This is a genomic window from Gardnerella bivia, assembly GCF_049262715.1.
GTDB lineage: Bacteria > Actinomycetota > Actinomycetes > Actinomycetales > Bifidobacteriaceae > Bifidobacterium > Bifidobacterium vaginale_A.
The window spans coordinates 1,384,115-1,614,800 of the sequence record NZ_CP058399.1; the positions used below are offsets into that span (position 1 = coordinate 1,384,115).

Here is a 230,686-nt window from a genome sequence, read left to right on the forward strand (position 1 = left end):
TTTATTCGCTTAACAAGCCTAGTTTTAAGGAATCTAGTAAGAGTAAATGCAACTGCTGATAATATAAGCGTTGGAAGAAGGTATCCAAAATATCCAGCAAAATCATTTCCAGATTTGAAAGTAAAAACTTCCAAAACAAAAGTTATTAAAATTGATATTATCGGCACTTCAATAAGAAGTTTCTTATCGAAAGATGCAACAATGTTTATCGGAAATAAAATTAGCGGCAAAATAGCGAAAATAACAATCGCGCTAGTAAAACCATATCTATCGCTATACCGCACAAAAATAGCTAGTGCAAACGCAAAAGCTAATGCAATCCAACAACCTATTCTGCGCTTCATTGCGTATCCTTATCTGTAAAAAAACATATTTGTATAATTATACAAAAATACTTCAGAAGAAAACAATTAAATACGCAAAATTTGCATAAATTACAATTACACTTTTGACGCAATCTAAATTCAATCTAAATGCAATCTAAATGCAATTCTTTACGCAATTCATACACAGAATAGATGCAATTTAGTACACAACGAAACTGTGGTCTTTGAACTGGTTTACAACTCGCTCTTTAAGAGCTCTAGAAGGTCCTTTTTGATTCTCAAGAGGATACGGGATTCTGAGCTCATGCCACTTTGGACGGCCTAGTTGATGGAAGCCAAGCACGTCAATATGCTCAACAGCATCCCCAAACGAATCGCAAATCTCAGCAACTTTTTCAACATTTTCTTCGCTGTCAGTCAAACCTGGAACGAGCACAAAACGCACCCAAATCTTCTTACCAGCCTTCGCCAATCGCTGACCAAAGTCAATAGTTGGCTGAAGCAAGCCACCAGTAACTTTCTTATACGTTTCTTCAGTGCCAGATTTAACGTCAAGCAAGCAAAGATCAATGTCTTCAATCATTTCGTCCGTATAATTGCGATTCAAAAAGCCGGAAGTATCCAAGCAAGTGTGCACGTCCATTTCTTTAGCAGCACGAAATACTCGAGATACGAAAGCAGGCTGCATCATGGACTCTCCACCAGAAAAAGTAATTCCGCCTCCTGTTGCTTTAAAAAGACTTTGATAACGGTCTACTTTTTTAATCATCGCATCCAAGTAGACTGGCTTGCCATCACGCATTTTCCAAGTATCAGGATTTTGGCAATATTGGCAGCGAAGTGGGCAGCCACTCATAAACACTGTCATACGAGTTCCAGGTCCGTCAACAGAAGTGTTAATATCCCACGAATGCACGAACCCAATATCGCCAGTTTTGAGAGCTGCTAAACGATCTTTTCTGTCTAATCCAATTGGAGATTCAAAACCGGAAAGTCCACCCATTAAAGTCTGTCGGGCATACTCTTTCGACTCTTTAAGCATATGCTGCGTTGTAGTTCGAAACGCTGTATTATCAGCCATTAAGCTGCCCTCCTATATTCCGCAAAATATGGTATAAACCGCCGAAGCAATAATACTCACTCCGGCGGTTTATAAACAATCTCTAGCTATTACTCTGTAACAGATCCTTGGTGGAACGTACGAGAAATAACATCAAGCTGCTGCTCCTTAGTGAGCTTTACAAAGTTCACTGCATATCCAGAAACTCGAACAGTCAAATGTGGATACTTTTCTGGATGTTCAACAGCATCTTCAAGCTGTTCCTTACGCAAAACATTGATGTTTGCATGATACAAGCCATGTCCGTTTCCTGCATCCAAAATGCCCACTAAGTTAGTGATACGCTCATCTTCGTCACGACCCAAACCATCAGGAGTAATTGTGTTCGTAAGCGAAATACCATCTAGAGCATCATCGTAGTCAATCTTACCAACGGAGAACATTGATGGAAGCATTCCGTGAGCATCCATACCGTTTTCTGGATTTGCACCTGGAGCGTACGGCGTACCCTTCTTGTGTCCAGATGGGAACGAACCAGTATTCTTACCGTATTCAACGTTAGAAGTAATAGTCAAGATTGACTGAGTTGGAACAGCATTACGGTAAACAGGCAAGCGCTTTACCTGACCCATAACAGTACTTACAACCCACTTTGCTAAATCATCAGCACGATCATCATCGTTACCGTAAATTGGGAATTCACCAACAGTCTTGTAGCCTACGACTAAATCATCGTCGCCACCTTCAATGTACTCGTATTCGTGACCCTCTGTTTCTTTAGCATCCTTATTATAAATTGGATAAACTTTTGCATACTTCAAAGCAGACAAAGAATCCGCAGCAATAGACAAGCCAGACATACCGCAACCAAGCGTACGATAGACTTCCCTATCATGCAAAGCCATTTCAATTGACTCATAAGCGTACTTATCGTGCATGTAATGAATTATGTTAAGAGCTTCAATATATGTTTCAGAAAGCCATTCCAAAGCTTTCTCATAATTAGCTTTAACTTTCTCATAATCAAGAGTGCCATCAGCTTCTGGGCGAATTGGCTCAATAACACCCTTATCGATAACTTGCATGCCAGTCATCTCATCACGGCCACCGTTAATAGCGTAAAGCAAAGCCTTAGCAGAGTTCACGCGAGCAGCGAAGAACTGCATTTGCTTACCGACACGCATTGGCGAAACACAGCAAGCAATAGCTGCATCATCACCCCAATGCTCACGAATATCTTTATCTGACTCATACTGAATAGCAGAAGTATCAATAGAAATACGTGAGCAGAAACGCTTATAAGCTTCAGGAAGTTTTGGATCCCAGAAGATTGTTATATTTGGTTCAGGACCTGGTCCCAAATGCTCAAGAGTTAAAGTGTTAAGCAAACGGAATGATGTCTTAGTAACGAAAGTGCGTCCATCGTCACTAAAACCTGCATCGGACCAAGTTGCCCAATATGGATCTCCAGAGAAGATTGCATCGTAATCCTTAGTGCGCAAGAAACGCACAATACGAAGTTTCATAACAAGAGCATCAATAATTTCCTGAGCATCAGTTTCGTCAATTAAACCAGCTTTAAAATCACGCTCAAAATAGCAATCAAAGAATGCAGATACACGTCCAAAGCTCATTGCAGCGCCATCCTGGCTCTTAACAGACGCAAGATAGCCCATATAAGTCCATTGCACGGCTTCCTTAGCAGTTTGAGCTGGACGAGTCAAATCCAAACCGTACTCTTTGCCTAAGTTAATAAGCTGCTTCAAAGCTTTAATCTGCTCATCATGCTCTTCACGGAAACGAATCCAATGCTCAATTTCAGTTTCAGTAAAATCATTACGATATGGAATCGAATCCTTATCGCGCTTCTTAAACTCAATAAGCATATTAACGCCATAAAGAGCTACACGACGATAATCGCCAATAATACGACCACGTCCGTAAGCATCTGGCAAACCGGTTAGAATCTTGTTGTGGCGAGCAATCTTAATATTCTTTGTATAAACACCAAACACGCCATCATTATGAGTTTTACGATAAACAGTAAAGATTTTCTTAATTTCTGGATCTACTTCTTTTCCAGCTTCTTTAATAGCTTGCTCAACCATGCGCCATCCGCCATTTGGCATCATTGCACGCTTGCATGGCTCATCTGTTTGCAAACCTACTATTACATTATCTACTTCTGGGCTTTCAATATAGCCTGCAGGCATCGCATCAATACCAGCTGGAATATGTGTTTCAACGTCATAAACACGGCGCTCACGTTCAACTGCTAAATAATTGTCGTCAAGGTACTTCCACATATGCTTAGTTTTTTCAGTGGCGTTTGCCAAGAAGCTCTCATCGCCTTCATACGGCGTGTAATTCTTCAATATAAAGTCTCGAACGTCAATATCGTTCTTCCAATTGCCTTCGACGAAGCCATCCCATGCCTTTGTGCGAAGCTCCTCGTCAGTGAGAACGGAGGTATCCGTTGGTGTCATATCTGAACTCCTTTTATAATTGCAGCGCTTCTTCACGTTGCTCTAAGTAATATGTTAAAGCAAATAGTCAATAAACAAGTCGAATTTTTTAAAATTTCAAGTGAGTTACATCACATTTATATATAGAAACGCTGATTGACAACAATAAACATAAGTACTTGAGCTTTTATTCACGGAATGCTGTTGTTATAGGCATTCTTCTATCTCTTCCAAAAGCAATTGAACTAACTTTAGGACCTAGAGGATATTGACGCCTTTTCCATTCAGCACGATCAACTAAACGCATAACAGTATCGACAGTTTGCTCATCAAAACCATCTAAAAGCAAATCAGCACGACCGTGAGCAAGTTCTATATGCGCTTGTAACACTCGATCAAGCAGATCATATTCTGGCAAAGAATCAGAATCCTTCTGACCAGGCCTTAATTCTGCACTAGGAGGCTTAATAATTGAGTTTATTGGAATCAACAATCCATCATCTGGAATTTTTTGATTTTCTAAATCTTCAAAACCAACAATCGGCAACATGCCAATTCCAACACCATTTGCTGCAGCGCGATTACGCCAACGAGATAAAGCCCAAACACGAGTTTTGAATAAATCTTTAAGAGGAGCATACCCACCTACAGCATCTCCGTAAATAGTTGAATATCCGCATGCAAGTTCTGACTTATTACCAGTTGCGAGCGCAAGCAATCCTTTAGAATTTGAATACGCCATAACGATTACGCCACGAACTCTAGCTTGCAAATTCTCTGCAGCAATACCTTGTAAATCAAGTTGAGTCTGAAAAACTTTGAAAAGCGGTTCAATAGGTTGAATATCATAATTAGCACATATACGTTTTGCTAAATCATAAGCATCATCTTTAGAACCATCTGAAGAGTACATGCTTGGCATTGAGATTCCCCAAACATTTTGCCCACCGCAAGCATCTGCAGCCATAGTCGCAACTAAAGCTGAATCAATACCACCAGAGAGCCCTAAACACACTCCTTTGAAACCATTCTTACGCATGTAATCACGAAGACCTAAAACGCACGCACAATAAACTTCTTCGTCTTGTTCCAATTTTTTCGCAATAGTAGAAACTTTTTGTTTGCAAACAGAAGAATCTATATCAACATAAGAAATATCTTCTTTAAACATTTTAGAGCGTTCAAGCAAACTTCCATCGCGATCAACTACAAAGCTTCCGCCGTCAAAAACTAAATCATCTTGACCACCAACTTGATTTACATACACTACTGGTGCATTGACTTCAGATGCTCTTTGCTTTGCAAGTTTTACGCGCACATGCGTTTTACCTTCTTCATAAGGAGAGCCATTCATAGTGACGAGTACGTTAATACCTTTATTAGCTAATTGCGCAACAGGACCTCCGTCTTGCCAAATATCTTCACAAATAGCGAATCCGATGCGAAAATCGTCAATTTCTAGAATTGAACATTCATTTCCTGAAGAGAAGATACGGAACTCATCAAATACTCCGTAATTAGGCAAAAAATGCTTATCGTAATGAAGAATAATATTGCCATTATGCAATACAACAAGTCTATTACGAGGTTTTCCAGAGGATTCATCTAATCCTACTGTTCCAACAACTACATATAAGTCAGATAATTCTTCACTACATAACCTTTTTGCAAGAGTAAATATAGCATTATTAGCTGCTTTGCGGAAAGTCGCTCGCAATGCAAGATCTTCAATAGGATATCCTGTTAAAGTCATTTCAGGGAATACGACCATTTGCGCATTATTTTCTTTAGCTTTTTTGCAATATTGCAAAATCTTTTCGCTATTTACTTCTATATTTCCAACGCAAGTATCAATTTGCGCTAATGCTAAACGAATTACACTCATGACTATAAGTGTAATCGAAAAAATGCAAATACTTTAAAAAGGAGATATTTTTTCACTTCCTTTTATTTTCAACGTTTTCTAACCAGTCATAAGTAATACAAATAATAAAACAGTAGCATTAAGCAGATTTCTCCCATATATTTGGATTTTGTACTCGCGAAGGGGAACATATTGAGAAATAAAAAGAGATAGAAGAAAAACTGAAAAAAGAAGAAAAAAGAAGAAAAAGAGAAACAGAAAACTGAAAACTAAAAACTGAAGAAGAGAAAAGAAAAAACTGAAAAAGAAAAATAAAACAGAAAACTGAAAAAAGAGAAAAAGAAAAAGAAAAATAAAATCTATAATGTTAGGAGAAAAATATGAATAATAAGAAAATTATTTCAGCAGCAATTGCTTTAAGCGCACTCGTAGGATTAACTCTCGGAGGATGTGGTTCTCAAAAAGCTTCCGATAAAGATAGCCATACAATTACTGTCGCAGCTTCTCCTACACCTCATTCAGAAATATTAAACAAAGTAGTAAAACCAATTCTTAAAAAACAAGGATACAAACTTGTTGTAAAAGAATTTACAGATTACGTACAGCCAAACACTGCAACTGAAGAAGGCGAAGTTGATGCAAATTATTATCAGCATTTACCTTATTTAGATAATTTCAATAAAGAAAAAGGAACACACCTTGTTTCTGTTGCAGGAATACATTTTGAGCCTTTCGGATTATATCCAGGAAAATTAAAATCTCTTAAAAATGTGAAAGATGGCTCTACTATTGCCGTTCCTAATGACGCAACTAATGAGGCACGCGCATTGCTACTTCTTCAAGATGCAGGTTTGTTGAAATTAAAGAATCCAAAGGATGTGAATTCCACTACTAAAGATATTGTTTCTAACCCTCATAATTTGAAGTTCAAAGAGCTTGAAGCAGCAATGGTTCCAACTGCTGTTAAAGATGTCGATTTTGCTACATTAAATGGAAATTATGCTATTCAAGCTGGATTTGATCCTATAAAAGATCCACTAATTTCAGAAAAAGTTGGCGGAATTGCAGCAAAAACTTATGAAAATATTATTGTTGTCAAAAAAGGTTCAGAAAACACAGACAAGATCAAAGCTTTGATTAAAGCTCTAAAGACTGACGAAGTGCGTAATTTCATTAACAAAAATTACAATGGAGCAGTATTACCTGTTTTCTAAACTTTTCAAACTCGTATAAGGTACTTCTTACTTTATACGAGTAGAAATTTTACAATATTGCTAAAATCGCAAAAAACTATAGATCGGAACAAGTGAGAACATATGATTCAAATTGAAAATCTTCATAAAAGCTATTCAAACGGCAAAGAGTCACGCGAAGTATTACATGGTATAAACGTAACTGTTGAATCAGGTGAAGTATTTGGAATTCTTGGATCTTCCGGAGCAGGTAAGTCCTCACTTGTCCGATGCATAAATCTATTAGAAAGACCTACAAGCGGAAAAATAATCATCGATGGAAAAGATATAACAAACGCTAAAAATCTAGAGCTTTCTAAAATCCGCTCAAATATAGGCATGATTTTTCAAAACTTTAGCTTATTTGGGCAGCGCACAGCATTACGAAATGTTACATTCCCGTTAGAGCTAAACCATACTCCTAAAAAGAAACGAGAAGAAAGAGCACAATATTTATTAGAGTTAGTAGGATTAAAAGGTTTTGAAAACAGCTACCCTAGCCAACTTTCTGGCGGACAACAACAACGTGTAGCTATTGCACGCGCACTTGCAAATAACCCTTCTATTATGTTGTGTGATGAAGCAACAAGTGCTCTTGATTCAACTACTACTGCGCAAATTTTAGACTTGCTTCGTAAAATCAACAGAGAACTAAACGTAACTTTAGTGATAATAACTCATTCACTATCTGTAGCTCGAAATATTTGCGATCGAGTAGCAATGATAGACGGTGGGAAAATAGTTGAAATCGGTGACACATCAACATTATTTAAAAATCCTCATAGCGAAATTCTAACTACTCTTATTGCTGATTCTCTTGTTGAAAATCATCGCAATAAAGACACAAGCGAACAGAATCAATAAAGGCGAATCTGCAAAATTAAACTGGGAGCAAAAATGCTTAATGCTGTAACAAATTTCTTTGAAGAATATGGTGACTTACTGCTTGAAGGAACTCTAGACACAATAGTAATGACTTCTATTGCAACACTTTTAGCATATGCAATAGGATTGCCAGCAGGCGTTTTACTAATCGTATCTTCAAAGAAAGGAATAAAAGAAAACGCGACTATTCACGCTATTATAGGCGGAATAGTTAATATAGTCAGATCTGTACCGTTTATCATTCTTCTAGTTGCATTGATACCAATTACTAGACTTATCGTAGGAACTTCGCTAGGTGTTCCAGGAGCTATTGTTCCACTTGTTGTTACAGCAGCACCATTCGTAGCTAGAATAGTTGAACAATCTTTAGCAGAAGTTGATGGAAGTCTTATTGAAGCAGCACAAAGTTTTGGAACAAGTAATATACAAATAATCTTCAAAGTATTACTCTTTGAAAGCCTTCCATCCTTAATTCGTGGAGTATCTCTCACATTTATAACACTTTTCGGTTTTTCTGCAATGGCAGGAACAGTTGGAGCAGGTGGACTTGGCGACATTGCTATACGATACGGATATCAAAGATATCAATATGATGTTATGGGCGTAGCTGTAATCTTATGCATTGTTTTAGTTCAAATAGCACAAAGTATTGGCGATGTAATATCAAATAAAATAAATCATCGCGAGCATTAAAAAATGTGCTTTACGTATTCAACATGAATATGTAAAGCACATAATTATATAAGATTACTGAAGCTAATCGCTTAATAACTTAATAATCACTAGAGCCAACCACTCAGCCAATTACTCAGCCGCGTTCCATCTTTCTAAGCCGAGGCTCAGCACTATCTTTTGCACCAGTAATACGATAAACGTCAAAAACGCCTTCAATCTTACGAATAGCAGCAAGCAATGTATTAAGATGCTGAGGATCTGCCATTTCAAAAGTAAACTGACTTGTTGCAACTCGATCATCCCCAGTAGCAATATTTCCTGAGAGAATGTTTACACCATGATCAGAAAGTACTTTAGTAACATCTGAAAGCAAATGCTGTCGATCCAAAGCTTCAACCTGAACTTTAACCAAAAACAGGCCTTTATCACTTGTCCATTGAACAGGAATAACGCGTTCAGGTTGAGTTTTTTGCAAATCAATCATATTTTGACAATCATTCCTGTGAACAGATACGCCTTGATTTCTAGTTATAAATCCTACGATATTATCTCCAGGAACTGGCATGCAACAACGAGCAAGCTTAACCCACACATCTCCAACTCCCTTTACAGAAACACCAAGAACACCATTAGACTTTCTAGCTCTCTCAGGTCTCCTTAAAGGCAAAGCTTCTTGTTCAACTTCTTCATCTACTTCATCAGCTCCAGCGTCTTTAACAAGTCTAGAAATAACATTTTGAGTCGAAACTTGGCCTTCGCCGATTGCAGCATAAACTGCATCAACATTAGGCATAATATTCAACTCGTCAGCAACACCAATTAAAGCTTGTGGAGTCATTAAAGTAGATATAGGCAAGTTTCTTTTACGCATAGCACGAGTTAACTCGTCTTTACCTTCTTCAATAGCTTCAGAACGACGCTCTTTGCTAAACCACTGGCGAATCTTATTTCTAGCACGCGGAGATTTTACAAAACTAAGCCAATCTCTTGATGGCCCAGCAGTATCTGATTTTGAAGTCAAAACTTCAACTGTATCTCCATTAACTAGCTTCGTATCAAGAGGAACTAAACGACCGTTTACACGAGCGCCCATCATACGATGTCCAACTTCAGTATGCACTGAATAAGCAAAATCTACAGGAGTTGCATCTTGCGGAAGTGCAACAATGCTTCCTTTAGGAGTAAATACATATACTTCTGCAGCACCTAAATCTTGCTTTAAAGATCCTAAGAATTCATCTGAATCTGGAGTTTCACTAGTCCAATCAGCTAATTGCTGAATCCATTTAAGATTATCTGCTTCACTTAGCTCTTTACGATCCTCTTGCTCACGCTTCAAATCTTCATTATCTGGCTTACTTAAAGCACGACCAGCTTGACCGTTAGCCTTATATTTCCAATGAGCAGCAATACCAAATTCAGCACGCCTATGCATATCCCAAGTACGAATTTGAATTTCAACAGGCTTGCCACCTGGACCTACAACAGTAGTATGCAAACTCTGATACATATTCAGCTTAGGAGTTGCTATATAATCCTTGAAACGCCCAGGAACAGGACTCCATCTTGCATGCACAGCACCCAATGCAGCATAGCAATCTCGAATAGAATCAACTATTATTCTAACTCCAACAAGATCGTAAATATTTTCGAAATCGTGACCTCTAACAATCATCTTCTGATAGATTGAGAAATAATCTTTTGGACGACCTTTAACAGAAGCTTTTACATGCTGTTCAGATAAATCTTCGTTGATTTCTTCAAGAATTTGGCGTAAATAAACTTCACGCTGACCAGCTCTACGAGCTACTAAAACAACTATTTCATTATAAATTTTTGGATACAACACTTTAAAACTTAACTCTTCAAGTTCTGTTTTAATAGCATTCATACCAAGTCTATTTGCAAGAGGAGCATAGACATCTAGCGTTTCTCTAGCTTTTTTATGCGAACTTTGAGATTTAACATATCTCCACGTACGAGCATTATGTAAGCGATCTGCGAGTTTTACAACGAGAACACGAACATCTCTGCTCATTGCTACAACCATTTTTCGTATAGTTTCAGCCTGCGCATTATCTCCGTATTCCATATTTGAAATTTTGGTAACGCCATCAACTAGACCTGCTACTGTATCACCAAAATCAGCCCTGCACTCTTCTAAAGTGTAATCAGTATCTTCAACAGTATCGTGCAATAATCCAGCTGCAACAACTACAGGACCCATACCTAGATCTGCAAGAATTTGTGCAACTGCAAGAGGATGAATAATATATGGCTCACCTGATTTACGCCGCTGACCAGTATGTTGCTTCACTGCTCGTTTATACGCACGATGAAGTATATCCATATTTTCACCGGGATGATGCCATTGACACATTTGTAAAATTGGGCACAACGGGTTATTTGGTTCTTCGCTAATTTCACATCCAAGCTTATTAGCACACCTAATCTCTTCTTGTGATTCACCCATCACACATCACCTCCCGCGTAACACTATCCTACATGTTTCAACAAAATACAGCACTTAAATTGTTAAATAATGTAAAAAATCAACAACTAATACACTAAGAATAAGCTAATTTACAAAAAAATTACTATAAATCCGACATAGCACACGCTAGTCGGATTTATTTAAAATTTATTGCAAACCTGTTGAACCAAAGCCTTTATCAGATCTATCAGATGAAGGAAGACTTTCCGATTGAATAAAATCTGCTTCAACATAACGCTGAATAACTAATTGAGCAATACGATCTCCTCTATGAAATTCAGCAACATGCTCAGGATCTAAATTTATAAGTGGGACTTTTATTTCTCCACGATACCCTGCATCCACTGTTCCAGGCGCATTCAAAACAGTTACACCTTGCTTTACAGCAAGACCAGAACGAGGATGTACAAGAGCTACGTAACCAGCAGGCAAAGCAATTGCTACACCAGTAGGCACAAGCGCTCTTTCAAACGGCTTCAAAACAAAATCCTGTGTGGTTCTTAAATCAGCTCCAGCATCTGAAGCATGCGCATAACGAAGAGGCTCAATATGCTCGGCAACTTTATCCAAATATTGTATAAGTACTTCTAATTGCTCTGGGCTGTTATAAGTTTCATCATATGCCATTTAAGCAGCGCACTCCTTGCATACAGGCTGACTTTCAGTAGAAGATTCAGCAAGCTGACTGCGATGCTTCACTAAGAAGCACTCAGAGCAAATAAACTCGTCACCCTGCATAGGAATTACCGTAACAGATGCATCTTCACCACTAAGATCAGCTCCAGGTAATTCATAATCTTCAGCAATAGCATTCTCATCATCGTCAATCTCACTAGAAGAGTTCTGCGAACCCTTAATCAGTGCTTGCAGCGACTCCTCATCCTCATCTTTACTACGAGGGGAATCATAATCCTGTGCCATTATGGTCCTTTCGTTCTCTAAAGCTCCTACGCGCATAGCATACATGAATGCCACCCCGCATAGAATACACTCTTTTAAATATATGTAAAATGCTAAAGAAGGCATACTATAGACTAAAGTATATATATAGTATTGTTAAAAGCGAGGAAAGTGGTGCACAATGCTTGAAAATCCGCCAAAAACGGCGAGTTTCGATCATGTAGATGAAAACGGAGATTTAATTTTTATTTACGAAAACACGCCGTTAAAAATTTACATGGACGACACGCTGAAGCACGCTATATCAGAATCACAACGTATTAAGAATGGAAACGATGCAGATTCTCAAAGCAACACTTCTCAATCAAGTGCAGCACTTCCAATATCACAAATACAAGCACTCATACGAGCAGGTATTGAGCCATCTCAAGTTTCAGCACGATATCATATAAGTGAAGCACAAGTTAGACGCTTTTCTTCTGGAGTCGAAACTGAAAAACAATACGCTATTGAACAATTCTTATCTGTTCCAGCTCCAAAACAAAGCAATATGCGCACACTTTCAGATCTGATTGAACGCACTTTAGCAAAAGCAAGAATTGGAATGGAAACAGTAAAATGGCGCGCAACTCGAAGAGGTCTTGAGCCATGGCGTATAATCGCGCAATTTAATACAGCGACTCGCACAATCAAAGCAGAATGGACTTGGAATATGCACGACAACACTGTTTCGTGCATGAATACTTCTTCTAGACTTTTACTCGGTGAAGAAATAGCTTCTGCAACAAACTTAAACTCAAGTAAAACATCGTTTAATAACACTTATAGAGATACTGTAAATATATCCTTCCCGTTTACAAATAACGAAATACCAGGAAATTCAATACGCTCTGCAAGAATAGAGCGTGCAATTTCTCAATGGGAAAATTCAAATTCTGAAGAGAATAATAATTCGCAAAATATATCTCAATTAGATAATCAAACGGATTATAAGTCTGGAAATAAAACAGAAATTCATACTTTAGAAGATTATGTAAACAAATCTTCTATATTAGATAATTCTTCAAAAGTTAAGTCTGACTCACACTTATCTAAAAAGGAAAATCGTGATTACGAATTTTCTAATAACTCAGATCATGCAAACAATTCACCTAAATTGCAATCCAATACAAGAGATTCTCATTATTCACAAGAAAATCTTATATTGCAAAAAGATGATATTTCAGAAATAAACTCAAGTGAGTCAAAAAAGCACACTAATAAAGATAATAGATCTAATAAAGAATATGATAGTGCAAGCGTTACAAGCGCGAATAAAAATACGTATTCACAAGTAGCGAATTCGAGCGAAAATTCGAACGAAAATTCGAGTACAAACGCAAATAGCAACAATTCAAACAATGCTTACAAGAATAACAGAAATAGCAAGGATAACAGCGCTAAAAACAACTCCAATTCCACTATTTCTAATTCAAATTCGAAAACGCATGAAACACAAAATAATGCGAATACAGTAGAAAAATCTCACTCAAACGAGCATAAAAGAAGAAGTGGAAGATCTGCAGTCCCTAGCTGGGATGAAATCTTATTTGGCGAAGGCTGATATCTTAATCAACAAGATCAATAAGGCAAGGTATTTCAAGTTCCATACGAGTCATAGACCCATGAACACTTGGTAAACTCATAGCCTTTTGTGTTTGTGTTCGAGAATCAACTACGGTGACGCGATTGGCAGCTTGAACAATTACGTCACCTAAAATTTCATTTGCTCTATCACAAACTTCGCCAAAAACACCATCCGAAATAGCTTGTCTTTTAGTTCTAACAAGTGCTTTATCTTCTAGCTCATCCGCCCAACGCTTAGCTAAATCGTTTACACTAACACCATCTTTTGCATAAAGCATAACAGATCTAGGCTCTCCTGCAACCATGGAAACACCTTCAGCTAATTTAGGATTTTTAGCTATATCTATGCACATAGACGGATCAGATTGTATCATTCCATGATCTGCTGTAATAATAATCAAAGTTCCAGGAGCACACTTTTTCCGCAATAAGCGTAATTGAGCGTCAACTTGCTCAAAAGATGCAATCCACTCATCAGAATCACAACCGTAGTTATGACCCACTTTGTCTGTATCTCGTAAATACATGTAAGTTAATCCAGGCTCTAAAGTTGTGTTTGCAGCAACGCAAATACGTGCTCTAGGCGTTTTTGCGCTAATATAACGTGCACCTCTCAAAGCAGCGCGAGTAAGAGGAGAATTTTCAAATTTAGGAAGACTTACACTATCAGCACGAACACCTTGCTTAACTAATAATTCAAATATAGTTGGTTGAAGTTGAAGATTTTCAGGTAAAGGAGCATCTCTAAATTGAATTAACTGAGCTAAAGCACCAGTTTCATTATTTTTTTGAGTGTATCCAGTCATACAAGTAAGACCTGGGCAAGTACCAGTACCAAAAGTACCCATTGCTGCAACAGTAGTACTTGGTAAACACGAGTAAATAAAACGCTGATTCAAAGGTTCTTTCATAAGAGAACGAAGATAAGGAGCGTGTCCAATCCTATTAACAATATTCCAGTACCCTAAACCGTCAACAAGAACAACAATAGCTCTACTAGCAGAAGGTATATTTAATGATTTACGCAAAAATGAAGGATCATGATGTATTGCAGTGCTTACAGGCGTTCCAATAGCATCACAAACAGCTGGAAGAACAGAAGATAAATGTAATGCTCCACCAACTTTAGCATAATCAGAATCATCTCTACTAAATTTAGTACCATCATTAGCAAAGTTACTAACTTTAGTACTACTAACATCAGTTACACTACTAACATCAGTTACACCACAAACAGCTAAATCTTTCGAATACCAATCCCCATATTCAACTTTTTCAACGAATTGCAATAATTCTTTAAAAGACGGCATTTCAACGCTCATACATATTATTGAACCACTTCGTGAAGAAAACTCATATATTTTAAAAAACTCATATAATAAAATAAGTAAAAAATTCATAAAATTACTGAAAATTTTAAATAAGTTTACTAAAATCACAACGAAGAACAACATTCTTGTGCACGTAAATTGCTACTATAGTAGTCTATAAAAGTCATTCAAGGAGTTCATATCATGCCTTCACGCCGCCATTCAACAGCACCTGCTTTTGACCCACGAAAAGTTAAAGAGCATATTGTTGAAACGCCGTTAAATGAAGAAATGAGCAAATCCTTCTTGGAATACGCTTATTCTGTTATCTACGCCAGAGCTTTACCAGACGCGCGCGATGGTATGAAACCTGTTCAAAGAAGAATCGTGTATCAAATGGGCAATATGAACTTAAGCCCAGATCACGCTTATATGAAGTCTGCTCGAGTAGTAGGCGAAGTAATGGGTAAATTACACCCACATGGCGATAGCGCAATTTACGAAGCAATGGTTCGTTTAGCTCAACCTTTTTCTTTGCGTATTCCTTTAGTTGACGGACACGGAAATTTTGGCTCTCTTGACGATGGTCCTGCAGCATCACGATATACTGAGGCACGCTTAGCACCTGCTGCTTTAGGCATGAATGCAGATATTAACGAAAACACTGTTGATTTCACTCCAAATTACGATAATAAACTTAAAGAACCTACAGTTTTGCCAGCAGCAATACCAAATTTGCTTGTAAACGGAGCTTCCGGAATCGCTGTTGGAATGGCAACTAACATGGCAACACATAATCTTGGAGAAGTAGTTGAAGCCGCAAAATATTTAATGAAACACAATGATGCAACTTTAGATGATTTAATGCAATTTGTTCCAGGACCAGATTGGCCAAGCGGCGGAATTATTGTAGGAAGATCCGGAATTCGTGAAGCTTATAAAACTGGTAGAGGAGCATTCATAACTCGCTCACAAGCTCATATTGAAAATATTACAGCACGTAAAAAAGCTATTATAGTTACAGAACTTCCTTTTATGGTTGGTCCAGAACGAGTACTAGAACGTATTTCTCAAGGAATTAAAGCTAAAAAACTTGACGGAATTACTGGAGCTATTGATTTAACAGACCGTCATAACGGAACTCGTTTAGTAATAGAAATTAAAACAGGATTTGATCCTAACGCTGTTTTAGCACAGCTTTTCAAACACACGCCTTTACAAGAAAGCTTTACAATCAATAACGTTGCTCTAGTAAACGGCAGACCTCATACTATGGGATTGAAAGAGCTTTTAGATGTTTGGATTTTACACCGCAGAACAGTAGTACGCAGACGTAGTGAATTCAGAAAGACTAAAGCGGGCGAACGTTTACATCTTGTTGAAGGACTTCTTCTAGCAATGCTAGATATCGATGAAGTAATTCAAGTAATTCGTTCTTCCCAAGATGCGGATATTGCTAAAGCAAAATTGATTAAAGTATTTGACTTAGACGATGTTCAAGCACAATATATTCTTGATTTGCGTTTGCGCAGACTTACGAAAATGAGTCGAATAGAACTTGAGTCTGAACGCAATGACTTATTAAAGAAAATAGAAGAATTAGATAAAATATTAAGCTCTGAACTCGAACTAGATAAAGTTGTAATATCAGAAATGGATTCTGCTGTAAAACAATGGGATTCTCCTCGTAGAACAATTATTTTAGATGAACAAGTTGATGGAAGTTTTACACCAGTTCGCACACATAATGATAAAAATTCAAATACAGATTCGGAGCTTATTGCTGTTCAGGAAGCAAATAAAATGACATCTGTACAAGCTGACGTTGCAGCTGCAAACGCAGCACGTCTTGCAGGACAATCAGATGTAGCGCAACAAGCATTACAATTAAGCGATGATCCATGCGCAATAGCTTTAAGCGCATCTGGGTTTATAGCTAGAACTAGCGTAGATACTTTCAACAAATGGAAAACAAATACTGGAAATATTTTCGATACTCCATGTCTTACTATGTTTACGACTACAACTCGCTCAACATATGGTTTAATTACTTCTGTTGGAAGACTTGTTCTCGCACATGTATCTGACTTACCTCAACTTCATTCAATAGCAAATAGTGAAAATGTAAATATTGAGCTTCTATCAAAAGGCGTTAGCGCAAACGAACTACTATTATCTACTCAAAGCAGCGACCATGTTGCTGGAGAAAAGGTTGTATCTGCTATACCACTTAATTCAGATGAACCAAATCCAATAGCTATTGGAACAAAAGACGGAGTAGTAAAACGTTGGAATGGGCAATCCCCTACAACTATGGATTCTTGGAGCATAATAGATTTAAAGCCTAAAGATGAAGTAATTAACGCTGCAATTTCTGGCGATGACGACCGTTTAGTATTCATCAGTTCAGATTCTTCACTACTAACTTTCGATGCAAAGCAAGTAAGACCTCAAGGACGTACTGCTGCAGGGATGGCAGGTATTCGTTTAGCACAAGATTGCAAAGTTGTTGCTTTCGCAGTAGTTCCAAAAGATCTCGTTGAATGGAATTATGAAGAAGGTGAAAATGGATTATTCTCTACATCTGGAACAATCGTTTTTACTTTAGCAGGAGATGAAAACGCTCTTCCTGGAACAGATAACGGATCTGCTAAGCTAACTCCACTAACAATGTATCCAACTAAAGGAAGAGGAACAAGCGGAGTAAGATCGCAACGATTCTTAAAAGGTCAAAATACTTTATTAAACGCATATGTTGGGCATTATCCGCTTTATGCAACAACTCCTGGAGGAGCTAATGTTGAATTGCCAAAACCAGATATGCGAAGAGATGCTTCTGGAACAGAACTTGTTTCTCAAATAGCTCACATTGGTTAAAGAAATAAAACAGCATAGTGCAGAAAATCATGTATCAATTTTAGAGCGATCGAAATCGTCTGCGTTATCAACAATAAACTGTTTACGCGGAGGAACGTCATCGCCCATTAAAAGATCAAATACTTCACTCGCTTGCTGAGCATCCTCCATACGAATCCTTCGAAGCATGCGAGTTCTAGGATCCATAGTGGTGTCTGCAAGCTGATCTGCATCCATCTCACCCAAGCCCTTATAACGCTGAATATCGCTGTTAAAATCAATGCCCTTAGCTTGCAAATCATCAAGCTTTCCAGCTAGCTCATCGTCTGAATAAGTGTAAATATACTCACCTTTGTGCTTTCCTGCGAGCGCAATCCTATGAAGCGGAGGAACAGCAGCATAAACGTGCCCGTGCTCAATAAGCGGACGCATATAACGATAGAACAACGTTAAAAGCAAAATACGTATGTGAGCACCGTCAACATCAGCATCAGTCATCATAACAATCTTGTTATAACGAGCTTGTGAAATATCAAAACTTGCGCCTGATCCTGCTCCAACAACTTGAATAATTGCAGCGCACTCTTTATTAGAAAGCATTTGCGAAAGACTTGCTTTTTGAACATTCAAAATCTTACCGCGAATTGGCAATAATGCTTGGAAAGCAGAATTTCTAGCAGCTTTTGCAGTACCAAGAGCAGAGTCACCCTCAACAATAAAAAGCTCAGCAACATCGTCATTTCCAGGTTGACAATCTGAAAGTTTTGGAGGCATAGAAGCTGATTCAAGTGCGTTCTTTCTACGAGTAACTTCCTTTGTTTTACGCGCTTGAATTCTTGCATGCATTTCTGAAACGATTTTCTCAAGCACTCTAGCAGATTGCTCTTTAAATCCTCGCTTAGAACCAGTAATCATCTCCCCGAACTGAGAGTCAGTCATTTTAGTAACGATTGGCTTAACTTGAGCAGTTCCAAGAACATCCTTAGTTTGACCTTGGAATTGAGGCTCAGCAATACGAACAGTTATAACAGCAACCAATCCTGCTGTAATATCATCTCGTTCAATTTTCGTATTCGAATCTTTAAGATTTACTTTTAGCTTGCGCGCGTTATCTTCAACAGCTTTACGAATTTGCTTAGTTAATCCTTGCAAGAATCCGTCTACGTGAGAACCTCCACCTGGAGTTTCAACAACATTGACAAAACTTATAATCGTTGAATCATATCCATTTACCCAACGCATTGCAATGTCAACACCACACTTGCGCGTTACTTGCTGAGCATGCAATTCACCAGACTCGTCAACAGCTTGTGTTTCTTCCAAGTACGTATCTTCACCAGAAATACGCCAAATATCCGAAACTGATTGACCGTGAGATAGAAAATCGACGAAATCTTTAACGCCACCATTATGTAAGAATTCAATTACTCTAGGATGATGATTGCTTTGAATGGATTTATATGATTCAGCATTTGTAACTGCTTGTGCTTCAGAAGAATCTAAAGAATCAGAATCAGAATCAGAATCATCAAGCTTAGTCAAAGTTTCAGAATCGTCAGAATCGTCAGAATCATCATCGTCAGAATCATGTAATTCTTCAGATTCATACTCATTATCTAAATCATCATAATCTTTTAGATCGTTTGAGTTATCTAAATTCTGGCTGTCTTCATAACTCTCAGTTTCTGTAAACTCGCTGTGTGAATCCTCTGATTTATTAGATGATGTAGAAAACTCATCTACTTGTTCCTGAGAATTATCTAAGTTAAGCTCATCAATCTCTTGAATATCACTAAACTCACCTTCAGGAACATTTTCATCTATAACAGTTATGCGTAATCCTGGAACCAAAAAACTTGTTTGTCTAACACGTGCAATCAGCTGTTCATAGCTAAAGCGAGCTGTTGAATTAAAAATCTCAGGATCTGCCCAATAGCGAACTCTAGTGCCAGTAGTTTTAGGAGAAACAGTACCGATAATTTCAAGCTCTGTAGGACGATTCTTACGAGTACGTTTAAAAGGAGAAGATGGAGATGGATGCTCAGGATCAGCGTCACTATAAACTCCAGGATGACCTTGATGAAAAGACATGTGATGTGTTTTGCCATCGCGATCAACTTCTACATCTAAACGAGAACTCAATGCATTAACAACAGAAGATCCAACACCATGCAAACCACCTGCAGCATTATACGAAGAATTTCCAAATTTAGCACCGGCATGAAGTTTAGTTAAAACAACTTCTACACCTGTTAATTTTGTTTTAGGTTCAACATCAACCGGAATACCACGACCATTATCTGCAACTTCAACAGACCCATCAGAATGTAAAGTTACAACAATATGATTGCAAGCTCCAGCTAAAGCTTCATCGACAGCGTTATCAATAATCTCCCAAAGGCAATGCATTAAACCTTGACTGTCAGTAGTACCAATATACATACCTGGACGCTTACGAACAGCATCCAAACCTTCAAGCACAGTTAAACTGTCAGCATCATATTGCTCTTGCTCTTTACGAGATACCACTTCTACCCCTTGTAATAAAACTATTCAGTCAAGCAATAAGTGTCGCACTCTTGCTTAAATGCAAAAATACGACACTTCAATATGCATTATTTTATAATCACTGATCCAAGAAATCACGCAATGTTTGAGAACGAGAAGGATGGCGCAACTTAGCCATAGTCTTAGATTCAATTTGACGAATACGCTCACGAGTTACACCATAAACACGCCCAATATCATCCAAAGTCTTAGGCTGTCCATCTTCCAAACCATAACGCATCTTAATAACGCCAGCTTCGCGAGGAGATAGCGTTTCAAGAACTTGTCTGAATTGTTCTTGCAAAAGTGAGAATGCAACAGCATCAGATGGAGCAATAGCATCAGTGTCTTCAATTAAATCACCGAATTCAGAATCACCATCTTCACCCAAAGGAGTATGCAAAGATATAGGCTCACGTCCATACTTTTGCACTTCTTGTACCTTTTCTACAGGCATATCAAGCTCTCTAGCTAGCTCATCAGGCGTAGGCTCGCGACCTAAATCTTGAAGCATTTGACGTTGAACACGCGAAAGTTTGTTAATCACTTCAACCATATGCACTGGAACTCGAATAGTTCGAGCCTGATCAGCCATTGCACGCGTAATTGCCTGACGAATCCACCATGTAGCATAAGTAGAAAACTTAAAGCCCTTTTTCCAATCGAATTTTTCAACTGCTCTAATTAAGCCAAGATTGCCTTCCTGAATCAAATCAAGAAAAAGCATGCCTCTACCTGTATAACGCTTAGCAAGAGAAACAACTAATCGTAAGTTTGCTTCCAAAAGATGATCTTTAGCTTTTTTACCATCAGCAGCAGCCCATTTTAATTCACGCTTACGCTTAAACTCCATTTGATCAATTTGAGTATCAAGCAAATGCTGAGCATATAATCCAGCTTCAATGCGCTCTGAAAGATCAACTTCTTGTTCAGCATTTAACAAGCTAACGCGACCAATTTGTTTCAAATAATCTTTAACAGGATCAGCAGTAGCACCAGTAGCAATAACTCGACGCTTTGGATTTCCAGGAGTAGAAGTTAATGTGTCGTCATCGTCATCATCGCTAACAACAAAAGCACCTTTAGCTTGAGGAACTACAGGCTCTTCGGATTTTGTATTTTCATCAGATTCTTCTACATCATCAATATCTGAATCTTCATCAAAATCTTGATCCACATCATCAACATCAAGACCATCAACATCGTCAATTGAATCAACATCATCAAGATCATCATGATGAAGATCATCAATATCATCGTGGTGAAGATCGTCAAGATCATCTAAATGAATATCTAAATCATGCTCATCAACATCGTCAATTGAATCAACATCATCAAGATTGCTCTCAGAGGAATCTAATGAATCTGATTCATCTATATCATTTTCAGATTTCATAAATTCATCATTGTCACTTTCATCATAAGACTCATCAGATTTCTTTTGCGAGCGCGAAGATGCAAGTTTTTTTGAAGACGAACGAGCACTACTTTTACGAGTACCATTAGTTCTACGAGCTTTTGTTGACTTACTTTCTTCACTAGCAAGTTCATCAATTTCTAATTCTTCACTCGTCAACTATTCCTCCTGATAGAACCCTTACTGCACTAATAATTGCATATAGGCATAGATATAGCAAGGTCAAATTTTTGCGTCTTGTAAGTTAATCACATTGCAAAGACAAACTAAAACACAAATAAAATGCAAAATAATTAGCTAATAACAACACGCTCCCAATTTTCAATCAGACTTTATATACGACTAGTCAAACACAAACCTTTATCTTTATCGTATTCTTTTAACCACGGTGCCTCTACGCCATTTCTATATGCAGATTGAACAATTCTTGCCATAGAACAATCTGAACATACGCTTAAAGCAAGATTAGTGTAATACTCTACATTACCGAATCTAAACCACCAACTTAAATAAGCAATCAATGCATAAATATGACTTGTAAACTCTCGCGCATCTCGCATAATATAAGCCATTGCAGTTAAAGTATCAATAACATTTGAAACCATAAGCATATCGGGCTTGTGAGTATATCTAATAAATTTATCTTCCAAACACTTATGAAGATATTCAGAAACACTTTTTGTATGAGGTTCAAAAGCTACAGCGCATAAACTATCATAGTCATACCATTCGTGATAACAATCTAAAATAGCGATTAGCATTGCATCACGAACATTTATATTACTATTCATAGCCAAAGCTAAATTTATAAAATCAACTCCTAATAATCCATTATTCAAACTCGTTTTTTCGCCATCACATTTGTTAATTGATTCAATGGATTCAATAGATTCATAATATTTAGTTTCATAGTTACTTTTGTAAGAAAAAGTATTGTACCATCTGTGCAAAGCTTGATTCGCATATACTTTATTTGCAATACTTTTATTGAATCTATTAGCAAAACTATTGTATTTTTCTATACAACTACCTACTTTTGATCGTATAGATTCAATCCAATTAGAATCTTCATCATGATTTTTAGATATATAAGACAAATCAAATAATCGAGATAAAGAATCATCAATAATATTCTCTTTTATAGGATGATCACTTAATAAGTCAATTTTCCCAATTGTATCAATATCGTCTACAGCCAAAATCCCCATAACTCCCCCAATATTTAATAATCAACTAAATCAACTCAATAATTCATTTATTATTAAGTTTTGTAAAAGAAGTTTCTCAAGAAATTTTCAATGTAGCAATAAAAAATTGCGATTGTGGTCAGAAGTTCATTCAGAAGTTCATAAAACTTGTGCGCATAGAGTTTCGCGCATAGAGTTTCGCGCATACAGTTTCTCGCATACAATTGCGTGAATACAATTGCGTTTACACACATACAGTTTCACTTGAACGCATACTATTTACAACTAACAAGCTCTACGCTAAATCAACTAATAAAACAGACACACAGAAATACATTCTCGACTGGAATAATGTCGAAACAATGTGTATAACTTCATACTATGGATATTGATGCGGAACTTAAACAAATAGAACAACGTATTTGCACACTCACATCAGAACAATTTGAAATGCCTGCATGCCAAAATCTACATTCCTCATGCAAAGACACTATGGAAACAGTAGTAAATCAAGCTTTAACTTCTAGCAAAGGCGGCAAACGCTTAAGAGCATTATTGTCGCTATTATCATATGATGCAGCAAATTCAACGATTTCCTCTAATAAAAGTTCTAGCGAAAATTCTAGCGAAAATTCAAAAGAAAATTTCAATCGCGCATCAATGATTGACTTAGCTTGTGCTATTGAAGTTTTTCAAACAGCAGCTTTAATACACGATGATATTATTGACGAATCTTCTTTAAGACGAGGTATACCAAGTGCATATTGCGCATTTTCTAAAGTCTATAACAATTTACGTATAGGCACTGGCTTAGGAATTATGTTAGGCGATTTGTTAGCAGCAGAAAGCTTTAACATAGCTGGCAATTGCGCAAAAAATCTTAAAAATACTCAAGAACTTCTTCTAACATTTTCAGATACTCAACGAAGCGTGTGCGTAGGGCAAGTACTAGATATATCTATTGAAATGATGGACTTAGATAATACTGAACTTCTTGCACAATCTTCTCTTAACGTATTTAAATGGAAGACTGCTAGTTACACAACGATATCTCCTATAAAATTAGGTTTCCTTTCTGCAGGATTAGACCCTAAACTCGCAAACGATCTAGCTTATTCAATTGGAGAACCTTTAGGAATCGCATTCCAATTAGCAGATGATTTATTAGACGTAGTTTCAGATCCTAAACATACTGGTAAACCAGTTGGAGGAGATATACGAGAAGGAAAACGTGCAACTCTTCTTGCAGACGCACTTCAAAATAGCAATGAAAAAGATAAAGCTTATTTGAAGAAAGCATACACTAAAAAGCATAGAAGCAGCGGAGATGTGAAGAGAATTATAGATATTTTCTATAAAAGCGGAGCAATCGAAAAATCAAAGAAACGCATTAAGGATCTTTGGGAACAATCTCAACAAGCTCTTCAAAATAGCGAATTAAGCGAAGAAGCTAAAAATATTATGCAATCAATTATTGAACGTTTTATTCCAGAACAGTGGAGAATATAATACTAAAACTTTAATTCTCTACCTACATGCCTGTACACTCGTAAATAGTGAAGTATGATTCGCATATAAGGATTTGCAACAATGAGTGACGCGAAACAAGTACAAAAAGGTATGCGTATTGAAAACAGATATCGCATAGTGCGAAAAATAGCTGAAGGCGGCATGGCCACAGTGTATCAAGCGCAAGACGAACGACTTAGCAGACCTGTTGCGATTAAAATAATGCATACACAATTAGCTCAAGGCGTGCACAGAGAGCAATTTATAGCCAGATTCCGCAGAGAAGCTACGTCCGCAGCACAGATTGCTAACCCTCATATTGTACAAGTCTATGACACAGGCGAATTTGAAGGACTTGACTATTTAGTTATGGAATATGTTCATGGCGTTAATTTGCGCTATGAAATGAATATGCACGGAACTTTTAGCGTAAAAGATACTCTTCGTTTACTTGCGCAAACTCTTGATGGATTAGCTTCAGCTCATATTGCCGGTGTTGTACACAGAGATATTAAACCAGAAAACATACTTATAAACGATCGCGGAAATGTTCAAATCACAGATTTTGGATTAGCTAGGGCTATTTCTCAAGCAACATTATCTTCTACTGGATTGCTTTTAGGAACAGCTGCTTACTTGGCACCAGAGATGATTGAAAAAAATCTTGCAACACCACAAGGCGATTTATATTCAGCAGGAACTATGGCATGGGAAATGTTAGCAGGAAAAGTGCCTTTTACAGCAGATAACCCTGTTACGCTAGTTTTTAAGCATGTCCACGAAGATACTCCTTCTATTACAACAGTTTGTACTGGAATAAATATTAAAGTTGCAAAATTCTTAGAAAAACTTACATCTCGAGATATGAATTTAAGACCTGATAATGCTTCTGAAGCGTTAGCTGAATTACGAACTATAAGTAAAGAGCTTACATCAAAAGATTGGTCATACCGTTTTAAAGAATCTGAAATTCAAAGCGAAGATGTATTAGATGATTCAACTATGCTTATAAATAGCCGCAAATTAGATAATCTAAAGATTTCTAATGAAAACGAAGTTGAAAATGCAAATGAAGAAGATACTAGTTATACGCATCAAAATACTATAGAAAATCCGTCTAATAGCGAAGAAACTAGCGAATTAAACGAAAAAACCGCTAAAGACAGCGCAAACGAAACTAGCGAATCTGAAAATATTATTAACTTACCAGATTTTCTTGATAATGATATTAGAAGCGTAAAAGATGACGATATTCCATTACCACCATCTAAAAAATCTAATGAACATAATGAACTTAATCAAGATAAAAGCTACGATATTGCAGAATCCGAAAATAATTTAATTAGCAAAGATAATACACAAGCGAAAAATAGTTCAACCAATAATATCACTCAAGCAATGCCTTGGCGCAGCGCAAAAACTAGTGATTTAGATTACAACTACAATAATGATCCATTGGAAGATTTTAATGATAGTAATCTTCCAACTATTGCATTAGAAAAATCTAAAATATACAGCAACTCTTCTAAAACGAAGGAAACACAAGGCAAAAAATCTCGTAAAAAAGTAATATTTATTGCTATTACAATTTTAGCTGCAATATTTATAGTAGCATGCGCAATAATTTGGTATTTCTATGGCCCAAATAGTTATTGGACTTTGCCAAAACCAGATGACTTATCTTGTTCCAGAACAAAAACGTGCAAAATAGCTGATATCAAGTGGGAAAATTATGAGCGTACTCTTAAAGTCGCTGGAATACCTTACAAAGTTGAATTAGAATACAGCGATGACATTGATTCAGGAAACGTAATATCAACAACACCTGATCTCGTAGGAAGTCATATAAATAAACACAATCACGAATACGCGAAAATCATTGTTTCTCGCGGCATTAAACAAGCAACTATTCCTATTGACATACTTTCTTCTAAATCTAATAAACCTATAGAAATATTACGTAAAGCTGGATTCACAAATATTATTCATAGGGATATTCTCGATATGTATTCTTTGGATGTTCCAAAAGGTGAGATTATTGACGTTTCACCACAAGCTGGAACAACAACAGATCATAATAAACCTGTAACAGTAATACTTTCTAAAGGCCCTATGCCAGTTGAAATGCCAGATATAGTAAACAAAAGTAAAGATAATGCTCAACAGTCATTAAATGACTTAAAACTGAATGCAACATATAGCGAAGAATATAGCGATACTGTTAGCAAAGGAAACGTTATAAGTGCGTCCAAGCCTAAAGGAGAAAAACTCCATTGGGGCGATTCTGTTTCAATTGTTATTTCAAAAGGACCTCAAACTGTAATCATGCCTGACGTACGAGGGAAAAATAAAGATGAAGCTCGTAAGATTTTGGAAGATTTAGGATTACAAGTGAAGATTTCAGCTCCTCTTGGAGATTTTACGCATGTTGTTCGTCTTCAATCTACTAGCCCTGGCAAAGAAGTACGTCTAAAAGATAATAGCGGCAATGCAACTGTTATTACACTTACAGTAGTATGAGCATACGCTATTATTTTTACTGCTTTTCGCTGTTGTTTCAGTGTTTTGTAATATGTTGGAGTTACATCTTATACAAATCACATAGGTTTATTATTAACAATAACAAGCAAACTAATAGAATGCGCTGATTAGTTGCACTTCTTTTCTTCATTCATACGCTGTTTAACAGTTTGAGCATATTCGTCAACATATTCTTGACCGCTCATAGATGCAATAGAATGAGTAATAGCGTCAGTAATTTCACGCAATCGTTCACGCGTAATTTCTTCATCACTTTTTACACGCTCAACATGAATTGGCTCACCATAAATTGCTTGAGTCTTTCCAGATAAAGGTATAACAGTACCTTTAGGTTGCAATTGCCTAGTTCCAATAATAGCGACAGGAATGATAGGACATCCTGTTTCTAACGCAAGACGAGCAGCTCCAGTATGACCTTTATATAAACGTCCATCAGGGCTTCTAGTGCCTTCCACGTGAATACCAAAAAGCTGACCTTTTTCGAGTATAGCGCGCGCATGTTTTAATGCACTTTCAGAACGAGCTCCACCTGAACGATTAACAGGAAACACTCCAACAGAAGTAAACCACCACTTCTTAAAACGACCTTTCAAGCCTTTGCCTTCAAAGTATTCTGCTTTGCCCATAAAATGTATCATTCTAGGACAAGTTAAAGGTAATAAGGCATCATCGATAACAGCAAGATGGTTAGCTGCAATAATAGCGCCACCTTTCTTTGGAATATTTTCAACGCCTTTTACACTCGGATGAATCCTCATACGAGCTATAAATCCCAACCCTTTTACAAAAAACCAATAAAGCATGCGAAATCCTTTCTTAGCATAACGCATAATATTTAATCTCTTATACGTACGCTATCAAGCAGACTTGATACAGTATAACTCATGACATCATCTAAGAATACCAACTCCCCTCACCTTGAAAATAACAAAAACAGCAATAATAATTCAAATGATTTTCAAGATGACTGGTCTAGTTTTATATCGGAACATTCACAAGATTTTAACGACATAGAGAAATCTAAAAGCGCAAAAGAATTTGAAAAGCACGCAAAGCGAGAAGATAAACGCAATATTAAAAGGAAGGAGGAAGAGGCGAGAAAAAATGCGATAAGAAATTTAAGAATTGAAAGAGAAATATTTTTATCTCACGGACCTAGAGATAATATACGTTCAAGCTGGCTTGACGTTGACGATACAATGGAAGAATATTCAGATGACTTCGTTGCGCCAAATCCGCATTTCAAAAATATTCGTAAAAGCGTAGTCATATTATGGCTCGTATTACTCGTAGGAATTGCTGGAATTATAACAAGTGCTTTTATTCCAATCATCGCTTCTATTGCAGCAACAATAAGCATAGTTTTTATAATCATTGCAGGAGTTGGATTATTGATGATTCGTAAAGATAGACACGATAACAATGATTATAGCGATTATGGAAATGGAGCACGAGTCTAATAGATAAAACGAACTCAAAATTATTTATTGGTAGATAAACAGATACAGATATAGATAGATATAAATAAATAAACAAACAAACAGATAGATAAACAAACAAAAATGTGGAGAAAAGCAATAAAGCTAATCTCCACATTTCATTTTATTTTATTAAATTTTGAATTATCAAACGAAGTATAACAAATGTAATATTATTCTTCTACTTCATTCTGACCATGGCATAACTTGTACTTGCGTCCAGAACCACATGGGCATTCATCATTCTTGTTAGTTCCAGGGAAGGTACGTCCATCAGACCATGGAGTCTTCCACTCTTCAGCTTTTGGACGCATGCTGGATGGAACTTCGCCTTCAGCATGGCTCAAAGGTGCAGGTCCAACAACTCCAACAGCTTGATCTTCTGCTTCAACTTCAGAAGAAACATCAGCAATATCGTCATCAATTTCAGAATCGTCATCGTAATCACTAGATGCAATCTGATCAATGTCAATATGGAATAGCAATTGGATAGATTCTTCCTTAATGGCTTCAATCATGGAATTGTACATCTGATACCCTTCACGCTGATATTCAACCAGTGGATCTCTCTGACCCATACCGCGAAGACCGATGCCATCTTTAAGATAATCCATCTCATAAAGATGTTCACGCCACTTCTGATCAAGCACAGATAACACTACTCTACGCTCAAGCTGGCGAAGACCTTCTTCACCTAGACGATCTTCTAACTTGCCATAAGCTTCCTCAGCGCAATCAACGATAATATCACGCAAAGCTATAACAGCCTTCTCGCCTTTAAGCTTAGAGATACTTTCGCAAACATCATCCCAATCAAGCTCCACAGGCATAACCATTTCAAGAGCTGATTGCAAACCATCATAGTCCCAATTTTCTGGCTTATCAGATCCATTATTAGCACCACGAACATAGCTTTCAACAGTATCTGAAATGAACTTCAAGATATCACTATGAATATCTTCACCCTTGAGAACCATTTGACGCTCAGAATAAATAACAGTACGCTGCTTATTCATAACATCGTCATACTTCAAAACGTTCTTGCGCATTTCAAAGTTACGAGCTTCAACAGACTTTTGTGCTGTACGAACTCCGTTAGACACATACTTAGACTCGATTGGCTCACCTTCTGGCAATCCTTTTGCCATAACACGAGCAACAAGCTGAGTGTTAAACAAACGCATCAAGTCATCTTCCAAGCTCAAGTAGAAACGTGACTCTCCTGGATCGCCCTGACGACCAGAACGGCCTCTAAGCTGATTATCAATACGGCGAGATTCATGGCGTTCAGTGCCAAGAACATACAAGCCACCAAGTTTCTTAACTTCTTCGTGCTCATCCTTAACTTGTTCTTTAACTTCTGCCAAAACACCAGGCCAACGCTTCTCATACTCATCAGGAGTATCGTCTGGGGAATATCCTTCAGCTTTCAACTTTGCATCAGCAAGGAACTCAACATTACCGCCGAGCATAATATCAGTACCACGGCCTGCCATATTAGTAGCAACTGTTACAGCACCTTTACGACCTGCAACAGCAACAACAGCAGCTTCTTTAGCGTTTTGCTTAGCGTTCAAAACCTGATGAGGAATACGAGCAACATCAAGCAAAGAAGAAACTATTTCAGATGATTCTACTGATGCTGTACCAAGAAGAACAGGCTGACCTTTAGAGTGACGAATTGCAACGTCACGAACAATAGCAGCAAGCTTTTCTTTCTTAGTGCGGAAGATCAAATCATCTTTATCCATACGAATTACAGGACGATTAGAAGGAATTGGCAACACGCCTAACTTGTATGTACCCATAAATTCTGCAGCTTCAGTTTCTGCAGTACCAGTCATACCTGCAAGTTTATCGTACATACGGAAGTAATTTTGCAAAGTAATTGTTGCAAAAGTCTGATTTTCTGCCTTAACTTCCACATCTTCTTTAGCTTCAATAGCTTGATGCAAGCCTTCGCTATATCTACGTCCTGGAAGAACACGACCAGTATGTTCATCAACAATTAAAACTTCACCATTCGTTACAACATAATCACGATCGCGAAGGAACAATTCTTTAGCTTTCAAAGCATTATTCAAGTAACCAACAAGTGCTGTATTACTTGGCTCATAAAGATTATCAATTCCTAAATAATCTTCAATCTTTTCAATGCCTGAATCGAGAATACCAGCAGTCTTCTTCTTTTCATCAATCTCGTAATCTTTGTCACGATCCAACTTCAAAACAAGTTTTGCAAACTCGCGATACCAACGAGTTACATCTCCTTCAGCAGGACCTGAAATAATCAAAGGAGTACGAGCTTCATCTATGAGAATAGAATCAACCTCATCAACGATTGCATAATGATGACCACGCTGAACAAGCTCACTCTTTTCCCAAGCCATGTTGTCACGCAAATAATCGAAACCAAACTCATTATTAGTTCCATAAGTAATGTCAGCATTATATTGCTTACGGCGCTCAGGAGGCTGCTGATCTGTAATAATACATCCAACACTCATACCAAGGAATCTGTAAATACGTCCCATTAACTCACTTTGATAACTAGCAAGATAATCGTTGACTGTAACAACGTGTACGCCTTTACCTTCTAAAGCGTTCAAATAGCTTGGTAAAGTAGCGACCAAAGTCTTACCTTCACCAGTTTTCATTTCTGCAATATTTCCCCAATGCAATGCAGCTCCACCCATAAGCTGCACGTCAAAATGGCGTTGACCAAGGGTACGTTTAGAAACTTCTCGCACTGTAGCGAAAGCTTCAGGCATAAGTTCATCCAGCGATTCACCATTGTCTACACGCTGCTTAAACTTGGCAGTTTGCCCCTTCAATTCTTCATCTGAAAGCGCAGAAATATTTTCTTCCAACGCATTCACAGCCTTCGCCACATTCTCAAGGCGCTTCAACTGACGGCCTTCACCCATGCGCAAGGCTTTGTCGACGATATCTACCACGTTTCACTCCCTTAGGTCGTGTCTATGCAGACGCCTTAGCCAGCATAGACGAAACTGAGCCTATATTACGCGACAGCTGGGATTTTTAAAAACTCAAGCGCGTTATTTAAAGACTCATTCGCACGAATAAACGACGATTCCCACTTAATAATATGTAATGCCCACTAAGTTTACACCTAGTGGGCATATTGTTCATATCCATTTGCCGCAATTCTTTTAAATCGCGATTTTTATTTTAAAATCTCGTCTTTTATCACTTATTAACATTCTCAGGAGTATCAATCTCAAATACTCCATAACTCCAACCATGTCTACGGTATACAACCGATGGACGCATGGTTTCCTTATTAACAAACAGGAAGAAATCGTGACCTATAAGCTCCATTTCATACAAAGCTTCATCGATACTCATAGGTTCAGCAATATGAAGCTTACGGCGAATCACAATAGGAGTATTTCCTACACTCACTTCAACAGATTCACCAGGACCAAGATCAGATGCAACAGCAGCATCAGCGCTATTGTTATCGTTCTCTTCGATTTCTGATTCTTCATCTAATTCATCTTCAACAGATGGAGTAACTACACCTAAATCAACTGGAGCCATTTGAGTGTATCCACGACGATGATCCTTACGGCGATCACGAGTACGGCGTAAACGTAACGTCAACTTATCAAGCGCCATATCCAAAGCACTGTATTGATCAGTACTCGCTGCCTCAGCACGAATAACTGTACTTCCAGCAACAACTGTAATCTCTACTCGTTTTGCTGTATCTGCTTGCCGTGGATTACCCTCATGCGAAACAACGATTTGTACTCGCTGCGCATCCGGAGCAATGGCGGTCACACGACTCATCTTGCTTTCCACAACGTCACGGAACTTTGGCTTAATCTGTGTATGACGTCCGGTTATGACGATTTCCATGCGAACCTCCTAAACTAACACGAGCTTTAAACTCGACTTGTATGCAAATCGACAGCCTCGATGCTATCGATGTAACCCATTATACAGTTTTTATTCGCAAGAGCCTAGCGAGTGTTAAAAATTGCACAAAAAATATGTTAAAAATGCGTCATTTACAAGGAAATCTGGCTATAAAATTAACTTTTTTTACTATACGAATTAACTCTGCTATACTTAGGAAGGTTGAGGTTTCACGATGACCGCGGTCGCAATGTTCATTCGGAGCGACTGAGGAACTTCCGGGCTCCAAAGAGCACAATGGCGGATAACGTCCGCCCAGGGCGACCTGAGAGATAGCGCAGCAGAAAGTAAACCGCCTAGCGTTCTATTGTTTCGTTAGGTAAGGGTGAAACGGCGGTGTAAGAGACCACCGGGCTTCTGGTAACAGTTAGCCGCATGGCAAGCCTCATTGGGAGCAAGGTCAAGCAGAAGACGTTAAGAGCTGCTCGCTCAAGTCTTCGGGTAGACTGCTAGAGTTTGGCGGTAACGTCAAATCGAGATGGATGGTCATCCGCGTGTAATTTTCACGCGACAAAACCCGGGGTATGTGAAACCTCACCTCAACATTGATTATTCTTTAAGATTTTTTGGCGCAAGCGAAAAATCAGAAAAACCTGTACAGCAGCCATCAAATGCATTATTCTTTAAGCTTTTTGCTTGCACGCAATCAAAAATTTTGCAAATTTTCATACCTGCTTTCTTCGCAGAGCTTAATGCTACATCAGAATCTTCAAAAACAGTACAATTATTAGGTAAAATACCAATTTTATTCGCTAAATCTATATAGGTTTGCGCTCTATTTTTCCCAGTTTTTTCTAAATCTTCTCCAAAAATAATAAAATCGAAATATTCACGCAATCCAGTATGTTTCAATGAAAGCTCACACAACGTTTTAGAAAGAGAAGTTAAAAGAACTAATTTTGCACGACTCTTACGTAAATAAATAACATAATCTTTCGCGCCTTTTCTCAACTCTAAACGATTTGCATACGCATCAGCAGCCATATCTTGCCACTCTTGCATTAAATCTTCAGGAGAATCCGTAAAGCCAAAATGCTCTATAACGTAATCAGCAACCTGCCTTGGAGTGAATGTAGCTGTAGAATTTGCAAAATCTTCTGGAACAGCTACTCCACGTTTTGCAAAACTCTCATTATCTATATCGTCCCACACATTTAATGAATCAAGTAAAGTACCATCAAAATCAAAAATTGCAGCGCAATTAGAATTATCAAATAAAATATTTTCGCTCATATAAAAATCCCTACATAAAAATCCCACAATACGAATCTCGAAATGCGAAATGCAAATTCAGCGATACGAACCTCGAATCTCGAAACGCAAATCACTCCTCGCAAATAATTTATAGCAAATCACTTATAGCAAAATCTAAAATATAATATGACTTAATTCATAATCTAAATCACAAACATAAACAAATATGAAAGCAAAAAATTATTAAATTTTACTATTTTCCAGCAATTCTCTAGCGTGTTGCAAAGAAGCTTTAGAATCACTTCCTGAAAGCATTCGAGCAATTTCTAGAACACGATCTTCATACCCCAATTTAGTTATAGTAGTATCTGCTAAAAGCGTAGAAGAATCAGAATCAGAAGCAGCAGCAGAATCAGAAGCAGCAGCAGAATCATTTTGATTCAAACTATTCTCTTTGTGCTCTATAGTCTTTCGTACAACATATTGAGTATCAGCAAAAGAAGCAACTTGAGCTAAATGAGTTACTACAATAACTTGACAACTCTTAGCAAGCTGAGCCAATCGTTTTCCAAGCTCAAGAGCAGCAACACCTCCAACACCTGCATCGACTTCATCAAAAATAAAAGTCATCTCGTGATTATCATTACGCCTACAACGAGCAGCAACGAGCTCCATAGCTAACATCAATCTGCTTAATTCTCCACCTGAAGCACTACTAGCAATAGGTAAATCTGAAGATGCTGGAAATGGCTTAAATAAAAACTCAATACTATCTGCACCATGACTATCTAAACGAATATCACCAGAGCCATCTTTTTCATTTTCAACAACTTTCACAATGAGGAGCGCATCTTGCATAGCTAAAGATTTGAGTTCTTCAGTAACATCATCACTAAGTTTTCTTGCAGCATCAACACGCTTTTCAGTTAATATTTTAGCTAAACGCAAAGCATCACAATATTTCTCATTGCATAATTCTTTAGCACGTTTTATTGCCTCTGGAGAATCATCTAAATCTTCTAATTCATATCTAGCTTTTTTAGACCACTCAAGAACATCCTCTATTTTAGGACCCCATCTTCTAGTAAGCTCATTTAAATCATGAATACGAGCATTGATAGAATCTAAATCTTCTTGACTCTCATCAATATCTAATTGCTGCGTTAATTGCATAACGATATCTGAAAGTTGTGCAGAAATATCATCTAGCTGATTTAAAATATCATCATATAAGCCTTCAACGCGAATAGATCTAAGTGCTTTAATAGCATTATCTATAAGATGCAATATATCAATAGAATCAGAAGAATAATCGATTTGACTAGCATCTATAGATGAAACTGCATCACTTACTCCCCTAATAATTTGAGCAGCATTTTCTATGCGATTCCTTTTTTCAATAAGATCTATATCTTCATTAGGTTTAGGATCAATATGATCTATTTTTTCTAATGATTCTCTCAAATAATCAGCGCGCTGACGAACTGAAGATTCTTGATTTATAATGCGATTATATGATTCTTTAGCACTTTTCCAATCCTGAAAAGCATTATAATATTCTTTTAATTCTGCACTATCGTTTGCAATAATATCAAGAAAATCACGCTGATTTGCTTTAGATGCAATTCGCAATTGGTCACTTTGACCATGAATTGTAATTGCATAAGAAGAAATTTGACTTAATAAAGTTTTAGGAACACCTTTACCAGAAACCGTTGCTCTAGATCTTCCATTTTTAGGAACGCTACGAGATACGTAAACATCTAATTTTGAATTATTTGTATCTGATTCTTCTAAATAAATTCCAGACGATTGTAATAAATTCGCTAAAGAACTATCTTTATATGTACAAAATACGCCCTGTACCCATGATTCATCAGCATTTGCTGCTATTCTCGACAATTGCGCTTTCCCACCAGAAATCAATGAAATAGCACTTAATAACATTGATTTACCAGCTCCAGTTTCTCCAGTAATAGCAGTCATAGAATGAGAAGGAGTGAACAATGCGTGAGAAATTGGTCCTAAATTACGAATCTCTAATTCTTCGAGCATGCGATACCTCTATTTTCACGCCAACCAACAACTGGCAAATCGAACTTAGTAACTAATCTTTGAGTAAAAGACACGCCTGAAAGACGAGCTAAAAATAGTTCATCTTTAGATTGACGAATCTGAATCCTAGAACCTTTCGGAAGAGCTCTTTGACGTCTACCATCACAGCAAATCCAACCACCTGAAGATGAATTGTCAAGAATGTCAATTGTAAAAGTAGAGCCTGAACCAATAACAAGAGGCCTAGCGAAAAGCGCGTGAGCAGCTAAAGGAACTAATTGTAAAGCTTCAACATTTGGCCACATAATTGGACCTCCTGCAGAAAAAGCATATGCTGTAGAACCTGTAGGAGTTGAAACTATTACTCCGTCACAACCAAAAGAAGACATTTCTACATCGTCAACACGAATTGAAAGCTCAACCATACGACCCCTGTCAGATCTATCAAGCGTAATATCGTTAAGCGCCCAATCACATAATGGTTCACTTTCTCCAGGGAGCCATACATCTACATGCGCTTCCATTCTATGTTCCAAAAAATAATCTTTTTTAGCAATTCTATGAATAGCTTCATCAATTTGAAAACTTTCAAATTCAGCTAAAAATCCAACATGCCCTAGATTTATACCGATAATTGGAACTGGAGTACAATGCACTAACTCAGCAGCTTGGAGCATAGTGCCATCTCCACCAAGAACAACAACAATTTCAGTATTTTCATCAACTATGCAGCAAGGCTTTTGAGCAAAATCTGAAAGCGAAGCACTATTAAATACATCAACATTGAATCCTGCATCAACAAGTCTTCTAGTAACTTGCATAACAACAGCGCTGTGTTTATCTAATCTCGCATGAGTAACAACTAGCGCACGGCGAGAACCCGAAGCAACATCTCCTATGAATTGTTCCGGCATTGCACAGCCCCCCATCACACTGTTCATAACATAACAACAACTATTGTAATTGTTACATAACACATTGTGCAAAACTAATTAAAAACTTTATTCAATAATTAACACGCGCATAAAGAAGATACTCAATATTGCCATGCGTACCTTCTATAGGAGATTCATGAGTAGATACAACTTGAAAACCATTATTTTTAGCACAATCTGTAACTGTTTCTAACGCTTTAATTCGAAGATTTTCATCTGTTACAATCCCACCTTTGCCAAGATTACCTTTACCTACTTCGAATTGCGGCTTAACTAACAGAACAACGTTTGTTTTCAAATCAGCAATACGAGCAATTACTGGAATAACTAAAGTAAGAGAAATAAAAGAAACATCCGAAACAATCAAATTAGGCTTATATGGCAGATCTTCTTCATAAACATCTCGAATATTTACTCCACTCATTTCAATCACTTTTGGATTAGATGCGATTTTTTGATGCAACTGTCCATGCCCAACATCTAAAGCTATAACAGATTCAACTCCTCTTTGTAATAAAACATCACAAAAACCACCAGTTGAAGCACCAATATCTAAAGCTTTAGTTGATGAATTGATTTCAAGACCAAGATTTTCAAATAACGAAAATGCTCCTTCTAATTTAAGAGCTCCTCTAGAAACATATTTAAGACAAGAATCTACATTTTTAGACTCATTAAAACTTATTTTTTCGTCAGTTTTTACTAAAAATGATGGTTTTTTAATATTTCGATTATTTACATTAACAATTCCAGAACGTATTAAACGCTGAGCAATTGTCCTGCTTTCAGCTAAACCTCGATTTACTAGCACACAATCTAAACGCTCAAAAAAATCAGAACTACTCGCGCGAGAACCAGACGTTTGAAAGATAGCACGAGAACACGAATCAGATTCAGAAGACTCAAAGCCAGATCCACTCGCGCGAAAATTAGATTCAACTTTAGTAAAATTTATAAAATCTTTACTCGCGCTCATAAACAAAACTCCGGAAGAATATAATCATCTAGATTTTCTCCACTATCTTTCAAACTCCACGTCAAAGCGCAAGCAGCACGCAAAGCATTGCAATCACTAGAATCACTTACTTCAATTAAATGATTATCAACAATCTGCGCTCTAGCATTAGCACAAACAAAAGTATTTTCGTCAATACGTTTTGGCGCTTCATGAGATTCGTTTAAACCTCTTAAATCAGCAGACACAAAGCTAGGGCGCAAATAATCTGGAGCAAGCATTAACATTTTAGGATTCGTAACACCTGTAAGAACAAGCAACGACTTATACCCACCTCTCGTACCAGCTTCAATATCTGTATCTAAACGATCTCCAACAGCAAGAGAATCATCTATGCTTATAACAGGATTAGCGCACTCATCTTTTTCTGTATAATCGCAAGAATCCTTAATAGATGTTAAATCATTACTATTTGCACTTGCAGCAACAAGCAATCTTGCTTCATCATACATTGCAGACTCTGGTTTACCTGCAGATGCAATTGGTTCAACTCCAGTAGCGTTAATTACAGCTTGAATCATAGAACCGCATCCTGGAGCAATTCCAAGCTCACGAGGAATTGTTAAATCACGATTTGTAACAAAATATTTTGCACCATGCTCAATAGCGAATGAAACTTCTGCCATTTCAAGCCATGTCATTTGAGGATACCAGCCTTGAATTACAGCTTGCGGAGAATCTTCGCATGAAAATACTGGTTCAAGTCCTACTTTTTTCACCTCTTGGAGCAAATGTTCTGCACCCAAGACAAGAACCTTCGCACCACAATCTACGTGACGCGCAACCATTCGAGCAGCGACAACTGAGGATGTAATAATCTGCCATGGCTCTACTTTTAGTCCAAAACTTTCCAATTGCTTTGCAACAACAGTAGGAAAACGAGAAGAATTATTAGTTGTATATTCAATAAACATACCGCGATTTTGCGCACCAGCAATAGCCTCACAAGCATTTGCAACAGCATTTCCACCTCTATAAACAACACCATCTAAATCAAGTAATGCTAAATTAAAGGATTCACTTAAAAATCGTTCACTTGACAATAAATTTGTTCGTTTATTAAGTTGCATAAGACTTCCTCGCATAATTTAATCGCAAATTAACAATTGCCCGACTCACTATTGTTAACACAAAGCAGCCGGGCACGAAAATTAGTTTTGAATATTATTCTCTAGAATCAACAGTTCCATTTGAAGTAGTTTCAACATTATCTGAACTACTTAATTTATTATTATCCTTTTCAGAATTTTCGGATTCTGCTAGAGAATCAGATTTAGATTCCTCAAAACTAGAATCATCTAAGCTTTCAGAATCATAAGAATCTTCAGAGTCTTCAGAATCATAAGAGTCATAAGAATCTTCAGAGTCTTCAGGAGCAAATTTTGCATCATCTTTACTAACTCCAATATCTTCTAACAAAGACTCATTGAAATGTTCCAAATCATAGTCAATCACAATATCTTCCGGATTAACTTCATCATCTTCAATATCCGCATATTGCTCTTCTAAGCGATCTAACAATCCTTCTAATTCAAGAGCTTCATCACTTCTTCCAGCTTCTTCTAAGAAGTATTGTTCAGCTTGAATAGCACGCATGCGATACTCTCCAGGCAAACCCTTTGAACGTCCCATAACATGAACAAGCTCAATAGCTTTATCAATATGATTAGTATCAGCTAAAACTCCAGCATAAACTAAGAATAATTCAGCTTTTACTTCTCCAACAACAGATTTAGCTTCATCAGACATGCATATTTCTAATGCTTTATCAAGATTACCAATTCCGCGTTCGCAATCAGCAATAAAAGGCAAATAATCAAGATAACCATTCATACGCATTGCTGTACGAAATTCTCTCGCAGCTAACTTATAATCACCCTGACGATAAGCAATAAAAGCTAACGTTTCTCGAGAAAAATCAATACGAGAAGCTTGCTTAGCAGCCCATTTAGCATGCTCTAAAGCCAACTTCGGCTCTTCCTCTTCCAACGCATAAGCAGCAAGAATATGCAAACCAATATTTTCTGCATGCTCTTTAGAAAGTCCTCGCAAACGTTCACGAGATTCCTTAGAAAGCATTGCCCACTCCATACCCTTAGGCATTTTAGGCTCGCCTGGACGGCGCGCAGTATATGGATTTTGCGAAGGATACGAAATAGTTCCATCAGAATTACGGCGCGGACCATTCTCATAATTAAAATTACGATCTTCAACGCGCTTATCATAGCGATTATAACGATTTTCGCTATGAGAAGCACGATTTGAATCACGATTCTCTAAACGGCGCTCACCATGATTCTTAAAACCATCTTTATGGAAACCATCTTTATGGAAACCATTACGCTTTACTCCATCTTTACGAAAATCGCCATTATTAAAACCATCACGACTTGACTTACGATTATCATAACGTTCATCATTGCCATTAAAACGATTAAAACGATTATTATCAGACTTCTTATAACGTGGGTTACCGCTTTTCACTGAACCGCTATTTTGCGAACGATAAGCATCAGAACGTTCAAATCTAGATTCATCATTGCTGTCAAAACGATGATTGAAACGGCGATCATTGCGCTCGCCATCGCGCTTAAAGGAACCCTTATGGAAACCATCGCGCTTAAAACCATCGCGCTTAAAACCGCTCTTATTGAAAGACTTTCTAGCACCATCTCGTCTAGTATCATTGCTATCAAAATCACGGCGCTCATTGAGCTCATTGCGCTCGCCATCGCGCTTAAAGGAACCCTTGTGGAAACCATCGCGTCTTAAGCCATCTTTGTGAAAACCGCCATGTCTCTCAGCGCTTCCACTTTTGGCACCGTTACGATGACCACCAAATTTTCCTCGTCCACTAAACGACTTGCCACCGCTTCTAGAATACCCACGTTCTTCGCCCATTATTGGCATACCTCTCACTAACGCTTAATTGCAACTTAATAATTGCAAAAGCATAATTCAACTATTTATTAAACTCAATAAATGCTAGACACAGAAATATTCGCACATCTAGCAATAAATACTTATACAATTTGCTTATAATTCTAATAATTCAAGATTACATTAAAAACAAATCATATTCTCTCAACAGCACCAATAGCTTTCTTACCTCTACGAAGTAAAGCAAATCGATTATGCAAGAACGAATCCTCACTTAAAACGTCATCAACACTATTCACGCGTTCGTTATTCAAATACAAGCCACCAGAAGCAATAGCACGGCGAGCTTCAGAAACAGTGCGGAACAATCCTGCTGCAACAGATGCTTCAACAATACGATTACCTACGCTAGACTTAGCGAAATCCAAATTTCCATCTTCGTTTTTAACTTTAACGCCATCTATTGCAGCGCACAAAGTAACTTCATCAATACTAGATAAATCACCTTTGCCAAACAAAGCAGCTGAAGCAGAAATAGCCTGATTTGTAACATCCTCACCATGCACAAAACTTGTAACTTCCCAAGCCAAAACTCTTTGAGCTTCACGACTACCAGGATCTTCCTGTATTTGCTGTTCTAGACGCTCAATCTCACTCTTTGGAAGGAATGTAAAAGCCTTCAAAAGCTTCACTACTTCATCATCAGGCTGATTAAACCAGAATTGATAGAAACGATAAGGGCTAAGCATAGTAGGGTCAAGCCACATGGCATTACCTTCAGATTTGCCGAATTTACGACCTTGATTATCTGTAATAATCGGGCTTGTAAACACATGCACAGATGCTCCACGAACTTTACGAATCAAATCCATTCCGGAAGTTAAATTACCCCACTGATCTGAACCGCCAAGTTGCAAAGTAACATTGTAATTATCAAATAAGTACAAAAAGTCATTTCCTTGCAAAACTTGGTAGCTAAACTCAGCAAAAGAAATACCTTCATCAGAATTCAAACGCCTAGCAACAATATCTTTAGAGAGCATCGTACCAACGCGGAAATTTTTACCAACATCACGCAAGAAATCTATAGCAGACATCTTTGAAACCCAGTCATAATTACTTACGAATCGCACTGGATTTTCTCCATCAAGCGGCAAAATTCTTCCAATTTGCTTACGTAAACGATCAGCCCAAGCAGAAACAATATCTTTAGAATTTAGCGTGCGCTCTCCACTTTGACGAGGATCTCCAATCAAACCGGTAGCTCCACCAACCAAAGCAATAGGATGATGTCCTGCAACTTGCAAATGACGCATATTAATAAGCTGAACAAGATTACCTATATGCAAAGAAGCAGCAGTAGGATCATATCCGCAATAATACGTCAATGGTTCTCCGTCAAGTGCTTGAGCAAGCTGCTTCTCGTCAGTAGATTGCGAAATCAATCCACGCCATTTCAGCTCTTCAAACAAAGAAGCAAACCCAGCCTCTTTGTAATTCCTGACCTGAGCCATTCGTATCTCCTTATTGCAAAAATTACAGAAAATATCGGGCGCTTAAAGCGCTATAAGCCTTTCAATTTTGTCAGTAGATGACGACACTATTTTGAAACAACAGAAAGTAACCAGTTTGCTCTTTTTTCAGCTTCCTCATTAGATACGCAAACCATAATCACAGTATCATCTCCAGCAACAGAGCCAAGAATACCTTTTAATGGTTGCTTATCAATAACACTAGCAACATACTGTGCAGCTCCAGATGGAGTATGAATTACAACAATATTATTTGCGAAACCAACTTCTGTGATAAGTCCTGAAACCACACGCGCAACTTGCTGATCAATACGCACAGTATCCATAGCATGGCGGTTTCCAGTACCATCACCTAAAACATATGCGATTCTACCATCAGTAAGACGTATTTTAACAGCATTCATTTCGTCTAAATCACGACTCAAAGTAGCTTGAGTAACATAAAAACCGTGACGAGCTAGAATCTTAGAAAGCTGAGATTGTGAAGTAATAACCTCACTTAAGATAGCTTGCTCAATTGCATTTAATCGTGCAGCTTTAGTAACAGGGCGTTGCTTTCCAACTGATTTACTAGTATTAAATTCTTCTGCTCCATTATTGTCATCTGCATAATCATAACTATCAAAATCATTTACGCTTACATTCTTAAACGTTTTATTAGATTTAGTCATAATATTTATGCACCTTTTATATACCTTTTTACAGATTATTCCAATCTAATATACATTAAAATACTAATAAATATTTAATTTTTTACACAATTTTATATAAATCAAAAACAATCAATATATAAAATCAAAATAATTCTAAAACACATAAATAGTGTAACTGAACGAATGAAAACGAACAGTTACACTATTTAACAAGCCATTAGCTAGTAAAGCTACAAAAAGCATTGACTAACAGCACTTAAGCGTAATTTAGAATATTAAATACTACACTCGCAAAGTAGCATGCAATTCTTTAGCAGATTTTGTAATCGATTCGCGTACAGATTCCATCTCTTCACCAGAAAGAGTTCTATCTTTCGCGCGGAAAGTCACAGAATATGCAAGAGATCTTAAGCCATCTGAAAGCTGCTCGCCTTCATAAACGTCAAAAAGCTCAATAGACTCAAGCAAATCACCAGAAGCTTTTTTGATAGCATCTTCCAAATCCCTAGCAGTTAAAGAAGAAGGAGCAACAAAAGCAAAATCTTGCTTAACTGGAGGGAATGTTGAAACAGGCTTAGCTTGAACAGGCTTAATGCACATAGATGCAAATAAAGCAGTTAAATCAAGCTCAAAAGCAGCAGAATGTTTAGGCAAATCTAAATTCTCATCAACTTGAGGATGCAACTCTCCTACAATACCAATCTCAACTCCGTCACTTCCATCAACTGGAACATACACTTTAGCAGTACGACCAGGATGCCAAGAAGCAGGAACAACATTTGCAGAAAGCTGGCGAATTTCAAAATCAACACCAATTCGCTTTCCTAAACGTGTAACTGCTTCTACAGCATCGCTCCAATCTACATCTCTATGAGTTGCAAGCCAACCAGTTTCTTCAGCTTTACCTGTCATTAAAGCAGAAACATGCAAAGGTTGATCTGGCAAACCTGCATCCAATGCAGCAAGTTCAGCATCTGTAGGGCGCACGCAACCAGGCAAAGCTGGAATAGCAGGAGCTTTAGGATCTGCAAGATACACGTGACCTAATTCATAAAGCGAAACATCACTTAAACCACGATGAAGATTCCTACGAACGCTACCAGCTAAAGTAGTAAGAATATTACGGCGAAGCCAAGGTCTATTCTCAGCCAAAGGATTAGCAATTCTAACGCTAACTTTAGATACTTCATCAACATCTTGGCGGAAAGCTTTAAAATCTTCCTCTCCAACGAATGGATAGCTCAAAGACTCAACTAGTCCCATTTCTGCAAGCTCATACGCAATAGCTCTACGAATAGATTGTTCAGCAGTCAAACCCGTTTTACCAACAATAGGAACAGCAGGAACTTTAACAGGAATCTCGTCATAACCAATTAAACGAGCGATTTCTTCAACTAAATCACAAGGCTCATTCAAATCTGGTCTCCAAGTAGGAGGAAGAACTGAAAACGAACCATTTCCACCACCAGCTACTGAACAACCAATATCAGTTAGAATATCGCTAATACGATTCAAATCAACATCAAGACCTGCAACACGCTTAACTTCATCAGCTTTGAAAACAATAACACTACGCTGTTGAGTGTTATTAACGTCATTAGGATACTTAGATGGATTACCTCCACCTAAATCAGCTAATAACTTAACAGCCATTTGAGCTGCAGCAGGCTGAAGCTCAGTATCAACACCACGTTCAAACCTACGAGAAGCTTCAGAAGGAATCTTATGGCGACGAGCTGTACGAGCAATAGAAACAGGATCGAAGTGAGCTGATTCAATCAACACATTCTTAGTTTCACTCGTAACTTCTCCATACATTCCACCCATAACTCCAGCAAGACCTAACACGCGAGAGCCATGATTTCCACTTGGAGAATCACAAATCACTAAATCCTCTTCAGTAAGCTCATGATCTTTACCATCTAAAGTAGTTAAATGCTCACCTGTTCTAGCGCGGCGAACAACAATAGGACCATCGATTTTATCTAAATCGTAAGCATGCAAAGGCTGACCAAGATCCAACATCACATAATTTGTTACATCTACAGCAAGGGAAATTCCACGCATACCTGCACGAGTCAAACGTCTGCGCATCCATTGAGGACTAGAAGCATTCGCGTCAACATTCCTAATAGCGCGAGCATAATAACGATCACAACCAATAACGCCATGAATAGGATTATTATCTTCAATACTTACATCAATATCAGTTGGCTCTCCTGCTGGAAGACCATCTAAAACTGGAATATCTTTATTTAATTCAATAACAGGATCTTTATAAACTGCTCCAGTTGAATTATGGTATTCACGAGCAACACCTCTATATGAGAATGCATAACCACGATCAGGAGTTATGTTAATCTCTAAAATCGGCTTATTTAGATGCAGCAAATCCATAACATCATCGCCAGGTTTCAAAGCATCGTATTCAGCTTTAGAGAACCCATACTCGCGTAGCAAAATAATGCCATTATGACTGTCACCTAATCCAAGCTCACGCTCGGAAGCACACATGCCATCTGAAATATGACCATAAGTTTTTCTAGGCTCAATCTTGAAATCTCCAGGAAGCACAGCTCCAGGAAGAGTTACAACAACCTTTTCTCCAGCAGCCATATTAGGAGCGCCACAAATAATGCCACGAGGAACCTTCTTACCGTTGGCGTCAACATCGTTATACTTATCTCCAACGTCAATATGGCACCAGTTTATAATTTTACCGTTCTTTTGTGGTTCAGGAGTAGCATCAACTACGTAACCAACAACAATAGGACCTGTAACCTGAGATGCGTGTATTTCTTCCTCTTCTAAACCAACACGAACTAAATCTTTAGCTAGTTGTTCATAAGTTAAACCATCTGGCACTTCAACATGATCTTTAAGCCAGTCAATATCTACCATTGGCATGAGTATTACTCCCCCATTACAAACTGTTGTGCGAAGCGCTTATCGCCTTCAACCAAATCATGCATATCGTTAATATCGTGTCGAAGCAACAAAGTACGCTCCAAACCTACTCCAAAAGCGAAACCTGTATAAACTTCTGGATCTAATCCTGCAGACTTAAGCACATTAGGATTTACCATTCCACAGCCGCCCCACTCGATCCAGCCAGGACCACCTTTTTTATCTGGGAACCACAAATCAAGCTCAGCACTAGGCTCAGTAAATGGAAAATAGCTAGGACGTAAGCGACTCTTTGCATCTGGACCAAACATAGCAACCGCTAGACGATCAAGAACACCCTTCAAATCAGCCATACTCAGATTCTTATCTACAGCCAAAGCTTCGCATTGATGGAACACTGGAGTGTGAGTTGCATCTAACTCATCAGTACGAAAAACTCTACCTGGAGAAGCAATATAAAGAGGAACACCACGTTCAATTAAAGCACGAACTTGATCAGATGAAGTTTGCGTACGCAAAACCATGTTCGAACCAACAAATCCAGCAGCATCTTGAGCTTGATTACCTTGAACATAGAAAGTGTCTTGCATTTGGCGAGCAGGATGATCTGGACCAAAATTCAAAGCATCAAAATCAAACCACTCAGTTTCAACCTCAGGACCTGCAGAAATCTGCCAACCCATAGACACAAAAAAGTCTTCAAAATCTTCAATAATACGCGAAATAGGATGACGCGCACCCAAAGGCTTACGGTTTATAGGAAGCGTCATATCTACAGTTTCTGCAGAAAGAATACGAGCTTCTTCAAGAGATTTAATTCGTTCAGACGCAACTGCGAAAGCACGACCGAAATCTGCACGCAATTGTGACATTACTTTGCCAACTTCCTTCTTCTGTTCAGCAGGCAAACTACCAATCTCTTTACTCGCCAAAGTCATAACAGATTGCGAACCAGCATATTTTGTTTTTGCCGACTTCAAATCATCCATGCTTTGAGCGGACTCTACACAAGCAATGCCCTCTTCCACTGCTTTTTTGACAGCATCCAAATCAAATGGCTTATTACCCGTCACAGCACCCTTCCTATTCATATAAGAGTTAATCGTTACGCTACAAAGCTACATTTTTCGCTCATGACTAGACATAGCTAAGCCCATAAGCATAACTGCTGCACTAGTAGCTAAATTCATTGATTCAGCTTTACCATAAATAGGTATTATTGATATTTCATCAACCTTATTTAGAATTTCCTCATTCAAACCACGAGCTTCATTACCAAATAAAACAGCTAAAGAAGATTTCATTAGTTCACTATCTTTAACTACAAGAGGAAAATCTTTTGGCTTGCGATTTTTCGTGCCGTAAATATCTGCAGCAATTATTTTCACACCAGCAGATGAAGCCCAATCAAACCATTCACTTTCGCTCATAGTAATTACAGGAAGATGGAATAACGAACCTGCAGTAGAGCGAACAAGTTTTGGATTTTGTAAATTAACACAATCGTCAACAAATACTACAGCATCACATCCTGCAACATCAGCAACACGAATAATAGCACCAGCATTACCTGGATCTCTTACTTGCCAACAAGCTGCAATTCGCAAAGTTTTACTACTTTTTTTCGCACAATCTTCTAAATTCTTAACATCTGATTCGTAGGAATCTTCTAAAGATTTAGCGCCCAAAACAGCAACAATTCCTTGACTATCAGTGCTAATTTTTTTCATTACATCACTTGTTACAGGATGAACATAACACTGTTTTTCCAAAGATTCGCGAACGATAGAAGTGATTGTAGAAGTGTTTGTGGAAATGTTGTTGAAGATAGAAGTGTTTGTAGAAGAAGAATTACTATTAGCAGCATTTGAAACGTAGCAACCTGCACTATTATTCGGCGACTCAAGCGCATCCGAAGACTCAAGCGCATAAACAGCATCATCTAATGCATAAATATCACAAATAAAGTCTGAAGCATATCGAACAGCTTCACGTACACTTTGAGGTCCTTCAACTAAAAACTTTAAATTTTCATGTGATTTTATACGTTTTATAGCACAAATACGCTTTACTCTATCGCTATGAGGATTATCCATCAATTCTTTCAAAGGCATAATATCACCTTACTTTAAACTCATACCAACGCTTAAGAATGCTAATTAAATTACTCATGATGCTCAGATGAGCTAGGAGTTGTGTATCCTTCCGGTTCTAGCTGAAAAGTGGTATGCGAAACAGATACAGGAAAATGCTCACGTAAACAATCTTGAAGTTGACTAAGAATTTGTGCACACTGATCCATATTCAAATCTCTATCAACAACTACATGAGCCATAAAAATAGGCATACCTGTAGAAACAGTACTAGCATGCAAATCGTGCACAGCTATTACATGCTCAACACTCTCTAAATGCTTACGAACTAAATCTAAATCTAAACCTTCAGGTGTTTGTTCCAATAATACTTTTATAGCATTTTTTAATAATTTTATTGCCCTAGGAATCATCAAAATCGCAATAATTCCACCAGCTAAAGCATCAAATCCACTCCAATTAGTACTCATCATAACAACTGCTGAAATTACTACAGCTACAGACCCTAAAGCATCATTCATAACTTCTAAGAAAGCAGCTCGCATATTCATATTGTCGTTAGAACGAGAAACTAAGATAATAATAGATCCAACATTGGCAATCAAACCAAGAAGACCAAAGAAAAGCAGCTGATTCACATCATGAATACCACTATGCCCATTACCAAAAAGACGCATACATGCTTCAACAAGAGCATATACTCCAACGAAAAGTAATACTAAAGCACCTGCTGCAGCTGTAATAACTTCTAAACGCGCCCATCCCCATGTACGTTTCCTATTAGGACGGCGCTGCATAAGTATTGCAGTTAGAGTCGAAGCAACAAGAACTGATATATCTGTGAGCATATGCCCAGCATCAATAAGAAGCGAAAGAGAATTTGTAAGGAAAGATCCTACTACTTCTGCAAAGAAAACTATTGACGTAAGAGATAAAGTTAGAATCAAGCGCTTCTGATGCGAACGATGCGGATTATAGCTATTATTACGTGATTCATTCGAATTAGATTCAATAGAATATTGCGAAAAATCAGTATTAGCATAAGATTCATTTGAGCTAGATTGCGTTGAAATATCATGATTATGCATAAATTAAGCACCCCCTATATGAGCATACATCAGTTAAATAAATCACAAAATATTTATGATTATTATTTTTGCGCTATGACCCATGATTTTGGCATATAACCCCTGATTTTTGGACACACGACCAATGAATTTTTGGGCATATGACCAATAAATTTGGCATACGACCAATTATTTTAGTCATATAACCATGATTTTAGTAAAACGTGTGAAAAGATATGTGCTCTAAGCCCAAACTTAAAACGAAAGCTGGTCATTCCCCCAAACCTACCCCGAGAAGGGTCAAGGGTAAGGGGGAGCCCCAGCTTTCGCATATAAGATTGTATACTCACGTTAAAACTTTTTTGTTATATAACGCAAAATTCTATATGTATAGAAAGTTCGTGAAACTTGACTTATAATCCAAAAACACGTTTTCACACATAGCTTTGCAAATTATTATATCTTTTGCAAGGTGGCTAAAATCTGATAGTTGTTAATTTAATATAAAATTTATTTTTTATTCATCTGGTGAATGAACTTTACGCGGAACTCCTAAATCGTCTGCTATATCATCGTAGTTATCGCCACATTCATAAGGATCTAGCAAATTATAAGCTTCGATTAGCAGCTCTTTAGGTGCACTCTTGTGTAGCCACGCGTATACTAAATAAATATCAATTGCAAGCGATGGTTCGCCTGCTCGAATAGCACTATTGGCTTCTTCTTCGGAAACCTTATCCATATATGGCTCAGCATAAGGTCTAAGTTTCTCAACCATGTCATAACAAAGTTTCATCATATCCATTAGCTTTTCACTCCTCTCTTATCTTCTACGTCATTATATGCAGTAACAATACGCTAACCTTTTTCTTTTTTGATAAACGCACTTCTAGAATAGCATCAGCAGGTGCAGGAAAGACCTGGAAAAAGTGTGGCTATAAGCAAAAACGCACGGTACTCCTCAGACTAATGTTCCAGTCTTGAAAGCTGGTTGCCGAGGTCCACGCGTTGCTATTAAGATCCCTATCTCATATGTGAAAACCAATTCCAACCACTAGTACTGGCTAGAAGTGCTATGAATAACCACACACTGCAAAAAGATCTAAAAGCACCGTGACGCGTTATTGTCAACAAGGACGAAAAGGAAAGCTAACACCCTTTGCGCCACAGTCTATTTTAGATTATCACGCGACACGTAAACACATTCGCATAAATCTTTGTACTACATAACTGTCTTCGTTGAGATACAAAGCCAGCCCTCGCTTGCATTGAAAGCACACCGTGCTTTCAACTTTAGCAAGCTCGGCGCTCCAAAATGCTTTAGCTAATAATCCATACACTAAAAGCACTTGGGCATGCCACGCGCGCAATAATCACTCAAGCAAACTCTTAAAACATTGCAGTCACATCAATAACCACAAAAACAAAAGCGCCACACAGTTAAAACTACGCGGCGCTTAATCGTGCCTCCGGTGGGACTCGAACCCACAAGCCCGAACGGGCGTCAGATTTTAAGTCTGATGCGTATGCCAATTCCGCCACAGAGGCAACAGACATATATTATGCCACAATAACTGCATAAACACAAATCAGCGTGTGGCGAGTAATTTCCTGCCTAAATCTAGAGTTATTCCATCTAATAAACCATGCTCACTTGCAACAAAAGTATCTAAAACTCCGCCATGATCCTCATAAGCAGCTTTAGATACTCTCTCTAAAACTCTGCTCCAAACTACAGCTCCGCCGCCAACAACATCAACTCTCCCAGGATGAATAGTCGCATAAGTACGCCTACGATCCCTAGACATACGCAAAAATCGATCATTAACTGTATAAGCTTGTTCTAATCCAATGCAAGCACCATCTACAGCACTATGATCATAATGTTTTAAGCCCATAGCGAGCGCAGTCATAGTTGTTACAGATCCAGAAACTCCAATAATCGTACGAGCCTTCCCGACTGGAACAACTTTCAAAGCTTCATCAATATGAGCGTCAATATCTGAAATAGCAGAAGAAATCTCATCATCAGTTGGAGGATCAGTATGAAGATGACGTTCAGTCATGCGAACTGATCCAATATTCATTGAATAAGATGCAACTACTTTTCTAGCATCAGACGTTTTGCCATCTCCGCCTAAAACTAATTCAGTAGATCCACCACCTAAATCAACAACTAAATATGGTGATGGCAACTCATCTCTTAAAACAACGCTTGTAGCACCTAAGAAACTCAATTCAGCTTCTTGAGTACCGCTAATTACCTCAGGCTTAACTCCAAGCTCGTCTATCATCATTTGCTCAAATACATCGCGATTATTCGCATCACGCGTTGCAGACGTTGCAACAAAACGAATCGCATCTACAGGATTATCTTTTAATACTTGTGCAAACTCTTGTGCTGCAGCTTTAACTCTCTGTAAAGCATCACAAGAAAATTGATGAGTTTCATCAATACCTTCACCTAATCGCACAACTCTCAACATTCTAGGAACAATATCTGTAATACCATGACTATCTACTCTAGCAATTTTTAAACGTATTGAATTCGTGCCACAATCTATAGCAGCTACACATACAGATTTGTTTGAAACTTCGCATTTACTTACTTTATTCACGTCTTTACTCACATCATCACTCACTTTACTAGCATCATAGCTGGCATCATCGCTTACATCATCACTAGCATCATCACTAGCATCATCGCTGACATCATCGATCCAAGGAATAGTGCAACGGCAAACAGAAGGATTAAACTCATCTACAATTCTATTAAGAACAATATCTCCAATAGGATTCACACCTTTGCCCATAACAAGCGTTTGAGCAAGTAAAGCATGCAAACACTTGACTCTATCAGGCATACCGCCAGCGCTAATATCTAAAATATGCTCTTCGCTATCTTTTAATCTCAATGCTAAAGCATGTCTAAAAGCCTTATAAGATTCAGACGCGTTTTTATATTGTTCAGCAATTTTTACATCGTTTTTCAAAAGAGCATTACATTCACGCATAAACCCTTCAGCTTCAATGCGAGATACAGCTTTTACTGCTTCAGGACTTGTTAAATAGAATGTTGTTGGAAAAGGCGTTCCATCTTCTAAGCACGGACGAGTTATAACAGCTAAAGGACGACCACACACGCAACGAGCACCTACAGCTACCATTCCACGAGGCATACGAGAAAGCTGACGGTGTACAATATCTACATCTGCTTTGCGCAAAGGCGTTGCACAAAATCTATTTAACGCATCTTCTACATCAAAAACCATTATCAAAACTCCTATATTTTATATTTTATTCTCTTAAAACATCTTTGTTTTTACACTAAACCAATAAAACCATACTAGTAAAGTAATCAATCACATAAATTAAAACTTATCACATAAATTAAAAATTACATTAACTAAATAAAACTAAATCAGCGGATCAAGTAGACCAAGTTGCGAATCAAACTAAATCAAACTAAATCAAACTAAATCAAGAAAAATCAAGAAAAAGTTATCTCAATCATTAGTTCTAGTTACAGTACTATCAATAGTTTTATCATAGGATTGTATAGTCAAATTATCTGGTTTATCTGCTTTATGTAGCGCATAAGACAAATCACTATACCAAGGAAGCTGAGTATGCAATTTGCTATTGGAATTACTATCTGCAAATTCATTAAGCACTTTACCTGTTACAGCTTCCGGATGCTCAACTCGAACTGCTTGCTCACCTGGAAACACAAATCCTAATCTGTATCTAGCACGTGTAGCAACATAAGCCTTATCATTCCAGCGATTTATATTGTTAATCAAATTATTTCTATGCGCATCAAGCAAAGTTTTTTCATGCTGTAATGCGTGGAATTCTGCTAAACTTAGAGCATAACTACGAATAGTAGCAATAAGTTCTATAGAACCTAAAATAATCACAGAAAGTAAAGCCGCAAAAACTATAGGACCAGAAAAAAATTTAAGATTTTTCTTACTGCTTTCTTTAGTATCAGCATTCAGCGCCATACGACGTTTTCTCATACTCATACTTCTAACCTACTTGTCATATTCGACGTATTAACACAAAATAAAATCAAATATTAAAACCACTATTTAACCCAATAAGAACGATTTATTATGTCAATCATATCTACTAATTGGCGAGTTTCTGCTACATCATGAACTCGAATCACTCGCCCTCCTCGCATAAACATAGCTGATTGCGCAACTAAAGTGACAGGCAATCTATCTTCTTTATCGAGATTAAATAATTTCTTTCCAAATCCTTTTCGAGAAATCGCAACTAATATTGGCCTGCCGAAACGATGTAATTGATTTATGTTTCGCATCATTGCATAATCTTGTTCACCATCTGCAACTTTTGCATAGCCAATACCTTGATCGAGTATAATCCTATTTTTATCAATTCCAGCATCTATAAGCATATGCAAATTATCTTTAAAAAATTCGCACATAGAGCTAGTTAAATTATCGTATTCTTTATCTCTGTTGCTATGCATTGTGACTAAACCAACATTAGACTCAGCCATAAGTTTTACTTTTTCAGGAGTATCAAATGCGCGAACATCGTTTACAATATCCACTCCTTCTTCAACAGCTTTCTTCATAACAGGAAGTTTATAAGTATCTACTGCAACAGCTACTTTAGGATAATTATCGTGAATATAGCGTATAGCTGGAATAACACGCTTGATTTCATCTTCTGGAGAGATTTCTAAATATCCGCCTGGTTTAGTTGTCTGACCACCAACCTCAATAACATCAGCACCTGCATCAATCATTTCTTCAATATGATCTTTTACTTCTTTTTCGCTTTGATATTTTCCACCATCATAGAAAGAATCAGGAGTAATGTTCAAAATCGCATAAACAATAGGCTTGTCTATAGTATCAAAACAGAATCTTCCAGCATGCCAAATTATAGATTTTTCACGCAAAATTTTATGAATACTTTCAAGCAAATCTGCGTCATTGTTCCATAATTTTTCGCATTCGCTTAAAAATGGCTTAAGCGCAATTAAAGGTAACATAAATTGAACACAAGATTCTTTTACATAATAAGAAACATCAAAATGACACAAAAAATCAACTATTTTTTTAGTGTAATCAACTGGAATATCTTCCCATTGCAATGCTAATTGCTGCGATTGTTCAACTTGATCTAAAAGCACTTGCTCTGCAAAACTTTTAGCTTCAATATTTTGTACTAAAGTAATTTTCATAAATATTCCAGCCTTTAATTAAAAACTTCGCTACTTTTTACAATTTTAATCCAATGAGAATCATTTATATAAGACAATTTTTCTTCTAATAATTCATGATATTCTGGATCATCCTTACTAATTTCTAATAATGGGATTATAACAAACTTGCGATTATCTCTCTCTTTATGCGGAATAGTAAGATTTTCACTTTCAAAAACGCATCTATCGTAATCAATAATATCTAAATCAATAGTTCTAGGACCCCAACGAATGATTCTTTTTCTATGCAAACGTTGCTCTATTTCGTGAATGAAATCTAAAAGCTCATAAGGAGTTAAATCTGTACGGAATTTAAGACCTATATTATAAAAACTATCTTGCTCAATATCTCCAACTGGCTCAGTTTCATATACGGAAGAAACAACAACACCGCTTATATGAGAATCTTCTTTTAACATTGATACAGCTTGTTGCAGATTCTTTAAGCGATCCCCCATGTTACTTCCAGCGCTTACGTATACTAACGAACTCATAAATCCCCCCAAAATAGTGTATCTAATTGTGATTTTAAAAAAGGAACACGTTCGACTCATAACATATTCAATTATTCAATTATCTATTAGCAAATAATTGAATTGTTTTTCAAACATTTCCATGTTTAATTATATACGGCTATTAAATAATACACTTTCATATAATTATTTATATATGTTAAATTGAACACATAAAACTTCGAAAGTTAAATTGAACACATAAAACTTAGCGAATATGCAAAGACGGTCAATTACAAAAGCAATCGACCGTCTTATAAATATTTAATAGCTTTTACTAAATACTTATTAGATTTTAATATGCTTAACTTGCAACACTACTTAACGTATTTCTTGCAAGCTTTGAAAGCATCGTAACCAGCGTACTTAGCAGTAGAGCCAAGCTCTTCCTCAATCTCAAGCAAGCGATTGTACTTAGCAATGCGCTCACCACGAGCAGGAGCACCAGTCTTGATCTGACCAGTGTTCTTAGCAACAGCGAGATCAGAAATTGTAGTGTCTGGTGTTTCTCCAGAGCGATGGGAAACCATAGAAGTGAAACCGTTCTTGGTTGCAAGTTCAATTGCATCAAGAGTTTCAGTAACAGAACCAATCTGGTTCAACTTCACGAGCAATGAATTAGCTGCACCAAGTTCAATGCCCTTAGCCAAACGCTTTGGATTAGTGACGAGCAAATCATCACCAACGAATTGCAAACGATCACCAAGACGCTTGGTGATTTCTGCCCAATCATCCCATCCTTCTTCCTGGAATGGATCTTCGATGGAAACAATTGGATACTCGTTAATGAGCTTCTCGTAGTAATCAAGCATATAAGCAGATTCACGATCTTCACCATCAAAACGATACTTTCCGTTTTCTTTGTTGTAGAATTCGGAAGAAGCAACATCAAGAGAAATACCAATCTGCTTTCCTGGCTCATAACCTGCAGCTGCAATTGCATCCATAATATACTTCAATGAATCCTCATTGGACTTCATCTTTGGAGCAAAACCGCCTTCATCGCCAAGGCCAGTAGCTAAGCCTTCCTTCTTCAAAACGTTCTTCAAAGTATGGTAAACTTCAACGCCAGCGCGCAATGCTTCACTATAAGTATTGAAGCCGTATGGAGAAATCATGTATTCCTGAATATCGGTTGCAAAATCAGCATGAGCACCACCGTTCATGATGTTCATATTTGGTACTGGAAGAATGTGACCATTCGTGCCACCAATATAACGATACAATGGAAGTTCTGCAGATTCAGCAGCTGCATAAAGTGCAGCAAGAGAAACTCCAAGAATAGCATTAGCACCAAGCTTGCCCTTGTTTGGAGTACCATCAAGCTCAATCATTGTTTCATCAAGAGCGCGCTGATCAGTGGCATCCATGCCAATAACCTTTGGCGCGATTACTTCGTTAACAGCCTTAACTGCTTGCAAAGTACCCTTGCCTTGGTAGCGAGACTTGTCGCCATCACGGCGCTCCCAAGCCTCAGCTTCACCAGTTGAAGCACCTGAAGGCACTAAACCGATGCCTTGAGCACCATCTTCAGTTTCCAAATAAACTTGAACAGTAGGATTTCCACGAGAATCCAAAATTTCGCGTGCATATACGCTTTCAATAGCTGCCACAACTACTCCTTATAACTTATGGGTTGTGATGACTCTTCCAAGATTAGTGCGTTTTATGGACGTTATAAGATAGAATCGCACATTTATGCCGTGAACGTTCACATAAATTAAATAACAATCTAAAATAAATCAAAATATACTTAAAAATTTTAACTAAAAGCATTTTTAAGAGCAACAAATAAACTTTGTAATAGATTTCATAAATCTCAAAAAATTTTAAATAAGAGTCAACAAAAACTTTAACTAAGACATGTAACAAAAACTTTAACAAAAACTTTAACTAAGACATGCTAATACACATGCTAATACACATGCTAATACACATGCTAAAACACAAATAAAAACACAAATAAAAACTACACAACTTTTAAAAAATCCTTACATTCTACAACACTTGTCCATACCCATAAGCGATAATTGGCACGGACACGGGGTGCGCAGTATGTCATGCTATAACCAATAATTTATAGCGTATTGCGCTGAGATCATACTCGTCGAACCTGATATAGTTAGCACTATCGAAGGGATTGTCGAATGAGTTACCATTCGCATGACGAAGCAAAAAAGATATTGAAGATTGTATGCAATGTGTTGTCTTCATGCAAAATTTGGATTTCTACAATTGTAATTTTGCTTTTGTGGTTTTTCACTACACTTTCTCCAATTGAAAATCGAGCTTTACCTTCCCCTCTTGAGGTAGTGCAAGCATTTATTGACTTAAATAACGAAGGAATACTTATGCCTTCATTGGCAATAAGTATTTTTCGAGTTATTGCAGGACTATTATTAGGTATCGCTTTCGCTGTTCCAGCCGGGCTACTCGCAGGAGGCAGTAAACTTGGCAATACAATAATTGACAAGCCAAGCCATATGCTACGTTCAATACCATTCCCAGCTTTAGCTCCATTATTCATTATTTTTCTAGGAATAGATGAAATGATGAAGATTGCTCTTATCGCCGTTGGAGTTTTTGGACCTATGTATGTAAATATCCGCGATGGAGTTAGAAATATTGATCCAAAATTATTAGAATTAGCTCAAGCTTATAACGTTAAAAAATCAACTATTTTTACAAAGATTTTGCTTCGTGGCACATTACCAAGTTTTATGACTGGTTTACGATTCGCAATATCTGTTGCTTGGGTAGCTTTAGTAACTTGTGAAACAGTTAATTCTTCAATAGGACTTGGATATATTCTTGCTCGCGCTCAACAATTCTTTAGACCGGAACAAACTATGGCATGCATTATTTTATATGCAATTGCAGGTCTTAGCTCAGAATTTACAGCAAACATATTTGAATATGCTCTTATGCCAGAGCGAAGAAAGCGAAAAAGAAAAACTAAAAAAGAAGAAATTAAAAACTAAAAGATAATCACAAAATAACCAAAACAACATAAAACAAAAGGAACTAATTATGTTTAATTTTAATGCGTCAAACATAAGTAAACGCGCTTTAGCTGTAACATGCGCCCTCTGCGCAACAATAGCTCTTGCATCATGTGGTAGCGCTCAACAATCTAAACAATCATCTTCATCAAGCAATGGAACTATGCGTGTAGCATATCTTTCAACAGCTAATTATCTAACAACTTTGAAAAATGATGATTTTGCACAAAAAGAATTTGGCAAATCAACAGTAAAATTTACAGGACCTTACGCTCCACTAGACGCATATGCTGCAGTAAATAGCGGAGCTGCAGACGCTTCTTCAACAGGAACTACTCGCTTTATTGATTGGGCTTCAAAAAATCAACCGTGGGTTGCATTCGCTATTGAATACTACAACGGAGATTCTCAAGGAATAGTAGCAGCTCCTAATAGCGGTATTAAAACACTAAAAGACTTGTATGGAAAGAAAATTGGAATCATAGCTAAAGGTGGAACTGGAGATTACGTAATTCACCGTTCATTTGAAAAAGCTGGACTAGACGTTTCTAAAGTTCAAGAAGTTGAAATGAGTCCTAAAAACTTCCAAGTAGCTTTCACAACTAAAAAGATTGACGCACTAGCAACATTTGACCAGAATTTAGCAGCAGCTTTAGCGACTCCAGGATCAAAACGAATTGTTAATGCTAAAGATTATGGAAATCTAAACGTTTCTATACACATGGTTTCTGCATCATTTGCTAAAAAGCATCCAGATTTAGTTAAGAAAATGTATCGCGCATTAGTTAAGGAAGCCCAAAAAGCAAAGAAAGATCCTAGCGTGATCACTAACGCTTATAAAGAATTTGGTGCATCTGAAAGCACGCTTAAAGAAGTCGCAAAGTTCTACGTTCCAGACATTCTTCCAATTGATGCAAAAGGTCGCGAAATGTTGACAAAACAAGCTGAGCAGGAAGTTAGATATGGATTTATTAAATCCGTTCCTGACTTCACTAAATCAACTATTGATTGCACTAAGTGATTAAATACAAACACACTTTACATTTCTAACATAGTGAGATAAACGTGATAACAAAGAATTCGTATGCTGATTTGCAAACTAAATCACAAGATTTGGCAAAATCTTCTATTGAAATTAACGATTCAAATAACTATGAGTGCGTTAATCTTCAGCACATACGCGTTAGTTTTCAGGAAAATAAAGAAATACTGAAAGACATTACGTGCACGATTCAAAGTGGAACGTTTATCTCACTTATAGGTAGATCTGGTTGCGGAAAAACAACACTTCTTAAAGTGATTTCTAACTTAATAAAACCAGATTGCGGAACGATAAAAGTCACGCAACATCAAGCAATAGGATTCCAAGATGCACGACTTATACCATGGTTACCAGTATGGCAAAATGTGATTTTTGGAATGGAAGGTAATAAATCTAATCTTAAAACTATTGCACAAAACGCGCTTAAAGATATGCAACTAAACGATTGTGAATCCAAATGGCCTTCAGAACTTTCAGGAGGACAAGCACAAAGAGTTTCATTAGCGCGAGCTTTAGTTCATAATCCTGAATTATTATTATTAGACGAACCTTTTGGCGCTTTAGACGCTTTAACTAGATTAGACATGCAAGATCTTTTAGATAACTTAAAACAAAAACATGGCTGGACAGTAATAATGGTAACTCACGATATTTCTGAAGCAGTTCGTCTTTCAGACAGAATTCTTATGATGAAAAATGGAGTTATTGCTAAAGAGTGGAATATTGACCGCACTAAACTTGACTCGCAAAAACGTCCAGAAAATCATACGATTATAGAAGACGAACTTAGACTTGCATTGCAATAAATCACACTAAAATTACCAAGCTAAATCTAAAAGCAATTGTTTAGCCCATTCAAGTACTTCAGATTCGCTCATAGAAACAGAACCCAATGATGATTCAAATGGAGCAGGAATCATAAGCATATGTGTTAAAGGACGATATTGTATCCCCTTATAAATCCTCTTCAAACGCATTAACAACGATTCTTTAGGGCTTAATCCTATAATTCTCACGAATTTCCCTTGTGCAGCAATTTGAGTAATACCTAATTTACTAGCAGAAAAACGCAATCTAGCAACATCGCACAAAGCTTCAAAAGATTTAGGAGGATTACCGTAGCGGTCAGATAATTCGTCTTTAATTTCCTTCAAATCTTCATCATTGCGAGCAACAGAAAGCTTTCTATACGCTTCTAAACGCAATTTATCGCTGTCAATATAAGAAGTTGGTATAGAAGCTTCTATTGGCAAATCAATACAAGTAGATACTTCTTGCACACGCTCAGGCTCTTTAAACTTTTCAACAGCCTGAGAAACCATACGAACGTAAAGATCAAATCCAACTCCCTCAATATGTCCACTTTGTGCATCTCCTAATAAATTACCTGTTCCGCGCAATTCTAAATCTTTCATTGCAACATCAAAACCAGAACCAAGAGAAGTATGCTGAGCAATTGTTGCTAATCTATCGTGAGCTTGCTGAGTCATAAGCTTAGAAGGATCATAAAGAAAATAAGCATAAGCGCGCTCGCGTCCTCTACCAACTCTTCCACGCAATTGATGTAATTGACTTAGCCCAAATCTATCTGCATGATCAACAATAAGCGTGTTCGCGTTAGAAATATCAAGACCAGTTTCAATAATCGTAGTGCATACAAGAACGTCAATATCTCTATGCCAAAAATCTCGTATTACTGCATCAAGCTGCTTTTCGCCCATCTTACCATGAGCAACAGCTACTCTTGCTTCAGGAACAAGCTCATGAATTTTAGATGCAACACTTGAAATATCTTCTACTCGATTATGAACATAAAATACTTGTCCTCCACGCAACAATTCTCTTTTAATACACGCAACAACCTGCTTTTCATCATAAGAACCAACATAAGTTAAAACAGGAAGGCGATCTTCTGGAGGAGTAGCTAAAGTTGACATTTCACGTATGCCAGTTACAGCCATTTCTAAAGTTCTAGGAATAGGTGTTGCAGAAAGACTTAATACGTCAACGTTTGTTCGCAAAGCTTTTAACGTTTCTTTATGTTCAACACCGAAACGCTGCTCTTCATCAATAATCACTAAGCCTAAATCTTTAAATTTAATACTAGGATTAAGCAATTTATGCGTTCCAATTACAACATCAACGCTTCCATCAGCTAGACCATCAATAGTTTCTGAAAGCTGCTTAGACGTTTGGAATCTACTCATAGCAGCAACTTTTATAGGAAAACCTTCGAAACGAGATGTAAAAGTTTCATAATGTTGCTGAACTAAAAGAGTTGTAGGAACAAGAACAACAACTTGTTTAGAATCTTGAACAGCTTTGAAAGCAGCACGCAAAGCAATCTCTGTCTTACCAAATCCAACGTCCCCACAAATCAATCGATCCATAGGAATCGACTTTTCCATATCTGCTTTTACTTCATCAATAGTAGTCAACTGATCTGGAGTTTCTTGATAAGGGAAAGCATCTTCAAGCTCTTTTTGCCAAGGAGTATCTGCACTAAAAGCAAAACCTTTTGAAGAAGCACGCGCAGAATATAATTTGATTAGATTTTCTGCAATATCTCTGACATGACTTTGCGCTTTTGCTTTAGTTTGAGCCCAATCTGAACCTCCAAGCTTATTAAGCTTTGGTATTTCAGCACCAATGTATTTACTCACTAAATCAAGCTGATCAGTTGGTATAAAAAGTTTATCAGCAGGAGAATTTCGTTTACTTGGAGCATATTCAATAACCAAATATTCTCTAGTTGCATGAGAATTACCTGTTGATATTTCCCTCTGTTTCATGCCAATAAAACGACCTATACCATGCTGCTCATGTACAACAAAATCCCCTGGTTTAAGCTCCATTAAATCAATAGATTTTTTACGGCGTTGAGGTGTTTTCAATTGGCTAGAACTAGCACTATGACCTGTTAAATCACGCTCAGTAAAAAGTGCAATTTTCGCAGCAGTATCTACAAAACCATCTGAAATACAAGAAACAATTTTGCTAAAACTTGCAACACCAGTTTCATAAATCGAACGAGATATACGAGATAAAGCACCCGGCGCAGAAGCTGTTACAATAACTTTATAACCTTCGTCAATCAATCCAGATATTCCACTAGAAATCTTAGACGCATCGCCACGAAATTCTTTAGCATTTTCAATTGGCAAATCAATATTATTTGGAATAGTTTTATCAATACCAAATGATGTGAGATTCCAAATATCATGATTTGCATACGACAAAGAATTTATAGAAGAATCAAAATCAAGGAAACTAGCTTGATCAAAGCTAATAGGTGCACCCGATCCGTGACCAGTTGCAGCAACATGCCAACTAGCTGCCAAAAATTCGTTTGCTGTTCTAGATAAATCTTCTGCAGCTCTCCTACATTTTTCTGGATCTGAAATCATAATAATTGAATTCTTAGGAAGCATATTAAACATTGGATGCATATTCTTCGCAAGAACAGGCATTAAAGATTCCATACCCTCAACAGGTATAGAATTTGCAACAGATTCTAAAATATCTTCTGCGTTAGGTATAGAACCTATAAGTTTTTTAGCACGAACACGAACTTCATCATCAAATAACAATTCACTACAAGGCGTAACCCATACGCTGTCTATATTTTCTCCATATGTACGCTGATCTGAAGCGTGAAACTCTTTAATTGTTTCTATTTCATCACCAAAAAATTCGATACGAATAGGGTGACTCATAGTAGGTACGAAAACATCAATAATTCCACCTCTAACAGCAAACTCTCCACGCTCCATAACTAATTCCACGCGAGAATATGCTTGGTTTATAAGACGTCGAATTACATATTCCATAGCAATCTCTTGATTGCGCTTAAAAACCAAAGGCTCAATATCACCTAAACCAGAAACAACAGGCTGAATAAGAGAACGAACAGGGACTACAAGTATTTTTATTGGCCCAAACATCGAATCATTATTATTAGGATGACACAGACGACGAAAAACAGCCATTCGATTTGCAACAGTATCTGCTCTAGGCGAAAGACGTTCGTGAGGTAAAGTTTCCCAAGCTGCTAATTGTTCAATATTGTGAGCATTACCATTATCCCAAGCTCTAAGAGATGTTACAGTATCTTTAGCATCGCGCTCAGAAGGCACGATCATCACAACAGGTTTAATCTTAGATACTGCTAGTGCTAAAGCAGGTCTTATGCCTAAAGGAGCGCTAATAGTAAGAGAGTAAATATTAGAATTATTTGAATCTATAACTTTATTTTCTTGTGATTTAGATTCACTTTTACTATTTTTAAAGCTTTCAAAATCTAATTTTTTAGATTTTGGAATCTTAAAATCTGAGTCTAAATAATCGTATATATCTCCTGAAGCAAGCAAAGAGAATACTTTATCTTTTTTACATATATCATTCAATACGTAAGGAAGCTGAAATGATTCACTCGACTTAAAATGAGATTTAAGATACTCATCATCAGCGACCATTGAAACGCTCCTGAGTTGCTGCAAGACCGCGGAAAATCACGCTTTCAACAGCATCAGCACCATCTGCAAGAAAATTAGGAAGCTCAGATTTTTGAGCTGAAGCAAATCCGCCCAACACCCAATTAACAGTATTATCGTGCGCATGAGCTCCACGTTGAGCGTGACCTACTCCCATTCTAACTCTTGCATAATGAGGAGTTGAAAGAGACCGATCAATTGAGCGGATACCATTATGTCCGCCTGCAGATCCACCCTCTTTTACTTTAATTCTTCCAAAATCTAAATCCATATCGTCATGAATTACAACAATATGATCTGACTCAATTTGATAATACGAACTAATTGAAGATACAGCTGCTCCAGAATCATTCATAAAAGTAAGCGGCTTAGCAATAAAGAATTTTGCAATCTTACCATCAAGATTCATAACTCCTTTGCCGAGTTTAGCTAAACCTTTATGATCCGAAAACGAAATTGACCAACGCTCAGCTATTACGTCAGCAACCATGAAACCCATATTATGACGAGTTCCTTCATATTTTGCGCCAGGATTTCCCAGTCCTGCAATAAGCCAAAAATCTGATGCCATAATATCCCCATTTTCATTTCTTCATATTGTTCTATTATTTCTAACTTAAAACAACAATACGCAAACTCAAAACAATAAAGGGCGAATCAAATACATAACACATTAACGTTATGCCGATACGCCCTCATATACCTTTGCCTATTCTAGCAAGAGATTAGCCAATAGTAAGATAATTTTTAAATTATTTCTAAACTAGTTATCATATAAAATTGATGATTATCTAATTAAGAAACATCACATAACATACTTTCAACTATTTCAAAAACTCATCTGTAGAAAGTTTTTTAGCATCAGGCAATTGCTTAGTAACTTTACCGTTAGAATCAGTATATGCTCCTTCTTTACTTAAGAAATTAAAGTAATCTTGAGCACCCTTAACATCGCTTGTACCAAAAACAAACTTTCCACTATTAAGATCAGCTTTACTTCCCCAATATTGCCCATCAACAATCATCTTCATACTACGCTTAACAAACTTTGGATCAAGATTTGCATCTTTTGCTTCTTTGACAAGAATATCTGAAGCTTCATCTGGGTGAGCATACGCATACTCATAACCGCGCTTTGCAGCTTTAACAAACGCACGAACAAGCTTAGGATTATTAGCTACTGTTTTCTTATTAGTTATTATGCCAATCGTATCCGGCTGACCTGGAACACCATAATCGCCTTCCTTAAAGCAACGAAGTTTAGGTCCAAACATCTCCGACTGAACACCTTCCCAAGTGCCATAAAATCCGCCAAAATCAGCTTTACCAGATTCAAGCGTGCGGAAAGTAGAAGTACCAACTGTTACTTTATCGAATTTGCCTTGACCGCCATCATGTTGAATCATACGGCGAATCACTGCATCACCTTCTGCAGAGCCAAATGTAGCAAAAGTACGTCCATCAAAATCTTTAGGAGAATGAATCTTATTGTTCTTTGCAAGAGAACACCAAATAGCACTTGGCTTTTGTTGAACTTGCATTACTTGCTCAAGATTTGCTCCCTTAGTTGAAAAATCAGCAACATTAGTTAGTGTGCTAAGAGCAAAATCTGCAGCACCGCTATCAACAGCGTGCTCAGAACCAGTTTGAGCAACAGCAAGAATATCTACATCTAAACCTGCATCCTTAAACCAGCCTTTATTTTTTGCTACATAAATACCAATATGATTTGTGTCAGGCGCCCAAAAAAGCATAAAAGATACTTTTTGAAGATTCTTATTCTTATTTTGATTAGAAGATGTGCATGCAGCAAATGAATACAAACAACAGATCGAAAGAAAAGCTGCAAACAAGCGTTTAATAGCACGCATATTCATGAGTTCCCTACTTTATTCTCATTTACCGTTTTCTGGGAAAGTGACACAAGATTGGCAGAAAACGGTAATAAGGGCCTCACCCGCGCCGTTCAATGCCCCCGCGTTTATTTATAAATACGCGCAGTTTGCCACACATTGACTCACGAAACATTTAGATTATGCATTATTCAAACGACAAATATAAAATAAATCTGGTTCAACGGTACTAATAGAATGTATTTACTAAACTTGGTTTAATTTAATGAATACAATTCAAACATGCTTGAACACGCAATTGGGGCAGCAATTGCATTATTGAAAGGAATAGAACTATATGGCGCGCTCGCGTTTAAAGAATATTCTTATAAAATATCTGCCAACTCCAATATCAATAGTTATTGTGCTAGTTTTATGGCAACTAGCTTGCGAATGCAACAAAATATCGGAAAATCTTATTCCAACTCCAACTTCTATTGCTAAAGCAACGATTGAAACATTACCAACATTATTTCCAGCTGTGTTAATAACAGCTCAGGAAACTATTATTGGTTTTTCGCTTGCGATTATAATAGGCATTCTTTTAGGAGTTACTTTCCACGTTTTTAAGCTTGTTAAATCTGCACTATTCCCACTTATTTGTGCAGCTCAAACTATGCCACTTATTTCAATTGCGCCAATTTTTTTGATTTGGTTTGGATTTGAAATGTCAGGGAAGATTGCAATAGTCATGATTTTCAGCGTATTCCCTATTGCAGTACAAACTATTCGTGGACTGGATGCAGTACCAAGTTTTTACACTGATGTTGCGCTAACTTGCGGAGCTAGCCAAACTTGGACTTTATGGCATGTTAAATTACGCGTAGCAGCTAGACAAATTTTTGGCGGAATAAGAATTAGTGCAGCATATGTTTTTTCAACAGCCGCTACAGCTGAATATCTTGGAGCTAGAAACGGTTTAGGAATTTGGCTTCAGTTCGCTTATAACTCTTTTAGAACTCCGCTTATTTTCTCTGCTACAATCGCAATAATTGCTCTCACAGCAATTTTAATGCTCATTATTAGAGCATGCGAAAGGATTCTTTTAGGACCTCAAAGCGATGATGAAGATCCTGATAATCAATTATAAATCGTCTAAAATCTACTAAAAGATATACTAAAAGATACTAGAATAGAATCTCCTAAAAACTACTAGCGTAAAATCACTAGCATAAAAGCCAAAAACTACTAGCGTAAAATCACTAGAAAAATCACAAGCGTAAATCACTAAAATTATTGCTTTATAGATTCATCTAACATAGCTTCGTTAATAGCATCTTTCAACTCTTTTTGAGCTTCTCCATAAGCTTTCCAATCACCTGAATGGAGCGCATCATCAGAATCTTTCAAAGCTTTAGCAGCACGTTTAAGCGCAGCTTTAGACTTGTTGTTCATAGAAGTATTCTTTGACGAATCCTTAGAATCTGCATTAGAAGAAGAATCCTTAGAATCTTTAGAATCCTTAGAATCCTTAGATCCAGAAGGATTATTAGACGCATCTCCTGCTAAAGCTCCAGAATTTCCTCCAAATACTTGATTAAGAGCTTCATCTAAAGTATCTGCAAATCCAACTTGATCGCCGAATGCAACTAGAACCTTTTTAAGCAACGGATAACTTGTAGAACCGCTAGATTGCACATAAACAGGCTCAACGTAAACTAATCCGCCACCAAGTGGTAAAGTAAGCAAATTTCCACGCTTAACTTTAGTAGAACCAGATTCAAGCAAATTCAATTCTTTAGACACATTTGCATTCGCATTAAAATTATTTTGAGCTTGTCCAGGACCTGGAACGTTAGAAACTTTAGGCAGTTCTTGCAAACGAATCTTTCCATAATCCTTAGAAATTTTACCAGGAGTATCCCCTGCATCTGAATCTACTGAAAGGAAACCAGTTAGAATTTCTCGCGTAATCCTACCGGCAGGAATATATGTAGAAACAAGAGAGAATACAGGTTTCTTTGCATCTCCTGTTTGCAAAGTCAAATAATATGGAGGTTGCAAAATATCTTCATTCTGAGCTTGCTGAGATTCAGTAGGATCAACTGGAGTCTGCCAAAAATCTTCCCCAGAGAAGAACTGACTTGCACTATCTACATGATACTTTGCGAGCAAATAACGTTGAACTTTAAACAAGCTTTCTGGATAACGTAAATGCTTCATTAAATCTCCAGAAATCTTTGAAATATCATGATAATGACCAGGGAAAATCGATCTCCAAGCTCTAATAACAGGATCTTTAGTATCCCAAACATACAAATCAACAGAACCATCGTAAGCATCAACTGTAGCTTTTACAGAATTACGAATGTAATTTGCACGCTGATTAGTTAAACCTTTAATCGAATTAGACGTTGTAGTAGTAGAATCTTGAGTTACTTTACCAAAATCAGTCATTTGAGAGTATGGATAAGCATCAGAAGTAGTGTATCCGTCAACAATCCACTTAACTCTGCCATCCACAACAGCAGGATAGACTCTACCATCTAAAGTCAAGTAAGGAGCAACTTTAGATACGCGAGCTTTAGGATTTCGATCATACAAAATTTGAGAATTTTTAGTCACGCGATCTGAAAATAGAATCTGATCTGATTCAAAGCGAATAGCATGGAAAAGTCTAGATAAGAAACTACCTAAACTTGGTCCACCATTGCCTTTAAAAGTAGTTAATGCACCTTTAGAACCTGTTGGATAATCAAATTCCCAAGGAGAAGTACCTTTTGGAGAGCCAACAATCGAATACTCTGGAGCATTTGGAGAGAAATAAATTCTCGGCTCATACTTTTGCAATTTTGTAAGCTTGCCTTGAGTTGGTATTCCATATTCCATGAATTGTGGCTGACCATCTGTTGTCACTTTATTACCATAAGCTGCAACAATTCCATAACCGTGAGTATAAACAGTATGATCATTCACCCAATTTCGATTGTCATTACCGTATAAATCAAGCTCACGAGCAGCAATAACTGTATCTTGACTCACGCCATCAATATCGTATTTATCTACTGAAAGCGTATCTGCAAAAGTGTAATATTGCTTAGATTGTTGTAATTGACGGAATGTTGGAGAAGTAACTTGAGGATCTAGCAAACGAATTTGCGCAGTGGATTCTGCTTCTTTTGCAAGAGCTCCAGACTTTCCTGTAGAAGTTGCGTTATATGATTCCTTCTTAACATCATTCAAACCATAAGCAAACTTTGTTGCGTCAATATTTCGCTGTATATACTTTGCTTCAAGCTCTTGCGCATTCGGAGCAACTTTAAAACGCTGAGTCAGCATTGGAATAACTAAAGTCAATATAATCGATGAAGCTAAAAGAGAAGCAATTGTTATAGATGGAGTTTTCCAAGCTTTCAAAGCAGCAACAAAACGAGTGCCTAAAGGAACATCGCCGCGAAGAGAATGCGATTTTAATAACCAAGCACATATAACAACGCCAGCAATAAACGTCAATACAGCCATAACAATATCTAGCGGAACTGAAACGTTCATGTCTGTATACAATCCGCCTGTAATTCTAGGACCATCTAAAGTAACTGTTCCAAAAATATCTATTATTTGCGAAACAGTGAAGAAAGTAATAACAAGCATAAACCAAGCAGCTATTTGATGACGAGCATTTTTAGTAATACTGAATATACCTTTACCTTTTATAGGCATAGTTATATGAATTGCACCCATGAATAAGTGAGTTGCTATAGAGAAAATCAAAGCGAATACTAAAAGTAATACGAATGCTTTTATAAACAATCTTAAGCCAGGAAGAACGAACACGTAAAAACCATTATCAATACCAAACTGAGGATCTTTAATTCCAAATTTTTGAGCATGGAACATAAGTAAAATTTGCGCCCAATGAGTGTAAAATTGTGATCCAAAAATCGCTCCAGCTATTAAAGAAACAATTCCAGCAACATGGAATGCAATTTTTGAACTTACACCTTTCTTGATTTCAATAACATTACCTTTAATGCTAATGCGAGTTCCATCTGAACTATCTGGTCGTTTACGAATAGCTAAAGATGCTGAAAGATATCCAAATGCAGCCATTAAAATAGTGTAAAGCGCCCATACTCCCACCTTTGAGGCTAGCTGAATCCAAATCACGCTCTCAAATCCAAGTTGAGAATACCACATGCAATCAGTTACAAACTTTGCAAGGCCAAATACTGCAGCTATAGCAAAAACTACGATCAATACTGCACAAATAATAATCCAATGCCACTTTTTTGCGGAATTTAGTTTACTTTTCATAGAAAAATCACTCGTACTACTATTATTATCACTACTAATATCTAAAATTTCAGGATCTTGATTATTGTCATCCAACTCGTCATCTTTAGAATAATTATTTTTAGAAGACTCACTACTATTGAAAGACATGAGTTTACTAGCTTTATTGTAAAAACTATTACTATTTTTACTGTTTCCATATTTTTTTATAACAGAAACAAGTACAAATCCTGCTACAATAAGCAAAGCTTTCAAAATTGAGTAAATCATATTTTTAAGAATACTATATAAAGCATCCTTTTATTAAATAATCACAAAAATTGATTACACGAATATACATTGCACTAAAAACATGTATGTTATAGTTCCAGATGCAATTGAAAGTAGCATATTTTTACGCCAACAATGAAGTAATGCAACTACTATCAGCGAAATTGCTTCTGGAATACCATGAGAACCACTTAAAACATTAGTAGTTTTAAGCGAATACACTAATAAAAGACCACTCATAGCATACGGAAGAATACTTCCAAGATATCGCACGATTTTAGGAGGCTTTTTAGATTCTGGAAATATCCAAAATGCCGCAAAACGAGTTGATGCTGTTCCAATAATTGCAACAATAATAATTATTATGCTTTGAAAAACGTTCATACTCATAACATTTACGCCTTTTTTGATTCGCAATTTTCACTAGATACAACTGAATCGTCACTATAATTTACGCATAATTTTTCAAAATATTTTCTAAAAATAATAAATATTATCAAAAATGTTACTAGAGAAGGAATCATAAACATTTTCGCGCCAAGAAATGAAAGTGCCACAACAGAAATAACAACACCAAGAATAAGTACAATATGATGTTTACTAGAACGCCACTGCTCAATAAAAATAACTAGGAACAATGCTGTTAAAACAAACTCAATACCTTTCATATTGATTGGCAAAATGCTACCAACAAGCCAGCCTATTATTGCACCAATAATCCAGTAGGAATGATTTAGAATAGAAACAAAGAACATAAACCATTGTCTGTTTACGTTTTTTGCAATTTTAGCAGATGAATTTACAGCAAATGTTTCATCAGTCATATCGAAAATCATAAAAAACTTTTTTATTCCAGCACCTTTATATGGTTTTAGCATTGTTAAGCCGTAGAAAATATGTCTGACATTTACAGCTAATGCTAAAACTAGCGCAGAAAATGGGTCGAAAGAAGAGAAGAATAAGTCAAGAGTAATAAATTCCATTGTTCCGGAATATATTAGTATGCTCATTAAAATTGGATACCATATTGAAAAACCTTTTGCATGCATTAGCATTCCATAAGAAATACCAAGAAACATGTATCCAGCACAAATCGGTATAGTGAACGGAAAAGCAGTATCAAATGCTTTAAATATTACTAATTTCCTATCCGAATGCTCTTTAGAAGAAGAATCCTGTTTTTTTGACACAGAATTTAACAACTTCCACTTCCTTATCTTCAATATACGACTCAAAGATTTTTAAGTATACATTATGGTAAGCACGTTATAACAAATTTAGCGCGCTGTAAATTGAGTTAATTCTCAAAATACGAGCGCGCTAAAGAAAATCAGATTAAATTAGATTAAATCAAATTAAATCAAATTATAAAACTAAGCTACATCTGGATCGTTTTTAGCAATTGTTCCAGTGAGCTTACCAATAACCTTCAATAAGTGGTATACAACCAGCACAACAACAGTTCCGATTGCAATACCATTGAATTGAATTCCAGAAACAGCAAATTGGAAGTTAGCAATACCAATAATCATCACGATTGCAGCAATCATAATATTCACTGGCTTGTCGAAGTTCACTTTGTTTTCAACCCAGATTCGCACACCAATCATGCCAATCATGCCGTAAAGCAAAGTAGTAACACCACCTAAAACACCAGCTGGAATAGAATTGACAACAGCGCCAAACTTAGGGCAAAGGCTTAAGATGAATGCAAATGCTGCTGCACACCAATAAGCTGCAGTGGAATAAACTTTAGTTGCAGCCATAACTCCAATATTTTCACCGTACGTAGTAGTACCACAACCACCAAAGCATCCAGCAATAGCAGTACCCAAACCGTCTGCAAACAATGCAGTGCCAATCTTTGAATCGTAATCGCGACCAGTCATTTGAGCTACAGACTTAACATGACCAACGTTTTCAGCAATAAGCACAAGTACAACAGGCAAGAACATAAGAAGAACAGAGAAATCAACTTTTGGAGTGTGGAAGTTAGGCAAACCAATCCAAGGAGCTTTCTCAATCTGAGAAAAATCAACTTGTCCGTTGTAGCAAGCATAAGCATAGCCAACAAGAACACCTAAAAGAATATTCAAACGGCCTAGAAGACCACGGAAGATTACTGCAATAAGCATAACAGCAACCAATGTTACTAACGCTGTATCTGGAGCTTTTTGGAAGTTAGTCCACACAGCAGGTCCTAAATTAAAACCGATAATTGCAACTATTGCACCGTTTACAACAGGCGGCATAATAATGTCAATCCACTTTGCTCCAGCAAAATGTACAAGCACACCAATAAGAGCAAGCAGAATACCAGTGCACATAATTCCAAAGCTTGCAACAGCAATGCCTTTATGAGCAGCTGTTACAGCCATAACAGGTGCTATAAGACCAAAAGAGCTTCCCAGATAACTAGGAAGCTTATTTGCGTTAATAAGTAAGAACAGTGCCGTTGAAAGAGCAGTGAACATCAAAGTAGTTGATGGATCAAAGCCAGTAAGAATAGGCACTAAGAATGTTGCACCAAACATTGCAATAACATGCTGAGCACCAATACCAGCAGTACGAGTCCATGTTAAACGCTCATCTGGCTCCACAACTTCGCCCGGTTGTAATCTTTTACCATCGCCGTGAAGCTGCCACGTGAACAACGAATTCATTTCTTCTCCTTGCAAAAACAAGCTATATAAAATGCTTTGTAAACAAGTGTCGCTAAAAAACAAGCACTCGTCGAGCGCTGGGATGGCAGCTTCTGGGAGGTCTCCATTGCACCACCGACCCATATGCCAGAGGACATTCTAATGTTGTAAAAGCTAAGTGTCGAGTACAAAAAAGAAATTACAATTTTATAGCGAAATTTTGTTGGAATTTCAAGCAAAACCGGTGTGTCGAAAAGTACGCAAAAATCACCAACTAATGTTTATAATTACTCACTTATGTTTAAGAGAACTGAATTCAGAAACTAAAGTCAAACAAACTTCGCGAGCGCAAAATACTCAATATCAAATATTCACAGATAGAAGATCCAATAACTCCTGTAAAACGCAACATACTCCACACTCGAACTCACACCTCCAACTAACACACAAAACGAAAAGATAAATAATGATTTATTATGTTCATTTCTGTAATTTTCATGTTCGGCGTGTTGTTAAACTTTTCGCTACAAATATGCAATTAAAAATAGATAACCAAAGTTTTAGTTGTTATTTTGTTATCTTTTGTCCGATTATGAGAGAATAATGAGCTAAATGGTTAATTTCTTTGATACATGGAAAAAGAAAATCTGCACCATCGATATGGCTATTATTGCTGTATTGACACTTCTAGCTTCCTTTATTGGCAGCTGGCTTAAACAATATCCAGGATTAAAATTACTGGGTGCTCTTATTATTGCGTTGCTTGTTGGCATGGCTCTGCAGCTGCCATTGCACGCATACAAAATGAACAATGATTCAAGACGAGCAGGCGTTAAAAGCGCAGCAGGCTTGATTGCAAATAAGCTTCTTCGCCTTGGAATTATTCTCCTAGGCTTTAAGCTGAATTTGAATGATCTATTTACGAAAGGCATTAAATGCTTACCGATTGCAGCAATATTAGTTGCAATAATGATTTTCGTAACATACAACATTGCAAAACTTATGAAAGTAAACCCTCAACTTGCAATGCTTACAGCAGGCGGAACAAGCATTTGCGGAGCTGCAGCAGTTATGGGTCTTTCTGGTTCAATGCCAGTTCTTCCAGAAGAAGAAGATGAAAAAGAACAAAACGAAGTTATGGCTGTTGCAACAGTTGCAATTATGGGCACAATTTACGCTCTTGCTGAAATCTTCATTCTTCCTCACTTCGGTATGAGTAATCAACAGCTTGGCATTACAGCAGGTGCATCCCTTCACGAAATCGCACATGCTGTTGCAGCTGGTGGCGCTTTTAATAACATTGAAGTTGCAACAATTATGAAACTTGCTAGAGTTCTTATGCTTGTTCCAGCATCAATTTTCATTGCAATTTGGTGGAATGCACGCCATAGCAAAGTCGAAGGTAGCACAAAGCATAGTATTAGCTTCCCATGGTTTATGCTTGGTTTCATTGCAGCATCTATTATTGGAACTTACGTACCTTTCATAACAGCACATTCTGCTCTTCTTGTCGAAGCTGGATACGTTTTCCTCGGAATGGCTATGGCTGCTCTCGGAATTAACGTAAACTTCAAGGCTATTTTCAAGAAGGGTCGCTGGGCTTTTGCAGCAAGTTTCTTAGCGTCTATCGTATTAGTAATACTCGCTTGCATAGCAGCAAAATGCTTCTTCGCATGACGTAAATATAATTTTTATGTTTAGGGAGTCCTTATAGACTCCCTTTTTTATATTATTTTTTGCCTATGTTTGGCAACTTAAAAAGTCACTTACGACACTCAGAACACAATCCAAAAACTTCGAGAGTGTGATCTATAACAGTGTAACCATACGAATCAGCGATTTTATGAATCCAACCTTCGTCATCCGGAGGCTCTATATCAACAGTTTTACCGCAATGTTCACAAACAAGATGATGATGGTGAGTATTCTCATCACAAATTCTAAATAATTGCTGACCATTGAATCTAACTGTATCTACTTCCCCACTCTGAGCAAGAGTATTAAGTTGTCTATAAACAGTAGCTAAACCAATAATCTCACCATTATCAGTTAAAAATCTATGTAAATCTTGAGCAGAAACAAAATTACGAGATTGCCGCAAAAAACCCAATAAGGTTTCTTTCTGCTTTGTATGCCTTCTCACTGGCTGAGAACCTACCATGTATAGCGTTCCTTTCACAAATACGACAACTCTAAAAAACAATAATACCGCATAACAAACCTCTACATAAGTTAAATAATGTTGATTAAACAAATAAATATTCTGCTTTAATTCAGATTTAATTCTGCTTTAATTCAACTTTAATAGAGGAAAATTATGCGGCAGCTGCGCACAATATTAGGTTAGTCTAATTCATCATCCCAACAACCAGTAGAATCTAGCTCTTTAGCAGCCTTAATCGGATCATCGCAAAGAACAGTAATGTGTCCCATCTTACGATTTTTACGAATTTCAGCTTTACCATAATCATGAACATGCCATTGCGGATGCTCTAAAATCATCGAGCGAACAGCACAAACATGCTGACCTAATACATTAACCATTACAGCAGGAGAAAGTAGTTTAGGGGTTTTCAAAGGCCATCCAACAATACCGCGAACATGCGCTTCAAATTGATCCATATCTACAGCTTCAATAGTGTAATGTCCTGAATTATGAGGACGTGGCGCAAGCTCATTAACTACTACGCGATTATCCTTAGTAATAAAAAGCTCTATTCCAAGCGTTCCTGCAAGTTCAAATCCTTTAGCTAATCGTAAAGCTAAATCTTGAGCAGTTTTAAGAACATTTGAATCCACTATTGCTGGAGCAATAGTCATATGAAGAATACTATTATGATGCACGTTTTTTACAAGAGGATAAGTCACAAAATCCTTGCCATTTCCAGAAACAAGAATTGAAGCTTCAAAAGCAAAATCAACAAATCCTTCAAGTATAGATGGAAGGAATTTTTCACCTTTTTCTACACGTTTATGAATATTAGACACATCTTCTTGAGTCTTAAGAACATCTTGCCCATGACCGTCATAGCCACCACGACGAGTTTTAAGAATCGCAGGCAATCCAATCTCACTAATAGCAGAATCTAAATCATCTAAATTATTGACTTCACGCCAAGGAGCAGTTTCAGTCCCGTGATTATTTATAAACTCTTTTTCAAAAACACGATCTTGCGTTATACGCAATAAGTCAGTTCCTTGAGGAACAGCAACCAAATCGCGAACTTTATCAAGAGCATCTGCATTAACGTTCTCAAATTCATATGTAAGAACATCGCAACGCTTCGCAAGTTCACGCAAACCATCTAAATCATCGTAATCTGTTTCAATTTGAAAATCAGCTACTTGGCATACAGGGCAATTTTCAGTTGGATCAAGTACTCCTACACGAAAACCCATATATCGAGCAGAAAGAGCCATCATACGCCCTAGCTGACCGCCACCAATAATTCCAATAGTTGCTCCTGGCATTAAATGCTCAACAGTACCATTTGTTACTTCAGATAAGGTTGGCATTAGATTCCTCAACTTTCGCTTTTAATTGCGCACGATACTTTTCAAGTTCATTAGCAAGATCATTATCTGTAGTACTCAAAATGCTTACAGCAAGCAAGCCTGCATTAGTTGCTCCAGAATTACCAATTGCAGTGGTTGCAACAGGAATTCCTCCCGGCATTTGCACGATAGAAAGTAAGGAATCCCAACCTGAAAGAGCATGAGATTTAACTGGAACACCTATAACTGGAAGAGTTGTTTGAGCAGCAACCATACCAGGCAAATGCGCTGCTCCTCCAGCTCCAGCAATAATAACGTGTAAACCATTTTTACGAGCGTTATGCGCAAAATCAGCCATCAACTCTGGAGTACGATGAGCAGAAATAACTTGTTTCATATAAGGAACTTTGAATTTGTCGAGAATTTCACAAGCATGACGCATAGTTTCCCAATCACTAGAGGAACCCATTACGACTGCAACAATTGGCTTTGTTTCTTGCACAATAACCTCCCATGACATGCAATGCTAACTTTACGCAAAGCTAAGGAGAATATATTACTTATAAAATAAGTGGAATATATTACTTATAAAACGAATACTCAAATAAAAAATAAAATAAAAAGCGTATAGCAAGAAAATAGTACGCAAAATGCAAGCAAAAAGCAGGCAAAAAGCAGATTTCGTGCCCCCGACGCGATTCGAACGCGCAACCAACGGATTAGAAGGCCGTTGCTCTATCCATTGAGCTACAGAGGCGCAAAAAGAAAGTATAGCAAATACTCAATATAACACTCGCATTTTTTGAAATAAATTTTGCAAATTTTATAATAAATTTTAAAATCGCTCAAAAACAAGTTAAAAACAAATCAAAAACACGCAAAAAACACACTCAAAATAAACCAAAAATAAAATCAAAAATCAAAGTTAAATCAAAATCAAAACCAAAACCAAAACAAACTATTTTTCTATAATCCACGCAAGCGTAACAAGTACAGCAAGGAAAAGCAGATTAACTAAAGTGTACATAAGCAAATAGCGTCCCTTATTATGCGGATACTTATTCGTAATACCTTTATATGAAATCAATGAAGCCATAGATGCAATAAGCGTTCCCATTCCGCCTAAATTAGTTCCAATAATAAGTTGATTCCACTTATCACAGAAACCAGAAAGCAAAATAGTTGTTGGAACATTGCTTATAAATTGGCTTGATGCAATAGATACTTCCATTGGATGCGTTCCAACCCACATTTGAGCAAGCTCAGTAAATCCTGGGACTCTACGCATATTACCAATGAAAATAAAGAACATAATAAATGTAAGCGGAAGCGCCCAATCAAGCGAACGGAATACATGTCTATCGAAAATAATAAAAGCAATCACGATTATTAGTATCATTGCCCAATCTGGAATCCAGCCAGCAACACCGCACAAGCATATTGCAAATAAAGCACAATAAACTAACACACGCCACTTACTAAATCCTGCTCCATAACCCATAAGACGAATCTCATCTGGTTTAGGTTTACCTTGAGAAGGAGCAAGAACGCCTTGTTCAATATCGTCACTATGCAATCCAGAAAATTCTTTTACGTTCGTAGGCTTAAAAAACACGAAAGCAAAAACAATCATCAACAATGCTGAAGTGATTGTATAAGGTGCCATAATGCTAATGAATTCTCCTGCAGACTTCTTCGTTAAAGCAGTCAAATACAAATTATGAGCGTTTCCAATAGGCGTAAACATACTTCCAACATTTGCGCCAATAGTCATAAGAGTAATAACTAAAATAGCATGTTTTTCAGCATTAGCCATAACTAGCACAGAAATAGCAAAAGGCACGAAAGTAACTAACGCAACATCGTTTGTAATAAACATAGACGAAAAGAAAGTAAGCGACATAAGCACTATAACTAATCCGCGCTCAGTTTTCACATGTCTAAGTAAGCGAGATCCTATACTTCTAAAAACGCCTATACGCTGAAATCCGCATACTACCATCATTAAACCAACAAGCTGAGCTATTGTATTCGTATGAATATAGCTGAGATAATGCGAATCCGGAGGTACAAAAAAACAAGAAACTATAGCTAAAATAGCAGCCACGATAAGGATAGTCTCACACTTGACTAGGTTCAGCAACCAGCGTCGCATTATTCCTCCGTGACAATTTACACAACTTTCCTAATTGTATCGTAAACTACACATATTTCTTATTTTTATTTCCGACCAAATCGTTGAAATTGCAACGTATAATAGCCTTAAACACAAGCGTTAATAATAAAAATAAGACAACGTAAAATCCGACCTTTTTCCAAGACACGCGCAACAATAACATCGCTCGATAATACTGATATAGCTAATATAATGAAGTAGAATTAAGTAGCCCATAAAAAGCGAGAGCAACTGTTATGGAAAATAATCTGAATCAAGAAGCTATTGAATTTAAAAATCAAGAAGCGTCAAAGTGGCAAAATCAGCAGAATAATCAGCCGCAAAATCAGCAGCAAAATCTTGAGCATACTAAGAATACAGCTGATTTGATTGTTGAATGTTTAGTAAACGAAGGCGTTGAAGTTATTTTCGGAATTCCGGGTGAAGAAAATATTCCTCTTCTAGAAGCTATAGAAAGAAATGGGCATATTCGTTTTATAGTAACTAGACACGAACAAGGCGCTGGATTCATGGCAGCAACATACGCACATATCACTGGAAAACCTGGTGTATGTTTAGCAACTCTAGGCCCTGGAGCTTTGAATCTAACTCTTCCTGTTGCACAAGCAAACGCAAGCACTACTCCGCTTGTAGCATTATGCGCTCAAGGAAATGTATCTCGCTTGTATAAAGAATCACATCAAATTATTGACTTAGTTTCATTATTCCAACCTATAACTCAATGGTCTTCTATGATGCTAGCTCCTGCTTCCGCTCCTGAAATGGTAAGAAAAGCATTTTCTATAGCACAACGTAAACGCCCGGGAGCTACTTGCCTTGTTATACCTGAAGATATTAGTGAAATGGATGCGCCAGTAGATGCAAAGCCACTTCCACTACCTCGTCCTTTACATATTCTTCCAGCTCAAGACACTATTAACGAAGCTGCTTCGATTATAAAGCAAGCAAAACGTCCAATCATACTTGCAGGAAACGGTGTTGCAAGATCGCACGCGCAAGAAGAATTACGTAAATTCGCAGAACAACTTAACGTACCTGTAGCAACTACATTTGAAGGCAAAGGCGTGTTTCCAGACAATCACCCTAATGCTTTGGGTGTAGTTGGATTCATGCACCGCGATTATGAGAATTTTGCATTTGATACAGCTGACTTAATTATTGCAGTAGGATTCTCAATTCAGCAATTTGATCCGAAGAAAATCAATCCGCATAACGATAAAACTATTATTCACATAAATACTTTTGTGGAAGATACAGATGCTCACTATCCAGCTGCACTGAATATTATGGCAGATATAAGTCAGACTTTGTTAGCACTTACAAATACGTTAAAACAGCAAAATATTAGTTTTGACGTCAGCCACCCTCGCATTCGTCAAATGTTAAGCGATGAGCTTCATTCATTTGAGCATGATGAAAGCATGCCTATGAAACCGCAAAGAATCGTTTACGATACTCGTAGAGCAGTTCCAGAAGGCACAACAGTTCTTGTAGATACTGGTGCTTTAAAAATGTGGATGGCAAGATTGTATCCAACTATGCATCCGAATACTTGCATAATAGATAACAGTCTTTCTACAATGGCTTGGACTCTTCCTGGAGCTGTAGGAGCATCGTTCATACGAAATAGCGAACGAAAAATGAACACAAAGCCTGTACTAGCAGTTATGGGTGATGGAAGTTTCATGATGAATGTGCAAGAAATTGAAACCGCTGTGCGAGTTGGAGCGCGCATGGTGATTTTAGTTTGGGAAGATAACGCTTATGGCTTAATTAAATGGAAAATGGATTTGCATGCCGGCGAACACGAATACGTTGATTTTAAAAATCCTGATGTAGTAAAGCTTGCACAAAGCTTTTCAGCTAGAGGATCTGTAGTTAAAAACCCTGACGATTTATACAATATGCTAAGCGAAGCTTTAGCACAAAAATCTGGAGTTGACGTGATCGCATGCCCTGTGGATTATCGTGAAAATATGAAGTTGATTGAGAAATTAGGAGATATTGAATAAAGCTAATAAAGCTTATAAAACTTATAAAGCTTTTAAAACTAATAAATTGCAATTCATATCATATTGACTATTAACTAAACGCCGTCTTTATATCTTTAATTGATAAAAGGACGGCGTTTTTAAACACGTACGAACAAACTTAGCAATATGAGATAAGCTTAACAAACGTATGAAAATAAAATATTTATATTTTCTACTTTTTTGCAACAATTCCTTCGCGATGTATCAGAGGAACCATTCTGCGAATTACTTCCACTCCTTGTCCACGCAAAACCAAATCTTCTCCCTGAGAACAACGATAAACAATTGGAGGCTCACAATATCCATTCGAGATATTATTGTGGAATTCTTCTCGTATTCCTTCTAAGAAACAATTGCAAACTATATCTGATGCGCCATAAATAGCAACATCATGTAAGTTAAGTAATCCAACAGGTACAGACATTATTCGACCAAGAGTACGCCCAGCGTCTCTGAGTATATTTTCTCTGTCTAAAGGATTTTTAGCTATACGATTTCTCAAAATTGGCTCAGAAATCATGGACTCTACACACCCTTTGCGTCCACAACCACACATTTCGCCTTCTGGATCAACAATAATATGTCCAATTTCACCAGCAGAAAATGTTGAACCAGTAACAATCTTATCGTTTATGTAAAGGCTTGCGCCCACACCTCCGCCAACAGTTATGAGCATGGAATTTTGCGTAGCTCTTCCAAAGAATCTTTCTGCAACGAGCGAAACACTTGTATCGTGACTGACAATTGTTGGAATACCAGTCGCTTCTTCAATAATCTTCTTAATTGGAAAATCAGTCCAATCAAGACGCACAGATTTTACGACTGTTCCTTCTTCATTTACAATTCCAGCTAAAGCTACGCCAATACCTAAAATGTTTCTTTCAGTAGCAGAAGACAAACTTTTATATAATTCGATTATTTTAGCTACTTTTTCTTCACTGCTGTTTGTGCTAGAAACTTCTATTCTCTTAATAATGCTTCCGCACAAATCCATAATCGCACCTTTAAATGCGTATGAATCAGTTAAATCTAGAGCTATAACTCGCCAATAGGATGTGTCAATAGCCAAAACTTTTGAACGTTTACCGCGTCCTTCACGATCGTCATCCCCGACTTCGCGAAGAATATGATCTCGTATCATTTCACCTGTAACTTCACTTGTTGCCATGCGTGAAAGACCGATTTTATTACCAAGCTCTACTCTAGGCATTTGTTTAGTAGGGAAAAGCAAACTAAAAATTGCTGAAATATTATTAACCCTAATATCTGAAGGTAACTTCTTCATTATCTCATTACTCATCTCATCCTCCACTCAAGAGCATCACACTACCACACTGTAGCAACACGTGATATAACAAAAAATACTTATAAATAATTATACATTTTTCAACCATTTCGTCAATGCTCTTTACTTTTATTATTGTTATTATAACTAGCTATTTTTCGCCAAAACTAAATATGACACTAATTTTACAAATAAAATTAAGATTATTTTTTACGATTTTGAATTACTCATTTTTATGAATATCATCAATACAATAAAAACTATTACACTACCATTACATATAAAATAAATAACAAGATAAATTTTATTTACATGCACAACAATAAAGGCTTTAACACAAATAATTTTATATAAAAATATTATAAAATATTTATGTCAGCAACGTTGACAAAATACTTTATGGATGCTAACATTTACTTTAGCAATCGAGGTAGTTGCGGACTTATTTCAATCTCACAATGGGGAGAGAAAGGATAGATTATTATGGCTTCGACTGGACGTTTTACGTTGCCAAGCGAATCAAACTTCGCAGAAAAAACCAAGCAGCTCGCGGAATTATGGGGCGCAGATGCCATTCGCAATTCAGATGGAACTCAATTAGATAAAGAAGTTCTTAGCTTAGGTAAAAAAATCTACAGCGCTTACTTCCCTACTCGCGCACACAACGAATGGATTACTCTACACATGGATGAAACTCCGCAAGTCTACTTATTAAGTGAAAGGGTACTTGCGGAATCAAATAACACAACCATCCCTCTTATGGAACATTTCTTCAATGAGCAACTAACTCCAAATTATGATGCAAATCCTCATAAATATTGGGAAGTAATCGACCGTACTACAGGAGAAATAGTACCTTGCGAATCTTGGAGAGTAGAAAAATCAACTCATAGCGTAATAGTAGATAACACTATTGCAATGCATGAATACACTGCTTCATTCCTTGCATATATTATTTGGGATCCTGTTGAAATGTATAATCACCTCACAAATAATTGGGGAGATAAAGAGCACGAGATTCCATTTGATATTTATCATGAAAAAACTCGCGATTTCGTTATGCGAACATTTGAGAAATGGCTAGAAGATAATCCTCAAACAGATGTTGTACGATTCACTACATTCTTCTATCAATTCACTCTGCTTTTCGATGAATCACACAGAGAAAAAGTAGTTGATTGGTTCGGATGCTCTTGCACAGTTTCACCTGAAGCACTTGACGATTTTGAAAAAGAATACAGGTATAGACTTAGACCTGAAGATTTCGTGGATGCAGGATCATACAATTCCGCATGGCGTTGCCCGCGTAAAGCTCAACGTGATTGGATTGACTTCACAACACGATTCGTGCGCAAAAACGTAAAAACAATGGTAGACATGGCTCATGCTCATGGCAAAGAAGCAATGATGTTCCTTGGCGACCAATGGATTGGAACAGAGCCATATAAAGAAGGATTTGACGAACTTGGACTTGACGCTGTAGTTGGATCAATTGGAGATGGAACTACAACTCGCATGATTGCAGACATTCCAGGCGTTAAATACACTGAAGGCAGATTCCTTCCTTACTTCTTCCCAGATACTTTCTATGAAGGAAACGATCCTAGCATTGAAGGTTTAGACAATTGGCGTAAAGCTCGTAGAGCTATTCTTCGCTCCCCGATTTCTCGAATGGGATACGGCGGATACTTATCTTTAGCTGCAAAGTTCCCTAAGTTTGTAGATACTGTTACAAATATTGCAAACGAATTCCGCGATATTCACGATAGAACTCACGGACATGCAGCTGAAGGCGAATTAAATGTTGCTATTCTAAACGCTTGGGGAAGCATGCGTTCTTGGATGGCGTACACTGTTGCACACGCACTTCCAAACAAGCAAACATATTCATACTACGGAATTCTCGAAGCGCTTTCAGGAATGAGAGTGAATGTAAAATTCATTAGTTTTGAAGATGTATTAGCTCACGGAATAGATAGAGATATTGACGTAGTTGTTACAGGAGGTCCTGTAAATACTTCATACAGCGGCGGAGAAGTTTGGAAGAATCCTCAACTCGTTGAAACTTTGCGTCAATGGGTTCTGAATGGAGGAGGATTGATTGGCGTTGGCGAACCAAGCTCATATTATCAGCCAAACGATACTCGATTCTTCAAACTAGCTGATGTTTTCGGAGTTGATGAAGAAAGATTCCAGACTCTTTCAATTGACAAGTACTTCCCTGCTTTAGTTAGCAAACACTTCATAACTCAAGATATACCAACAAGTGAAAGCCAAATCGAACAAGCCAATAGCAAACGCGCTATTGCTTTGAGTGGCTGCGGTGGCGGACAACCTGCTTCGTTAAATGATATTGATTTTGGTGAAGTGATTTTAAACACATACCCTATTAACGAAAAGGTTGAAATTTTGCGAGCAGATAATGGAGAAGTTCAGCTTGCAACTAATAACTATGGAAAAGGAAGAGGAGTATATATTTCTGGGCTTCCTTATTCTGCTGTAAATGCTCGTCTTTTGGAACGCATACTCTTCTATGCATGCCATAAAGAAGATTGCTACGCAGCATGGAGTTCAACTAATCCAGAGTGCGAAGTAGCTCACTTCCCAGAAGATAACATGTATTGCGTTATCAACAACACAGATAAACCGCAAGATACTACCGTACAACGAGCTGATGGCACTCTTGATCAATTCCATCTTGATTCAAGCGCCATTAAATGGCAAACATTGTAGATTTTCTCAACGCAACACACTCTACAATGGTTTGTCACTACACATTGAGCTGCTTGCAATGCAGCTTGTAGCTCAATGTGTTATTTAAAAAGGAATTATTATTATGAATAACGAAACACTTAACGAAATCGCACAACAATTTAATGTTGAAGATTCTTTTACAACAATCACACCTTATGGTAGCGGTCACATTAACACAACATATCTAGCAGTCAACAAGCATCGCCGCTATATTTTACAAAAGATGAATACTGATATCTTCCCAGATACAGTCAATCTAATGAGAAATATTGAGCTAGTAACCAATTTCTTGAGATCTAAAAATCAAGAAACTTTGGAAATCATACCTACTCATAATAAGAAAAGCTACTACGAATACGTTGATGGAAATAATAAGCCTGAAATGTATAGAATGTATGCGTTTATTGAAAATACTATTTCTTACGATTTAGTTCCAAATGCGCAAGTGTTTAAAGATGCAGGTGCAGCTTTTGGTAGTTTCCAAAATTATCTTGCTGAATTTGACGCTTCGAAATTAGTTGAAACTATTGCTCACTTCCACGATACTCCTCATCGCTTTTGTGACTTCAAAAAAGCTGTGAGCGAAGATCGTTTTGATAGAGCGAAAACTTGCCAAAAAGAAATCGACTTCTATATGTCACACGCTGATTTCTACTCTACTATTACAAGCGGTTTAGCAAGTGGAGAAATTCCTTTAAGAGTTACGCATAACGATACTAAATTGAATAATATTTTAATGGATGCAACTACTCATAAGCCACGTGCGATTATAGATTTAGATACGATTATGCCTGGTAGCATGCTTTATGATTTTGGAGACTCTATTCGCTTTGGCGCTTCAACAGCGTTAGAAGACGAAAAAGATATTGAGAAAGTTCATTTTAGCACTGAATTCTTCAAAGCTTATACTCAAGGATTTATTAGTGAGCAGAAGAACAATATTACGCAAAACGAAACGCAATTATTAGCTATTGCAGGCAATATGCTCACTTTAGAATGCGGAATGCGATTCTTAACTGATTATTTGCAAGGAGATACATATTTTGCAACTCACTACGAGGATCACAATTTAGTAAGAACTCGTACGCAAATTAAATTAGTTCAAGAAATGGAAGAAAAATCAACTGAAATACGCGAAATAATAGACGATATTATGAATGAATAAATTATTGAATAACAATAATAAATATAAAACTTATTCAAAATCACAAAAAGAAGCGCGTTTTAGAAGATTAAAAGTAATTGGTGCAAATGATTTTGTTGGTTGTATATAAGCTTTTATAAAAACGCATGCAACCAACAAAGTCGTTCATAAAGTGATACAAACAAAGAGGCGTATTATGACAGTTGCATTGAATTCTGTGTATGAAAGTATTGATGAGCTTATTGACTTTGCACAAAAATCATTGAATCTTGATCCACTTGATGCAAATATTACGAAGAATCACATTTTTGCATTATTTAATTTAGATTCTTATAAATCATCTTCTTTAGATAAGCAAAAAAGCATTGAAGAAGACGAAGATTGCAAAGCGAGATCAAAAGAAGACGCAGAATGCGCAGAAGGCGCAAGTAATTCTTCAATTGATGATATTTTAAATCGTTTCTTCCAAGCAGCTTATAATGCGAATCTTCTCGATCCAAGCGAAGAAGATACGTATAGCGATACGATTATGGGATTATTAAGCGCGAACCCTTCTAAAATACAGCAACTTTTTGAGCAAACTAAGAAAAAAGAAGGCTCTAGTGCCGCTCAACAATGGTTTTACAACTATTGCGTAAATAATACTTATGTTAAACAAGCTGCTTTAAAGAAAAATATTCGATTTAACTCACATAATCTCATAATTACTATCAATTTAGCTAAGCCTGAATTTAAGAATATGAGTAAAGCAGCAAGCGGAAATAGCGTATCTGGAGGATATCCTAAATGCACTATTTGCCGAGAAAATGAAGGATTCGCAGGTAGAAATAAACGCACTCTGCGCACGCTATCTCTAAATCTTGGCAGAAAAGAGTGGTTCTGGCAATTCTCCCCTTACGGATACTTCAATCAACATGGAATATGCGTAAATTCACAACATACTCCTATGGTTGTCAATCGCAATACTTTTGTTAATTTGCTTGATTTTGTAGACGAATTTCCACATTACTTCTTAGGATGCAATGCAGCACTTCCTAGAATTGGCGGATCAGTTCTTGCTCATGATCATTACCAAGGAGGTGGAGAGCATATGCCTATGCATCATGCTCCGGCGTTAAAAACTCTCCACCTTGAAAATTATAAAGATACAATACTTGAAGTTTTAGATTGGCCTGGAACTGCTATACGAGTCGTGTCTAAAAATAGAGAAAACATTATTGAAGTATGTGATTATATACGTAAAGCATGGGTAGATTACGATAATCCTAAGTTAAACATTTCTTCAAAAGATGAGAATCAAAATACTCAATCAGCTTTATCTCCAAGCGTTATTAAAACAGCGCGCGGATACGAGATGAATCTCATATTCCGAAATAACGCTGTAAGCAATGAGTACCCTGATGGGATTTTCCACGCTCATCCTGAATATTATGCTGTAAAACAAGAGCCTATTGGACTAATCGAAGCTCAAGGATTATTTATACTTCCGGGAAGATTAGTGAAACAACTTGATGAAATTAAAAAAGCTTTAGAATACGGCAAAGATGCGAAACTTCCAGAAGACGAGTCTGAGTTTAAACTCGTATGGGATGAATTGCGTGAAACTCTACAAGGAAATACAGATAAGAATGTTATTAAAAATGCTATTCGAGAAGAACTTGCAAGCATATGCGAACGCATTCTAATAAATACAGCTGTGTTCAAAAATAAGCAAGATCTTATTGTTTTCCTTAATTCTTTAGGATTTATGCAAGAAAACGAAAAATAAAATTATGTAAAAATGCATATGAATTAGGTACAAAATGACGTGCTTAAACTATGCAAAATATAGAAAAGAGCTGTTATGAATATGCAAATGCCGAATAGAGATCATAATTTAACGATAGGGATTGATATTGGCGGTACAAAAATTGAAGGCATTGTTATTGATGAGAATAATAACGTGCTTAAAGAATTAAGAATACCCTCTAGAATCGGCGAAAAACAGGTTGTAGACGATATTACGCGTGTAGCTAAAGAGTTATCTGAAACTCCTATACCTGTTGGAATCGGTATTCCAGGGCAAGTTAATTGGAATACTGGATGCGTAAAAAACGTTGTCAATTTAGGTATTACTACTTTAGAATTAGGCTCTGAAGTTTGCGCTAAATATGGCGCTAGCGTTCATGTTGAAAACGATGTAAATGCAGCAGCACTTGGAGCTGCTAGTTTAGTTTACGAGAACAATACTTTCGAGAATATCAATACTGAGAATTGTGATTCAACAGTAGTTATGCTTAATTTTGGCACAGGATTAGCAGCTGGTGTTGTGAAATCCGGAAGAGCTTTACATGGTTTTAGTGGAGCTTACGGAGAAATCGGACATATACCAGTAGATGCAAATATGTTCGATTGCCCTTGCGGACAAAAAGGATGCTTAGAAACAGTTGCTTCTGGAGGTGCAATATCTCGCTTATGGCCTTACGCGAATCCAGCTATGCCAGATTTGATCTCGAAAGCTGAAGATGGGAATCCTCAAGCAAAACGAGTGCTAGATATGGTTGTTCACGCAATGGTTGATGCTGTACAAATCGTTGTACACGCTTACGATCCGCAAATTATTGCTATTGGAGGCGGAGTTGCAAGAACTGGCGAGAAGTTGCTTAAAATTATTTGCGAAGAGCTTAACAATCGCGCTAGTACTTGCCCATTTTTACAAAGCTTGAATGTTACTAAAAGACTTGTGCTTGTGCCATCTAATCAGCCTGTTGGAGCACTAGGAGCTGCTATATCTGCTCGCATAAACAACTTAGCTTAATTGTAATACTTGCACATTTTATAAGATTTTCCTGTTTAACGCAGATTAACTCAAAATCTTAAAGCAAGCGGTTGCAGGCGCAAATAATTAAGACCAACTGATTTTATATTAGTTAGTCAGTTAGTTAGTAAGAGATCTAAGATTTTTGCGCTCAGCTTCCATAGAGCTAATTTCCCCAAGAAGATTTAGTTTCTCCTTGCAATCAGGTAATTTTGACATTCGAATTTTAGCGGCACCAATTCTACGCATATATCCAATGTCTAAAAGTTTAATAAGCAACTCGTTAGCGTATTGCGACTCACTTTCACTTGGTCTTCTCAGAGTATCTGCAGGAGAACCAATGTTTTGAGCATTTTGAGCATTTTGACTGTTCGCGATGGTCTGACTTTGTACTTGATTAGCATAAGCGCTAAATCCAATAGACGCGTTGTAATCTTCTCTTTTAGAAATCGCAAGCGGCAATGGTGTAACAGCAAGCTCTGTAATAACAGGTTCAAGAACAGGTCCGCCAGCTTTCATTAGCTTATGTAGCCAAAGTCCTTGAGTTATATTTGGATCAGGGAATCCATCTGCAGCTATAAAAGCTTGAAAAAGCGTTCTGAAAATTGGAGTAATAAAATTATTTAAAGTCAAACGCGAAAGTAGCGATTCTTGAAAAGCTAAAGGCATTTGAACTAACACGGACATAAATTGCTGCTCACACATGAAAACTGTGTCGTCAATTCGATAATAGCTTTGTGAATGATATGCTTCTCGCATAATATTCAATCGTTCTGCAGGATTCATAAATTTTTGAGAAACAGAATTTACAGCAGATCCTCCAGAAAACGCAGATGCAGACGCAGATGCTGAAGAATATGAAGAATACGAAGATTGCGACTCAAATCTTGGAGCGTAAGCATCCTCTGTTTTAATATGAAGTCGTCTTCTCGCGGATTCAACTTCACGGCGCATAATATTCAAATCAATTCCAATAAATCTCGCTGCTTTACGCGTATACATATCTAGCAAGGATCTATCTCTAATTTGCGCGACCAATGGCGAAACAGCCTTTACAGCTCCCATTTGACCAGTTGCAAAAGTTGTGTCAAATTTACGTATAACAGTGTTGATAACGAAATCATAAAGCGGACTAGCGCTAGAAATCAGCGCTCGAACTGCTTCATCACCTCTTTGAATACGCAAATCACAAGGATCTAAATTATTATCTGCAACTGCAACAAAAGTTTGAGTTAAAAATGCTGAATCTAAGCCGAAAGCATGAATTGCAGCTTTCTGACCTGCAGCATCCCCATCAAAAGTAAAAACAATTCGCGAACTTACATTTTGACCTTTAACTTTAAGAGGACCAACAAGCTGAATACCACCTAAAGAATCGTCCGCTATTAAGCGCCTAACCATTTTCGCATGTTCAACGCCAAAAGCAGTACCGCAAGTTGCCACAGCAGTATCAATTCCAGCTAAATGGCAAGCCATAACATCTGTGTATCCTTCAACTATCACAACTTGTCGTTTTTCTACAATATTTGGTTTTGCTATATCAATACCATATAAAACTTGATTTTTACGATAAAGCGATGTGTCTGGAGTATTGATATATTTTGCGCTAATAGAATCGTCATCATAAAGTTTTCTGGCACCAAATCCAAGAGTTCTGCCTGTAGAATCTCGAATTGGCCATGTAAGACGACCTCTAAAATAATCATAAATTCCGCGCTGAGATAATCGAGCTAAACCAGCATCTAATAATTCTTGATGCGTGAAACCACGTGAAGATAAGTATCGAACAAGATTATCCCAACCTTGTAAAGCATATCCGCAACCAAATCTTTCACATTGAGCTTGAGTAAAATTACGACCTGCTAATAGTTTTCGCGCAGCAGCGGCTTCCGGAATAAGCAGATTTTTAACAAAAAATTCTTGAGCAGCATCATTTGCTTCTAGCAAACGCGCGCGCTTAGTTGAAACATGAGATTTATCTTTATCGTCTTTAGAATTATCATAATGCAATTCTATGTGATATTTATCTGCTAATAATTCAACAGCTTCACGAAAATCAATATTCTCTTTTTGCTCAACATAATCGAATACGTCTCCGCCTAAACCACAACCAAAACAATGCCAAACACCTAAAGAAGGACGAACATTAAAACTTGGAGTTTTTTCGTCATGAAAAGGGCAAAGACCTACAAAAGAACCAATTCCAGCAGTTTTTAATGTAACAGTTGCAGAGATAATGTCATATAAATCTGCTACCCCACGCACGCGCTCAACGTCTTTTTGTGAAATGATTCCTGCCATAATATTTACTCTATCTTAAGGCTTATAACTAAACGTATGTCAATTAACATAATGCAGCATGAAGGGTTGTAGCAGATCCGTCTGTAAGACTTGCAACTTGATCTATTGCTACTCTTAAACGCTCATCGTCATTAGTACACTCGTTCCAATCATCCACAAAAACTGGTTCCATAGCATCGTGAGGACGAGGAGATTTACTCATAAAAACTTCTACTAAATCAGTAATAATTTTCTGCTCACGCCTATAAAACTCGCGCTCACGCGGAGCAATTATAAAATGAACTGCTAAACTTTTTAGCATAACCATTTCATAACTTGTATCTTCTGGAACAACAACATTCGCACGATATCTAATTAACGCACCTTTACCATATTGTTCACGAGTAGCTCGCTCAACAGAAATTGCAAAACGACCTATAAGCATACTTGTTATATTCTTTAACTTAGCTAAAGATCTTCGAGAACCATCAAAATTTTCAGGGAATACATTAAGCTTACGCAAACGTTGAAAAGCGGCTAAAAGCTTATCGCAATCCCATTGTTTTCCATACCACTCGTGAGTTTCTTCAATAACACTATCTGCTAAAGAAGGATCATCTACACTACGAGGATTAAAAGCACCTACAACAATTGCATCTTCAATATCATGCACGCTGTAAGCAATATCGTCTGAAAGATCCATTATTTGACATTCCATTGGACGAGCCTCAAGAGGTGCTCCAATTTTAAGCCATTCAAACACATCAGTATCGTCTGGATAAACACAGAATTTATCATCACGCTCACCTTTATCGTGAACTTTCGCTTCTTTAAGACTCCAAGGGTACTTCACAGTAGCGTCCAATGCTGCGCGCGTAAGATTAACTCCTGCACTACGACCATCTTCGTTAAAAACTTTAGTTTCTAAACGAGTTAGAAGACGAAGAGTTTGAGCGTTGCCTTCAAAACCACCAATATTTTTTGCGATTCCAGCAAGAACACGCTCGCCGTTATGCCCGAAAGGAGGATGCCCTAAATCATGCGACAAGCACGCGCAATCAACTACATCCGGATCACAACCAAGCATTGCAGCAATCTGTCTACCAATTTGTGCGACTTCTAGCGTGTGAGTTAAACGAGTGCGAGCAAAATCATCTGAACCTGCAACAAGAACTTGACTTTTAGCACCTAAACGTCTAAGAGCTGAGGAATGAATTATTCTAGCACGATCGCGCTCAAATGGAGTACGAACTCGCGTATGATGAGGCTCACTCGCCCATCGCTCAGTATCATGCAAATCATATTCTCCAACAACTTCATTATCTGAAGCAATCACTTCATTGCACATTTAATTCACACTCCATTACAAATCTAATCCACGCTTTTCTAATCCACGCTTTATTGCAGATTTAATCCACACTACACGCTTTATTGCAGATTTAATACATCTTCACTATTTAAACTTACATAAAACTAAGACTATTGTTGTTTTACTAGGCTGTACTTATATAAGCTGTAATTATATAAGGCTTAGTTTATATAAGGTTGCTCTCATATAAGGCTGCTCTTATATAAGACTTAGCTCATATAAGACTTAGCTCATATAAGACTTAGCTCATATAAGACTTAGCTCATATAAGACTTAGCTCATATAAGGCTGCTCTTGTCTAGTTTTTCAATATCGCTTTGAGATAGAACTTCGTAAGCATTCCTATATAACCTTGGCACTCTGCAGCCTATACTAGTCATAATTTCATAACTAATAGTTCCAGCAGATTCAGCCCAATCATCTGCAGTTGGCTCTGCGTATTTTATTCCGCGACCAGGTCCGAAAAGTCTAACAGTATCGCCTTCTTTAACTCCAATATCTTCAGAATATGCTTTCAAATCAATAATAAATTGATCCATGCAAACTCTACCTGAAACGCGAAGAATTTTAGGTCCTGAATTCGTTTCAAAACGTACAGGCGCGCCACTTTTATCAACTTTCTTAGAGCCTTGAGTGTCAAATCCTGAAGAAGATCTTAAAATTCCGTCAGCGTATCCTAGAGGAACTATAGCTGTGCTTGTGTCTTCTGGAACTAAATACGTGCGTCCATACGATATTGCATGACCTTTTTTAACTTTTTTAACTGTTCCAAGTTGAGCTTGCAAAGTCATTGCTGGAGTCAAATTATAATCTTGTGGCACTCCCATAGAAGGATCAGGCTCATAACCATATAAACCTATGCCTGGGCGAACTAATTCAAATCTTATTTCAGGACGACTAAGAGTTGCAGCAGTATTTGCTAAATGACGTATTTTAGGTTTCAATCCAGCATTTTCCATTCGATGCGTAAACTCGTGGAATTGCTCTATTTGCTCATCTGTTGCTTTAATAAATTCTTGTACATTTGGACTATCTGCAACTGCAAGATGACTCCACTGCCCTACTACGCTTATAAAACCGCTATTAGCGTAATTTTTAAGCTTATATAATGCAGAATCAAAAGATTCTTGAGTAAAACCGTTTCTACCAAAACCTGTATCTACTTTTACATGCACTCGAGCACACTTGCATAAGTTTTTTGCAGCGAGCGCAACAGCATCAAGCGAATCAATAGAGCCAACTGAAATATCAATATCGGATTTAATTAAATCTTCAAAAGGCGTTGTTTTAGCACTTGTAAGCCAAGTTAATATGCGACAACGATCAGAATTTATGCCAGCTTTACGAAGTTTCAAAGCTTCAAAAGGTTGAGCAGTGCCAAGCCAAGTAGCTCCACCAGAAAGAGCCGCTAAAGCACTTGGAATAAGACCATGACCGTAACCGTTCGCTTTAACAACTCCCATAACAGCAGGCGGATTTTGATTAGGTTGTAAATTTTTCGAAACTATAGAAACAAGCGTACGCATATTATCTCTTAGAGCACGCAAATCAACTATTACTTGACCTGGATATGTGCTTAATGCGTTAGCATAGTTTTCTCGTAACATTGCTTCTAAAGGAAGATTAGTGCACATAAATCGCGCCTTTACTTTTAATATAAACTCATATTATTTATTTACTTAAATCTTACACTCATATTGCTTATTTACGTAAATATTACACTCATATTGCTTATTTACGTAATTAGAAATATGAGAGTTGTTTGCATTGCAATACGAATATGCTCGAAATGGCTTGAATAGCTTTAACTGGCTCGAGATGGCTAAAGATGGCTTGATATGTATCGAGATGGCTCGACTAGCTCGAACAGAATAGGAATGGCTATGACTGGCTCAAGATGGCTCGAACAGAATAAGCTATCTCAATCTGGCTCACTCCAAGTGAAACTAATCACAAAGAGTGAACCGATTGAAATAGCTTAAAACTGCTTTACTGCTTAAAGTTTTGAAACTCACTTAATGCATGTAACGCATTCTAGCGAATAGTCCTCCATAGCGTAACGCGTCAGAAGACTCATCGCAATGTTTACTTGCAATAAGATAGTTGCGTCTATTCTTAAGCACTGAGTTTAACCATCCGCGCTTACCGAATGCGCCAGAAGCAATGAAGAGCGCTAGAAGTATGCCGAAAATAATCGTATACGTAATAGCAGCTTGACCGCCTGTAAATGGCATCGCAATAGGAGATACGTTGATGCCAGTAATCTTTATATAGCCGATGATTGGAGCTTTTTCTTTACTCTCATCATAGCCATCACTCTTATTATCTGACTGATCTTTTGTTTGCGCGTATACTGCGTAAACAGCCGTATTCTTATTAGATATAAGCAAATTCTGCAATTCGTCAGCATCCACACTTGCGTTGCCGTTGGTATCGCGCTTCAAAATAGGCGTGCAAGTATCTTCAACAGGCTTGCGATTGTTTAACTTTCGCACGCATACTTGAAGATTCTTCTCGACTACATCTTTAGAATCAAAATCATCACTAGCGTTTACTAACAGCTCTTTGCCATTCACTTTGCCTTTAGCATCTGGATTACCTGTGAAAGCGAAGTTAATGTCATTAGCAGTAACCTCGTAAGGCTTATCCATAGTCGAGTTATGAAGCGAACCAATAGATTCAGCTTTAGGCTTTATTACATCAACCGGCACTACGTATACTGGTAGAAGTGTAGTTGCAGAAGCAACATTCTTAAAATGAGTTTGTGCATCATAGCCATAAGTATTCTTTAAGCTTCTCATTGCCCAACCGTTAGAAAGCGACAAAGCATAGACTGGAGCAATAGATTTCTTAGATGTTCCAGTTACATCATCTTCAGTTTCTATCTTCTTATTTCCACCTAAAACTTTCGTAAGCTTAAAGGAATCGGAATTGACAGTATTGCAATTTGGATTTGCAGTGTTGCTACCCTCACACCATTTGTTCACAGTAATATCTTGAGGACTCATATTCGCATAATTGGTAGTACCCAACGAACTGTAATTCATGCCATTAGTGTTAGGAACACCTAATCCACCACCATAGTTTCCATTACCTAATACTAAATCAGGTATATTGATATACTCACCGTTAAACGTGAAGAAGTAGGAACCATCATCATGACCGAATTGATCTACTCTAGTTTCGTTGTCAGGAAGCTGTACTGTAACCTTACTGCTACGCTCGCCATTTTCCTTATCTGTACCACTTACAACACGCAAAGATGGTTGAATCTTCTTAAACTCATCTTCACTCATGCTGTTTGGAATATTCGGCTTAAGAGTGAGAGCATTCTGTAATTGACTTAAGTTGATTTGACTGCCCTTCGTGCTCGCATTATAACGGTATACAAGCGATTGATGACCAGGAGTTCCAACCAGCTCAAATCCCGGGTCACTAGAACGCTCACCAATATATGGCTTCTTTTCATTCCAAGTAATCGTGTAGTCGGCATCAGTTTTACCAACACTTCGCAGCGTAGCGAATCGCGTTACAATATTATATCTTGGCTCCGGAGTTACATTTCGCCTACGCCATCCGCGCAAAAGAATAAACGAATCCTGCTCATTGCCTGCGTGGGAGTAATTGTTGCGCTTATCCGCCTGCTCTTGAGGCGCAACATACTCTCCGCGTTTCCAAGCAACTTCTGACTGGTTTGCAGAAAGCGTATCATCATCATCCACGCTTATAAGACTGTCAGCATCTCCAAAACCAAGCCATTTGCCGCCGGAATTGCCATTGCGTAGCACGTAATTTACAGCATGCTTTTCAGAGTCATTCAGCAGCAATGGATGCACTTGTACTACTTTCTTATTGACTACAACTGGGAAGAATACGCAATCTGAAGACGAACTCCACTCTTTTGGTGCTTTTGTTTCAGGCCTACACACGCTACTACGTTGCGCAACCATTGAGTCAGCAGATAACACGTTGCGCATATCCTCTTCTTTTAGCGCATTTGATTCATTACCACCTGTTTGAGTGCTATCTACAGAACTACTTGCATGATCTGAATTTATACTTCCGTCTGATTGAGATGAGTTGGTGTTATTCGATAACTCATCCAAATTTTCAGATTTAACGCCAGGCATATTAGACCAAGGTCCGTAAGATCCTGCGCGATTCCTTGCACGCACTACGCTTCCAGGAGCTAAGACTTCAGGATTAAATATTATTGCAGAATTATTTTTCCCATAGTCATTAGAATTCAACGTAACGCCTTGAGGCAGCGTATAACCTTCGCAAACTTGCCACTTATCCGTTGACTTCGATCTACATAATGCTAATGCTTCACTCGTGTCAGTATCGCTTTGAGAATTAGCATTATTACTACTCAAGTTATCCTGTGCACGCAAGCTAGACATTAGATTATTGCTAGATTGTAAACTAGCGAGTTTTGCTTTTTGCGCGCGAGTGAAATACACTACGAGTCGAGTCGCATTCCCACCTGCAACAACTGACACAGCATTATAGTAATCCTTCGCAACAGCACCTTCCCAATCATGAAGCCACACTTTAGAGGAAGATAAATCATCATAATGATGACCATCGTATGCGCGCACAATTGGAGCGTCAGCTACAGTCCAATTGAACTTGAATTTGCCTACTACTGCTTCGTTGCTCTTGTTTCCAGAGTCGTCAGTTACTTGCGCAATCATCTTGAAAGTTGGTGAATTTTTAACATCTTGCCCACGCCATTTTTCTATGAATGCACGCAATAGTTCCTTGTTGATATTGCCGTTTGTTACAAATCTTACGCGAGGAGCTTTGTTAGTTTTTGGATCTTTTACTCCTTCTGCTTCAATGTCTATACTCAGAGTATTCTTCAAAGCTTCGCTTACATGCGTATCAGGATTTGCAACATTGAAATCATCATCCATTGCAAGCAAATCTACTACGTTGAATAATCCCGACTGCTTTGTGTAATCAGTCGTGTTCATATCAATAGTCGTAGCAGTTCCGCAAGAATCAGCCTTTTCTTTAGTAGGATTGCACTCGCCAAGAAGCTTCTTACTAGCATCTTTTACTGAAATCCACGGCTTGTTCTTGTCTACTGGCACGAACCACACGTTAATTACATTTGGCGTTTTATTATTATCACCTTCGCCTCTAGCTTCTAATTCTCTCCACGGATTACCGTTGAAAATATAGAGCTGAGTGCGCATTGGCGTTTTTTGACCATTCCTAAGAATTGCAGATCCTAAGTTTGCGCCTGAAGCTTGCTGATTGTAATCTTCTCCACCAGGAATAACGTAACCTTGCGGCTGCAAGAAACTGTTTTTATCAGTAATACCATTAGTATTTATACCGAGTCCACCGCCAAGACTGTCTTGTCTTACTAAGTCAACAACGTTTACCCATTCTCCGCGCGAGCCATTCGCTAATTTACGAGCGTAGCCAATTCCATCACCACGCTGAGGCATACTGTTGTATCCACCCCATAGATTTTCTATAGCTGTTTTAATAGTAGAATCAGCATCATTAGTGTTTAATGATTGATAAAGTGATGGCTGTATTTGGCCTTTAAGCCATTTTTTCTTTGTGCCTTTAAATAAGCTTAAAGCATCATTTGTATTGAAATCACGACCTTGGTTGATGTTGAATCTGTACACTAAAAATTGTGTACTATTTTCATCACGACCATACCACATGAAACCATCATCACTGTCACGACCCTTTATTTTTCCACTGTATGACCAATCATAATCTCTACGAATATCAACAAATCGCGTGATTTTCTTCTGCTTTGGATCAAGCACAGTGTCTTGCTTTTGATCATCTTTAGTGTCAGGGCCTATGCCAGTTGCTTTTACTACTTTAAAAGTTTTTTCTGAACCAGACTTACCTTGAGCTGTATTTTTAGTGTCAGGAGTTACTGAAAGACAGATTTTATACTGCTTTGTGTCGTTTGTGCAAGAATACTTATCGTTTCCTCCGCCAAGAGTTTTAGTTTCATCTTTCGACCAACCAATTTCATCTTTTCGGTAATCGAACAAACGCGGATTCTTTTGCTTAATTCTATCTATCAAACCCTGTTTTTCAGAAGGATTCAGCTCATACGGGTTCACTTGAACCATGCCATCGTCTGGCCAATTCATTTCAAGTGGAAGCGGCTGCGAAACAGCGTGGTCACTAGTATTAATACCACCGTCAGATCTTCCTATGCCAACATAAATTCTCGAACCGATTTCTGCTAAGTTTTCTGGAATAGTAATCTCTAACGAACCATTATTTTCCTTGAAATCAATACCATCACCTTGAGGAAGTTTAGTGAAATACTTCTTATTGTTATCGGTAATAAAATTAGCCCAGTTACTATTAGCATTTTGGCGATTAAGGATTATTCCTTGGCAGCCATCAGAGCGATCGTTACATTTATTGTAAATATTTGTTGGAGTTCCATCTTTTTCTTCTTCAAAAGGCTTAGTTTTTCCACGTCCCCAAATTCGCACTACCAACATTTTCACTGATGTAGCGTTTTTAGAAAGCGTCACTTTACCAACATACTTACCATCATTCTGCTTTTGCCAACGCACATTAGGAACAATAAAATTACCATCAATAATATTCAACTTCACAGTTTTTTGAACATTATTTCCAGCATCATCCCAAGCGTGGAATGTAAACTTTTTAGACGGAACATCACTAGCAGAAGCCGGAGAACCATTAGGATTATCTATAGTTACATAACCGGATTGATCTTTAAGAGTATTAGCACACGCCGTGCTACCACATTTTGAATTTTGATCATATTTACTAAAACTGCCAGACCAATTTCTACTAGCTTCCAAAACATCTGTGCTACTAGTATTAGGCACATTCTCCTTAGTACCCATATGCACATGCATATCGTCATGACCTGTTACCAAGAATCTAACACGGCTACCAACAGATACGTTTAATCCACCTTCAGGAACTGACTGAGGCTCACCGCCATCAACGCTCACTTTCACGTCTATAGTTGGCTTCTCGCCGTCAACATGTGTGAACACGAGTGGCAAAACATCCTTAGACTCATCCCAGTAAGTAATCTTCGCATACTTAGCTAATACATATACTGGCTTTACTTCTGGATTCGCGCCAGATTGAAGCATAATGCGATTTTCGTTATTAGAATTAGTTGGAGTTGCGTACTCTTCTTTTACTGGCTTTGAGAAGTCTGCTTTCGCAAGCTGTGCATATCTTGCTTTCTCATCTCCAGTCAATGCTTGATCAACAGATTTACCTTTAGGCGCATCATAAAGTTTCCAAATATAACGCTTCGTATCGTTCAATGGCCTAAATTGACACTCTTGACCGTCTTTATTTTTTGCAGCAGCATCATCTTGCGCAGACTTTTCAGCAGATTTATCTGCAGCTTTATCATCATCGCCATTACAAGGATTTACTACGTTTACTACAGGAACTTTTACAGCAACCTTTGTTTCTGCATCTTGCAAAGTGTCTGACTTTTTATCATTACCTTTTTTATCGGTCCACTCAACGCTATAAATTGCGCGATCTTTAATAGCGTTACTTGCGCCGGATCCACCATCAGAATAACTATCATTGAGCGGATATTCTAAGCCATGAGTATCCCCAGGAATTTTGCCATCTTTAATAGAACCGTAATAAACAGAGTCCTCTGCATCTGAATAATTATCATAGTTGTCAATATTCTTCTGAGTATGAGCATCAGGCATGTATATGCGCGGATTCAACGCAATAGCAAAATCATAAATTCCAAGTTTGCTATCAAGGTATTTCACATAATTTTCTGCTTTACCTAAACTGGTTTTAGGAGAACGATACTTAGCGTTATCATTCCATTCTTGAGTCTGGAGTGGTCTAAACACGTCCGCTTGACCAATAATATCGTACTTAAAAGGCACACTCGAGCCCATTTGAAGTTTATCGTTCCAATACTTTACTGTCATCTGGTGAGAGCCGAAAGAAGAATCTTGAGTGTTAATATTAGTGTTTGGATCTAACGGGATTCTCCACCAACGGTTTCCTCTAGCATACTTATTATCTGCGGAATTGTATTTTGGAGAAAGTGAAATCTGACCCTTTGCCCACACTTGACCTTTGCACTGAGATTCATCAGCTTTATCGCACACTCTTTGCTGTGAAGGGTAGAAAAGTAAGCTTGTAACACCAATATTATTAGTATGAGCTAATAATTGACCATTATTGCTTGTTAAAGGTCCTAAATGAGTACCGCGAAGGAACTGGAAATGCGGGACTCGCATATCAACTAGATTTGGTATACCGTACCACTGTTGGTACAAAGTCGTGTACTCGTAATCAGTATGGCCTTTACCACCGCGCCATTGCCAGAGTGAATATGGTTTAGAACGACCATATGGATCAGAACGACCATATCTAGTTGCTGGACCACCCCACTTATCACCATAATAAGTTCCTGCACCATAATACGATGTACTCAAAGCTCCATATTTTCCATTATCTGAAGTCGTATAATGAATATGGTAACTATAAGGTGATGTTTGATTATTTTCAATGTTATTAGTCAACGTAAATATTTTTGATTTTTCTGGACTATCTGGTCCGCGCATTTCAAGATACAAATGATCAATCAAATCAATATACGTTTGGTTGAATCGCTGTCTACCATCCGGAGGAAGACGAGTACCAGTAAGATGTTCCCCATCGCTTGGGAAACCATAGTTAGTGCTGTGATAGCAATCAAAGCCATAACCAGTATGGCACAAGCCAAGGCCTCTATTTTTATTTTCATTCTTGCTTTGAGTTCCGCCATTATAAACAGCTGCATCATCACTAATGACATTATTATTTTTAAGGCGATACCAAGCTTTATCAAGAGTTTCAGTATTATTAAGTGGAACTCTTTGAACACCTTTATCAAGGCAAAAACCGTTAGGATTAACCCAATCTTTTGAGCAAGTGCGATTAGTTGCATCAAAATGCAAGCGCTCTACATACTGGTCATACTGACCGTTACTTTCATCGAGTCTCTGATCTTTAGGAACAACGAAATATGTTAAAGCATTAGCAGCACCATGAATACGCGCACCCATGTTTACGAGCACATCCCAGATGTATCCTTTGCCATCGCGTTTAGGAGTACGCTTCATAAAAATGTAATCGTGAACATCATCAAGCTGATTAAAAGCCAAAGGATCAACACCGTTTCTGCCTGCATCATACGGCAAATTACGAAGACGTTTTTGTAAATACGTTCCGCGTGGATACGGAGTAAAGTTTGGATCATTTTCAGTGTAAATACCTTGAGGACTAGCAAAATTGCTATATACAGTACTCCAAGGATTTTGTCCGCGTTCCATATCAGCACCCTTAGATGCGCGATGCCCCATTTCATCGCCGTCATCAGTAATGCATTCGGAACGTGAGTATTGTCTATAACAACCTGGGCGGAACTCCATTTTGCTATTGCGATTACTATCACGATTACTATTGCTTGCACGATCAGTATTGACAAAAGCACCGTCCGCTCCGCTTTGCGAAGCCATACCTTCAGCAGCGCTCATAATTGCACTATTAACAAGACTTGCTGTGTCATTATTGGTTTTGGCAAACTCCGGATTGGCAAACGGAGAGATTACAGGTTGTGTTTGGGCTGCTCTTGTAAAAGGATTATTTGAATTTGCGCTTAAGTTTGATGCAGCTGATTGTAAGGAACGCAACGCGTTAGATACAGCGTTTGAACTATCGGAAGAATCGGACGAGCTGGACGAATCGGGAGAATTAGAAGACGAAGTTGAAGAAGTGGACGAATCAGTAGAATCAGACGAACGAGAAGAATTGGATGAAGAAGACGAGCTAGACGCACTAGTTTTAGGATCATTTGCTTTAGATACAACAGATTCACTAGCAATAGCAGCGCTTGGAGCAATGCACATCGGAAGCCACATCGCAACCGAAATCACACAAATAAGAATAGTTTTAGCTATACTTTGGGCACGCGCACTTATAAAGGCGAAAGCATCTCGCGTAATCGTCCTAATGCTGCTCATTACTTCACTTAACTTAAACATTCTCATAATTCTTAAATGCGCTCCAACGCACAACCAACCCATACGCGCAAAGCAACGCGTACTTATTAAAATTCATTAAAGTTTTGCTTAAAGTTTCACTAAAAGAACTGCTAAAAGTTTCGCTGACAAAATTACTGACAGTTTCACTAATAAAAGCTTTGCTAACAGAATCACTAAAAGATTCGTAAAAAACTTATAGTAATACACTTAAAACTACTTATTTAGTGAGAGACAACGAAAATTATTCACTTTTAGTAAATTTCTTCAACTTACTAACAGCCAGTAACCTTCAACTAGTAACTAACTAGCAACTAACTAGCAACAGTCATCAGCTAACAACTAAAAACCAGCCAGTAATCAGCGTGCAACAACAATTCTGTTCAGTGCGAGCAGAAAGCAGCCTAATTGCATTATGTAACAAGTAAAACCGTGCTACTCCAAGTAAAACTGTGCTACTCAATAAGCGAACCGTTTTGCTTTAATGGCAAAGCTCCGCCCCCAACAAGCAAAACTATGTAATGAAATAGCAAAGCTGTTATACAACGAGCAAAACTTGACTGAAACTAACTAAAAATCAAGCAAAACTGACTACTGCGCAAGCAAATCAGAAAGCAAATCATTAAAGCAAATCACAGTTTTGCTATCTTGCTTTCAATAACAGCAACTTAAGTTTATATAAGTTTTATTGCTCACTTCGTTAGTACACAAACTTGACTCGCATTTTGATTCAGAGTCGAATTTTTGAGCCAAGTTTGTGTATTACGCGAAATCCATGTGGTAGTTAAAGATTATTCAACTACCACATTGAATGTGAACTACTTAAGCATTCTGCTCTTTGCGGCGCTTCAACACGATGTAGAAGAATGTGCCGCCCAAGCCAATGATGCCGCAAACAGTCAAAATCACTAAGCCGCGAGCACCAGTCAAAGGTAATGCTGCAAGGATCTTGTCAAGTTCAGTTGACTGCTTGTTGTTAATAGTCTTAGTGTTATTAGCCTGTTGAGCCGTAACTGAAGTCAAATCGAAGCAATGCAACTTGTTATCAAGATTGAATCCTTCTGGAGCTGTAGTTTCTACTGCGCAATAAACTTTAGTATTATCTGTACCGTTTCCAACGAAGAACGAATCAGATGCTACACCGTCATCACCAGTTGCAGCCATTGTACGAACTTTAGCTTCATCTGTTATAAGTGAGTCACCAACCTCTTTAACTGTCTTGCCTTCAAGGTCAGCAACCTTCTTATCTTTTGCAGCTGCGTAAACCTTAAATATAGCACCTTTCAAAGGCTTGCCATCCTTAGAAGTATCGTTTGTGCTTAAACCAATCTTATTGATTGTGAGCTTAGCGAAATTAGTAGTATCTCCACCTTCGTGAGGATGCTTTGGATCTTTAGCACATGGTACATCTTTTGTAGGAACGCATGGATTCTTATCGCCTTCACCAGTCGTCACACCATCTACGTCAGTGTTCAAAAGGTTCTCAATAGATCCAGGAGCGATTACGGAAGTTACAACAGTAGCAGTTAACTTACCACCAACTTTTGCTGAAGCCTTAGCTAAACCAGCAGCAGTAAGCTTAACGCGAATCCACTTGACGGTTTTAAGAGCACCTTCTTTTGTCAAGTCTGCTACTTTTGTAGGATTTTCACCTGTTGTAGAATAAGCTTCGATTTCATAATCAGTTGCAGCCAAGGGCTCATCAGTTCCAGCTTTATCTACAAGCTTAAGATTCTTAACTTCCTTGTAATTCAAATAGTCTGTGTTGATTGGATCAGTGAAGGAAACATTGGTATAGGCTTTGCCACCATCTTTGATAGCAGTCAGTGGTATGAAAACATCCCAGCCCATTGTAGTATTAACACCATCAATGTATGGCTTGCTTGGATCAGCTTGTGCTTTCTTAGTAACTTTGCTGGTGCTGACATCGTTCTTTGGATAAATCTTTAAATTATAAAGCCATCCATGAGTTGTTGTATCTGGAAGAGGAACTGTTACAAGGAATGGGTTAACCTGCTTAGTAATCTTAACAGGCTCATTATCTTGCTTAGGTGTTGAATTAGCTAAGTCTTCTTCCACATAGTACAGACTCAAATTTTGACCTAACTTAGTAAACTCAGCTTTACCATCTTTACCGGTAGTTTCTTCATATTGGTCGTTACTATCTGTAGAAACCTTAAGATCTTTAGCTGTTAACTCTTCAGTTGCAGTCTTATTATCTTGAATCAAACCTTCAATAGCTTTCCAGCCTTGAGCGGATGACAAGTCAAGAGCACTACCATCTTTTTTCACAACGCGAGTAATCTTAAACTTCACGCCTTCAATTGGTTTCTGAGTATCTGGAATGGTATGTTCTTTACCATCATTACGAGTCGTACCTTCAGGACCTTCATACTTATAAATTGTAATAGAAGTATTTTGTTTTTTGATATTTGCAGTATTAGAACCACCATCAACAACAGTGTCATTTCCAGCGTATGCAATTGAGCCTGCAATACAAAATGTTCCTAATGTGCAAACTGTAGCTAACACAGCTGCAGCGCGCTTTAACGGGATTGTTGTTAAACGCATGTTCCCTCTCTTTTACGCACAAATTTCATGCGAAATTTGTTATCTTTTAAAATTCAAATAGTCATAATTACAGAGTAACTAGAGTAAGCGCAAACAATGTATAACAAATCGTTTGTGTTTACAGTATGACTACCTGCTATAGGTCAAACGCACACTTTTGACCTTTAACACACTAACTAGCCTACTAAAAAGATGGACAAATTTAAACTAAAAATCCAAACAAATGCTTACTAATACTAACAAATGAATACCCCCCCCCCCACAGTTTTGTTAGTAATATCAACGTTTTTAAATAATAAAATCGTAAAAAATAGCAGCCATTGACCCAATTTGGAGTGTCGCATTACCCTTGCTTAAAGCTGCATTCGCGTTTTAAGCAAGCTTAATGCGAGGAAGCTTGGCTCAACTGTGGAAAGCACAGTGCGCTTTCCACGCCAAGCTTTCTTGTTTGCATTCCAAAAATGCAAACAACCACATAAACACGCGAATCGATGCGAAAGCGATTGCTCTAAGTGGAAAGCACAGCGCGCTTTCCACGCAATCGCGCACCGGATTACGTTTAACGTAATCCGTACAACACTAAACAACAAAGGTAAGCTTAATGCGAGGAAGCTTGGCTATAACTGTTCAAAGCTAGTATAGCGTTGCAGCTTTTATAAGCGATTTCGTATACGCATGCTTAGGATTGTTCAACACTTCATTGACTCTTCCAGACTCAACTACTTTTCCTTCGTTAAGAACAATAACTCGTGTTGCTAAATATTGAATCATTCCTAAATCGTGGCTCACAAAAATACACGTCATGCTTTTATTCTCGCAGCGAACTTTTGTAAAAACATCTAATATTCGCATGCGTTCTGCAACGTCAATAGCGCTCATCGGCTCATCTGCAACTAAAATACGTGGGTTTGATATTAGCGCTCTAGCAATAGCAACGCATTGAGCTTGACCGCCTGAAAGCTCGTGCGGATACTTTTTAGCGAAAATTAGAGGATCTAATCCTACTGTTTTTAACGCAAGCTTAACTTTTGAATGTATTGAAGTTGAATCAATATGTAATTGTTTTTTCCAAATTTCTAACGGTTCTGCAACGCTTTTTTGAACAGTCCACTTAGGATCTAAAGACGCAAAAGGATGTTGAAATACTAGAGATGATTCTTTTCGAAGCTTGGACACACTATTTTTTATGCTTTCGCAATCATACGTAATACTTCCAGATGATGTTTCTTGCAATCCTAGTAATGCTTTAATAAGCGTAGTTTTGCCGCTTCCAGATCCTCCGATAATAGCTAAAGATTCACCAGAGTTAAGCTCTAAATCAACTCCTTTTAAAACTTCACTACAATTTTTACTTTTCCCAAATTTAACATGAATATTTTTTGCACAAATAAGAGAGCATTTAGCAGAATTACTTTCAGCAGGACTACTTTCAGCAGAATTTTTAACAGAGCTACACTCAGTAGCACGAGTATCATTAGCCACTATACTTCCAGCAGCACCACCAACAACACCTCTACACCCAACACCACCGCCGACTCCAGCACCGCTTAAACTCAACTTTCTAGCAGCATACACTAATTGCTTAGTAGACTTAACGCTCGGATTTTCAAGCAAATCTTTAACTTTAGCGCTATCAACCACACGAGAAGAATCAAGCACATAGCAACGATTAACAGCATGCGAAAGCACAGAAAAATCATGAGTCACGAAAAGCATAGATGCGCCCATATCGTCCACAAGCGAAGTGAGAATATTCAAAACATCGCGTTGAGTTACGCAATCAAGTGCAGTAGTTGGCTCATCTGCCAAAATTAGACGCGGATAAGTAATTAAAGCTGTTGCAATACCCACTCTCTGCTGCTGTCCACCTGAAAGCTCATACGTGCGTTTAGAAGCTAATTTGCTTGATAATCCAACTTTCTGAAGCATTGAAATAACGCGATCGTGAACATCATGCGAATCCAAATTATAGTGCATTAAAAGAGGTAAAGAAACTTGTTGTTCAACGCTTAGCAAAGGATTAAGTGCGCGATTAGCTTGCTGAAAAACTACTCCAACGTATTTTCCACGCATAAGCGCCAAATCCTCATCTTTAGCACCAACTACTTGCTTAGTTCCAACAATTAAAGAACCTGAAATTTCAGCATTTTTAGGCAATAATCCTGTGATTGCGCGAAGAAGCATAGACTTTCCTGAACCAGTTGATCCAACTAATCCAACGCGCTCGCCATCTTTTACTTCAAGAGTTACATTATCTAATAATCGAACGCCATTTAAATCAACACTAAGATTTTTAATATCAACGCTCATTTTGATCCTTTAAAGATAAATCATTATTATGCAAAGATTTTTGTGATTCAGGAGTCAAAGCCTCGCGCAAAGAATCACCTAAAAGATTTAAAGCAACAACTACTAGAGTAACTATCAATCCAGGCCACAAAACAGCTAGAGGATTCACATGAATAAGAGTTAGAGAAGTTGCAAGAACACGCCCCCAACTTGCAACACCAGATGGAACTCCAACACCAAGATACGTTAATCCACTTTCAGCTAAAATTACAGTTCCTGCAGAAAGAGAAATCTGAACTAAACAAACAGGCATAATATTAGGCAAAACATGACGTAAAATCACACGATTTCTAGAAGAACCTTTAGAAATTGCGAAAGAAACATAATCAGATTGCAAAACAAGTTTCGCACTTGGAAGCACAATACGAGCAAGATTAAAACCATAACCAATACCACATGCAAGTATGATCACAATAACAGTTGTTCCTAACGGCACAGCTAACATAAGCGCGATTAACACAGTTGGTATTGAAATTAGCGCATCAACGATTATTAGTGAAACTCCTTGAATTAAATGCGATTTTGCAATCATTAATAAAAGTAATGAAAATCCAACTAACGTAGAAACACATATTGTGCAAATTACTATTAGAAGTTCAGTTCTAGAGCCTGCCATAAGATGGCTGAGAATATCTGCACCTGCTCCATCCGTGCCTAGCCAATGCGAAAAAGACGGCTTGTTCCATACGCTAAATCCGTTTGTTTCTAGTAAAGAATATGGAGTCCAGAATATAGAAATTAGCGCTATTAACACCCATGAGCTTAAAACTATGCAAACAAATTTTCCGCAACTTGAGCGCCAAATCGCATTAAAAAGCTTAAACATTATTATTCGCTCACTTTCTGATTATTAGCAAATCTAGAATCAAGCAAACGATGAGATATATCAATTGCAAACCCAATAATTAAGAAAAATGATGCAAGCATAAACAGCTCACTTTGAACTAAAATCAAATCTCGCAATCCAACATCGCGAACCAAACCCATACCCATCCCCGGTAAAGAGAACAGGTTTTCAATAACCATCACACCCATAACCATGTGTGCGAAAGTCAAACCAATAACAGAAACTAGCTGTGGCATAGCAAGCCTTAAAGCAACTTTCCAAATAACCTGTTTTCTAGTCATTCCACAAGCCATAGCTTGAGATGAAACTTCACTTTGCATAATATCTGTAAGAATTGCAGCTGTATATCGCATAAAACTAGATCCAACTATAATTCCAACTGTTAGAGCAGGCAAAATTAAAGAAAGGAAGCAGGAAGGAAAATCTTGCCAAACATCTGTAGGAAAACCTTGAGTAGGCAAAATACCAATAATTCCAATACCCTTACCGAGTAAAAGAATAATTAACATTCCACCCCATAAAGCAGGTACACAGCCAGCAGTCAACGCAACAAAACGAGCAAAAGATTGAGCTAATCTACCTATCCGCATAACTTGCCAGCAGCCCATCGGTATGCCAATTACAAGCGCAATAATAAGACCTAATAAAATTAAAGGGAAAGTAATTGCTGCTCTAGACGCAATCATACTAGTAACAGATTTACCTGTAAGCATTGATACACCAAAATCACCACGCAAAACACTAGTAAGCCAGCTAATGTATTGAACCCATAAAGGCTTATCTAATCCAAGTTCTGCTCGCAATTGTTCAACTTTTCCTGAAGGCGCATTTAAGCCAGCCATAACTTGAGCTACATCGCCTGGAAGCACACGCAATGCAAAAAATATTGCTATAGATAGGAAAAACAGAGCAACTATAAAAAGTAGAATTCGCACAAATATCATACGCAACATGAATATACCCCTATAGCAAGCAAATAAACATCTTGACCATCTTTTTGACCATCTTTACGCTAAACAAATTTGCTAGCGCGCTCAAAATCATGAATGAACGCGCTAACAAACTCGTTATTCGCTACTCGCCAGTAGATGCGTCTGCAACAGAAAACACACCAGCAAATTCGCGGAAAATTCGCGGAAAATTCGCCGTCAAACTCAAACAAGACGCAAATTATACAATGGCAAAACCTCTTGATTCATATCAAAAGGCATACCTTCAAGATTCTTCACTTTCGCAGTCGTCACGCGATAATTAAACAGCCAATCTGCAGGAGCATCTTCGCTAACAATACGCGCAGCTTTTGCAAGCAAATTGTACGACTCTTTAGAATCCGTACTAAGCATTGCTTTAGCATACAAATCTTGAACTAGCTTATTATCATAGCCGTAGTAGTAAGTAGGATCAGCCCACTGACCAAAATCATGGCTTTCATTATGATCCACCATAGACAAATCGTATTGCTTATTCTTATACACGTCTTGTAACCAAGTAGTAAACTCAACAACATTAACCTTAAGATTTATTCCAACAGGCTTTAATTGCGAGCGCAACTGATCGCCTATTTGCGTTCCATAAATATTCGGATATGTGAGAGTTAGAGAAAGAGGATTTGATTCGTCAAAACCAGCTTCCTTCATTAAAGATTTTGCAAGCTTAACGTCATGAGTATAAAGTTTCGTCAAATCTTCATAACCTGGGTCAAGACGAGGAATAGGACCAGCAAGAGGTAAATCGTCACCTCCACGAGATGCGATAATTTGCTTGTGATCTATTGCATAACGAATTGCGCTCCTCACGCGCTTATCTTTCGTATACTTTCCTTTCATATTCATAGCAAGAACGAACTTATCTGTACCGTCCCCCGAGCGAACGTCATACTTTTTAGAATCATCTTTAAAAGGCTTAGAAAGCTGTGCTGAAATAGGAGCTAAAGCTTGTACAGCACCAGAAGATAAAGCGTCAATTGCAGCATTATCGTCTACAAAATATCTTAAAACTATTTTCTTAGTTTTAGCATGATTTACACCGTTATAACGAGGATTTGCTTCTAAAACTACGCGATCGTTTGGCATAAATTTTTCAACTAAATACGGACCCGATCCAATAGCTTGAGTTTTCGGATCATACTTTGCGAGTTTATCGAAAACTAATCCAGCACGACCACATAAAGCCCATAAAAGCTTTGAATTAGGCTCTTTAAGCTTGATTTCAAACGTGTAATCGTCTTTTGCTTTCGCTGACTCAACTTTTCCAACCATGTTTGATCCGCGATACTTTTTAGACACAAGCTCATTAAAAGACCACTGCGCATCTTTTGCAGTTAGCTTGTGACCATTAGAAAACATAGCGCCTTTACGAATGTTGAAAGTGTAAGTTAAGCCATCTTTACTAACATTCCAACTTTTAGCTAAAGATGCAGAAACTTGATTCTTAGAATTTCTAGCTACTAATCCTTCATAAACATTGCCAATAAGAAGCTGATCTAGAGATGAGCCAGATTGATTTCTAATATCAAGATTTGTAGGAGCTAACTTAAGACCAATTGACACTGTTTTTTGTAGAAATTACTCCATTAGCGTTGTTATTACGAGAATTATTGTTAGTTGTGAACGTTGCAAAAATAGAACTCACAATCACAATAGTTACAAGCGCTAATGTGAAAGTCCAGCCTTTTGCTAGTTTACGTTTCGAATGCATCTTTGATGATTTTTCTTTCATTCTCAAAGATTCATCGGTAGTAGAATCGCTGTAGTTTTCCGATTGTAAATCTGATTTAGGCGATTTGAAATCAGAAAATACTTCGGTCGCGTCATTTTCAATGTGCGCGCCTTCTTCGTGCTTTTCGTCACACATACCATAAACCTTTCTAAATGGCATACTTATTTAATTATTTCCAACTATTTTTAGTTATTTCTAACTATCTTTTAACTATCTTTAGTTATCTCTTCTTACTTTTTAGTTATCTTTTTATTTTTAATTATCTTAATTTGCTCGCTGCTTAGCAGATACGCAATAAATCACCAATCATCAAAAAGCAAAGCTGAAGCTTTTCGAATTATAAAGCCAAGCCAAAATTGGTATTTTAGCGCATTTGTTTAAGTCAACGGCTTTATTAAATCGTAGACCATTAGCATGTCATGATTGTTATTGGCGAGTCCAAATAGAAATACAGAAGAAATATACATAAACTTAAATCCGCATATTTTTTAACGTAGAAAAATTCGTAGTGTACATAAAGTTGTAGTATTAACAAGGGTATATCCTACGAATGTGCTTAAATGCCAACATAGCGTAAACTTTTAAACGCATTATATGCACGCATCTAGCATGCAAGTTTCATGAAGTCAGCGCGTGTAAAAGATTCGTAAAAAGAAAGTCTAAAGCGAGGAATAATGTCTGAAAACTTGAATACTACAGTAACTGTGAACGAATCCTCAGATCCGCAAAATCGCAATTGCGAAGACCGCACTGCGTTGAATCGCCAACTAGCGCAAATGCTTAAAGGCGGCGTGATTATGGACGTAACAACTCCAGAACAAGCAAGAATTGCTGAAGATTCTGGAGCTTGCGCAGTTATGGCGTTAGAGCGTATTCCTGCAGATATTCGAGCAGCAGGCGGAGTTTCACGCATGAGCGATCCTGCTATGATTCGTGGAATTCAAGACGCAGTGTCTATTCCTGTTATGGCAAAATGCAGAATCGGACACTTTGTTGAAGCTCAAGTTCTTGAAGCAATTGAAATTGATTACATTGACGAAAGTGAAGTGCTTAGCCCAGCAGACGATGTTTATCATATTAACAAGCGTGATTTTGCAGTACCTTTCGTTTGCGGAGCTAAAGATTTAGGCGAAGCTTTGCGCCGAATTAACGAAGGTGCTTCTATGATTCGCACTAAAGGTGAACCAGGCACAGGAGACGTAATTCAAGCAGTACGACATATGCGTATGATGAATTCAGCTATTCGCAAGCTCACAAGCATGCGTGAAGATGAACTTTTCGAAGAAGCGAAGACTTTGCGCGTTCCATTTGAATTAGTTAAATACGTTGCTCAAAACGGAAAGTTACCTGTAGTAAACTTCGCTGCAGGTGGAGTTGCTACCCCTGCAGATGCTGCTTTGATGATGCAACTTGGAGCTGAAGGAGTGTTCGTTGGATCTGGAATATTTAAGTCTGGAGATCCAGCAAAGAGAGCTGCTGCAATCGTAAAATCTGTTACTAACTACAAAGATGCTAAGATGATTGCGAAACTTTCCGAGAATTTGGGCGAAGCTATGGTCGGTATTAACGAACAGGAAATCAAGATTTTAATGGCTGAAAGAGGCGAATGATTTTGACAAACTCCCCTATTAACACATCTAATAATGCTCGCACTGTAGCAATTTTGGCAGTTCAAGGCGCTTTTCTTGAACACAGATTGATGTTAGAAAAACTGGGAGCGCATGTTATTGAACTTCGTCAAGAACGCGATTTAGAACAAGATTTTGACTCACTTGTTTTACCAGGCGGAGAAAGCACTGTGCAATCAAAGCTTCTTCTAGAACAAAACATGCTTGAACCTTTGAAAAATCGCATTGCTAACGGCATGCCAGTTCTTGGAACTTGTGCAGGACTGATATTGCTCGCTAAACGCGTACAAGGCGATTCAAAAGGCAATAAAATAACCGGATTCAACACTTTAGACGTTACAGTTAAGCGCAATGCTTATGGACGTCAACTTGGAAGTTTTCATTGCGAATCTGATTTTGGAAGCGATAAAACTTCGATAAACATTGGCAAAGTACCTATGACTTTTATTCGCGCGCCTTATATTGCAGAAGTCGGCGATGACGTTGAGGTTCTTGCAACTGTTGATAATCATATTGTTGCAGCTCGTCAAGGAAACCAAATCGGAACATCATTCCACCCAGAGCTTGATGACGATACGAGAATTCACCAGATTTTCTTAGATTTGTAATCGGGTCTGTAATCGGGTCTGTAATCGGATTTGTAATCTGACTTGTAATCTGACTTATAATCGGACTTATAAGTGCACTTTGAAGGAGTCTAAAATTCATGAATTTTAGACTCCTTCAAAACTAGTAACGCTTTAGCACAGAACTCAATCTCAAATAGCAACACACTTTTTAACACAGACGTCAAAAAGTCATCAAAATCTATAAGTTTTTGAAATAGAATTCAAAAACTTTCCAAAATCCAGAAGTTTTTAACGTGAGATTCAAAAACTTTGAATTTTATGTAAGTTGCACAAAAACATACACATGCAGCAAACGTAATGCAATCGTAATACAATGTAAAACGCTTATTGTGCATTGTAAAACTTTGCAATACATTGTAGAATGAATAACAAATGAATTGAGTATTTACTGAAATGTTAAATACTCATACTAATACTGAACTCTAAATACTGAACACTGAACAATACAAACAATTGCGAGTTTTTATAAACTCTAATAAAAACTAGTAAAACTAATAAAATAAGGAAGCATATTATGGCAATCAGCGCAACTGCAACAACAGCAACAACCGCAACAACCGCAACAACAACAAGGAAATCAAACGCTAAAGCGAAAACAGCAAGCATCAACGTGCGCGTCACAAAGGATGTTAAAGCGCAAGCAGAAGAATTATTCGACAGCTTCGGCATAACTCTTAGCGAAGCAATCAACATGTTCTTACACAAATCGCTTATGGTAGAAGGACTCCCCTTCGACTTAAAACAGCCAAAATACAATAAAGAAACAATCGCCGCGTTTAAGGAAGCAGAAGATATTCTATCTGGGAAAATTCCAGCAAAACGCTATAACTCAGTATCCGAGATGATGGATGACGTTTTTAAGGAAGACTAATTATGCTTACTTTAACATACACTTCGCAGTTTAAAAAAGACATGAAGCGAATCAGAAAGCGCGGATATGACACGCATCTTGTTGATATATTACTTGAGAAGTTGCGCAACGAAGAGATTCTTGACGAAACTTACCAAGATCATCCTCTCAAAGGAAACTATTTAGGATTCCGCGAATGCCATGTAAAATCAGACTGGCTATTGATTTACATAATTAAGGAAAACGAGCTTGTTTTAACAGCTTCTCGCACAGGAACGCACTCTGACTTGTTCAACGAGTAAACACTCGGTGTCTCGCATGTCAAATCAGCCGAACGGCTATGCCGTGAGAGGAGCAGCGCTCAGGCAGGTCGTCAGCGCACACAAAACACAACCAAACCCCAAACCTATACCACACGAATCCGCTCTGCCTTCGTCTCTATTAACGAAGGCAGACCTCGCTTGCATTGAAAGCACACTGTGCTTTCAACCTTGAGCAAGCTCGGCGCTCCGAATTGCCTTCGCGCGCTAAATCGCAGCGCTCAGGCAGGTCGTCGCGCAACCCATCCATGACGAGCAAACGCACCAGAAACAGCGAACATTGAGAACAGCCCGATAGACAAGAACGTAAACATAACAGCCGACTGACCTCCAGTATGCGGCAAAGGCACCGGCTTAACAAAGGTTTCCAAATAGTATGTCGTAGTAAAGAATATCAAAGGCGACTTTGGATTACTAACAGGCACAGCATCATCACTATCGCCAAGTTCTCTCCATTCACAACCGCTTTTAGCTTGCTTCTTAAACAAGATTTTATAAGCATTGCCCTGTTCGCCAGCATCTCCTTCGATTCCTTCGATTTCTTTGCTTCCTTCATCACCGTCATCTGTTACAGATCGCGATTCTATTGCGGATTGCAATTCCTTTACACGCGATTTCAACTTTGCACTACGCGAATCAGAATCGTGTTCTTCACCTTCTCCAGTACTTTCACTTTCATCAGGATTTTCATCAGGATTTTCACCTTCACCTTCACCACCAGGTTCCTCACCACCAATAACTTCGCCCGATTGAGAATCTATAGCACTTCTAAACTTTGAAGCGAAACTATTTTTTACAATTCTGTACGCATAATCCTGCGATTTTTCATCCTGTTTCTTCTCTAAATTACTCGAATTATACAGTGCAGGAACATAGTAAGTATAAGTAGTGCCACCCGAATCTATATTGCAATCACATGTCATATTGTCATTTTTTATATCGCCAGGCTCCATCGGCTTAGCTTTAACAGGAATGTAGTATGCAATCTTTTTAAGATTATCATCGTTTGAAATTGTATCTAAAATCGTAACATTATTAGTTACGACTATATTATTACTGCGACCATTCTCATCGAGTGAGAATATGTCACCACTAGCAAAATGTTTTGCGATAGGATCATCATCAGGATTATTCTCAAAACCAATAGACTTCAAGTTATTCGCAATCAGCGTGCCTTTAAAACCCTCAAACATACTATCAACAGAAAAGTAATGTTTAGTTCCATCGTCATCCTTGTATACAGATTTACTCGACTTTGTAAAAATCTTATTGCTGAAATCTAATACAAGTTTATCGCCGCTTTGCGCTCCTACACCGGAAAACATTGAACTAAGATTCGTAACTTTTGAAATATCCCACTTGCTCAAATCCGCATCGCCAGTAAGTTTTTTGCAATCAGAAAACATGCTAGACATGTCCTTAACATTGCTAACATTCCAACCACTCAATGCACTTATATCAGTCAACTTATCGGTATCTTCAACAAAGCTGTGGCTGAACATTTCATGCATATTCGTAACATTGCTAACATTCCAATTTTGTAGACCTGAAAGATTACTTAATCCAATACACCCCTCGAACATGTCATGCATATCAGTAACATTGTCAACCTTCCATTTTGCTAAATCTGAAAGGCTACTTAAGCTCTTACAACCGCTGAACAGACTATTCATATCCGTAACATTGTCAACCTTCCAGTCTTTCAAATCACTAATGTTCGCCAGCAATTCACAACCACTAAACAGGCTAGACATGTTCGTAACATTGCCAACTTTTGTTGCCCAATTACTCAACTTCTCTGCACTAGTAAGCTTTTTACAATCCGCAAACATGCCATACATGTTCGTAACATTGCCAACATTCCAGTCTTTTAAATCTGAAAGGCTACTTAAGCTCTTACAACCGTTGAACATGTTATGCATATCCGTTACATTGTCAACATTCCAGTCTTTCAAATCACTAATACTATTCAAAAATTCACAACCACTGAACATGCCATACATATTCGTAACATTGCCAACCTTTGCTGCCCAATTACTCAATGCACTTATATTAGTCAATCCAGTTTTAGTGTCAGAGTCGGAATCAGCGCAACCGCTGAACATGCTATTCATATCCGTAACATTGCCAACATTCCAGTTTTCTAGACCAGAAAGATTACTTAATCCACTACAACCGTTGAACATGTCATGCATGTCAGTAACATTGTCAACCTTCCAGTTTGCTAGATCTGAAAGGCTACTTAAGCCCTTACAACCTTTAAACATGCCATCCATTTTCGTAACATTGCCAACATTCCAATCTTTTATATATGAAAGACTCGTTAAGCCACTACAACCGTTGAACATATCATGCATATTCTTAACATTGTCAACCTTCCAATCTTTCAAAGGCTCAATGCTACTAATATTGTTGCATCCATAGAACATTCTAAACGTGCTAGTTAATCTGCTTGTGCCACCGCCGTTTGTTGCCCAATTAGATAATTTATTGATATCAACAAGATTAAAGCAATTTGCAAACATGTCATCCATTGCCGTAACGTTACTGACATTCCAATCTTCTATGCCAACAGTATTTTGAATCTGTGTCTCCGCAAACATTGCCCTCATGCCTGTAACTTTACTTACATCCCACTTTTGAAACGCATTCAAATTTTTACCAATATTCATACAGTATCTGAACATGCTGTTCATTGACTCGACTTTTTTAGTTTTCCAGTTTCCCAAACCAGTAAAATCTTCTAGACTGCCACAACCCTCGAACATGCTATCCATATTCGTAACGTTACTAACATTCCAGTCTTTCAAAGGTTCAAGCGAAGTAATATTCATCAAACCTGCATATCCGGCTAGATTAAAACTATCACGTTTATCTTCGTCCGCAATAACAGCCGAGAACATGCTCTTCATGTTCGTAACACTGCCAACATTCCAATTAGCCAAATCACTAATATCACTTAAGCTCGTGCACCCCTCAAACATGCCCTCCATATTCGTAACCTTGCTCACATCCCAGCCACTCAAAAAACTAAAATCAGTTAATGAGGAATCCTTAAATAGATAGGACATGTCTGTAACGTTACTTACATCAAACCTGTCGTAGTTGCCAATGCTACTAATATTTTTCCCTGAAAAAAGACCTTCCTTACCTTTTGACAAACTCCCGTACGCATACACGAATGCACCAAAAAAATCAACTGAGCCATTTCCATCATTATTGAGCTTTGAAATTTCTCTTCGAATACTATCAAAATTAGTAGGTAGCCCATCAGCACTAATAGCACACGCGTTTCCAGAACCAGAGTTAGGGCGAAATATAATTGCATTACTGAAAAATCCACTTCCACGATAACCTACACAAGCAGGAAGTGCTTTAACTTTTTCTAGCGTTAATTTCTCAAGAGTATCTGCATCGCGATCTTGACTCTTAGCTTTTTTAGCGTCTTTGCTATCTTTTTTAGAAGCCTTGTCAGCATTTTTGTCAACATTTTTGTCAGATTTACCAGATTTTACAGCATCTTTATTGGCATCTTTGCCAGAACCTTTACCAGCAATTTTCCCGGCATCCTTGCCAGCATTGCTGTTATCTACAGACCCCCCATTAGGATTTTCACTATTCCCCTTACTACTTTTGTTGTCTACTCCTTCACTATCTTTAGCAGCTACCCCATTAGCTGCACTGTTACCTTCTTTTTTATTCCCATCTTTATAATTCTTATCCCCTTTATCCACTTCCTTAACATTTTCCCCTTTAACTCCCCCTTCACCTGACTTATTCTGACCTCTATTATTCTCAGCAACAGCAGATAATACAGCAGCAAACAATGGATTTTTCGTTACGTTTGCATAAGCAAGCCCCTGCAACACAGTTACGCTTAAAATAATAGAAACTACGCATGCAACGGCGCCGATTGCCGAAAGAATACGATGCTTCTTACTCCTCTTCATCAAACTACCTCTCAAATGTAAACAAATCCGCTACCGGCGTATAAACATGGCACAAAACGCATCTGTCAAGAAAGTTCACCGGCGAACACAACCTTTACACACTCTTCTTGTATTATACACTCACAAACATAAATCTGCATAGCGAAATTTATTCATGCAGCAATAAACATAGAAAACCAGACGCAGAAAATTTGAAAAAACATAGCGAATTAAACGTAGAGAACTAAACGAGAAAATTAAACCTAGAGAATTAAACATAACAATCGCATCTCCATTGATGCGTTTGTTACAAAAATAGAATAAAACGTAAAAATAGAATAAAAAATATACAAAACTGGGGCTGAAATCCACTATAGACTTTCAAATTTCACTATAAACTTGAAACTCAAGCTATGTGAACTCGATATATTCGATTTCACAAGCTAATCAAACAAGCTAAGAAATCTAAAAATCTACGCGAATTTCAACCCCAGTCTAGTAACTTAACTTACTTGCGATGAGCGCGATAGAAGCGAATCAAGCTCTGAGTAGAAGCATCCTGAGCTGCCAAAGCATCATCATCCTTAGAAATTGCAGGAGTAATTTGCTTTGCAAGCTGCTTGCCAAGCTCAACACCCCACTGATCATAGGAATCCAAGCCCCACACAGTGCCTTCAACGAAAGTGATGTGCTCGTAGAGAGCAATAAGTTCACCTAAGCTGAATGGAGTCAAAGCCTCACCGAAGATAGAAGTTGTTGGACGATTGCCGCTAAATACGCGAGCTGGAACAATCTCTTCTGGAGTTCCTTCAGCGCGAACTTCATCTGCAGTCTTACCGAAAGCAAGAGCCTTAGTCTGTGCAAGATAGTTGCCCAAGAATAGCTCATGTACGTCTTGATCGCCATCTTTAGTAGGATTTGGCGTATTCACGAAAGCAATGAAATCAGCTGGAATAAGCTGAGTACCCTGGTGAATCAACTGGTAGAAAGCGTGCTGACCGTTAGTTCCTGGCTCACCCCAGAAGATTTCACCTGTTTCACTTGTTACAGGAGTTCCATCCCAACGAACCGACTTACCATTAGATTCCATAGTGAGCTGCTGCAAATAAGCAGGGAAACGATGCAAGTACTGATCGTATGGAAGCACAGCGTGAGAAGCAACCTTATAGAAGTTGCGATACCAAACGTTGAGCATACCAAGAAGAACTACAACATTCTTCTCGAATGGGGTATCAACGAAGTAAGTGTCGATTGCATGGAAGCCATGCAAGAACTCCTCAAAGCGCTCAGGTCCAAGAACAACAGCCAAAGAAGTACCAACAGCGGAATCCACAGAGTAACGACCGCCAACCCAGCTCCAGAAACCGAAAGCGTTGGTTGGGTTAATTCCGAACTCTTCAACCTTCTCTAAGTTTGTGGAAACAGCTACGAAGTGCTTTGCAACAGCATCAGCCTTTTGAGCGTCACTTCCATCAATAGCACCGGACTCTTGAAGCTTGTTAAGCAACCAAGTACGAGCAGTGCGAGCGTTAGTTAAAGTTTCCAAAGTAGTGAAAGTCTTAGAAACAATGATGAAAAGCGTAGTTTCAGGATCCAAATCCTTAGTCTTTTCTGCCATATCGTTTGGATCAATATTAGAAACATAGCGAGCGCTAATACCAGCATCTGCATATGGCTTCAAAGCTTCGTAAACCATCACTGGACCTAAATCAGATCCACCGATACCAATGTTTACAACAGTCTTAATGTTCTTACCGGTAACACCTTTCCAAGCACCGGAACGAACTTCATTAGCAAAATCGTAAATGCGTCCTAATACTTCACGCACATCTGCAACAGTATCTTGACCGTCTACAATGAACTTACCTGAATCCTCAGCAGGACGGCGCAAAACAGTGTGTAATACAGCGCGATCTTCAGTATTGTTAATATGCACACCGGTATACATAGCCTTTGTGCGCTCATCAAGCTTTACAGCTTTTGCAAGATCAGCAAAAAGCTTAAGAGTTTCAGGCTTGATTAAATTCTTAGAAAGATCGAAGTGAAGATCTCCAGCTTCGAAGCTCAACTTATCCACGCGATTTGCATCCTCTGCAAACCACTTCTTCAGGCAGACGCCTTCAGACTGCAACTCGTCGTAATGCTTCTTTAATGCAGCCCATTCTGGGGTTTTTACGGCGTCAACTGGCGGATTGATGGCCATTTCAAGGTCCTTTCATATTTGATGAAGTGACGTGATGCTCGGTTTTATTCAACAGTTGAATAAGACGACTTCGCGCATTTCGCACATAACTCGACCGCCTACATCACTATCTTCCACCTCACAAGATACTCACAAAAGCGGACAGAGTTACACAAAATTCACACGCCACGCCAAGTAGACAAACTTTAAAAAATACAGTAAACTGTTTGATTCGTGCGCGAGTCGCGAATGCTTCTCGGGCAACTTGCCACTTTAGCTCAGTCGGTAGAGCGTCTCCCTCGTAATGAGAAGGTCGACAGTTCGATTCTGTCAAGTGGCTCTCAAATCCACTCGAGCATGTAAACAATTATTACATTCCTTGATTGGATTTATGCGCGAGTGGCGAAATGGTAGACGCGCAGGATTTAGGTTCCTGTGTCTTATGACATGTGGGTTCAAGTCCCATCCCGCGCACTTTTTGATTTCAGAAATTGAACTCAAACTTTTTGAATTTATTTAACGCTAAAAACTTTCTTACTTCGTAAAAACTTATTCAACGCTGAAAAACTTCTAACCACAATCAAAACTTCTAACCACAATCAAAGAATTTTCTTGATGCAAAATTAAATTGCAAATAATCTAAAAACATGGTTGGAGGACGCATCTTAAATTCAAGTGCACAAGAATTGGGGGCTTGTGCACAACACTCTCATACTCGCACACACGAACACACACACGAGTGCGAACATTCCCTCACACATGAGCACTCTCACATTTGCACACGCTACAGCGCAAACTCTCACACAAGCACAACAACAAGCATAAGCGCGCACTCTCACGCAAGCGCAAACGCGCACGAAAAACACACTCCCTCGCACTCTAAAAAACACCTAATTTGCACAAGTTTCAACGAGTATTCGCTATGCAATCGCACACATCAATGGTTTTGCGCAAACTGGTATTCTTTCTGGAAAGCTATAGAAACTTTGCTTTTCCCACGAGGTTGTGCAGGATGCAATAAGCCAGATGAAATTTTATGCAAAAATTGTTTAAATTTAATGAATCACGTGTACTCAAAAGATTTACCTGGAAGTGAATATAAAAAGTTATACGCTTGCAGTTTATACGAAGGACCAATTCGCACAGCCATACTTTCATGGAAAGATCACAACGATATTGAATGTGATACTCCATTTTCTAAAGTAATATCTTCTTTAACTTATACAGTGATTGCAAATCACAAACAGAAAGAAAACACTAAATACACAACTATAAGTGGAAATATTTCGCATTGTATTGATAGAAAATCAAATAAAACACTTCAAAATAACGACTCAGAAATCATTATCATTCCAATGCCATCTTCTAAAAAATCATTACACAATCGCGGAAGAAAACACATAATACCACTAGCAAAAGCAATAGAATCAACTCTTAACTGTCACAAAATAAAATCAAGAGTATGCTGTGCAATCCGCATGAATAAAAGCGTTAGTAATAAATCTGTTCAAACATCTGGAATTAAAGGACGGCTGGCGCGTAGTGCCAACGCTTTTATAGTTACAAAAAACTTAGTTGAAAATAGAAAAGTAATAATAGTTGACGATATAGTTACTACAGGATCTACTATGAGCAATTGCACAAATGCTTTAAAAAAATCAGGAGCAACAGTTATAGCAGGATTTGCATTGGCAATTACTACTTCAAAAATCCATTAGATTTTATAAGCTTCACTCTAATCATATCTAAACTGTGTTTGCAAAACGCATATAAGCTCATTTAATATTTTTCGCAATTCAAGCTTTTAAAATATAAATTTTTGTGTCATCATTTTCAAGATTAAAATTATATGCAATACTGAAATAGTTGCGTTATATCTAAAAGGGGGCATGCTGTGTTAGAAGCTATAGTGCATGATTGCAATGAATATCTTCTTGCTGAGCGCATAGCTCAATCATCGCTTATCGCGCTCGATTTAGATAATACTTTAGCGTGCTCAAGGCAACCAATGCTCCCAGATATGGCATCTATATTAAGCGATTTAATATGCGAAAAGCCGATAGCGATTATCACTGGCGGATGCATGAACTTAGTGAAAACTCAAATTTTGGACGTTCTTAATCCGTATACAAAATTGGAAAATTTACATATTATGCCAACGAATGGCACTAGATACTATCGCATTAAAAACAATGGAGAATTGCATTGTGTTTATGCTCACAATATTCCAGATGAAGACATCGATAAAATCATTAAAGTTATACGCGTTTGCGCTAAAAATCTAGGATTGTTAAAAGAACCTGGGGATTTAGATTTATGGGGCGAACAAATCGAAAATCGTGGAAGTCAAGTCACATTTTCAGCACTAGGACAAAATGCTCCAGCTTTTCGTAAAAAAGCTTGGGATCCTAACGGTGTTTTGAAAGCTAAATTAGCTAATGCTATTCGCGAAAACTTACCTGATTTTGCTGTTCGTCAAGGCGGAGATACAAGCGTAGATGTTTATTGCAAAGGCGATGATAAAGCTCACGCATTGACTACTCTTTCCAATATTTGTGGCATAGATGTGGAAGATACTGTATTTATTGGGGATCGGATGAGCGAAGGCGGAAACGACTACCCTACTGCTTTTACTGGCACTCTTGCAGTTGAAGTACAAAATCCTAAAGATACAGTTGAATTATGCAAGCGCGTATTGCGTGAGATCAGATTCGCCAATAATTAAACTTGTAAAAATCGTATAGGATTTTTACTAAGTAAGTTAAGTATAGATTGTGTACTAGTTAGGTGTGGGAAATACTTCGCGAACAATAAAAAGCGAAACGGTATTTAAAAAAGTTACACCTAATCCAAACTCTTTATAAAACTAAAGTAAGCTAAAATCTAAATCTTATTACTACAAGCAATAACATTTGAGAATGCGTAAAAAGTTGAAGCTCCTGTGAGGTAAGTATTTCCCACACCTCACAACAACAGTAAAATTTTGTAAGTAAATCTACAGCTTACTAAAGCAGCAGCCGCGCATTTTGAAAACTTTGCCTATAGCATAATTTACATTGGAAAATATGACAACTTTAATATGGGATCAACGCCGTTACAGAAACCGCCATGGACGCGGTATGCGCGCTCCTATGTTTGGCACTAGACTACCACGATATCGTACAGCGAGCGCAATGTTTGACTCTATGGTTGCTTCTCAAATACGTAGACTTAATTCAGCTTGGAGCGAGCTGACGCGCAACATTCAATTTGCTGTAGAGGACGTTCCGCCTTCTCAACCGCTTATTTGGGAAAGCAATAGGAGGATTTTATCTCAATGTTTTCCAGCAAGCCGCGGAATTAAAGCGCGAATTGTGTTATATCGACTCCCATTATGCAATCATGTAACAAGCAGAGCGGAACTAAATTATGCTATACGAGATGAGATAGTTCAACGCTTAGCTGAATTATACGGTAGAAGACCTGAAGAAATAGACCCAGATTGGGGAATGTAGTAAAAGAACATTACTTAACAACTCCTTGAGTTCGTGTAACTTTTACAGAAACTTGTTGAGGCTCTAAAGATTGTGATTTAATCCACGCAACAGACGCAAGATGAGCATCGTCTACTTCTTTTTTATGAAGACGAGCAGCAAAAGCAACATTCGATTTAGAATTGATTTCAAACATAACAGCATTTTCATCAATATCGTTTGCTTTCAATTCTAACGAACTATTAGCGCGAATATCTATAGTTTCATCTTTAAGCAAATCACCTTTATAATCAAAAGCTTTTAATTTCACAGATGTATTGTCTAAGCCAGAAGATGCTAAATACAGTGATGTTTCTTCAGGATTAACAGGAGTAACTATTGCTCTATATCCTTCGCCATTAACACGAGTAGCAAACGCTACATCTTCTTGACCGCCATCTGATTTACGATTTAATTCAACCATTGAAGCAATAGGATTATTTGAATCAAGTTTTAACGCGCTAACTTTATCTGGAACTTTTCCAAGATCTATTACCTTCAATTCTTGAGATTGTAAAGGCACAGTTTTAATAAATTTTGAACCCTCATCGTCCATCCAAGATATGTTTACATTACTTGATTTTCTAGACCAAATATATAGCTTTGCGTTATCTGACTGACTAACTCCAGGAATAATAGAAGATTTGCAATCAGATTCTAATGGTTGAATAATATCTACACCTTTAACTACTAAACCTTGCATTCTTCTATATTGCATAAACGAAGCAACGGGAGCTTGCTCGCTCAAGACTTGCACATATAAGCCTTTACTTAAACTCGCAGCAGCTGCAATATCAAACGTTGATTCACTATTAGCATCAACAGTAAAAGTACTTCCAGTAGATAACCCTAAAACGCTACTTCCATGTTCAACTGACCACATTCTGATTTGTACAATAGTAGGCTTAGCAGAGCTGTTTACTGAAACTAAACGAATTGAAGTACCAGCATCAACTTCAGGAACTAAAAATGTTTGGCTCCTAGATGGAATCACACACGATGATGCAGAAAGCCCACGCAAATCTCCATCACTTGCCCAAGAAGCAGACGAAGCAGAAAGTCCAGTTCCAGAATCTGATGCGGATAATTTTCCTTCTAAAACTTGAGAATCTTTATCAATTTTTTTATTCGCATAAAACACAACGCGAGCGCTATTATCAACACTAGAATCACTATTGTTGCTGTTTTCGGCATCAGAATCATCATTTAACTCTTCGCTAGAGCTAGAAGAAGAATCATCAGAATCATCACTATTAACACTAGAATCATCGTTATTAGAATTACTTTTATTATTTGCGACTTTTATACTATCAACAGCATGTAATTTATTAGCAAATTCTCCATTATCTCTAGCATTTCGAACAGTAGCATTGTGCATGTTTCCAAAAACACCGTATCTTGCATAAGAAGAAATATTTCCATCGGATTCGCGATACTGACTATCACCGTAATCAGATGATTCAGATATTGCTAATCTGGAAGGGCAAACCATTTTTAAATTCGTAGCGGTGACGCGCTGAGTTATTGAAGATGAAGGAGATAAAGCATCATCAACGAATTGAGTATAAAATGACTTGGTTGCGAAAATAACAGATATAGCTATAAAAATAATTGCACTTAAAGAAGCTAATAAAGTCACGAAAACATTATGCATATGACGTTTTCTTTGCTCTACTGTTTGTGCAATGTCAGCACTATGCTGACCAATATTTTGATGCGTTTCACTATTAGAATCTACAGCAGAATCTACAGCAGAATCTACAGCAGAATCCACAGCAGAATCAGTATTGCTATCACTATTACGCCAACTCATCAATACTCTCCTCCCTATTATCATCATTACGTTCTAAAACGTTATATTTGCCAAACCGAGGAACAGCAACTAAGCAATATAACAACAAAACTATTGCGCATACTAAAATCCATGAAACTCTCCACGCTAAAGGTCTCATTCGATAATAGAACGAAGATTTAGAAGTAACAGTAGCAGGATTATCAAAGCGACAATATGTGCCTTGCTTAGAAGTGACAACAAGCTGTGCAGATTCAGAAGCATTAACATTAGAAATAAGACGTTCAGTTGCAGCTTTATCTGCAAAAGTTTCACCATATATCAAAGAATTATATGGTGACTTTTTTGCTTTATATGAATCATTTACTATATAAATTCCGCCAAATCCAAATTGTTCTAGAGTTTCAATAGCTCCAGGATCAGCGTGAGAAATAAGCTTTGCAACAGCAGAAGAAAGTGCAACATCATTCCTAGACATTCCATAAAGCACATTACGCACACGTAAAGCTGGAGATTCATCAATAGCATCTCCTCTAGATGTACGCATAATAGCAATCTCAATATCTTTATCGCTAATAGCTCGAACAGCTAAAACTCTACGACTACTATCTTTATTTAAATAATCAGTCACTACCATTGGCAATCCATCACCACTGGCGGAAACTGAACTCAAAGGACCACTTAGAATAGCGAAAATTGCTAGAAGTATAGCCATAGCGAAAATTCCACAAGATAAAATCCCTCTAGCACAATAAGCAACTCTACTCAAAACTAAAGCAGCAGATTTACGCATAGCAGCACGCTTATCTACCCTAGTTTTATAAACTTCATTTCTATATTTTACTTTCAACGGCTCAAAACGACTTACAGCATGACCTGCAACCATGCATATGCATGCAAGCACACCACTAGCAGAAAGAACTACTCCAGGAAGAGCACTTCCTGCAACAGGACCTAATACATCAGAACTAACAACAACTCTTACAGAAATAAGCGAAAGAGCCATTCCAGATATAATAACTCCCCACATAACGCGAGATTGACGCAAAGAAAATGGTAAAGCAAGCGAAATAATAGCCATAACAACTGCAATTATTGCAAATACAATCATCAAAATACCGCGAAGTGAAAGTAATTGATTATTAGAAGAAACATAACCAACATTCATATTAAAAGTTCGCAATAATATTTCAATATACCCATCACTTCGAGGCGAACCTTGTATATTGCTATGCGCTAAAGCCATAGAACCAAATATTTGACGCCACATTCCAGCATTGAAATACCTAACGACGCTACCTAAAGTTGGCAAACACACTAGAATCGAAGGTATCGGCATAAGAACAAGCATTGCTCTATGTGAACGAACCATTACGATAGCAATCACGAAAATAACTAATAAAGCAAGTAATAATTGTGGCTCAGCTGCAACAGCAGGCATAAAGCATAAAGCAGCACACGCTGCAGATTGCGTAGAAGGAACAGGCTTAACAGGATCTTCTGTAACATACATTCCAACTGCTCTGAAAGAGAACGCTAATGCTGCAGGCAAAAACACCATTACAACAAGCATAGGAATATCACCACGAGCAAATAATCCGAATGCCATTGCAAGCACTGACCAGCAAATTCCAGAACATACACGTATAGAATCAGATCTTGTAAATACTCCAGCAAAAGCCCAGAAGCTTAAAAGCATTAAAGGAGCTGACAAGAAGAACAAGAAAGTGACTGCTAAAGCAGGATTTCCGCCAAAAATAGCAGATGCAATCGACCACATTAACAATAATGGAGCAGGCGGCAAAGCAGGGCCAAAACCATTATCTGGAACCCAAGACCCTATTGCAGCATTCCATAATTGACCAATGCTTGATCCAGTAGGAACCCACTGTTGAGCGTAAATCGTTGAGCCTTCAAGAATCTCTCGCCATGAACTACCATAGAACACAAATGTTGCACACAAGGCAACCATTGCAGCTACTAACGCAGCGCTCCAACGCAATAATATTCTTCTATGAAGATGCTTCCTAGCAAGCGGTCCTAGCAAAATCCCATGCTTTTGAGATTTATAAGCAGCACAACGATCTTTCCACTTAGCAATCTGTTTACGGTTTGCAACAAGAGCGTTCAAATTTTTTATGGATACTCTAGTAGCTCTTACAACACGAAGTCTAGCAAAAATAGCTTTAGGTAATTGTAGTATTGCAGACCACGGAAGCCATAAGTGCACTAAAGCAGTATAAGGTTGTTTAACAAATAGAGATTGCAACGCCATAACAAGCGAAACTGGAATACTTATAAGCCAAATAATAGGCCATAAAACAAGACGAATATCCGTATAAAGATATCTTTGCAAAGCTTTAAGAGATAAAGCTATGCTGTGAACCATACCCGATTTTTCTTCCGCTAGAGCATCACCGGAACGAGTACGTATACCTTCAAATCGCGCTCGCCTATGAGCAATACGAGCAGAAGGAACTACAACAACTCTGCCACCATTCAAACATACTCTACGACAAAAATCGCGAGATTCTCCAAAAGTTGTCATCCAAGGTTGAACTCCATGCATGGATTGCCATGTTCCTAAAGGAATAAGAGCTCCTGCAAAAGAAACACTGAACACATCTTTGCGATTATCGTATTGTTCTTGATCTAACTCTCCTTCAACAGTTAAAGAATGCAAACGATGATGCCACGAATACATTCCAACATTGTGTAAGATTTTTCCTTCCCAATCAACTTGTTTTGCTCCTAAAACAGATGCCGTTGGAGTGTTACGCCATGTTTCTCTCAAAGATTCTAAACAACTAGAATCAGCTGGGCGAGAATCGTCATGTAAAAGCCACATTGCTTTTATTCCATTACACGGCATAAGTTGATGTAAAGCTTTATCAATAGCATTACCAAAAGAATGTGCTGAAACTACAGGAAGTATGATTACATTGATTTTTTTATAATTATCTTCGCTTAAACGCTTATATATATAAGAATCATTGGAATCAGCAGAATCGATTAAATTATTAGAATTTCTAGAAGATGCAAAATTTTTCTCAATAACATCATCTAGCGCACTAGTAACGCAATTAACGTTTATATACGAACGTTTAATATCTTTAACACGGCGAGCGCAATCAACAATCACAATTGTGCCAGGAAGTATACTTTGATCGGCAACAGCTTTAAGCGTTTCCTTGTAAAATCGTGTATCTATTTCAATACACATCATTGCCATAATAGATGAGTCTACATCTCTTGGCCTAGCATTCTTAAGATTTGCAAAGGCATGAAGAACTTCATGTTGAAACTTATCTACATCAGCAATTATTGAATCCATAGTTACAGTGTACGCAAGGGGTAGGTAACTACAAATAAAACGCTCATAAAACGCTCATAAAATCTTATTAAATATCAATAGAACACTCAATAAAACACTTAATAAACACTTAATAAATAATCGTAAATCTAAAATAATCTAAATAAAATCACAAAATGTTACATAAAAATCAACATAAACACTATAATTTAGTAAATAATCTCAATAGATTGCATTATAGTTATGTACATTGTATCTAATTGTTATTGAGCATTAAATACTATGTATAACGATACGCAAAATATACTTTAGACCATGTTTTCTTAAGATATGGTTTTTTGAAAGAAGGTATACATGGTGACTTCACGCCACCCTCAAAACTATGAGAGGAACGAGAGCATTTCAAGATTCCGTTCTCCAAGACATAGTCTTGATTTTAATGTCAACAATCGCTTGCGAAAAATAATATGCATGAGCATTGTTGCAATATTGACCTTCTTCTCAACAATTGCAACCGCAGTATGGTCAGACTTTAGCACGACTATAAGCAATAGATCTATAAAAGTAATTCATAATCCTGGAAGCAAAAAAGCTGAAGAACCTGTTGATCCTAATGCTGGAAAACCTATAAACTTCCTTCTTCTTGGACAAGACACTCGCGAAGGCAAAAATAATAATTTTGCACATGATGGCGAAGAAAACCACCAATCAGATACTGCAATGGTTGTACAAATTAGCGCAGATCGTTCTTATGTTAATTTAGTTTCTATTCCAAGAGATTCTATAGTAAACGCGCCTGGATGCAACACTTCCAGAGGATACGTTCCAGCTCGAAGAAACGTGATGTTTAATTCAATATTCGCTGCTGGATATTCTCGCGGAAGAGATTTAGCATCAGCAGCAAGCTGCTCTTTGAAAGCCGTCAATACTCTTACTGGACTTAACATTGATAACTTTATTGTGGCTGATTTCAACGGTTTGAGCGAAATGATTAACGCAATTGGTGGCGTTACACTATGTATTCCTGCTAATACGCATGACCGTTACACTGGAATCACTTTAAAGCGCGGATTACAACATCTCGATGGCGTTACAGCAACTCAATACGCTAGAATGCGACACGATACTGCAAGCGATGGCTCTGATATTATGCGCACAACGCGTCAGCAATACTTAGTAAAACAATTAGTACATCAAGCTTTATCTAAGAATTTATTTACTCAATCAGGGCAACTATATCAACTCGCTAAATCTGCTTTAAATTCTTTGAATATCAGTTCAGGACTTGCAAATCCTGCTACCTTAGTTGGAATAGCAGTAAGCTTAAGACACTTGGATACTTCAAAGATATACGCTAGAACAATACCGATTACAACTGATCCTACAAATCCTAATCGCGTTGTATGGGATTACTCTGCAGAAAACATATGGCAAGCAATGCGCGAAAATAAGCCTATTATAGAAAATGCAAATTCTTCTGCATCGCCTAAGCGCAAAGGAAAGTCACAAAAACGTAAAAACGTTAATAGCAACAATTCTTCTAACAAAAACTCATCTTCTAGCGAAAATGCAAAAGATGAAAGCAACTCTTCACAAGAATCTCAATATGGAAAAGTAGATCCTAATACAGGCTTAGCAAAAGATAGATTAGGAAGACTAGTAGATCCTAATACAGGCGGAATTGTAAATCAAAAAGATGGAACTATACGAGATCCTTCTACTGGATACTATATGGGTATTGCAGATAAATATTTGAACAATACTATATGCGCTGTGCCAAAATCATAAGTTTGACATTTATAGAGTAACGTTCTAGTAAAAGTAGATGCATATAATTCTAGAAGTTAGCATAGCTTTTTTATAAGAATTAAAGGGGCATATAATGAGTGACAAAAGTTCAGATGACGCTTATAAAAGTGAGCAGAATCCGAGTTTTCCACCATCGTATAAGCCTAGCTCTAAAAGACATACTTCTAAATCAGGCTATGATAACGGCTATGATAACACTGTGCTGCCGCAATTTTCTCCACAAAATGTTAAGCAAAGATCTTCTAAAAGACATAATGCAAACAGCATAAAAGCAAGCGCATACCAAAATTCAAATGAACTAAATGCTAATATTCCGCCTAGCTTTGCTCCAAACTCTACTAAACGTAAAACATCTTCGTCTAGTAATGTGATAAGTACATCAAATTACGAAAACGCTTCGAGTAATAGCGCTTATGCTAGCACGCAAAATTCAAGCACAAATAATGCAAATAATGCAAATATTTCAAGAAATAATTCAGATTCATATATTTACGAAAATAGTACTAACAATAACAGCAATCACAAAAAACGTAAAAAACATTATGTGCTTATAACAATATCTTTATTACTTTCAATACTGCTTATTGTTGCAGCTATATTAGGCTTTAACGCATACCATTTCGTTGAATCCAACATGAAAAAAACTGCATGGACTACAAATACTCCAGACACTCAAGAAAAAACATGGCTTATATTAGGTTCTGACCAGCGCGAAGGAGCAGAAGCTAAAGAAATTACTGGATTTAGAATGGACACTATTCTAGTTTTAACAAAGCCTGTGAACGGACACAGCTCACTAATATCAATACCAAGAGATTCGTTAGTTTCTATAAATAATAGAAGAATGAAAATAAACTCTGTTGCACAAATATTTGGCAAACCTGCACTAACAAAAGTAGTAGAAAGTATTACAGGTCATCATATTGATCATGTTGCAGAAATTAGATTTGAAGGATTAACTAGAGTAGTTGATTCAATGGACGGCGTTGAGCTTTGTTACAATCGCACTGTTAAAGATAGATTTAGCGGACTCGATTGGAAAGCTGGATGCCATCATTCAAATGGAGCTACAGCATTAGCTTTTGCGAGAATGCGACATGGCGATCCAGAGTCTGATTTTGGACGCGCGAAAAGACAACGAATGGTAATTTCTGCAATAATAAAGAAAGCTTCATCAAAAGACACTCTAACTAACTTTGATAAAGTTAAAAAACTTTCTCAAGCAGGACTTAATTCTATAATATTTGACGAAAATTCAACTCCAATGTCTTTAATAGATATGGCGCTCGCGTTTAAAGATGCAACAGGAGCTGACGGAATATCTGGAACCGTTTACTGGACGAATCCAAATTATATTATTCGAGGAATCGGATCGTCTGTATTGTTAGACGATTCGAAGAATATTGAATTATTTAATCAACTATCTGCAGGAACTCATGCTCCAGGAAGCGTTGGTACGCTTGCAGAAATGACACATTAAATAGTCAACTTGTTGTGCTCAAACGCGCTAAGAAGAAAATTGTGTGTTAGTAAATAATTACTAACACATGTGTAGCCACTAAACAAATGTATAGTTACTGAATAGAACTATGTGTTATAGACAAAAATGTAGTTCAATGAACAAAATATAGGTTATGCTAACTTCTGACCACATAAACATATTTTTCTTGCTTTTAAGAGAGCTCAACGCAATCATAGTTTTATGAAAACTAGCACACAACGAGCACTTATAAAAATGCAAATAATAGCGAGCATTATGCCAATTATTGCAAATATAACTATAGTTGTTATATCTTTCATACAACACCAATGGATGATGATTGCTATGATAATACCAAGCACAATGATGTATCTCGCTAACATTATTCCGCAGCTAATACAACAACATGCATCAATTGATAAAAATATTACATTTATTGATTCACTCAAAAATAAAAGCGAACGCGAAGAAAGTGATTCTAACGGCAGTAAATCCTGTGTAAGCTATTGCAAAATAAGCAATTTGAAAGCAAATAATACTAATTATGCTAATAGTTTTGCAAGCTCAAAAAGCTCTGAATTAGTCACAAAATCCAATGAATCTGTACAATACAACAGCGCTAACAGCAGCAGTGCTAACAACGACAAACTCGAAAATAATCCTGACAATATAAATCCAATAATTTTAGAAAAAATATTATTAAATAATAAAAGCAATGCTACAAGTAATTTTCATAACAAAAATATTGCTTTAATCATGCCTCCTTGGAGAGAAATAGTAAGACAATGGCTTCTTTCACTTAATTCCACAAATACTAAATATCAGAGCAGCTACAACACACCACAAGCGCAAACACAAGCTAAATCTATGCAAAGGCAACTTATAGCTACAATCGGAGTCAAAAATTGCGGATACATGAATATTGATTTAGTTAAAAATGGACCGCACGCTTTAGTTGCAGGCACAACAGGATCTGGAAAATCAATTTTACTAACAACATGGTGTTTATCTCTAGCTTTCAAATATCCGCCAAGCGTATTGAGATTCGTGTTTATGGATTTTAAAGGAGGAGCAACTTTCGATTCCTTAGCGAATCTTCCACATAGCATTGGAAATGTTGGAGATTTGAATCTTAAACATGCAACTAGAGCATTACAAGGATTAGAACAAGAGTTAGATAGACGAGAAAGACTAGTAGCTCAACAAGGATGCAACAATATTACTCAAGTAAAACCTTATGAACCTTCTATAGTTATTGTTATAGACGAATTTCACGCATTAAAAGATCAACTTCCGCACTATATGAACAGGCTCATACGAATTGCTTCAGTTGGAAGATCTTTAGGAATGCATATTATTGCTTGCACGCAAAATCCTTTAGGACAAGTTAATGCAGATATGAAAGCAAACATGTCTATTAACTTATGCTTACGAGTAAGAGATGCCTTACAATCTCACGAATTATTAGGATCTTCGTGTGCAGCATACATAAATCCACAATATCCTGGTGGAGCATATTGCAATATTGGAGAAGGGATAATAGCAATGAGATGCGCTCCAATAGCAAATATTGAAACTTTTATAAAAGGAATCTTACTCGCAGGAAAATTTTATAATTTCACTCAAGCAAAACAATTATTTAGCGCACCTTTACAATCATTCGTTACTGAAAAACAATTAAAAAAATACAGTGTACAAAACGAAATTTCTACATTAAATGGAAACTCTATAAGAATAGGATTATTGGATGATGGCATAAATTTATACTCAGCTCTTTTACCGTTAAACATTGGAAACATAGCGATTATCGGATCACACGGTCGCGGAAAAACTAATGCGCTTAAACTTATTGCTAAATTATTAAATGAACCTATGCAAGATGGTCATTATGAGCAAAATACAGCTTCTACTATTATTGTTGATAATGCTGATTGCCTCATAGAACCATTAAGCAATAATCCAAATGCATTAAAATTCCAAAAAGAATTAACTTCTTCAAACACAGTTATTTTTAGCGTTAAAACAGTTAGAGGATTGCGATTACCTGATCAAGCTCCAGTTCGCATAATATTTCCAACTGGAGATTCAGGAACAGATACAATGCTTGGAATACCTACAAAAATACAACAATCTTTATGCGCTGACGACTATAATACTTCAGGGCGCGCTATTCTAATCTATTCTGGAAACGCTTATTTAATTCAATTAGCTTATTGTGAAAATACTTAAATAGCTATTCGCGTGAATTTAATATTCGCGTGAATTTAATATTCTACAACTTGAGCTTACAGTCACGAAATAAAACACCTCACAAATAAATTCATATTTAACTAAAGTTTGCAAAACTCTTGAAAAAAATGATTATTCATGATTTCCTTACATACGGGGGATTTTTTACTCTTTTAGATAGCGAGGTTTACTCACACATGAGCAATTTGTTTAATTGGCGTACAAAAGCAGCCTGCAGAGATAAAGACCCAGAGCTGTTTTTCCCAGTTGGTAACACAGGGCTTTCATACCAGCAAATTGAGGAAGCAAAGTCCGTATGCCGCTCATGCAAAGTATCTGACTCATGCTTAAGGTGCGCGTTAGAAACAAACCAAGATTATGGAATTTGGGGCGGATTGAGCGAAGAAGAACGCAGATCGCTCAAAAGACGCGCAATGCGAGCGCGCAGACATCACGAATCAGACTTATAAAGCTTAAAGGTTACATAACCCCTGGAACGCGAAGTTTAATATCTAGCACTACTCGAGTGCCACCTTCATGACGTTGCTCCCAGCGAACCGTTCCTCCAAAATCATTTGTAACAAAAGTATTTATAAGCTGAGTGCCTAATCCAGATCCTGAAGAACGCGCCATGCCGTGAGAAGACTCGCTATCGATTCCATCTCCATCGTCTTCAACCATAATATTCAGGTTATCTCCTCCGCGACCGACTGAAATCTTAATATGACCTGATTCTTTATCTTCAAAACCATGTTCAACAGCGTTAGTAACTAATTCAGTAAGAACCAAAGATAAAGGCGTTGCATCTTGAGCTGCTAACATTCCGAATTTACCAACGAAGTCAATGCTAATCTTTTGATTTTGGGAAGCTAATTCTATAGACATTTTAAGCAAACTAGAAATAACTTTATCAAAATCAACAACTTCGTCTGCAGTTTGACTTAAACCTTCATGCACAAGAGCAATAGTTTGAACTCTTCTTTGTGCTTCTTCCAACTCTTTACGAACTTCAGAAGACTTAGTTTTACGCGCTTGCAAACGCAAAAGCGCTGAAACAGCTTGAAGATTATTTTTCACACGATGATGAATTTCTGAAATAGTAGCATTCTTTGTTTGCAATTCTTGTTCGCGGCGAAGAACCTCTGTAACATCGCGACATAATATTACAGCACCAGTTCTTTCACTAGGACCATAAAGAGGCAAAGAGCGCATAGACACAATAGAATGATTTGCTTCAAGCTCACAATCAATATCTGCTTTACCACTTAAAACAAGCGGTAAGCTTTCTGGCACAGCATCGTTTACATGTAAAAGCCTAGTACCAAATTCGCTTAAATATTCGCCAGTCATAGTATTTAATCCACCAAGACGGCGGAAGCAACTAATAGCGTTAGGAGAAGCATATCGAACAATTCCATTTGCTTCTAAGACAATAAATCCGTCAGCAACTCTAGCATTATGACGCTGATTCAACACAGAATCATGATATGGAAATTGACTACGTGGAATCATGTCGAAAAGCGTTTTGCCAGCGTTAATACTTTCTGTTTCATATCTGCCGTTAGATTCGCGAGTTGCTAAGTTAGTTTCTCGCAAAACAAGACCTAAAGTTTTACCATTATGACGAATAGGAGCATAAACATTACATACAGTTGCTCTTCCAACAGAGCGAAGAACAGAAGAATGGAAACTTGTTTCTGACTTCATAGCCTCAGAAAGCTCATCGTGCATAGATATGTCTAACTTTTCACCAAGTAAATCTTCAGTTCTAAGAGTGATTGCTGTAGAAGGACGGCACTGTTCAGCAACAACATAATCACCATCTCCGTTTTGAATGACTAATAGAAGATCTGCAAAACTTAAGTCAGCTATAACTTGCCAATCTGCAACTAAATGATGAAGCCATTCGCGATCACTATCGTCAAAATCTGGACGTGTAGCAAGAATATGAGAAAAATCAGCCATATGACAATCATATATCTAAGACACAAGAAATAACGATGCGGTATGTTGTTTACAAACACAGTATGTTGTTTACAAGCACAGTATGTTGCTTACAGGCGCTATATGTTCTTTACAAACACAGTATGTTGTTTACAATCTCTGCATACGGTATTTTGTTTACGATCGCTGTATGCTGTTTACAAATAAAACCGCTCCCCCACGTATTGTGAAGAAGCGGTTTAATTGCTTCAATATGAAATTATTCTTCTAATGAAGCTTCTAATGAAGCTTCTAATGACGCTAAACTACAAAGTTTAGAAACCAAACTTTGCAGCAGTTTCGCGCAAAGTTTCAGCAGAACGCTTCAAAGCTGCTAACTCGCGATCAGAAACTGGAGTATTAAGACGAGAATTCACGCCATTACGATTCAACAAAGTTGGAACAGACATGCAAACGTCTGAAATTCCATGGAAATCGTCAAGTAACGAAGAAACTGGCAAAATACGATTAGTATCTCTAAGCACAGCTTCAACAATATCTACGCCAGACATAGCAATAGCATAGTTCGTTGCGCCCTTACCATTGATAATCTTGTAAGCAGCATTAACGACTTCTTGATGAATCTCTTCACGCTTTTGAGCATCCAATGGCTCATGACCAGGAAGAGCATTCCAATCACACATTGGAACACCACCGATAGTTGCAGAAGCCCAAAGTGGAACTTCTGAATCGCCATGCTCGCCGGCAATATAAGCGTGAACATTCTTAACATTAACACCTGTATGCTGAGCAATAAGGAAGCGAAGACGAGCAGAATCAAGATTTGTACCAGAACCGAACATTTGATTTGCAGGAAGTCCAGAAAGCTTCATGCAAACATGAGTCACAACGTCAACAGGATTAGTGATTAACATGTAGATAGCATTAGGAGCAACTTTTACAACATTAGGAATTATAGACTTCATAATGTTAATGGTTGCACCTGCAAGATCCAAGCGAGTCTGACCAGGCTTCTGACGAGCACCAGCGGTAATAACCACCATGTCTGCATCACGGCAAATTTCAACATCGTCCGAACCGGCAATAGATACTGCAGGATAGAAGCTAGAACCGTGTTGCATATCTAACACTTCAGCCTCTACACGTTCTTTAGCAATATCTTCAAGCACAATTTCACGGGCAACACCACGCTGAGCGGCAGCGAAGGCGAGCGTAGAACCGACTGCACCAGCACCAATAATCGCCAGCTTTGTTGGCTTAACCTGCGAATTTACCATGCGAAACAACCTCTTTTCAACAACCTATTACAACTTTCATAATGTATTTGAAACATGCTAATAATGCATGAAACACAATATTTTTATGAAGTGTAGCTCTTTTATAAGAGCCTGTGGGTATGAACACTTTTACTCTAATCGCACCACCGGAATTTGTAAAAACAAATCAAGCTCTTAATTTAATAAACCAAACTTTTAAAACTTTCACAAAGATACTTTCATAAGTTTTGCAGCTAAAGAATCATTAACATACGCAACTAGAGAAACTCCGTCATCTTCATAATCAATTTTTTCTACTACACCATTTTCACGAACTTGAGAAAGCAAAGCACACTCTGTGTAAGGCAACTTAACATTAACTTGCACTTTTGGCGAAGGCAATAGATACTCAATTCTTTGACGAAGTCGAAGAATATTATCTCCAGAAACAGCAGAAACAATAAGAGAATCCGGATATAATTTTTCTAAACGCTCTCTCTTAGCTTCACTCATACAATCAGACTTATTAAATACAAGCAATTGCGTAATATCTTCTACTCCATCAATTGAACTTAAAACTTCGTTCACTGCTTCAATTTGAGATACAGGGTCAGGATGAGAACCATCAACAACATGTAAAATCACATCAGCTTGACTCACCTCTTCTAGCGTAGATTTGAATGCTTCTACTAGCTGAGTAGGAAGTCTACGAACAAATCCTACGGTATCTACGAGAGTATAACTACGACCGTCTTTACTACGATTGCGGCGAACAGCAGTATCCAACGTAGCAAATAAAGCGTTTTCAACTAGTTCTTCTGAACCAGTAATTTTGTTAATAATGGAAGATTTTCCAGCGTTAGTGTATCCAACAACAGCAACAGTCGGTATATTTTGACGTCTACGAGATCCACGTTTAACATCTCGAGCTGGAGCCATATGTTCAATATCTTTTCGCAATTTAGAAATACGATTCCTAATAGCACGCCGATCCATTTCAATTTTTGTTTCACCAGGACCTCTTGAACCGATTCCAGCATCTCCTGCAGCTCTACCTCCAGCCTGCCTAGAAAGAGCAGCGCCCCAACCTCTAAGTCTAGGAAGCATATATTGCAATTGTGCTAGTTCAACTTGAGCTTTACCTTCACGACTCGTAGCATGCTGAGCAAAAATATCTAAAATCACAGCAGTTCTGTCAACAACTTTAACTTTAGTAGCATCTTCTAAAGCTCTGCGCTGACTTGGTGGCAAATCATCATCAACTATGATTGTATCCGCATCATTTAGCGAAACTACTTGCGCAAGCTCTCTAGCTTTTCCAGAACCAACATAAGTAGCAGCATCAGGCTTATATCTTTGCTGCAATAAACCATCACAAACAACTGCACCAGCTGTTTGAGCTAAAGCTGCAAGTTCTCTTAATGACTCTTCCGCTTGAGAAAGAGTGCTATTTGCACTTGACCAAACGCCTACTAGCACAACACGCTCAAGACGAAGTTTTCTATATTCAACTTCAGTAACATCTTGCAACTCACCGAGTCCTGCAACTCGTTTTAACGCATTATGTGATTCACGATTCTGCCAAGCTTCATCATGTTTCTCTTTAGAAGAAGACGAATCAAGTAGGACTTCTGAATGCTCTGAAAGAAACGCATTTGAATTACTAAAACTAGAATTACTCTCGCTATTAGCATTAAAATCTACCATTTGTCCCCTACTCTAGTTTGACGCAACTAGCATTTTACAACGTTTGTTTTATTATTGTGATTTGAGAAGACATAATAAAACTTGAATATAATAAAGCAAAATAAACAACAAGAAAAACAGAATAAAACGGAAATAAAACAGTAATAAAACAGAAAAAAGTGTAAAACGGATTGCAACTAACAACAATGATTAAGAACCAAAATAAAAACCAAAATCAGAACAATAATCAGAACAACACTAAAACAGTTAATAGCAAAAGTGGAGAGCAATATTTTTATGCATCTCCATCATCAAAAGACGAACGCCATACGTTGCATGTGAATTTGCGCGGTCATGACGTAAACGTGCAAGTTTCTAATGGCGTTTTTAGCTCATCTAGATTAGATTTAGGCACATCAGTATTGCTCAAGCACGCGCCTAAACCTCCAGAAAATGGCGTATTCCTTGATATTGGATGCGGATGGGGTCCTATTGCTCTTTCACTCGGATTAGAATCTGAAAACGCTGAAATTTTTGCAATTGACGTAAACGAGCGCGCTATTGAACTTAGTGAAGTAAACGCAAAAAACGCTGGGCTTAAAAATATTCACACTGAGATTGCACAAAATGCGCTTGAAAATGAAAAATTGGAGCATATAGACCTAATATGGTCTAATCCGCCTATTCGCGTTGGAAAAGAAGTACTACATGAAATACTTCTTACTTGGATTCCTCGTCTAAATGTAAAAGGAAAAGCTTATCTAGTTGTTCAAAAAAATCTTGGAGCAGATTCTCTTATACCATGGCTAGCTAAAAATCTTGGAGATAATTTTAACGTTATGAAATTCGCAAGCTCAAAAGGTTACAGAGTAATAGAAATAGTTAGAAACAATTAGAAACAATAAAAAAAAAACAATAAAAACAGTTAAACATTAAAACAATTAAAATTAAATATAGTAAAAACACGTAAAGAAACTATTTATTATGAAATTTGAGTATCCACCTGAACTACCTATTTGTGCAGCGCACGACGAAATAATAGAAGCAATTAAGTCTTCTCAAGTTGTGATTATTTCTGGTCAAACAGGCTCTGGTAAGACTACTCAAATCCCAAAAATGGCGCTAGAACTCGGAAGAGGCGGCAGAGGCAAGCAAATCGTACACACTCAACCTCGCAGATTAGCTGCTCGCACAGTAGCAGAACGAATTGCTAACGAAATGGGAGTAAAACTAGGAGAAGAAATCGGATATCAAGTACGATTTACGGATGAAAGCTCCACAAAAACAAAACTTAGAATAGTTACAGATGGTATTTTACTTGCACAAATCCAACGCGATCCACTTTTAAATCGTTACGATACGATTATTATTGACGAAGCACACGAGAGAAGTCTTAACATCGACTTTTTGCTCGGATACTTAACAACTTTATTGCCAAAACGCAAAGATTTGAAGCTTATTATTACATCTGCAACTATTGATTCAAAAAAATTCTGTGATCATTTCGAACAAGCTTTACACATTAAAGTGCCTATTATTGAAGTTTCAGGACGGACGTATCCCGTAAGATTACTATACGAACCGCTTGGTTCCGCTCCTTCACTTATGCAACATGTTCCAGGATTTGCAGATATTTCAATGAGCGAAGAAACTATTGAAGAAAGCAAGTCTAACGAAAAAAATAGCGAAGAATCTTCCGATGAATATTCTTCCGATGAAGATATTGCTTCTGCTGTAACTAGAGCATGTGCACAGCTTGTTATTCATTCTAGTCATGATTTTGGTGCACGCGACATTATGGTATTCGCTTCAGGAGAGCGAGATATTCGCGAATTTGAATCAAGTTTACGCTCATATTTTGGCGAGCGCGCAAATGACATGCATCGCACAGATGCGATTGAAATAGTCCCACTTTTCGCACGTCTTTCTTCAAAAGATCAGCATAGAGTTTTTGAATCACACACGCATCAGCGCATTATAATAGCAACAAACGTTGCAGAAACTTCTCTTACTGTTCCAGGAATTAGATATGTTGTAGACACAGGTTTAGCTAGGATTTCTAGATATTCTAAATCTGCAAAAGTGCAAAGACTTCCTATAGAACCTATTTCTCAAGCGAGCGCAGATCAGCGTTCTGGACGCTGCGGTCGTATTGCAGATGGTATTGCGATTCGATTATACTCGCGCGAAGATTATGAATCGCGCCCACGTTTTACAGATCCTGAAATTTTGCGCACTTCTCTTGGAGCTGTAGTTTTGCACATGCTTTCTGTAGGAGTTGCTAAAACTGGAGAAGATATTACTAATTTTGGATTTATTGATCCTCCAGATATAAAAGCTGTAAGCGATGGACTTAATGAGCTTAGCGAACTTGGAGCTATTAGCAGAAAATCAGGGTTAATTACACTTACTCATACCGGACGGGAGCTTTCAAAACTTCCTATTGATATTCGTCTTGGACGAATGATTATTGAAGCTGCGCGAATGAATACTCCAAATACTCTTGCAGCAATTCTTGTAATAGTAGCATTCTTAAGCTTGCAAGATCCTAGAGAAAGACCTGTTGAGCAACATGAAGAAGCAGATAGGATTCATAATCGTTATGCTGATGAAAGCAGCGACTTTTTAACTGCTCTAAATATTTGGGATCATATTTTCCAAGCAGACGGGAATATGAGCAACAACGCTCTTCGTAAACTATGCAAATCGGAATTTTTCCACTTTTTACGCCTAAAACAGTGGAAAGATTTAGTTAATCAATTGCAAGACTTATGTAAAGAATTGAATTATAAAGTTGGAGAAGCGCTGCCATTAAAAAGGCCATCACTTGAGATCAGACAACTTCCTAACAATCAACAATCTGCTCATAGTTTGTGCTGTTCATGGGATTATCAGGGAATACACACTTCAATGCTTTCAGGCTTGCTTTCAATGATAGGAATGCAAGTTATTCGAGAACCTAAAGCTTCCGACTTTGCTAATTTACATGGAGCTGCAAAAATTCGCGCTATTAAACGTGCACAAAAAATGGCTAAGAACGACTATCAAGGAGCTAGAGGTACACGATTTGCAATCTTCCCATCTTCTTGTGTTTGTAAGCTTTCACCTTCGTGGATTATTTGCACAGAACTTGTAGAAACGTCAAGACTTTGGGCTAGATATTGTGCGCAAATTGATCCTGCATGGGCTGAATCTCTTGCAAAAAATCTTACTCGAGTCACGTATTCAGATGCTCACTGGAGCGCGTCTAAAGGTGCTGCAATAGCAAAATCAAAAGTGCTTTTATACGGATTACCTATTGTACAAAATCGCACTGTTCAATGGTCTAAAATCAACCCTTATGAATCTAGGATGCTTTTAATTCGTTGCGCTCTAGTTGAAGGCGATGTGCAACAGCGTTTCCAATACGATACTTTTATTTCTGCAAATCGCTCTATGCTTGAAGACGCAGAAAATCAATCTAATCGCACTAGGCAAATAAGCGAAACAGTAAATGATGAGGATTTATTTGCTTTTTATGACAATAACTTGCCTCAAGATGTAACTAATATTGCAGATTTAGCAAAATGGTGGAAAAATGCTCATGCAAAAAATCCGCATAAGCTAGATTTTAATCCTGAAGAAGTTGAGAGGTTACAAAGCGCGCAAAGCACTGATTTAGCAGATTATCCAGACCATTGGAATACTATTTGCACAGACGGGAAACCTATACGATTACGTTTAAGTTATATTTACGATCCGAATAGTCCTTTTGATGGAGTTACTATTCATATTCCTGTTCACGTGTTAAGTAGACTAACACCTGAAGAATTTACATGGAACGTTCCAGGACTATTAGATGACTTAATTCTTGGAATGATTAAATCTTTACCTAAAAGTTTACGCGTTCAATTCGTGCCTGCTCCAGATAGTGCTAAGAAGATTCGCGAGTGGATTGACGATCATTACGATACTCTCCCCGGTATTTCTGAAGATTGTAAAGATTCCTTTGAATGGCAAGATTTTCGCGAAATATTTACTAAAGCTGCTATACAAGTAATCGGAGCGCAAATTCATCCTGAAGTTTTTGACGATGAACAAATGAATCGCCTTACTCCTTATGTTCGAATGACTTTTAGCGTAGAGAAAACAAATATAAAAACACACTCTCAAGGATTCATTAGAAAACAGAAGAACAGCGCAAACAGTAACACAAATAGCGTATATAAGAACACCGAAAACAGTAATGCAAACAATAACACAAACAATAGAACAACAATCACTGTACTAGGAAACGATAAATCTCTTGTTGCTTTACAAAAGCGATTCTCAAAACTCGCACAAGAATCTGCTTTAGAAGCAATAAATCGTAAAGCTACTAAAGCTAAAAAAGCTGGGAAAATAATAGAACAAGCTGATTTATTACATAAAGCAGGAGCTACAAATATTTCTAGATCTCAAATGGTATGGCAAGGCGCTCTTAACATGCTACATTTAGATTGCAATCGCATTACATCCAGATGGCTAGGCACAGAGGCTTTAGTGCTCGCTGCAGCACCCTATAAAACATCAAAATCTTTAGCTGAAGATTTACAAATGGCAGCAGTTAAACGCTTAATAAAGCATCCTGAGCAAATTTTAGATGACGATTCATTAAAAGAATCTGTAGCTAACGTATCTCAAATTTATGAAGATACTGTATACGCAATAGCTCATGATGTGATTAAAATACTAAAACGCCAAGCGCAATTAAGCAAAGTAGTTTCAGGTAAAGCAGATTTGCCTATGCTATCTGTATTACAATCAATTCGAGAGCACACTTCAAAACTTATTTACGAAGGATTTATTTCAAACACTCCAGCAGAATATCTTCCTAGAATCGAACGATATTTGCATGCAGATGAGATTCGACTATCTAAAGCTAAAATAGATAAAAATCGCGATGTTCGATGGGCATGGGAAGCTGAAGAAGCTAATAAAATAGTTCAGAAAGCTCAAGAAAAAGCTAAATCTACGCCTTTGGGACCAACGCATGAAGAAGAACAAGAAAAAGCTGAGAAATTAAAGTGGATGCGTGAAGAATTCTACGTTTCACTATGGGCTCAAGAACTAACAACAGCATATCCTATAAGTATTCAACGTATGCGAAAAATATGATATTTCGTAAAAATCCTATAGATTTATTTACAGAATTTTCCTATTTGTTGTGGCTGAGCTCTCGGAGTTTCTCTCATCGCAAGATTTTTACATTGCTCTAAGAGAAACTCCGATAGCTCTTTGCATGTTTAGTCTTTTAATCTTCGGTTAATCACCGAGATTTTTCAATTTTTCTTCTTCATTCGATGAATCACCACTTCGTGCTGAGGTTCATCTCATTCAGGGCGAAAAATCTTAAATCTCTGCCTAACTAATAGCAAAGCATACTTTGTAAAATCCTATAAATTACGCTTTAGCACTATCCGAACTTCTTTTAGTTTTTCGCGAATACACGTAATTTCTAATAACAAACACAAATAATCCTAGTAAAGAAACAACAGAGCCAATAAGTAAAACATTTGAGAACCCTGCAGCTGAACCTTTTAATCCGATTAACGAGAACCCTTCTAAAGATCGATTGTTAATCAAACCGTAGAAAATTACTATTCCAATAGATGTAGTGACGCTCATAGCAAGATCGTTCATACCACAACCACGTCCAGTTTCTTCAACAGGCAAAGAATCCAATATTATTGACACAAGCGGAGAATACATAAGACCACAACCTGCATAATATACACATGCGCCAAAAGTCAACGCAAAAAATCCGCTCATAACGAAGAATCCAGATATTGCCCACCCAATAGCCATCAATACAGATGCGAGAATAACAGCATTTTTACGCCCTACTTTCGCAATAATCTTTCCGGAACTTGTTCCAGCAATAGCAGCAACAACAAAAGCACAAACCACATAATGAGCAACATCAAATGTAGTGAGTTTATATAATTCTCCGCCTAGACGATTGAAAATTGGAGTAAAACAATAATTTGTGAAATAAAGGAACATAAGAACAAGCATTGCAGAAAGCCAACGCTTATTTTTGAAGAATGAAGGAGTTACAAAAGGATTTTTAGCTTTATTGATATAAATACCGAAAATTATAAACAATACAATTGAAATAACAAGCATCCACCATACGTGGTATGAGAAGAAAACAGTAAGAATAGCAACAGCAGCACCGAAAATCACGAAACCTATTCGATCTATTTTTCTGCCATTACCGTTATTTTGCGGCAAATATCTTCTTAGCGCAGGAAGGAAGAATATAGTTATTGCTGGAATAAGGAAGAAATATCGCCAAGATATTGAACTCAATAATCCAGCTGTAAAAATACCGATTGCCGCTGAAATTTGATATCCTGCTGTAAATAATCCAAAGAAAATAACTTTAAGATCTTTACGTAAATATTTCGACACAATTACTAGATACGCAGAACCAGCTACTTGTTCCCCAGCAGATTGAATCATACGCGCTAAAATAACGCTCCACAAATGAGGAGTAAAGAAGAAATTCGCTAAGAAACCGAATATTGAGCCAATAAATAAAGTAGACAGTCCAACTGTAACAAGTTTTCTTAAAGATACGAAATCACCTAAAGAGCCGTAAATAAAACAAGCAATACCTAGTACTATTCCAGGTAAACCTGTGATCAAAGACGCTTGCTCCGGACTTGAAACATCAGTACCAACTTGCTTAAACAACAAATTAAAACCTTGTAAGCACAGCGTCCCAAAAACATAAGCTATTAAAAGTAAAATAAGAGCACGAATTGCTATTTTATTAACCATTTCAGGATTATCGTAAGCATCTTTAGTAACAGATGCAGATACAGATACATCACAAGCATCACTGACTGGGATATTAGCAGAATCACAAGCATCAACAGCATTACTGGAGTTAGAATTTACTCGCGATTTTGCACTTTCACAGATAAGTTTATCTTTAGACATAACTCTCCCAAAAAACTTTTGCAACTCGTGACTACGCTTTACACTTAAGTGACTTAAATCACTTAAGTCACTTAAGTTTCTTCAAACCTTTAGTAATATCACTTATTAGTTAAGCAGTTACTTAAGATCTTTACGGCGATGGCGAGATATATTCACAGCAAACCCTAATGCAACTAATATTGAAGACAAACTTGCAATATTCAAAACACTATACACGTCACTACCTGTACTCGCTAACTCATCTTTAGACTCTACTTCTTGCTGTTTTTGCTGCTTCTGCTGCTTAACAGAAGTTTCAACTACAGTTGTTTGAGTATTCGTATCAGGTATATACGTTTGTGCACTTGAATTTACTATATCAATATACACAGTAACATTAGCTTTTCGACCGTATTGATCAATAGTAGTAAACGTTACTTCTACTTTCGGCGTTCCATCAACAATCGTAGGAGTGCCGGAAATAGTGCAAGTAGTTCCATTGCATGAAGGAATAAGACCGTTAGAACCGTTTCCATTAGGATTAAGCTTGTTAATAACAAAATCATTGCGATCTACTCTAACAATCGTATTGCCACTCGAATTCTCAGTTAAGTTTGCAAGCGTAAACGTTGCAGGAACGCCTGAAACAGCAGAACTTCTAAACTCAAACATCATAGGCTTCATCTCCTCGAAGTTTGCAGTAATAGTGGTTTCGTACGTTGACTGTGACTCTGGTAGCGAAATCTCTGGATTTACTCCAGCATTACGCAAAAGCTGCTTCAAAGCTTCTAAACTAGACTTCTTGGAGCTGCGAATCTCCATTGCAATTTCTGGCTTATTTGCATCATTTGCAAGTTCAGCAAGCACTTCTCGCTGTTCATCACTGACATCACTCTTATTTGTTTCCTCATAATTAGCAAATGTCAAGTCTATTCCAGCTTCTCGCATCAAGTTCTTTAAAGCTTCGATTGAAGAACGCTTTGAATTGAAAATTTGCTTAGCAAGCCATGGCTTTCCAGCTTCTTGAGCAATTTTTACAAGATTTTGAGCAATTTTTCTAAGATTCTCTTTTTGAGGATTCTTTTCAAGAATGCTATCAACATCAATCTTCGCTTCTCGCATCAAGTTCTTCAAAGCTTCGATTGAAGAATTATGAGAATCACGAATCAATTTAGCTACGTAAGATTTACCATTCATTTCTGCAATCTTAGCTAATTCTTCACGCTTAGCATTGTAGACTTGCTCAGCATGTTGCTTTTGCGCTTCGTTCAGGAGATTTTGCAAAGCAGCAAGCGTAGAGTTACGCGAATCACGAATAATCTTTGCTGCAAATGGAATACCATCCATAATTGCCATTCGAGCCAAAGCTTCGCGTTCTTCTTCTGTAGCCTTGCGTTGATCTGCTGGAACTGCTGGAGTCTCAGTCGTGATAGAAGTCCAATTCTTGAACACATAGCCCTTATCTTCAAGCACATCTGGAATTGGCATTTGGAAACCATTCGCGTTATTTCGCACCCAATATACTGAAACTGGCTTGTTTCCAGCATTGCCAAGAGGTGATTTCTGCAAACTTCCGCCATTACCAGCTACATACGTCACCTTCGTATAGTTCTTTTCTATGAACTTAGCTGCAGCAGTGCCTTCAGCTGGCAAATCGTTATCTGCAATAACTTTTGGCAAAACGTACACGCGCACAGGCAACTTAGTTGTAACAGTTTTTTGCTTTCCTGTAGTCTTATCTTTTTCATCAGTAGGCTTAGTTACATTCACCATAATTGTTGAAATTCCAGGCTTTGAAACATCAACCTTAGCATTCTCATCTACAGATACACTCACTCTAGGGTCAGTGTTATGTACGAGCTTATTAACGTTTGTAATACTCTCACCAACGCCAATAACTGTTTCTGGAATCTTCACATCATCAACGCCATTTTGCTCAGCAACGAAGATGCGCGGCTTACTAATATCCCAATTGTCATGTAAGAGTATGTTCGACTTATCGCCTCTTGCATTATACATTTGCCACTTTGTAAAACCGGAAAGTTTTGCAGCAGTGTCGCTTGCAACCTTTTGAGCAAACTTAATATTATCTTCTTTATCTTTTCCGTGACGAATATACAGCAATTTTGGCTTATACGAACCGTCAGCCCACGTTCTACCAAATCCTGGAAGGAATATAGTTGCAACGTAACCGTCTGGAATCTCTTCTTGTGTAGAAGCGTCAATTACGTTTTTAACAAGCTTATAATGCGGTACAATATTAGTGTTCCTAGCAAACTTCCTACTAGCAATTTCAGCACTAGAATATAGCTTAACTTTCTGTGGATTAGGCACAGTAGTAGTGCTTGGTGTCATAGCAGCAAATAGTGTCATAACAGGAACTGACGTAGCAGTATTTGTTACAAATGTAGTATCTTCCTGAATCTCCCAGCCTTGGAACTCGTAATGGTAGCCTTTTGCATCGTAATCCTTGCCAATAACCTGCGGCGCGCGAACGCCACTAGCAGAATCCTTATACGCGTAGTACAACGTGCGCGAACCTTCAGCAAATTCACCCTTGCCATTTGGTGACTCAGTATCACTCTTAGCGTTTATAAATTTGACTTCAACATACTTAGTTTTATCAAAAACTAGTTTGCGTTCAGCATTAGCACCAGTTTGGTCAGTACCCTGCGTATTCTCCTTCGGCAAGCTGTCTGGATACATCAACTTATAAAGCACCTTTAAGCGTCCTACAAGTTTATAAGTCTTGTAATCTGCTGCATCATTATACTTGATTGTCACTTTCAAAGGAACAGTGTACAAAGCAGGCTTCTTAAGCATTTTCTGCTTGAACTTATTTTTCTCAGCTTCAGTTGGCAAATCGTATTCGACTTTTATGTCTTCTACTCCATCTTTCAAAGCAGCTTCTGCTTTGAGTTCATGCATATTAGTTATAAAATCGGTTAGCTTTGGAAGAGAGTCAGCATCATCTTGCACAGCAACCAAGTAATCAGTCTGCACTGCTGGCTCTGTCCAATCCTTTTGATCTGCCACGAACTCTTGGAATGATTCGTTGACTTTCCAGCCGTCTTTCCACTCACCAGTCACGTCAGCAACATCTTTAACTTCAGCAAGTTTCTTACCGTCATTAAGCATGCTGCTTCGTTTCCAGGTGCCAGTAGCATTGGTTAGGTTTTCTTTAAGTCTCACCAAAGCATTAGTAGAGTCGCTAGAGCTGTAAGGAATGTTCGAAATATCAGTGCCCTTCTTTACGTAGAACACTTTAGGACCGCTTGTGCCGTCCTTCCACAATCGCCCTGGAGCAGGCTTAAAGATTGCAACTACAGCATCCTTAGGAACTTCACCACCGTCAGACGAACTCGAGAAGTAGTCGATTCGCTTGTAAACAGCGGTGTAAGTTTTGCCGGAATTATCGTCAACCTTAACATCTTTATAACGACCTTCAGAATCGATATCGTACTTCTGCTCTGGCTTAGGCTCAGCAGGAGTCGGCTGTACAACCTTAGTTGCCCAACCCTTGAACACATAGTGGTAATTATTTTCACTGTGATCCTTACCGAATGCTTGCGGCACGCGGATTCTAACCTGCTTACCTTTATAAACGTACGCAGTAAGCGTAGTTGTTACGTCAGTAGAAGGAGTAGTGCCAGTCGTATCGTGACCAATAATAGTGCCTTCATCATTCTTGCCGGTAAAGGTAATCGGTGCGTACTCTTGTTCATGCTTACTGCCGTAGTCGCTAGTCTTAAACTTATCCCAATCGCTTTTGTAAACCAAATCTGGCAGCACGCGGTACAGCACTTCAGCGTCAGCAGTGTTGCCCTCAAGCTTCACTTGCACTTTAATCTTGTGCAAGCCTGGAGTGCTGTCGAATGTTGCGCCATCAGCAAAGCTGAACGTAGCACCATTTGGATAATCTTTAGCATTCGTTATAAGCTTCTTAGCATACTCGCCACTTGTAGTACTAATCTGTTCAGTTGGCGTAAGCACTTGCGGAGCTGCGGCAACAGGAGCTTTTAGCTTGAAGTTAGCGGTGTAAATTACTTCAGGGCCGTTCTGCTCTTCGGAGCGAATCGGCAAGCGCTCTAAGCCGGTAGCATACTTAATCTCCGTAGAGCCAGGGGCATACGAACCGATTTGCGAAGTCCATTTTACAAACTCAAATCCAGGCTTCGCTTCTACTGTTGGAAGCGGCATCTGGTAAGCCTTCGTGCCCTTAATTGCATCGTACACAAGAGCAGAGCCGTCAGCTACCTTACTTCCTTGCCAGTCAACAACGCTACCCATAGAGCTTTGGTCTTTGGCCACTTTAAACACGTAGCGCGTGTAGTGATCCGGGCGATACTGAGGATTCTTAGGATCCTGATACTCAGTATCCTTAGTATTCTTAGTAACCTTAGGAGGATAACACTTGCGCTTAAGCACGCGAACGTCGTCATATACAAATTTGAATGTATCTTCGCCAATCTGCTTGCCATCTTTGCCAATTCTATATAAAACTTTCTGCTGCGTAGTTCTAGGCATAAAGCCTTCAATCGGCTTGTAGAATGCTACGTCGTACTTTCGATTTACAGAGCTGACTTCGCTTTCTGGAAGAAGATCCTTTTCTTTTCCGTCCTTACCGATAGTTACATAGCGAACCTTATACTTGCGCGTATTGTAAGTTTGGTACACAAACTCGCCAGTATTATCAGTTTCATCACTCGATGCTTCAAAGCTCGTGAAATGCTTATCCGGGAAGTGCGTTTCATCGCTGTAGACTGCTTCCGCATTGTAGCGCAAATGCTCGCGCAAGCCGGAAACCGTTTGAGTAGAAATGTGGTCTACAAGCGCTGCTTTGGCTTCTTCCGTAGCAGCATTTTTATAGTCATCAAACGTTACGCCTGGCTTTAAGAATACGTGCTTAAAAGTGCCGTTGTAGCGAGTATCCTGAACCCACACTGCTCTAAGCGTTATATCTTCTACTACTTTGTTACCAAAAGCGTAAGGAGTATTAGCTTCTACTACCTCATTGCCCTTTTTAACAAGCTCCCAGCCGTAGAAGTCGAAGCCTTTGCGCACTGGAATTTTAATATCATTTTCGTGAATAGGATCGTTGTGGTTACACATAAACGTTTTAATTACGTTTGGTCCCTCTTTTCCGTCTTCGCCAATCTCATGCATCTGGTAGTCAAGAGTTACAGTGTGCTGAATATTTGTTGGAAGACCCCACGCAGCGTAAAGCTTAATGCCGTTGACTGGCACTGTAATATCTTTGTTTTCGCCATTTATAAACCGAGTGCCAGCCTGATCAAGAGCCCAGCCTTTAAACACGTAGTCTTTTGGCAAGTAATCAGGGCGAATGATTGAATACTTAATGCCGTTAAGCGTGAAAGTGTACTTGCCATCTAACTTCTTAGACGTATCGTTATCGTTAGCATCGTCTTTAGTTACAGAAGCATCGTAAGACGTATCTTTTCCGTATAGCTCTTTGTCTTCGCCCGTCAAATCTTTTTTGCCGCGCTTAGACAAGCTATACTCAAACGGCAGGTTATCTGTAGCAGCGCCATTGTCGTCCTTTATAGCATTGCCGTCCGCATTATAAAACTGCACATCGTACGACTGGCGGTTGTACCTAAACTCAAGTGGTTTGTTATCATTAAATTCTTGTTCATCACCGTGATAATTTTCTTGTTCATCTACTGGAACGCCCCTATACTTTCGAAATTCTAAATGATACTTTTTAGCAAAAGCTTTCTGCTCATCCTCACTTAAATCATCCCAATCCCCATGAGCATGAGATTCGTTATACCACTCTTCCAGATTCTCTTCAAAGTCTCCTTCATCAAGGGCATCACCAACTTTTGTCTTATCATATCCATCAGCAGGATTAAAACCAGCAATAGATGGAGCTGGATAATCATAGCTATCGTTAGGAGTATCATCTTTGCTATAAGAATCGGTAGAAAGCTCATAATCGTCCTCGCTTATGTCACCACCCTTTTTAGCAGAGGCAATACTTTGCTTCCTAATAATCACCTGTATAGGCTGACTTTGATTACTTTTATCAGCAGTAAGCAGACGCTGATTATCTTTTAACTCGTATGTAGTTTGAGGAGTCTTCTCAGGGTCATCGCTAATTCTAGGTGCTACTTTGTCTTTTTGATCTTTTTTAAAAACAGCACGCCAGCTAGGGTCAGCAAATTCTTCTTTAGTAAAACGATATGGTGGAGTGTCACGATACTTTATATCTCCTGCATATCCAATTTGCCATCCAAGAGAGCCTTCTCCATCTTTACTAAAATATAATTCATTTACATCAGGCCAAATATCAGTAAGCTTTTGACCGTAACGAACATTTACGCGGTAGCCTTTATGGTTAATTTTAGCGCCATCATCAGTCTCATCTTTACCTTCATACTTATCTGAGCAACCGCCACCGCCAGCATAGCAATAAATAGTTGTTTTGCCGTTTTCGTCAAGTCTTTTTATAGCAACATTGTCACCCCTATCTACGCCAGCAGGCTTAGCAAAAATAAGCTCGTAAGTATTGCGGTCGTAAACTAAATCAAAAGTATTATCTAAGTCGTTAGCAGAAAGCTTATTGCTTGTATTATTAGTATCTTTTGTGAATCTTTTAGTAAGCTTCTTATTCACATGGAAGTAGCGCGTGAATAAATCCTTACCCTTGTTTTTAGAATCACCAGGATGCTCAGTATCATACCCATCCAAGTTTGTTACATGCGTATCGTTCATCCAGTTGAACTTTGCAATTAAGCCGTCTTCGTGGTCATTCGCTTCTGTACCCTGCAGCTCTTCTCTAGTTAAACCGAGTTCCGGGTCCTCTACATAATCATCTACGCTTTTGCCATTAAGCTTACTAGTATCCTTAGCAACGCCAGCATCATCCATATTATTAAGCGCAACATCACTATCTGTCTTAATATTCTTGCGCTCAACAAGACCAACAAAGTCGTAATTTGCAAGCGACTCTGGATGCTCTTTATCAACCAAATCTGCCTTTTGCACCCACACATTCACGCGGTAGCTGGTAGTATTGTTCGCTTCCCAATTAGCGCGAAATTGCACATTGTGATCCGGCATCTTGTAGTCATCAAGAGAAACAATAGTATTCTCATCATAAAGCGGATCACTCTTTTTGCTAGGATCGACTACAGACCAACCCTTAAACGTGTATCCGCGCTTAGTTGGATCTTTAACTGGTGGTACAAGTTGCTGGTAATACACTTTTTGAGCAGTAACATCCGTGCCACCATCAGTGTCGTAAGTAACATCGTAAGCCTTACGGTAGTAGCGAAGGTTCAAAATCAGCTTGTCGCTTTCACTATCCGAATCCGAAAGCGGTGAGCTAATAAGATTGTGCTCTGGTTCGTAGCCTGGAATATACAAAGCTATAGCGCTCACATCTGAGCCAACAGTGCCAGTAACTTCAGTGACGTGAATAGGATCCCCGTCCTTATATTCGTACTTTTTTGTTACAGGATCCTTCACTCTGTGCTTTGGTATAATAACCTTACCAATACCAAGATTTGCAGCTTCCTTAAACTCGTTCTTATTGTCAATTTGCTGCAACAAGTGACGCACATAGTACTTAGCTGTTTTAGGAGCGTAGTTGATGTTCAACTCGCCGTAGTACTGAATGCCATCGTCTGAACCCGACTGCGAAGACGATGTATTCTGCGAAGTTTGCGCACTGTTGTTGCTTTCAACAGCCTGCCTTTTCTTTACAGCGTATTCTTTAATAAGATTTTTGTCTATACGCAAGTAGCGAACAGCATCCGCATCCGTGCCATCGTCAATAACGTACTCGCCTTCGCTGTTTATAATGTAGTACTTGTATGTGCCTGAATGATATACGGACGGGCGGTATCCAGCAGACTTTGGAAGCTTAATATAGTCATACTTGCCATTTTTGCCAAGATTATCGAAGTCGTCTTTATCAATCGTAAGCTCATACGGCTGCACAAGCTGCTTATTCGCAGCGCCACCAATAGTGTAGCGAATTTGCAAATTGTACGTGACTTCCGGCTTTTTGTCGGTTTGTACCTGTTCGTTGGCAGTTTGTTGGTCATCAGCCGTTGGATTCTGCTCATTCGGCTTAATTACCTGGCTATTTGGATCAGTTGCTGCGTTTGCTGCGCCAGTGTTTGTTGTGCCAGTGGACGGTGTGCCAGTGGACGGTGTTCCAGCGTTCGATGTAGAAGCAGGTGCAGGAGCTGGAGCAGGAGCTGAAGGCGCAGCGTTTGTATTTTCGCTTGAACTGTTTGTATTTTCGCTTGAGCCGCTTGCATTTGAACCTTGTGTAGTTGGATTTTCTGCACTTTGCCCTTGCGTACCTTGCCCCTGCGTATTGCCATTGCCGTCTGCACTTGGTCTCGCTGTACTTCCAGCATCAGCATTAGATCCTGTACTAGCAGAAATAGGAGCAGATGATGCAGGCGCATTATTTGCAGATGGCTCAGTCGTATTATCTGCAGTGGCATCAGACGTAGATTCAGGCTGCGCGTTTTCACCATTTTCAGGCTTCACACTTGAATTCTGCTCAGTTGTAGGCTGCGCACTTGCTTGCTTATTATCCTCTTTATCCTCTGAATGATTTTCAGACGTATTATTTGCAGCGCGTTGATTCTCAATTGCCCGAGCTTTAAGAGCTTGATTTTCCGCTGAGCGCACAGAGTTCAAAACACGATTATTGTCTAAATCTGTAGAATTATCATCTTGATCAAGATTCTCAACATGCTCATCATTCTTATACAAGTTAGCAAGTTTAGACTGTTTAGCATACTCAAGTTTTTTAGCTTCGATATCTTTGCGAGCAATCTGCACTAATCTCTTAGTTTGTGCGCTCTGATTGCGAACTCCAGCACCCCAGCGAAGCATATTAAGCTCTTTAGATTGAGCGTTATTCTTACCTGCACTGCTAACAATATGAGCCTCGGGAGTTTCATCATGCTTATTAGCTTGTAATGCTGCAGCTGAAACTGTTGGCAGCATCATTGCCAAAGTAGAAGCAACAGCAACGCCTGCAACACCGCGATGTAAAGCACTAGAAGTACTCTCAGACTTAGCTTTTTCAGCCTTGCGGAGTTGCTTTTTGTATGCTTCACTGTGCAAACCTTTACGACCCACCGTTCTTCTCCTTAGAACAACCACTTTTAAAGTAAATAAACACTATACTCTTAAGTTCACTCTATACTTAAGTTCGCTATGCTTAAGTTCGCCATGTTCAAGCCAGTGCGTAACTATAGCCCATACACACTGCACTAGTATACAGTATACATGCAAAAAATAAACATTTGTTTATATTGCACTCACATGTAATAAAATAAATGGTAGCGAATAATTACTAATAACTTAAACATAACATATCGCAAACATGTCCTTGAGTATTATACCCCCCCCCAAGCATATTTTTGTAAATTATATATTTATATTAATTTTTCAGTAGCAACGAATTGCAACTACGCATGAAATAATCAGCCATACGCAAAATATTTAACTACATACAAAATAATCAACTAAGCATGAAATGTTTAACACAACATGAAATAATTAACCACACATTACAACCCACATGACAACCATGCATAAAATGTTGTATTATGAAAAAGTGTGATTTAATGCATAAAAGTTTTGTATTATAACAATGTATAAAATATTTGCATTATAATGACGATTATTTGAAAATTCAAAAGGGGTCGATCGGTTTCGACGGCGATCTGTTCGCCGCGGGGAAGCGTGCCGAGAATGCGAAAGTCCACTCGTAAACGTCCTTTCGCAAAAGAATAAGTGCTAAATCTAATCGCACTGAGTTCGCTCTCGCTGCCTGAGCTTCGCGCCAGGATTAACCAGTGAGCAGCTGCTCCGTTCACCCACTCACGTCTTCGGAGTGGTGCTGAACGTCATTAGAAGACTTGCTTGAATTGCTGAGCTGCAGGGCAATTCAGGGACTTTTACTGTAGATATGCTCGCCATGAATTGTCTGCGATAACATGGGGGCAGAAAAACTGCCGAACGGCAAGCAGACTACGCACGTAGAAGACCGAGGGTACGGTCACCGGACCGGGGTTCAATTCCCCGCGACTCCACAAACGCAAAAACGCCACTGCTCAAACAGTGGCGTTTTTTGTAGCAAAACCCAATGTTACCAACGCCTTAGACTCAAAAGCTTTTAATATTGAATTGTGCAAAATAATACATTTTGATACCATATAATACATTATGAAAGGCGTTGTAGAAGGCGTCAAAAAATCAAGGTACAAAAATTGACGCCTCTCACCGTCCTGACGGCATAAAACGGTTAAATAAGGGGAACGTTAATGGCACGGCGCACATTCGGAAAAATCAGAAAAGTAGCACGATCATACGGGCAAGCACTCGAAGCACGCTATCCAACACCTCCAGCAGCCTTAGCAGAAAACCCGTCACTACCAAAAGAATTTACTCGAACATTGCCAGCAGCCTACCGCGTAGAGCTAGAAGCATGGCTTGCACAAGCAGAAAAAGAAATAGCATTAGGCACATGGACACCACCAGCTAAAATAAACCGTCACGAAATAGACAAAAGCTCAATCACATTCGCACAGCTAGCAGACGACTATATGCAAAATCAGCGCAAACCAGACGGAAGCAGGCTGGAAGAAACAACGCAATCGCACAAAGAAGGACGATTGCGCAACTACCTACTACCAGCATTTGGAGAAAGACGCATCAAAACAATCACAAGCAAAGACATACAAAACTGGTACGACGCATTCGACTGCGACGAGCTTACAGGAAGAAACACAGTAGCACGATCGCACTGCTACACACTACTTAGAAGCATATTCAACTACGCTTGTGCAAAAGAAGTAAACGCTGCTGGAGAAACACTATTACAACGCAACCCTTGCACACTCAAACTCAAAAAACCACGCACAAGACACGAAAGCATTGCCATCAGCATTGCTCAACTCGTTGACATATACAGCATGATGGCACCACATTTGCGCATCGGAGTCATGCTAGCTGGAGCGTGCGGATTGCGCGAAGGCGAATGTTGCGCACTCACCAGAAGCGATGTAGACCTTGACGCAATGACAATCAGCGTCAACAAAAGCCTAAAAAGCATAAACCACTTAGGGCAAAAACGACGCCTTGAAGTAGGCAAGCCAAAAACAGCAAGCAGCATAAGAAAAGTACCAATACCAGAATGGACGCGCGAATACTTTGAAACGCACATGCGGCAACAAATGCCAAGCGGCAAACCAGATGAACTGATTCTACACACTCGCACACCTAGAGCGTTCGTTGCGCCAGCAAGCCTTAGAGAAAGCTTCAACCGCGCAATAGCGCATATGCCGTCGCTCAAGGACATGCACTTCCACGACCTTCGACACACAGCACTCACACACTATGGAGAAGCAGGCGCAAGCCTTGCAGAACTCATGGAAGTCGCAGGGCACAGCGACATTAAAACCGTATCCGTATACCAGCAAATCAGCCAAGCACAACGCAAAAGAACATCAGCCAGACTTAACGAACAAGCAAAAGAAGAACAACTCGGCATAAAACCACAAAACGTAGAAATGCAAAAAACTGTAGAACCTACACAAAGCAATGTAGAACCTACACAAAATCAAGAAAAAGACCCACTCATAGCAGTACTAGCAGCACTCACACTAGATCAGCAAGTAACAACGCTCAAAGCAATAGACAAAACGAGGCAAGCCACAATAATCAGCCAAATGCCACCAGAAAATCAAATTCAGCTACTTTCACGGCTACTTTAGGCTAAAAATACGCAAAAAAGGCGCTGAAAATGCAAAAATCGCAATTTTCAACGCCTTCTCTTTTATATTACAGTCCACCACTTTGTCCCCCCTAAGATATAATATAATATTATCCAAAAACAAGAAAGGAGGTAGGAATGAAATGGACTGACATTGTTCTCGCAATCGCAGCAATAATAAGTGTGATTATTCAAATCATCAAATTATTCTACGATCACAAGAACTAGAAGCAGGATTCTGGATAAACCAACTATCCAGAATCCCCCTTCGGGGTCTATTCTATTCCGTAATAATTATGAAAACAATACTCACCATAATATGCGCAATAGCATGTGGCATAGTATCGCTAACTGCAGGAATTGCAGGACAAAGTATATGGGCTGGAATCTTCGGCATACTAGCGGCAACGTGGAGCATCGTGCTATACACTGAAACACGAAAGAAAAAATAATGCTAGATGATCATAATCAACGCATCCTCGTTTCGCAACTAGACATTGCTAGACTCCTAGGAGTAGGAAAAGATAGCATCGCGCAATACTTAAAACGTGCTCGACGAGTAGCAGCAGGACGCGAAAATGCTACAAATGCTCGAGGACTCATGCCGCTGCCAGAATTCATGGCTGGAGTACGAGTAAAAGCACCAATGTGGGATTATGATGAGATACGCTCATGGGCTTCAACTCGACCATACAAGCCAGTAAACCTACCAAACACATGGGAAGAACTGCAACAAGCTATAAACACGGCAGCAAATAGCGAAACATAAAATACGGGCTAGACGGCGTCACAGCCATCTAGCCCACTTTATTTAACGTTAGAATAATGATGGCTGGCTTGATGTAGTCCTATGTTTTAAAACTTGCTTAATAGAAACATATTGAGTTGTCAACATGCCATTATTGTCAATACTTTTACGAATTAGCATAGCAACTTTATAAATATCGTTTTTTCTAAAAGACTCTTTACCATCATTCAAACGCTTAATAAAATCCCTATCTTCAATCTGAACAAACTGAGTTTTCACACCATCAGTAATACGCCATTTACCACCATCACGGAACGAAATATCTAACGCTTGCACCACCGTTTCAACAATACTCTCCTCAGTTTTGGTACTTACAGAAGAATACTGCGATATTCCATACGCATCTTCAGAATCTAAAGTTTCTGCACAATAATCATCTTTAAATGTTACAGAATCAACACCATCAGACATAGCAGGTTCAACAGTTGCCTTCAATGCCTTCAAAAACTCTTCATTTGTTAAAAGCTCAACAGAAGCCTTGTAAGAAGTCAATTTAGAACCATCTGGAAATTCTAATTTTACGCACTCCAGCCCAGTACGCTCATCCGCTTTATCAGGAGTTTGCTTTACTGGAGTACCCTTATGCAAAAAATGCTTAACAAGCTTAACTGCTCCTAGAAACACACCAACAATAGCAGACGCATTAGCTACAGCATTTACTGGACTGCTAGAAAACAAATCAACAATGTTATTAACAACACTCGCAATAAGGTCAATATTAAAAGAACCCTCACGAGTAGCCTTTGCCTTCAAAGATATAACGCAATTAGGAGCGGTATGAGCTTGAATCTTTTCAAACGCTTGAGATAATGCTAACAGTGCAGGAGCAAGCTGCTTAACATCCATTTCATGAGACTGCAACGCAATACCATCATACTTAACAGTAAAATTCGCGCTATTCTCAGGATTAAGAACTGTTACATCACTATCCATCACTCACTCCTTTCATTAAAAACTTATTTTACTATTAGCAAAGCGAATATTTGCAATTTGGCTTATTAAACGCGCGTCTTATCAATATATATTTCACACAGGAACTGGAGTGGAGAGGAAAGAGCGATAGTCCTGGATAACATCACAAGTAACACCAAGAGCCTCAGAAAGAAGCCAAATATCAGTGCCATACATTGATTCAGCAAGCTTGTAATCAACATCGCTAATAAGCCTAGAAGCCGTTATGCGCCTTGTACGAGTCTCAAAACGCGAATCAAATCCACAAGAAACATCACGATACTCAGCATGAACCAACTCATGGCACAGCGTACACAAACGCTGATGATCAGCCAGTCGCTCATCAAGAAGGATCAGTCTGCAAGCATCGTAGTAATAGCCGCACACACTACCAGAAAGGCGACGTTCTTCCACGCGCACACCAAGACGCGCAGCCTCATCATAAAGCGAATCAAAACGAAGCATAATAGACCAATCTAATACATTTTGACACATGGCGTGTCATTTGAGATAATATAGATAACTCATCTGCCATGTGTAGAAGGAGACTCCTAGAATCGTCGTAAAAACGCGATTCTAGTTTTTTATTTACTGTATAGCTTTGTTGAAGTAATTCACGATTGCACACTCGCGCCTTTCATAAGTTTGTTTTTATGTATCTTAATTACGAGGTTCAGAAGATTTATTCTGCTTAAGTTTTTTTACTTTTTTATAGCAGACTACACTTACCGTGCCCGTAAAAGCAGCACCAATGAGCATTGTAGGGTCTTTCGGAGAATCAACAATAAGTCCTAGTGTAATTAGAGTACACATTATTGTAATCACAGTCCACAATAGTGTAATTAGAGTCCTCACAAAGCTTCTAAAATTATAATTTTTAGATGTTAAAATTTTTTTAGCTTGTTTTTTAGTTTGTTTTTTAGCACGATGTTGCCCTTTGTTTACAAATTGACTCGTGGGAACATGCTCACTTGGCAATTCTTCTTCATGGATATTGATGTTTTGTTCTTCCTCATAAGCATTATTATTTTGTTTCTCATTTACATTATTTTTATTGCCTACATGCAGATATTCATCCACGCGATTTTGAACAACAAGTGTAGCCTTGCAATCAGCTAACGAATCATGAGCATTATAGTAATAATCACATTCAGCTGCCGCTACTGTGAGCTTGATAAATTGCTTATCGTAGAAGATTTTACCGTATTGTCGCATAGTGTCAGTCACTTTGCTTTCATCTAAATAAAACCCCAATTCACCAAGAAAAGCTAAATCATATTCTGCATTAAATGCGCACACCTCTCCAGCAGCATCAAGAATTGCCTGTATTTTGGCAAAGTCTTCAGCAATGTGCTTTTTATTGGCTACATCTTCCGGGCTAATCCCATTGACCCTCTGCGCTTCAGGCCACTCAGTAACCTTTTTTGGCTTGTAATACTCGTTCAATAGAGTATCGCCATTGCCATCAATTATAGAAAGCTGAATAATTTCATCTTTTATAGGATCAAGGCCAGTAGTTTCGGTATCAAGAACAATTCGAGGAATAGTTGTTTTCGCTGAATTATTTTTAGAGTCTACACACAATTTGCAGTCCAAGTACGAATTGCCGTCACCAAATTGCGAATATTTTTCGCACCAAGAAAGCGAAACATTAGCACATCCGACTAAATGCTCAAGCATTGCATATTTCCCGTAATTTCTAGGGCCAACCTCTAGCAGTTTCATACCTTTCTGACTCATTATTGCCAATTTAGGCTTACGATTATTGGGCTGAGGTATAGAAATAACAGAGCACTTAGTGTACCTACGAGTGCCAGACAGAGGGGCATCACTTACAGCTTTATCTGGCTCAATAGTAAAAGTATGTACTCCAAAGAGTTTGCTGGCAGATTTCTTGTAACTTACCATTACTACTCTCCTATTTTCTCTTAGTCACGAGGGGTGGAGGATTCGAGGAATTTGTTAGGGTCGGTATGAGCCATAAGAGCAAAACGAGAAGGATCAGCGGCAATCAAGTCAGCAATGTGGCTTATGTAATCATCGTCCGCAGCACTTGGAGGCACAGTTGACACATCAGAGCTAGAAGACGCACTCGACGCGGACTGTGCAGAACCAGAGTCGGCACTTGTAGGCGCAGAAGACGCATTCGATGCGGAAGAATCCGAAACAGAAGAATCTACAGTTGCAGACGGTTCTGGCTCTGATTGTACAACTAATCGTTTTGCTATTTCTTGATGTATAGAGGTTTCAAGTATCTCGTTTATCTTTTTTGATGGATCTACTTTGCAAGCTTTACAAATCGAGATAAATTCACTTAATCGCGCTGGCGCTTTTAATCCAAGGCGCAAATCTCTAACACGGTTATAGCTAATATCGATATCCAAATCTTCAGCGAGACCTCTATCGGTCTTACCTGTACGACTCATTAGGTCTGATATGACTACCGCGGTTGCATTATCGACCGTCGTCCATTGGTATTTTTTGGTAGGCATAGCTAAATAATACACGCGACACGCTAGCACTTGCAACTAAGAGTTAGCAAGTGCTATCATCAAACACATGATAACAAGTGATAGCAAAAAACAGGCAGCATTTGCGACCAATGCATTGCTTTGCGCTGCAGTATTAGCAAAGAAAACTAAAGTGCAGTTGGCTGACGCATTAGGGATAAATCGCAATACACTTGCAAAAAACTTTGACACAGGAGATATGAAGCTAACTGAATTTTTACAGCTTTCATCGTTACTTGGTCAAAATCCGTCAAAGATTCTTGAGCAAGCAGAAAAGCAAGCTGCACTTGCAGGCAAAGAAAAGAGTCAACCATGCTTACCAGGCTAAAAAACGCGCTCAACACAAACTGCGATGAGAACACAACCAAAGTCTTGGAACTCATAGCCGAATATCGCAATGCACTCAATCAAGAAGAAAACGCGCTCAACAAAGTCAAAGAAGCGCGAGACAAGTGCCAAGCAATAAAGAAAGCCGAGCAAGCAGTCAGAGACGCGCAACAAAAATATCACGACGCGCTACAAGAACTTAACAAGCAGCAAGACAAATTCAACGAAGACAATGCAGAACTACTCTGCAAAGTCAACGAAACGCATCACGCCAGTAAAGACGCAGAAACGCGACTACTCAACGAAATAGGGAGGTGAGGTGGATGAGCGGCAAATTAGCAATACAGCTTGTAGTCCTAGCTATTCAAGTCATATGCCTAATAATTCAATGGGCAGTGATTTGGGCAACAGAGCCAAAGCATGAAGCTAATAGAGAAAGCAACAGACCAAAAGCAGTTATATCAAAACCTATATGGCATCCCGGTGTAACAGTTTATAAAACCAAACAAACGGGCGATATGAACGCTTCTCAGGTATTGGATTATATGGCTGCAAAGCAAACTTGCCTTCAAGCTCAATCAGCTGCGAAACATATTTATGGCAACGCACCGGTCGCGCCATCCACCGAACGCGGAATCCGCTACGTTGGGCGTTCTTATGCCTATAAGCAACGACCAATACCGATTCACCACACGAAATACTCGGTAAAGCGGGAGGAAAAAGGATTTTACGAGATTCACGGCGGTTATGGCTCCCCTCGATAGGTTCAACAATAAAAACATCGCAGTCGATAGCTGAAAGAGATACGTCAAATGCAACACAATCCCCAGCATTCGTCAGCTTTACAGCATAATCAGGCTCACCTCTCGTATACAACATATCCAATCCACAGAATTCAGGGAGTACAGCTGCGAACGCATCAAAAGAATCGAAAAGTATAGAAACCCAGCACGCTTGAGGGCGGTTATGCCATGGCCACCAAACTGTGAAAATAGCGGAAACAACCGCGACGCCAGCAGAAAACCATGTTGCAGCATCGCCTAAATTATCAAAACTCATACACAAAAGTGTAAAGGAAGAAAGGAACAGAAATGGAAGAGCAAAAAGGCAAAGAACGCAAAGGCAATAAAGAGTACAAGAAGCTCAAGAAGATGTTTAAGAAAGCATACAAGGCGACTGTTAAGGAAAACCAGCTAGATGCATTCATAGAAAATGCAAAGAAAAATTTCCCTGGCTACACAGCTGCAAACAAAGCATATCGAGAAGCTCCTAACGTCGCAGACGCTATTCAATATGCAGCACTCAACCGCGTGGAAGCAGATTTTACTGAAGCATACGCAGAGCAGATAAATGAACATCACAAGTTAAGTCGTAAAGCCAGCGTTCTGCGAATAAGTTTTGAAAATAGGCTTTTCAAAGCTGGTGAAGAGAAAAGTGAGGAAGAGTGATGCAAAAGAAGCTAGACAACAAGAAAGAAGAGACGAAAAACGTAGCCATTGAGTGCGGTCGCAGATTTTACATTCTAGCGCTTCAACGCGTTTTACAAGCTCCAGAAGAGCTTCGTTCTACGCTTCAAGATTTAAACATGAATCTTCAACAGTACATGAACCAACATTGCACGCATGGAGATCAGGTGCAGGCAACATGGCTTTCGTTGCTATCTTTCTTGGATATGATTACAGCGATTTCACTTGTTGAAGCGCCAAATGATACGAATATTGACGATGAAATTAACCAAATTCAGACCTCAGGTTTTTCTTTGGATGATTTACAAACCTTAGAAGACCTTATACTCGCAACAACCCCCGATTTTGAACTGGAGCAGGCGGTTAGACGTTTAGATAACAAAAAAAGAGAGTTCCTAAATGCGAAACGAGAATACAAGTATCAGGCATTTGTGATCAACGAGATACTCAAAGACTACATCGCAAAACATAAAGAGAACGCAGAGGAAGAACGATGAGCTTCGTACAAAAATATCCGTACACAATAACGCTTATTAGCTTCATCTGCTTCGTAATCAGCTTTTGGTATGCAATCCATAACGCGTTTTACTGCTTCAACGGAGCAAACATGCTCGGCATTGTAGGAACAGCAATCTCGCTTGCTGTAATACTACATGCAAAAGCAATCATTCAAGAAAGAGCAGAACAATGAAAAAATACGTTGCAATAGCTATTGGCGTGCTTATAGCACTAGGAGGCGTAGCACTCGTATTTAGTGCCTTCTGCAACTTAAGTCTTTACTTATGCTTGCCACTCGGATTATTCCTCATACTTATGGGAATTATAGGAGTAATGGCAGCAACTGAAATTACAGGGAACAAAAACATAGAAAAGGGAAAACAATGAGAACATCAGCACTTACACCAAGAATCCCATACAAAAGACTATGGAGCCTTAAAGAAGTATGCGATCAGCTCAGTATGGACAAACGTGCCGTAATGAAGCTCGTAGATGCAGGAATTTTACACATGCCTCACGGACGCTTACCAGGGAGCAAAGTTTACATTACAAACACAAGCATTGAGAAGTATGTAGGTGAATGAAATGGTTACCCTACTAACGCCACAAGACGTAAGAAACATGCGATTTACAGAATGCCCTGGCTTTTTTGGAATGCCAAACGGGTACGACGAATACGAAGTAGATCAAGCATTAGAAAAAGTCCAAGAAACCATTGAAATACTCGGCAACGAATGGATAAAAGCACAAAAAACAGCATCAGAATACCGTGCGCAACTTGAAACAGCCGGGCTACTAGCTGAATAAGGGAAAACCATGAGCGATAACACATACTACATTGCAGGAAATCTTACAAAAGACCCAGTAGTAAGCACTACTCCTAACGGCACTATTGTAGTAAATTTCACAATTGCTACAACCACTCGTGTGCTTAATCCACAAACCTCGCAATACAAGGATACTGGCACCGTCTTCATGCGCTGCACAGCATGGAGAGCGTTAGGAGAACACGTTGCTAAAAGCCTTACAAAAGGCATGAGAGTTATCGCGTATGGAAAGTTAGAACAAAGTACATACGAAGCCGAAGACGGCTCGCATCACACTTCAATCAAACTAAGTGTAGAGGATATTGGAGCGTCAATGCGATTTGCAACAGCGCAAATTACGCAAATAAAGCAGCAAGGTGCGCAGCAAATGATTTCGCAGCCACAGCAGCCTATGGAATCTACTCAAGATCCATGGGTACCAAAAAACAATATAGATCGCTACTACAGCAAAGAACCAGAGTTTTAATAACCAATAAATATTTTAGAAAACCGTACACAAATCCTACGAAAGGAACAATAATGGCACCACTATCAACAGCTAGACGAAAAGAAGCTTGCGAATTGGTTATTATCGCAAAATGCGATGGTATCAACACGCTGGCTTCTAAAGAGTTAAGACTTATTAAACGCTATATGCAAGAAATAGGCGTGGAATCGTTAGAAGAAGCTTACAAGCAGGCTCTAGTAGAAAAGAAAACTCCTGAAGATCAGCAAAAACCAAGGGAAGCAAAAGAAAATAATCTTAACAAGCCTAAAAAACCAGAGATGCTCAATCAATCATTTAACTGTGCACAACCTGAGGAATTACTCGAAAACTGGCCTGAAGGATCATTTGAGAAATTTGCCTATCCACTACGTTACAAAGATTTTGTTGACAAATGTAAAGCAAATCCAAATCGCGTAGCACTGTTCAAAGAAGGTCTTACAAGGCATACAGCATCTGATACGGCTTTACGCGTAAGGAATGCTAGATATAGGGCGTTTGCAGCCAATAAAGGCCACTTTGAAGCACGAATATTGCCATGTGATGAGTCTTATTCAGTATACGTGAAATACGTTCCACAAAAAGCAGCGTAAAAGGGATTAACAATGCTAGTTATGTCAACACCGCCTCTAAAGCCAGCTTTACGCCATTTTTCACAAACTCATCGCATTTATGCCAATAGCTCGTACGCAAAACCTGAGATAATGCCAGTTGCTCTTACTGGCTCGCAGTACTTTAATAAAACCATTTTTACGGATAGGCAAGAAGTTGTAATTAAGCCACAAAACTACAACAAGCTTGTGCATTCATATAGATGCATGACAAATAGATCATATCCATATGCTGTGCAGCTTTATGGATATTGGGCAAGAGATGAGCAAGACGAAAAAACAAATTGTAATCACAAACAAAAAATAAGCGTAAACCGTTTTAGAGCATATTAGAACGTTAAATCTGCAGAGGAGCAGTGAAAAGTAAAAAGAGTTTCTAACTCCTCTACAGTACTCGCATTGGCCAAATGCGGGATAACTGAACGCGGCATAGACTTACGCCTCTTAGGCAGCGTAAATAGCCGCTGTAAAGACCTATGCCGGTTTCCCTACCGGTTGCACAAGCGTTCCGCAGTATTGAGCGGAAAGAGTCGGGAATTGATGCTGCAAGGTGTCTTATGACAGGACGACCGGATAAGCGAACATGGCAATGCCAGAGCCTTACAGCAAACCGCCGTGTGAGATATTTTTTCACTCGTCATACGCGATGGCATGGCTCCGCCGAAAGCGCTGTATGGACGACCTAAAAGTCATCGAGAAAATGAGATTGAGAAAGCCAAAAAAGCTTTCTCAATTTTTATTTTCCCCTTGACAAGGTCGTCCCACTCAAACAATTCACCACCGAAAGTACAGGGAATTTTCGAGAGGAGAAACTAATGAGCAATCTCAAACCTGAAGAAGTCGACCAGTTAAGTGGGAAGCAAGCCAGATTGAAAAAACTGAGTTGCAGACTTCACCACTTACTTAAGCTTTTACGATCAACGAAGAGAATTGAAATAGATGAAAAATACTTAACAACAGCGTTAAGACTCGAAACAATGAGCAAATACGACAAAACTGGGAATCATGCGCTTCAACAACTTATCAGCATCAACGCACTTTCAAAACCGTTAAAGAAAAACGGGATTCGATATTGGAATGTAGTAACACTCGCATCACACTTGTCACACTTGGAAGGAACGCAATGCAAAGTTACACTTTGAAAGAGCAAAAAGATTACATGAAATTGCTTACATCACTCCCCTCGCTTAATGAGCAATTAGAAATGCTCGTATATAGAGAAGTGCGATGCGTGCAATCAAACCAACACATGCATGTAAACCAAAATATCACTCCAATAAACTTGAAAGCTCTTGACCTTTCAGATCAACTTGAAAGCTTAGAACGAGAAATACTAAGCCAACTTGGTAGCGTGAATCTAACAATTGCGCAAACAGCGCCAATTACTACAGTAATTAAAGCACTTAAAGACAACGCAAAAGAAATAATTTTATTGGCAAGTGCATCAATATCTTATGAACAGCTAAAAAATATTAGAGATAAAGTACTAGCAGATACAAATCCAAAGTTCTTAAAAACATTTGGATTATGCCCAAATTGTGGAAGGCCGTTGAGATACGAAAGCACTAATGAATGCGTTACTTGTCAATCATGTAGATCAGTTACAAATAACAATGAAGTTTTAAATAATACTCGTAAAGAATTATCAAAGCTTACTTATGTTGGTAATAGCAAGCAAGCATCGGAGTTTATGCATCGTGTACTAAATAAAAACATTCCAGCAGGAACACTTCGCAGGCTTCGTTCAACTGGTAGAATTCATACATCTGGGCAAGGCATGGAAGTTATATGGAATATAAGTGAGATATTAAATAAGACTCGCCAGAAGAATTACTAGACTTGACAAAGTGAACACCAATAATGATATAATCACACTGTGGTGTGAAGTGGCAGCAAAGAAAGAAACCACCCACACACTAGAAAAATAAAAGACGTTAAAGAAAGCCTCGTGGTTAATACCCCGGGGCTTTTTGCATACACAAGGAAGTACCTATGAATCAGCCCACAATTACTCTTACTATTACTCCTGACTTAACAGAAATAAAAAAGTTCGCTCACGCTTTCGCAGATTGGATAGACGAATACGCAAACGAACAGAATAAGAACACTACTCAAGCTCAGATGCACACTGAGGATGAATAGCGACAATGTTATTAGAAGGACAATCTACAGGTTCAATTGGTTTTCCACATACAATGCACATACCTTTAGATTGTTCAGCAAATTGGCTCATAGCTTCATCGGCTAGTTGGTTCAAAGCATTTGAATCAACTTTTATTTTAATAGACACAAATACCACCTCCTTTCGCTTTTATTAGTCTTATATTAAATACATCATATGCCACAGAAACCAAAGAGTAACCCCCGTAGTAAGTATGGGAGCAGACGCAAAGCAATGCGCAAACGAGTGCTCGCTTATTATGACACTTGCTACCTGTGCGGAAAACCAGTAGATAAAACTATTAAAACTCCAGATCCACTAAGTCCAGAAGTGGATGAGATTGTTCCAGTGAGTAGAGGCGGAAGCCCAACAGACTGGAATAATGTTCGACTTACACACAGGCAATGCAATCAGCTTAAGAAAGCACACACTGCAGCTTGGGCGCAAGCAAGAATATACGAGAAAGAACATGGATTAGACACAGGCGTTGCGCCTGAAGCATGTTGCGATGCATACAAACAACATAACAAGCACTCAAATTGGTAAACACAAGTAACGTAACATAAAACGTTGCAACCTTAGACCATTTCGGCAGGGGGAGGAACCCCACGACTTTCCAAAGGAAACCAAGCCGGACAAAGGGCTAAAATCCCCCCGCTAAATAGCCATTACGTTACAGCCAAATCGTTACACGGTGATTTTTCACTATAAAAAGGAGCAAAAATAGCCATGAAATGCAAAAATTGTGGTCGTTTTTTCAAAACAACCGGTCGCGGACGCGCTCCAATGTATTGTAGCGAGAAATGTCGAGTTGACGCGCATAGAAAGAAGAACCCAAAACCAAAAAAATCAAGTCGGCAAGAGGTGCTTTTTGACATTCCAGGCGAATCAAAACCAATAAAAACGACAATACCGACCGATGAATTAACAAAAGACGCATTCGACAGAATGTGCGATAGCAGACTTGAAGACGAGTTAAGATTCGCGCGCGACATTTTACATGCAGCGCTCATAAGTCCAGATACGCCACCAAGCGCATTGGCAAGTATGGCAAAACAATACATAGAAATAACAGAAAAGCTAGCAGGCGTAGTTGATGACGAAAAAGAAGACGACGAAAATATGGATTCGGAGGTAACTTTTGACGCAGTCTTTACTCCAGACCAAAGCTAGGCATTTCATATATCCAGACGGAATCGTTACATCAGAATTTCCTGCACTTCAGAAGAAAGCATTAAGATACGGCGTAACCTTTGACTCATGGCAGTCTGAACTTGGCATGTACATATTAGGCAAACGTAGTAATGGCAAGTTTGCTGCAGGGGTGTCTGGCGTAGTAATGAGCTTGCCGCGCCAAGTTGGAAAAACGTATACGATCGGAATGATTGTAGTCTTCTTATGTTTAATGCACGAGAAAACTATTGCTGTTTGGACAGCGCATCACTCAAGAACAAGCGATGAGACTTTTCGTGACATGAAAGAATTGATAGAAAACAACAAAGGAATATCAAGATTTGTAAAGGAAATCCGCAAAGCAAACGGTCAACAAGCGATTGAATTTATCAATGAATCACGAATCTTATTTGGGTCTCGCGAGAGAGGTTTTCGAGGGTTACATGAAGTTTCCGTTATAGTTTTCGATGAAGCACAAATTTTAACAAATAGAGCACTTGATAATGCATTGCCAACATTAAATACTGCTTTAAATCCATTAGCTTTTTATATGGGCACTCCCCCGCGTCCATGCGACCCTGGAGAAGTATTTAGAGATAAGCGCACAGCATTATTAAAAGGATCAGATAGAGATGGAATATATCTAGAATTTAGTGCAGACAGAGATTGCAATTTAGACGATAGAGAAGAATGGGCAAAAGCAAATCCGTCTTATCCATCAAGAACAAGCGAATTAGCTATATTACGCTTACGCAGACAATTTTCCGAAGACTCATTCAGGCGCGAAGCTCTTGGAGTATGGGATGAACTCGCATTAGCAACATCTGCAATCAGTGATAAGCAATGGCAATCAGCAACAATAAGCAATCGCATAGAAGGTGGCGTTAAAGCTTACGGCGTAGAAATTCCACCATCGCGAGACCGCTTAACATTGTCCGCTTGTATGAAATACTCCGATGGGTATGCACATATTGAATTTTTAGAATCACATCCACTCACAGAGGGCACAGACTGGCTCATCGATTTTCTAGCAGAGCGCAAACGCAACATGCTAGGAGTCGGAATAGACGCAGGAAGCGCAACAGGCATACTCTTACAAGATTTTGCAGATGCACATATCCCAACAATATCGCTAACAATGCGAGACGTAGGGCAAGCATGCGGAAGATTCATGGACATGCTAGCAGCTGGGAAACTCACGCATCTACCAGATGAAGATCAGCCAGCACTTGCAGCAGCAGTAAAAGGAGCATCAACAAGACCTCTTGGCAAAAGTGGACTTTTTACATGGGGGAAGTTAGGCGATGACGTAGATACTACCCCACTCGTGTCTTGCACGATGGCATTGCACGCAGCATTCGTAAGTAAACGACATCCTGGAAGAAAGCAGAGGCTATTAGTATGACGTTACAAGATTTTGAGAATACAAGCTCGCAACTGTTGTCATTTGGTAGCAAAATTGATGGCGTAGATGAAAAAGATATGCCAACTATTAAAAGACTCTACGACACATGGCAACAACATTATGAAAGTAACCAAAAACGAACAAAATACTTTAACGCAGACGAAACAGTTAAAAATCTGAATATTTCCATTCCAGAAGATGTAGCTCGCAGAGTTAAAGCAGTCGTTGGTTGGAGCGCGAAAGCAGTAAGAGCATTAGCTGACTTAAGCGTTTACGATGGGTTACAAATCAACGGTGACGATGTTCACAACATGCGCGCAATCGCAGAAGCAAACCAGTTCAGTGTGATTTTGCCACAAGCCATCATAAGCGCATACAAACATTCATGTAGTTTCTTGGCAATATATAAGGACGCTGATGCAGGTGGAGCAGTAAGAATCGCACCTAGAAGCGCACTCGCGAGTTCTGCATTATGGGATATGGGGCACCAAGAAGTAAAAGCTGCAATGACCATTACAGGAACAAATGAGAAAAACGAAGTCAACGAAGTAAGATTCTGGCTAAAAGGATACTCATACGAAGTTAAAAAAGTTGAAGGCGTATGGAAAGCAACACTTTCTAAACAGTCTTATCAAGGCGTATGCGTAGTACCAATTTGTTACGATCCACAGCTCGACAGACCATTCGGACGAAGTCGAATCACAAGACCTCTTATGAGCTATACGGATATGGCAATTAGAACCTTCGTAAGAATGGAAGCAACTGCAGAGTTCTACAGTATTCCAAAGTTATGGTTCTTAGGTCTTTCTGAAGATGCACAAAAGGCAGAATGGAGCAGCTATATTAGCGCAGTCAACGGCGTGACAAAGGACGAGGATGGAGATACTCCAACCTTGCAACAGATTACGCAGGCAAGCATGACTCCACACACGGAGATGCTGAAAACGATTGCGCTCATGGTAGCCAGCGAAACAGGTTTGCCAATATGCGACCTTGGTATTACAACATCAAACCCAACAAGTGCTGAAGCAATGAGCGTAGCAGAACGCAAATTGACGCGCGAAGCAGATAGACAAAATCTGATTTTTAGCCAATCAATCATCAAAGCACTAGGCATTGCAGTTTGCTTACAAAATGACGGAATGACAACAATCCCTCCAGATGTTTACGCAGCACAGGTTGCGTGGAAACCAACTCAAGAAGTAAGCATGGGAGCTAGAGGTGACTTCTTCAATAAAGTTGCAGCAACATGTCCATCGTATGCAATGAACGAAATCGCATGGCGACAACTAGGGTTCAGCGATTCAGAAAGTAGAGCCCTACTCAGCGAAGCACGAAAAACGCGCGCGCTTGAATCACTTAACAGTTTGCTAGGCAAGGAGACGACAATTGGTAACAAGGGAGGATACGAATCGTCTAGCAGCAGCCAACAAGAAGATAAGCGACTCAGCACAGGAAGCAGCGCAGGAAGTACTACAGAAAATAGCTAGTGCACCAACTGAAGCTGCTCGCATTGCTCTCATAGACGAACTAATCCCAGCAGTAGCATCGCAATATAGCGAACAAATTGCTATGGCTGCTGCTAAATGGTATGAAGAAGTTCGTGCGGACGCATTGCCTGATGTTGATGATGGTTTTGAAGCGTCGCTAGCACAAGCTTATTCCAAGAAAGCAATCGTTGAAGAAATACACGATCACATACTTTCAAATAAAAACAAGTTTGACGAAGCAATCGTTGATGCCATGGATAGATGGGTAAAAATACCAGGACGTGCAACAATCGCTGAAAATTGCAAACGAGACCCTAAAAAACCACGCTATGCGCTAGTACCACAAGGCAAAACATGCGCTTTTTGCACAATGCTAGCAGGGCGTGGGTTTGTGTATGAGACTGAAAAAACAGCTCATAAAATGCACGATCATTGCGACTGTGTAGCTTGTCCTGAGTGGGATGCAAATCCAAACAAAATTAGAGGCTACAACCCTGACGCGCTTAGCGATGAATGGGATAAAGCTAGAAAAATAGTTTGGGAGAAAAAATATGCGGAAGCTCGCAAAAAGGGCAAAGACGCTAGTGAAGTTTTTGAACCAACATGGCAAGAAGTCGTTGCGCAATTACGAAAGACGCGCGGGCTTTGTTCCGATGGTCGTGTATTAAAATATCCAAAAAATTATCCAACAAATGTAAAGCATATTAGCGACCATGTATGGAAACATATTATGGAAGGAGATGCAGACGGCAAAGGCGGACACGCTGCATGGTCTAGCAATCCTGGAAAAACAAAATTCCCTGACAATTGGGATTCAAGACAAATACAGAAAATGGTTATGTCTGTAATAACTAACCCAAGCGAAGATATAATTATAAAATCAACCAACCGTCGCTACTTTATTGCTACAAGATATGGTGTTAAAATAAAAGTAGTTTTAATAAAAAAGAAACGTGGATGGCGCGTCATTACGGCATATAATGACGTAGAAGATAAGAGAGGAGTGAAAAGCTAATGGATATGATGAAACTTTGTTATGACATGGTTGAGAAACTTAGACCTTATGCTGAGCCATATATGGATAAGGTTTCCGAAGAAGAAGCCAATAGTGCTATTCGAGCAGGCGAACCATCGCTTGCAATTGATATTTATTTAGTATACGCGTGGCTACACAAGAGTGCACCTAAAGAGCTGCTAATAGAAGCTTACAATTTATTAGACCCTTATGAATGTGGCGATAACTACGATGATATAGCAGACGATTTAGGAGTTCCGCGTAAAGTTCATTCACCAGATGAATAAATAAATTTTGGTCCATAACACAGTAACCCTTATTTTTTAACATATTCAATACAACAAGGATTTAACATGACATATCTTGCTAAAGCTGCACTATTCTGTGACCATTGCAAAACTAAAGTAGAATGTTCACCTAAAGCTGAACCGACACTAGGATCTGACTGGGGGCAAAATTCGTCACTTAAAGGCTGGATAGGTGTTGGGAACAATCACCACTTATGTGCTAATTGTGCAAAAGCCTATCGTGCTAAACAAGCAGAATTCGAACAAGAACTTAAAGAATACTTAAACGATACTAATGAATTTACGCTATAGCTTATAGCAATTATCAGATTTTAGCCACCTTGCAAAAGGTGGTTTTTTATTAACCAGCCCCGCATGGGGCTTTTTTATTAAGGAGAAAAGGTGGAAAACACAACACAAGAGACAGAAACCGAAAAGGTCGAAGAACTCAACAATGCCGAAACTACTTCAGCGGAAGAAAAAACCGAGGAAGTAGATTACAAAGCGGAAGCTGAAAAATGGCGCGGGTTTGCACGCAAATGGGAAGCCAGAGCCAAGAGTTCAGAACAAGCAGCTGAAAAGCTCAAAGCAGTAGAAGAATCTGAAGCAAAGCTGAAAGAAAAACTATCCGCTATTGAAACTCAGCGCAAACACGATGAACTCACACAACTCGTCGCAAAAGAAACTGGCATACCAGCTGCGCTATTGCGCGGTTCAACAGAAAAAGAATTACGCGATCACGCAGAGGCAATTAAAGAGTTTTCCAAACCACGAACAGACAGCATTCGCCTTAACGATGAGCCAGACGGCTTAAAAGTAGACGATACGCGCGCGTTTGTTCGCAAACTTTTTTCTAATGATTAAACAAAACCCTATGTAAGGAAGGTAAAAAATTATGTCAATTTTAGAATCTAAAGATCTAAAGCTCCCTGACCACTTGGTGAAGGGAATTGTAAAAGGTGTAACTTCCGGCTCTGCTGTTGCAGCATTGTCTTCAGCAAAGCCAACACTTTTTGGTAATTCCACACTCGTCACCTTGGATTCGAAGCCACGTGCAGAATTTGTTGCAGAAGGCGCAGATAAAGGCGCAACCAACGCAACATTTGGATCTGTAACAGTAGCGCCGCATAAGACTCAGGTAACAATGCGCTTTAGCAACGAAGTGCTGTGGGCTGACGAAGATTACCAAATCGGTATTATGCAAACTCTCGCAGAGGAAGGCGCAACAGCGTTAGCTCGAGCACTCGACTTTGGCGTATTCCATCGTGTAAACCCAGCAAACGGTACAACAACCGACTGGACGAATTACCTTACTTCTACAAAGAAAACCGTTGATGCCACTACAAACATTGATGCAGACATTGAAAAAGCAATTGGTTTAGTTTTGACAGACGGTGAAGTAACGGATGTAAACGGTTTAGCACTTTCCAAGCCAGCTGCTTACGCTCTTGCCACAGCTAAAGATAAGCAAGGTCATTTGATGTACCCAGAACTTGGATTTGGTACTGGAATGACTCAGTATAAGGGCATTAAAACAGCTGTGTCTACTACCGTAAACGGTCTTCCTGAAATGAAGCAAGACAGTGGCGTTAAAGCTATTGTTGGCGACTTTGCCAATGGCGTGTATTGGGGCATTCAGCGCAATCTTCCATTGGAACTTATTCAATACGGTGACCCAGACGGTCAAGGAGATTTGAAGCGTAAGAATCAGGTTGCAATGCGCTTGGAGGTTCAGTACGCATGGTACGTATTCGCAGACCGTTTCGCTGTTGTTAAGGCATCAGCTGGATCAGCAGTGGTATCTCACTAACAGGAAGGCGCTGGCATGGAAGTGTTCGCAACGTTTGACGATGTAAAGGCGCGATATCCAGCAGCCTCAACGCGAAACCGTGAAACGGTAGAAACACTGATATCTGATGCGTCAGCTCTTATGCAAGCAAGCGCGCCAAAACTCACAGACAACAAGCGACTACTTTGCTTCGTTTGTTGCAGTGTAGTAAGGCGCGCTCTTGCAGCAGCCGAAAACGTTGGCGATGGAATGACTGGGGTAACGCAAACGTCACAAACTGTGGGTGCTTTCTCACAATCGTGGAGTTTTACGAATCCAGCTGGTGACTTGTATTTGACTCGTGCTGAAAAACGCTTAATACGAGGGCAAGGAGCGCAAACAGGCTTTCATGTGAACCTTATAGGAGATTCAGATGAAAGGTGAAACAGTAACCGTTCTTTTCCCAGTATTTAACGGCGTTGACGCGCTAAACAATCCTATAGAAGCAGAATCAAAAGAGGAACAAGTAGAGAATGTGCTTGTTTCTCCAGGAAGCGGAGTATTTGCTAATGCAAACGCGGATAGCGAACTGCAACCATACGGCATAGAAGTGTCACGCATCTGCTACTTCCCTCGCTCGTGGACTTACAAAAGCCTACGAGGAGCAAAGATTCGGATTCGAGGGCGCGAATATTCAGTGTTAGGAGATCCAGAGCCACTAGACGGCGGGATGAGTCCAACTGCTTGGAATCTCGAAGTCAACGTAACAGACAAGGAAGGATAGCGTGAGCAAAAATAACGTTAAATTAAACTTTGACGGCTTCCTACAGCTGCGAAGAGCAGCAGGACACACGGTAGTAGCAAAAGTAGCACAAGAAATTGCGTCAAATGCTACATCAATGGCAACAACCACAAAAAGCGGAATACATCCGAAATATGTGGCGTTGCCAGTAAAAGATACTAAACACGGTGCCGTTGCAATCGTCACAGCAGCAAGCAATCCTTCCAAAGAATGGCTGGCAACAATGCGATCAGAAGGACGACATCACTGGTTAGCAAAAGCTGTAGGAGCAGGTAAATGAAAACCATTGAAGAAACAGTTATCACTTACCTCAATACAGATGGACGCATTGACGGTTTTGAAGCATCGGGGCTTGTGCCACAAAACGCGACAAGCTCAAGCAGCTTCATAACGGTAGAGAAAAACGGCACAAGCATAAGCGACAGAAAAAGAATTTACGCTATTTCTGCATCAATTTATGCACCAAGCCAAATAAAAGCCGCAGAAGCTGCAGATGCTCTTGCTCTAACACTTATTGCAATGCCAGAGCATGCAGAAAACGTTGCAAGCGTGATCGTCGATACAGTCACAATCTACCCAGACCCAGACACCCCATATCATCACCGTTTCATGGTGAATTTCAGAATATATACACCTTTATAAAGGAGATTTTTATGGTTAGAAAAATTGCAATAGTAAAACAATTCCCAGGCGGCGTACTTTTCGTAGCACCAGCAGGCACGCCGTTGCCTACAGACGCTAGTGAAAAGCTAAACGAAGCCTTTAAGAACGTAGCAGACTTGAACGAAGATGGAATCACACGATCCACCGATGTTACCACTACTGACATCAACAACATGAGTGGCGAAAAAGCAGCATCATTCATAGCTTCCTACGAAGAAACATTCCAATTCGTAATGCTAGAAACCAATGCAGTTACACTCTCAGCGCGATACGGCAAAGACCGCGTTACTTCCAGCGGAGACGATGTAATTTCGTTTACTACAGGCATGCCAAAGAATGAACACGTTAGCATTATTGCCGATCTTCTTTTGTCTGGAATGAACAAAAAACAGCGAATAGTGATTCCTGACGCAGTCCTTACAGACACAGGAGATTTGCAATACCATTCTGGTGACGCAATCACCTACGATGTGACGTTCTCCACCTTCCCAGATAAGCAGGGTAACAATTCGTACAATTACTTTGCAGATTTGGGAGCATCTCAGCCAGTTAGTGGCGCATCTTCAGAGACTAATCACAGCTGATAAATCTTGCTCACGTAGGGCTTTTATTCCTTTCACTTACGTGAGCAGCTCTTAACAAAACGAAAGGAATTTTTACTCTTTTATACACTCTTAAAAAGGACTGAATATGACACAAGAGAAGAAAATCATACCTAAAGATGAGCCGACTATCATATCCATCAAAGGCATAGAACTTACAGTCGACCCACAAGTGCTAGACGACCTAGAGACGTTGGAGCTTCTTTCACAATTAAACCCAGCAGACGATACAGAACCTAACGCTTTCGCACTTATTCCATTACTTAAACGACTTTTTGGAGAAAAGTACAAGCAAGTTAAAAATACTTTACGAAATAAGGAAACAGGACGAATCACTATGGAAGAAGTATCCTCTTTCGTATCTGAATACTTGCGTAAAGTCTCCCCAAACTCCTCACGCTCGTAGAAATGCTACGCATCGCGCCAGATACCTTACGCGCGGACATTCAAAGATTCTACGGGCTTGACTTAGACGAAACAGGCGAAAGCATACGCGTTAGGAGAATGTCTGACTTGGCGGCAAATTTGCCAGACTGTGCTCTTATTTGGGGAAAAATCAACCCACAAGCACAATGGGATACAACGCGACAATTGCTTGCAAATATTGCAGACAATACAGCTTTTCTAGCATTTTGCAAAACAAAAGATGCCAGCAAAGGCAAAAAGTTCAGCAATACGATTAAGCGTCCTGGCTCGAAAACAAACGGTAACAGCACCACAACCAAAACAGGTCATGCGGAGAGTAGTGAAGAATTTTACGCTTTGCTTGGGATAGATAGAGAAAGAGGCAAATAATGGCAAGAGGTGATACCGGTATTAACATTGCGCGTGCTTTCGTAGAAATCGTGCCATCTACAAAAGGCGTAGGTAAGGCTATTTGTGATGCTTTCAACAATGCCAACAATAGTGTTTCTCAAAAAGGTTCTGAATCCGGCAAAAAATATGCAGTTGGGTTCAATCAAAACGTTAGCAAAATTGGAAGCAATATTGCACAGAAACTAACATCAGCTAACTCTACTGTTATACGAAAAGGCTCACAAGCAGGCACAGGTTATGCGAGTACTTTTTCACAAAAAGCAGCAGGAATAGGTGGCAAACTCAAACAAGCATTCAGCTACATAGCATCTCGCGCACAAAAAAGCGGAGAAAACGCAGGCAGCGGATTTGCTAAAGGTTTTGGCTTAAAAATGGGCTTGATTAGTGGAATAGCGCAATCTGTTACCAGCAACATTCTTAGCGCTTTTAGCGGCATCACTAGCGAAATCATGAATGCGTCCGATTCTGCGCAAAAGTTTGGTGCAACCTTACAATTTGCAGGAGCAAGCAGCAAACAAATTAAAGAGCTTACCAAATCAACACAAACATACGCAGATAAAACTGTGTACGATCTTGAAGATATACGCTCAACTACAGCACAGCTCGCATCGAATGGTGTAAAAGGCTACGACAAGCTCGCTGAAGCAGCTGGAAACTTGAACGCAATCGCAGGTGGCAATAAAGAAACGTTTAAATCCGTTGCAATGGTGCTAACACAGACTGCTGGCGCTGGAAAACTCACAGCAGATAACTGGCGACAGCTTTCGCAGGCAATACCAGGCGCATCCGGCAAGATTCAAGAACAACTTAAGAAAAACGGTGTATACACTGGCAATTTTGCAGACGCTATGCGCCAAGGAAAGATTACCAGCGAAGCATTTAATAAAGCATTGCTTGACCTAGGATTCAACGATGTCGCCGTAAAAGCTGCACAAAGCACAGTAACAATCGAAGGCGCATGGGGCAATCTACAAGCATCTGTTGTAAAAGCTGGAATGGTAATCTTTGACTCAATCAAAGGACCAACAACTCAAGCAATGAGCGCGCTTGCAGATGCAATCAGCAACCTCACAAACTCAATGCAAGCACCATTGTCAGCAGCTATTAGTGGAGTTATTAACTGGTTTGAAAAACTCTTTGCAGCAATGCAAAACGTAGGAGTATTTGAGTCTTTTAAAGCCATATGGCAATCACTGTGTGACATTTTCAAAGAGGTGTTCAACATTGCTGGAGGAACGTGGGGTGCATTATTCCCCCCTGAAGCTCTTGCTGCAGCTATCAAATTTATATGCGATGTACTTAATGGTGTTTTGCAAGTAGTTAAAGCTCTTGTGCCTGCAATAATGCCAGTTATAGCAGCCTGGGCAGCTTATAAGACCGCTGTAGCTATAGCAACAGCAGCACAGACTTTATTTAACTTTGTTATTGCAATGAATCCGCTTGGGTTAATAGCAATAGCAATTGGCGCAGTTGTTGCAGCACTTATATATTTCTTTACTCAAACAGAGCAAGGCCGTCAAATGTGGCAATCACTGTGTGATGGTTTTAATGATTTCATGCGGACAATATCACCTTCTTTGCAAGATGCGTGGAATTCACTCGCTGACACGCTTAATGATTACACGCATGCGATATTGCCACGTTTGAATGCTGCGTGGAATTCACTCTTAGACTTATACAAAGCACTACAGCCAGTAACGGGCGCTTTGCAAGAAGCGATGATGTGTCTGGCACGAGTATTAGGAGAAACGCTTGGACCAGTTTTTAACACAATTGGCGACCTCGTAAAAGGCTTAATACAAGTGTTTAGCGGTTTATGCGAATTTCTTTCTGGAGTTTTTACTGGAGACTGGAGTAAATGTTGGAAAGGCATACAAGACATCTTTTCAGCTTCCTGGAATGCTAATAGCGCATTCTTCAACGGAGTTTGGAAAGGAATACAAAATCTTTTTAGAGATGGCCTTAATAATATTAGCAACATTTGGAATAGCAGTTGGAATAGTATCAGCTCGTTCTTCAGTAACATTTGGAATGGCATAAAAAATGGTGCTAAAGCTGGCGTGGATGCTGTTTTCCGCTTTGTTACTGGTATTAAAGATAGGATTCTCGGGTTCTTTAGTGGCGCTGGACGATGGCTGTGGAACGCAGGTAAGGCTATTCTCGACGGCTTGCTTAAAGGCTTAAAAGGCGCGTTCAATGGCGTAAGTAAGTTCGTTGGTGGTATAGGCGACTGGATTGTAAAGCATAAAGGACCTCTCTCTTACGATAAGAAGATGCTTATCCCGGCAGGTAACGCGATTATGCAAGGTTTCAGCAAGGGACTTGGCGACTCATGGCAAGTAGTACAAAAGCAGGTTGCTGGATTCACTAAACAGTCTGGAAATTGGTTCAACGATACTAACGCCATTCGCTTAAGAACTACAGTCATGCCACCTGATGGAGGCTGGAATGCTCAACAAAACCAGATAGCAAAAGTTGCAGCAAATTATGAAGTCGATGCATCAAGAACAGGCTTAACAAAGCAGGATCTATATGATGCGTTCGATGGAGTAATGAGCCAAGGCGTATCACTGAAACTGAACGGACGCGGAGGCGAAGTCATGGCAGGGATTCTTGCAAAGCCAATGAACAATGAGCTAAGCAAAATGGCAACACTAGGAAGATAAAAAGAAGGGAACAATAATGCTGGAATGCAGGATCAACAAAATCCCACTCAACGAATGGGGGCTGAATCTCGAGAAAAAGGGAATTAGCGTAGAATCACCAAAAACAACTACTTCCAGCATTACTGTTCCTGGATTTAATGGCGCGCTAGACACAACAGTAGAAGACGATATGCACACAGCATTCCTACAAAAACGCGCAATCACCTTAAGCCTCTACGCTTTAGGAGAGTTAGCTACAGTAAGCGCTCTTTTTGAGCATATCGCCAAAGAAATCCACGGAAAGCACGGAAGCTTACAAACAAGCGACTCAAACGGAGAATATCGCGGACGATGGAGCATATCAAACTGGAACATAATACGAAACTGGCAAGATTCATTCCATTGTGCGCTACTGCTAGAACTATCACTCGATGCAGATCCATACGTTTATGGCAAAAAGCATACATTCAGGCTGCATGAAGGCGAAAACCATGTGGCAATACCAGGAAGCAGTCCAGTATGGCCACAATTCTCACTCTCACTTGACACAGATTCAGCGTCAATAGCTAGGCAAGATGGCAAAACCCTTACCTTTAGCACAGGCTCGCACATGAATGGCGTATTGTCCATAGATACAAGTCCGCAAAGCAGAAATTGCAGGATCAACAACAATATTATTCTTCCAACAATCGATTCCGATTACTTCACGCTGCTACCAGGTGCAAACGCAATCACATGTACAGGCTGCAGTGGAACGCTAGAAGTAACGCCATTGACCTTAATGTAAAGGAGTAACAATGCGATTTGCTCACGTAAGCTACAACGGCACATTAAAACCAGATATTACATCTATTACTAAAGCAGTAAGCACATGCGCAGTAGACGGCACAGATACGCTTGATATTACTACGCTTGACGGTGGCGTGGAGAAAAATGACCGCTTGCTTTATTTAGATGGCAAAGGCTTGTGGCACGAGTACATTGTGCAAAGCGTGGAAACACAACGCGATGAAGGCAAACCAGTCACTACAGCGTATTGCGTGAACTCTATTGCAGAACTCGGAAGCGTATACATACTAGACAAACGAGGGCGAAAAACAACCGCACCAGAGCGCGTGAAAGTCGCACTAGAAGGCATGCGATGGAAGATTGGTACTATTGAGAATGGTACTATACGCCATTACGCTGATCTAAACTTCTACCATCAAAGTGTTTTAAAATCCTTACAAGACATTACAAAAGCATACGGTCTTGAAATCGAAACCAGCATAACCGTTGAAAACGGTAAGGTTACGGCGCGCACGGTGAATCTACTGGAGCAGCGTGGTAATTGGAATGCTGAAAGGCGTTTCGAGTACGGTTGCGATTTGAAGAGTGTTAAGCGCACTCTTATGGCTGAGCAGGTTATTACTCGTCTTTATGCTTGGGGTAAGGGCGAGGAGAAAACAGATGAAGATGGGAACGCTACTGGTGGATACTCTAGGCGTATCGGTATCAAGGAAGTAAATAACGGTAAACCGTATCTTGATGATGTTGAAGCGCAAAAGTATTGGGGCGTGCTTGAAGGCGATGCTGTTTTTGACGATTGCGATGATCGTAATGAGCTTTTAAAGCTCGCTCAAGCGCGACTTTCTCAAGTGTCGAAACCTCAAGTGTCTTACGAGGCGGACGTGGTGAACTTAGGGCGCGCTGGCTTTGACGCGAATGGTGTTGGCGTTGGCGACGCGGTTCAGGTTGTTGATACGACTTTCACTCCTCCTATTCGTGTTGAGGGGCGTGTGCTGAAAATCGAGGAAGACTTACTCGACTCGGTTGACACGACTCGTATTACGCTCGGCAATATTAGAGAGTCTTACACTCAGAAGCGGCGCGCACAAGAGCAGAAGATTGACGCGCTTATCGCTCAGTCCGATGAGTGGAATGCGGTTGCTGAAGGTAATGGATTGTATGTTCGTGACCTTATTGGTCGCTTGAATGATGTAATGAACGGTGTTGGCGGCTATACGTATTTGAAGCCGGGCGAGGGTATCACGGTTTATGATAAGCCTGAGAATCAACATCCGACTCGTGCTATTCAGCTTGGTGGTGGTTTTTGGCGTACTTCTAACTCGAGGAAACCTAACGGTGATTGGGATTGGAAGAATATTGCGTCTGGTGAGGGTATTTTTGCTAATGCTATTACTACCGGTAAGCTGATGGACGCTCAAGGGCGCAACTGGTGGAACATGGATACTGGCGAGTTTTCTCTTCAAGCGTCTGCGAAGATTGGTGGTAAGACGGTAAAAGAGATTGTTGATGATAGTGCTGATGGTGTGATTTCAAAAATGAACGAATCCTTGACTCAGGAAGCTATTTTTAACAAGTTGACGAATAATGGTGATACGCAGGGTATTTATTTGAGTGGCGGTCACGTTTATTTGAACGCGTCTTACTTGAAGACGGGTATTATTCGTGGAGAACGCGGCAAGTGGGATTTAAATAATGGCATTATTAGCATGTGGGATACTGACATGCATGAAACTGTACACTTGGACGGTAATGGGCGTAGAAATACTCTTATAGGCGCTTTTCGCACGTCACTACCCGGCAATTACGGTGTGAGCATTACGCCTGATTTTGACACTACGATGATTGGCGATGATTACTATCATGGGCTTGGTGCTGGCATTACTTTCACTATGCCAAGCCATGACTATGATGCTGTTGTTGCTACTGAAGGTGAAAGCAATGATGGGAAGACGCTTTCTAGCCTTTGGATTACAAATGGTCGCGTTAGCAAACACGACCCGGGCTGTTACCTTGCTTTGAAGGAACTTGAAGAGGATGGCAAGTATGCGTCTGTACGTCTTATAGCACACGCTGATTATGACGATAAATATGATACCGTGTCTTCTGGCGTGAGAGCAACTTCATACCCTAATCGTTATAGAGGTGCTGGTGAAGCGCGTCTTTTCTCTGATAATGGGCGTGAATCGTGTTTTGTAAGTGTGGACGTTACCGATGGTGAAATCTGTTTCAATGGTGCGCTCGGAGAGGAAAGTAATCGCAACACTTTTGTCGCTTATCACTGGCTTGCTGAAAAAGGTGGAATGGACTCACGTCAGCACGACATCTTTGATTTCGAAACCGGATGCCCTGCTAAATACGGATGCTATTACGCGGTTGCATCGTCTGACACTGATTGGGGTGCTATCAACTGTCACGTTGCTCTTACTGGTAGAGCGTCCGGCTGGAAAGTGGGCTTGGAAAACAATTTGAAAGACGAATGCCCAGTGGATGTTTACATAAATACTTTTGGCTGGCTTGTAAACAGAAACATGGGGTGAAAGGAGATTCTATGACTCAAACTATTGAAAAGCAAGGCGATTACTATATTTTACGCTTTGGTACTGCTCGTGCGGATGGTGTTACTGCTAGCGTTTTTAGTGCGAAAACAGTCGCGTCTTGGAGTGCGCTGCTTGGTTTGGAAAGTACTGAGGAAGCTATCGCAGCGATATTGAGCGCGAAAGAGCCGAGAGAAGCATACGATCCGAAAACTGGTCGTAATGCGTGGACTGACGCGTATGATGCTCTTGAAGCTGCTCTTGATGATAGTGCTCCCCCGTCTAGTCTAATGGCTGTTGACGGCTCTGGTCGCGTAGAACCTAACCCTTTGGTTGCTGCTTATAATAAAACACGCGCCACGCTTGGACTTGGGTTAATTAAACCTCCTACTCCGGGAGGTTTTTTTGTACTCGAAAACAACGATTCTCAGCCACAGGCTGAAAACGGTTCTGGTATTGATACGAGTTGCGTGGATTCAAGCGTAGTTAAGAAGCTTGAAGCTGATGAGGGTTTTCAGAAAGAATTACAGGATGCTGCTGAGGGCTTTTATAAGAGTCTGATGCCGCAGGATAGGAGAAACTAATGGCTGATAAGGATTCAGTTAGTTTTGATGGTGCTATTGCCGCGAAGCTGAGCGAAATGCTCGCACAGGCTAATGCTCGCATAGCAGCATTGAGTGTGATGGTTGACGTGAAAGATGCGCAAATTAAAGAGTTGAAGGCTGAGCTTGATAAGGAAGGTGATTCTCATGAGTGATTTTCAGAATGTGACTTGGAACGTGATTCAACTTGATTATGCGAACGCTTTTATTCCTGACGTTAGGTTGAATGGTGGCGATGAGAATGGGCGTATTATTCGCGTGCAACTTCTTGATAATGGTGTGCCGGTTGATGATACATCGGTTGAAGTTTTCTTGTGTTGGAATCGTCAGCCGGGCGTGCTTATTGGTGACCATGTGAAAATGGAGTCAAAAGATTCAGATGATGGTCGTATTTGGCAGGTTGCTGTTCCGGTTGCTGCTTGCCGTCAGCCGGGCGTGGTGACGCTTGGTTTTGAAGTGAAACGTGATAAGACGATCGTATGCTCGCGCTCGTTTACTGCTATCGTGGAGCGTCCGGTGTTTGATGCCGGCTCGCCTGAAGGCAAGTCGTACCGTCAAGAGTTGGAGGACGCTGCACAACAAGCGAAGGATGCTACTGGTAAAGCTAACGCTTTAACCGACAAAGTTTCACACTTGATTGAGCAGAATGAAACAGTATCACGACAAGCTCAAAATGCTACTGATGCTGCTAATACTGCTACTAACGCTGCTAATAGCGCAGCGCAACAAGCGAAGGAAGCAGCAAGTGAAGCATCACAGGCTGCTCAAAACACTCAGAATGTGATTAGTCGCGCTAACAGTGCTATTGAAGAGTGTAACGCTAGTAAGCAGGCTGCTGACCAAGCAGCAAAACGCGCTGACGATGCTACTAGCAGCATGAAGCAAACCGTGCAGAACGCTGTTGATGACGCTAACAGTAAAGTGCAACAGGCTGTTGAGCGCGCTACTAGTGCAGCACAGGCAGCGGACTCAGTGCGTGAGAAAACAGAAGCTGCCAACAGGCAAACTGAAACAGACTTAGCAGCGTTAAAGGAAGAGGTTGTTAAAGCTCAACGTGCTGGCTTTAATGCTTTGTCTAGCGCGCAAAAGTGCGATGAAGCAGCACAGGCATACAGGAACGTGTCGGGCGAGGTGGCTCTTGCTAAGCAGACTAGCGAACAGGCTGTAGAAGCAGCGAATAATGCTCTTGCTACTGCTAAACGCAGTGAAACGGCATTAGAGCAAGCTAAAACAGTTTTAGATAGTGTTAAAGAAGCTGGTGAAATCGCTAAGCGCGTGGTTAGCTCTGTTGATGAATTAAACCAGACGAAAACTGCAGCATTGGAAGCTACTCGTACTGCTAACGCTCAAGCGACTGCTGCTAGTGATGCTGCTAGTAAAGCTACTAGTGCAGCACAGGGCGCTCAACAGGCAGCGAATGCTGCTAATAGCGCAGCACAAGGCGCTCAGAAAGCAGCGGAAAGTGTTACACATGTTTTACAGGAGTCTGAGCAGCGCTACTCTACTATAGAGCAAAAAGGCAGAGAAACAGATTCTAAAATAGCGTCAATGGATAGTGTGCTTACAGCATCGCGTAAAGGCTTGTATATGCGTGCTGGTGACGGTGTGCAGATTACGCAGATGACGCAGAATCCAATGGACGGCGTGACTATTAGCGTGCCTGAGCTTAAAACGATAAAGCAAAGCGTTGAACTCGCTAGCACGGAAGCGGCGGACGCGCTTAATAAATTCAAAGACTATAGGAATGTTTTTCAAGCGTTTGGAGATAGACTCGTTAAATGTTTCACTTTCTCCTGTGATATGAGCGATGACGACCCGGTAGACGTTCATGTTAGTAAAAGCCTTACCAGTGTGAAAGCTGTGCGTCCAATAGTAGTCTTCCCAGAAAGCAGCAGCATGAGATTGTATTCAAAAACACGCCCCCAAGTGACTTTTGGCGTAAACCAAAAGACCAACATGTATACGGGTGACGTGGAGGTTTGGGTAGATGACCCTACTAGTGGTACTTGTAATTTTATAGCGATTCTATTACCAGAATGCGAGTCAAAAGACAGGGAGTAAAAAAAATGGGTACTTTTCAAATGCCTTTCTACTTTATTGAAACAGTGAGTCAAGCTGCTAAAGACGCGTGGATTAAACAAGCGCAAGAAAAAGCTAAACAATTTAATTACAAAGGTAATCAGATTTCCGCGAGTTTTGAGCCAATAAAAGGGTGGCGACCATTCGAAAAATACGGTGCAACCCCTATTGAAATAATACATAATTGCTTGAAAAACCGTGATAAAACCATGAATAAAATCTTATTCAGAAAAGACTGGTTTACAATAAAAAACGCATGTTGGACTATAAGCGGATACAATTTTTACCATAAATACTATCACAATCCGCAGAACATACTCGTAATACCAAAAAATATGGTAACCGGTTGGGAAGGTTGTTACAATATTGAGATTAATCCGGTTAATTATCCTGAATCAATGTTAAGTGATAGTTGTGATGCCTTTTATAAGCGATTCCCCTCTGAGGATAAGCAATATATTCTTAACATGAAATTGCCTTATAAAGATTGCAACAGTCATACTAGGAGTATGGAAGCACACGTGTTTCCCCCCGCTGCGTATGAACTGTATTTAATGGATCCATCTGGTCACATCCGGTGGGTTGATAAAGGCTTTGAAAAATTATCCGTATTCACTTCTCCTATAGACATGGACCCGTTGACTTTTTGGACGCGTGATTCCTCCATGGGAGGCGGTATGACGGCACTGGTTGCTCATATAACCAGTTTGGGTGAGGGTACTTTTATCCCCGAGCGTATTAGTGAGACTAAACCATTACTCCCGTGTTTCTGCATTGGATAACCGTAAGCTACACGCATCTTACTAAGTTTCAGGGGTGTCTTTGCACACCCCTGAATCATATCCGCTCGAGTCATAGAGATTCATGAACGCGTATTATAAGCAGATTAAAACGAAAAATAAGACACTTTAGGACAACGTAGGACAAATAGGACAAATAGGACAAAAACGCGGAAAGTATGATACTTTTCGTCCGAATCCGTCCGAATCCGTCCGAATCCGTCCGAAGAATCCGAATTCATCCGAAACCACTCGACTACAATACGCACAAACATTTTTAAGCCACGTTAAACAACGTGGCTTTTTTAATAACCAAAGGAGGAAAAATGGCATTAAACGGCATTGACATATCAAGCTGGCAAACAGGCATCAACATTGCCAAAGTGCCAGCTGATTTTGTCATAGTAAAAGCCACACAAGGCACTCGGTACACAAGCCCGTGTTTTCGCGCACAAGCAGACGCAACAATAAACAGTGGAAAGCTGCTCGGCATTTATCACTACATTAGCGGTGGCAACGCTAAAGCCGAAGCACAACACTTCGTAAACACAGTAAAACCTTACATTGGGCGCGCAATACTCGCACTCGACTTTGAGAGTGGCAGCAACAGCGCCTATAAGGATGCTGGATACTTGCAACAATGCGCGAAAGAAGTATACGCGCTCACAGGAGTACACCCACTGCTATACGGAAGCAAATGCGACTACGGTAGACTAGCTCAAGTAAGCAAAGCTACAAACTGTGGACTGTGGATCGCACAATACCCTAACTACGCGCGCACAGGATACCAGAACACACCATGGAATGAAGGCGCTTACAGTTGCGCAATACGCCAATACTCTAGTGCTGGAGCACTACCAAACTATGGTGGAAACCTTGACCTCGACAAGTTCTACGGTGACCGCGCAGCGTGGGGTAAATACGCTAAATCAGACCATGCAACTCCTCCACCGGCACCAAAGCCAGAGTCAAAGCCAGAGTCAAAGCCAACCGTTACACCAACAGAGCACGATGGTGACATTAGTAGTGTTACTTTACATATTCCATGGGGTGAAAACAGTGGACAATGCTGTCAGCTAGCGCGCACAGGCAACACCGTAACAATAAACGGTAGCGGGTGGATAAAATCAGGAGGAGGCTCATGGGTAAAAGCATGGGAACGCATACCGGACGGATACAAGCCTATAAGCGTTTCAACAATCAGCCTATCCGGTAACGGCAACGGAAGTCTGATGGTGAAACCAGACGGCACTATTTACTGGGACGGTGAAGGCAAAACAGGATACGCGCACATCACCGGCACATGGATAACAGTCGACAAACAACCAAAATAAGCATTCAAAAAACTAAGGAGAAGAAATGGCAAACACTGAAATCATAACAATAGGACTCACAGCTATCCTCATAGTCTTCGACTACATTACAGGCTTAGCTAAGGCTTTCCTGACACACACGGTGTCAAGTAGTAAAATGCGCGCAGGCTTATACCATAAAGCAGGCTACGTTGTAGTAATCGCACTGGCTTTCCTGCTGGAGCACGCGCAACAGTACGTGAATCTCGGGTTCAAGATGCCGCTTATTGCGCCAGTGTGTATTTACATTAGCTTAGCTGAAATAGTAAGCGTTTTAGAGAATGCTGTCGCGTTGAATCCTGACTTAATGCGCTCTGGGATTTTTAAAATCTTTATCAACTCAAATGATGCGTTGAAAGATGAAGCGCAAGCGCAGGCTGGTAAGCATGCGGAGATTTTTGGCGATGGCGTAGGACCTACTAGTCGCAGCATCAATCCTGAAAACACGCCTACCGAAAATAAGTAGCGTGCGTATATTCAAAGTATTCTCTAGAGAGGAGAATACTTTGAAAATTAGCAATTACCCCTCGCCTCATGCGGGGGGGTAATTTTTTATATGAACTTTTCCTCCAAAAAACGAAGCAAATTGTTAAGGTTTTTCTTTGTGTTATAAGAAAAGTATGCAAGAGACTTTAGCGCATAAGGCACGCGATTAAACGTGTCTATGTTTTTAATGATGTTTCGTTTTCTAAGCTCGCTCATAACCATTGTTTGAGCATTGAGAATAGGAATTTGGCAAAACAGATCCAAACAAGCGTTATAGTAAAAAACTGGCTTAGCGTCAGGCAGTGCATTAAAGTACTGTTTTAATATGTTTTCATACTCCGTTTTACGCAATAGTTTAAAAAGCGTAACATGCTCAAGTTGTGAATTATCTTCTACAGGTTCTTTGCGCATCTTTTCGCTTATACAGTTTTGACCGTCAAGCACATAAATACCTACAGGGGTACCAGCAAGAGCGTTTATAGCGTTTTGATACTTGTTCTCAGATGTTACTACGCACACACGGTTGAAAGCTTTAAAGTAATTGCTAAGCTGTGTTTTCAATCTCTCAAAAGTGTCTAGTTCAGTTTTTATCTCATACACAGTAGAATGTTTGCTGATGATAATTAAGTCGGCTCTTGATTTGCTTATGGGCAGCTGCGTTAATGCGGTTTGCTGTGCATCGCTACTAGCGCTAAGCAGTAGCGCGTTTAGCAAAGTGTTTTGATAAACGTATTCACACCTATGCGTTTTTGTCATAAGTTCGTAAATCTCGCTTATTATCTCGCTATTAGTTTTTCCTTTAGTGTCTTGTACAAAATGATTCGCAACCGTCTCATAGCATTGATTCTTAGATGCTAAAACTCGAGTTGTGAAGAAATGATTAAGTATAAGCTCGTCTCCCATCGGATACAATTCTACTCTTAACTACTCTTAACTACTCTGCATCAGCAGGTCGTCCGCCATGCCCCGGACGGCTCGCGTTCCAAGCTTCAATATTCTCACGCTTCCAACCGCGCGCCTTGCCAACCATAGCATCTGGCTCTGGTAAGTTATAATGCGCTAAAGCACCTTTTGTAACATTTAAATAATTTGCTATATCAGTAAAACTCATGTACGTTATCATCGATCTTCACCCCCAGCTCTATAAGCTAGCGCAAGCGATAATACTGCAAATACAACACCACTTGCATAATTAACAAATGTTGACGCTATAGCAACGCCTAAGAGTGATGCAGCTGAACTTAACACACTCGCAATAATATATAAGTATTTCTTGCTCATAACGTTTTGATGAAGTATCTTGGAAAGTGGGGTTCTAGCCAATTGGTGTGGTTGGAACCCCTTTGCTTTATCGCTTCTTCTTAAATGTTGCAATGAGCGTTATTACTATTGCTAAGATTTCAAGAATCAGCTTTATGATTTCCAAGATATCTTTCATCATCCTCCTTTCTTCTATTGATTACAATATTATTATAACATAATAATTATAATAAAGTAAAGAAATTATAAAAAATAACGAGAAATTTTCTGCAATATTTAGTAAAACGCAAATAAGTTGTGAATGATACCAGTAGCACACCTAATGAAAACCGAATATAAATAAATATAAATAAATACCCCTCACTAGCAGGAGGGGCATTTTGCATACTCTTAACTACTCTTAACTACTCTGCATAGCAGGCCGTCCGCCATGACCTGGACGGCTCGCATTCCAAGCTTCAATATTTTCGCGTTTCCAGCCACGAGTGCGACCGATAAACGCGTCTGGATCCGGAAGATTGTAGTTGCCAAGCGCACCAGTTTTCACGCCAATAAGCTCAGCAACTTCCGTATAACTCAAATAACGCTCACTCATGTTACTTTTTACGCTTTCTTCCAGCGTCTAACGCGCATACGGCACTGATTACAGCGCAACCGGTTATAAGCCAAGGCGAAAAATGGAACCACACACCAGCGATAATAACAAGCGAAAATATAGCCGATACTATTGCATCTAATTTCATAATGAGCCTGCAGTATAGTGGATAGTGAGTCCCTGACACTTCGACTGTTCGGGACTCTTTTTATTTATTGCGCTTCTTTAATACTATCAATAATATCACGTTGAATGTGATACTTTCGTGCATTGTATGGCAAGGTTTATCTTACGGTAATGTCATCGCAATGATGGCGTGTATGAGTAAAGTCTTATGCGCAATGTAGATTGATACTTACGAGGCTGCTTAAGTGGATGAAAGCTGGGTTCCCGAATGGGAGTAAATCTTTTTAGGTGAGAATTCCTTTGCTCCTGGGGTAGCCTCATAATTTTTTTGACTTATTCTTTAATTGCTCAATGATGTGTTCTGGATTTTTTGAGATAATTTCTACAATAAATTCAACAACCCTCTGCGAGTATACATAATAATGATTCTTTTCTGTCTTTAATGATCTATCATATGTATATTTCTTGTCTGTTTTTAAGTTATAGACTTTACAAAATAACCCAAAATGATATTTATTGAAAGCTATCGTAGAATTATCAGAGTTAAATAGTTCTATATTTCTTTTTCTAAGTTGCACGTTTACCATACTAATAACGTCGCTCATCCTACAAGAATATTTATCAGTAGGTTTGATTTCCTTTACTATTTTTGCTTTAGTAGTGGATGAATTATCAATCTGTATAGGGATGCCAGATTGTTTTGAAATAACAAATTCAGTTCTGAATACTGCAGCATATTTAGGAGTTGTTTGTTGGTTAGATATGGTATTAATGTCTGCTTGAATTTTAAGTAGTCTTTCTGCTGTTTCTGGGTAATATCGCGCTCTGATTGTTTCTTCATCTAAATCAGTTTTGCGAGTAGAAAGAACCAAATAATTATCAGGGATCTTATCGCTAATTTCTATACCATGATATTTGCGCAATCGTTCGTCAAAATTTTGAATGCTTGCTTGAAATATTGGAGTATACGGTATTTCATATTCCGAAACTATAAAATGAGTACTAGTGTTACGTAACTCGCATAATGTTTCAATATTTTTACGTACTGGGTCTTTTTCGTTGGTCATTACTTTTTTAACACAATCTTCAAGGGAGAGCGTTCTATTTGTTTTACGGGGATAAAATATTGCTGAATATCCTGATTCCTTAATAATTACAGATTTAAGCATTAGTTCCCATGCATTGCACAAAAAGAATGCACATCCTTCTACACGGTATTTTATTGTAGGCTTGTTAAATATTTCTATTGCCAGAATAAACGATTCTTGTGATTTCTCTAAAAGTTGCTCACAAGTACGTTTTGTAGTTTCTTCATTGATATACATGTGAGTTAGTCTACATTGGAATAAAGCTTACAGCAATATGACATATCAATAATCTTTCATGTTTGAGATAATATGATATGCTTCAAATATCTATGTAAAATATAAGAATGTAACTAATATTTGCTATAAAAACACAAGATAAGGCGATATTGAGCGCATTGATATCAAAACGCTATCCTGTGAAATTCTTAGAAAAATAAGGCATTAGCGGGTATTAAATGCTAATTCCCCGCGACTCCACAAACGCAAAAACGCCACTGCTCAAACAGTGGCGTTTTTTGTAGCAAAACCCAATGTTTCCAATGCTTAAATTATTTCCTAAACCAAATGTTTTTAAGAATAACCCAGATTTAGACAATAACTCGTAAAGAACGATACTCCCAAAAACGAAAGCTAGTCATACCCTCAAACCAACTCGTTACGAGATTAAGGGGTAAGAGGAGCCCTAGCTTTCTATATAATTACACTATTTGATTCTTCCATGTAATTACACTATTTGATTATATTATTTGATTACACTTTAAGCAAATTCAACTAGCAAATACAAAATTCAACTAGCTTAATTCAACTAAAACTAACAACCAGCTTAATTCAACTAACAACCAGCACACTAACCAAATTCAACTCATGGCTCAAGCGTAATTACAGGATGCAAATCGACCATAGTAACTGTACGTTTCATGGAAGCAACAACAGTTGTAATAGCAATAGCAATTACTCCAAAGATAACTAGCATCCAAATTCCAGAAACTATTTCACTACTATTTTTACCTGCCATAGCCTGACGCAATCCCATAATCGAATACGTCATAGGCAAGTACGGATGAACAGTTCTAAAGAATGATGGCGTCATCTGCACCGGGAATGTTCCTGCAGAACTAGTGATTTGCAACATAAGTAGCACAATAGCAACAATTCTTCCAGGTATCTTAAATACAGACATAATCATTTGCATAATAGTCATAAACACTATAGAGGCAACAATGCCGATCGCATAGAACGCAAAAACGTTGTCGATTTGCAATTTTAACGCGCCATGAACAACACCCATAAGAATAACTGCTTGCACAATCGCCATAAACACAAATGGCGTAAGACTTATGAGAGTACTCTTAAATGGATTCATGCCATTTAGTATCGCGCGCCTATCCATAACTCTTAAAACAAAAGTAGCCATAAGAGCACCGACCCAAAGACCGATTGAAATAAAGTAAGGAGCAAATCCAGTTCCGTAATTTTCAACATGCGAGTAATCGTGTTCTTCCAAAGCAACTGGAGCGCTCATCATCTTACTTTTTTGCACAATACCGTTTACTTTTCCAGACTTTTGGGCATTTTTAAGCCCTTCATGCAATTTCTTAGCGCCTTCAACAAGCTTCGGAGTGTTATCAGATAGCTTCTTAGCGCCAGAATTAAGCTGATTTGAACCGTTCACTATTTTCGCAGAACCTTGTGCAGCTGCGTTCATGCCATTATTTAGTTTTTCACTACCGTTACTTACTTGAGTCAAACCGTCAGCAAGCTTATTTGTGCCAGCAACTAACTTATTTGAACCAACATTAACTTTCTCCATGCCTTGCATAAGAGCGTCAGCACCGCCCTTTATTTGCAAGCTTCCTTGAGAAAGCTTATCTGCTCCAGCGCTTAAAGCAGAAAGATTTGTTTCTAGAAGATTAGAATTTTCACCTAATCCTTCTGCCAAACTTTGCAAATTAGCAAGCACGTCTTCCTTTGTTACTGCTGGGTTTCGCGCTTGCATAAGAAGACCCGCAAGTTTCGTTTTAGTTTCAGCATTCCCTGCTTTAACATGTTCTTCTAATTCATTACTAGAATCAGCAAGCTTTTGAGCTCCTTCATAAAACTCGTCTGTTGCAGCAGATAACTTTTGTGTTCCATCACTCAATTGTTTAGCTCCGTTTGCTAAATCTTGCGTTTTTTGAGCTAATAATTGCGCTCCTTCTTTACTGCGCGCATTTGCATGAGTAAGAGTATCCGCACCTTTTTGAAGCTCTCCTAATCCACCTTGCAATCTTCTAAGCGAAGTAGAAAGTTTATTTGAACCATCAGCAAGCTTATTGATTCCGGCTTGCAAAGATTTTGAACCTTCATGTAATTTGCCAGCACCGTTTGCAGCAACACCAAGCGAATCAGAAGCAGAGTTTACTTTTGTAAACATATGTTCCCAGTATTCTTCCGTAATCGCCTCGCTAATTTCACTACGCATAGTATGAAAAGCTGTTTTGCCAATCTGGGATGCAAGCATATTGCTTGCTTGATCGTATTTCACATGAAGTTTTGCTTTAGTTGGCGTGTCATATTCAGCTGAAGCAATGCACTTACTAAAAGACGATGGAATAGTTGCGACCATAAAGTAATCGCCATTTTTAAGACCTTTATCTGCCTTTGAACTATCTACAAAATTCCATTGAAATCCTTGACTTCCACCTTTCATATTTTCCAAACGATTTTTGATTTCATGCCCAATATTTCGCATTTTTCCGTTAATTACTGCACCACTATCTTCTACTACAACAGCAACAGGCACAGTATCTAATGTTTTATATGGATTAGTAAACGCCCACAAATAAAGAGAACCATACAAAAGTGGTATTAAAGCTACAGTTCCGATTACTAACTTACGAGCATTTCCTTTTATAGAATTATTAAGCTCACGAAATGCAAGAGAAATAGTATTAGCGCGCATCATTACCACCCTCATTTAACAAATTACGATTATTCACACTATTAGCTTTTACATTGCTTAGTGAAATAATTTGATCTGCTTGTTTTTCTAACTCGCTTTGCAAAACGCTTACAAGACAAGAACAATAATTTTGACTTACATACGAACGAATATCTTTAATAAGCGAATCGCTTTGCTCACTTGTAAGCTCTGACTCAATATTGTCAACAAAAAGCAGAAATGGTTTCTTTAATAGCGCTAATGCTATGCCTAATCTCATGAGTTCACATGGAGTCAACTCTCCCACTTGTGTATTTAGAGGAGAAAGCACTTTCCAGTATGTTAATACATCGCACGCGTATTGTTTGAGTGCAATACAATCTTCAATATTATTTTTGTATTGCTCTCTAAATATTGGCGATTTACTTGCAAGTTTTAATTCGCTTATTAACGCTTCCTCTATAGTTTGAGTTTTATAAAAGTCGTTAATTCCAGCAAATAAGCCTAAGCCAACATAGTTTCTAGATCGCATTAAATGGTGAGGAAGATCTATATCCGCAATTTTAAGAGAACCGCTTGTAAATTTCATATATCCGGATAATGTAAGCAATAACGCTGATTTTCCAGAACCATGTTCTCCAGATATTGCAACAATTTGATTAGGCTCTACTTTTAATGAAACGTTACAAAATGGTGATTTTCTAAATCGTTTTAATCCTAATTCTTTCGCTTCTAAAAGCGTTTGTATCTTTTCCATAATAAGCTGTAGATTCATGCATCCAATAGCAATCCAAATATTCAAATTACTATTTGCACGTCTAAGCATTCCTCCTTACTTATAACTAAAACATACATGCAAAATAAACAATGTTGAAACTTTCAAAACATATGCATTTTTCGAATTAGAATATACGCATTTTGTTTTGAAAGTATCAAAATCGCTATCTTGCACATATTTAATTTTTGTTTGATTATTTATTTCAATTCTTAATTTTTGACATACAACCTTAATTCTTGATTTTATTCAATTCTTTTCATAACAATTCATTGTTACACTCAAATAAAATCATTGCATAGTTAAAACCAACTTGTTTTAATAATGCAAAATAACAGTTATTACTAATCGTTTAAATCTATCATTAGCACACTTTTAGAGTACTCTTTTGTACGAACAATATTCACTTTTATTATAGATATATTTACTACACAAATATTCACTTTTATTATGAATATATTTGATACATCAATATTCACTTTTATTATAGATATATTTACTACACAAATATTCATGCACAGAAAAAATAATCTAAAATGTCAAATAATGTAATTAAAAGCAAGGTATAAATTATCTAGTAGAATAGTAGAAGTGTATCAATATAAATCACGCTTAGCTAGCATAACTAACGAGGACACTTAAATGAATGAAGAAGAAATTCGTCAATGGCTTATCAAATGCTTTGGTCCTGTGCAAGGCGAGGAAGCATGGCAACAGCTAAATCAGCTACCTTTTGAAGTACGAAACCAGTTGATGAATCAAAAGCCAGACGATCTTCCTAATCCAGAAGAAGTTCGCACTATGATGCAAGCTTTCAGTGATGGAGGATTAAATTCACCTGTAGAAATGACCGATACACTTCAAAAAGGTCCTATTAACGCTAAACTCGCGCAATCACTAGCTTTACAGCAAGCTACAGGAGACAATAGTTCAGTTAATGCAGATGTAGCAGACGGGCTAAGAAGATCAATAAGTAAAGCAAATTTATGGCTAGATATAACGACCAATTTTAATCCTGCTCCAGGTAATCCCGATATTCTTTCGCGCGGAAATTGGGTTGAAGGAACTATTGAATCATGGATTAAATTTGCTACTCCTGTTGCGCGCGCTATAAGCGATGCTTTTACTTCAGTTATTGCAAATCGCTTTTCAGATATTGACGATGCTGAAATTTCTGGAGTTTTTGCCGGAGTTGTACCTATCCCCCTGCCAAAAGGAATGAATAATCCAGTACAACTTATGAAATTGCTAGCAAACACAAGCTTTGCAATGCAACTGGGTTCTGCTGCTGGAGCTTTATCTCACGAAGTACATGGAAGTTTTGATCAAGGTATTGCACTATTAAAGAATCCAGCAGGCGGATTAATACCATATAATTGCATTGATTACGCTAAAGTTTGGGGATTAAATACTACAGAAGTAATGGATTATCTTGCTTTACGAGAATTAGCTCACGCTAGATTATTTGCTTCAGTTCCTTGGCTTATGACACGTTTTGAAGCGCTAATAATTAAGTATTCTAATGGAATAAATATTGATTTAGATGCAATGGAAGATCAATTACGCGATGTAGATCCAATGAATCCTGAAGCAATTAGCGGAGCTGTTAATCTTTCTAAAGTTGGAAATAACGATTCAGATGAACAAAAACAAGCTTTGAAAAGTTTTGAAACTTTATTAGCTTTAACAGAAGGATGGGTTGATTGCGTAACGTGGAGAGCAGGAATGGCTCACATTCCTCACATAGATCAATTACGCGAAATGACAAGACGCGAACGAGCTGCAGGAGGTCCTGCAGAAGTGACTTTTGAATCATTGCTTGGACTTAATCTAAGACCTAAGCGCATGCGCGAGGCAGCTGATTTGTGGGAAAAAATCACCCAAGAAAATGGAATAGAAAAACGCGATTCCTTGTGGGCTCATCCAGATTTATTGCCAGAATTGCATGAAAACGATTCTCTGACTAATTCAACTGATTCAACTAATTCAACTAATTCGCAATCTGAGATTTCTTCTAACGATGAAAACGATTTACAAATATCTAATATCGATCCAAAAAACGAAAATACAAATTGCGAAAATCACAATAACACAGAAAACAACACAGATAACAACACAGATACAAATGCAAATGATATAAATAATTCTGAAAGTATTACAGATCTAAATGAAGATAAAAAGGAAAAAGATTCTGAAAATCTAAAAGACCTGAAAGACTTGAAAGACTTGGATAACCTGGATTCAATCAATTGGGATGATGAATTAAGTAAGCTATTAGAAAATATGAATTCCGAAAAGAACGATAACAATAATTCAGATCCTAATAATTCAGATTCTAATAATTGCGCCAATAAGAATCTTGATAACAATAACAATGATAATAATAATGACAGCAAAAGCGAAAATAAAGACGACAACAACCTAGAATAGTGACAGTGATAACAATGTTGACTAAAAAGCAAAAATTGCGAAATCACTAGCACTATATCAGCACAACACATGAACACAGCGAGCGCAAGAAGAATAGTGGATTTTTATACAAAATTAAGACATTCAATGCCTAATAAATAATTCTTAAAACTTGCGTTCAAAGTTCAAGACATTTAAGAATTCAAGACATTTAAGAATTCAAAGTTCAGTGCGCTCAAAAATTTACGATAAGAATCTACTTGGACTACGTGTTGCTCCAACGTCAAGTTCTCTACGTAAAGCATACGAAAGCTGAAGCGTCTTTTCTGCTCTTGTAATAGCTACATACATAAGTCGCCGCTCTTCTTCAAGATTTTCGCTATTTTCATCACATGTACCAAAAGGTATAAGCCCATCTGAACATCCAATAATGAATACGTGTTTAAATTCAAGACCTTTAGACGCATGTATAGTGGACACATTCACAGGTATTTGCATACGCGATTCTTCACTATGTGGAACGCTATTCATTATTTCGCAAATGCTTAAAGGCAAATCTGGAATTTGCAAATTTTCACTAGCGCTTTCACCAGAATTTACGCCATTATTTTCACCAGAATTTACGCCAGAATCCTCACTAACACTTTCACTATTGCTTTCACTATTGCTCTCACTATTGCTTTCACTATTGCTCTCACCAGAATTCTCGTAATCACGCAATTCAGCATTATCTAAGACAGTTCTTTGAACACTCATGTCGTTACGAACTTTAACACTCAAACCAATATTTCGTAACATATTGCATACAACATCTTGCTGAGCATTAGTTCGAGTCAATATTGCACAATCACTTGGCACAACTTTATCATCACGGACCATGCACATAATAGTTTGAGCAACAGCTAACGCTTCATCTTTATCGCTAAGAAAAACTTTCTTAGAAATACGTTTCCCACCTTTACTTAAAGCATGCATCTTAACGTAATCTTTCGAATAATCAGATGCTGAAAGCACACGATTAGCTAATCCAACAATTCTCTCAGTAGATCGATAATCTGTGTCTAAACTAATATCCGCATTAAGAGGTGCAAATTCTTTTGGAAATTGCAATAAATCGTAACTACTAGCACCAGCAAATGAATAAATCGTCTGAGCAGGATCACCAACTACGCAAATATTTCTATTTTCACCCAACCACAATCGTAAAAGTTCATGCTGCAGCGGAGAAACATCCTGATATTCATCAACTGTAAGCCATTTAATAGAATCACGTATTTTACGAGCAGCTTGAGGAAAAGCATCAATAATATGGCAATCAAGCAATAATAAATCATTAAAATCTATAAAATTATTATTATTTTTTTCTCTTTCATATGATTCATATATATCAATAAATTTTTGAGCCTCCAGCCCAGCAGGCACAGTTCGATGCATTATAGAGCAAACTTTTTCGTAATCTTTAGGCGCTACAAGAGATACTTTTGCCCAATTTATTTCCGACATAATATCCCTAATATAAACAGGAGGAATATCAGATAATCCTTCACATTTAGACGCTGCTATTCGCAATATATTACGTGGATTGTCAATTATATTCGGAAAAGGAGCAGAACACACATCATCCCATACTCTACGTATTTGTTGTAATGCTGCTGAATGAAAAGTTGAAACTCTAGCGCCACTACTTACGCCTAAACTATCTAACCTATCTCTCATTTCTTGAGCTGCTTTTACAGAAAAAGTAACTGCTAACACTCCTTTAGAATCCCATTGATTAGTAGCACAAGCATAAGCAATTCTTCTAGTAATAGTACGAGTTTTACCAGCTCCAGCGCACGCAATAATACGCACTGGTCCATGTATTGACATAGCTGCAGCACGTTGATTATCATCTAAACCTTGCAATAATAAATCAGGCTCTTGCGTAAAACTCATACTTATATTGTGACAGAAATTCTAGCCATATAAAAATTTTTATTACTATTGTGGTCAGAAGTTCATAATATTTGTAGTCAATAATATCTATGGTTAAACGTACTTGTAGTTCATAATATTTGTAGTTCATCATACTAGACAGAAACTAAACATATTGCTCAGAAGATCAAGAAAATAATCATACTTATAAGAAGCTAATAATCAAGCTAACAATATTTACGAAAGACTAACAATCAAGCTAACAATCAAGCTAACAATATTGATACAAAATTTATAAAAGTTGTCAAAAACTGTCGCATTTCGTTACTTTGTATTACTGTGGGAGTGTGACACAGTTAAGTAGATTCAAGTTAGCAGCATTGGCCTCATCGGTCATGCCAGAAGTACAGTTCGCTGGAACCCGCAAAAGCGAGCAGGCAAACGCCACTGATGCCGCTGCGGGAATCTCCCATGCAGTTATACAAGATGTTTCAGGACGCCTTTACGACATCTTCGTTAGCACAGAAACACAGGGTCGTCATAGATTGCGAGATCGCGCAAGAGCAGCATGGGCATTACAACAAACTAAGGGATTAGCTGCACTGGGATTTGCATACGATCAGATGTTGAATTTTTACCCTGGAGCATTGCACAAACCTAGCGAAAACAATTCTCAAAATGAAGATTCTCAAACTAATTCTTCTAATTTTAATTACGAAATTATGCAAGGATTAGGTAAAAAACTTAATAATGAAGAACCTACTGTGCTAATTTGCTCACATCTAAATGGATGTGCAAGAGAATTAAATCTACTTACAACTGACGATTGCACTAATGTTGGAACAGCTTTAGGAGCAATACACAGGCTTCGTCCAACTTTCCTTCAAAGAGCAAAATATCCTTCATTTACTACAGGAAATATTAGAGCACAACTTACAGGATGGATTAAACGCTTGAGAGCTGCTGGTCACATTCCTTCAGAAATCACAGATAGTTGGTCTAGAGTATTAGAAACAGAAGGATTATGGTCATTTGACACTTGTCCTGTACATGGCGGATTTTGTGACGGTGACTTTCTATTTTCAGGCTCTACTATTAGCGCAATAACCAATTGGCAGAGCATGCAAATTAACGATCCAGCAAGAGATTTAGCTTGGATTTTCGCAAAGTTAAATGAGCAAAAACGCAATGCTTTACTTTCTGCATACGGGCGCGTTAGAGGATCTCATTTAGATAGTCTTATAATGCTTCGCGCAAACTTATGGCTTCAAATGGAACAAGTCGGAGATTTTATACAAGCTTTGCAACATGCAGATAATGCTGGAATAATGCGATTCAAAGCTCAAGTTGAACGACTTGCACATGAACTTATGCGTATAAATAGCTCTAAAACATCGAAAACATCTAATGCAAGTAGATCTAAGCTCGACTCGACTATTACAGTCGGCGATTTAGTAAACGATGATACTTATTCATCTGAACGCAAAACTCAAGTAGCTTCTAAATCTTCAGCAACTCAATCTATTGGTGACAATACTGAAGAAAGCGATATAACACTTGAAGGACATACTCAAGTTAAAGATCCTACTAACGAGAACGTGGTTCAAATAGACGATAGCACAAATGAGTCTTGCGCATCTAAAACATCTGCTACAAAATCGCAAAATGAACAACATTTAGCTGATCAATCGCAATCCTCTAATCAAGCTAACACTACTTCTAATAACTACGATGATATTGCAACACAAGTTATAACAAATATTAAAAATAGCGAAAACAGTAGCAATAGCAATATCGAAAGCAATAGCGAAAATTCCAGTGATAGCGATAATGGAGTTACCAGCAAAATTTCAAAAAATCAAAATAATAATGAAGAAAATTCCGAAAAACACAATTATAAAGAAAAAGAAAAATTAACTGAAACAAAAAGTGAAGTAACAGACGATGCGCCTGAAACTATTGCAATCCCATTGCTTGAACGCGAAGAGCGCGCAATGAGAGATGCTAAGGCGGATTTAGATAAATAGAAGGAGATTAATATGCGAGTAGTACTTGGAGTAAAAAACAGTTCTGATTCTATTGACTTTGAAACTGAACAAAGCGCAGAAGAAGTGCGAAATATAATCGCAAATGCTAATGCAGATTCAATGATTGAGCTTACAGATAACAATAATCGCAAGATTCTTATGCAAAAAGAATTCCTATCTTATGCTCTTATCGGAGATACACCAAAGCATACTGTTGGATTTGGCGCACTGAACTAGTTTATTAACAAATCACATAATAATCCTGTAGCTTTTATAAAAGGCTATAGGATTATTTACTAAGTAAGTTAAGTATAGATTGTGTACTAGTGAGGTGTGGAAATTACTTAACGAACAATAAAAAGCGAAACGGTGTTTGAATAAGTTACACCTGATCCAAGCTATTTATAAAACTAAAGTAAGCTAAAATCTAGCTTTTACTACTACAAGCAATAACATTTGATAATGCGTAAAAAGTTGAAGCTCCTGTGAGGTAAGTAATTCCCACGCCTTACAACAACAGTCATATTTTGTAAAAAATCCTATAGGATTATTTACAAACTCACTACTGTTTTGCTGTTTTGTGAGTAGTGGTAATTACTTCGTAAACAAAGCTATAATTTCACTACCGTGAGTTGCAAAAATCAAAGTAACTAATACCATAATCCACACAGCATCAAGCATTAAATCATAATGCAATCGGTAATATGATTTTAACCATGGAGCCGCGCGCAATCCCACTTCTTGAACACATATAGTTGCATGAGAAAGGGAAATAAATTGCACTGTAGTTGAGAACATCAATACTAAACACCATGGGCATAATACGTTGATTACGAATAGTGATTGAGAAAACAGCCAATAAGCGTATAAAAGCGCGAATAATCCTCCTAACCAAGAAGCTGATGCAAGCCATTTTGGGAATTTCATTTTAGCTAAACCGATTACTGCGATCGTAAGAAATATTGCTTCTGCAGCGATACCAAAGAATGAGTTTGGAAAACTTAATTCTCCAAAATGTATGAATTCTGCTTGCCAAGTTTGAGCTACTTTTGAACATGATATTGCTCCGCTAACATCGCAAGCAAGTTTTGAGTGAGGTGCTCTTGCTAAAGCTAATGTTTCTGATGAAAGAATAAGTGATGTTAATAACGCTATTGCAGAAACAATGAACATAATCCCGTAAGTCCATATGTTAGTATGCCGCCAGCCGATAAATTGAGTATTATTATTCTCTTTTTCTTCAATTAAATTAGTTTGCTGCATATGTTTCCTCGTAAAATTGTTAGAATTACGCTACATTGTGTATAAAAGTTTACATACTACAGTCTACGATAGTTATATGACTGTAATTGTTAGTAACAATAAATTTTCTAAAGATTATTCGCAAGAAGAAAAATCTTCTAATGATTGCGCAGGCAATTGCGTAAATGATTCTACGGATGATTGCAACTCTTGCGGATGGGATTTGCATTGTCACACAACATATTCTGATGGAACCGAAACTCCGCAAAGTTTAATAAATATTGCTAAAAATCTTAATATTGAGGGCGTTGCCATTACAGATCATGATACGTCAGCAGGATGGGATGATTTCCGTAAAGCTGCTAACGCTGCTAATATGCCAGTTTTATATGGTTCTGAAATTACAGCAGAAGATTACGGTATTTCAGTTCATATGTTAGCTTATCAATATAATCCTCAAGATGATTATGTAAAGAAAATGTTTGAAACTACGAGGAAACGTAGAATAGAACGCACTCGTGCAATGGTTGAACGAATGAGTAAAGATTATCCGATTACTTGGGAAGATGTGTTATCTCAAGCTAGTTATGGAGAGCTTACAACAATTGGCAGGCCACATATTGCAGACGCGCTTGTTGCTGCAGGAATTTTCAAAACACGCTCACAAGCATTTTCTGGACCGGTTTCACCGTGTGGACCGTATTATATTCCTACGCCTTCGCCGACAGTTTATGAAGTTATTGACGCAATCAAACATGCAGGAGGAGTGATTATAATCGCGCATCCAGCAGATTATAGTAGAAATTCACTTTTACTTTCAGACGATCAAATTACTTCTTATGCTTTCTCAGGTCTTGACGGTTTAGAAGTTTATCATCGAGGTAATTCTTTGACTCAACGTCAGCGTCTATTAGGATTAGCAAACGAACTAAATTTGATTGTTACAGGAGGATCAGATTGGCACGGAAAAGGTAAACCAAATCTTCTTGGGGAGGAAAAAACTAGCCGAAAAGTAGTAGATGAAATATTAAATCGCGGATATAAAATATAGCAGATAAAGATATAAGTAATTCCCACTACTCACAAAACAGCAAAACGGTAGTGAGTTTGTAAATAATGCTATAGGATTTTTTACTAAGTAAGTTAAGTATAGATTGTGTACTAGTGAGGTGTGGGAAATACTTAACGAACAATAAAAAGCGAAACGGTATTTAAAAAAAGTTACACCTAATCCAAACTCTTCACAAAACTAAAGTAAGCTAAAATCTAACTTTCATTACTACAAGCAATAACAATTAAACATGCGTAAAAAGTTGAAGCTCCTGTGAGGTAAGCAATTCCCACACCTCACAAACACAGGAAAATCCTGTAAAAAAAAAATCCTATAGCCTTTTATAAAAGCTACAAAAACATGCAAGAGTTATTATTAGTTATTATTTTGCGAAAAATAAACTTTGAGCTAACTCACTAATCCTCTTGCTAGTATCTGAATTAGATATAGTAACACTACCCTCTTCTGATTTTGGCGCGAGCGCATCTAAAGAGCTTAATATCTCTTGCAAATGATGGATTGTACCAGCATTACCGTCAACAATTTTAACGTTAGAAGGCAAAAAATCTCTAAAATAATCGCGATAAAAAATAAAATGAGTGCAACCTAATACGACTGAATCAATCGAATGTAAATCATACGAATCAAAATATTTATGAAGAGCACAATTTACAAAATCACGATCGTTTAATTTACCATCTTCTACAATTCTAACTAAATCAGGGCAAGGCTGAGAAAAAATAGTATGCTCGCACGCAAATCGATTTAACAAATCTGCAAATTTGCGCTCTCTAAGTGTAAGAGGTGTTGCAGCAACTATTACACGTTGAGATTTACCGCAACCTAAGTCGCAAGCCAATTTCAAAGCAGGCTCCATACCAATAATTGGAATATTATAATACTCGCGTAAATCTTTTACAGCAGCAGAAGTCGCTGTATTACAAGCGATTACAACTGCTTTAACACCATTCTTTACAAAATTTTCGACTATAGAAAAACTAAGCTTTTTAACTTCATCAGGTGTTTTAATGCCATAAGGAGCGTTTGCTGAATCCCCAAAATAAAGTATATGTTCATTAGGCATAGCAGATCTGATTTCGCGAGCAACAGATATACCGCCTAATCCTGAATCAAATACTCCAATTGGCGCTGAAGAAGACATTCAATACCTCCTAGAATCAGTTCACAACTCTAATAGCGAGTATCAACATCTTAACTAAAAAGCTAAATCAACATGCATGAATAAATATTGAAAATCCAAAAATTCTTTAGAATAGCGAAAATCGCTTGCTAATACACTAATGCGAAAAAATAATACACTAATACGAAAAACTAGAAAAACTAAACGTGCCGATGTATTTAATCATACACCAGCACGTTTTTTGTTTAGTTAGCTAAAGATTTGCACTTAAACTACGCGCGCTTAAGAGTAACTCTAAGCTCTGTTGCACTAGGATCAGCCTCAGTAACTTCGAAGCTTGTAGCAAGAGTTTCTTTAGCAATCAAGTCTCGGAATTGCTCAACTTTAGCAACGTCCGAAGCTGGCACGCTCAAAGTCAAAGCAATTCGATCCGTAACATCTAAACCGTTCTCCTTGCGAGCATCCTGAACAACGCGAATAGCATCGCGAGCATATCCTTCAGCAAGCAAATCGCTAGTCAAAGCAGTGTCAAGCATAACGAAGCCACCAGTTGGCATTGCAGCAGAAGCCATATTTGCAGCTGCTTGAGCATCCGAAGACTCAACGCGATTCACAAGCTCATATTCGCCCTCAACAAGCGCAACTTCGCCGTTTGGAGTCTGAACAACAGGAGCGCCAGAGCCGTCAACATGCCAATCGCCACTCTTAGAAGACTTAATAGCAAATTGAACTTGCTTACCCAAGCGAGGACCAGCAGCGCGAGCATTCACTTTAAGCTCATGAACAATCTTCAAACCGTGTTCGCTTGCGTCCTGCAAAGTGCAGAATGTAACATTCTTCACGTTAAGCTCACGCTCAAGAACCTGCTCATAAGGCTCTACAGCATCAGTATTTTCTGCAACAACTGTCAAGTTAGCCAACGGCTGACGCACGCGCAACTGTTCCGCTTTACGCAACGAAAGCGTAGAAGACACAACCTCACGAACCTTATCCATAGCAGCAACCAAAGCATCATCTGAAGCAAGAACAGCGCCAAGCTCAGTAACTTCTCCAGCCTTAGGATTTTTCTCTCCATCGCAAAGAGTTTGTGGCTCAACCAAATAAGGCCAATCAGCTAAATGCACAGATTCTCCGCCAGTAAGACCTCGCCACACAGCCTCTGCTTCCATAGGAGCAAGAGGAGCAATTGTGCGCATAAACACTTCCAACGCAGTGTAAAGAGTGTTGAAAGCAGTTTCATCTTCATTCCAGAAACGATCACGGCTGCCACGAATATACCAATTTGTAAGTACGTCAATAAAGTCACTTACTGCCGCACAAGCATCGCTAATAGCAAACTCGTTCAAACACTTTTCTACGCGCTCAACAAGCAAACGCGTGCGAGCAAGCAAGTAGCGGTCCATGTTACAAAGTCCCGAAACCTCACTTGCACGAAGACGACGAGCATTATAACCTTCCCCACCGTTTGCAGCATTCGCATACAAAGTGAAGAAGTAATACGAGCTCCAAATTGGAAGCATAACTTGACGAACTGTATCCCTAATGCCATCTGCAGTCACAATCAAATTGCCGCCGCGCAAAATCGGCGAAGACATTAAGAACCAGCGCATTGCGTCTGAACCATACTCGTTAAAAACGCCATTCACATCTGGATAATTTCGCAAATGCTTACTCATCTTCTGACCGTCAGAACCAAGCACAATACCATGGCAAATCACGTTCTTATAAGCCGGGCGGTCAAAAAGCGCCGTAGCCATAATGTGAAGAGTGTAGAACCATCCACGAGTTTGACCGATATATTCAACGATGTAATCGCATGGGAAGTGTTCCTCAAAGAATTCCTTATTTTCAAAAGGATAATGGAATTGAGCAAAAGGCATAGAACCAGACTCAAACCAGCAATCAAGAACATCTGTAATCCTATGCATTTGTGATTTTCCAGTAGGATCATCTGGATTAGGACGAGTAAGGCGATCAATATACGGGCGATGCATATTCACATTACCATCATCATCGCGAGGATAATCTCCAAAATCAGCCTTAAGCTCTTCCAAGGAACCATAAACGTCTACACGAGGATACTTCGGATCGTCACTCACCCACACTGGAATTGGCGAGCCCCAGAATCTATTACGGCTAATTGACCAATCGCGAGCGTTAGAAAGCCACTTACCAAACTGACCATCTTTCACGTTTCCAGGAATCCAATTGATCTTTTGATTAAGTTCAAGCAATCTTTCTTTAATCTTCGTTACAGATACAAACCAGCTAGAAACAGGTTTGTAAATAAGCGGAGTTGCACAACGCCAGCAGTGAGGATAACTGTGCACGTAGCTTTTTTCTTGGAATAATAGCGCACGTTGATCTTCCGGCATTTTAGCAAGAGGTCCATCTCCTGCACGCAAAGCACGCAAAATTGGAAGATTCGCGTCAAAAACGTACAAGCCTTCGTAATCTGGGCAATCGCTTGTAAACTTGCAGCCTGCATCTAGCACATCAACGCTTCGAATTTCATGTGCGTTAAGCGTGTTCATATCGTCTTCGCCGTAAGGAGCTTGGTGAACTAAACCAGTACCTTCAGAAGTGTCAACATAGTCTGCTGTGTAAATTGTGAAAGCATTAGGACCAGGAGTACCGCCTTCTTTAAGCGCAGATTCGCTTGCAAAGTAAGGGAATACTGGATAGTAGCGCCAGCCTGACATCTCAGCTCCCTTAAGTTCGCGCACAACCTCGTAGTTTTCGCCAAGTTCCTTAGTGTAAGATCCCAGCAAAGGCTTACCGATGTAGAACTTCTTACCAGCAAACTTGCCTTCAGTTGGGCGAACTTCCACATAATCGATGTCTGCGCCGACTACGATTGCGAAGTTGGTTGGCACAGTCCAAGGAGTAGTAGTCCAGAATACTGCGTAGGCGTCTTCTTCATCTCGAAGTTTTACAGCTACAGAAACAGTTGTATCTTGACGATTCTGGTAAACATCCGCATCCATACGAAGCTCGTGTGCAGAAAGTGGAGTTTGATCCTTCGGACAGTACGGGAGCACGCGGTAGCCTTTGTAAGCCAAGCCCTTATCGTAAAGCTGCTTGAAAGCCCACATAACGGATTCCATATATGGAATGTTGAGAGTTTTGTAGCCACGCTCAAAATCAACCCAACGCGCTTGACGATGCACGTAGTTTTGCCATTCATTCGTATACTTCAAAACACTGGAACGACAAGCATTGTTGAACTTTGCGATTCCCATTTTCTCGATTTGCTCAACAGATTCGATTCCAAGCTCTTTTTGCGCTTCCAATTCTGCAGGAAGACCATGAGTATCCCAACCGAAAACTCTGTTTACTTTACGACCACGCATAGTTTGGTAGCGAGGAATAACGTCTTTTGCGTAACCTGTTAGCAAGTGACCATAGTGTGGAAGACCATTTGCAAAAGGAGGTCCATCAAAGAAAACAAACTCATTTTGGCTACCTTTGCCAGATGGACGATACTCTATTGATTTTCTAAACGTATTATTTGCATCCCAGTATTGAAGCACAGATTCTTCAAGTTGTGGGAATGAAGGATTTGGCGAAACACAGCTAGTATTATCGGAATCTCCATTAGATTCTACTGCCATAACGTTTACTTTTGGATACACATGATTCTCAGACGTATCATTTGCCATATTAGCAGATTCGCTCACTGCACTCTCCTCGCTAAACAGGGTTAAACATTTCCCTGCGAGGACGACAGTTGCCTACCGCGGTACCACCTCGCTTGCTATAAGAATCTTAAAACTATTCTTATAACCGCTTATATTTGGCTATGCGGGCCAATCCCGTCGGTTCTAATAAGCGAAAATATTAAGAATGCTCGCCGTTCTTCCGAAAACTCCCCGCTGATAACGGATCATCACTTAATTTAGGAACAATCTAACACTATCCCCTAACATTGTGTAAAAAGTGCCCCGAATCAGAATCGAACTGACGACACCCACTTTAGGAGAGTGGTGCTCTATCCACTGAGCTACCGAGGCAGTGTAAGTTTGCTACAACATGATTAACTAGCAAACAACAAAGGGATATTATACACGAATGCTTTGATTGAACAATATGAAAAAACCCAAGCTCTAGGCTTGGGTTTTATTTGTGCCCCCTCGGGGATTCGAACCCCGGACACGCTGATTAAGAGTCAGCTGCTCTAACCAACTGAGCTAAAGGGGCGTTGGTTAGATTCATTTGATTTTTGAACCGAGAAATAACTATACTCAAATTTAATGAGAGCGCAAATCGGCGTGTCGCATTACCCTCGTTTGAAGCAAAGCTCGCGCTTCAAACGAGCTTAATGCGAGAGGACTTGCTCAAGGTTGAAAGCACAGTGTGCTTTCAACGCAAGTACTCTTGATTGCATCTATGCAATCAACCACAACAAACACGCAACCAACAACGAAAACCTCCAAACACACTTAATGCGAGAGGACTTGCTCAAGGTTGAAAGCACAGTGTGCTTTCAACGCAAGTACTCTTGATTGCATGAATGCAATCAACCACAGTAAACACGCAAACACACTAAAAACAAAGCAAAGCTCGCGCTTCAAACGAGCTTAATGCGAGAGGACTTGCTCAAGGTTGAAAGCACAGTGTGCTTTCAACGCAAGTACTCTTGATTGCATCTATGCAATCAACCACAACAAACACGCAACCAACAACGAAAACCTCCAAACACACTTAATGCGAGAGGACTTGCTCAAGGTTGAAAGCACAGTGTGCTTTCAACGCAAGTACTCTTGATTGCATGAATGCAATCAACCACAGTAAACACGCAAACACACTAAAAACAAAGCAAAGCTCGCGCTTCAAACGAGCTTAATGCGAGAGGACTTGCACAAGGTTGAAAGCACAGTGTGCTTTCAACGCAAGTACTCTTGATTGCATGAATGCAATCAACCACAACAAACACGCAACCAACAACGAAAACCTCCAAACACACTTAATGCGAGAGGACTTGCTCAAGGTTGAAAGCACAGTGTGCTTTCAACTTGTCCCTCTTAGCAACCAAGCTTATAATTATGAATTCGTCAATTACAACGCTAAAACAAAATCAAATTCCTGAGCGAGCAGCTTTAACTACTCCAGAAAATCCTTGGCCGGTACATATAATCAGCCAAAAATTCCATGATGCAGTTACAAAATGGCCAGAAGCTTGGATTGAAGGACAAGTTACAGAAATAAATCTTCGACGTTCTAGCTCAGGTTACATAACTCTTAGAGATAGCAATCAAGATGTTTCCATATCTGTAATGGGATTTTCGCAATTCGTTCAAAAAGCTCAAGGCTTACGCCAAGGAGATCGAGTTGTAGTACATGGAAAAGCTGAGGTTTGGGTTAAAGCAACACGACTAAGTTTCGTAGCAGACGACATACGTCGTGTTGGAGATGGAGATTTAAAAGCTCAAATTGACGAATTACGTAAAAAACTCAAGGGAGAAGGCTTATTTGATGCAGAAAATAAAGTACAATTGCCTGAATTCCCTAAATGCATTGGTTTGATTTGCGCACCGCAAGCCAGAGCTGAAGGCGATGTTATTACAAACGTGAATTTAAGGTGGCCAGTAACGCGTTTTAAAGTTGTTCACGCTCACGTACAGGGAGTGCAATGTCCATCTGATATTATTGCTGCAATTAAACAACTTGACGCAGACCCTGATATTGACGTTATTATTGTTGCTCGCGGCGGAGGAAGTTTTGAGGATCTGATTGGATTCTCAGACGAAGGAGTTGTCCGCGCAACTGCTTCATGTATCACGCCTATAGTTTCAGCAATTGGTCACGAAGATGATTGGACTTTAATTGATTTAGCTGCAGATTTGCGAGCCTCTACACCAACAGATGCAGCTAAGCGAGTAGTTCCAGATGTTCTAGAACAATGGCAGCTGATTGATAACGCATTACAACATATGCGTATGCGTGTTGAAGCTCGAGTTGAAGGCGAAATTCGACTTGTAGAAGGTTATGCTAATCGTCCAAGCCTTACCAATCCAAGCACTATGCTTGAACCTCATGAGAGATTTGTAGAACAATCTGTAGAACGTATGAGGAATGGTTTAGTTCGCATTTTAGATGATGCGAGTTTAACGGTTGAAAAGGCTCACGCTAGTCTTACTGCTTTAAGCCCACAATCTACATTGAATCGCGGATATGCTGTTGTTCAATTGAAAAATGGTCATGTTTTAGATAACGCAAGTTCAGCTAAAATTGGCGATGAAATTACTGTTACTTTGAAAAGCGGAATTGTGTTTAGCACTGTAAAAGGAGTAGAGGAAGCAATTTAATGAAACAAATACATGCAATTACATCATAAAAGCCCTAAAACAAATAATAAAAACAAATAAGCAATTAAAACATCTAAGCTCATTAACAAATTGCTAAATTTATTATTTAGTAAAATCTATTTATAAAATAAGCAATAAGAATAATAATGAGCAATAAAAAACAATAAGGAATAATTATGGGAAAAGAATCAGATACAAATAAGTCTGTACAATCAAGCGAAAAAATGGGTGCAAACGTAAAGCAAGCAAGTACTCTAACAGATGAAGAACGCGAGAATATTGCATCAATGCCTTATGAAGAAGCTCGCGAAAAACTAATTCAAGCTGTTCAAGCTTTAGAAGCCGGAGGTTTAACACTAGATCAATCCATGCGCCAATGGGAATTAGGTGAAGCTTTAGCAAAGCGCGCACAAGGTTTGCTTGCAACAGTTCGCGCTAAACTCGATGCAGCTCAAGCAGAGCAAGCTGCAACTGCTGAAACTGCAGGAACACAGTCTAATCTCGATGCATAAGTTTGCGCAAATAGCAAGTTTGTTTTATTTCAAAAAATATTATTAAGTATCGTAATAATAATTTGGTTTATTGCACAATAACTTAATAATCACTAATTAAGCAAATGCTCCCCACCTTTCATAAAGATGAGGAGCATTTTGATTCTATTGAACTAATACTTAATTAAATATTAGTTTATAAATTATCAGCTTTTCTGGAAACAAACACTTTAGACATGCGTACACTGAGAACAGACACGAAGCCAGTCAAAAGTACCATAATCATAGTCATTACAGACACAATGTTTACACCAGTATGAGCAACTCTAGACTTAGATCCCTTAGTGAATGAGCGAGATCCAGAACGAGAAGCAGATTCATTCGAATCATTACCCGAATTACCTTCAGAATCACTAGAACCGCTAGACTTTGTTTCAGAAGCAACAACCGCTTTAGCAGAAGCTACTTGCGTATTACCCTTCATCAACAAAACCGTATGCTCACCTTCGTATCCTTCAGGAATGAATGCATCGAAGTAGTAACCGCCCTCCTCAGAGTGCATAGTTACATAATCATTATTGCCTTCACCCTTAAGAGCCACAGGATCAGAGTAAATGAATGCATATGCGTGTTCACCATCTGTAAAATCATTACCTTTTACGTGGAAACGATTCATACGACCAGTATTCAGATGATTTACTCCATTAGACTCATTAACAGTCAAAACCTTCAAATCAGACTGTATTCCATCGAATGAAGGAGCAGAAGGAGCTGAAGATTCAGAAGATCCAGAACCAGTTTCTTCACTACTACTTGCGCCTGAATAAGATCCAGAAGGAGTTTCAGGCTCAGTCTGAGTAGAACCACCACCAGTAACAGGAGTTGGATCAGTCTTACCCGGCTCAGTTGGAGTTGCAGGATCAGTCTTACCCGGCTCAGTTGGAGCTCCCGGATCAGGATTACCCGGCTTAACAGGCTCAGAAGGAGTTCCCGGCTCAGGCTGAGTAGAACCACCACCAGTAACAGGAGTTGGATCAGTCTTACCCGGCGCAGGCTCTGGTTCAGTTTGCGTGGAACCATCACTCTTACCCGGCTCAGGCTCGGTCTGAGTAGAACCATCACTCTTACCAGGCTCAGGATCAGTCTGAGTAGAACCATCACTCTTACCCGGCTCAGGATCAGTCTGAGTAGAACCATCACTCTTACCCGGCTCAGGATCAGTCTGAGTAGAACCATCACTCTTACCAGGCTCAGGATCAGTCTGAGTAGAACCATCACTCTTACCAGGCTCAGAAGAACCTTCAGCAGGAGCTGTAGAATCCTGTGTCACTGTGAACGCTCGAGATACTCCGTCACCAGCATTATCGCTAGTATCACCAGTTACATTACCTGCATAATCCGTAGCTTCAACTCGAAGAGTATGATCACCCTTCTTCAAACCTGCAGTAGGAATATACAGCTTCATATCTGTATTCGTAGGTTTATCCGCGTCTGTAGGAATATTACGAACATTGCTAGTATCAACCATATTGTCTTCAATCTTAGTCTGCTTTAAGTCAGTTTCTTCAGTCTTAACTAACTTATTATCGATATAAACTTTCACAGACTTAAGATTTGGATCAGTTACATGTACGTAAATCTTCCTTGTGTCAGGATCAGTAACACCCTCATCATCAGATAAACCAATATTAACTGTTGGGTCTTCTTGATCAAGAACTACCGGAATAAGTCCAATCTTAGAAGAAGCAATCTGATCAGAAGACTGAACGTTTATCAGGTCGCCATTATCAACATGAATATCACTAGAGAATGCTCGCTTATTAACACCTTCTCCACCAGCGTGAATCGAGAAGAATCGCTTAACAGTATTACCGTTAATGTATAGCGAGTATCCAAATGCATCATCACTTATCTCACCAGCAAGATTTACAGAATCTTTATTTGTAAATAAGGTGTGACCGTAAAGCGTAGGATTATTGAAAGTTACATTAGGAGCAGCGACATCGAAATAGAAACGCACAGGAGTATTGACGAGTGTCGTTGAGTAATCGTCATCATCGTCTACGCTATCTTTCTTTTCTACTTCAAGTCTAAAGTCGTTCAAACCTGCATGCATTGGAAGCTCAACTTCAAAAGTGTGCTTCGTTTTATCAATCTTTGCTTCATAGACAACAAGATTCATATGCTTGTCTGTTCCAACTTCATTCTGTACGAATTTAATACTCGTTATAAGTTCACCTGCATTACCAGTTACTTTCACAGAATCCTTGCTTGGATTATTTGCAGAAACAACATAGTTATATTTGAAAATTTCTTGCAAATTACTCTTGTCAATGCTGAAATCATCCTCACCAACTTCAGGAGCATTTTCATCACTATTTTCTTGTTCTGGTTCAGAACGACCTTCAAGCGGAACCGTCAAAGTAGTATTATTTGCTCCATCAGAAGCAACTAAAGTAACAGTTGCAGCTTTTGCATCCGGATCAATAGTGGTATCAAATTCTCCATTATTAAGAGTGACTTCGTCAGAAACTGAATTTGCTTCATCAGCGCCATCAGCAACTTTTTGATACTCAATCTTCAAAGTCAACTTATCACCAGGATCATCGCTAACTTTACCCTTAATAGTCACTTTTCCGTCTGTAGCAACATCTAAGTGCTTATTTGCATTAAGGTTAGTAACAGTGATTTCAGGAGCTTTCTCGTTGAACTTCACAGTGAACTTTTTAGTATGAGCTATCGGATTTCCATTTGCATCCAATCCACTTATCTTAATGACGTTATCGCCATTTTTAAGAGGTACAAATGAGACAAACGTTGCATGTTCACTGTCAATCTTAAATTCGCCTGTTTCGCAATTAGACTTATCGTGCTGATCCCACTTTCCATGAGCTACTTCTGGAGAAAGCGACTTCACATCATCAGAAAGATAACCACTTAAAATCAAGTAGTACTTATCATCACCATATTTTTTAACTTTATAATCCCTAGGAGTCAAAGTATTAGTAGTTAAAGAATCTTGATTATTAACAACAATCTTGGATCTTCCATCTGGTTTGCCGGCGCTATTCAGCTTATTGAACACTTTTGCTACAGCATTTGCATTTAAAGCATTGTCAAAAGACTTAGCAACAATGAACTTTGCTGAAGGATCTATCGGAATCTTACAAGTTAAAGTATGACCACCTTCCGAATCCTTACAATTCTGGCTAGTATCATATTTCAACTGATGACCTTCATCACCGTCCATTGTAATAGACGGAGCAGTTGGCGTGCCAATTAAATCATCATGCATAGTGAAAGTGACATCACCGTTTTCATCTCGATCAGAAATTTTAATAGTAGGGCCAGTAGTATCGAGAGCAAACTTCATGTCATACTCTTGAGCTGGGAAATCCTTAGAAAGCTGAGCTTTAATACGATATGTGTAATAACCATCCTTAGCTACAACAAAGCCTTTCTTAGGATCCCAAACTTTACCATCCCAAGTACCATTAGAACTACTACGGGCTCCATTAGCATCCATCTTTCCAAGATTTGTGCGACTTAGATAATCATCGTCACCCAAATCTATAACAAGTTTCTTGCCGTCTTTATCGTAAACAGAGTAGTTCACACGCTCAGCATTTCTTAGCACTGCAATAGATGGCTTAACGCTTTCAAGTATTCCATCATCATTAGGAGAAAATGCTCCAAGAGAACGTTCTTGACCTTCAGTGTTCACTTTCATAGGAAGGTTACCAAAAATGCCACCTTCATTAAATATCGAAACAAGTTTTGTTGTTGCAGGAATATCCGCACTGTAAGTACTATTAGGGTCGACTACAATTGGCTCTTTATTCCAATCGCCCACAAATCCTAGATATGGAACAGTCAAATTTGGTTGACCTTCTGTTGTTGACTCAAAACCAATATAGCCTTCAACATAATGATCTCCGCTAGTCTTAGGATTAAGAGTAAATTTAACAGTTTCTGTTTTACCAGGAGCAACTCGAACATGCTTTGATAAAGTAGTCAAGCTTTCATTACTGAATGATGTTACAGTTTTTTGCCCAGCTTCATTAGACTCATTTATAACTTGATTATCTGGAATATCAAACTGAGCATCACTGTTTCCAATATTATGCAACTTTACGTTAATAGTGCGTGGACCATTAACTTGACGCAATTGCGCATAAGCGTTATCAGTATCATCTACTGTTGCAATAACGTTAGTTTCAACAGCTTTATCAACTTGCGCTAAGCCAGCGCCAATTTGGCGAGGAGCATATGGAACACCATTATCATTTTTAAGAACTTGAGCAGTATTCATCAACGCTTGTTCAACGCGCGTAGCAAGTGCTTTTGCAGAAAGATGTGGGAAACGATTCTTATAACTTTGCATAACTAATGCAGAAAGACCAGAAACATTAGGAGCAGCCATGGAAGTACCAGACATGCCTATATAATTGTTTTCTCCGTTCTGCGTAGACCACACGTTTCCACCGATACCTGCAATATGAGGCTTGAAGTCAAGTTCTGGAGTTGGTCCCCAAGAAGTAAATGTTGAAGGATGCAAACTACTAGGATTTGGTATTTCAGTGTTTCCATTACTAAACGAAACCTCTACCTTTTTATTATCCTTCTTTGCATTCTCAATTGCGGTCTTTATTTCTTCACCAACACTCATTGGGATTGAAGCACCAAAGATCTTAACCTTTTCTAAGCCGCCCATACCTATGAATAAATCATCAGGCTTGTTATTGTAAATGATTACGCCAGCAGCACCCTTTGCTATTGCATTATTAAACTTATCTTTAAATGAGATTTCTCCGCGCTGAATCAAAACGTATTTGCCGTTACAATCAACGCCGTTGAAATCATCTGCGCCTCCATTATCCGGAGTTCTACCTAATCCTGCGTAAACAATTTCATGCTTTCCACCATCTGCACTTCCAGTAGCAATAGAATATACGAAATCTTTAGAGCTGTTATTCGCATAATAAGTAGCTTTAGAAGCAGTAATTACCTTGTTTTCTACAGATGCAATGCTAAACGCTTCATTGAATGCTGCAGGACTTCCTAAAGTTCCATCATCCCACTTACCAAATGCATCGTCAGTTGTTCCACTAGCAGAGAAATTCAAACCAGAGTTACCTGCAGAAATCACTGGAAGAATGCCAGCTTCGCGAGCATGCTTGAGAGCTAGTCCAGTAACACTTGACATACCACTCATACCGTTGTCAGAACCCAAAGACATGTTGATAATGTCAGCACCAAGTTTCACAGAAGCTTCAACTGCAGCAGCAATATCAGCATCGTCAGCACCATGCTTGTCAGGATCATTCGAGAATACTTTCATAGCAAGAAGTTGAGCGTTTGGAGCAACACCTTTAATTTTTCCATTAGCTGCCACAATACCCGCAACATGCATACCATGCTGTTCTTTGCCTGCATCTTTTACATTGCAATTTTCATCAGCAAAATTGTAACCGTCAGGAACTTTTTCAGTGAATTCAGTAGAACCACACAAACCTCCTCTAGGTTGCATCTTAAGGTTAGAATCGTTAGTCAACTTCATATCTGGCTGTTCTACGTCAATACCAGTATCGACTATTGCTACTAACATTCCTCTACCGTCAAGATCTTTATGCTTACGCTCAAAAGCTTGTGTTACGCCTTCGAGAGTTCTAGCTGTATTTTCAAGAGGATAATACACGCGCTCTTTTGCTACAGAAGCAACTTCAGGCTCATTTTGCAACGCTTGAATCTTATTTTCAGGAAGAGTTGCTTCGAAAGCATTAACTAAGTAACCGAGTTGACGATTAACAGTAATACTATACTTGTCTTTCCAAGTAGAAAGTAAATCATTCTGCTTAGCTTTATTTGCTCTTTCAGCAAAATCAGATGCTAAGTGACGCTGATTTTTAAGAGTAACTATAACTTTTACAGGAGCAGTTGAACTCAATTCATTATTATTTGAATATTTCTTTGATTCATCCAAAATTTTCGCAACATTTGGATTAAGACGCAATTCATCAAGAGTTAAAGGCTTACTGGAAGCGTTTTTAACTGCTTTTTCTATTTCTTGCTGTGACTCCGATTGCAAATTAGCGCCACCTGAGTAAGAATCCTGCGCATAAGCAGAAGGAACTCCAGAAAGTGGCACAATCAACGTAGCAGTAGCTACGCTTAATGCGGCTAACCGAGTCAAGTATGACGTTCGATTGAACTTCATAGCAATCTCCTCTCGAATGGATATGAACATATTCCTAAAACGCGCTAAGACGTAGAAGAAATATATTTCGAAGACTCTAGCATTTTTTATGTAACAGAAAATTTTCAACTATGCTGTTTAAAGGCACAAAATGCCATATGCGAACCATTCTCAATAAGATAAAATGGCTAAATAAAGCCAATACCCCCCCCCCATCGAATAAATTTAATTAACAGTTAAAAAATCTTAAGTTTACATGTTATTTACGTAAGCACTTAAAAAATTACGCTTCTTTTCAGATTTGCACACAATCGAAAAATTTACACTTGAAAATTATTGAAATATAGGAGTAATTTAAAGCCAAAATAATGCAAATATAATAAAAAATGCATCAAATATCTGTAAAATTACTAAAAACTATAATTATAAAAAAATAACAAAATATTATATAAACACCTCAAAACGCCTGAAAAATAGCGAAAATAGTACAGTAATCAGGACATACAGGCGACACAACAAAAGATTTTACAATAAATTTTACAATAAATTTTACGAAATTGCCTTATAGAAGAATATAACAATAAATTTTACACAAACACGTGAAAACATATAAACACGTAAATGAAGAAACACGTAAATGAAGAAACACGTAAATGAAGAAACACGTAAAAACCGGTAAACACGTAAATAATAGTAATGCAAAACTGCGTATAGTATTAGTTAAATCAGTATTAGTTCAATCAGATTTCTGCAGGACTTTCATAAGAATTATCAAAGAACATACGCTCAAGTTTCACAGCGCGCGCAAAATATTCACGAGCTATTTTCGAATCCTCGGGTCCAACTCGATCTAATTCATTACGCAAGAATCCAACAAAATCGTGGAAACCAGCGTAATCATGCAAATCAATCCATTGATAATGAACTTTACGCTCAGGTCGCTTGCCTTCAGCATTAGAAGCCCAAGTAATATATATCCATTCAGTAACATTTAATACAGCTAAAACTGCAGCATAATGACCGCTATGAGCTGCATCTAAAAACATCTTCTTAAATTCACGAGTAGATTCAGTATCAGGAATATTATTCCTAAAAGATTCAGGAGTATTAAACTCTTTGAATGCATCTACAAAATATGTATTCTCATCTCCTGCTACTTCACCAATATATTTAGAGAACACAAGCCTACTATCAAGCCTATCTGCTGTTGTAACTGCAGCACCCAATAAAGCTAAGAAACTATCTAAAAATCTGTAATCTTGAATCAAATACCCAGCTAACACAGCGTCTGGAATCGTACCTTCAACTAATTCATTAACAAAACGATGATGAATTGCAGCATTCCATGTTTCAATATTCTCATTTTTTAATTCATCTGTGAATCGCTCAGTCATAATCACATCCTTTCTTTGCATGCGTTATTTCATAATAACTAACACTCACATACATTTGTTTATAGTAGATAGTTACAACTAGGAAAGAGGCTTAGATATTTGAAATTCAGTTTTAAATTCATCGCCATCTCCCTCTTATAGAATCAATCGACATGTTTTACGAAGAGTTCTTATATTTTTTTATCATAAATAATCGTTATTTGAAATAGTCTAATTTTGTTATATAAAACAATCTAATTTCATTATTTTAAATAGTCTAATTTTCGTTTGACTAGTAAGCATTAGTTAGTAATATTAGTAAGCATTGTTTAATAAAAGTGATACATAATTTGTGATTTATATATAATTGTTTAAGCTAATTTGCAAAAGTAAATTATTTAAACAATTTACAAAAATAAGTTCTTAAACTCTTTATTGGTTTGCTTCTTTACTGGTCTATTTCTTTACTGGTTTGCTTATATTTGCGTGTTGACGTGTTAAAGCGTAGAGTATTTAAAGTTTTTATTATAAAGACGATATGAAAATAACTCTCTTATAGTAATAAATTCAAATGATGAGAATGGGGTATAACATGTCACAGAGCTTAAGTAGCAATAAAAACATTCACTCTAATATGTCTTTAACTCTTAAAAAAGTTGTATCTATCACAATTGCTTCATTGACTGTAATTGGATTAGCTTGCTCACTAAGCGCTTGCGGAGCAAATAGCGTAAACAGTAGCACAACAAAAACGGAAGACCAAAGAGTAAAACAGTTAAGCAAATATAAAGTCAAATTCCTCATCACTGCAAACGATGACTTCGATTCCGCTTCCTCTCCTGTAATTATGCACTTTATCGGTGACGATGAAAATAATAAGGACGTTGACTTCTATCACGCCATTGTCGCAAATGACAAGCAGGATATCATCAGCATGAAGCCTGGTAAATACAAGGTTGAAGTGTCTGACTGCATGTTATCTGACGGCAGTGTTCTCGTAGTTGATTCTGACGGCTTTGACGGCGGAATCGCCATTGATAAGAACGACGACAATAAGATCCCGATCAGCTTCGGTGACAAGCTCGGCGCTCGAATCGTTGATGAACACTATGTAAACCGTTACGCAGATTTTGCGAAAACCGCTCTAAAGAACGGTGACGAATCTCTGTCCGGTGAAACAGGAAAAGCTATTGCCGAAACTGTTGCTAAAAACATTAAAGCATTCGCCAACATTCGTCATATAGACGCATCTAGCGAAGATTTTTCAGATGAAGAGTAAACTCCCTAAGAGTTGCACTGAAAATACTAAAACGTCAATTTGAAAGATCGAAGAAATAACTAAAATATCTCCCTCGCAGTCTTTGATATGTATCCTCTTTACTGAACAAAACCAGTAAAGAGGATATTTTTAGATTATATGCTTGAAATTTCAAAAAAGCATACTATTTCAAAATATTGATGAAAGGATAGTATTATTCCAAATTAGACATATAATCAATTAACACTTCAAAATAAAAGCAATACCTAAAAGGTAGCTAAATAAGCTAATTGCAAAGTAGCCAAACCAGAATCAGTCAAACACCAAAGTAGCCAATCGATGCAAATTTGCACTTAATGGCTACTAGCGCTGCTTCAGAATCACTTGCGCTAAATTGCATAGCGCACACCAACAAACCAGCGCACGCCAACAAACCAGGCTCAAACCAAGCACAAACCAGCGCATTCCTACAATCAGTGTCACATCCTCACATAGACACAGTGTAAAGCGAGTAGAAGTACGCCTTCTGACTCATAAGCTCCTCAAAGCTTCCACGCTCAATAAGCTCGCCACTTTTCATCACAAGAATCTCATCATATTGCTTAAGTGAATTAGCATCCAAGCGGTGAGTTACCACGAGTCGAAGAATCCTTTGCAAATCCAAAATAGACTGCGTTACATTCGCGCTAGTCTCGTTATCTAGCGCGCTCGTTGCCTCATCAACCAGCAGAATCTCGGACTTTTTAAGCAAGCTTCGCGCAATAGCAATACGCTGCTTTTCGCCGCCAGAAAGATGACAACCATTCTCGCCGCACTGATAATCCTTGCCTTTAGCAGCAATCAAATCATCCAAACCAGCCAAGTGAATCACGCGATCCACTTGTGCATCCTGGAATGGCTTAAAAAGCGTAATATTATCTAAAATCGAAGCATCAAACATAAACACAGACTGCTGCATAAGAGTAGTCTTATCGTAAAGCGAACTCTTGCTCACATTGCTAAGCTCATGATTATTCAGCTGCACACTACCTTCATAATCCTTGTAGTAGCCCATAAGCAGATTAATCAAACTACTCTTACCAGCACCAGAAGGTCCTACTATCGCATAAGATTTTCCAGCTTGCAAAGTTAGACTCACGTTTTTCAAGACTTTATGATCCGCGTCATAAGCGTACGAAACATCGCGCAAAACAACGCTTTTAATAGAATCGTCAATAATTTCGCCAGAATCTTCCTTAGCATTACTCATATAATCAGCCATCTTACTAATAAGCTTCTTAGCGCCCTTCATCTCACCAAGCATTTGCGGAAGACTTGCAATAGGCTGAAGCACTCCATTCATCAAATTAGTGAAAGCTAAAACCATGCCAGCAGTAATAACACCAACGTGAGCGTTAACCATACAAGCACCAACAAGCAGCACACCAAGCTGAGTTCCAAGACTTGAAATTGTGCCAAGAGCAGAAACAGTAGTCATCGTTTTCTCGCGAAGATTCTTCGTATGCTCAAGCTCCATCGACTGATTCTGATAACGGTTAATAACCTCCTGCTCCGCCTTAAAACTCTTAATAACCGAAACGCCGTTCAAAACATCCTTCGTCAGGGCCGTGTAAGACTCATTCGACTTAGAAACCTGCTCCTCACGAATAGCAATTCCGTTAGCTGTAAGAATCGAGCACGCCATAGGAAGCACGGAGATAACAAGAGCAATAACAGTGAGCAGCGGACTGTAGTAAATCATAAGAGCTAGAGAGCTCACAAGCATAAGAACGTCTTGAACAAAGTCAAAAATCTTCTTCAAATACTTTTCTTGAATACGCTCGCAATCATTAGTAAGTACAGAAAGATACGTTCCGGAATTAGCAAGCGAAAAATCACTATAACTCTTTTTTAAAAGCTTCTTGATAACAGACTCTTTATACTGATTCATTGCTTTTTCAAGAAAGCGAGGATACGCACTGCGCTTCAACGCGAAAATCAGGGAGATTGAAAGCATAAATGAAACGACAAGCAGCAAAATAGTAGTTAAAGAGAAGGATCCTTTGCCTGCCATATAGTCGAAAATAATTTGCAAAATCCAAGAAATAGCAGTGTAAATCATAGACAAGGCAATAAAAACTATCATCGAAAGAAAAGCTACAAGCTTGTTTTCCTTGAAAAATAGTTTTACGTAATTTTTTACGTCGGGATGTAGTTTGGATGATTGCTGATTCGCAGGCGATTGCTGATTCTTGGGCGATTGCTGATTAGCTGCAATATTTTGATTTGCAAGTGAATTATGATTTGCCGCGTTGTCAGTTTTGCTCATTCTCACTACCTCTCACTTCCCTTATATATCTCTTATGTTTTTACTATCTTTAATAGTTCTAGTATTTCTACTATCTCTTCTCTAATAGCATTTTCGTAACTAGCATTTTCATAAGCTATTTGCTTATTCACTCGCTACAAAACATTGAAAGTAACATTATCATACTTATCATGCTTAATTACACCTATAAATGCTTAAACACACTTATACGTAATACTTGCTAAAAATAATAAGCATAGAGTTAAAAAAAAAAATCAAATTAAGTTAAAACAATGATTCAATATGTAATGCCATCATAAACGTATCGAAACAACACTTTTACGCTGATTTCATATGTAATATCAGCATAAACGTGTCAAATGCGCAACACTGATTCAATACAAAGCTCAAGAGCATACGCTTTAGAATCCCCACCCCAATTTCGCTCATCATAATTTTCAACATCGTGCAAAGTATCTGCAGTGTAAAGAATCTCACCCCAAACAATCCCACGCATCTGCGCACAAGCCGCTAAAGCAGAACACTCCATCTCCACAACCGCGCATCCATCCTGCTTACGACTAGCAACTTTCATCTTAGTTTCACGGAAAAATCCATCCGTAGTCCACGTCTTGACTTCATGGTAAGGCAAATTATGCGCCTGTAAAGTTTGCAAAATAGCATGCCTTGAACGATCTGAAACGTCAACATAACGACTTGGAGGCAAATAATGATAAGAAGTCCCCTCATCCCTTAAAGCTTTATACGGAACCAGAAAAACGTTTTCCGCATAATCAACTAGCGATCCGCAAGAACCAGCACTAACGACTTCTCTAACACCGTAAGAAATCAACCAGTCTAAGATCTGAACAGCAGCAGGAGCGCCAACTGGAGCCTGCACTAAGCAGATTTTTTGCGTTACTTCTTCTACTACTTCCCTGCTTGTTTTCTCACCTACGTTCTGCCTTACTTTTTCGTTTGCTTTCCCGTCCGCATTCTCATCTGCTTTATCCCCTACTCTTTCCCCTACTCTTTCCCCTACTCTTTTCTTTACTTTCTCTTCCAAAACATATATTGGATATACTTTAGTTGCAGATTCAAAATTTGCTACAATCGTAGCTTTCCTACTTAAAGCATACTTATCGATTTCATCACCTAAGAAAGCAAAAACCGCTTTAGATGGCAGACGAACAGCAATATTATCGTGACTTGGCATTAAAACTGCGCTTTTATCGGAATCATACTCTAAAATCGGCAAATCATATTCTGTCATATAATCAACTCCGTCATACAATCAACTAATTCTACAAACCATTCAATCCTATATACCAGTATGCGCATTATCGCACAAAATCACAAAGTAGCCAATCGCTGCAAATCTGCACTTAATGGCTACTAGAATCACGAACATTGAAACTACAAAGTCAATAATATAAAGAAATAATTATATAATATCTTTAGATTACATTAAACTAAGTTAATATTTATGCACATAAAACAAGACCATACAAGATAATTCAAAACCAAAATAACAATCATCTCAAAGGACTCACACGATGCCAACTATTAAGTCAAGCACAGATTTACGCAATAACTACAACGAGATATCAACGTTCTGTCACGAAACAAAAGAGCCAGTTTTCATTACAAAAAATGGTCGCGGAGACTTAGCAGTAATGAGCATTGACTTATTCAACAAATTCATGAACAAATACGAACTGTACAGGTTACTATCTCAAAGCGAGTCTGATTTTAACAACAATCGCACATTATCTTTTGAAGAATCAATGCAAAACTTAAGAGAAGAACTCAACAATGGCGCAAAATAACCAAAAATACTCAATAATCGTTTCTCAAAGTTATCACAAAGATTTGCAAGACATACTTCATTACATTGCACACAACTTAGACTCACCAATTACAGCATACGAATTCCTCGATAATGTTGAAGCCACTGTTTCAAGCCTATCAACAATGCCGTATCGGTACAGACTTGTGAACGATAATTACTTAAGTAGCAAAAACTTTAGAAGATGTTTCGTTAAAAAATATGTAATATTCTATAAAATTTGCGAAGAGAACAAAACGGTTATGGTGCATAGAATACTTCATGCTAGACAGAACTGGGTTGACATATTGTAAGTTAAAGTTATTGAGATACGCACCTGTCAGCGAGATATACACCTGCTATTGAGATACGCACCTAATAAATACCAGTGAAGATTTTTGCCATTTGCGGCAATTTTCTTCACTGACACAAATGACCAACCCAAAAATACCCAAACCACAAAGTAGCCAATCGCTGCAATTTTGCACTTAATGACTACTGCATATTGTTAATCAAGCTATTAAACGAATTATCTAGCACAATATTCTATCTAACACAATATGCTATCTATATTCTTCTTGTTGCTTAGATCATCTTCGTCAAGAAAATCCATCTGCTTTATTCCGCTTAAGCCTGCAATAAGAGATACTGGGAAAGTAACAATATTTTGATTAAGAACGCTGATATTACTATTTACGATTCTTTTTGCTGCAGCAAGCTGCTCGTTTTCATCGTTTATTTCCTCTTGCAAATTCAAAAACTGCTCAGAAGATTTTAATTCCGGGTAAGCTTCCGCCAATGCATAAATCTTCCCTATTGCATGATTCTGATTTTTTATTACAGAACTAGAATCAACAGAGCTTAAGCCCCCTCTTAAACTAACCAAATCTACTAAGGTTGTTTTTTCGTATTTTGCAAATGACTGCGCAACTTTGAGCATTTGGCAAATCGTATCGTATCTTTTAGCGAGCGCAATATCAACATTTTTCTGCGACTCTTCTATAATCACCCTGTATTTTCTTAGCCTATTTAACGTGCCAATAAACCAAGCAATAAGCGCTACAATCACTACTGCAACACCAATTAGAAAAGTGTTTATATCCATAATATCTCCTTTAGTTTTAGTCTTTCTCTTGTCTTAGTTTTTTATAATCTTAATTTTTTATAATCTTAGTTTCTCTATTATTAGTTTTTATAGTTTTAGTTTTCTTTAGTTTTAGTTTTTATAGTTTTAATTTTCTTTAGTTTTAGTTTTCTTTAGTTTTGCAATTTCTCGTTAATTAGTCTGATTATTTCGTAATATTCAGCCAAAACATCTCTAAATCTTGCATATTCTCTTATTAAAGATAGGTTTTCTACTCCAGATTTTCCAGGAGTGCCTAATAGGTACCGACCAGAGTCAAAAGCTGCAATAATATGCTCACTATCTAAATATATGCAAACTCTCATTCTTTTTTGCAAATTATTCAATACTTCTATAAAACTTGGATCTAATACCAGTTTTGTATAAAAATCGTCTGTAGAAAAAATTGAATACGAATTGTTAAATTCAATTGATTCTGTTTGAACTTCACTCTCACCTTTCATTTTTCTACCATAGTATCCATTTAGTTTTTGCCCCATAAAGTTCTTCCCAGTAACAGGAACGATTCTAATATGACCATTTATATTGGTTTTTGAATTTATCAATAAAACTTGCCCAATAAAATCCGTTTTCTTAATAGTTTTTCCACTTTCACTTATAGAAGTGTGCATTGCTTGCATGTTTGAAAATTCAGTTTTGAATTCATCGCCAAAAATTATGTGGCGACTTGAATAATAAATACTAGATATTGGTAGAAGATTAGCAAAAATATCGTCATCAATTCCTTCAGAATTGTTTAATACTGTTCCAGGCAGAATCGCATTCAAAATCGGCGTTAAAACATTATTTGAATATAAAGAATCTACATCAACCTTTTTCTTCTCGAAAAACTTACCTACTAAACAAAATACAAAAGCAACCATTATGAGTAGGTAATATTTATAACGAGAGTAATCAATATTGGGGAAATACTTATATACTACAATTAAAACAATTATTAACGGTATAAACGGAATTAAGCGAGCAGGCTCAAAAGAATTACTTTTTACACCTTCTTTTAACTCATTTAATTTCCCTTGCATCTGGGTAGATTGTTCTATTTGCGCTAGTTTGTTTAAAACTTCTGGATTTGTAAATACGCTACTATGCTTTACATTCATCGTCATCTCCCTTTTATAATTGCAACATTTTTATAACAAAATTTTTATAAAATATAAAAGGCTCTTATATTTTTTTATCATAAATAATCATTATTTGGAATACTAGAATTTTTGATAGTTGAATTTGAAATAATTGAATAATAACCACTTTGATTTTGCTAGAGAAGTGATATAGCTGTGATTATTTTCCGTAAAAATTTAATACAAAACAAATAATAAAGAATCAGTTAAAATAACAAAAAATAAACAAGATTACAATTTATAACACATTATTTTTCAAGTACTTTAATAACATTTAGCAAAGCGTATAATGAACTTGAATTTATTCATATTTTGATAGGAGACTCTAAATGTTTAATCCTTCAAAAAATATTTGGAGCATAAAATTAACTACTGCTTCACTCGTGCTAATTCCTGCAGCTATTGGAATAAACTATGTTGCAAAACTATTCGCTAGCATGTTAAAACTACCTCTTTGGCTTGGATCATTAGGCACTTGCATTTCAGCATGCTTAGCAGGACCAATCGTAGGCGGAATCACTGGACTTTTAACTCACATTATTTACGGTTTAACAGCTGATCCAATTTCTACAGTTTATGGAATCACTGCTGCTGCAATTGGAGTAAGCGTTGGAATTGCTGCAAGATTGCAATATATGAACAAATGGCACCGCATTCTTATAACAAGTCTTATTGTTGCAGCTATATCCGTAATCATTTCTACGCCTCTAAACATGATTTATTGGGGCGGAACTACCGGAAATGTTTGGGGTGACGCTATTTTTGCAGCAATGGGTTCAAAAGGATTCTTTGCATCATTCGTAGATGAGCTTGTTATAGATATACCAGACAAGATTGTTGTTTTGTTCGTAGCAGCCGGAATTTATAAAGTTCTACCTAAAAGTTTAATATCTATTTATCAATCTAATGATGAAAATCTTGATGAATAAAAACAAGAAATATTAAATAAAAAATAATCGAATTATGCTTAAACGTTTATCAATAAATGTTTAAGTAGTTTATAAATAAATGTTTAAGCATAAAGCACATAAACCTCAATCTTTAATATAAGCTCAATAAGACGAGATAAAATGAAAAGCATCAGCCTATTTGAAGATAAGCATTCATTTCTAAATGGACTATATGCAAAAACCAAACTTGCATACATAATATGCGCAATAAGTACGCCAAGTTTGATTGGAGGATATACTTCTTTCATTTTCTTCATTATTTTGAGCTTAATATTACTTGCAACATCAAAGGTTCTAGCAAAAATAAAAATCGTAATACAAGTTACTGGATTTATTATTATAACTATTTTTATAGTTCAAACTTTCTTCAGATCAGGAAACTATACGATTTTATTCAAACTAGGACCTTTGATTGCCCGCAAAGAAGGTTTCGAATTCGCAATGAAAATTGTGCTCAATATATTAAATATTTCGTTCGCGTTTTGCGTTCTAACACTAACGACTAAACCTTCAGACATGATGCAAGAAATGATACAAGCAGGTTTTCCACCTAAAATTGGTTATGTTTTCGTTTCACTATTTCAAATTATTCCTCAAATAACACAACAAACTTCGACTATAGTTGACGCGCAAAGAAGTAGAGGATTGCAAACAAAAGGTTCTCTTATAACGCGCTTCAAAGCTTTCTTGCCTTTAATATCACCAATAATAATGTCTTCGTTTATGAGCTCTAAAGAAAGAACTATAGCTTTAGAAGTTCGCGGATTTTCATGCAACAGACAAAGAACATTCATAAAACCATTTAAGCCAAATAAATACAATACGCTATTTTTATGCGTTTGTTGCATTGTGATAATCGCAGCTATTCTTTATGCACTACTTCATAATTTAGGATATATAGCATGGCAGCTATTCATATAGAGCACTTAAAATATCGCTATCCTTATAGTAAAACTCTTGCACTAGATGACATTTCTTGCGATATCAATAAAGGCGAATTTATTGGAATAATAGGCGCTAATGGAGCTGGAAAATCAACGTTATCGCAAGCTATTTTAGGTCTTGTTCCTAATCTTTATCATGGTGCATACGGTGGCAAGGTTGAAGTAGACGGTCTTAATGTGAAAACTACTCCAATAGACAATCTTTGCAAAAAAGTTGGGCTAGTTTTCCAAAATCCTTTTAATCAAATTACAGGATCAAAACTTACTGTGTACGAGGAAATCGCTTTCGGACTTGAAAACATTGGAATTGAGCAAAACGAGATGCAAAATCGCGTAGAAAAAATTATGAAAATGCTTAACATCTCACATCTTAGAGATTGCTCTCCATACGATTTATCTGGCGGTCAAATGCAACGAATGTCTATTGCAGGCATTTTAGTTATGCAACCAGAAATAATAATTTTAGACGAGCCTACTTCACAGCTTGACCCTAAAGGTTCTGAAGAAGTTTTTAAAGTAGTAGAATCCTTAAAAAATCACGGTCAAACTATTATTATGGTTGAGCATAAAATGGGAAAAATCGCGCAATACAGCGATCGCGTAATGCTTTTAGACAAAGGAAAACTCATTGATTTTGACACTCCGCAGAAAATATTTTCTCGCGAAGATTTAGAAGAACATGGAGTAAATCCTCCTATTTATACTCAAATTTGCAAAAAACTTGTCAAAAAAGACAATAATGGTTTATACCCGATAACTCTTGAGCAAACGTCACGCATTTTAAGCTCACACGAAGGGAATCGCTTATAATGACTCCTACTATTGAAATACGAAACGTATCTTATTCTTATGCTCCAAAAACGCAAATATTCAATAATCTAAATTTGTCTTTTACACATGGAGCATGTGCAATTATAGGTCAGAATGGCACTGGAAAAACAACTTTGCTTAAAATACTTAGAGGACTTCTTACGCCAAAATCTGGAAGTGTCTTATTAAATGGTGAAGATATTTCAAAACGTAGCGTTCCTTCTCTTGCTAAAAATATTGGTTTCGTATTCCAAAATCCAGATGACCAGATTTTTGAATCATCTGTTATACGTGAAGTAATGTTTGGACTTTTAAAAATTGGAATTGATAAGAGTCAAGCATTACTCCAAGCACAAGAAAGTTTAA

168 protein-coding genes, 6 tRNA genes, 2 other RNA genes, 1 pseudogene and 1 riboswitch (2 of these 178 cut by a window edge) are annotated in these 230,686 nt (G+C 38.5%); of the genes and pseudogenes, 88 read left to right on the forward strand and 89 right to left on the reverse strand.

Annotated elements, in window-relative coordinates:
- The 4 genes from HXT27_RS05500 to HXT27_RS05515 form a co-directional block, all read right to left on the reverse strand.
- Positions 1 to 344: the 5' portion of a hypothetical protein gene (locus tag HXT27_RS05500; protein WP_103043091.1), read on the reverse strand. Its footprint begins 31 nt before the window's first position; the window shows 344 of its 375 coding nt (coding positions 1-344); it begins with the start codon at positions 342 to 344; its stop codon lies off the left edge, out of view.
- A 181-nt stretch (positions 345 to 525) separates the two neighbouring features.
- On the reverse strand, positions 526 to 1,407 hold the full coding sequence (pflA, locus tag HXT27_RS05505) for a pyruvate formate-lyase-activating protein (protein WP_422113103.1): 882 nt from the start codon (positions 1,405 to 1,407) through the stop codon (positions 526 to 528).
- 89 nt (positions 1,408 to 1,496) lie between these two features.
- A complete protein-coding gene (pflB, locus tag HXT27_RS05510; protein WP_075523368.1) occupies positions 1,497 to 3,872 on the reverse strand; it encodes a formate C-acetyltransferase in 2,376 nt (791 codons plus the stop codon).
- A 166-nt stretch (positions 3,873 to 4,038) separates the two neighbouring features.
- A complete protein-coding gene (locus tag HXT27_RS05515; protein ID WP_075523369.1) occupies positions 4,039 to 5,736 on the reverse strand; it encodes an NAD+ synthase in 1,698 nt (565 codons plus the stop codon).
- Positions 5,737 to 6,095: 359 nt separating this feature from the next.
- On the opposite strand from HXT27_RS05515, the gene HXT27_RS05520 reads away from it, so the two are divergent.
- The 3 genes from HXT27_RS05520 (at position 6,096) to HXT27_RS05530 (ending at position 8,525) form a co-directional block, all read left to right on the forward strand.
- Positions 6,096 to 6,929: a MetQ/NlpA family ABC transporter substrate-binding protein gene (locus HXT27_RS05520; protein ID WP_075523370.1), complete on the forward strand. Its 834-nt coding sequence runs from the start codon at positions 6,096 to 6,098 to the stop codon at positions 6,927 to 6,929.
- Positions 6,930 to 7,031: 102 nt separating this feature from the next.
- A complete protein-coding gene (locus HXT27_RS05525; RefSeq protein ID WP_075523371.1) occupies positions 7,032 to 7,811 on the forward strand; it encodes a methionine ABC transporter ATP-binding protein in 780 nt (259 codons plus the stop codon).
- A gap of 33 nt (positions 7,812 to 7,844) precedes the next feature.
- Positions 7,845 to 8,525, forward strand: a complete 681-nt coding sequence (locus tag HXT27_RS05530; protein ID WP_075523372.1) for a methionine ABC transporter permease — start codon at positions 7,845 to 7,847, stop codon at positions 8,523 to 8,525.
- Positions 8,526 to 8,640: 115 nt separating this feature from the next.
- On the opposite strand, the gene HXT27_RS05535 is transcribed toward HXT27_RS05530, so the two are convergent.
- The 3 genes from HXT27_RS05535 to HXT27_RS05545 form a co-directional block, all read right to left on the reverse strand.
- On the reverse strand, positions 8,641 to 10,980 hold the full coding sequence (locus tag HXT27_RS05535; protein WP_075523373.1) for a RelA/SpoT family protein: 2,340 nt from the start codon (positions 10,978 to 10,980) through the stop codon (positions 8,641 to 8,643).
- A 168-nt stretch (positions 10,981 to 11,148) separates the two neighbouring features.
- On the reverse strand, positions 11,149 to 11,628 hold the full coding sequence (dut, locus tag HXT27_RS05540) for a dUTP diphosphatase (protein WP_075523374.1): 480 nt from the start codon (positions 11,626 to 11,628) through the stop codon (positions 11,149 to 11,151).
- Positions 11,629 to 11,922, reverse strand: coding sequence for a DUF4193 domain-containing protein (locus tag HXT27_RS05545; protein ID WP_075523462.1), 294 nt, complete (start codon positions 11,920 to 11,922; stop codon positions 11,629 to 11,631).
- A 160-nt stretch (positions 11,923 to 12,082) separates the two neighbouring features.
- Here HXT27_RS05545 and sepH point away from each other — a divergent pair, with 160 nt between their 5' ends.
- On the forward strand, positions 12,083 to 13,504 hold the full coding sequence (sepH, locus tag HXT27_RS05550) for a septation protein SepH (RefSeq protein ID WP_103043093.1): 1,422 nt from the start codon (positions 12,083 to 12,085) through the stop codon (positions 13,502 to 13,504).
- Positions 13,505 to 13,508: 4 nt separating this feature from the next.
- On the opposite strand, the gene HXT27_RS05555 is transcribed toward sepH, so the two are convergent.
- Entirely contained in the window at positions 13,509 to 14,849 is a 1,341-nt protein-coding gene (locus HXT27_RS05555) for an alkaline phosphatase family protein (protein WP_103043094.1), read from the reverse strand.
- Between the two features lie 192 nt (positions 14,850 to 15,041).
- On the opposite strand from HXT27_RS05555, the gene HXT27_RS05560 reads away from it, so the two are divergent.
- Positions 15,042 to 17,714, forward strand: a complete 2,673-nt coding sequence (locus tag HXT27_RS05560) for a DNA gyrase/topoisomerase IV subunit A (protein WP_103043095.1) — start codon at positions 15,042 to 15,044, stop codon at positions 17,712 to 17,714.
- A gap of 27 nt (positions 17,715 to 17,741) precedes the next feature.
- Here HXT27_RS05560 and HXT27_RS05565 read toward each other — a convergent pair whose 3' ends face one another.
- From HXT27_RS05565 to HXT27_RS05575, 3 genes are all read right to left on the reverse strand, one after another.
- Positions 17,742 to 20,222, reverse strand: coding sequence for a DNA gyrase/topoisomerase IV subunit B (locus HXT27_RS05565; protein WP_103043096.1), 2,481 nt, complete (start codon positions 20,220 to 20,222; stop codon positions 17,742 to 17,744).
- A gap of 97 nt (positions 20,223 to 20,319) precedes the next feature.
- The gene (locus HXT27_RS05570) at positions 20,320 to 21,816 is read right to left on the reverse strand and encodes an RNA polymerase sigma factor (protein ID WP_103043097.1); all 1,497 of its coding nucleotides are present in this window, start codon (positions 21,814 to 21,816) and stop codon (positions 20,320 to 20,322) included.
- A 173-nt stretch (positions 21,817 to 21,989) separates the two neighbouring features.
- On the reverse strand, positions 21,990 to 22,865 hold the full coding sequence (locus tag HXT27_RS05575) for a hypothetical protein (RefSeq protein WP_103043098.1): 876 nt from the start codon (positions 22,863 to 22,865) through the stop codon (positions 21,990 to 21,992).
- A gap of 360 nt (positions 22,866 to 23,225) precedes the next feature.
- Here HXT27_RS05575 and HXT27_RS05580 point away from each other — a divergent pair, with 360 nt between their 5' ends.
- Complete coding sequence (locus HXT27_RS05580) at positions 23,226 to 24,353, forward strand: polyprenyl synthetase family protein (RefSeq protein ID WP_103043099.1); 1,128 nt, start codon at positions 23,226 to 23,228, stop codon at positions 24,351 to 24,353.
- Between the two features lie 81 nt (positions 24,354 to 24,434).
- Complete coding sequence (locus tag HXT27_RS05585; protein WP_103043100.1) at positions 24,435 to 26,873, forward strand: Stk1 family PASTA domain-containing Ser/Thr kinase; 2,439 nt, start codon at positions 24,435 to 24,437, stop codon at positions 26,871 to 26,873.
- A gap of 128 nt (positions 26,874 to 27,001) precedes the next feature.
- Here HXT27_RS05585 and HXT27_RS05590 read toward each other — a convergent pair whose 3' ends face one another.
- Positions 27,002 to 27,697 carry a lysophospholipid acyltransferase family protein gene (locus tag HXT27_RS05590; RefSeq protein ID WP_103043285.1) on the reverse strand — a complete coding sequence of 232 codons (696 nt, stop codon included), beginning with the start codon at positions 27,695 to 27,697 and terminating at the stop codon, positions 27,002 to 27,004.
- Between the two features lie 81 nt (positions 27,698 to 27,778).
- Between HXT27_RS05590 and HXT27_RS05595 the strand changes: the two genes are divergently transcribed.
- Positions 27,779 to 28,354 carry a hypothetical protein gene (locus HXT27_RS05595; protein WP_075523382.1) on the forward strand — a complete coding sequence of 192 codons (576 nt, stop codon included), beginning with the start codon at positions 27,779 to 27,781 and terminating at the stop codon, positions 28,352 to 28,354.
- Between the two features lie 191 nt (positions 28,355 to 28,545).
- On the opposite strand, the gene secA is transcribed toward HXT27_RS05595, so the two are convergent.
- Both secA and hpf read right to left on the reverse strand, forming a co-directional pair.
- The gene (gene secA, locus HXT27_RS05600) at positions 28,546 to 31,329 is read right to left on the reverse strand and encodes a preprotein translocase subunit SecA (RefSeq protein WP_103043101.1); all 2,784 of its coding nucleotides are present in this window, start codon (positions 31,327 to 31,329) and stop codon (positions 28,546 to 28,548) included.
- Positions 31,330 to 31,582: 253 nt separating this feature from the next.
- Positions 31,583 to 32,257, reverse strand: a complete 675-nt coding sequence (hpf, locus tag HXT27_RS05605; protein ID WP_075523384.1) for a ribosome hibernation-promoting factor, HPF/YfiA family — start codon at positions 32,255 to 32,257, stop codon at positions 31,583 to 31,585.
- A 223-nt stretch (positions 32,258 to 32,480) separates the two neighbouring features.
- Here hpf and rnpB point away from each other — a divergent pair.
- Positions 32,481 to 32,858, forward strand: an RNA gene (gene rnpB / locus HXT27_RS05610) — RNase P RNA component class A.
- Positions 32,859 to 32,866: 8 nt separating this feature from the next.
- On the opposite strand, the gene HXT27_RS05615 is transcribed toward rnpB, so the two are convergent.
- From HXT27_RS05615 to eno, 19 genes are all read right to left on the reverse strand, one after another.
- Positions 32,867 to 33,550: an HAD family hydrolase gene (locus HXT27_RS05615; protein ID WP_103043102.1), complete on the reverse strand. Its 684-nt coding sequence runs from the start codon at positions 33,548 to 33,550 to the stop codon at positions 32,867 to 32,869.
- Positions 33,551 to 33,754: 204 nt separating this feature from the next.
- Positions 33,755 to 35,566, reverse strand: coding sequence for a DNA repair protein RecN (gene recN, locus HXT27_RS05620; RefSeq protein ID WP_103043103.1), 1,812 nt, complete (start codon positions 35,564 to 35,566; stop codon positions 33,755 to 33,757).
- On the reverse strand, positions 35,551 to 36,480 hold the full coding sequence (locus HXT27_RS05625; protein ID WP_075523387.1) for an NAD kinase: 930 nt from the start codon (positions 36,478 to 36,480) through the stop codon (positions 35,551 to 35,553). The genes recN and HXT27_RS05625 overlap by 16 nt, the downstream gene beginning before the upstream one ends.
- A 91-nt stretch (positions 36,481 to 36,571) precedes the next feature.
- Complete coding sequence (locus HXT27_RS05630) at positions 36,572 to 37,477, reverse strand: TlyA family RNA methyltransferase (RefSeq protein WP_103043286.1); 906 nt, start codon at positions 37,475 to 37,477, stop codon at positions 36,572 to 36,574.
- Positions 37,474 to 38,586, reverse strand: coding sequence for an HAD-IIA family hydrolase (locus HXT27_RS05635; RefSeq protein WP_103043104.1), 1,113 nt, complete (start codon positions 38,584 to 38,586; stop codon positions 37,474 to 37,476). The genes HXT27_RS05630 and HXT27_RS05635 overlap by 4 nt, the downstream gene beginning before the upstream one ends.
- A 94-nt stretch (positions 38,587 to 38,680) precedes the next feature.
- Positions 38,681 to 40,417 (reverse strand): hypothetical protein, encoded by a 1,737-nt coding sequence (locus tag HXT27_RS05640; protein WP_103043105.1) that lies wholly within the window; start codon positions 40,415 to 40,417, stop codon positions 38,681 to 38,683.
- Positions 40,418 to 40,590: 173 nt separating this feature from the next.
- A complete protein-coding gene (tyrS, locus tag HXT27_RS05645) occupies positions 40,591 to 41,910 on the reverse strand; it encodes a tyrosine--tRNA ligase (RefSeq protein WP_103043106.1) in 1,320 nt (439 codons plus the stop codon).
- An 86-nt stretch (positions 41,911 to 41,996) separates the two neighbouring features.
- Complete coding sequence (locus tag HXT27_RS05650; protein WP_075523390.1) at positions 41,997 to 42,599, reverse strand: arginine repressor; 603 nt, start codon at positions 42,597 to 42,599, stop codon at positions 41,997 to 41,999.
- Between the two features lie 264 nt (positions 42,600 to 42,863).
- Positions 42,864 to 45,488, reverse strand: a complete 2,625-nt coding sequence (gene pheT / locus HXT27_RS05655; protein WP_103043107.1) for a phenylalanine--tRNA ligase subunit beta — start codon at positions 45,486 to 45,488, stop codon at positions 42,864 to 42,866.
- 5 nt (positions 45,489 to 45,493) lie between these two features.
- On the reverse strand, positions 45,494 to 46,579 hold the full coding sequence (pheS, locus tag HXT27_RS05660) for a phenylalanine--tRNA ligase subunit alpha (RefSeq protein ID WP_075523392.1): 1,086 nt from the start codon (positions 46,577 to 46,579) through the stop codon (positions 45,494 to 45,496).
- A gap of 27 nt (positions 46,580 to 46,606) precedes the next feature.
- Complete coding sequence (locus HXT27_RS05665; RefSeq protein WP_103043108.1) at positions 46,607 to 47,602, reverse strand: TrmH family RNA methyltransferase; 996 nt, start codon at positions 47,600 to 47,602, stop codon at positions 46,607 to 46,609.
- 50 nt (positions 47,603 to 47,652) lie between these two features.
- Positions 47,653 to 48,669, reverse strand: coding sequence for a cation diffusion facilitator family transporter (locus tag HXT27_RS05670; protein WP_103043109.1), 1,017 nt, complete (start codon positions 48,667 to 48,669; stop codon positions 47,653 to 47,655).
- 496 nt (positions 48,670 to 49,165) lie between these two features.
- Positions 49,166 to 49,453: a hypothetical protein gene (locus tag HXT27_RS05675; protein WP_199172709.1), complete on the reverse strand. Its 288-nt coding sequence runs from the start codon at positions 49,451 to 49,453 to the stop codon at positions 49,166 to 49,168.
- 659 nt (positions 49,454 to 50,112) lie between these two features.
- A tRNA-Leu gene (locus tag HXT27_RS05680) sits at positions 50,113 to 50,196 on the reverse strand.
- 41 nt (positions 50,197 to 50,237) lie between these two features.
- Positions 50,238 to 51,920, reverse strand: coding sequence for a DUF501 domain-containing protein (locus HXT27_RS05685; RefSeq protein ID WP_103043110.1), 1,683 nt, complete (start codon positions 51,918 to 51,920; stop codon positions 50,238 to 50,240).
- Between the two features lie 234 nt (positions 51,921 to 52,154).
- Positions 52,155 to 52,676, reverse strand: coding sequence for a septum formation initiator family protein (locus HXT27_RS05690; RefSeq protein WP_103043111.1), 522 nt, complete (start codon positions 52,674 to 52,676; stop codon positions 52,155 to 52,157).
- Positions 52,677 to 52,738: 62 nt separating this feature from the next.
- Complete coding sequence (gene folP / locus HXT27_RS05695; protein WP_103043112.1) at positions 52,739 to 53,872, reverse strand: dihydropteroate synthase; 1,134 nt, start codon at positions 53,870 to 53,872, stop codon at positions 52,739 to 52,741.
- Between the two features lie 14 nt (positions 53,873 to 53,886).
- Positions 53,887 to 54,387: a 2-amino-4-hydroxy-6-hydroxymethyldihydropteridine diphosphokinase gene (gene folK, locus HXT27_RS05700; RefSeq protein WP_075523400.1), complete on the reverse strand. Its 501-nt coding sequence runs from the start codon at positions 54,385 to 54,387 to the stop codon at positions 53,887 to 53,889.
- 335 nt (positions 54,388 to 54,722) lie between these two features.
- Positions 54,723 to 56,018 carry a phosphopyruvate hydratase gene (eno, locus tag HXT27_RS05705; protein WP_075523401.1) on the reverse strand — a complete coding sequence of 432 codons (1,296 nt, stop codon included), beginning with the start codon at positions 56,016 to 56,018 and terminating at the stop codon, positions 54,723 to 54,725.
- A gap of 419 nt (positions 56,019 to 56,437) precedes the next feature.
- A riboswitch (TPP riboswitch) is annotated at positions 56,438 to 56,563 on the forward strand.
- Here eno and HXT27_RS05710 point away from each other — a divergent pair.
- From HXT27_RS05710 to HXT27_RS05720, 3 genes are all read left to right on the forward strand, one after another.
- Positions 56,553 to 57,386, forward strand: coding sequence for an ABC transporter permease (locus HXT27_RS05710; protein WP_103043113.1), 834 nt, complete (start codon positions 56,553 to 56,555; stop codon positions 57,384 to 57,386). It overlaps the preceding riboswitch by 11 nt.
- A gap of 49 nt (positions 57,387 to 57,435) precedes the next feature.
- Positions 57,436 to 58,428, forward strand: coding sequence for an ABC transporter substrate-binding protein (locus tag HXT27_RS05715; RefSeq protein ID WP_103043114.1), 993 nt, complete (start codon positions 57,436 to 57,438; stop codon positions 58,426 to 58,428).
- 92 nt (positions 58,429 to 58,520) lie between these two features.
- Positions 58,521 to 59,255: an ABC transporter ATP-binding protein gene (locus HXT27_RS05720; RefSeq protein WP_075523467.1), complete on the forward strand. Its 735-nt coding sequence runs from the start codon at positions 58,521 to 58,523 to the stop codon at positions 59,253 to 59,255.
- Between the two features lie 12 nt (positions 59,256 to 59,267).
- On the opposite strand, the gene mfd is transcribed toward HXT27_RS05720, so the two are convergent.
- The 3 genes from mfd to HXT27_RS05735 form a co-directional block, all read right to left on the reverse strand.
- On the reverse strand, positions 59,268 to 62,924 hold the full coding sequence (mfd, locus tag HXT27_RS05725; protein WP_103043115.1) for a transcription-repair coupling factor: 3,657 nt from the start codon (positions 62,922 to 62,924) through the stop codon (positions 59,268 to 59,270).
- Positions 62,914 to 63,513: an aminoacyl-tRNA hydrolase gene (gene pth, locus HXT27_RS05730; RefSeq protein WP_103043116.1), complete on the reverse strand. Its 600-nt coding sequence runs from the start codon at positions 63,511 to 63,513 to the stop codon at positions 62,914 to 62,916. The genes mfd and pth overlap by 11 nt, the downstream gene beginning before the upstream one ends.
- A gap of 253 nt (positions 63,514 to 63,766) precedes the next feature.
- On the reverse strand, positions 63,767 to 64,819 hold the full coding sequence (locus tag HXT27_RS05735) for an ABC transporter substrate-binding protein (RefSeq protein WP_075523405.1): 1,053 nt from the start codon (positions 64,817 to 64,819) through the stop codon (positions 63,767 to 63,769).
- A 313-nt stretch (positions 64,820 to 65,132) separates the two neighbouring features.
- Between HXT27_RS05735 and HXT27_RS05740 the strand changes: the two genes are divergently transcribed.
- Complete coding sequence (locus HXT27_RS05740) at positions 65,133 to 65,924, forward strand: ABC transporter permease (RefSeq protein WP_103043117.1); 792 nt, start codon at positions 65,133 to 65,135, stop codon at positions 65,922 to 65,924.
- A gap of 143 nt (positions 65,925 to 66,067) precedes the next feature.
- On the opposite strand, the gene HXT27_RS05745 is transcribed toward HXT27_RS05740, so the two are convergent.
- The 4 genes from HXT27_RS05745 to HXT27_RS05760 form a co-directional block, all read right to left on the reverse strand.
- The gene (locus HXT27_RS05745; protein WP_103043287.1) at positions 66,068 to 69,088 is read right to left on the reverse strand and encodes a UPF0182 family protein; all 3,021 of its coding nucleotides are present in this window, start codon (positions 69,086 to 69,088) and stop codon (positions 66,068 to 66,070) included.
- A gap of 303 nt (positions 69,089 to 69,391) precedes the next feature.
- Positions 69,392 to 69,727: a branched-chain amino acid transporter permease gene (locus HXT27_RS05750; RefSeq protein ID WP_103043118.1), complete on the reverse strand. Its 336-nt coding sequence runs from the start codon at positions 69,725 to 69,727 to the stop codon at positions 69,392 to 69,394.
- A 5-nt stretch (positions 69,728 to 69,732) separates the two neighbouring features.
- Complete coding sequence (locus tag HXT27_RS05755; RefSeq protein ID WP_199172710.1) at positions 69,733 to 70,527, reverse strand: AzlC family ABC transporter permease; 795 nt, start codon at positions 70,525 to 70,527, stop codon at positions 69,733 to 69,735.
- 183 nt (positions 70,528 to 70,710) lie between these two features.
- Positions 70,711 to 72,000: a uracil-xanthine permease family protein gene (locus HXT27_RS05760; RefSeq protein ID WP_103043119.1), complete on the reverse strand. Its 1,290-nt coding sequence runs from the start codon at positions 71,998 to 72,000 to the stop codon at positions 70,711 to 70,713.
- Positions 72,001 to 72,591: 591 nt separating this feature from the next.
- Here HXT27_RS05760 and HXT27_RS05765 point away from each other — a divergent pair.
- Complete coding sequence (locus HXT27_RS05765) at positions 72,592 to 73,656, forward strand: YeiH family protein (protein ID WP_103043120.1); 1,065 nt, start codon at positions 72,592 to 72,594, stop codon at positions 73,654 to 73,656.
- A gap of 85 nt (positions 73,657 to 73,741) precedes the next feature.
- Here the strand turns inward: HXT27_RS05765 and HXT27_RS05770 are convergent, their stop codons facing one another.
- The 5 genes from HXT27_RS05770 to HXT27_RS05790 form a co-directional block, all read right to left on the reverse strand.
- A complete protein-coding gene (locus HXT27_RS05770) occupies positions 73,742 to 74,140 on the reverse strand; it encodes a Fur family transcriptional regulator (protein WP_075523410.1) in 399 nt (132 codons plus the stop codon).
- A 182-nt stretch (positions 74,141 to 74,322) separates the two neighbouring features.
- Positions 74,323 to 75,495, reverse strand: a complete 1,173-nt coding sequence (gene purK, locus HXT27_RS05775) for a 5-(carboxyamino)imidazole ribonucleotide synthase (RefSeq protein WP_103043121.1) — start codon at positions 75,493 to 75,495, stop codon at positions 74,323 to 74,325.
- Positions 75,479 to 75,943, reverse strand: coding sequence for a 5-(carboxyamino)imidazole ribonucleotide mutase (purE, locus tag HXT27_RS05780; RefSeq protein WP_369803155.1), 465 nt, complete (start codon positions 75,941 to 75,943; stop codon positions 75,479 to 75,481). The genes purK and purE overlap by 17 nt, the downstream gene beginning before the upstream one ends.
- A 215-nt stretch (positions 75,944 to 76,158) precedes the next feature.
- Positions 76,159 to 76,231 (reverse strand) — tRNA-Arg (locus tag HXT27_RS05785).
- 201 nt (positions 76,232 to 76,432) lie between these two features.
- Positions 76,433 to 77,629: an SLC13 family permease gene (locus HXT27_RS05790; RefSeq protein WP_103043123.1), complete on the reverse strand. Its 1,197-nt coding sequence runs from the start codon at positions 77,627 to 77,629 to the stop codon at positions 76,433 to 76,435.
- 257 nt (positions 77,630 to 77,886) lie between these two features.
- Here HXT27_RS05790 and HXT27_RS05795 point away from each other — a divergent pair, with 257 nt between their 5' ends.
- On the forward strand, positions 77,887 to 79,662 hold the full coding sequence (locus HXT27_RS05795; protein ID WP_103043124.1) for an acetolactate synthase large subunit: 1,776 nt from the start codon (positions 77,887 to 77,889) through the stop codon (positions 79,660 to 79,662).
- 193 nt (positions 79,663 to 79,855) lie between these two features.
- On the opposite strand, the gene HXT27_RS05800 is transcribed toward HXT27_RS05795, so the two are convergent.
- Positions 79,856 to 80,983 (reverse strand): ROK family protein, encoded by a 1,128-nt coding sequence (locus tag HXT27_RS05800; RefSeq protein ID WP_075523414.1) that lies wholly within the window; start codon positions 80,981 to 80,983, stop codon positions 79,856 to 79,858.
- Between the two features lie 468 nt (positions 80,984 to 81,451).
- Here HXT27_RS05800 and gnpA point away from each other — a divergent pair, with 468 nt between their 5' ends.
- From gnpA to HXT27_RS05820, 4 genes are all read left to right on the forward strand, one after another.
- Complete coding sequence (gene gnpA / locus HXT27_RS05805) at positions 81,452 to 83,701, forward strand: 1,3-beta-galactosyl-N-acetylhexosamine phosphorylase (protein WP_103043125.1); 2,250 nt, start codon at positions 81,452 to 81,454, stop codon at positions 83,699 to 83,701.
- A 97-nt stretch (positions 83,702 to 83,798) separates the two neighbouring features.
- On the forward strand, positions 83,799 to 84,887 hold the full coding sequence (locus HXT27_RS05810) for a phosphotransferase enzyme family protein (protein WP_199172729.1): 1,089 nt from the start codon (positions 83,799 to 83,801) through the stop codon (positions 84,885 to 84,887).
- Between the two features lie 175 nt (positions 84,888 to 85,062).
- Entirely contained in the window at positions 85,063 to 86,634 is a 1,572-nt protein-coding gene (locus HXT27_RS05815; RefSeq protein WP_103043127.1) for a galactose-1-phosphate uridylyltransferase, read from the forward strand.
- Between the two features lie 75 nt (positions 86,635 to 86,709).
- Complete coding sequence (locus HXT27_RS05820) at positions 86,710 to 87,663, forward strand: ROK family protein (protein WP_075523418.1); 954 nt, start codon at positions 86,710 to 86,712, stop codon at positions 87,661 to 87,663.
- Positions 87,664 to 87,783: 120 nt separating this feature from the next.
- On the opposite strand, the gene dnaG is transcribed toward HXT27_RS05820, so the two are convergent.
- The 9 genes and pseudogenes from dnaG to HXT27_RS05865 form a co-directional block, all read right to left on the reverse strand.
- Complete coding sequence (dnaG, locus tag HXT27_RS05825; protein WP_103043128.1) at positions 87,784 to 89,964, reverse strand: DNA primase; 2,181 nt, start codon at positions 89,962 to 89,964, stop codon at positions 87,784 to 87,786.
- Between the two features lie 43 nt (positions 89,965 to 90,007).
- Entirely contained in the window at positions 90,008 to 91,291 is a 1,284-nt protein-coding gene (locus tag HXT27_RS05830; RefSeq protein WP_103043129.1) for a deoxyguanosinetriphosphate triphosphohydrolase, read from the reverse strand.
- A 299-nt stretch (positions 91,292 to 91,590) separates the two neighbouring features.
- Positions 91,591 to 92,946 carry an alanine racemase gene (alr, locus tag HXT27_RS05835; protein ID WP_103043130.1) on the reverse strand — a complete coding sequence of 452 codons (1,356 nt, stop codon included), beginning with the start codon at positions 92,944 to 92,946 and terminating at the stop codon, positions 91,591 to 91,593.
- A gap of 381 nt (positions 92,947 to 93,327) precedes the next feature.
- Complete coding sequence (locus HXT27_RS05840; RefSeq protein ID WP_422113104.1) at positions 93,328 to 101,376, reverse strand: cell wall-binding protein; 8,049 nt, start codon at positions 101,374 to 101,376, stop codon at positions 93,328 to 93,330.
- Between the two features lie 813 nt (positions 101,377 to 102,189).
- Positions 102,190 to 103,938, reverse strand: coding sequence for a SpaH/EbpB family LPXTG-anchored major pilin (locus HXT27_RS05845; protein ID WP_103043131.1), 1,749 nt, complete (start codon positions 103,936 to 103,938; stop codon positions 102,190 to 102,192).
- A 633-nt stretch (positions 103,939 to 104,571) separates the two neighbouring features.
- Complete coding sequence (locus HXT27_RS05850) at positions 104,572 to 106,248, reverse strand: ABC transporter ATP-binding protein (RefSeq protein ID WP_103043132.1); 1,677 nt, start codon at positions 106,246 to 106,248, stop codon at positions 104,572 to 104,574.
- Entirely contained in the window at positions 106,238 to 107,113 is an 876-nt protein-coding gene (locus HXT27_RS05855) for an ABC transporter permease (protein WP_103043133.1), read from the reverse strand. The genes HXT27_RS05850 and HXT27_RS05855 overlap by 11 nt, the downstream gene beginning before the upstream one ends.
- Before the next feature lie 2 nt (positions 107,114 to 107,115).
- Positions 107,116 to 108,087: an ABC transporter permease gene (locus HXT27_RS05860; RefSeq protein WP_103043134.1), complete on the reverse strand. Its 972-nt coding sequence runs from the start codon at positions 108,085 to 108,087 to the stop codon at positions 107,116 to 107,118.
- 201 nt (positions 108,088 to 108,288) lie between these two features.
- Positions 108,289 to 109,987, reverse strand: a pseudogene (locus HXT27_RS05865) (ABC transporter substrate-binding protein).
- 539 nt (positions 109,988 to 110,526) lie between these two features.
- On the opposite strand from HXT27_RS05865, the gene pdxS reads away from it, so the two are divergent.
- The 4 genes from pdxS to HXT27_RS05885 all read left to right on the forward strand — a co-directional run bounded on the left by pdxS (position 110,527) and on the right by HXT27_RS05885 (position 113,261).
- The gene (gene pdxS, locus HXT27_RS05870; RefSeq protein WP_103043136.1) at positions 110,527 to 111,462 is read left to right on the forward strand and encodes a pyridoxal 5'-phosphate synthase lyase subunit PdxS; all 936 of its coding nucleotides are present in this window, start codon (positions 110,527 to 110,529) and stop codon (positions 111,460 to 111,462) included.
- Positions 111,459 to 112,088 carry a pyridoxal 5'-phosphate synthase glutaminase subunit PdxT gene (gene pdxT / locus HXT27_RS05875; protein WP_199172711.1) on the forward strand — a complete coding sequence of 210 codons (630 nt, stop codon included), beginning with the start codon at positions 111,459 to 111,461 and terminating at the stop codon, positions 112,086 to 112,088. The genes pdxS and pdxT overlap by 4 nt, the downstream gene beginning before the upstream one ends.
- 535 nt (positions 112,089 to 112,623) lie before the next feature.
- The gene (locus HXT27_RS05880) at positions 112,624 to 112,980 is read left to right on the forward strand and encodes a type II toxin-antitoxin system RelB/DinJ family antitoxin (RefSeq protein ID WP_082266244.1); all 357 of its coding nucleotides are present in this window, start codon (positions 112,624 to 112,626) and stop codon (positions 112,978 to 112,980) included.
- A 2-nt stretch (positions 112,981 to 112,982) separates the two neighbouring features.
- Entirely contained in the window at positions 112,983 to 113,261 is a 279-nt protein-coding gene (locus tag HXT27_RS05885) for a type II toxin-antitoxin system YafQ family toxin (protein ID WP_103043137.1), read from the forward strand.
- Positions 113,262 to 113,500: 239 nt separating this feature from the next.
- Here the strand turns inward: HXT27_RS05885 and HXT27_RS05890 are convergent, their stop codons facing one another.
- On the reverse strand, positions 113,501 to 117,229 hold the full coding sequence (locus HXT27_RS05890) for a DUF285 domain-containing protein (protein ID WP_233186098.1): 3,729 nt from the start codon (positions 117,227 to 117,229) through the stop codon (positions 113,501 to 113,503).
- A 487-nt stretch (positions 117,230 to 117,716) separates the two neighbouring features.
- Complete coding sequence (gene pgi / locus HXT27_RS05895) at positions 117,717 to 119,411, reverse strand: glucose-6-phosphate isomerase (protein WP_103043138.1); 1,695 nt, start codon at positions 119,409 to 119,411, stop codon at positions 117,717 to 117,719.
- A gap of 246 nt (positions 119,412 to 119,657) precedes the next feature.
- Here pgi and HXT27_RS05900 point away from each other — a divergent pair.
- The 5 genes from HXT27_RS05900 (at position 119,658) to HXT27_RS05920 (ending at position 122,884) form a co-directional block, all read left to right on the forward strand.
- A tRNA-Thr gene (locus HXT27_RS05900) sits at positions 119,658 to 119,730 on the forward strand.
- Positions 119,731 to 119,783: 53 nt separating this feature from the next.
- Positions 119,784 to 119,864, forward strand: a tRNA-Leu gene (locus tag HXT27_RS05905).
- 584 nt (positions 119,865 to 120,448) lie between these two features.
- Complete coding sequence (locus HXT27_RS05910; protein WP_158245135.1) at positions 120,449 to 121,108, forward strand: ComF family protein; 660 nt, start codon at positions 120,449 to 120,451, stop codon at positions 121,106 to 121,108.
- A gap of 176 nt (positions 121,109 to 121,284) precedes the next feature.
- The gene (locus tag HXT27_RS05915; protein WP_103043140.1) at positions 121,285 to 122,115 is read left to right on the forward strand and encodes an HAD hydrolase family protein; all 831 of its coding nucleotides are present in this window, start codon (positions 121,285 to 121,287) and stop codon (positions 122,113 to 122,115) included.
- Positions 122,116 to 122,455: 340 nt separating this feature from the next.
- Complete coding sequence (locus tag HXT27_RS05920) at positions 122,456 to 122,884, forward strand: metallopeptidase family protein (protein ID WP_103043141.1); 429 nt, start codon at positions 122,456 to 122,458, stop codon at positions 122,882 to 122,884.
- Between the two features lie 10 nt (positions 122,885 to 122,894).
- Here HXT27_RS05920 and HXT27_RS05925 read toward each other — a convergent pair whose 3' ends face one another.
- Both HXT27_RS05925 and HXT27_RS05930 read right to left on the reverse strand, forming a co-directional pair.
- Complete coding sequence (locus HXT27_RS05925) at positions 122,895 to 124,715, reverse strand: DUF5719 family protein (RefSeq protein ID WP_103043142.1); 1,821 nt, start codon at positions 124,713 to 124,715, stop codon at positions 122,895 to 122,897.
- Entirely contained in the window at positions 124,702 to 128,028 is a 3,327-nt protein-coding gene (locus HXT27_RS05930; protein ID WP_103043143.1) for a glycosyltransferase family 2 protein, read from the reverse strand. Before HXT27_RS05930 ends, HXT27_RS05925 begins: the two co-directional genes overlap by 14 nt.
- Positions 128,029 to 128,361: 333 nt before the next feature.
- Between HXT27_RS05930 and HXT27_RS05935 the strand changes: the two genes are divergently transcribed.
- The 4 genes from HXT27_RS05935 to HXT27_RS05950 all read left to right on the forward strand — a co-directional run bounded on the left by HXT27_RS05935 (position 128,362) and on the right by HXT27_RS05950 (position 133,995).
- Entirely contained in the window at positions 128,362 to 129,795 is a 1,434-nt protein-coding gene (locus HXT27_RS05935) for an LCP family protein (RefSeq protein WP_103043144.1), read from the forward strand.
- 94 nt (positions 129,796 to 129,889) lie between these two features.
- Entirely contained in the window at positions 129,890 to 131,296 is a 1,407-nt protein-coding gene (locus HXT27_RS05940; RefSeq protein WP_103043145.1) for an LCP family protein, read from the forward strand.
- A 276-nt stretch (positions 131,297 to 131,572) separates the two neighbouring features.
- Positions 131,573 to 133,525: an FtsK/SpoIIIE domain-containing protein gene (locus HXT27_RS05945; protein WP_103043290.1), complete on the forward strand. Its 1,953-nt coding sequence runs from the start codon at positions 131,573 to 131,575 to the stop codon at positions 133,523 to 133,525.
- Positions 133,526 to 133,722: 197 nt separating this feature from the next.
- Entirely contained in the window at positions 133,723 to 133,995 is a 273-nt protein-coding gene (locus HXT27_RS05950) for a WhiB family transcriptional regulator (protein WP_075523438.1), read from the forward strand.
- 10 nt (positions 133,996 to 134,005) lie between these two features.
- Here the strand turns inward: HXT27_RS05950 and HXT27_RS05955 are convergent, their stop codons facing one another.
- The 3 genes from HXT27_RS05955 to hflX form a co-directional block, all read right to left on the reverse strand.
- Positions 134,006 to 135,490 (reverse strand): sensor histidine kinase, encoded by a 1,485-nt coding sequence (locus HXT27_RS05955; RefSeq protein WP_075523439.1) that lies wholly within the window; start codon positions 135,488 to 135,490, stop codon positions 134,006 to 134,008.
- A gap of 293 nt (positions 135,491 to 135,783) precedes the next feature.
- Complete coding sequence (locus HXT27_RS05960; protein ID WP_075523440.1) at positions 135,784 to 136,746, reverse strand: L-lactate dehydrogenase; 963 nt, start codon at positions 136,744 to 136,746, stop codon at positions 135,784 to 135,786.
- 204 nt (positions 136,747 to 136,950) lie between these two features.
- Positions 136,951 to 138,432 carry a GTPase HflX gene (gene hflX, locus HXT27_RS05965; RefSeq protein ID WP_103043146.1) on the reverse strand — a complete coding sequence of 494 codons (1,482 nt, stop codon included), beginning with the start codon at positions 138,430 to 138,432 and terminating at the stop codon, positions 136,951 to 136,953.
- A gap of 185 nt (positions 138,433 to 138,617) precedes the next feature.
- Between hflX and HXT27_RS05970 the strand changes: the two genes are divergently transcribed.
- Complete coding sequence (locus tag HXT27_RS05970; RefSeq protein ID WP_103043147.1) at positions 138,618 to 139,307, forward strand: class I SAM-dependent methyltransferase; 690 nt, start codon at positions 138,618 to 138,620, stop codon at positions 139,305 to 139,307.
- Positions 139,308 to 139,395: 88 nt separating this feature from the next.
- Positions 139,396 to 143,547 (forward strand): ATP-dependent RNA helicase HrpA, encoded by a 4,152-nt coding sequence (gene hrpA / locus HXT27_RS05975; protein ID WP_103043148.1) that lies wholly within the window; start codon positions 139,396 to 139,398, stop codon positions 143,545 to 143,547.
- A gap of 285 nt (positions 143,548 to 143,832) precedes the next feature.
- Here the strand turns inward: hrpA and HXT27_RS05980 are convergent, their stop codons facing one another.
- Positions 143,833 to 145,218 carry an MFS transporter gene (locus HXT27_RS05980; protein ID WP_233186127.1) on the reverse strand — a complete coding sequence of 462 codons (1,386 nt, stop codon included), beginning with the start codon at positions 145,216 to 145,218 and terminating at the stop codon, positions 143,833 to 143,835.
- 279 nt (positions 145,219 to 145,497) lie between these two features.
- Positions 145,498 to 154,491, reverse strand: coding sequence for an InlB B-repeat-containing protein (locus HXT27_RS05985; protein ID WP_233186099.1), 8,994 nt, complete (start codon positions 154,489 to 154,491; stop codon positions 145,498 to 145,500).
- Positions 154,492 to 155,056: 565 nt separating this feature from the next.
- Here HXT27_RS05985 and ssrA point away from each other — a divergent pair.
- The 3 genes from ssrA to HXT27_RS06000 all read left to right on the forward strand — a co-directional run bounded on the left by ssrA (position 155,057) and on the right by HXT27_RS06000 (position 157,901).
- Positions 155,057 to 155,453: a transfer-messenger RNA gene (gene ssrA, locus HXT27_RS05990) on the forward strand.
- Positions 155,454 to 155,681: 228 nt separating this feature from the next.
- The gene (locus HXT27_RS05995) at positions 155,682 to 157,133 is read left to right on the forward strand and encodes a tyrosine-type recombinase/integrase (RefSeq protein ID WP_422113105.1); all 1,452 of its coding nucleotides are present in this window, start codon (positions 155,682 to 155,684) and stop codon (positions 157,131 to 157,133) included.
- 450 nt (positions 157,134 to 157,583) lie between these two features.
- Positions 157,584 to 157,901, forward strand: a complete 318-nt coding sequence (locus tag HXT27_RS06000) for a hypothetical protein (protein ID WP_422113106.1) — start codon at positions 157,584 to 157,586, stop codon at positions 157,899 to 157,901.
- A gap of 48 nt (positions 157,902 to 157,949) precedes the next feature.
- Here the strand turns inward: HXT27_RS06000 and HXT27_RS06005 are convergent, their stop codons facing one another.
- From HXT27_RS06005 to HXT27_RS06020, 4 genes are all read right to left on the reverse strand, one after another.
- The gene (locus tag HXT27_RS06005) at positions 157,950 to 158,873 is read right to left on the reverse strand and encodes a hypothetical protein (protein WP_422113107.1); all 924 of its coding nucleotides are present in this window, start codon (positions 158,871 to 158,873) and stop codon (positions 157,950 to 157,952) included.
- A 93-nt stretch (positions 158,874 to 158,966) separates the two neighbouring features.
- Complete coding sequence (locus tag HXT27_RS06010) at positions 158,967 to 159,386, reverse strand: ImmA/IrrE family metallo-endopeptidase (RefSeq protein WP_422113108.1); 420 nt, start codon at positions 159,384 to 159,386, stop codon at positions 158,967 to 158,969.
- Positions 159,387 to 159,551: 165 nt separating this feature from the next.
- Positions 159,552 to 160,799 (reverse strand): 3'-5' exonuclease, encoded by a 1,248-nt coding sequence (locus tag HXT27_RS06015; protein WP_422113109.1) that lies wholly within the window; start codon positions 160,797 to 160,799, stop codon positions 159,552 to 159,554.
- 20 nt (positions 160,800 to 160,819) lie between these two features.
- On the reverse strand, positions 160,820 to 161,383 hold the full coding sequence (locus HXT27_RS06020; protein WP_422113110.1) for a hypothetical protein: 564 nt from the start codon (positions 161,381 to 161,383) through the stop codon (positions 160,820 to 160,822).
- 67 nt (positions 161,384 to 161,450) lie between these two features.
- On the opposite strand from HXT27_RS06020, the gene HXT27_RS06025 reads away from it, so the two are divergent.
- The gene (locus tag HXT27_RS06025) at positions 161,451 to 161,729 is read left to right on the forward strand and encodes a hypothetical protein (RefSeq protein WP_422113111.1); all 279 of its coding nucleotides are present in this window, start codon (positions 161,451 to 161,453) and stop codon (positions 161,727 to 161,729) included.
- Complete coding sequence (locus HXT27_RS06030; RefSeq protein WP_422113112.1) at positions 161,714 to 162,046, forward strand: hypothetical protein; 333 nt, start codon at positions 161,714 to 161,716, stop codon at positions 162,044 to 162,046. The genes HXT27_RS06025 and HXT27_RS06030 overlap by 16 nt, the downstream gene beginning before the upstream one ends.
- A gap of 150 nt (positions 162,047 to 162,196) precedes the next feature.
- On the opposite strand, the gene HXT27_RS06035 is transcribed toward HXT27_RS06030, so the two are convergent.
- On the reverse strand, positions 162,197 to 162,787 hold the full coding sequence (locus HXT27_RS06035; RefSeq protein WP_422113113.1) for a hypothetical protein: 591 nt from the start codon (positions 162,785 to 162,787) through the stop codon (positions 162,197 to 162,199).
- 32 nt (positions 162,788 to 162,819) lie between these two features.
- Here HXT27_RS06035 and HXT27_RS06040 point away from each other — a divergent pair, with 32 nt between their 5' ends.
- The 11 genes from HXT27_RS06040 to HXT27_RS06090 all read left to right on the forward strand — a co-directional run bounded on the left by HXT27_RS06040 (position 162,820) and on the right by HXT27_RS06090 (position 167,756).
- Entirely contained in the window at positions 162,820 to 163,176 is a 357-nt protein-coding gene (locus tag HXT27_RS06040; RefSeq protein WP_422113114.1) for a hypothetical protein, read from the forward strand.
- Complete coding sequence (locus HXT27_RS06045; protein ID WP_422113115.1) at positions 163,176 to 163,691, forward strand: hypothetical protein; 516 nt, start codon at positions 163,176 to 163,178, stop codon at positions 163,689 to 163,691. Before HXT27_RS06040 ends, HXT27_RS06045 begins: the two co-directional genes overlap by 1 nt.
- Positions 163,692 to 163,881: 190 nt before the next feature.
- On the forward strand, positions 163,882 to 164,079 hold the full coding sequence (locus HXT27_RS06050; protein ID WP_422113116.1) for a hypothetical protein: 198 nt from the start codon (positions 163,882 to 163,884) through the stop codon (positions 164,077 to 164,079).
- A gap of 198 nt (positions 164,080 to 164,277) precedes the next feature.
- Entirely contained in the window at positions 164,278 to 164,499 is a 222-nt protein-coding gene (locus HXT27_RS06055; protein WP_422113213.1) for a DivIVA domain-containing protein, read from the forward strand.
- 9 nt (positions 164,500 to 164,508) lie between these two features.
- Positions 164,509 to 164,985: a single-stranded DNA-binding protein gene (ssb, locus tag HXT27_RS06060; RefSeq protein WP_422113117.1), complete on the forward strand. Its 477-nt coding sequence runs from the start codon at positions 164,509 to 164,511 to the stop codon at positions 164,983 to 164,985.
- Between the two features lie 53 nt (positions 164,986 to 165,038).
- Positions 165,039 to 165,596 carry a hypothetical protein gene (locus tag HXT27_RS06065; protein WP_422113118.1) on the forward strand — a complete coding sequence of 186 codons (558 nt, stop codon included), beginning with the start codon at positions 165,039 to 165,041 and terminating at the stop codon, positions 165,594 to 165,596.
- 21 nt (positions 165,597 to 165,617) lie between these two features.
- Positions 165,618 to 165,947, forward strand: a complete 330-nt coding sequence (locus HXT27_RS06070) for a hypothetical protein (protein WP_422113119.1) — start codon at positions 165,618 to 165,620, stop codon at positions 165,945 to 165,947.
- Between the two features lie 224 nt (positions 165,948 to 166,171).
- Positions 166,172 to 166,300 carry a hypothetical protein gene (locus HXT27_RS06075; protein ID WP_422113120.1) on the forward strand — a complete coding sequence of 43 codons (129 nt, stop codon included), beginning with the start codon at positions 166,172 to 166,174 and terminating at the stop codon, positions 166,298 to 166,300.
- Between the two features lie 129 nt (positions 166,301 to 166,429).
- The gene (locus tag HXT27_RS06080) at positions 166,430 to 166,756 is read left to right on the forward strand and encodes a hypothetical protein (protein WP_422113121.1); all 327 of its coding nucleotides are present in this window, start codon (positions 166,430 to 166,432) and stop codon (positions 166,754 to 166,756) included.
- Positions 166,738 to 167,451: a hypothetical protein gene (locus HXT27_RS06085; RefSeq protein ID WP_422113122.1), complete on the forward strand. Its 714-nt coding sequence runs from the start codon at positions 166,738 to 166,740 to the stop codon at positions 167,449 to 167,451. Before HXT27_RS06080 ends, HXT27_RS06085 begins: the two co-directional genes overlap by 19 nt.
- Positions 167,452 to 167,606: 155 nt before the next feature.
- Positions 167,607 to 167,756 (forward strand): hypothetical protein, encoded by a 150-nt coding sequence (locus HXT27_RS06090; protein ID WP_020758125.1) that lies wholly within the window; start codon positions 167,607 to 167,609, stop codon positions 167,754 to 167,756.
- Here the strand turns inward: HXT27_RS06090 and HXT27_RS06095 are convergent.
- Positions 167,722 to 167,904 carry a hypothetical protein gene (locus HXT27_RS06095; protein WP_422113123.1) on the reverse strand — a complete coding sequence of 61 codons (183 nt, stop codon included), beginning with the start codon at positions 167,902 to 167,904 and terminating at the stop codon, positions 167,722 to 167,724. The genes HXT27_RS06090 and HXT27_RS06095 overlap by 35 nt on opposite strands.
- Before the next feature lie 48 nt (positions 167,905 to 167,952).
- Between HXT27_RS06095 and HXT27_RS06100 the strand changes: the two genes are divergently transcribed.
- The 25 genes from HXT27_RS06100 to HXT27_RS06220 all read left to right on the forward strand — a co-directional run bounded on the left by HXT27_RS06100 (position 167,953) and on the right by HXT27_RS06220 (position 189,042).
- The gene (locus HXT27_RS06100; RefSeq protein WP_422113124.1) at positions 167,953 to 168,321 is read left to right on the forward strand and encodes an HNH endonuclease; all 369 of its coding nucleotides are present in this window, start codon (positions 167,953 to 167,955) and stop codon (positions 168,319 to 168,321) included.
- A gap of 183 nt (positions 168,322 to 168,504) precedes the next feature.
- Entirely contained in the window at positions 168,505 to 168,948 is a 444-nt protein-coding gene (locus HXT27_RS06105) for a hypothetical protein (protein WP_422113125.1), read from the forward strand.
- Positions 168,917 to 170,353 (forward strand): phage terminase large subunit, encoded by a 1,437-nt coding sequence (locus tag HXT27_RS06110; RefSeq protein WP_422113126.1) that lies wholly within the window; start codon positions 168,917 to 168,919, stop codon positions 170,351 to 170,353. The genes HXT27_RS06105 and HXT27_RS06110 overlap by 32 nt, the downstream gene beginning before the upstream one ends.
- The gene (locus HXT27_RS06115) at positions 170,350 to 171,843 is read left to right on the forward strand and encodes a phage portal protein (protein WP_422113127.1); all 1,494 of its coding nucleotides are present in this window, start codon (positions 170,350 to 170,352) and stop codon (positions 171,841 to 171,843) included. The genes HXT27_RS06110 and HXT27_RS06115 overlap by 4 nt, the downstream gene beginning before the upstream one ends.
- Positions 171,743 to 172,858 (forward strand): hypothetical protein, encoded by a 1,116-nt coding sequence (locus tag HXT27_RS06120; protein WP_422113128.1) that lies wholly within the window; start codon positions 171,743 to 171,745, stop codon positions 172,856 to 172,858. The genes HXT27_RS06115 and HXT27_RS06120 overlap by 101 nt, the downstream gene beginning before the upstream one ends.
- Positions 172,858 to 173,145, forward strand: coding sequence for a hypothetical protein (locus HXT27_RS06125; RefSeq protein WP_199172709.1), 288 nt, complete (start codon positions 172,858 to 172,860; stop codon positions 173,143 to 173,145). Before HXT27_RS06120 ends, HXT27_RS06125 begins: the two co-directional genes overlap by 1 nt.
- A 66-nt stretch (positions 173,146 to 173,211) precedes the next feature.
- A complete protein-coding gene (locus tag HXT27_RS06130) occupies positions 173,212 to 173,457 on the forward strand; it encodes a hypothetical protein (protein WP_422113129.1) in 246 nt (81 codons plus the stop codon).
- Between the two features lie 90 nt (positions 173,458 to 173,547).
- Positions 173,548 to 174,009, forward strand: coding sequence for a hypothetical protein (locus HXT27_RS06135; protein ID WP_422113130.1), 462 nt, complete (start codon positions 173,548 to 173,550; stop codon positions 174,007 to 174,009).
- Between the two features lie 31 nt (positions 174,010 to 174,040).
- A complete protein-coding gene (locus HXT27_RS06140; protein WP_422113131.1) occupies positions 174,041 to 174,955 on the forward strand; it encodes a phage major capsid protein in 915 nt (304 codons plus the stop codon).
- A 15-nt stretch (positions 174,956 to 174,970) separates the two neighbouring features.
- On the forward strand, positions 174,971 to 175,357 hold the full coding sequence (locus tag HXT27_RS06145; protein WP_016809872.1) for a hypothetical protein: 387 nt from the start codon (positions 174,971 to 174,973) through the stop codon (positions 175,355 to 175,357).
- Positions 175,347 to 175,697, forward strand: coding sequence for a hypothetical protein (locus HXT27_RS06150; RefSeq protein WP_422113132.1), 351 nt, complete (start codon positions 175,347 to 175,349; stop codon positions 175,695 to 175,697). Before HXT27_RS06145 ends, HXT27_RS06150 begins: the two co-directional genes overlap by 11 nt.
- A 1-nt stretch (position 175,698) precedes the next feature.
- Positions 175,699 to 175,995, forward strand: coding sequence for a hypothetical protein (locus tag HXT27_RS06155; RefSeq protein ID WP_016809870.1), 297 nt, complete (start codon positions 175,699 to 175,701; stop codon positions 175,993 to 175,995).
- Entirely contained in the window at positions 175,992 to 176,357 is a 366-nt protein-coding gene (locus tag HXT27_RS06160; protein WP_422113133.1) for a hypothetical protein, read from the forward strand. Before HXT27_RS06155 ends, HXT27_RS06160 begins: the two co-directional genes overlap by 4 nt.
- A gap of 11 nt (positions 176,358 to 176,368) precedes the next feature.
- Positions 176,369 to 176,962: a hypothetical protein gene (locus tag HXT27_RS06165; RefSeq protein ID WP_422113134.1), complete on the forward strand. Its 594-nt coding sequence runs from the start codon at positions 176,369 to 176,371 to the stop codon at positions 176,960 to 176,962.
- Between the two features lie 106 nt (positions 176,963 to 177,068).
- The gene (locus HXT27_RS06170; protein ID WP_422113135.1) at positions 177,069 to 177,386 is read left to right on the forward strand and encodes a hypothetical protein; all 318 of its coding nucleotides are present in this window, start codon (positions 177,069 to 177,071) and stop codon (positions 177,384 to 177,386) included.
- Positions 177,387 to 177,388: 2 nt separating this feature from the next.
- A complete protein-coding gene (locus HXT27_RS06175; RefSeq protein ID WP_422113136.1) occupies positions 177,389 to 177,775 on the forward strand; it encodes a DUF5361 domain-containing protein in 387 nt (128 codons plus the stop codon).
- A complete protein-coding gene (locus HXT27_RS06180) occupies positions 177,775 to 180,462 on the forward strand; it encodes a tape measure protein (RefSeq protein WP_422113137.1) in 2,688 nt (895 codons plus the stop codon). Before HXT27_RS06175 ends, HXT27_RS06180 begins: the two co-directional genes overlap by 1 nt.
- Positions 180,463 to 180,478: 16 nt before the next feature.
- Positions 180,479 to 181,228: a phage distal tail protein gene (locus tag HXT27_RS06185; protein ID WP_422113138.1), complete on the forward strand. Its 750-nt coding sequence runs from the start codon at positions 180,479 to 180,481 to the stop codon at positions 181,226 to 181,228.
- A gap of 10 nt (positions 181,229 to 181,238) precedes the next feature.
- Entirely contained in the window at positions 181,239 to 183,767 is a 2,529-nt protein-coding gene (locus HXT27_RS06190) for a phage tail spike protein (RefSeq protein WP_422113139.1), read from the forward strand.
- Positions 183,768 to 183,778: 11 nt separating this feature from the next.
- Positions 183,779 to 184,348, forward strand: coding sequence for a nitrate reductase (locus tag HXT27_RS06195; RefSeq protein ID WP_422113140.1), 570 nt, complete (start codon positions 183,779 to 183,781; stop codon positions 184,346 to 184,348).
- On the forward strand, positions 184,348 to 184,521 hold the full coding sequence (locus tag HXT27_RS06200) for a hypothetical protein (protein WP_422113141.1): 174 nt from the start codon (positions 184,348 to 184,350) through the stop codon (positions 184,519 to 184,521). The genes HXT27_RS06195 and HXT27_RS06200 overlap by 1 nt, the downstream gene beginning before the upstream one ends.
- Positions 184,514 to 186,427, forward strand: coding sequence for a hypothetical protein (locus HXT27_RS06205; RefSeq protein ID WP_422113142.1), 1,914 nt, complete (start codon positions 184,514 to 184,516; stop codon positions 186,425 to 186,427). Before HXT27_RS06200 ends, HXT27_RS06205 begins: the two co-directional genes overlap by 8 nt.
- 5 nt (positions 186,428 to 186,432) lie before the next feature.
- Positions 186,433 to 187,227, forward strand: coding sequence for a DUF6273 domain-containing protein (locus tag HXT27_RS06210; RefSeq protein ID WP_422113143.1), 795 nt, complete (start codon positions 186,433 to 186,435; stop codon positions 187,225 to 187,227).
- A 323-nt stretch (positions 187,228 to 187,550) separates the two neighbouring features.
- Entirely contained in the window at positions 187,551 to 188,558 is a 1,008-nt protein-coding gene (locus HXT27_RS06215) for a GH25 family lysozyme (RefSeq protein ID WP_422113144.1), read from the forward strand.
- Positions 188,559 to 188,583: 25 nt separating this feature from the next.
- Entirely contained in the window at positions 188,584 to 189,042 is a 459-nt protein-coding gene (locus tag HXT27_RS06220) for a phage holin family protein (protein ID WP_422113145.1), read from the forward strand.
- Positions 189,043 to 189,128: 86 nt separating this feature from the next.
- On the opposite strand, the gene HXT27_RS06225 is transcribed toward HXT27_RS06220, so the two are convergent.
- From HXT27_RS06225 to HXT27_RS06255, 7 genes are all read right to left on the reverse strand, one after another.
- Positions 189,129 to 189,965 carry a sce7726 family protein gene (locus HXT27_RS06225; protein WP_422113146.1) on the reverse strand — a complete coding sequence of 279 codons (837 nt, stop codon included), beginning with the start codon at positions 189,963 to 189,965 and terminating at the stop codon, positions 189,129 to 189,131.
- 31 nt (positions 189,966 to 189,996) lie between these two features.
- Positions 189,997 to 190,185, reverse strand: coding sequence for an XRE family transcriptional regulator (locus tag HXT27_RS06230; protein WP_422113147.1), 189 nt, complete (start codon positions 190,183 to 190,185; stop codon positions 189,997 to 189,999).
- A gap of 537 nt (positions 190,186 to 190,722) precedes the next feature.
- The gene (locus tag HXT27_RS06235; protein WP_422113148.1) at positions 190,723 to 190,917 is read right to left on the reverse strand and encodes a helix-turn-helix transcriptional regulator; all 195 of its coding nucleotides are present in this window, start codon (positions 190,915 to 190,917) and stop codon (positions 190,723 to 190,725) included.
- A 1-nt stretch (position 190,918) separates the two neighbouring features.
- Positions 190,919 to 191,065: a hypothetical protein gene (locus HXT27_RS06240; RefSeq protein ID WP_422113149.1), complete on the reverse strand. Its 147-nt coding sequence runs from the start codon at positions 191,063 to 191,065 to the stop codon at positions 190,919 to 190,921.
- Between the two features lie 295 nt (positions 191,066 to 191,360).
- Positions 191,361 to 192,368: a DUF3644 domain-containing protein gene (locus HXT27_RS06245; RefSeq protein WP_422113150.1), complete on the reverse strand. Its 1,008-nt coding sequence runs from the start codon at positions 192,366 to 192,368 to the stop codon at positions 191,361 to 191,363.
- 625 nt (positions 192,369 to 192,993) lie between these two features.
- A complete protein-coding gene (locus HXT27_RS06250; RefSeq protein ID WP_199172730.1) occupies positions 192,994 to 195,072 on the reverse strand; it encodes a YhgE/Pip domain-containing protein in 2,079 nt (692 codons plus the stop codon).
- A complete protein-coding gene (locus HXT27_RS06255; RefSeq protein ID WP_103043292.1) occupies positions 195,062 to 195,808 on the reverse strand; it encodes an ATP-binding cassette domain-containing protein in 747 nt (248 codons plus the stop codon). The genes HXT27_RS06250 and HXT27_RS06255 overlap by 11 nt, the downstream gene beginning before the upstream one ends.
- Before the next feature lie 660 nt (positions 195,809 to 196,468).
- On the opposite strand from HXT27_RS06255, the gene HXT27_RS06260 reads away from it, so the two are divergent.
- Positions 196,469 to 198,256, forward strand: a complete 1,788-nt coding sequence (locus HXT27_RS06260) for a zinc-dependent metalloprotease (RefSeq protein ID WP_075523449.1) — start codon at positions 196,469 to 196,471, stop codon at positions 198,254 to 198,256.
- 222 nt (positions 198,257 to 198,478) lie between these two features.
- Here HXT27_RS06260 and HXT27_RS06265 read toward each other — a convergent pair whose 3' ends face one another.
- Entirely contained in the window at positions 198,479 to 200,170 is a 1,692-nt protein-coding gene (locus tag HXT27_RS06265; protein ID WP_422113151.1) for an ATP-dependent helicase, read from the reverse strand.
- A gap of 374 nt (positions 200,171 to 200,544) precedes the next feature.
- Between HXT27_RS06265 and HXT27_RS06270 the strand changes: the two genes are divergently transcribed.
- Complete coding sequence (locus HXT27_RS06270; protein ID WP_422113152.1) at positions 200,545 to 202,176, forward strand: phosphotransferase; 1,632 nt, start codon at positions 200,545 to 200,547, stop codon at positions 202,174 to 202,176.
- A 12-nt stretch (positions 202,177 to 202,188) separates the two neighbouring features.
- The gene (locus HXT27_RS06275) at positions 202,189 to 202,413 is read left to right on the forward strand and encodes a DUF3107 domain-containing protein (protein WP_296157739.1); all 225 of its coding nucleotides are present in this window, start codon (positions 202,189 to 202,191) and stop codon (positions 202,411 to 202,413) included.
- A 357-nt stretch (positions 202,414 to 202,770) separates the two neighbouring features.
- Here the strand turns inward: HXT27_RS06275 and HXT27_RS06280 are convergent, their stop codons facing one another.
- Positions 202,771 to 203,439 carry a vitamin K epoxide reductase family protein gene (locus HXT27_RS06280; protein WP_422113153.1) on the reverse strand — a complete coding sequence of 223 codons (669 nt, stop codon included), beginning with the start codon at positions 203,437 to 203,439 and terminating at the stop codon, positions 202,771 to 202,773.
- A gap of 76 nt (positions 203,440 to 203,515) precedes the next feature.
- Between HXT27_RS06280 and HXT27_RS06285 the strand changes: the two genes are divergently transcribed.
- On the forward strand, positions 203,516 to 204,469 hold the full coding sequence (locus HXT27_RS06285) for a PHP domain-containing protein (RefSeq protein WP_103043152.1): 954 nt from the start codon (positions 203,516 to 203,518) through the stop codon (positions 204,467 to 204,469).
- Between the two features lie 382 nt (positions 204,470 to 204,851).
- Here HXT27_RS06285 and murI read toward each other — a convergent pair whose 3' ends face one another.
- The 4 genes from murI to HXT27_RS06305 form a co-directional block, all read right to left on the reverse strand.
- The gene (gene murI / locus HXT27_RS06290) at positions 204,852 to 205,631 is read right to left on the reverse strand and encodes a glutamate racemase (RefSeq protein ID WP_103043153.1); all 780 of its coding nucleotides are present in this window, start codon (positions 205,629 to 205,631) and stop codon (positions 204,852 to 204,854) included.
- Between the two features lie 251 nt (positions 205,632 to 205,882).
- On the reverse strand, positions 205,883 to 209,290 hold the full coding sequence (gene ileS, locus HXT27_RS06295; protein WP_199172712.1) for a mupirocin-resistant isoleucine--tRNA ligase: 3,408 nt from the start codon (positions 209,288 to 209,290) through the stop codon (positions 205,883 to 205,885).
- Positions 209,291 to 209,550: 260 nt separating this feature from the next.
- Positions 209,551 to 209,623: transfer RNA gene (locus tag HXT27_RS06300), tRNA-Arg, on the reverse strand.
- Positions 209,624 to 209,736: 113 nt separating this feature from the next.
- Positions 209,737 to 209,810, reverse strand: a tRNA-Lys gene (locus tag HXT27_RS06305).
- Positions 209,811 to 210,655: 845 nt separating this feature from the next.
- On the opposite strand from HXT27_RS06305, the gene xseA reads away from it, so the two are divergent.
- Together xseA and HXT27_RS06315 are read left to right on the forward strand one after the other, a co-directional pair.
- Entirely contained in the window at positions 210,656 to 211,918 is a 1,263-nt protein-coding gene (xseA, locus tag HXT27_RS06310) for an exodeoxyribonuclease VII large subunit (RefSeq protein ID WP_103043154.1), read from the forward strand.
- A 224-nt stretch (positions 211,919 to 212,142) separates the two neighbouring features.
- Complete coding sequence (locus tag HXT27_RS06315; protein WP_075523780.1) at positions 212,143 to 212,430, forward strand: exodeoxyribonuclease VII small subunit; 288 nt, start codon at positions 212,143 to 212,145, stop codon at positions 212,428 to 212,430.
- 175 nt (positions 212,431 to 212,605) lie between these two features.
- On the opposite strand, the gene HXT27_RS06320 is transcribed toward HXT27_RS06315, so the two are convergent.
- Positions 212,606 to 218,626, reverse strand: a complete 6,021-nt coding sequence (locus HXT27_RS06320) for a S8 family serine peptidase (protein WP_158245136.1) — start codon at positions 218,624 to 218,626, stop codon at positions 212,606 to 212,608.
- 719 nt (positions 218,627 to 219,345) lie between these two features.
- Positions 219,346 to 219,999, reverse strand: a complete 654-nt coding sequence (locus HXT27_RS06325) for a TenA family protein (protein WP_082266290.1) — start codon at positions 219,997 to 219,999, stop codon at positions 219,346 to 219,348.
- Between the two features lie 571 nt (positions 220,000 to 220,570).
- Between HXT27_RS06325 and HXT27_RS06330 the strand changes: the two genes are divergently transcribed.
- Complete coding sequence (locus HXT27_RS06330; protein WP_103043156.1) at positions 220,571 to 221,257, forward strand: hypothetical protein; 687 nt, start codon at positions 220,571 to 220,573, stop codon at positions 221,255 to 221,257.
- A gap of 466 nt (positions 221,258 to 221,723) precedes the next feature.
- On the opposite strand, the gene HXT27_RS06335 is transcribed toward HXT27_RS06330, so the two are convergent.
- Both HXT27_RS06335 and HXT27_RS06340 read right to left on the reverse strand, forming a co-directional pair.
- Positions 221,724 to 223,544 carry an ABC transporter ATP-binding protein gene (locus HXT27_RS06335; protein WP_103043157.1) on the reverse strand — a complete coding sequence of 607 codons (1,821 nt, stop codon included), beginning with the start codon at positions 223,542 to 223,544 and terminating at the stop codon, positions 221,724 to 221,726.
- Between the two features lie 355 nt (positions 223,545 to 223,899).
- Positions 223,900 to 224,796, reverse strand: coding sequence for a nucleoside phosphorylase (locus HXT27_RS06340; RefSeq protein ID WP_103043158.1), 897 nt, complete (start codon positions 224,794 to 224,796; stop codon positions 223,900 to 223,902).
- 283 nt (positions 224,797 to 225,079) lie between these two features.
- Here HXT27_RS06340 and HXT27_RS06345 point away from each other — a divergent pair, with 283 nt between their 5' ends.
- Positions 225,080 to 225,352 (forward strand): type II toxin-antitoxin system Phd/YefM family antitoxin, encoded by a 273-nt coding sequence (locus HXT27_RS06345; RefSeq protein WP_075523772.1) that lies wholly within the window; start codon positions 225,080 to 225,082, stop codon positions 225,350 to 225,352.
- Positions 225,339 to 225,665 carry a type II toxin-antitoxin system RelE/ParE family toxin gene (locus HXT27_RS06350; RefSeq protein ID WP_075523771.1) on the forward strand — a complete coding sequence of 109 codons (327 nt, stop codon included), beginning with the start codon at positions 225,339 to 225,341 and terminating at the stop codon, positions 225,663 to 225,665. Before HXT27_RS06345 ends, HXT27_RS06350 begins: the two co-directional genes overlap by 14 nt.
- 236 nt (positions 225,666 to 225,901) lie before the next feature.
- On the opposite strand, the gene HXT27_RS06355 is transcribed toward HXT27_RS06350, so the two are convergent.
- Positions 225,902 to 226,456, reverse strand: coding sequence for a LemA family protein (locus HXT27_RS06355; RefSeq protein ID WP_103043159.1), 555 nt, complete (start codon positions 226,454 to 226,456; stop codon positions 225,902 to 225,904).
- 152 nt (positions 226,457 to 226,608) lie between these two features.
- On the reverse strand, positions 226,609 to 227,595 hold the full coding sequence (locus HXT27_RS06360; RefSeq protein ID WP_199172713.1) for a DUF3137 domain-containing protein: 987 nt from the start codon (positions 227,593 to 227,595) through the stop codon (positions 226,609 to 226,611).
- A 350-nt stretch (positions 227,596 to 227,945) separates the two neighbouring features.
- Here HXT27_RS06360 and HXT27_RS06365 point away from each other — a divergent pair, with 350 nt between their 5' ends.
- From HXT27_RS06365 to HXT27_RS06380, 4 genes are all read left to right on the forward strand, one after another.
- Entirely contained in the window at positions 227,946 to 228,545 is a 600-nt protein-coding gene (locus HXT27_RS06365; RefSeq protein ID WP_075523768.1) for an ECF transporter S component, read from the forward strand.
- A gap of 141 nt (positions 228,546 to 228,686) precedes the next feature.
- Positions 228,687 to 229,487, forward strand: a complete 801-nt coding sequence (locus HXT27_RS06370) for an energy-coupling factor transporter transmembrane component T family protein (RefSeq protein WP_103043161.1) — start codon at positions 228,687 to 228,689, stop codon at positions 229,485 to 229,487.
- Entirely contained in the window at positions 229,469 to 230,320 is an 852-nt protein-coding gene (locus HXT27_RS06375; protein ID WP_103043162.1) for an energy-coupling factor ABC transporter ATP-binding protein, read from the forward strand. Before HXT27_RS06370 ends, HXT27_RS06375 begins: the two co-directional genes overlap by 19 nt.
- Positions 230,320 to 230,686, forward strand: partial view of an energy-coupling factor ABC transporter ATP-binding protein gene (locus tag HXT27_RS06380; RefSeq protein WP_103043163.1) — the 5' end (the start) only. Its footprint extends 452 nt past the window's final position; 367 of the gene's 819 nt are visible here — the first part of the coding sequence; the start codon lies at positions 230,320 to 230,322; the stop codon falls past the right edge of the window. The genes HXT27_RS06375 and HXT27_RS06380 overlap by 1 nt, the downstream gene beginning before the upstream one ends.

What these genes read in the sequence shown, in the direction of transcription:
- HXT27_RS05940 (WP_103043145.1), top strand. Translation starts at nt 129,890, where the DNA reads ATGAGTGACAAAAGTTCAGATGACGCTTATAAAAGTGAGCAGAATCCG.
- HXT27_RS06075 (WP_422113120.1), top strand. Translation starts at nt 166,172, where the DNA reads ATGACAGGACGACCGGATAAGCGAACATGGCAATGCCAGAGCCTTACA.
- pflB (WP_075523368.1), bottom strand. Translation starts at nt 3,872, where the DNA reads ATGACACCAACGGATACCTCCGTTCTCACTGACGAGGAGCTTCGCACA.
- HXT27_RS05815 (WP_103043127.1), top strand. Translation starts at nt 85,063, where the DNA reads ATGACAGTTGCATTGAATTCTGTGTATGAAAGTATTGATGAGCTTATT.
- HXT27_RS06090 (WP_020758125.1), top strand. Translation starts at nt 167,607, where the DNA reads ATGAATCAGCCCACAATTACTCTTACTATTACTCCTGACTTAACAGAA.
- pdxS (WP_103043136.1), top strand. Translation starts at nt 110,527, where the DNA reads ATGTCTGAAAACTTGAATACTACAGTAACTGTGAACGAATCCTCAGAT.
- sepH (WP_103043093.1), top strand. Translation starts at nt 12,083, where the DNA reads ATGCTTGAAAATCCGCCAAAAACGGCGAGTTTCGATCATGTAGATGAA.
- HXT27_RS05885 (WP_103043137.1), top strand. Translation starts at nt 112,983, where the DNA reads ATGCTTACTTTAACATACACTTCGCAGTTTAAAAAAGACATGAAGCGA.
- HXT27_RS06000 (WP_422113106.1), top strand. Translation starts at nt 157,584, where the DNA reads ATGCTAGATGATCATAATCAACGCATCCTCGTTTCGCAACTAGACATT.
- HXT27_RS05615 (WP_103043102.1), bottom strand. Translation starts at nt 33,550, where the DNA reads ATGAGCGAAAATATTTTATTTGATAATTCTAATTGCGCTGCAATTTTT.
- HXT27_RS06030 (WP_422113112.1), top strand. Translation starts at nt 161,714, where the DNA reads ATGCTTACCAGGCTAAAAAACGCGCTCAACACAAACTGCGATGAGAAC.
- HXT27_RS05820 (WP_075523418.1), top strand. Translation starts at nt 86,710, where the DNA reads ATGAATATGCAAATGCCGAATAGAGATCATAATTTAACGATAGGGATT.
- HXT27_RS06115 (WP_422113127.1), top strand. Translation starts at nt 170,350, where the DNA reads ATGACGTTACAAGATTTTGAGAATACAAGCTCGCAACTGTTGTCATTT.
- HXT27_RS06020 (WP_422113110.1), bottom strand. Translation starts at nt 161,383, where the DNA reads ATGCCTACCAAAAAATACCAATGGACGACGGTCGATAATGCAACCGCG.
- HXT27_RS06285 (WP_103043152.1), top strand. Translation starts at nt 203,516, where the DNA reads ATGACTGTAATTGTTAGTAACAATAAATTTTCTAAAGATTATTCGCAA.
- HXT27_RS06270 (WP_422113152.1), top strand. Translation starts at nt 200,545, where the DNA reads ATGCCAGAAGTACAGTTCGCTGGAACCCGCAAAAGCGAGCAGGCAAAC.
- HXT27_RS05535 (WP_075523373.1), bottom strand. Translation starts at nt 10,980, where the DNA reads ATGGGTGAATCACAAGAAGAGATTAGGTGTGCTAATAAGCTTGGATGT.
- HXT27_RS06355 (WP_103043159.1), bottom strand. Translation starts at nt 226,456, where the DNA reads ATGGATATAAACACTTTTCTAATTGGTGTTGCAGTAGTGATTGTAGCG.
- HXT27_RS06025 (WP_422113111.1), top strand. Translation starts at nt 161,451, where the DNA reads ATGATAACAAGTGATAGCAAAAAACAGGCAGCATTTGCGACCAATGCA.
- HXT27_RS06045 (WP_422113115.1), top strand. Translation starts at nt 163,176, where the DNA reads ATGCAAAAGAAGCTAGACAACAAGAAAGAAGAGACGAAAAACGTAGCC.
- HXT27_RS05970 (WP_103043147.1), top strand. Translation starts at nt 138,618, where the DNA reads ATGATTAAGAACCAAAATAAAAACCAAAATCAGAACAATAATCAGAAC.
- folK (WP_075523400.1), bottom strand. Translation starts at nt 54,387, where the DNA reads ATGAGTTCGTTAGTATACGTAAGCGCTGGAAGTAACATGGGGGATCGC.
- HXT27_RS05920 (WP_103043141.1), top strand. Translation starts at nt 122,456, where the DNA reads ATGACAACTTTAATATGGGATCAACGCCGTTACAGAAACCGCCATGGA.
- HXT27_RS06365 (WP_075523768.1), top strand. Translation starts at nt 227,946, where the DNA reads ATGTTTAATCCTTCAAAAAATATTTGGAGCATAAAATTAACTACTGCT.
- HXT27_RS05670 (WP_103043109.1), bottom strand. Translation starts at nt 48,669, where the DNA reads ATGCATAATCATGATATTTCAACGCAATCTAGCTCAAATGAATCTTAT.
- HXT27_RS05845 (WP_103043131.1), bottom strand. Translation starts at nt 103,938, where the DNA reads ATGCGTTTAACAACAATCCCGTTAAAGCGCGCTGCAGCTGTGTTAGCT.
- HXT27_RS05890 (WP_233186098.1), bottom strand. Translation starts at nt 117,229, where the DNA reads ATGAAGAGGAGTAAGAAGCATCGTATTCTTTCGGCAATCGGCGCCGTT.
- HXT27_RS05955 (WP_075523439.1), bottom strand. Translation starts at nt 135,490, where the DNA reads ATGGCTGATTTTTCTCATATTCTTGCTACACGTCCAGATTTTGACGAT.
- HXT27_RS06265 (WP_422113151.1), bottom strand. Translation starts at nt 200,170, where the DNA reads ATGAGTTTTACGCAAGAGCCTGATTTATTATTGCAAGGTTTAGATGAT.
- HXT27_RS06145 (WP_016809872.1), top strand. Translation starts at nt 174,971, where the DNA reads ATGGAAGTGTTCGCAACGTTTGACGATGTAAAGGCGCGATATCCAGCA.
- HXT27_RS06205 (WP_422113142.1), top strand. Translation starts at nt 184,514, where the DNA reads ATGAGTGATTTTCAGAATGTGACTTGGAACGTGATTCAACTTGATTAT.
- HXT27_RS06375 (WP_103043162.1), top strand. Translation starts at nt 229,469, where the DNA reads ATGGCAGCTATTCATATAGAGCACTTAAAATATCGCTATCCTTATAGT.
- HXT27_RS05665 (WP_103043108.1), bottom strand. Translation starts at nt 47,602, where the DNA reads ATGCCTTTGAAAGAATTGATGGATAATCCTCATAGCGATAGAGTAAAG.
- HXT27_RS05690 (WP_103043111.1), bottom strand. Translation starts at nt 52,676, where the DNA reads ATGAGTATGAGAAAACGTCGTATGGCGCTGAATGCTGATACTAAAGAA.
- HXT27_RS06200 (WP_422113141.1), top strand. Translation starts at nt 184,348, where the DNA reads ATGGCTGATAAGGATTCAGTTAGTTTTGATGGTGCTATTGCCGCGAAG.
- HXT27_RS05530 (WP_075523372.1), top strand. Translation starts at nt 7,845, where the DNA reads ATGCTTAATGCTGTAACAAATTTCTTTGAAGAATATGGTGACTTACTG.
- HXT27_RS05960 (WP_075523440.1), bottom strand. Translation starts at nt 136,746, where the DNA reads ATGGTAAATTCGCAGGTTAAGCCAACAAAGCTGGCGATTATTGGTGCT.
- HXT27_RS06050 (WP_422113116.1), top strand. Translation starts at nt 163,882, where the DNA reads ATGAAAAAATACGTTGCAATAGCTATTGGCGTGCTTATAGCACTAGGA.
- HXT27_RS06370 (WP_103043161.1), top strand. Translation starts at nt 228,687, where the DNA reads ATGAAAAGCATCAGCCTATTTGAAGATAAGCATTCATTTCTAAATGGA.
- HXT27_RS05740 (WP_103043117.1), top strand. Translation starts at nt 65,133, where the DNA reads ATGGCGCGCTCGCGTTTAAAGAATATTCTTATAAAATATCTGCCAACT.
- HXT27_RS05800 (WP_075523414.1), bottom strand. Translation starts at nt 80,983, where the DNA reads ATGAGTAATGAGATAATGAAGAAGTTACCTTCAGATATTAGGGTTAAT.
- purE (WP_369803155.1), bottom strand. Translation starts at nt 75,943, where the DNA reads ATGGGTTCCTCTAGTGATTGGGAAACTATGCGTCATGCTTGTGAAATT.
- HXT27_RS06345 (WP_075523772.1), top strand. Translation starts at nt 225,080, where the DNA reads ATGCCAACTATTAAGTCAAGCACAGATTTACGCAATAACTACAACGAG.
- HXT27_RS05945 (WP_103043290.1), top strand. Translation starts at nt 131,573, where the DNA reads ATGCCAATTATTGCAAATATAACTATAGTTGTTATATCTTTCATACAA.
- pflA (WP_422113103.1), bottom strand. Translation starts at nt 1,407, where the DNA reads ATGGCTGATAATACAGCGTTTCGAACTACAACGCAGCATATGCTTAAA.
- HXT27_RS06340 (WP_103043158.1), bottom strand. Translation starts at nt 224,796, where the DNA reads ATGACAGAATATGATTTGCCGATTTTAGAGTATGATTCCGATAAAAGC.
- HXT27_RS05840 (WP_422113104.1), bottom strand. Translation starts at nt 101,376, where the DNA reads ATGAGAATGTTTAAGTTAAGTGAAGTAATGAGCAGCATTAGGACGATT.
- pdxT (WP_199172711.1), top strand. Translation starts at nt 111,459, where the DNA reads ATGATTTTGACAAACTCCCCTATTAACACATCTAATAATGCTCGCACT.
- HXT27_RS06185 (WP_422113138.1), top strand. Translation starts at nt 180,479, where the DNA reads ATGCTGGAATGCAGGATCAACAAAATCCCACTCAACGAATGGGGGCTG.
- HXT27_RS06335 (WP_103043157.1), bottom strand. Translation starts at nt 223,544, where the DNA reads ATGAGCAAAACTGACAACGCGGCAAATCATAATTCACTTGCAAATCAA.
- HXT27_RS05580 (WP_103043099.1), top strand. Translation starts at nt 23,226, where the DNA reads ATGGATATTGATGCGGAACTTAAACAAATAGAACAACGTATTTGCACA.
- HXT27_RS05770 (WP_075523410.1), bottom strand. Translation starts at nt 74,140, where the DNA reads ATGGTAGGTTCTCAGCCAGTGAGAAGGCATACAAAGCAGAAAGAAACC.
- HXT27_RS06225 (WP_422113146.1), bottom strand. Translation starts at nt 189,965, where the DNA reads ATGGGAGACGAGCTTATACTTAATCATTTCTTCACAACTCGAGTTTTA.
- HXT27_RS05585 (WP_103043100.1), top strand. Translation starts at nt 24,435, where the DNA reads ATGAGTGACGCGAAACAAGTACAAAAAGGTATGCGTATTGAAAACAGA.
- HXT27_RS05515 (WP_075523369.1), bottom strand. Translation starts at nt 5,736, where the DNA reads ATGAGTGTAATTCGTTTAGCATTAGCGCAAATTGATACTTGCGTTGGA.
- alr (WP_103043130.1), bottom strand. Translation starts at nt 92,946, where the DNA reads ATGTGCACTAATCTTCCTTTAGAAGCAATGTTACGAGAAAACTATGCT.
- HXT27_RS05880 (WP_082266244.1), top strand. Translation starts at nt 112,624, where the DNA reads ATGGCAATCAGCGCAACTGCAACAACAGCAACAACCGCAACAACCGCA.
- HXT27_RS06330 (WP_103043156.1), top strand. Translation starts at nt 220,571, where the DNA reads ATGTCACAGAGCTTAAGTAGCAATAAAAACATTCACTCTAATATGTCT.
- HXT27_RS06280 (WP_422113153.1), bottom strand. Translation starts at nt 203,439, where the DNA reads ATGCAGCAAACTAATTTAATTGAAGAAAAAGAGAATAATAATACTCAA.
- HXT27_RS05710 (WP_103043113.1), top strand. Translation starts at nt 56,553, where the DNA reads ATGAGTTACCATTCGCATGACGAAGCAAAAAAGATATTGAAGATTGTA.
- HXT27_RS05715 (WP_103043114.1), top strand. Translation starts at nt 57,436, where the DNA reads ATGTTTAATTTTAATGCGTCAAACATAAGTAAACGCGCTTTAGCTGTA.
- HXT27_RS05635 (WP_103043104.1), bottom strand. Translation starts at nt 38,586, where the DNA reads ATGCAACTTAATAAACGAACAAATTTATTGTCAAGTGAACGATTTTTA.
- HXT27_RS05935 (WP_103043144.1), top strand. Translation starts at nt 128,362, where the DNA reads ATGGTGACTTCACGCCACCCTCAAAACTATGAGAGGAACGAGAGCATT.
- HXT27_RS05675 (WP_199172709.1), bottom strand. Translation starts at nt 49,453, where the DNA reads ATGGATATGATGAAACTTTGTTATGACATGGTTGAGAAACTTAGACCT.
- HXT27_RS05560 (WP_103043095.1), top strand. Translation starts at nt 15,042, where the DNA reads ATGCCTTCACGCCGCCATTCAACAGCACCTGCTTTTGACCCACGAAAA.
- HXT27_RS06255 (WP_103043292.1), bottom strand. Translation starts at nt 195,808, where the DNA reads ATGGAAAAGATACAAACGCTTTTAGAAGCGAAAGAATTAGGATTAAAA.
- purK (WP_103043121.1), bottom strand. Translation starts at nt 75,495, where the DNA reads ATGCCAACCTTATCTGAAGTAACAAATGGTACTGTTGAGCATTTAATG.
- HXT27_RS06055 (WP_422113213.1), top strand. Translation starts at nt 164,278, where the DNA reads ATGGTTACCCTACTAACGCCACAAGACGTAAGAAACATGCGATTTACA.
- HXT27_RS06190 (WP_422113139.1), top strand. Translation starts at nt 181,239, where the DNA reads ATGCGATTTGCTCACGTAAGCTACAACGGCACATTAAAACCAGATATT.
- murI (WP_103043153.1), bottom strand. Translation starts at nt 205,631, where the DNA reads ATGTCTTCTTCAGCGCCAATTGGAGTATTTGATTCAGGATTAGGCGGT.
- HXT27_RS05830 (WP_103043129.1), bottom strand. Translation starts at nt 91,291, where the DNA reads ATGTGCAATGAAGTGATTGCTTCAGATAATGAAGTTGTTGGAGAATAT.
- HXT27_RS05640 (WP_103043105.1), bottom strand. Translation starts at nt 40,417, where the DNA reads ATGGGCGAAGAACGTGGGTATTCTAGAAGCGGTGGCAAGTCGTTTAGT.
- HXT27_RS06320 (WP_158245136.1), bottom strand. Translation starts at nt 218,626, where the DNA reads ATGAAGTTCAATCGAACGTCATACTTGACTCGGTTAGCCGCATTAAGC.
- HXT27_RS05525 (WP_075523371.1), top strand. Translation starts at nt 7,032, where the DNA reads ATGATTCAAATTGAAAATCTTCATAAAAGCTATTCAAACGGCAAAGAG.
- HXT27_RS06040 (WP_422113114.1), top strand. Translation starts at nt 162,820, where the DNA reads ATGGAAGAGCAAAAAGGCAAAGAACGCAAAGGCAATAAAGAGTACAAG.
- HXT27_RS05910 (WP_158245135.1), top strand. Translation starts at nt 120,449, where the DNA reads ATGAATCACGTGTACTCAAAAGATTTACCTGGAAGTGAATATAAAAAG.
- HXT27_RS06005 (WP_422113107.1), bottom strand. Translation starts at nt 158,873, where the DNA reads ATGGATAGTGATGTAACAGTTCTTAATCCTGAGAATAGCGCGAATTTT.
- HXT27_RS05850 (WP_103043132.1), bottom strand. Translation starts at nt 106,248, where the DNA reads ATGAGCGTTGATATTAAAAATCTTAGTGTTGATTTAAATGGCGTTCGA.
- HXT27_RS06015 (WP_422113109.1), bottom strand. Translation starts at nt 160,799, where the DNA reads ATGGTAAGTTACAAGAAATCTGCCAGCAAACTCTTTGGAGTACATACT.
- HXT27_RS05790 (WP_103043123.1), bottom strand. Translation starts at nt 77,629, where the DNA reads ATGCGACGCTGGTTGCTGAACCTAGTCAAGTGTGAGACTATCCTTATC.
- ssb (WP_422113117.1), top strand. Translation starts at nt 164,509, where the DNA reads ATGAGCGATAACACATACTACATTGCAGGAAATCTTACAAAAGACCCA.
- HXT27_RS05555 (WP_103043094.1), bottom strand. Translation starts at nt 14,849, where the DNA reads ATGAGCGTTGAAATGCCGTCTTTTAAAGAATTATTGCAATTCGTTGAA.
- pth (WP_103043116.1), bottom strand. Translation starts at nt 63,513, where the DNA reads ATGGCATCAGATTTTTGGCTTATTGCAGGACTGGGAAATCCTGGCGCA.
- HXT27_RS06315 (WP_075523780.1), top strand. Translation starts at nt 212,143, where the DNA reads ATGGGTGCAAACGTAAAGCAAGCAAGTACTCTAACAGATGAAGAACGC.
- HXT27_RS05760 (WP_103043119.1), bottom strand. Translation starts at nt 72,000, where the DNA reads ATGAATTCGTTGTTCACGTGGCAGCTTCACGGCGATGGTAAAAGATTA.
- HXT27_RS06175 (WP_422113136.1), top strand. Translation starts at nt 177,389, where the DNA reads ATGCTACGCATCGCGCCAGATACCTTACGCGCGGACATTCAAAGATTC.
- HXT27_RS06245 (WP_422113150.1), bottom strand. Translation starts at nt 192,368, where the DNA reads ATGTATATCAATGAAGAAACTACAAAACGTACTTGTGAGCAACTTTTA.
- folP (WP_103043112.1), bottom strand. Translation starts at nt 53,872, where the DNA reads ATGAAAATTACTTTAGTACAAAATATTGAAGCTAAAAGTTTTGCAGAG.
- HXT27_RS05590 (WP_103043285.1), bottom strand. Translation starts at nt 27,697, where the DNA reads ATGCTTTATTGGTTTTTTGTAAAAGGGTTGGGATTTATAGCTCGTATG.
- HXT27_RS05575 (WP_103043098.1), bottom strand. Translation starts at nt 22,865, where the DNA reads ATGGGGATTTTGGCTGTAGACGATATTGATACAATTGGGAAAATTGAC.
- HXT27_RS06070 (WP_422113119.1), top strand. Translation starts at nt 165,618, where the DNA reads ATGTCAACACCGCCTCTAAAGCCAGCTTTACGCCATTTTTCACAAACT.
- HXT27_RS05980 (WP_233186127.1), bottom strand. Translation starts at nt 145,218, where the DNA reads ATGGTTAATAAAATAGCAATTCGTGCTCTTATTTTACTTTTAATAGCT.
- HXT27_RS05745 (WP_103043287.1), bottom strand. Translation starts at nt 69,088, where the DNA reads ATGAAAAGTAAACTAAATTCCGCAAAAAAGTGGCATTGGATTATTATT.
- HXT27_RS06010 (WP_422113108.1), bottom strand. Translation starts at nt 159,386, where the DNA reads ATGTGTCAAAATGTATTAGATTGGTCTATTATGCTTCGTTTTGATTCG.
- HXT27_RS05950 (WP_075523438.1), top strand. Translation starts at nt 133,723, where the DNA reads ATGAGCAATTTGTTTAATTGGCGTACAAAAGCAGCCTGCAGAGATAAA.
- HXT27_RS06170 (WP_422113135.1), top strand. Translation starts at nt 177,069, where the DNA reads ATGACACAAGAGAAGAAAATCATACCTAAAGATGAGCCGACTATCATA.
- HXT27_RS05520 (WP_075523370.1), top strand. Translation starts at nt 6,096, where the DNA reads ATGAATAATAAGAAAATTATTTCAGCAGCAATTGCTTTAAGCGCACTC.
- HXT27_RS05795 (WP_103043124.1), top strand. Translation starts at nt 77,887, where the DNA reads ATGGAAAATAATCTGAATCAAGAAGCTATTGAATTTAAAAATCAAGAA.
- HXT27_RS06140 (WP_422113131.1), top strand. Translation starts at nt 174,041, where the DNA reads ATGTCAATTTTAGAATCTAAAGATCTAAAGCTCCCTGACCACTTGGTG.
- HXT27_RS05765 (WP_103043120.1), top strand. Translation starts at nt 72,592, where the DNA reads ATGGTTAATTTCTTTGATACATGGAAAAAGAAAATCTGCACCATCGAT.
- HXT27_RS06325 (WP_082266290.1), bottom strand. Translation starts at nt 219,999, where the DNA reads ATGACTGAGCGATTCACAGATGAATTAAAAAATGAGAATATTGAAACA.
- HXT27_RS06220 (WP_422113145.1), top strand. Translation starts at nt 188,584, where the DNA reads ATGGCAAACACTGAAATCATAACAATAGGACTCACAGCTATCCTCATA.
- HXT27_RS06125 (WP_199172709.1), top strand. Translation starts at nt 172,858, where the DNA reads ATGGATATGATGAAACTTTGTTATGACATGGTTGAGAAACTTAGACCT.
- HXT27_RS06150 (WP_422113132.1), top strand. Translation starts at nt 175,347, where the DNA reads ATGAAAGGTGAAACAGTAACCGTTCTTTTCCCAGTATTTAACGGCGTT.
- mfd (WP_103043115.1), bottom strand. Translation starts at nt 62,924, where the DNA reads ATGGTCGCTGATGATGAGTATCTTAAATCTCATTTTAAGTCGAGTGAA.
- hrpA (WP_103043148.1), top strand. Translation starts at nt 139,396, where the DNA reads ATGAAATTTGAGTATCCACCTGAACTACCTATTTGTGCAGCGCACGAC.
- pheT (WP_103043107.1), bottom strand. Translation starts at nt 45,488, where the DNA reads ATGCCAATGGTAGATATTGACTGGCTTAAAGATCATGTTGAAGTGCCA.
- HXT27_RS06275 (WP_296157739.1), top strand. Translation starts at nt 202,189, where the DNA reads ATGCGAGTAGTACTTGGAGTAAAAAACAGTTCTGATTCTATTGACTTT.
- HXT27_RS05855 (WP_103043133.1), bottom strand. Translation starts at nt 107,113, where the DNA reads ATGTTTAAGCTTTTTAATGCGATTTGGCGCTCAAGTTGCGGAAAATTT.
- pgi (WP_103043138.1), bottom strand. Translation starts at nt 119,411, where the DNA reads ATGGCCATCAATCCGCCAGTTGACGCCGTAAAAACCCCAGAATGGGCT.
- pheS (WP_075523392.1), bottom strand. Translation starts at nt 46,579, where the DNA reads ATGAATAGGAAGGGTGCTGTGACGGGTAATAAGCCATTTGATTTGGAT.
- xseA (WP_103043154.1), top strand. Translation starts at nt 210,656, where the DNA reads ATGAATTCGTCAATTACAACGCTAAAACAAAATCAAATTCCTGAGCGA.
- gnpA (WP_103043125.1), top strand. Translation starts at nt 81,452, where the DNA reads ATGGCTTCGACTGGACGTTTTACGTTGCCAAGCGAATCAAACTTCGCA.
- HXT27_RS06250 (WP_199172730.1), bottom strand. Translation starts at nt 195,072, where the DNA reads ATGCGCGCTAATACTATTTCTCTTGCATTTCGTGAGCTTAATAATTCT.
- HXT27_RS06360 (WP_199172713.1), bottom strand. Translation starts at nt 227,595, where the DNA reads ATGAATGTAAAGCATAGTAGCGTATTTACAAATCCAGAAGTTTTAAAC.
- hpf (WP_075523384.1), bottom strand. Translation starts at nt 32,257, where the DNA reads ATGGAAATCGTCATAACCGGACGTCATACACAGATTAAGCCAAAGTTC.
- HXT27_RS05630 (WP_103043286.1), bottom strand. Translation starts at nt 37,477, where the DNA reads ATGAGCGCGAGTAAAGATTTTATAAATTTTACTAAAGTTGAATCTAAT.
- HXT27_RS05930 (WP_103043143.1), bottom strand. Translation starts at nt 128,028, where the DNA reads ATGGATTCAATAATTGCTGATGTAGATAAGTTTCAACATGAAGTTCTT.
- HXT27_RS05595 (WP_075523382.1), top strand. Translation starts at nt 27,779, where the DNA reads ATGACATCATCTAAGAATACCAACTCCCCTCACCTTGAAAATAACAAA.
- HXT27_RS06130 (WP_422113129.1), top strand. Translation starts at nt 173,212, where the DNA reads ATGACATATCTTGCTAAAGCTGCACTATTCTGTGACCATTGCAAAACT.
- HXT27_RS06210 (WP_422113143.1), top strand. Translation starts at nt 186,433, where the DNA reads ATGGGTACTTTTCAAATGCCTTTCTACTTTATTGAAACAGTGAGTCAA.
- HXT27_RS06035 (WP_422113113.1), bottom strand. Translation starts at nt 162,787, where the DNA reads ATGAGTTTTGATAATTTAGGCGATGCTGCAACATGGTTTTCTGCTGGC.
- HXT27_RS06160 (WP_422113133.1), top strand. Translation starts at nt 175,992, where the DNA reads ATGAAAACCATTGAAGAAACAGTTATCACTTACCTCAATACAGATGGA.
- HXT27_RS05685 (WP_103043110.1), bottom strand. Translation starts at nt 51,920, where the DNA reads ATGGTTTTTGATGTAGAAGATGCGTTAAATAGATTTTGTGCAACGCCT.
- HXT27_RS06085 (WP_422113122.1), top strand. Translation starts at nt 166,738, where the DNA reads ATGCAAAGTTACACTTTGAAAGAGCAAAAAGATTACATGAAATTGCTT.
- HXT27_RS06350 (WP_075523771.1), top strand. Translation starts at nt 225,339, where the DNA reads ATGGCGCAAAATAACCAAAAATACTCAATAATCGTTTCTCAAAGTTAT.
- tyrS (WP_103043106.1), bottom strand. Translation starts at nt 41,910, where the DNA reads ATGGCTCAGGTCAGGAATTACAAAGAGGCTGGGTTTGCTTCTTTGTTT.
- HXT27_RS06080 (WP_422113121.1), top strand. Translation starts at nt 166,430, where the DNA reads ATGAGCAATCTCAAACCTGAAGAAGTCGACCAGTTAAGTGGGAAGCAA.
- HXT27_RS05995 (WP_422113105.1), top strand. Translation starts at nt 155,682, where the DNA reads ATGGCACGGCGCACATTCGGAAAAATCAGAAAAGTAGCACGATCATAC.
- HXT27_RS06260 (WP_075523449.1), top strand. Translation starts at nt 196,469, where the DNA reads ATGAATGAAGAAGAAATTCGTCAATGGCTTATCAAATGCTTTGGTCCT.
- HXT27_RS06180 (WP_422113137.1), top strand. Translation starts at nt 177,775, where the DNA reads ATGGCAAGAGGTGATACCGGTATTAACATTGCGCGTGCTTTCGTAGAA.
- HXT27_RS05750 (WP_103043118.1), bottom strand. Translation starts at nt 69,727, where the DNA reads ATGAGTATGAACGTTTTTCAAAGCATAATAATTATTATTGTTGCAATT.
- HXT27_RS06235 (WP_422113148.1), bottom strand. Translation starts at nt 190,917, where the DNA reads ATGAGTGAGCGTTATTTGAGTTATACGGAAGTTGCTGAGCTTATTGGC.
- HXT27_RS05925 (WP_103043142.1), bottom strand. Translation starts at nt 124,715, where the DNA reads ATGAGTTGGCGTAATAGTGATAGCAATACTGATTCTGCTGTGGATTCT.
- HXT27_RS05545 (WP_075523462.1), bottom strand. Translation starts at nt 11,922, where the DNA reads ATGGCACAGGATTATGATTCCCCTCGTAGTAAAGATGAGGATGAGGAG.
- HXT27_RS06105 (WP_422113125.1), top strand. Translation starts at nt 168,505, where the DNA reads ATGAAATGCAAAAATTGTGGTCGTTTTTTCAAAACAACCGGTCGCGGA.
- recN (WP_103043103.1), bottom strand. Translation starts at nt 35,566, where the DNA reads ATGCTCGAAGAATTAGAGATTCGTAATTTAGGACCAATTTCTCACGCA.
- HXT27_RS05625 (WP_075523387.1), bottom strand. Translation starts at nt 36,480, where the DNA reads ATGCCGGAACAATTCATAGGAGATGTTGCTTCGGGTTCTCGCCGTGCG.
- dnaG (WP_103043128.1), bottom strand. Translation starts at nt 89,964, where the DNA reads ATGGCAGGAATCATTTCACAAAAAGACGTTGAGCGCGTGCGTGGGGTA.
- hflX (WP_103043146.1), bottom strand. Translation starts at nt 138,432, where the DNA reads ATGGTAGATTTTAATGCTAATAGCGAGAGTAATTCTAGTTTTAGTAAT.
- HXT27_RS06195 (WP_422113140.1), top strand. Translation starts at nt 183,779, where the DNA reads ATGACTCAAACTATTGAAAAGCAAGGCGATTACTATATTTTACGCTTT.
- HXT27_RS05650 (WP_075523390.1), bottom strand. Translation starts at nt 42,599, where the DNA reads ATGACTAAATCTAATAAAACGTTTAAGAATGTAAGCGTAAATGATTTT.
- HXT27_RS06230 (WP_422113147.1), bottom strand. Translation starts at nt 190,185, where the DNA reads ATGATAACGTACATGAGTTTTACTGATATAGCAAATTATTTAAATGTT.
- HXT27_RS06165 (WP_422113134.1), top strand. Translation starts at nt 176,369, where the DNA reads ATGGTTAGAAAAATTGCAATAGTAAAACAATTCCCAGGCGGCGTACTT.
- HXT27_RS06065 (WP_422113118.1), top strand. Translation starts at nt 165,039, where the DNA reads ATGGCACCACTATCAACAGCTAGACGAAAAGAAGCTTGCGAATTGGTT.
- HXT27_RS06240 (WP_422113149.1), bottom strand. Translation starts at nt 191,065, where the DNA reads ATGAAATTAGATGCAATAGTATCGGCTATATTTTCGCTTGTTATTATC.
- HXT27_RS06215 (WP_422113144.1), top strand. Translation starts at nt 187,551, where the DNA reads ATGGCATTAAACGGCATTGACATATCAAGCTGGCAAACAGGCATCAAC.
- HXT27_RS05860 (WP_103043134.1), bottom strand. Translation starts at nt 108,087, where the DNA reads ATGTTGCGTATGATATTTGTGCGAATTCTACTTTTTATAGTTGCTCTG.
- dut (WP_075523374.1), bottom strand. Translation starts at nt 11,628, where the DNA reads ATGGCATATGATGAAACTTATAACAGCCCAGAGCAATTAGAAGTACTT.
- HXT27_RS05735 (WP_075523405.1), bottom strand. Translation starts at nt 64,819, where the DNA reads ATGAATATGCGTGCTATTAAACGCTTGTTTGCAGCTTTTCTTTCGATC.
- HXT27_RS06100 (WP_422113124.1), top strand. Translation starts at nt 167,953, where the DNA reads ATGCCACAGAAACCAAAGAGTAACCCCCGTAGTAAGTATGGGAGCAGA.